This is a genomic window from Halomonas denitrificans (assembly GCF_003056305.1).
Lineage (GTDB): Bacteria > Pseudomonadota > Gammaproteobacteria > Pseudomonadales > Halomonadaceae > Halomonas > Halomonas denitrificans.
The window spans coordinates 955,526-1,178,567 of record NZ_PYVX01000001.1 but is presented as its reverse complement, the minus strand read 5'-3'; the positions used below and the strand labels follow the sequence as shown (position 1 = coordinate 1,178,567).

Sequence of the window (223,042 nt, the reverse complement as noted above, 5' to 3'; positions counted from 1 at the left end):
GGCGACAACGCCTGGGTCGAGGAGGGACCGCACCTGATGCTCATCGCCCCGGCGGCGCTGCTCGAGGGCTACTCCAGCGATCCGCATGGCGGCGGCCCCTACCTGATGTGGCAGGGCACCGACTACCAGCACCTGATGGTCCCGGTGGGACCCCGCGACTAGGCGCCGGGAGCGCCCGGGCGTTACGCCCGGCCCTCGACCTCGGCGTTGTGGAAGACGTTCTGCACGTCGTCCAGGTCGTTGAGGGTATCCATCAGCTTGTCGAACATCGCCACGTCGTCGCCCGCGACCGGGGTCACGGTCTGGGGCACGAACTGGATCTCGTCGACCTCGAAGTCGAGCTCGCCGAAGGCGTCGAGCAGCGCCTGCTTGGCCTTGGCGTACTCGGTGTGGGGGGCGAAGACGGTGATCTGGCCCGCCTCGTTCTCGATGTCGGTGACGTCGACATCGGCCTCCATCAGCGCCTCGAGGGTGGCCTCCTCGTCATCGCCCTTGAAGGCGAGGATGGCGCAGTGGTCGAACATGTGGCTGACGCTGCCCGGGGTGCCGAGCTTGCTCTTGGCCTTGGTGAAGCAGGCGCGCACGTCGCCGAAGGTGCGGTTCGGGTTGTCGGTCAGACACTCGACGATGACCATGCAGCTGCCCGGCCCGAAGCCCTCGTAGCGCGCCGGGGAGAAGTCCTCGCCGCCCACGCCGCTGGCCTTGTCCAAGGCCTTGTCGATGACGTGGGACGGCACCTGGTCCTTCTTGGCGCGCTCGATCAGGCCGCGCAGGGCCAGGTTGCCGGCGGGGTCGGTGCCGCCCTGCTTGGCGCAGACGTAGATCTCGCGACCGTACTTGCTGTACACCTTGGTCTTGGCGTCGGCCGTCTTGGCCATGGATTCCTTGCGGTTCTGGAAGGCCCTGCCCATTGCATTATCCTGTGGCGTCGAAACTCGAGGCTGGATTCTACGAAACCGACGTGGATGGTAACAGGGATATTTTGAGCCCGACGCGCAGCCCTGACGCCCGTCATGGCTACACTGCCAGGGAGTGCCGTTCACCCTGGAGCCCCATCGGATGGATCACCACGCCTATCGCCATGCCCTGGCCGAATGCCTCGCCGAGCGCGAGCTGCCCTTTCCCCCCGAGGAGTTCGACACCCGTCGTCGCCGCGTGCGACAGGCCATGCGGGACGCCGGGCTCGAGGCGCTGCTGCTCACCGACCCCGCCGACATCTTCTACCTGACGGGCTACCACACCTTCGAGGTCTCGGTGCACACCTGCCTGGTGGTCTCGGCCGATCACCTGGTGCTGCAGGTGCCCTCCATCGAGACCGGCCCGGCGGTGGTCACCGCTCGGGTGGACGAGATCCTGGGCTATCGCTGGGAGGGCATCGAGGAGGTGATCGAGCCGCTGGCGGAGGTGCTCGCGCCGTTTCGGGCCATCGGCCTGGACGCCTTCGGGGCCGGCCTGCGCCATGGCGTCATTCGCGAGCTTCAGGCCCGCCTCGGTGCCGGGCGCTTCCGCGACGACGGCGGTGAGCTGCTCGATCGCATTCGCATCGTCAAGACGCCGGCGGAACTCGACTGCCTGCGCGAGAGCGCGCGGATCACCTCCCTCGGCCTGCGGGCGGCGGTGGCGGCCATCGCCCCCGGCGTCACCGACAACGACGTGGCGGCGGAGGGCAGCCGTGCCCTGCTGGCCGCCGGCAGCGAGTTCATGAGCCTGCAGCCCATCGTGACCACCGGCCGGCGCATCAGCGTCATCCACGTCAACCACAAGCGCCACGTGATCGCCGCGGACGAGCCGGTATTCCTGGAGTTCGGCGCCGCCTACCACCGCTACACCGCGCCGATGATGCGCACCGCCGTGGCCGGCCGGGCCAGTACCGAGATGCAGGCGCTGCGCGACGTCTGCCGCGGCATGTACGAGGCGCTGGTCGCGGCGATGCGCCCCGGCCACACCTTCGACGAGGCGGCCCGGGCCGCCGAGGCGGTGCTGGCGCCCCATGCCGACCGCGCCTTCTTCTCCGGCGTGTTCGGCTATGCGGTGGGGGCCCAGTTCCCGCCCAGCTGGGTCGAGGGCACGGGCTACATCGCCCGTGGCCAGCAGCGCGAGTTCGCCGCCGACATGGTCTTCCACCTGCCGCTCTGCCTGCGCCTGCCGGGCCGCTGGGGCATCGGCCTGAGCGACACCGTGCGCGTCACGCCCGATGGGGGAGAGCCGCTCACCGACAACGACTGGCAGCTGCAGGAACGGCCGTGAGCAGGGCGGGGGGCGGAGATGCGAGGGCCCCCCGAGAGCGGGGCGGGCCTCCCCGGGGCATCGGCCCGTGACCTCGACAACGCCCCGCGCCGGGCGCGTGATCCTCGATCCCGGTCGCCTGAAGCAGCATCGCCAGCGGCTGGGACTGAGCCAAGAGGCCCTGGCCCAGCACTGCATCGACCGTCATCAGTGGGTCTCCATCGCCTCCATCAAGCGCGCCGAGGGCGGCCGCCCCGTCCTCCTGCGGACCGCCCGTCACCTGGCCGGGGTCTTCGAGGTCGACATCGCCGACCTCATGGCGCCGGCCGACCGGCCGCGGGAGGCGCCTCCCGACGGAGGTGACGAGGCGCAGCGCGTCATCCGGATGGTCGTGGCGCCAGCGGGGGAGGGCCCCGGTGCGCCGCTGGCCGCGCTGGTGGCGCACTACGGGGGCCACCTGCAGGGTGAGGCGGACGCGGGCCCCCTCGAGGCGATCTTCGGCGTGCCCCGGGCCTACTGCAGCGACGCCCTGCGCAGCCTGCAGTGCGCCATGGCCGTCAGCGATCGCGCCGCGGGGCGACTGCGGATCGGGCTGAGAATCGAGCCGTGGGGCGGCGCCGGCGACCCAAGGGCGGGCGCGCTCCCCGCCTGGCCCGAGGGCCAGGCGAGCGGCGTGCGGGTCCATCGCGACCTCGCCGTGCAGCTCACCGAGCACTTCCTGTTCGAGGACACCGGGCAGCCCTTCCTGCGCTGCCTGGCGCGCCATCCCGGCGGCCCGCTGCCGGGGGGAACGCTGGTCGGCCGGCACGTCGAGCTCGGCCAGCTCGCCTCGGTGCTGGCGGCCACCTGCACCCACGGGACCGGCCACCTGCTCTACCTGCGGGGCCTGGCCGGCATGGGCAGGACCCGCCTGTGTATGGCCTTCGCCGAGCTCGCCCGGCAACGGCAGGCCGAGCCGCACGCCGCCGCCGTGCTGGATTTCGGCCGGCGTCTCGAGGACGACCCGCTGGGGCAGTGGCTGCGCTCGCTGCTGGGCCTTGCCCGGGGCGGGGTGCGTTTCGATCCGCGATGGCTTGACCGGCTCGAGGCGTCGGCGCTGCCGGAGGCCCAGGCCAGGGCGCTGCGGCCCCTGCTCGGCATGACGCCAACGACCGCCCAGGCGGCGATGGCCCCCGAGGCGCGCCACAGGGAAATCATCGACGCCCTGGGTGCGCTGATCCGGCGCCGGGCCGACCTCTGCCCCCAGCTGATGGTCATCGAAGACCTGCACTGGGCCGGCGACGATCTGCTCTCTGCCGTGGCCGGGCTCGTTCGGAGCACGCGGGATGCTCCGGTGGCCTGGCTTCTGACCTCACGCGTCGAGCAGGACCCCTGGGAGTCCCGCCTGAGGCCGCGGCTCGCGGACGTGCCGCTGTCGCTGATCGAGCTGGGGCCGCTGCGGGAGGAGGAGGCGCTGGCCCTGAGCGCGCGCTTCGCCGACGTCGCCCCCGCCGACGCCGCCCTCTACGTGGCAAGGGCCCAGGGCAATCCGCTGTTCCTGACCCAGCTGCTGCGCGTGCATCCCGATCCGGCCCTGCCCGCGAGTGTGAAGCATCTGGTGCGGGGCCAGCTCGGCCTGCTCGCGCCCCGGGAGCTCGAGGCGCTGCGCCAGGCGGCGGCCATCGGCCAGCGTTTCTCCCTGACTCTGCTTGGCTGGCTGCTGGGCCGGCCGGCCGACGACGATCTGGACAGGCCGGTGCGGTGGCGCCTGGTGCGCGCTCTGGACGCCGACACCTGGCAGTTCCCCCATGAGCTGGTCCGCCAAGGCATCGACGAGGGCATGCCCGCGGGGCAGCGGGAGCGCCTCCACCTGCGGCTCGCGCAGCATTTCGCACCCAACGACCCGGTGCGCCAGGCCCGGCACCTGGTCGAGGCGCGATCGCCGCTGGCGCCCGAGGCCCTGATGCGGGCCGTCGAGGCGAGCCTCGCCCAGCATCGCCACGGCGAGGCCTTTCCGCTGCTACGCCAGCTCGCCGAGATCGAGCACGCGCCGCGCGACGAGGTCCGCTGTCAGCTGCTGCATGCGCGGGCCTGCCTCGCCCAGGGCCTGCTCCACGAGGCGCGTCACCGATTCCGGCTCGCCGGCCGCGCCGCGCGTCGCGACGACGAGCGGATCGCCGCCGGCCTGGGCCTGGCCGCCATCCTGGAGATGCTGGACGAGCTCGACGCCGAGGAGTTCGCGCTGCAGCGCATCCTGCCCTCAGTGCGCGCCGGGCAGGATCCCGCACGACTCGCCGAGGCGTACGGCCTGCTGGGCCGGCTGGAGCTCGCGCGGGAGGGGCGGGCCCCGGGCCGTCACTGCCAGCTGCGGGCCCTCGAGGCGGCGCGGGGGAGCGGCTCGCGGCGTCGCTGGATCGGCGCGGCGATCGGACTGGCCGAGGCGCTCTATGCGGAAGGACGGATGCAGGACGCGCATCGCCTCCACGCCCACTGTGTCGCGTCGAGCCGGCAGGCCGCCCGGGACGACCTCGAGGCCGACAGCCTCGTGCGGCGGGCGACGACGGGGCTCTATGTCGGCGAGACGCAGGCCTCGCTCGCGGACGGCGAGAGGGCCCTCGAGCTCGGGCGCGAGCTGAAGGACCGGTGGGTCGAGCTGAGGGCGCGACAGGCCCTCGCCTGGACGCTGTTCGCGACGGCGCGCCAGAGAGAGGCCGCCGAGCAGGTCGACGCCGCCCTCGAGGTGGCGCGCGCCATGGGCACGCCGCGCCCGGAGGCCCTCCTGCTGGAGAGCCGGGCCCGCGTCGAGCTGGTGGCCGGCGACCACGCCGCGGCCCGCAACACCCTGCGCATGGCCTGGCAGCTGGTCCGTCGGCACGGCCTCGAGCGTCATGTCGGCCCTTGGGTTCTGGGCACCCTGGCGCTGCTGGAGGCCTCGCCGCCGGCACGCGGCGAGGCGCTGGCCCAGGGGGAGCGGCTACTCGCGCAGGGGTGCGCCGGCCACAACCACCACCGCTTCCTGGTCACGGCGGCCGAGGTCTGCCTGCTGCAGGGGCTTCCCCTGCCGGCGCTGTCGTACGCGCAGCGCCTCGAGGCCGTCTCCCTGCAGGCGCCCTGCGCCTGGTCGCAGCACCACGCCAGGCTCATCCGCTGCCAGGCCGCCTGGCTGCTCTCGCCGTCGGAGCGGGTCCGGGAGGCCGCCAGGGAGTGCTGGGAGGACGGCGGCCAGGCCGGCCTGATCATGACCATGCCGTGCCTCGCCCTGCGCTCTCGCCTCCTGCCCCCGACGAGCTCTCTGGCGAGCGGCGAGCCCGGCGGCCGGTTCGCGGCTGATACCGGGATGATCCGGCTGAGAGGGTGATCCTCGACTCCTTTCCCCGCCGCCCGACGGCGGTGCGTCCGATCGCGCGATGCAACCCCCGCCCGAGACGCGGCTGATACCGCCATGATGCGGCGTCACGCCGGGCCGCCGCCTGTACTGGAGAGACCGGCGGGCGCCTAGGCCCATGGCCTCACGGTGACCTCCACGGCCGGTGCGACCGGAACGCCTGTGACGGGGCGTGACAAACGGGCAACGTCTTTTTCTGGGGATAGGGGGAGCGGATCATGGGGATCAGCTTCAGTGTCGTGGCCGGCCAGGACGAGTCGGCATCGAGCGTCAACGCGTCGGGAACCGTGCAGCACGTGATCACGGATGAGGAGAGGACCACCTTCCGCCTGGGCGACAAGCAGCTCAAGGATGCCGTGAAGGCCTATTTCGGGAAGAGTCCCAACGATGCCTACCTGCACAGCCCCACGCCTTGGCACGACCTCTACAAGACCTACAGCTGGCCGCAGGTGCAGATGGTGCTGGTGGTGAAAAGCGCCGAGATCCTCGGCATCACGTCCGAGCCGGTCATCGTCAAGACACAGGAGTTCGTCAACAGCAGCAGCCAGAAGGGCACCTTCAACGTGGGCATCTCGGAGTCGGTGAACAACACCACCTCGTCCAACTGGAGCACGGGGGGCACGCTGTCGATCGGCCAGAAGTTCTCCTACAGCGTCAAGTTCCTCGGCGAGGGCGCCGAGGGCGAGACCTCGCTGTCCTACAGCCAGTCATGGGGCGTCGGCGGCCAGGAGTCCAAGTCGATCACCGTCGGCTCCACCAGCGGCGTGAGCGTGGCGCTCGAGCCCGGGGAGTCGGTGCTGGCCGAGCTCTCCGCAAGCCGAGGCGTGATGAAGGTGCGCATCCGCTACAACGCCTACCTGATCGGGAGCACGGCCATCAACTACAACCCCACCTACAAGGGGCACCATTTCTATGGCCTGGGGATCGGTGGGGTCATGGCGAAGGGAGGCATCGCCAACGCCGTGGTGTCGACCGAGGATATCGAGATCGGCTACTACTCGAACTCCAAGATCGAGCTGAAGGACAAGGTGACGAAGGCCCTGAAGGCCTCCCATCGCCTGGCCGATGCGCCCGGCCGCTAGCCCCGCCTGTTCTTCTCCTGGCTTCACCCTCTCGCGCGATCTCGGGTGACGGGGGAAGACGGGACGCGACTGGCCGCCATCGAGTGGCCGCTCCCGCCTGCGCGGGGGCGGCCATGTCGCGTCATCGTCGTGCATCGACGAGCCGCCACGGCGAGAGGGAGCTGATCCCGAGATGATGCGGCCCGCGAGATGACGTTCATCCTGTCGCCGCCGTCCGGCGAATCGGGCATCACGCCCCCTTGCGGCGGCGACGCGTCCGGAACGAGGCTGATCCCAGCATGATCCTGTGGCGCGGTGCGGCGGCGACTGTACTGAAGGAGCCAGCGGGACCCCTCCGACTGGCGGGAGACCGGACGATTCCGGTATCCATCGCACACCGCTACAGGAGCAACACCCATGAACATGGCGCAGGAAGTGAGCCGGGAAGTCATCGCCCACGACTTCATTGCCGGCATGCACGGCAAGCTCGACCAGAACAAGATCGCCGAGGCCAGCAAGGCCCTGATGGCCACGCAGGCGGCACACTCGGCCAATGGCTCCGTTGCCAGCCTGATCTTCTATCTGCAGTTCCAGGTCAACATCAATGGCGGCAAGACCTTCGACGGCAAGGCCGGCGGCATCTCCACCCCGGGAGGCGGGGCGCTGTTCGGCAACGTCTACACCGACGACCTGGATCGGCTCTATCGTGACACGACCAGCTTCGAGTACCAGGGCACGCCGGTGTACCTGAGCGTGCTGTTCTTCGACAAGCACAGCACGCTGCTGGGGCACTTCCAGTCTGGCGCCGTCTCCACGGTGATCGGCGTGGGAGGCGGGTCGGGGCACTGGTCCTAGCCCCCTCTGGAGCGCCTGGCCGTCCCCGCGTCCACGGGGGGCGGCCACGTCGCCTTGGCGGCGGTCAACGGTGTCCCGAGGAGGCTTCCTTCCCGACCTTGTGGAGGCGACGCGAGGCTCATCCACAGGCCCCGGCGTGCGGGCCTTGCCATGCTGCTGGCGAGCCCCGCACGCCAGCGCTGCCGGGCGAGGGCGTGGCAAGGAGTGAGGTCGCCGCCACACCCCGTCTATGCTGGGGATGGGAGGCGGCGGATCCAGAAGCCGGCGCGGCGCAGGGGGCCTGCGGCGATCGCCACGGGCAGGGAACCTTATGGATCTCAGCGGTCTTAGCGAAGTCACTTAATCCATAAGGAACGACGCATGAAACGGATCATCCAGGTATCGGCAATGCTGCTGGTGGCGCTGCTGCTAGCGGGGTGTGCCTCCACGGCACGCACGGTGGACGAGCCGCTGGTGAACACCTACTGGAAGCTGACCCATCTCAGCGACGCGCCCGTCACGGTGGTCGAGCAGCAGCGCGAGGCGCACTTCGTGCTGCGTGTCGACGACCAGCGCGTGATGGGCTCCACCGGCTGCAATCGCATGACCGGGAGCTATCGGCTGGAGGGCGACGCCCTGAGCTTCGAGCAGCTGGCAAGCACCCGCCGGGCGTGCGCGGACGGCATGCAGACCGAGCAGGCCTTCCTCGACGCGCTGGGCCGGGTGGCCGAGTGGCGGATCGAGGGCCAGCAGCTGACGCTGGTCGATGCCGGCGGCGAGGTGCTGGCGCGCCTCCAGGCCGTTCACCTCACCTGAACCGACGCCGCGGCCGGCCAGGCGCCGGCCGTCAGGCGGCGAGTCATCTCTCCAGCGAGCCCCCTCTCCAGGTAGGTCGACCGCAGCCCCGGTCCCGCGTGCCGATGCCTGGCCTCGATGTGAGCCGCGACCAGCGTCACGACGATCAACGGGGCTGTGGCGGAAGCCGCGATGACTACACTGCAGGCGAGGGGGCGTCTCCCTCTCGTTGCGTCCCGGCACCCCGGGTGCCGGCGGTTTCCCCACTCCTGTTGCGGAGATTGTCATGACACAGACCGTTACGGCTGCCTACGGCAGCATCGACAAGGCCATCAACGCCTTCGATGAGCTGGTCTCCGAGGGCTACCCCCGGGAGAAGCTGTTTCTCGACCGGCAGACCAGCGAGGTCAAGGTGATCGTTCCCGAGGCGTCCCAGCCGGAGGCGGAAGCGATCCTCAATCGCCACGGCCCCGACGAGATCTCGGCCCGGCCCTACGAGACCCCCTAGCCCAGGCCAGGGCGACGCGCTCCGCGTGGCAAGCCTGGTGCCTGTGCCTGCTGCAGGCCTCCGTCCGGTCGCGTATCCGGTATCGGGCCGGGGCGTCGCGACCGGCGGACGATCGAGGGTGCGCCGCCAGCCATGACCAGGCACTCGAGACCCACGGAGCTTTGCTACCTCACCACCTGGTGGTTCGAGGCGCCCCTCGATCGCGTCTTCCGGGCGCTCGTCGATATCGGCGACTGGCCCGCCTGGTGGAAGAGCCTGCGCGCCGTGGAGGAGCTGGCACCGGGGGATGCTCGCGGCATCGGTCGGCGTTATCGCTGCCGCTGGCGCAGTCGCCTGGGCTACCGCCTCTGCTTCGAGGTGTGCGTGACGTGCGTGGTGCCGGGCCGGCTGATCGAGGGCGTGGCCCGGGGCGACGTGCGGGGGACCGGCCGCTGGCGCCTGAGCGAGACGCGAGGGGTCACCCGGGTGCGCTATGAGTGGCGGGTGCGTCCCGTCCGGCCCTGGATGGCGCTGGTCGCGCCGCTCGCCGAGCCGGTGTTCGCCTGGAACCACCATGCCGTGATGCGCGATGGCGCCCTGGGCCTGGCTCGGTGGCTCGACGTGCCGCTGCTCGCGATCGAGCGGCAGTGAGCCGCGTGCGGGCATCGAGGGACCATTTTCGAGGACGCGCCGCTCAGACCAGCCAGGCGAGTGCCAGGCCCGCCGCCATCGAGGCGACCATCGGCAGGGCGACGCGCAGGCCGAGCCGGCGCGTGCCGAAGGCGGTGGCCAGCCCCGACTTGAAGAGGTTGTTGACCGCGGCGGCGATGATGATCCCCAGCACCGCGGTCGAGGGCGCGATCCGCTCCAGCGACATGCGGGTCAGCGAGAGGGTAATGGCGTCCACGTCGGCCACACCCGAGGAGGCCGCCAGCAGGTAGATGCCGGCCTCGCCGAGCCCCTCGCGCAGCCACTCGCCGAGCAGCATGATCAGCGCCAGCAGGCCGCCGAAGAGTAGCGCCGTGCGCAGCTCCAGGGGGTTCTGGATCGGGGTCGGGCGGTCGACCCGGAGGCTGCGCCGGTGGCGGCGCCAGAGCTGCAGCGCCGGCAGATAGAGCAGCAGGCCCATCACCGCGATCGGCATCAGCAGCCGGGGCAGCAGGCCCGGGCTGATCACCGCGGCGTAGATCAGGATCCGCGGGAACATGGTGCCGCAGGCCACCAGGATGCCGGCGGCCAGCATCGCTTCGATCTCTTGGCTCTGGCGCGACAGCCGGGCGAAGTGCAGGGTCAGCGCCGTGGAGGAGGAGAGGCCGGCGAAGAGCCCGGTGAAGAGGATGCCCTTCTCGGCGCCTCCCACGCGCATGGCGAAGTAGCCGACGAAGGAGATCGCGGCGATCAGCACCACCATCCACCAGATCTCGTAGGGATTGAGCACCTCGCCGGGGCCGAAGCCGCGGTCGGGCAGCAGCGGCAGCATCACCACGCTGATCAGCAGCAGCTTGAGGCCGGCATCGAGCTCGTGGGCCTGCAGCTTGTTCAGCAGGCCGTGGATCTCGTGCTTGTTGTCGAGGATCACGGCGGTGATCACCGCCCCGGCGGTGGCCAGCGCCAGGTCGATCGCCATCGCCACGGCGCCGAAGCAGAAGGTCAGCAGCAGCCCCACCAGTCCGGTGATGCTGTAGTCGTGGTGGCGCGCCAGCCTCGCTTGCCAGGCGACCAGCACGGTGGCGACCAGGGCCAGCAGGATCAGCGGGAAGGCCCAGTCGCTGACGGCCTCGGAGAGCAGGGCCGCGAGCCCGCCGAGCAGGCCGACGAGCGCATGGGTGCGGATGCCGGCGATGCGCTCCCCGGACTGCTGCTCCCGGGCGACCCAGCCGCGCTCGATGCCGATCAGGGCGCCCAGCAGCAGCGCCACGCCCAGGCGCAGCGCGGGTTCGTTGGCGATCAGGAAATCGCTGGCGACATCGTCCATGGCGACGGCGTCCTCGTGTCATCCGGTGACCGGCGGCTGCCTTCAGGGTGGCCGCTTGGTGCCGTCGCTTCAACGTCGGCGGGCCCGAGCGGCGCGAGGGACGACAGCCGCGGACAATCCAGTACACTGAATGAGCCCCTCTGGCGATCGGACAAGGATATCGGGCGGCATGAAGGACGCTTCTCGCACGGACGACACGCGCCGCGGCTGGCCCCGGCGGAACGCCGTCGGCATCTACCTGCTGGCGCTGTTGGCGCTGGCCGCCTTCCTGGCTTGGGTGCTCGTCGATCATCGCCAGCGCGAGCTCGAGGGCGCCCGGGTGCGCCTCGAGGCGCGAGCCGACCTCGTGGCCGAGTGGGTGAGCACCACCTTCGCGGTGGGCGAGCAGGCCCTCGGCGACCTGTCGCAGCTGCTCGAGCGCCGCCTGGCCAAGGAGCAGGCGCTGGCGCCTGCCGATCTCGAGGCCCTGCTGGCCGAGCGGCGGGATCGCTTCGCCTTCATCGACGAGCTGGGCCTGGTCGACGCCGCGGGGCGCGTCGTGGCCTCCTCGGCCTCCTACTGGCCCCCCGGCCACGACCTCAGCGGGCGCGCCTTCTACCTTGCCATGCGCCGCGATCCTCGCCTCGACGCCCTGGTGACGGCGCTCTACTGGTCGCCGTTCGGCGAGACCTATCACCTCGTGCACGTGCGCCGCCTGCGCGGGCCGGACGGCCGCTTCCAGGGCCTGGCCGTGCTGCGCCTCGATCCGACGATCTTCGGCGCCGCGCTGGCGCGACTGGGCATGACCCCGGGGGAGAGCATCGCCCTGCTCGACACCGAGATGCAGCTGATCGCCCGCCGGCCGGCCTTCGACGGCGGCGGCGCCATGGACCGGCTCGGCGTGCGGGTCCACGAGCCGCTGACCGAGGCCTTCCTGGCGAGCGGCGAGGCCGCCAGGATCCAGCGCATCGTCTCGCCCCTGGACGGCCGCGAGCGGCTCTATGCCCAGCAGCGCGTGTCCGGCCTGCCGCTGCTGGTGGTAGTCGGCGAGGAGCTCGAGGTGCTGCTGGCGAACTGGTGGCAGCGGCTCTGGCTGCTGGGCGGCGTCTTCCTGGTGGTGGCCCTGCTGGGCGGGGGGCTGCTGCGCCACTACCTCGGCCTGCGCCGCCTGGAGAGCGAGCTGCGCTGCCGGCTCGAGGAGCGCGAGGAGGCGCGGCGTTCGGTGCTGGAGCGCGAGGCGCGGCTGCGGGCCCTGGTCGGCTCGATCCAGGACATGATCTTCGTCTTCGATGCCGAGGGGCGCTTCGTCTACGTGCATGCCGTGGACCGCGACCAGCTGGTCGGCGACGCCGAGGCGCTGTTGCATCGCCACTACCGCGAGGTGCTCTCGGCGGACGTGGCGCGCCAGCTCGATCGCGCCCTGGAGGAGTTGCGGGCCAGCGGCGAGCCGGTGGAGTTCGACTATCGCGTCACCCTGGCCGGCGTGCCGCGGGACTTCCACGCGATCCTGAGCCCGCTCGACGAGGGCGGCGCCTTCGGCGGCGTGCTGGCCGTGGTGCGCGAGGTCACCGAGACGCGCGCCACCGAGGCCCAGCTGCGCATCGCCGCCATGGCCTTCGAGACGCACCTGGGGATGCTGGTCACCGATGAGCGAGGCGCGATCCTGCGGGTCAATGAGACCTTTACCCGCATCACCGGCTACTCCGAGGCGGAGGTGCTGGGGCGCGACCCGAGCCTGCTCAGCTCCGGGCGCCACGACGACGCCTTCTATCGGGCGCTCTGGGAGAGCGTGCAGCGACATGGCAGCTGGCAGGGCGAGATCTGGAACCGCCGCAAGAACGGCGAGGTCTTCCCCGAGTGGCTGACCATCAGCGCGGTGCGCGACGACGCCGGCGAGCTGACCCACTACGTGGCCACCTTCAACGACATCACCCGGCGCAAGGCGGCCGAGGAGGAGATCCACCAGCTCGCCTTCTTCGATCCCCTGACCGGGCTGCCCAACCGCCGGCTGGTGCTGGATCGCCTGGCCGGGGCGCTGAAGGACAGCTACCGCAGTGGCCAGTTCGGGGCGCTGCTCTACCTCGACCTGGACAACTTCCAGCGGGTCAACGATACCCGCGGGCACCAGGTCGGTGACGAGCTGCTGCAGCAGGTCGCCCGGCGGCTGGATCGGGTGCTGCGCGAGACCGACACCCTGGCACGGCTGGGGGGCGACGAGTTCGCCGTGCTGCTGCACGACCTCGGGCGCGACCAGGCGCAGGTGGCGGTGGTGGCCGAGCGGGTCGCCTACAAGCTGCTCGGCGCGCTGCAGGCGCCGATGCGCCTGGCGGGCGGGGAGCTGGCGGTGACCGCGAGCCTCGGCATCACCCTCTATCGCGACCGTGAGACGACCCTGCAACAGGTCCTCCAGCAGGCCGACATGGCGCTCTACAAGGCCAAGGAGGCGGGCCGCGATACCCTGCGCTTCTTCGACCCCGTCATGCAGGCCCAGCTGCAGCGGCGCGCGCGGCTCGAGGCCGACCTGCGCCAGGCGCTGGCCCGGGGCGAGTTCCTGCTCCACTACCAGCCCCAGGTGGGCGCCGACGGCCGGATGGTCGGCGCCGAGGCGCTGCTGCGCTGGGTGCACCCCGCACGCGGCATGGTCCCGCCCGGCGAGTTCATCCCCCTGGCCGAGGAGAACCGGCTGATCGTGCCCATCGGCGGCTGGGTGCTGGAGTCCGCCTGTCGGCAGCTGGCAGCCTGGGCCAATGAGCCGGCCATGGCCGACCTGACGCTCTCGGTCAACGTCAGCCCCGCGCAGTTTCGCGAGCCGGGGTTCGCCGACCGGACCCTGGCCGTCCTGGCGCGTACCGGGGCCCGGCCGTCGCGCCTCAAGCTCGAGGTCACCGAGAGCCTGTTCGTCCAGGACCGCGACGAGTCCCGCGAGACCATGCGGCGCCTCAAGGCGCACGGGGTGACCTTCGCCCTGGACGACTTCGGCACCGGCTACTCCTCGCTCTCCTACCTCAAGCGCCTGCCGCTGGACCAGCTCAAGATCGACCAGTCCTTCGTGCGCGACCTGCTCAAGGACGAGGCCAGTGCGGCGATCGTCGCCAGTACCATCGCGCTCTCCCAGAGCCTGCAGCTGGAGGTGCTCGCCGAGGGGGTCGAGACCGAGGCCCAGCGGGCCTGGCTGATGGCCCACGGCTGCGAGGCCTTCCAGGGCTACCTCTTCGGCCGGCCGGTGCCGGTCGAGGAGCTCGCGGCGACGTGCCCGGCCACCTGAGCCGCGCCCCGCGAGGCGACGGGTGGCCCTGTCACTCCTTCAGGTGCTGGCGGGCCTCCTCGGCGCTCTCGTAGATGTGCGGCGACACGGCGCGCTCCTCCAGGGCGTGGCCGAGCTTGCGGCGCATGAAGCCGCTGGTGGTGTAGCGGGTCACCCGGGTGTAGAAGCGCGCCTCGAGGCCGCGCACCATCTCGGTGTAGGGGGCGAGCAGGGCGTCGTCGATGCGGCAGTGGTCGTAGTTGACGATCGCCTGGACCCGGCGGCCCAAGGGCGCGAGGCGGCGCTCGACCTCCCGCTCGATGGCGTCGATGTCCGCCGGGGAGGCGACGCGCAGGTGCTCGAAGTTGATGAAGAGCACGTCCTCGTCCTCGTCGAGGCTGAAGCGCTCGGCCAGCGGCCGCTCCAGCAGCGCCTCGGCGAGCCCCATGGGTTCCTCGTGGAAGATGCGCGCGTCCATCCGGCGGGGCGGCTCGGGCATCAGCGGGGTGAAGTCCATCAGCGCCAGCACGTCGCGCTCCAGGTCGACGCCGGGGGCGATCTCGGTGAGGGCGAGCCCTTCCGGGGTGAGCTCGAACACGGCCCGCTCGGTGACGTAGCAGACCGGCTTGCCGTCCGCGGCGGCCAGCGCCCCGCTGAAGGTGCGCTGCTCCACCTCGGTGACGAACTTGCTCTGGCCCCCCGCGGGCAGCCTCAGCGCCCCGTCGACGACGGTGAGCGTCTCCCTGGTGGCGACGAAGGTGCCCATGAATACCACCCGGCGGGCGTTCTGGCTGATGTTGATGAAGCCGCCGGCGCCGGCCAGCCGCGAGCCGAAGCGGGAGACGTTGACGTTGCCGCTGGCGTCGACCTGGGCCATGCCGAGGAAGGCGATGTCGAGCCCGCCGCCGTCGTAGAAGTCGAACTGGGCCGGCTGGTCGATGATCGCCTGGGTGTTCAGCGCCGCGCCGAAGTCGAGCCCGCCGGCCGGCAGGCCGCCGATCACTCCGGGCTCGGCGGTCAGGGTCAGGTGCGCGAGCAGGCGCTCTTCGCTTGCCACCGCGCCGACCCCCTCGGGCATGCCGATCCCCAGGTTGACCACGCTGTTGGGCCGGAGCTCGAAGGCCGCGCGCCGGGCGATGATCTTGCGCACCGAGAGCGGCAGCGGCTCGGGGGTCGCCTGGGGCGCCCTGATCTCGCCGGAGAAGGCCGGGTTGTAGGCGGTGGCGAAGGTCTGTCGGTGGTGTTCCGGGTCCTCGCAGACCACCACGCAGTCGACCAGCACGCCGGGGATCTTCACGTCCTTGGGGCGCAGGGTGCCGGACTCGGCGAGGCGCTCCACCTGCACGATCACCACGCCCCCGGAGTTGCGCACCGCCGTGGCGATGGCCAGCGCCTCCAGGGTCAGGGCCTCGCGCTCCATGCTGACGTTGCCCAGGGTGTCGGCGGTGGTGCCGCGCAGCAGCGCCACCTGCAGCGGCAGGGCACGGTAGAAGAGGTACTCCTCGCCGTCGATGGGCAGCAGCGAGACGCGCTCCTCGACGGTGACGTCGTTGATCCGGCCGCCGCCCAGGCGCGGGTCGACGAAGGTGCCGAGCCCCACCCGGGTGAGGGTGCCGGGCTTGCCGGCGGCGATGTCGCGGAAGAGGTGCGAGATCACCCCCTGGGGCAGGTTCCAGGCCTGGATGCGCCCCTCGAGGGCGAGGCGCTGCAGGGCCGGCACCAGCCCCCAGTGGCCGCCGATCACCTTCGCCACCAGTCCCTCGTGGCCCAGGTGGTTGAGCCCGCGGGTCTGGCCGTCGCCCTGGCCGGCGGCGTACATCAGGGTCAGGTCGCGGGGCTCGCCGCTCTCCAGGAAGCGCTCCTCCAGGGCCACGGCGAGCGCCTCGGCGAAACCGATGCCGACGAAGCCGCCGGTGGCGACGGCATCGCCGTCGCGGATCAGGTTCACGGCCTCGCGGGCGGAGACCACCTTGCCCTTCTCGGCGAAGGGCTGGCGGGAGAGCAGGGGATGGGGCATGGCCGGCGTCCTGGTGAGGGTGTCGTGATCTGCCTTCACCCTAGCACGCCGCCCGGCGGGCGGCGGGACTTGCCAGCGGGAGGGGAGTGGCGAATACTGTACATGAATACAGTATTAGTGGAGGTGCCCATGAGCTCGACGACGTCTCCTGCCGTGCGGCCGATCGGTCGCGCGGCGGCGCTGCCGGGGGCGGCGACCCAGCCGCTGATGGGGTGTCGGGTGCGGGCCGGCTTCCCGAGCCCGGCCGACGACCACCTCGACGTGGAGATCGACCTTCACGCCCACGTGGTGCGCCGCCCGGCCGCCACCTACTTCGTGCGCGCCGAGGGCGACTCCATGCTCGGCGACGGCATCCACGACGGTGACCTGCTGGTGGTGGACCGCAGCCTGGAGCCGCTGCCCGGGCGGGTGGTGGTGATCGCCGTGGACGGCGAGCCCACCGTGAAGCGCCTCGAGCGCCGCGGAGAGCGCACCTTCCTCGTGGCCAGCAACCCGCGCTTCGCGCCGATCCCCCTGGCCGGGCGCGAATGCCAGGTGTGGGGCGTGGTCACCCACGTGCTCCACGCCCTGCCGGGGGGCGAGCCTTGATCGCCCTGGTCGACTGCAACAACTTCTACGTCAGCTGCGAGCGGGCCTTCGCGCCGCGCCTGGAGGGGCGACCGGTGGGCGTGCTCTCCAACAACGACGGCTGCGTGGTGGCGCGCTCCAACGAGCTCAAGGCGCTGGGGGTGGCCATGGGCGCGCCCCTGCACCTGCTGCCGCCGGCGATCCGCCGCCAGGCGGTGCTGCTCTCCAGCAACTACGCGCTCTACGGCGACATGAGCCGGCGGGTCAACCGGATTCTCGAGGAGTTCTCGCCGGACGTGGAGGCCTACTCCATCGACGAGAGCTTCATTGGCTTCTCGGGCTTCGCGACGGAGGGCCTGGAGGCCCACGCCCAGCGGCTGCGCGAGACGGTGCGCCGCGATACCGGCATCCCGGTCTGCGTGGGGCTGGCGCCGACCCGGGTGCTGGCCAAGGTGGCCAACCACGCGGCCAAGAAACAGGCGGCCTTCGAGGGCGTCTGCCGGCTGGACGCCGACGGGCCCGCCACCCGCGCGCTGCTCGAGGGGCTGCCGGTGACCGAGCTGTGGGGCGTGGCGCGGCGCACCGCCGAGCGGCTGGCGCTGATGGAGATCCATACCGCCTGGCAGCTGCGCGAGGCCGATCCCAAGCAGGTCCGCCGCCGCTTCTCGGTGGTGCTGGAGCGCATCGTCTGGGAGCTGCGCGGACGCCCGGCCATCGTGCTCGACGACCTCGAGGCGCCGCGCCAGCGTATCATGGTCTCGCGCTCCTTCGGCCGGCTGACTGGGGCCTTCGCCGACTTGCAGGAGGCGGTGCGCCAGCACGCCGCCCGGGGCGCCGAGAAGCTGCGCGGACAGGGCAGCCAGGCCCGGGCGGTGATGGTCTTCCTGCGCACCAACCCCCACCAGGTCGGCGAGCGCCAGTACCGCAACAGCGCGGTGGTGCCGCTGCCGGCCCCCAGTGACGACAGCCGGGAGCTGCTTGCCGCCGCCGCCCGGGGGCTCGCGGCGATCTTTCTCGAGGGCGTGCGCTACCAGAAGTGCGGGGTGATGCTGCTCGACCTGGTGGAGGCCGAGCGCCACCAGCTCTCGCTGCTGGCGCCGCGTCGCGAGGCCGAGCGCGGGCGCAGCCAGCGGCTGATGGCGGCGGTGGACCGGCTCAACCGCGAGATGGGCCGCGACACCGTGCGCTTCGGCCTGCCGCGCACGGGCACCGCCTGGGCGCTGCGCTGCGAGCGGCGCACGCCGCGCTACACCACCCGCTGGGACGAGCTGATGCGCGTGCGCACCGGCTGAGGCGCCCGCCGGCGGGGCGACGCCTCAAGTGTCGGCCCACATCCGCCTCAGATGTCGGCCCACACCCGCCTCAGGTGTCGGCCCACATCCGCAGCAGGTTGGCGAGGCTCTTCGAGAGGGTGTCGAAGGTCGCGGTCTTGCCGCTCTCCTCGAAGAGGCGCCGGCGGGTGGAGTCCAGGTCGAAGAGCACCTCCCGCTGCTGGGGGTCGCGGACCAGGCTCTGCGCCCAGCCGACCGCCGCCAGGCGCTCGCCCCGGGTGACCGGCTCGACCCGGTGCAGGGTCGAGGAGGGGTAGAGTACCAGCGAGCCGGCCGGCAGCTTGAAGGTCTGCTCGCCGCCGGTGGTCTCGATCAGCAGCTCACCGCCGTCGTAGCTGGCCGGGTCGCCGAGGAAGAGGGTGAAGGAGATGTCGGTGCGCATGGCGCCGGCGGGACTGCCCATGATCGCGTCGTCGACGTGGTTGCCGTAGCTCATGCCCGTCTCGTAGCGGCTGAACATCAGCGGCTTCATGCGGCGCGGACGCACCGCCATCTGGAACAGCGCATGGCGCTGGAGGTGGCCGGCCACCTCCTCGCGCAGCGCGCTGACGGCGGGATGGCTACCCTCGGCCTGGCGGTTGTGCTTGACCGTGCGGGCATGCCAGCCGGCGGTCTCGCGCCCGTCCTGGAAGGGCGTGTCGGCCAGGGTGGACTGGATGCGCTGAAGCAGTTCCTCGGGAATGATCTGGGCGATGCAGAGGATCACGATCGACTCCATGGGGGTGGGGGTAGCCCCAGTATATCTTAATGAAAAGGATTTGCGTTCCGTAGTCGAGCGGTACTATCGTTTCGTCGCGGTGTCTGCCGCCCAACTTCATGTCACGAGACCCATGCAACGAGAGGAAGCGCGCATCATGGCCACTACCCGCACCAAGCTCTGGATCGGCGTCGGAACGAGTGTCCTGCTGGGCACAGCGAGCGCCGGCTGGGCCGACAGCGTCGAGGCCCACGAGGGCGAGATGAACGCCGCCGAGCAGAGCCAGCACCACGAGGGTGGCGAAGGCGGCGAGCAGGGCCGTCACCACGAGGGTGGCGAAGGCGGCGAGCAGAGCCAGCACCACGAGGGTGGTGAAGGCGGCGAGCAGGGCCGTCATCATGAAGGCGGAGAAGGCGGAGAAGGCGGAGAAGGCGGAGAAGGCGGAGAAGGCGGAGAAGGCGGAGAAGGCGGTGGCCTGGGCCCCGATCCGCTGGCGGTCTTCTCCGGCTGGGAGGCTGCCCAGGGCGGTGAAGGTGGCGAAGGTGGCGAAGGCGGCGAGGGCGGTGAAGGCGGCGAGAACGCCGCAGCACCCGCCGACAACCCCGGCGTCACCTACACCCGCCTGGCCATGATGCAGGGACATCTCGAGGTCGCCCGCGAGCTCTACCGCCAGGGTGAGAAGGACGCCGCCGTGGTGCACTTCGCTCATCCTCTGGACGAGCAGTACCCGTCCGTGGAGTCAGCCCTGGCGTCCCGGGGCGTCGACGAGGCCGTCCACGCCTCGCTCGAGACCCTCGAGCAGGGCGCCCGCGAGGGGCTGGGCTGGGAGGCGCTCGAATCGCGCTACGCCGAGGTCGAGACCACCCTCGAGGAGGCCATGGCCACCACCGAGGCAGCGCTGCTCGAGGACCCGGCCTTCGTCAGCCGGGTGCATCGCGCCCTGATCACCGCCTCGCTGTACGAGTATGCCGAGGCCGTCGAGGAGGGCGAGTTCTCCAACGTCGTCGAGTATCAGGACGGGCGCGGCATGATGCAGGTGGGACGCCAGCTGCTCGAGCGCCAGGGCGAGGTGTTCGGCGAAGGCCAGGACGCCGAGGGCTACCAGACCCTGCTGAGCGCCTACGACGAGGTGCTGCAGGCCTGGCCCTCGGCCGAGGCCCCGGCGCAGCCGGCGATGAGCTTCGGTGAGCTCTCAGCGGCCGTCTTCCGCCTGGAGCAGCTGCTGGGCGAGTACTGAGGCACGACCCGCCGTCGTCATCCCGCGGGCATGACGACGGCGCGGCAACCGACGAGATCGCCGACGCCTGGCGTCAGCGAACGCCCATCCGGCGCCGGGTTCCCCTGGCAGGCTGCTACCCTGTGGGTCTGCCAAGGAGGAGCGCATGCGATACATGGCGATGGCGTTGCTGCTCCTGCCGCTGATGGGGCAGGCGCAGATCATGAAGTGCCCGGACGGTTCCTACCGCGACCGCTGCCCGGGAGGCGAGGCCTTCCAGGGCGGCGGCGTCTCCCATTACGAGGCGCCCGAGCCGCGTTCGTTCTCCCCGCTGCCCGACACCGACCGCTCCCGGGCCGGTGGCGACCCTCGAGGCACCGCATCCACGCGACCCTCGTCGGGCCCGAGCTCGGTGGCCGAACGCGCCCGGGGCATGGGCATCAGCCGTAACGAGCTGGTCAAGGCCCGCAGCCGCGGGACCATCCTGATCGGCATGGAAGAGAAGGACGTGATCGACATTCTCGGCACGCCGGACGACGTGGATACCAGCGGGGGATATGGCTCCCGCTGCAAGACGATGCACTGGTACGACCGCCGCGACGACCTGCCCGATTACGTCAGCACCTGCGATGGCCGGGTCGATTACTTCAGCAACGGGTGATCACCGGCTAAGCGGGCTCCCTGTCGGGACCTCGGGCGTCCATGAAAAACGGCCACCGCCCCGAGGGGTAGTGGCCGTTTTTTCGTGATCTTTCTGGTGCCGCAAAGAGGACTCGAACCTCCGACCTACGCATTACGAGTGCGTTGCTCTACCAGCTGAGCTATTGCGGCGCAGAGGCAGGATAGCGCCGGGCCGGGCGCGCTGCCAAGTCAGGTGCGCAGCCGGGTCAGCCCCTCCTGGGCGCTGGAGGCGACCAGCCGGCCCTGGCGGTCGTAGAGGCTGCCGCGGGCGAAGCCGCGGGCGCCGCCGGCCCAGGGGCTGTCCATGTCGTAGAGCAGCCAGTCGTCGACCCGCACGTCGCGGTGGAACCAGAGGGCGTGGTCGAGGCTGGCGATCTGCAGCCGCGGGTCGCGAAACGCGATGCCGTGGGGCACCAGCGAGGTGGTCAGCAGGTTGAAGTCGGAGCTGTAGGCGAGCAGGCTGCGCTGCAGCGCCTGGTCGTCGGGCAGCTCGCCCACCAGGCGGAACCATAGGCGCTTGCGGGCGGCCTGGCCGGGCTCGGCGCTCTCGTCGATGCGCAGAAACTCGATGGGATGGCCGGGGAAGCGCTCGAGGCGGGCGTCACCCTCTTGTTGCAGGGTCTCGGGCGCGGGCACCGCGGGCGCCGTCGTCTGGTGCGCGATGCTCTCCTCCGTACCGTGGAAGGAGGCGCTGCAGAAGAAGATCGGCCGCCCCTTCTGGATGGCGGTGATCCGGCGCGTGGTGAAGCTGCCGCCGTCGCGCACCGCATCCACCTGGTAGACCACCGGGCGGTGCGGGTCTCCCGGACGCAGGAAGTAGCCGTGCTGGGAGTGGACTCGCCGGCTCGGCTCGACGGTCTGGCTGGCGGCCGAGAGGGCCTGGCCCAGCACCTGGCCGCCGAACAGCTGCGGCAGCCCGAGGTCCTGGCTGCGGCCGCGAAACAGATTCTCCTCCAGGGTCTCGAGACCGAGCAGGTCCACCAGGGCGTTCAGGGCATCGGGTGTCATCGTTCCTCCGGGCGGTGGCGTGCAGGGACGCCACCGGTATCATACGATCGTCTTAATGCCATCCAGTCTACGGGAGTTCCGCACAGTGCGCAGCGACGAGTTCTACATGCATCGGGCGCTGGACCAGGCCCGGCGGGGCCTGGACGCCGGCGAAGTGCCGGTGGGGGCGGTGGTGGTGGATGCCGCGGGCGAGATCGTCGGCGCCGGCTTCAATGCCCCGGTGGGCGGCCACGATCCCAGCGCCCACGCCGAGATCCAGGCGCTGCGCGCCGCCGGCGAACGGCTCGGCAACTACCGGCTGGACGGCTGCACCCTCTACGTGACCCTCGAGCCCTGCCTGATGTGCACCGGGGCGATCATCCATGCCCGCCTGGCCCGGGTGGTCTACGGCGCGGCCGAGCCGCGCAGCGGCATGGTCGAGTCGAAGGCCAACCTCTTCGCCCAGCCCTGGTACCACCACCGGGTGACGGTGGAGGGCGGCCTGCTGGCCACCCGAGCGTCGCGGCTGCTCAAGGCGTTCTTCGCCGCCCGTCGAGGAAGGGCGGAGCACGATGGCGAGCGCGACGACGGCTAGAGGACCGGGGGCACCTGCTCGAAGAGCTCGAGGTCGGTCCGGTCCGGCAGCCGGGCGTTGAGCTCGTGGAACTGCTCCTGGCTGCGGTCGAGGTAGGCCAGGATCTCGTAGTAGCGGCGGATGTTGCGCACGTAGATCACCGGCTCGCCGCCCCGGGCGTAGCCGTAGCGCGTCTTGCTGTGCCACTCGCGCTCCTGCAGCAGCGGCAGCGAGTCGCGCACGTCGCGCCAGCGATCGGGGTCGCCGCCGCGCATCTCGGTGATCCGGCGGGCGTCGTAGAGGTGGCCGAGGCCGACGTTGTAGGAGGCCATGGCCATGAACAGGCGGTCGTCGCCCTCGATCGAGGCCGGCAGCCGCTCCTCGATCTGGCGCAGGTAGCGGGCGCCGCCGTGGATGCTCTGGGCCGGGTCGAGGCGGTTGTCGACGCCGAGGTCCCCGGCGGTGGCGTTGGTCAGCATCATCAGGCCGCGCACCCCGGTGGGGGAGGTGGCCCGGGGCTCCCAGTGGGACTCCTGATAGCCCAGCGCGGCCAGCAGCTTCCAGTCGAAGCCGGTGTTGCGGGCGGCCTCGCGGAACAGGTCGCCAAAGCGCGGCAGGCGCTCGCGGGCGTGGGCGATGAAGGTGCGCGCGCCGACGTACTCGAGGTAGTCGTCGTGGCCGAAGTAGCGGGCGACCAGGGCGTCGAGCTCCTCACTCTGGCGTAGCTGATCGAGAAAGCGATTGGCCTCGCTGACCAGCCCGAGCCCCCGGCCGGCGGGGAAGGCCCAGGCCAGGGAGAGCGGCTTGCCGAGCGTGAAGCCGTCCTCGACCTCGGGGAAGAACAGCCGGTTGAGGCGAAACTGGTGCTCGAAGATCACCGCGGCGTCCAGGGTGCCGCCGGCCACCTGGCCGAGCAGCTCGGCCACCTCCAGCTCGGCGGACTCCTTCCAGCTGAGCCACGGATGCTCCGCCTGCAGCTCGCGCAGTACACGGTCGGTGCCGGCGCCGCGCAGGGTACCGATCTCCAGCCCCTCCAGGTCCTCGATCGCCTCCGGCGGGTGCAGGCCGCGACGATAGACCAGCAGCGGCTGCAGCGGCATGATCGGCCGGCTGAACAGCACGCCCTCGAGGGTCGGGTCCAGGGGCAGGGCGGCCGCACCCAGGTCGCCCTCCTCGCGCACCGCCTCGAGCACGCCGGGAATGTAGTGGTCGGCGTCCAGGGTCAGGCTGACCCCCAGGTGGTCGGCGAAGCGGCGCACCAGCTCGTACTCGAACCCGGTGGGCCCCTCGCGCCCCTCGTAGTAGGTGGTGGGGGTGTTGCGGGTATGCACGCTGAGGAAGTCCCGGGCGAGTACCTCCTCGAGGTGCGACGCCTCCGGTGGGCCGCCCCGGTGGGGCAGCAGCGCCAGCAGCAGGGCGCTGCACAGCAGGGCGGTCCCGCGCCAGTGGCGCCGGGAAGGGGCGGTCGCGAATGCGGGCATAGGAGCGGTGTGCGGCGATGAGACCGTCAACCATAACCAGCGGATCGATGGCTGTCACCTCTGGCGATTTCTCGCGCCCGGCGCTTTCCAGTATCATGTGCGCTCGTTGCCGCCGGCCGCGGCCCCGAATTCCCCCCTGTATCAGAGGCTCCAGGATATGCTCGAACTGCGAGGCGCGCCCGCCCTATCTGCTTTCCGTCATGCCAAGCTGTTGGACGCCCTGCGCGCATCCGTTCCCGAGGTCGAGTCCCTGCAGGCCGACTACGTTCACTTCGTCGACCATGACGGCGACCTGGACGAGGGCGAGCGGCGCCTGCTGGAGCAGCTGCTCGACTACGGTCCCGCGCGCGAGGAGGCGGCCCAAGGCGAAGGCCAGCTGTTCCTCGTGGTGCCGCGCATCGGCACCCAGTCGCCCTGGTCCTCCAAGGCCACCGACATCGCCCACAACTGCGGGCTTGGCCGGGTGCGGCGCATCGAGCGCGGCGTCGCCTATCGGGTCAAGGTGGCCGGGACCCTCGCCGAGACCGCCTTCGAGAGCCTCCGGGCCGCCCTGCACGACCGCATGACCGAGACCGTGCTGGCCGACCCCTCCGACGCCGCCCAACTCTTCGCCCATCACGAACCGGCGCCGCTGGGCAGCGTGGACATCCTCGAAGGCGGCCGCGAGGCCCTCGAGGTCGCCAACGTCGAGCTGGGGCTGGCGCTGGCCGAGGACGAGATCGACTACCTCTGCGAGGCGTTCCGCGAGCTGGGCCGCAACCCCGCGGACGTCGAGCTGATGATGTTCGCCCAGGCCAACTCCGAGCACTGCCGCCACAAGATCTTCAACGCCGACTGGCTGGTCGACGGCGAGCCCCAGGAGCGCTCGCTGTTCAAGATGATCAAGAACACCCACGAGCGCTCGCCCGGCGACATCCTCTCCGCCTACAGCGACAACGCGGCGGTGATCCGGGGCTCGGAGGCGCCGCGCTTCTATCCCGCGCCGCTGACCGGCCGGGGCGAGGAGCGCGCCGTCTACGGTGCCACCCACGAGCCGATCCAGATCCTGATGAAGGTGGAGACCCACAACCACCCCACGGCCATCGCGCCGCATCCGGGCGCGGCCACCGGCGCCGGCGGCGAGATCCGCGACGAGGGCGCCACCGGCATCGGCGGCAAGCCCAAGGCGGGCCTGACCGGCTTCACCGTCTCCAACCTGCGCATCCCCGAGTTCGTGCAGCCCTGGGAGGCCTTCGACTACGGCAAGCCCGAGCGCATCCAGTCGGCGCTCGAGATCATGCTCGAGGGGCCGATCGGCGGCGCCGCCTTCAACAACGAGTTCGGTCGCCCGAACCTCGCCGGCGTCTTCCGCACCTACGAGCAGGACGCCCTGGGCCGTGACGGCATCGAGCGGCGCGGCTACCACAAGCCGATCATGCTGGCCGGCGGCTACGGCAACATCCGCGACGGCCACGTCCAGAAGGGCGAGATCCCGGTCGGCGGCAAGCTGATCGTGATGGGCGGCCCGGCGATGCTGATCGGCCTGGGCGGTGGCGCCGCCTCCTCCATGGCCTCCGGCGCCTCCAGCGCCGACCTGGACTTCGCCTCGGTGCAGCGCGGCAACCCCGAGATGGAGCGCCGGGCCCAGGAGGTCATCGACCGCTGCTGGGCGCTGGGCGAGGCGAACCCGATCCGCTTCATCCACGACGTCGGCGCCGGCGGGCTCTCCAACGCCCTGCCCGAGCTGGTCAAGGATGGCGAGCGCGGCGGGCTCTTCGACCTGCGCGCCGTGCCCAACGCCGAGCCGGGCATGAGCCCGCTGGAGATCTGGTGCAACGAGGCCCAGGAGCGCTACGTGCTCGCCGTGGCCCCGCAGGACCTCGACACCTTCGAGGCGCTCTGCGAACGCGAGCGCTGCCCCTACGCCGTGGTCGGCGAGGCCACCGAGGCCCACCACCTGTCGGTGACCGACGGCCACTTCGAGAGCCAGCCGGTCGACCTGCCGATGAGCGTGCTGTTCGGCAAGCCGCCGAAGATGCAGCGCGAGTTCAGCCGCCAGACCAACACCCTCTCCGGGGTGATGCTCGACAACCTCGACCTGCGCGAGGCGATGGACCGGGTGCTGCGCCTGCCCGCCGTGGCCTCCAAGAGCTTTTTGATCACCATCGGCGACCGCTCGATCACCGGGCAAGTGGCCCGCGACCAGATGGTCGGCCCCTGGCAGGTGCCGGTGGCGGACGTCGCCGTGACCACGGCGAGCTTCGACACCCACGCCGGCGAGGCGATGGCCATGGGCGAGCGTCCGCCGGTGGCGCTGATCGACCCTGCCGCCAGCGCGCGCCTGTCGGTCGCCGAGGCGATCACCAACCTGGCCGCCGCGCCGATCGCCAAGCTCGAGGACATCAAGCTCTCGGCCAACTGGATGAGCGCCGCCGACCACCCCGGCGAGAACCAGGCGCTCTATGACGCCGTGCACGCCGTGGGCATGGAGCTCTGCCCGGCGCTCGGCATCGCCATCCCGGTCGGCAAGGACTCCATGTCCATGCGCACCGCCTGGCAGGAGGAGAACGCCCGGGGCGAGGCCGAAGAGAAGAGCGTCACCTCGCCGCTGTCGCTGTCGATCACCGGCTTCGCCCCGGTCACCGACGCCATGCGCACCCTGACGCCCCAGGTCAACCTGGAGCAGGACGAGTCCGACCTGCTGCTGATCGACCTGGGCGCCGGCAAGAACCGCCTGGGCGGCTCGGCGCTGGCCCAGGTCTACGGCCAGGTGGGCGACGAGTGCCCGGACCTCGACGACCCCGAGGACCTGCGCGCCTTCTTCACGGTGATCCAGGGGCTCAACGCCGAGGGCAAGCTGCTGGCCTACCACGACCGCAGCGACGGCGGCCTGCTGGTGACCCTGCTGGAGATGGCCTTCGCCGCCCACACCGGCCTCGAGATCAAGCTCGACTGGATGATCGACGAGCCCGTCGACGCCCTCAACGCGCTGTTCGCCGAGGAGCTCGGCGCGGTCATCCAGGTCAACCGCCGCGACACCGAGGCGGTGCTGGCACAGTTCGCCGCGGCGGGCATCGAGACCTGCGGCGTCATCGCCCGGCCGCGCTACGACGACCAGGTGCGGGTGACGCTGTTCGAGGAGCCGCTGCTGGAGACCACCCGGCTGCTGGCCGAGCGCACCTGGGCCGAGACCAGCTACCGCCTGCAGGCACTGCGCGACAACGCCGAATGCGCCAAGAACGAGTTCGATGGCCTGCTCGACGGCCGCGATCCGGGTCTCTCGGCCCAGCCGACCTTCGACGTCGACGAGGACATCGCCGCGCCCTACATCAACAAGGCCCGCCCGGCCGTGGCGGTGCTGCGCGAGCAGGGCGTCAACGGCCAGCTGGAGATGGCCTGGGCCTTCGACAAGGCCGGCTTCGAGGCCGTCGACGTGCACATGAGCGACATCCTCGCGGGGCGGGTGAGCCTCGAGGCCTTCAAGGGCCTGGTGGCCTGCGGCGGCTTCTCCTACGGCGACGTGCTGGGCGCCGGCGGCGGCTGGGCCAAGTCGATCCTCTTCAACCCCCGCGCCCGCGAGCAGTTCTCGGCCTTCTTCGAGCGCGACGACAGCTTCTCGCTGGGCGTGTGCAACGGCTGCCAGATGCTCGCCCAGCTCAAGGAGCTGATCCCGGGCGCCGAGGCCTGGCCGCGTTTCGTGCGCAACGAGTCCGAGCAGTTCGAGGCGCGGGTCTCCATGGTGCAGGTGGAGGAGAGCCCGTCGATCCTGCTCGCCGGCATGCAGGGCTCACGACTGCCGATCGCCGTGGCCCACGGCGAGGGCCGGGCCGAGTTCCGCGACAGCGCCCACCTGCGCAGCCTCCAGGGCAGCGGCCAGGTCGCCCTGCGCTTCCTGGACAACCACGGCCAGGTGACCACCCGCTATCCGGCCAACCCCAACGGCTCGCCCTCCGGCATCACCGGCCTGACCACGCCGGACGGCCGCGTGACCATCATGATGCCGCACCCGGAGCGGGTCGTGCGGGCGGTGACCAACTCCTGGCGCCCGGCCGAGTGGACGAAGGACGGCGCCTGGATGCGCCTGTTCCGCAACGCCCGCACCTGGCTCGGCTGAGCGAGTTGGCCGCGCGCCACTCACGCCGCTGAAAACGCCGACGCCCGGGACCTGGTCCCGGGCGTCGGCGTTTGGGCGTGGCTCACCTGGCGCCTGGGCGCGACGGTTCGCGCCGGCCGGCGGGCGAGGGCGGTCAGGCGCGGTCGTCGTCGGCGGTGTCGCGGCGCTGGAGCTGCTCCTCGAGCTCCTCGATGGCGTGGCGGAACTGCGCCTGGAAATGATCGAAGCGGCCGAAGTCGTAGTTACACTCGGCGCAGTGAACGTGGTACTCGTCCTTGCGGCCGGGCGGGAATCGCTTCATGCGGTGGCCGCACTTGGGGCATTCCGGGCTGGTCTTCACTTTCATCTGCGCCTCTCCTCTTTCGGCTATGGGCGATTCCATCTATTCAATCGGTTCCTTAGATATCATGGCGAAAGGCCGCCAGGTCAAGGCCCGCCCCTCGCCGATCGCACTCAGGCGTGAAAATGAAAAATAATTCCATAGCTATTGCCTTGCCGACCGGGCCGGTCTATAAGAGCGCCCGGGGCACACGGCACGGGGTCGAATGCCGCTATCGAGGGAGCGAGACGACGATGCATGAGGGACTGAGCCTGCTCTACGTGGGCGCGGTGCTGGTGCTCAACGGCCTGTGGATGATGGGGCGTATCGAGGATCGCGAGATCCAGGTGATCAACTTCTTCGTCGGCGGGGTGAGCCTCGCCGTGGCCGCCTACGCGGCCTTCGGTCCCGGCGCCGATGCGGCCAGCGTGCGCACCGCCGCCATGACCCTGCTGTTCGCCTTCACCTATCTGTGGGTGGCGATCAACCGCCGCAACGGCAGCTCCGGCCACGGCCTGGGCTACTTCTGCCTCTTCGTGGCGCTCACCGCGCTGCCCACCGGGCTTCTGCAGCTCGCCGTGGCCGAGGGCCTGTGGGGCGTCTGGTCGGGCGTCAACTGGCTGGCCTGGGCGTCGCTCTGGTTCGGCTTCTACCTGATGCTCTGCCACCGGCCGCACCTGCAGCCGCTGATGGCGCGCACCTCCCTGACCCAGGGGCTGGTGACCGCCTGGGTGCCGGGCTACCTGCTGCTGCAGGGGCTGATCAGCTGAGCGGGCGGGGCGCCTGACGCGGCGGCCGCCGCCCGGTAGGATGGCGGCTTCGTCGACAGGAGGTGGCCATGCCCGAAACGTCCGTGCCCCAGCTGCGCCCCTACCAGCGCGAGGCCGTCAGCCGGGTGGTCGAGCACTTCCGGGCCGCCGACGACCCCGCGGTGGTGGTGCTGCCCACCGGCAGCGGCAAGTCGCTGGTGATCGCCGAGCTGGCTCGCCTGGCCCGGGGGCGGGTGCTGGTGCTGGCCCACGTGCGTGAGCTGGTCGAGCAGAACCACGCCAAGTACCAGGCCTACGGCCTCGAGGCCGATATCTTCAGCGCCGGCCTCGGGCGCAAGGAGAGCGGCCGCCAGGTGGTGTTCGGCTCGGTGCAGTCGGTGGTGAGGAACCTCGAGCGCTTCGACGATGGCCAGTTCACCCTGCTGGTGATCGACGAGTGTCATCGGGTGTCGAGCGAGAAGGAGGCGAGCTACCGCCGGGTGATCGACCGCCTGGCCCGGGCCAACCCGCGCCTCAAGGTGCTGGGGCTGACCGCCACGCCCTATCGCCTGGGCCAGGGCTTCATCTATCACCGCCACCACCACGGCATGGTGCGCGGCGACGAGGCCTGCTTCTTTCGCGACTGCGTCTTCGAGCAGCCGCTGCGCCTGATGGTGCGCCAGGGCTACCTGGCCGAGCCCCGGCGCATCGACGCCGCCGTCGAGCGCTACGACTTCTCGGCGCTGACGCCGTCCTCCAGCGGGCTCTTCCGCGAGGAGGAGCTCAATCGGGTGGCGGCGGGTAACCGCGCCACCCCCGGCATCATCGCCGAGGTGGTCGAGCGCGCCCGCGATCGACAGGGGGTGATGCTCTTCGCGGCCAGTGTGGCCCATGCCGAGGAGATCCTGGGCTACCTGCCGGCGGGCGAGGCGGCGCTGGTCACCGGGGCGACCCCCTCGGCCGAGCGCGAGCGCCTCATCGCCGCCTTCAAGGCCCGGGAGATCAAGTACCTGGTCAACGTGGCGGTGCTGACCACCGGCTTCGATGCTCCCCACGTGGACCTGATCGCCATCCTGCGCCCCACCGAGTCGGTGAGCCTCTATCAGCAGATCGTCGGGCGCGGCCTGCGCCTCTCGCCGGGCAAGGCCGACTGCCTGATCCTCGACTACGCCGGCAATCCCTGGGACCTCTACGCCCCGGAGGTCGGCAGCCCCAAGCCGGACAGCGACAGCGAGCCGGTGCAGGTGCCCTGTCCCCAGTGCGACCACGCCAACCTCTTCTGGGGCAAGCGCGACGGCGAGCTGGTCATCGAGCACTTCGGGCGGCGCTGCCAGGGGCTGGTGGATGCCGAGACCGGCGAGCCGACCCTGCCTGGAAAAGGCGCGCGTGGCGCGGGGGCGGGCGCCCATAGACAGCAGCAGTGCGACTTCCGCTTCCGCTTCAAGACCTGCCCCGACTGCGGCGCCGAGAACGACATCGCCGCCCGGCGCTGCCACGGCTGCCGGGCGCTGCTGGTGGACGCCGACGACAAGCTGCGCGAGGCGCTCAAGCTGCGCGACGCCCGGGTGCTGCGGGTCGCCGGGATGCAGCTCGAGGCCACCGTCAACGGCCGCGGGCTGCCGCGCCTGAAGGTCACCTACCACGACGAGGAGGGCGTGACCCTCGCCGAGTGGTTCGCCCTCGAGACCCCGGCCCAGCGCGGCGCCTTCGCCGCGGTCTTCCTGCGCGACCACCTGCGCGCGCCGGGCGCCCGCTGGTCGCCGACCACGCCGGAGGAGGTGGTCGCCGAGCAGCGCCGGCTGCGCGCGCCGGACTTCGTGGTGGGCAGGAAGGTGGGCCGCCACTGGCAGGTGCGCGAGAAGCTCTTCGACTACGTCGGGCGCTACCGCAAGGCGGTGGCCGCCGACTGAGGGCGCGCCGGCGATTACCCTCCCGGCCCCGAAGTTGCTAGACTGCACGGTCGATCATCCGCCGTGCAGTCGAGAGGCCAGGCCCCGCGTGAGCGATACGCCCCAGAGTGAAGCGCCCGAGCGGGCCGACCGTGATGCCGTCGAGGCGCCCGGCGTCCAGGCCGACGTGCTGGGCCGCCTGTTCGACGAGCCGATCACCGAGCTGCCCGAGGACCTCTACATCCCGCCGGAGGCCCTGCGGGTCTTCCTCGAGGCCTTCGAGGGGCCGCTGGACCTGCTGCTCTACCTGATTCGCCGTCAGAACCTGGATATCCTCGCCATCGACGTGGCGGCCATCACGCGCCAGTACATCGAGTACGTGGAGCTGATGAAGGCGATGGAGATCGAGCTGGCCGGGGAGTACCTGCTGATGGCGGCGATGCTCGCCGAGATCAAGTCGCGCACCCTGCTGCCGCGCCCGCCCAAGGAGGGCGACGAGGACGACGAGGAGGACCCGCGCGCCGAGCTGATCCGCCGCCTGCAGGAGTACGAGCGCCTCAAGCATGCCGCCGAGGCGCTGGCCGAGCTGCCGCGCCTGGGCCGCGATTGGTTCCCGGCGCGGGCCGCGCTGCCGGCCCTCGAGGCGCGAGTGATCCACCCCGACGTGGAGCTCGACGAGCTGCTCGGGGCGCTGGCCGGCATCCTGCGCCGCGCCGAGCTCAACCAGGCCCACCAGATCAGCCGCGAGGGGCTCTCGACCCGGGAGCGCATGCTGGCGATCATGGAGCAGCTGTCGCGGGAGCACTACACCCCCTTCGAGGCGCTGTTCACCCTCGAGGAGGGGCGTGCCGGGGTGGTCGTGACCTTCATGGCGATCCTCGAGCTCGCCAAGGAGGCGATGATCGAGATCGTCCAGAACGCCCCGCTCTCGCCGATCCACGTGCGGGCCCGGCTGGACGAGGAGGCGGCCTTCGAGGAGGAGGCCCTGGAGGACGAGGCGGGCGACGAGAGTCCCTTCGACGAGAGTCCCGTCGACGACCCTCGCGATGATGACCACGACGGGAGCGAACCGGCATGACCGCCATGGAATCCCCCAATGCCCTGGACGATATCCTCGAGGCGGCCCTGCTGGCGGCCGGCGAGCCGCTGGGGCTGGATCGCCTCGAGGGGCTCTTCGACGACCACGAGCAGCCGCCGCGCCGCGCGCTGCGCGAGGCCCTCGAGCGGCTCGGCCTGCGCCACGAGCGGGGCGCCCTGGAGCTGCTCGAGACCGCCTCGGGCTACCAGCTGCGCATCCGCCCGCGGCTCTCGCCCTGGGTCTCGCGGCTGTGGGACGAGCGCCCCCAGCGCTACTCCCGGGCGCTGCTCGAGACCCTGGCGCTGATCGCCTACCGCCAGCCGGTGACCCGCGGCGACATCGAGGAGGTGCGCGGGGTCTCGGTGAGCGGCTCGATCATGCGCACCCTGCTCGATCGCGGCTGGGTGCGGGTGGTGGGCCATCGCGACGTGCCGGGACGCCCGGCGGTCTATGCCACCACGCGCAGCTTCCTCGACGACCTCGGGCTGCGCACCCTCGACGAGCTGCCGCCGATGCACGAGCTCAAGCAGTTCGAGGAGCCGACCCTCGAGGAGGAGGCGCCGCCGCCCCAGCACGACCTGCTGGCCCAGGCCGACGCGCCGGCGGACGAGGGCGACGCGGAGGATGCGGAAGACGCACGAGACGACGCGTCCGATGACCAGACGACGCCCCCCGAGGCGGGGGGCGAGGTCGACGCCGAGGCGACGACCGACACGACGGCCGGGAGGGCCGACGACGACCACGCCGGGACGGCGTCCGAGCGGACCGAGCTGAGCTTCGCCGATCTGGAGGCTCGCCTGTCCGAACGTGCTCGGGGCCGCGTCGACGATGACGCTGCCGCGGGCACGGAATCCACATCCAGTGAGAACGATGACCGATGAGCACTACCACCGAGAAACTGCAGAAGGTCCTGGCCCGCGCCGGGCTGGGTTCGCGCCGCGAGATGGAAACGGCCATCGCCGACGGCCGGGTCAAGGTCAACGGCAAGGTGGCGACCCTGGGCGACCGCATCGAGGCGCGCGACCGGGTGGCCCTCGATGACCGCCCGGTGACCCTGCGCGCCGCCGAGGACGTGCCGCGTCGGGTGATCATGTACAACAAGCCCGAGGGGGAGCTCTGCACCCGCAAGGACCCCGAGGGACGCCGTACCGTCTTCGACCGCCTGCCGCGCCTCAAGGGCGAGCGCTGGATCGCCATCGGCCGCCTGGACATCAACACCAGCGGCCTGCTGCTGTTCACCACCGACGGCGAGCTGGCCAACAAGCTGATGCACCCCTCCACCCAGGTGGAGCGCGAGTACGCCGTGCGCGTCATGGGCGAGGTCACCCAGGCCAACGTCAAGGCGATGGTCGAGGGCGTGATGCTCGACGACGGCCCGGCGAACTTCACCGACGTGCAGGAGTTCGGCGGCGAGGGCATCAACACCTGGTTCCACGTGGTGATCATGGAAGGGCGCAACCGCGAGGTGCGCCGGCTGTGGGAGTCCCAGGGCCTGACCGTGAGCCGCCTCAAGCGGGTGCGCTACGGCAACATCTTCCTCGACAAGCGCACCAAGGCCGGGGAGTGGGTGGAGCTCTCCCAGGACGAGATCGATGACCTGGCCACCACGGCGGGCCTGGCGGCGCGCAAGGTGCCGGAACTGACCCCGGACGAGAAGAACCGCTGGAGCCGCGACAAGCACAAGCGCCGTCCGGTGCAGGCCATGCGCAAGCCGAAGAACCAGCGTCAGCGGTGATCCGCCCCGTTCTCTTCGACCAAAGGCAAAAATCGCTTGCCATCGCGGGGGCGGATCAGTAATATCTGCACCCGTTCGGAAGGGTCGTTAGCTCAGTTGGTAGAGCAGTTGGCTTTTAACCAATTGGTCGTAGGTTCGAATCCTACACGACCCACCATCCGAACCTGCGACCATGGCGACTGAGCCGCCATGCGTCATGGGTCGTTAGCTCAGTTGGTAGAGCAGTTGGCTTTTAACCAATTGGTCGTAGGTTCGAATCCTACACGACCCACCAGATTCGACGCCCCCGCTTCCCCCGGAAGCGGGGGCGTTCTGCGTTGGGGCCCCTCGCCCGACGGCGGGGCAGGCCGGTGCCGCGCGGCGACACTTTCTCTCCCCGGAATCGAACAATACCCGGGCATTCTGGTCTAGAATGGCGTTGGGTCGACCATCGCGACAGACGCAGCGGTTGACCCTCTGGCGTGTGGCCCCGTGCGGAGTGCACGAGCGGCGACACCTGGTGCATTGCAGGGGGAGCCCCTGCCGGTCACAGTGGTAGACACGATGACGATCATGACTTCCCGTGCCGAGCTGCGCGATCAGCTGGCACGCACCTACTGCCCCACCCGCATTCCCGCCGAGGACGAGGCGCGCATCGAGGAGATCAAGGCGCTCCTCGAAGCCAACAACGCCGTGCTGGTGGCGCACTATTACACCGACGATGCCATCCAGCAGCTGGCCGAGGAGACCGGCGGCTGCGTCGCCGACTCCCTGGAGATGGCGCGCTTCGGCGCCCGCCACGAGGCCGATACCCTGGTGGTGGCCGGCGTGCGCTTCATGGGCGAGACGGCCAAGATCCTCTCCCCTGAGAAGCGCGTGCTGATGCCGACCCTGGAGGCGACCTGCTCGCTGGACCTGGGCTGCCCGGCCGACGAGTTCGCCGCCTTCTGCGACGCCCACCCCGACCGCACCGTGGTGGTCTACGCCAACACCTCCGCGGCGGTGAAGGCGCGCGCCGACTGGGTGGTGACCTCCTCCATCGCGGTGGACGTGATCGAGCACCTCCAGGCGCGCGGCGAGAAGATCCTCTGGGCCCCGGACAAGCACCTCGGCGGCTACATCCAGAAGCAGACCGGCGCCGACATGCTGCTCTGGGACGGTGCCTGCATCGTCCACGAGGAGTTCAAGGCCAAGGGCGTCGAGGACCTGAAGTCGCTCTATCCCGATGCCGCCGTGCTGGTGCACCCGGAGTCGCCGGCCTCGGTGGTGGAGCTTGCCGACGTGGCGGGCTCCACCTCCCAGCTGATCACCGCGGCGAAGGAGCTGCCCCACGAGCGGCTGATCGTCGCCACCGACCGCGGCATCTTCTTCAAGATGCAGCAGGCGGTGCCGGAGAAGACGCTGTTCGAGGCGCCCACTGCCGGCAACGGCGCCACCTGCAAGAGCTGCGCCCACTGCCCGTGGATGGCGATGAACGCCCTGGACAACCTGACCGCCGCGCTGCGTGAGGGCACGGGCGAGATCGTCGTCGATGACGCGCTGCGCCTGGCCGCCCTGAAGCCCCTGGAGCGGATGCTCAACTTCAAGAAGTAGGCGTTGTGCGTCGGGCAACGAGCTGACAGAAACCCCGAGGGCCGAGGCCCTCGGGGTTTTCTTTTGGGCGGTCGAGGGGCGCGGGCAGCGGCTACCGGAACTCCTCCAGCGTCTCCCGATAGCCGAGGAAGGCCTCCCGGCGCCGCTCGATGGCGCTCGTCGCGGCGGGCTCGCCCTGGCGCTCGGCGACCTCCTTGGCGACCTCGAGCTGGCGAATGGCGCGATCGATATGGCCGGTGAGCTGCAGCTGCTCGGCGCGGGCCAGGTGGCCCCAGGCCTCCCGGCCGCTGCGCCCGGCGGCCTCGGCGAGCAGGGTGAACACCTGCGGGTCCTCGGGGCGGCGCTCGGCCAGCTCGCGCAGCACCCGGTAGGCCTCGTCGGGATCGCGCTGCAGCAGCGCCTCGCCGAGCAGGCGGCGGGTCGGCACGTAGTCCGGCATCAGGCGCAGCTGGGCCCGGCTGCGGCTGACGGCGTCGTCGGTGCGGCCGGCGGCGAAGGCCACCTGAGCCGCGGTGGCCGGCAGCATCGCGAGATCCGGGTGCGCGCGGGCCAGGGCGTCGAGCGCGTTCAGCGCCCGGTCGGTGCGCCCCGCCCGGGCGTCGAGCAGCGCTGCCAGGTAGCGCCGGGCCGCCGCGGGGGCCTGGTCCTGGGCCAGCCGGGTGGCGGCCTGCTGGGGGTCGCGGTCGTGGATCGCCAGCAGGGCGCGGGCCCTGACCAGCGCGTACTCGAGCGCCTCGCCCCGCGGCGTCGCCACGGTCGTCTGGCTGGCGCGGGCCTGGGTATCGCTGATGCGCGACTCGGTCATCGGGTGGGAGAGCAGGAACTCCGGTGGATTGCCGCCCTGCAGGCTGACCATGCGCTGCATGGCGCGAAACATCTCCACCATGGCCTCCGGGTCGTAGCCGGCGCCGGCCATCGCCTGCAGGCCGACGCGGTCGGCCTCCTGCTCGAAGCGCCGCGAGTAGCGCAGCTGGTCCTGGATGAAGGCCGCCTGGGTGCCCATGGCGGCGGCGATGCCGGCGTCGCCGCCACCCCCGGCGGCGAGCAGCATGCCGGCCAGCATGGCGGCCATGGTCGGGATCTGGGTCTGTTCGGCGCGCTCCCGGCCGCGGGCGTAGTGGCGCTGGGCGAGGTGGCCGAGCTCATGGGCGACCACCGAGGCGAGCTCGGCCTCCCGCTCGGCGAAGGCGAACAGCCCGGCGTTGACGCCGATCACCCCGCCGGGCACCGCGAAGGCGTTGAGCAGGCGGCTCTCCACCAGGGTGACGACGGTCTCCGCCCGGCTGAGGCCGCTGTGGGGCAGCAGGCGGGCGACCAGCGACTCCACGTAGTCCTGGGCGATGGCGTCCTGCCACTCGGGGGCCCGGGCGCGGAACTGGCGCAGCCAGGCGCGCCCCAGGCGCAGCTCCTCGCCGCTGATCGCCTGGCTGCCGCCGTGGGTGAGGCTCGGCAGGCCGTAGTCGCCGCTGGCGATCGGCGTGCCGCCGCGGTCGGTCAGCCCGGGCGCCTCGAAGCGGTCCGCGGACTGGGCCTGGCCCGGCAGGGCGAGTGCCAGGCAGAGGGCGCTGGCGGTGAGGCAGGATCCGGTTCGACGCAGCATGGCCATCCTCGTCACGGGGCGAAAGCGGGGGCGGGCGTTGGGCTTCGACATTGATTCGGTCCGCAAAGTGCCTTTAAATCGCAGGAACTTGCGTGTCGGCCGCCGGCCTGCACGACTCACTGCATTCTCCCGGGAGACAACATGGCGCTGCAACCCGACGATCTGCTCGATGCCCGCGGTCTTCCCTGTCCGCTGCCGCTGCTCAAGGCCAAGCAGGCCCTGTCGCGCCTCGCGCCCGGCCAGCTGCTCGAGGTACAGGCCACCGACGCGGGCTCCTGGCGCGACTTCGAGACCTTCGTGGCCCAGAGCCCCCACGAGATGCACGCCAGGGAGGAGCGGGGCGAGGTCTACCACTACTGGATCCGCAAGGGGGGGGCATCGCCTTCATGACCCTGAGGTCGGTATTCCGTAGCTGGATCGAGCACTACTTCTCCGACGAGGAGGCGGTGATCCTGCTGGTGGTGCTGGCGCTCGGCTTCGCCGTGGTGATCTGGATGGGCCACATGCTGGCCCCCTTCCTCACCGCGCTGGTCATCGCCTTCCTGCTGCAGGGGGCGGTGAACGGCCTGACGCGTCGCCGCGTGCCCCATCTGCTGGCGGTGATCCTGGTCTTCCTGGGGTTCATCGGCGTGCTGCTGGCGATGGCGCTGATCCTGATGCCGCTGATCTGGACGCAGCTGGTCAACCTGATCCAGGAGACGCCGCGGATGTTCGCCAGCGGCCAGCAGCTGCTCGATGACCTCCAGGCGCGCTATCCGCAGCTGGTGACGCCGGACCAGATCCAGAACTGGATCGGCATGGCCGGCCGCGAGGTGACACAGCTCGGCCAGCGCGCCCTGACGCTGTCGCTGGCCTCGCTGGGCAACGTCCTGGCGCTGATCATTTACCTGGTGCTGGTGCCGATCCTGGTCTTCTTCATGCTCAAGGATCGCGATCGGCTGGTGGGCTTCACCGTCTCGCTGCTGCCGCAGCGGCGCGACCTGATGACCCGCATCTGGCAGGAGATGGACGACCAGATCGCCAACTACGTGCGCGGCAAGTTCACCGAGATCATCATCGTCGGCAGCGTGGCGTTCTTCACCTTCGCCTTCTTCGGGCTGCCCTACACGGCGCTGCTGGCGGTGCTGGTGGGGCTGTCGGTGCTGGTCCCCTACATCGGCGCCGCGGTGGCCACGCTGCCGGTGGCCGCGGTGGCGGGCTTCCACTTCGGCATCAGCGACCAGTTCCTCTACGTGATCGTGGCCTACGGCGTGATCCAGGCGCTGGATGGCAACGTGCTGGTGCCGATCCTGTTCTCCGAGGCGGTCAACCTGCACCCGGTGTCGATCATCCTGGCGGTGCTGTTCTTCGGCGGCATCTGGGGCTTCTGGGGGATCTTCTTCGCGATCCCCCTGGCGACCCTGCTCAAGGCGCTGGTCTATGCCTGGCCGCGGGGCATCCAGCAGCGCCACCGCCAGGAGACGCCGGACACCCCCGCCGAATCCTGAGGCGGCGCCCCCGGGCGGCCCGTCACGGGCCGCCCGGGGGGGGAAGGGGAAGCGGGCGGGCTCAGCCGGCGTGCAGGGCCTCGGCCGCCGCGAGGACCTCCTCGACGTGGCCCTTGACCTTGACGCCGCGCCACTCGCGGGCGAGCCGGCCCTCGGCATCGATCAGGAAGGTGCTGCGCTCTATCCCCAGGTGCTCCTTGCCGTAGAGCTTCTTCAGCTTGATGACGTCGAACAGCCGGCAGACGGCCTCGTCCTTGTCGGAGAGCAGCGCGAAGTTGAACCCCTGCTTGGCCTTGAAGTTCTCCTGGGCGCGGATGCCGTCCCGGGAGACGCCGAGGATCACGGTGTTGGCGGCGTCGAACGCCTCCTTGCGATCGCGAAAGTCGCCGCCCTCGGTGGTGCAGCCCGGGGTGCTGGCCTTGGGGTAGAAGTAGATCACCACCTGCCGGCCGCGCAGCTCGGAGAGGGTGACGGTGGTGTCGCCGGTGGCGGTGGCGGTGAAGTCGGGGACGGGTTCGCCGAGGCTCGCGCTCATGAAACGGCTCCTTGTCAGGGGGATGGGCAATGGAGGGACGGTCGGCCGTCGCAGGGCGCGGCCGGACCGGCACGAGCCGATTACACGCAAGGCGCGGCGAACTGTAAAGTCGCGGCTGTACAGGCTCTCGAGGCCTGAGTACCATTTGGCCCCTGGCCCCGGGGCAGGTCCCGGCGCTTCCCGGGGGCCGGCAGGCCGTGAATGCAGGTGAATCGAGAGGAATCGAGAGGATGATCACTGGAAGTATCGTCGCGCTGGCGACGCCGATGAAGGTCAACGGCGATATCGACTGGGAGGCCCTGCGCCGCCTGGTGCACTTTCATCTCGACAACGGCACCGATGCGATCGTGGCGGCCGGCACCACCGGCGAGCCGACGACCATGTCCTTCGCCGAGCACTTCGACGTCATCCGCACCGTGGTGGAAGAGGTCAACGGCCGCATTCCGGTAATCGCCGGCACCGGCTCCAACAACACCACCGAGGCGGTCGAGCTGACCCGCTACGCCAAGGAGGTCGGGGCCGACTACTGCCTGACGGTGGCGCCCTACTACAACAAGCCGACCCAGGAAGGCCTCTACCGGCACTTCAAGGCCATCGCCGAGGCCAGCGACCTGCCGGTGATCCTCTACAACGTGCCCGGCCGCACCTGCTCCGACATCTACAACGAGACCGTGATGCGTCTCGCCGAGGTCGACGGCATCATTGGCCTCAAGGATGCCACCGGCAACCTGGAGCGCGCCGAGGACCTGATCGCGCGCCTCAAGGGCAGCGACTTCATGCTCTACTCCGGCGACGACGCCACCGCCTGCGACTTCATGCTGATGGGCGGCCACGGTGACATCTCGGTGACCGCCAACGTCGCCCCGCGGGCGATGCACGAGCTGTGCGCCGCCGCCGTGGCCGGCGACGCCGACAAGGCCCACCAGATCAACACCCGGCTGCTGCCGCTGCACACCAACCTGGGCGTCGAGTCCAACCCGATCCCGGTCAAGTGGGCGCTGCATCGCATGGGCTACATGGAGGCGGGCATTCGCCTGCCGCTGACCTGGCTCTCCGAGAAGTACCACTCCACCGTCAGCGAGGCCCTGCAGCTGGCGGGCATGATCGACGACTGAGCGGTGCCCGGCATCGCACTCCGCACAACACGAGGCAAGGTGGACGCATGAACTCTGCGCTGAAAGGGATGCTGGTGGCGACGGTCGCGCTGGCCACGGTCGGTTGCGCCCGTGATGGCTACTATCACGATCGCAACCTCGACTACGCCGAGGCCGAGGAGACGGCGCCCCTGGTGCTGCCCGAGGACCGCAACCCGGCGCGCTACCGGGACGCCATGCCGGTGCCCGAGGTGAGCGGCGCGCGTCCCGCCGCGGACGGCGTGGTGGAAGCGCCGCTGCCCCAGGCCCTGTCGCCGGGGCTTGCCCGGGATCGCGGCTACGTCGAGCGCCGCGAGATCGGCAGCGACGCCTGGCTGGTGGTGGGCGCCGAGCCGGCCTCGGTGTGGCCGGAGCTCGAGCGCTTCGCCCAGGGGCGCGGGCTGGAGGTCGTCGCCCGTGACCCGAGTCGCGGCGTGCTGGAGACCGCCCAGGCCCGGTTGAGCGTCCGCCAGGGGCTGCGCCGCGGCGACAGCGAGCTGCACTGCGAGCGCGGCGGCAGCGTCGATGCGGGCTGCCTCCGGGCGCTGGAGCGCCACTTCCAGTCGCTCAGCGCCTCGGCCAGCGCGGCGTCGCTGACCGCCCAGCGTCCCGAGGTGCAGGATCGCGCCCGGTTCGAGCAGCGCGGCGACGACTGGCAGGTGATCCTGCCCTACGACGTCGACCGGCTGTGGGCGGAGCTCAGCTATCAGCTGGAGATCGACTTCGCCGTCGAGGGGCGCCGCGAGCTGCGCGAGCGTGACCCGAGCACGCACAGCTTCCTGGTCGACTACCTGACCCGCGAAGGGCGCGAGCAGGGCCTGCTGGGCTCGCTGGCCTCGCTGGAGTTCGGTGCCGAGCCGCAGCCGGTGCGGCTGATCCTCGAGGCGCGCGGCCCCGAGGAGACGGTGCTGCGTGCGGTGGGCGTCGGCGAGGCCGGCGCGCTGCCCGAGGAGGACCAGCGCGAGCTGCTCGAGCGGGTGGCGGGCCTGCTGCGCTGATGAGCAAGACGGCGTCGGGCGGCCTCACCTTCGCCTCCCTGGGCAGCGGCAGCAAGGGCAACGCCACCCTGGTCAGCGACGGCGAGACGCATCTGCTGGTCGACTGCGGCTTCGGCCTCAAGGAGACCGAGCGCCGCCTGGCCCGGCTGGGGCTGCATCCCCGTCAGCTCGACGCCGTGCTGGTGACCCACGAGCACGGCGATCACATCCGCGGCGTCGGGCCCCTGGCGCGCCGTCACCGGGTGCCGGTCTACCTGACGCCGGGCACCTGGCTGTCGGGGCGCCTCGGCGAGCTGCCGCATCGCCACTGGATCACTCCCCAGGCGCGGTTCGCGGTCAAGGGCCTGGTCGTCGACCCGATCACCGTGCCCCACGATGCCCGCGAGCCGGTGCAGTTCGCGATCAGCGGCAGCGGCCATCGGCTCGGCCTGCTCACCGACCTGGGGCATCCCAGCGCCCATGTGGTCGAGGCCTTCGCCGGCTGCGACGGCCTGGTGCTGGAGTGCAACCACGACCGGCGGATGCTCGCCGAGGGGCCCTATCCCGCGAGCCTCAAGCGTCGCGTGGGCGGCGACTGGGGCCACCTGGCCAACGTCCAGGCGGCCTGGCTGCTGCAGCGGCTGGGGCTCGATCGCCTGCAGCGCATCGTCTGCTCGCACCTCTCCGAACATAACAACCGCCCCGAGCTGGCCCTGGAGGCCCTGGTGCCCCTGCTCGACGGCGACGACTCCCGGCTGAGGATCGCCGCCCAGGACGATGGCCTGGCGTGGCAGACCCTCGGCTGACCGACCATCCTTACCCGTACCCTCGCCCCTGGAGGCTCCCATGGAAAAGCGTCAAGAACTCTTCGCCGGCAAGGCCAAGTCGGTCTACGCCACCGATGACCCGGACCGCCTGATCCTGCACTTCCGCAACGACACCAGCGCCTTCGACGGCCGTCGCGTCGAGGCGCTCGAGCGCAAGGGCCAGGTCAACAATCGCTTCAACGCCTTCATCATGGGCAAGCTGCAGGAGGCGGGGATCCCCACCCACTTCGAGAGCCTGCTCTCCGACGACGAGTGCGTGGTCAAGAACCTCGAGATGATCCCGGTGGAGTGCGTGGTGCGCAACATCGCGGCCGGCAGCCTGGTCAAGACCCTCGGCGTCGAGGAGGGCCAGACCCTCACCCCGCCGACCTTCCAGCTGTTCCTCAAGAACGACGAGCTCCACGACCCGATGATCAACGAGTCGCTGGCCGAGACCTTCGGCTGGGCGACCCCCGAGCAGCTCGCCGAGATGAAGGCGTTGACCTTCCGCGTCAACGAGGTGCTCAAGGCGCTGTTCGAAGAGGGCGGCATGCTGCTGGTCGACTACAAGCTCGAGTTCGGGCTCTTCCACGGCAAGATCGTGCTGGGCGACGAGTTCTCCCCGGACGGCTGCCGCCTGTGGGACGCGAAGACCCGCGAGAAGCTCGACAAGGACCGCTTCCGCCAGGGGCTCGGCAACGTGATCGAGTCCTACGAGGAAGTGGGTCGTCGCATCGGCGTCGACTTCGGCTGAGGCCGACCGCTACGCCGACGAGCGTCATGACGAAGGGCCCTGCGGGGCCCTTCGTCGTTGCGGGCCCTCAGGCCGTCACGATCTCGACGACCTCGAGGCGCGTCTCGCCGGTGGCGGCGGTGCGGGCCCGGAAACGCACGTCGACGTCGCGCAGGCGCACGCCATAGACCCGCGCCTCGGCGCCGCGGCGGTAGGCCGGGCGCGGATCCTGGGCGAGCACCTGCAGGATCAGTGCGCGCAGGCTCGCGCCGTCCTCGCGGCGCGCGAGCACCGCCTCGGCGGCGGGGGAGAGGTCGACCGGCAGGGTCGACGGCGTCCCGGGGGCGAAGCCGGCGCGCGCCTCGGGGCGCGACTCCGCCCAGGGCAGGTAGGGCTTGAGGTCGAGCACCGGCGTGCCGCTCACCAGGTCGGCGCCGCGCAGGGCCAGGCGCACGCCCCGCGAGGTGTCGATGTCGAGCAGTTCCACCAGCGAGAGCCCCAGGCGGTTGGGCCGGTGGGTGCTGCGGCTGGCGAAGACCCCCACCTTGGCATTGCCGCCCAGGCGCGGCGGGCGTACCAGCGGCGTCCAGCGCTCGGGGCTCTGGTGGAAGACGAAGGTCAGCCAGAGGTGGCTGAACGCCTCGAGGCCCCGCACCGCCAGCGGATCATCGAAGGGGGAGCGCAGCACCAGGCTCGCCCGGGCCGCCTCGGCGAGCCCCGGCTGGCGCGGAATGCCGAACTTGTCCGGGAAGTCGCTCTCGATGACGCCGATGGGCGTCATGGCGAAGGCGTCGGGCGGGGCGGGGCGGTCGGTCATGGCGAATCCTTGCGCTTTTTCCTCGCGGGGATTGGCCCCGCGGCGGGGCTTGGGTAGTCTGCTGGCCTGATCATCATCGCAGGAAGCTCACGCATGCGTCATGACGCCCCTCACACCGCCGCCGATGAGGCGCCCCCCGGGACGCGCCGCGGCCCGCGCATCGTCTATCGGGCGGCGCGCGTCCGCGACGCCGCCGACCAGGCCGAGGTCTTCCACCACGCCGTGATGCAGGGCGCCGCGGGCCACTACACCCTGGCCGAGCGCGAGGCCTGGGCAATGGCCCTGCCGCGGGACGCCAGCGCCTGGTCGGCGCGCCAGGCGCTCTTCACCACCCTGGTGGCCGACTGCGAGGGGCGCTGCGTGGGCTTCCTCGAGCTGGAGCTGGCCGCGGGACGGATCGAGACCCTCTACGTCTGGCCGTCGCTGGGGCGGCGCGGCATCGGCGGAACGCTGCTGGTGCACGCCGAGCGGATGCTGCTGGAGCAGGGGGTGAGCCGCGTCCGGGTCGAGGCCAGCGCCGTGCTGGCGCCCGGCCTGCTGCGGCGCGGCTGGACCCTGCTCGGCGACGACTGGGTCGAGCGTGGCGGCGAGCGGCTCTTTCGCCAGTGCCTGGAGAAGCGTCTCGTCGCCGTGGAGACCTGAGCCTCCCGCTCGGTCGGCTCAGGCCGGCTGGTCGATGAAGCGCATCGACAGGTCGATGGCCTTCAGGTCCTTGGTCAGGGCGCCGCTGGAGATGCAGTCGACGCCGGTCTCGGCGATGGCGCGCAGCGTGGTCTCGTCGACGTTGCCCGAGGCCTCGAGGGTGGCGCGCCCCGCGGTGCGGGCGACCGCCTCGCGCATGTCGTCGAGGCTGAAGTTGTCGAGCATGATCACGTCGGCGCCGGCGGCGAGCGCCAGGTCGAGCTCCTCGAAGGTCTCCACCTCGACCTCCACCGGCAGGTCGCGGGCGATGTCCCGGGCCTCCTTCACCGCCGCTTCGATCCCCCCGCAGGCGGCGATGTGGTTCTCCTTGATCAGGAAGGCGTCATAGAGCCCGATGCGATGGTTGTGGCCGCCGCCGCAGGTCACCGCGTACTTCTGCGCCAGGCGCAGGCCGGGCAGGGTCTTGCGGGTGTCGAGCAGGCGCACCCCGGTGCCCTCGAGCAGGTCCACGTAGTGGCGGGTGCGGGTCGCCGTGGCGGAGAGGGTCTGCAGCAGGTTGAGCGCGGCGCGCTCGCCGGTGAGCAGGCTGCGCGCCGGGCCCTCCAGCTCGAGGAAGGCCTGGCCGGCCGCGAGGCGGTCGCCGTCGGCGGCTTGCCAGTGCAGGCTGACCCGCGGGTCGAGCCGGCGGAACAGCTCGTCGACCCAGGCCACCCCGCAGAGGATCGTCGCCTCGCGGGTGATCACCCGCGCGCGGGCCGTCTGCTTCTCGGGAATCAGCTGGGCGGTGATGTCGCCGGGGCCGACGTCCTCGGCCAGCAGCCGAGCGGCACTGTCACGGATCTCTTCGGCAATGGCGTCCTGGTAATGCATGGCGGGTCCATCTCTGTGCGGGGAAGCTTGAGCGGGTCATTATAGGGGAAACCCACGCATCCACGTCAGGGAAAAACCATGCGCATCGACGACGGCTGGCTGGCGCCGGCCCGGCGGCTCGCCTCGCCCAACCAGGACGACCGCCCGGAAGGCGAGGTCTCGCTGCTGGTCCTGCACTCGATCAGCCTGCCGCCGGGGGAGTTCGGCGGCGAGCACATCGAGCGGCTCTTCACCAACCGGCTCGATCCCTCGGCCCACCCCTTCTTCGCCGCGATCGCCGACCTGCGCGTCTCGGCCCACCTGCTGATCCGACGCGACGGCGAGTGCGTGCAGTTCGTGCCCTTCGAGGCCCGCGCCTGGCACGCCGGCCGCTCGTGCTGGCGGGACGGTGCCCGCGAGCGCCGGGCGCTGAACGACTTCGCCGTGGGCATCGAGCTGGAGGGCGACGAGGTGTCGCCCTACACCGGCGCCCAGTACCGGGCCCTGGCCCGCGCCACGGCCGCGCTGCTGGCGCGCTATCCGGCGCTCACGCCGGCGCGCATCACCAGCCACGCCCGGGTGGCCCCGCTGCGCAAGAGCGACCCCGGTCCCGCCTTCGACTGGGCCTACTTTCGCCAGGAGCTTGGAAAAATACGTACTTAGGCACCAAACGCCGCTCCAGGCCGCGCGGTGCCGGCGTCGGGGGGAGTCGCCCGGAGTAGTCCTCCTACAACGCCCCGAATGCGACCGGCGTCGGCGCGGAAGTGGCCGCTAATCCCCTACGCTGCGGTGCAATACGGTTATGTGAAAAATATTTCCACTCTATCTTGAATTGGCAGGGACCAGCGTTTACGGTATCTTCGCGCCATCAGCAGGGCACCCTGTGCATTGTCTTGTAAAACAACTACAGGCCTGACGCGTTGGGGCGCCAACCCCGATCATGAGTGCCATCTTGCCCCTCTGCGGGGCTGTAGTTCCCCACCGTCATTCGGAGAGACGTCTATGAGTCTGGAAACAAGAGAAGATCTCGATCCGGTCGAAACCACGGAATGGTTGGATTCCCTGGAATCGGTCCTGGATCGCGAGGGCGAGGATCGTGCCCGGTACCTGATGACTCGCCTGGCCGACCGGGTGCGGCGTGATGGCATGCAGGTGCCCTTCTCGGTGACGACCCCGCATCGCAACACCATTCCGGTGCACCGCGAGGCGCCGATGCCGGGCGACCTGTTCATGGAGCGTCGCATCCGCTCGCTGATCCGCTACAACGCCATCGCCCAGGTGATTCGCAACAACCGCGCCAACCCGGGCCTGGGCGGACACATCGCCAGTTTTATGTCGGCGGCGACCCTGTATGACGTGGGCTTCAACCACTTCTTCCGCGCCCCGAACGGCGACTTCGAAGGCGATCTGGTCTACATCCAGGGCCACGTGGCGCCTGGCGTCTACGCCCGCGCCTACCTCGAGGGCCGCCTCACCGAAGACCAGATGGACAAGTACCGCCAGGAGGTGGATGGCGACGGCCTCTCGTCCTACCCGCACCCCTGGCTGATGCCGGACTTCTGGCAGTTCCCCACGGTATCCATGGGCCTCGGCCCCATCCAGGCCATCTACCAGGCCCACGTGATGAAGTACCTGGATTCCCGTGAACTCAAGAACATGCACGATCGCAAGATCTGGTGCTTCATGGGCGACGGCGAGTGCGACGAGCCGGAGTCCCTCGGCGCGATCCACCTGGCCAGCCGCGAGAAGCTCGACAACCTGATCTTCGTCATCAACTGCAACCTGCAGCGCCTCGACGGTCCGGTCCGCGGCAACTCGCGGATCATGGACGAGCTCGAGGGCGTCTTCCGCGGCGCCGGCTGGAACGTGCAGAAGGTCGTCTGGGGCCGCCTGTGGGATCCGCTCTTCGAGAAGGACACCAAGGGCATCCTGCAGAAGCGCATGGACGAGGCGGTCGACGGCGACTACCAGAACTACAAGGCCAACGGCGGCGCCTACACCCGGGAGCACTTCTTCGGGAAGTACCCGGAGACCGCCGAGATGGTCAAGGACATGTCCGACGAGGACATCTGGAAGCTCAACCGTGGCGGCCACGACCCGTTCAAGGTCTACGCGGCGTACCACGAGGCGACCCAGAACGCCAACGGCCGTCCCACCGTGATCCTGGCGCACACCGTCAAGGGCTACGGCATGGGCGGTGGCGACGGCGAGGCCGCCAACGAGGCGCACCAGGTCAAGACCATGGAGTACGAGGCGCTCAAGCGCTTCCGCGACCGCTTCGGCATCCCGCTCACCGACGAGCAGCTCAAGGAGGTGCCGTACTACAAGCCCGAGGACGACTCCCCGGAGCTCAAGTACATGCACCTGCAGCGCGAGCGCCTCGGCGGCTACCTGCCGAGCCGGCGCAACGACTTCGAGGCGCTGCCGATCCCGGCCCTGGAGGACAAGACCTTCGCCTCCCAGATGGGCGGCTCCAAGGGTCGCGAGGTTTCCACCACCATGGCCTTCGTGCGCATCCTGAACGGCCTGGTCAAGGACAAGCAGATCGGCAAGCACGTGGTGCCGATCATCCCCGACGAGGCGCGCACCTTCGGCATGGAGGGCATGTTCCGCCAGCTCGGCATCTACACCTCGGAAGGGCAGAAGTACGAGCCGGTGGATAAGGGCCAGATCATGTTCTACCGCGAGGATCAGAAGGGCCAGATCCTCGAGGAGGGCATCACCGAGGCCGGCGCCATGTCGGCGTGGATCGCCGCGGCGACCTCCTACTCGAACAACGCCACGACGCTGCTGCCGTTCTACGTCTACTACTCGATGTTCGGCTTCCAGCGCATCGGCGATCTGGCCTGGGCCGCCGGCGACATGCAGGCCCGCGGCTTCCTGGTCGGCGGTACCGCCGGTCGCACCACCCTGAACGGCGAGGGGCTGCAGCACCAGGACGGCCACAGCCACCTGCAGGCGTCGATGATCCCGAACTGCCGCAGCTACGACCCGACCTATGCCCATGAGGTGGCGGTGATCGTCCAGGACGGCCTGAAGCGCATGTTCACCGACAAGGAGAACTGCTTCTACTACCTGACGGTGATGAACGAGAACTACGAGCAGCCGGCGCTCGAGGAAGTGCCCGCCGAGGACATCATCAAGGGCATGTACCTGCTGCGCGAGACCCAGGGCAAGAAGGGCCGCGTGCAGCTGATGGGCTGCGGCACCATCCTGCGCGAGGTCGAGGCGGCCGCCGAGATGCTCGCCGAGGAGTGGGGCGTGGGCGCCGACATCTGGAGCGTCACCAGCTTCAACGAGCTGCGTCGCGAGGCCCTGGAGATCGACCGTCAGGCCTTCATCAACCCCGAGGCTGAGGTGGGCAAGCCCCACGTCACCGCCTGCCTGGAGGGTCGCGAGGGTCCGGCCATCGTCTCCACCGACTACATGAAGCTGTTCGCCGACCAGGTCCGCGCCTGGGTGCCGACCGACTACCATGTACTCGGGACCGACGGCTACGGCCGCTCCGACACCCGCGAGAAGCTCCGTCACTTCTTCGAGGTCGACCGTCGCTTCGTCACCGTGGCCGCGCTCAAGGCGCTGGCCGACCGCGGCGAGCTGGATCGCAAGGTCGTCGGCGAGGCGCTCAAGAAGTACGGCATCGATCCGGCCAAGCCCAACCCGCTTGCGGTGTGAGGCGTCGCCCGAGCGATTCGGTGGCATGGCGGGCCTGCGGGCCCGCCCCCGTCAAGAGTTTGAAGGAGCGCGACCTTGAGTAGCGAAATCATCAAAGTTCCGGACATCGGTGGCGATACCGATGTCGAGATCATCGAGATCGCGGTGGCCGAGGGCGACGTCATCGCCCCCGAGGACACCCTGATCACGCTGGAGTCCGACAAGGCCAGCATGGACGTGCCGGCGCCCAAGGGCGGCAAGGTGCTGAAGGTCCTGGTCAAGGAGGGCGATACCGTCTCCGAGGGCGACGACATCGTCGAGATCGAGGCCGAGGGTGGCGGCGACGCCGACGCCGGTGGCCAGGAGGAGGCCGAGCAGGCCGCCGAGCCCGAGCAGGCCGCCGAGCCGGCATCCGAGCCCGCGCCGGAAAAGCCCGCGGCCAAGAGCGGCGGCGGCAAGCAGACCGTGGAGATCAAGGTGCCCGATCTCGGCGGCTCCGCCGACGTGGAGATCATCGAGGTGGCGGTGGCCGAGGGTGACCAGGTCGACGCGGAAGACACCCTGATCACCCTGGAGTCCGACAAGGCCTCCATGGACGTGCCGAGCCCCCAGGCCGGCAAGATCGTCAGCCTGACCGTCAAGGAGGGCGACACCGTCTCCGAGGGCGACGTCATCGGCACCATGGAGGTCGAAGACGCGGGTACCGGCGAGGGCGGCGGTGAGGCCGCGCCCGCCGAGGCGGCGCCGGAACCTGCCCAGAGCGCCCCGCAGGACGAGGCTCCGGCCGAGGAAGAGAGTGCCGGCGGCGGCGAGCCGGAGCGCAAGGAAGTCCGCGTGCCGGACCTCTCCGGTTCCGCCGACGTGCCGATCATCGAGATCGCCGCCAGCGTCGGCGACGAGGTCGACGAGGAGGACCCGCTGATCACCCTGGAGTCCGACAAGGCCTCCATGGACGTGCCCAGCCCCTACAAGGGCAAGCTCCTCGAGCTGACCGTCAAGGAGGGCGATACCGTCTCCGAGGGCGACCTGATCGGCTATATCGAGGTGGCCGGCAGCAAGCCCGCCGCCAAGCCGGCGGCGAAGGCGCCCGAGCAGAAGGCGGAGAAGCCGGCGCAGAAGACCGAGGCGCCGGCCGCCAAGGCCTCCGGCACCCCCGCCGGCTCGCCGAGCCCCGAGGCGCAGATGGCCGCCCACAAGCCGCGCGACGGCAAGCTGGTGCATGCCGGTCCGGCGGTGCGCATGCTGGCCCGCGAGCTGGGCGTCGACTTGGGGCTGGTCAAGCCCAGCGGCCCCAAGGAGCGCGTGCTCAAGGAGGACGTCCACGCCTACGTCAAGCAGGTCATGGAAGGCCAGGCCCAGGCGCCCGCCGCGGCGGCACCGGCCGCCGCCGGCGGCGGCATCCCGCCGATCCCGGACCAGGACTTCAGCCAGTTCGGCGAGGTGGAAGAGAAGCCGATGGGCCGCCTGATGAAGATGGGCGCCACCAACCTGCACCGCAGCTGGGTCAACCTGCCCCACGTCACGCAGTTCGACGAGGCGGACATCAGCGAGCTGGAGGCCTTCCGCAAGTCGATGAAGGCCGAGGCCGAGGCGCAGGGTGCCAAGCTCACGCCGCTGCCCTTCCTGATCAAGGCCTGCGCCTTCGCGCTGAAGAAGTTCCCGCAGTTCAACGTCAGCCTGAAGAGCGACGGCGAGACGGTGGTGCACAAGAAGTACGTGCACATCGGCATCGCCGTGGATACCCCGGACGGCCTGATGGTGCCGGTGATCCGCAACGCCGACCAGAAGTCGCTGATCGAGCTGGCCAAGGAGTCGGTGGAGCTGGCCGGCAAGGCGCAGTCGAAGAAGCTCAAGCGCGACGAGATGACCGGCGGCTGCTTCACCATCTCGAGCCTGGGCTCCATCGGCGGCACCGCCTTCACGCCGATCGTCAACGCCCCGGAGGTCGCCATCCTCGGCATCTCCAAGGCGCAGATGAAGCCGGTATGGGACGGCGCGGCCTTCCAGCCGCGACTGATGATGCCGCTGTGCCTCTCCTACGACCACCGGGCGGTCAACGGCGCCGATGCCGCGCGCTTCACCGCCTTCCTGGGTCAGGTGCTCACGGACATCCGTCGCCTGCTGCTGTAGGTCGGTCGAGCCGAGCCTTCGTCCCACGCAACGGCGCCGCAAGGCGCCGTTGCCGTTTCCGGGACCACGTGCGCGTGGGCGACCAAAGTGCTATGCACCCGCAGAAGCCTGATGCCACGACCTTTTTTCCTGTTTTGGCAGGATGAATCGGGGCCCCTCGCTTGTCTGGGCCCGGCGGCGCGGTTATCGTTCGCTTCTTACTTTTCTTCACCTATCCGCAATACACACTTCTAAGGAGCAGTCAGATGCGTTTGATCCTTTTGGGCGCCCCGGGTGCCGGCAAGGGTACCCAGGCCCAGTTCATCTGCGAACGGTTCAACATCCCGCAGATCTCCACCGGCGACATGCTGCGCGCCGCGGTGAAGGAGGGCAGCGAGCTGGGGCTCAAGGTCAAGGAGATCATGAACAGCGGCGGCCTGGTGTCCGACGACATCATCATCGCCCTGGTCAAGGAGCGCATCAGCCAGCCCGACTGCGCCAACGGCTTCCTGTTCGACGGCTTTCCGCGCACCATCCCGCAGGCCCAGGCCATGCGCGATGCCGAGGTGAAGATCGATCACGTGCTGGAGATCGCCGTCGATGACGAGGAGATCGTCAAGCGCCTGGCCGGCCGCCGCGTCCACCCGGGCTCCGGTCGCGTCTACCACCTCGAGTACCAGCCGCCGAAGGAAGAGGGCAAGGACGACGTCACCGGCGAGGCGCTGATCCAGCGCGACGACGACCGCGAGTCCACGGTGCGCAACCGCCTGGCGGTCTACCACGAGCAGACCGCGCCGCTGGTGGATTACTACCAGCAGTGGGCCAAGGAAGAGCCCGAGGCGGCCCCGGCCTACCATCGCGTCGAGGGCGTGGGCAGCATCGATGACATCACCGGTCAGGTGATCAAGGCCCTCGAGGGCTGAGCCTCACGCCCCGCACCCCCGTGCACCGCACGCCGCCGAAGGCCCGCATTCGCGGGCCTTCGTCGTTGGCGGCGGCACGCGTATAATACCGCGACACTTCCGCCACGACGTGATGTCCCATGCCGATCCTGCTGGCCCTGGACGCTTCCTCGAGCGCCTGTTCCGCCGCCCTGCTGCGCCGCCGCGACGGCCACGCTGACGAACTGATCTCCCGCTTCGCGCTGACCCCGCGCGAGCACACCCGCCGCCTGCTGCCGATGGTCGACGAGGTGCTCGCCGAGGCCGGGCTTGATGCCTCGGCGCTCGACGCCGTGGCCTACGGCCGCGGCCCGGGCTCGTTCACCGGGCTGCGCATCGCCGCCGGGGTCGCCCAGGGGCTCGCCTTCGGCCTCGACCGCCCGCTGGTCGGCGTCTCGACCCTCGAGGCGCTGGCCCTGGGCGGGCACCGCCGCCACCACTACCGCCGGCTGATCACCGCCCTGGACGCCCGCATGGGGGAGATCTACGTGGCCGCCTGGCAGTGTCGCGACGGTCGCGTGGAGCCGCTCAGTGAGGAGGCGGTGATGCCCCCGGAGCGGCTGCGCCTGCCCGCCCTCGAGGACGGCACCCAGGACGACGCCGACTGGGTCGGCATCGGCTCCGGGTGGAATCTCCGCGAGCAGATGCGCGTCGAGGTGCAGGCGGGCCTCGGCCTCTGCCTGCCCGAGGTCGAGGCCGAGGCTGCCGACATGGCGCTGCTGGCCATGGAGGCGCTGGCGCGGGGCGAGGCCCGTCCGGCCCACGAGGTGCAGCCGGTCTACCTGCGCGACCAGGTCGCCTGGCAGAAGAGCCGATGAGCGGCGTCGCGGTACGGGACCCGGCCCTGTATCCGCTGGCCCGGCGCCTGGGGCTGTCGATGGTCGACGACGCCGGGAGCGACGGCGAGGCGCTGACGCTGGCGCGCCAGGACGATCGCCTGGTGCTGGCCGGCGACCCGCGCCGCTTCGGCCATCCCCTGGCGGTGGACTTCGTCACCGGGCGAGCCGCCCATCGGCGCCGCTTCGGCGGCGGCCGCGGCCAGCTCGTCGCCCGCGCCTGCGGCCTGGCCAAGGGCGTCACACCCTCGGTGGTGGACGCCACCGCGGGGCTCGGCCGCGACGCCTTCGTGCTGGCGAGCCTGGGCGCCGAGGTGCTGCTGGTGGAGCGGGTCGCGGCGATCGTCGCGCTGCTCGAGGACGGCCTGGCGCGGGCCCTGGCCGACCCCGAGACGTGCGAGATCGCGGCGCGCATGCGCCTCGCCCACGGCGATGCCGGCCGCGAGCTGGCGAGCCTGGTGGCGAGCGCCGGCGTGGCCCCCGAGGTGATCCACCTCGACCCGATGTTTCCCCACCGCGACAAGTCGGCGCTGGTCAAGAAGGAGATGCGCCTCTTCCGCACCCTGGCCGGCGACGATCCCGACGCCCCGCGGCTGCTCGAGGCGGCGCTGGACGTGGCGACCCACCGGGTGGTGGTCAAGCGCCCGCGCAAGGCGCCGCCCCTGGCGGGCCCGCCGCCGCGCCACGTCATCGAGGACAAGACCAGCCGCTACGACCTCTACGTGCATCGCCGCCTGGGCGCCTGAATCCAGGCCTCGCCTCTCACCCTTCACCCTTCTCCCTGGCGGCTGACCAGCTGCAGGCGGTGGCGCAGCGCCGGGTCGAACAGCGCCCGGCTGTGCTCGGCCGCCTCGCGCAGCGCCTCGTCGAAGCTCAGGCGGCCGTCGTCGACGGCGAGCCACCCGCAGGCCGTGAGGCTCTCCACCAGGCCGGTGAACAGCCGCGCATCGAAGAACTCCGGGGCGTCGCGTCCCGAGAGCAGGGCCAGCCGCTCGGCCAGCAGACGGGTGCGGGCGGTGAGCGCCTCGGCGGTGAAGTGCCCCGAGGGCTCGCTCAAGAGCACCGAGAGCAGCAGGTAGCCGCGCTCCAGCGAGGGCTGCATCAGCGCCCCCAGCATGTCGAGCTGCTCGCCGGCCGACAGCGACCCCTGGGGTCGCCGCCAGGCGTCGCCCTCGCGCTCCAGCAGGCCGTCGTCCCCGAGCGCCTCGAGCATCGCGGCCAGGTCGTCGGCGAGCGCCCGCGCGGGTTCGATGGAAAGCTCCCGGGCGAGGATCGGCCAGCCCGGGGCGAGCAGGGCGGCGAGATCGTCCAGGCGGTGAACGGCCTGGTGCCGGAAGGCGAAGGCGGCGAGGCCGGCCAGGGCGAAGAGGTGCAGCACGTTGTTGCGGTACCAGCCCAGCAGCCCGGCCTGGCGCTCGTCGGCGACGATGATGTCGCCCAGCGGATGGGGATGACGGTCGATCATGCCGAGGGTCTCGACCCGCGCGATCCACGCCTCGGGGGTGCCCTCTGGCAGGCTCGCATCGCGCCCGCCCGGCCGGCGCCGCTGCAGGGCCACCAGCAGCGCCAGCTGCCGGGTCAGCAGCCCGGCCTCGATGGCGCGGTGGGGCGTGGCCAGCAGCACCAGGGCCACCAGGTTGACCGGGTTGAGCGCGGCGGCGGCGTTGATGCGCCGCGAGAGGGTCTCGCCGAGCGACGGCACCACGCGGGGCAGCCAGGCCGGGCGGGGCGCGTCGAGGTCGTCGCGCCAGCCCGGCGCCTGGGCGTCGAGGAAGGCGGTGAGCGACAGCGGCTCGCCAACGTTGACGTCCACCCGCCCGTGGGGCTGGCGCAGCCGGCGGGTCACGCCGAGCAGCGCCAGCGGCGACTCCCGGCGCTTCTCGGCGCCGCGCAGCTCGCGCTGGTAGCTGGCGTTCTCGAGGATGCGCTCGTAGCCGAGGTAGACGGGCACGAAGACGATGTCCCGGCCGCCCTCCCGCCGGCTGCGCAGGAAGGAGCGCAGGGTCATGGCGAGCATCCCCGCCCGGGCCGGCAGCAGGCGGCCGCTGCGCGAGCGTCCCCCCTCCATGAAGTACTCCAGCGGATGGCCCCGCGACAGCAGGCGGTGCAGGTACTCGTTGAACACCGCCGCGTAGAGACGATTGTCGCGGAAGCTCCTGCGCATGAAGAAGGCGCCGCCGCGGCGCAGCAGTGGGCCGATCAGCGGCATGTCGAGGTTGCGCCCGGCGGCGATGTGCGGCGGCATCAGTCCCTCGCGGTAGAGCGCGTAGGAGAGCAGCAGGTAGTCGATGTGGCTGCGGTGGCAGGGCACGTAGACCAGGGTGTGCTCGCCGGCCAGGGCCTTGACCCGCGCCAGGCCGCGTACCTCGACCCCGTCGTAGAGGCGGTGCCAGAGGCGCGCCAGGGCGCCGGCCATGAAGCGCATCACCGGATAGGTCATGTCGGAGGCGATCTCGCGCCCGTAGCGGCGGGCGCGCCGGGCGATCCGCGGCCGTGGCACCGTCTCGGCCGTGGCGACCTCGCCGATGGCGCGCTGCACCTCGGTGCTGGCCACCACGCCGTCGATCAGGGTGCGCCGATGGGAGAGGTCGGGGCCCAGCACCCGGGTGCGGGTGCGTCGGAAGTGCCCGCGCAGCAGCCGGGCCAGCTTGCGGTTGGTGAGCGCCGGGTCGCGCTCGTCGTCGAGCTCGGCGAGGCGCAGCGGCGCGCCGAACTGCACCTCCACGTCGCGCCCGTTGACCGCCACCGAGAGCAGGCGGCGCAGCCGCCCGGTGAGTCGCCAGCTGTCGGCGGCCAGCAGGTGCCAGAAGCCGAAGCGCTTGCCCGGGGCGCGGCCCCAGAAGACGCTCACCGGCACCAGCTGCACGTCCCGGGCGGGATCGCCGCGGTACTGCTCGATCAGCGCCTGGAAGGGGGGCGTCGGCCGTCGCCCGCGACGCCACAGGCGACGCCCCGGGGCGGGTAGCGCCAGGCAGGCGGGCAGCGTGAGGCTGCCCACGTGGCGTAGGCCGCTGGCCCCCGGCAGGCCGTGGGCGCGGGCCAGGCTCTCGAGCAGCAGGGTGTCGGAGAGCGCCGGGCGCGACAGCACGTAGAGCACCGGCAGCGTCGGTTCCAGCGGCAGCGCCTCGGGGGCGGGCTCGATCAGACGGGTCCGGGTCCAGCGCCGCACCAGCGGCGTGAGCGCCGCGCGCAACGCGCCGGCGAGCATTCGTGCAAGGCCCATCCGTCTGCCCCGGCCGGAAATGAGTCGACAGTATAGCGGTCCTCGCCGCGGCGGGCAGCGGGCGCCCTTTCCCCCGGGCGGTAAACATGCGTCAATGCCGTAAGGTGGGCGACAGGGACGGAGCCATGCACGGCATGTGGCGAGACGGCAATCACTTCGCGCTGCTGCCCGAGGCGGCGTGCTTCCTGCCGGCGATGTTCGAGGCGGTCGACCGGGCGCGCCACTTCGTGCTGATCGAGCTCTACCTGATGGAGACCGGCCGGCTGGCCACGGCCCTCAGCGAGTCGCTGCTGCGGGCCGCCGAGCGCGGCGTGTCGGTGATGCTGCTGCTCGACGGCTACGGCGCCATGGGCCTCGACGAGGCCGACCGCCGGCGCCTGGAGGCCGGCGGGGTGGCGCTGCGCTTCTTCAATCCCCTGGGGTTCGAGTCGCCGGTGCGCAACCTCACCCGGGATCACCGCAAGCTGGTGGTGGTCGACGGCGCCGAGGCCTTCACCGGCGGCTTCGGCGCCGTCGACGAGTTCCTGGACGCCTGGTACGAGGTCGCGGTGCACATCGAGGGGCCCGTGGTCGCCGACTGGGTGCGGCTGTTCTGCAGCGTGTGGGACTCGCCACTGAGCCGCGGGCCCGGGGCGCCCTCGCTGGTGCGCGGGATCGAGCTCTCCCCCTACCGCGACGAGGGTTTTCTCGGCATGCGCGGGCGCGTGGTCTGGGGGCAGGGGTATCGCTACCAGGCGATCCGCCACTCCCTGCATCGGCGGGTCGCGGCGGCCCAGAGTCGGCTGTGGATCTGCACGCCCTACTTCGTGCCCACCCTCACCCTGCGCCAGCGCCTGGTGCGGGCGGCCCGCCGCGGGATCGACGTGCGGCTGCTGCTGCCGGGCGAGACCCATGACCATCCCGGCGTGCGCTATGCCGGCCAGCGCTTCTACGGGCGGATGCTTCGCGCCGGGGTGCGCATCTTCGAGTTCCAACCCACCTTCATCCACGCCAAGTTCTCGCTGGTCGACGACTGGGTCAGCCTCGGCTCCTGCAACTTCGACCACTGGAGCCTGCAGTGGAACCTGGAGGCCAACCAGGAGGTGGACGATGCCCGCTTCGCCGCCCGGGTCGCCGAGCTGTTCGAGCGCAACTTCGCGACCAGCGAGGAGATCGACCCCGAGGCCTGGGCCCGCCGGCCGCGCTGGCAGCGCCTCAAGGAGTGGCTGTTCGGCCTGGTGGACGGCCTGCTGACGCGGCTGACCTGAGCCGGCGGCGCGGCACCGGGTTCACGCCTTGCGGCCGCCCTTGCCGCGACCGGCGGGCGCCTTGCGCCGCGGCTTGGGCTTGGGCGTTTCCGGCGGGACGCGATAGTGCAGGTAGAGATCCAGCAGCAACTCCGGGAGCTGGCCGACCAGGCTCTCCAGCCGCGCATTGTCGCCGGCCAGCTCGGCCATGTCGGGCTCATCTTCGAACAGCCCCGAGAGCAGCATGAAGGGCAGCAGCAGGGTGGCGGCGGCCTCCTCGTCGTCATCAAACCAGGCGGCCTCGTCGAGGAACACCCCCTCCATGAAGCCGGCGCACCAGTCGCCGATCGGCGTCTCCTCGGGGGCCAGCTCGCCCAGCTCGAGCTCGAAGGGCAGTTCCGGCAGTCCGCCGCCCTCCAGCACCTCGATGGCGTTGGCGCGCAGGCGCTCCAGCAGCCCGAGGATCGTCTCGCGCTCGGCGTCGTCCTCGAAGGTCGGCTCGCCGTGGAAGAGCTCGGCGACCCAGGTCGCGGCCGGCACGTCGCGCGGGCCCACCGCCAGCGCCACCAGGAAGCCGTGGGCGCCGATCAGGTCCAGGGCGTCGGCATCGACGCGCTCGGAGTCGAGGAAGTCATCCAGCAGGTCGAGCTCCTGATCCTCGAGCAGCGGCTGGGGGAGGGGCGTTTCGGCATCGGACATGACGGCTCTCGCAGGGAAACGGTGCAGGGGAGACGGCGTGACGCCGCGGGGGCGGTGCCCCGGGCTTTACGCGTCGAGACAGACCGGCCATTCTAGCATCCCATGACGGCTCCCGCGCTTCCCGACCCCGACCCCGCCTGGCTCGCCGCCCTCGAGGGCGAGGCCCTGCACCACGCCCTGCACGAACGGGTCGAGGCGGCCTGGCGGCTCTGTTGCGAGGTGCATCCGGCCCTGCCGCGCCCGGCGGTGTGGCTGGACCTGCGCGGCCGGTCGGCCGGCCAGGCCCATTTCGGGCGCGGCGGGCTGCGCTTCAACCCGGTGCTCTTCGACGAGAACCGCCGGGCCTTCCTGGTCGAGGTGGTGCCCCACGAGATGGCCCACTGGCTGGTCCACCACCTCGAGGACGGCCCCCGGGCGCGCCCCCACGGACGCGAGTGGCAGACCGTGATGCGCCGCCTCTTTGGCCTCGTCCCCCGTACCACTCACCGCTTCGATACCCGGCGGGCGAGTCCCGCGCCCTATCGCTACCGCTGCGCCTGCCGCGAGCACGGCTTCACGGCGCGTCGCCATGCCCTGGCCCGTCGCGGCAGCCGCTATCGCTGTCGGCACTGCGCTCAGACCTTGGTCTATTGCGGCCGGTCGGCGTTTGAAAAGGTCGTTTAAGTCATTGTTATGAAAAAGAAATTTGATCATACCAATGTCTAAAGGGAAGGCCGCGTCGGGACGTATATGCTTGGGGCAGTTTTATGGAGTCGGCTCGTCCAACAACAACGCGGCCGGCATCATCCACCTGGAGGGCGCACCCTCCCGGACAGAGGCATATCCATGACCGAGCATCAGAACGTCTACCCGGTAAGCGACGACTTCGCCGCCAAGGCCAACGCCGACAAGGCCACCTATCAGGCCATGTACCGGCAGTCGGTCGACGACCCACAGGGGTTCTGGGGCGAACAGGCCAAGCGCCTCGACTGGTTCAAGGCGCCCACCAAGATCAAGCACACCTCCTTCGACGCCCACAACGTGGATATCCGCTGGTTCGAGGACGGCACCCTCAACGCCAGCGTCAACTGCCTCGACCGTCACCTCGAGACCCGCGGCGACCAGCCGGCGATCATCTGGGAGGGCGACGATCCCAAGGACGACAAGACCCTCACCTACCGTGAGCTCCACGAGCAGACCTGCCAGCTGGCCAACGGCCTGAAGGAGCTGGGGGTCGGCAAGGGCGACGTGGTCACCCTCTACATGCCGATGATCCCCGAGGCCGCCATGGCGATGCTGGCCTGCGCCCGCATCGGCGCCGTGCACTCGGTGGTGTTCGGCGGCTTCTCGCCGGACGCCGTCGCCCAGCGCGTGGTCGGTGCCCAGTCCAAGCTGATCATCACCGCCGACGAGTCCGTGCGCGGCGGCAAGCAGGTGCCGCTCAAGGACAACGTCGACGCCGCCCTGACCCGCGACGGCACCGAGGTCTGCCAGAACGTGCTGGTGGTCAAGCGCACCGGCGGCGAGATCGACTGGAAGGAGGGCCGCGACGTCTGGTACGAGGACGTCGTCTCGAAGCAGTCCACCGACTGCCCGGCCGAGGAGATGAACGCCGAGGATCCGCTGTTCATCCTCTACACCTCCGGCTCCACCGGCGCGCCCAAGGGCCTCAAGCACACCACCGGCGGCTACCTGCTTCACGCCGCCCTGACCCACCGCTACGTCTTCGACTACCAGGACGGCGAGGTCTACTGGTGCACCGCCGACGTGGGCTGGGTCACCGGCCACAGCTACATCGTCTACGGCCCGCTGGCCAACGGCGGCACCACCCTGATGTTCGAGGGCGTGCCCAGCTACCCGACCCACGGCCGCATGGGCGAGGTCGTCGACAAGCACAACGTCAGCATCCTCTACACCGCCCCCACCGCGGTGCGGGCGCTGATGGCCCACGGCGACGACGTCATGGCCTCCAGCAAGCGTGACAGCCTGCGCCTGCTCGGCTCGGTGGGTGAGCCGATCAACCCCGAGGCCTGGGAGTGGTTCCATCGGGTGATCGGCAACTCCAAGTGCCCGATCGTCGACACCTGGTGGCAGACCGAGACCGGCGGCATCATGATCGCCCCGCTGCCCGGCGCCACCGACCTCAAGCCGGGCTCCGCGACCCTGCCGTTCTTCGGCGTGATGCCGGCGCTGGTCGACAACGAGGGCAACGAGCTCAAGGGCGCCACCGAGGGCAACCTGGTGATCCTCGACTCCTGGCCGGGCCAGGCGCGCTCCATCTGGGGCGACCACGACCGCTTCGTGCAGACCTACTTCTCGACCTACAAGGGCATGTACTTCACCGGTGACGGCTGTCGCCGCGACGAGGACGGCTACTACTGGATCACCGGCCGCGTCGACGACGTGCTCAACGTCTCCGGCCACCGCATGGGCACCGCCGAGATCGAGTCCTCGCTGGTGGCGCACGAGGCGGTGGCCGAGGCCGCCGTGGTCGGCTTCCCCCACGACATCAAGGGGCAGGGCATCTACATCTACGTGACCCTGGGCGACGGCTACGAGGAGAGCGACGAGCTCAAGAAGGAGCTGACCCAGTGGGTGCGCAAGGACATCGGTCCGATCGCCTCGCCGGACGTCATCCAGTGGGCGCCGGGCCTGCCCAAGACCCGCTCGGGCAAGATCATGCGCCGCATCCTGCGCAAGATCGCCGCCAACGAGTGCGACGGCCTGGGCGACACCAGCACCCTGGCGGATCCCTCGGTGGTCGACGAGCTGATCGAGCACCGCGCCAACCGCTGAGGGCAGTGCCCCGGCAGGGTAGCCACGACCGAGCCGGCCCCACGGGGCCGGCTTCTTCGTGTCGGGGCGACGGGTGGTCGCGGCGGGCGGCAGTGACCGGCGTGATGATCCGGGCCTCATTGTTTCCCGGCTCTTGGGAATCGCCTGGGGCATGGGGTAACATGCGATAACAAATCGAGAGCCCAGCGTGGCGGTCGTCGGTCCGCCGCCCGAGGAACCGGAGGAAGATCCATGGCCTTTGCCCAGAAATTCATCGTTGCCGATGACCATCCGCTGTTCCGTGCGGCCCTGACCCAGGCCCTGCGCCAGCTGGCGCCCCAGGCCGAGATCGTCGAATCCGATACCATGGAGGCCACCACCGACGTGGTCACCCGGCATCCCGATGCCGACCTGATCCTGCTGGACCTGCACATGCCGGGGGCCCACGGCTTCTCCGGCCTGATCCAGCTGCGCGGCCAGACCCCGGACATCCCGGTGGCGGTGGTCTCGGGTAGCGACGAGGTCCACGTGGTGCGACGCGCCATCGACTATGGAGCCTCGGGCTTCATTCCCAAGTCCTCGTCGCTGCAGCTGATCGCCGAGGCGGTGGGCGAGATCCTCGACGGCGAGGTGTGGCTGCCGGCCGAGATGGCCGAGGCCCTGGGCGAGGCCAACGAGGACGAGACCAAGTTCGCCGAGGCGATCGCCTCGCTGACCCCCCAGCAGTTCCGGGTGCTCAACATGCTCACCGAGGGGCTGCTCAACAAGCAGATCGCCTACGAGCTCAGCGTCTCCGAAGCGACCATCAAGGCCCACGTCACCGCCATCCTCCGTAAGCTCGGCGTGCACTCCCGCACCCAGGCGGTGATCGCCGCCCAGAAGCTCGAGGTGGAGCCGCCCAAGGTCGAGTCCTGACCCGGGCCGACCCCCGCCCCGCACGCCCGACCACGCCCCGCCGGATCATCTCCGGCGGGGCGTGTCGTTGTGGGGAGCATCATCGATCGGGCGTCGTCGCGGCCCTACTAGTATCAGGCGTGTCTAGGAGTGTCGCTCCGCGCGACTGGCCTGCAGGGTGCGGGTGAGCAGGGCGCGCAGGGCGGCCGGGCGCACCGGCTTCAGCAGCAGCTGGTAGCCCGCTCGCTTGATCTCCTCGGCGACCTCCTCGGTGCGGTCGGCGGTGATCACGATGCCCGGGACGGCCTCCTCCAGCCGGTCGCCGAGGGCCTCCAGGGCCATCAGGCCGGTGACCTCGTTGTCCAGGTGGTAGTCGGCGAGGATCGCGTCCGGGCCGCCGTCGAGGTGGCGCAGCACCGACTTGGCGCCGCCGATGGTGGTGGCGGTGAAGACCTCGCAGCCCCAGCCCGAGAGCATCGCCTTCATGCCCTCGAGGATCAGCGACTCGTTGTCGATGCAGAGTATTCGCGTGCCGTCGAGCTTGTTGCCGGCCCGCTTCGGCGCGGCGTCCTCGGCCTGCTGGGTGGGCGTGCGCGGCGCCACCGTCGGCACGCTGACCGAGAACATGGTGCCCAGCCCCTCCCGGGAGCGCACCCGGATGGGGTGGTCGAGCACCCGCGCCATGCGATCGGCGATGGAGAGCCCGAGCCCGAGGCCCTTCTCGCTCTCCTTGTGGCGGGTGGTCTGGTCGAGGCGCCGGAACTCCTGGAAGATCTCCGCCTGCTTGGCCTCGGGAATCCCCGGGCCCGAGTCCCACACCTCGATGGTGAGGCGGTCGCCGTGGCGGCGGCAGCCCAGCAGCACGCGGCCCGCCTGGGTGTAGCGGATGGCGTTCGACAGGAAGTTCTGGACGATCCGGCGCAGCATCTGGGGGTCGCTGTCGACCCACTGGCCGGTCGGCACCACCACCAGGTCCAGGCCGCGCTCCTCGGCCATCACCGCGAACTCGGCGCGCAGCGGGCGGATGATGTCGGCCAGGGCGAAGTGGCTGCGCCGCGGGGTCAGGGCGCCGGCATCGAGCTTGGAGATATCGAGCAGGGTGCCGAGCAGCTCCTCGGCGGCCTGCAGGGAGTTGTCGATATGGCCGATGGTGCGCTTCATCTCCTCGGCGTCCATCTCCTGGGCCAGCGCCGAGGTGAAGAGCCGTGCGGCGTTGAGCGGCTGCAGCAGGTCGTGGCTGGCGGCGGCCAGGAAGCGCGTCTTGGAGGCGTTGGCGTCCTCGGCGAGCTGCTTGGCCTGGCGCAGGGCCAGCTCGGCCTCGGCGCGCACCCGGTTCTCCTGGCGCAGCGCGGCGTTGGCCTCGGAGAGCGCCTGGGTGCGCTCGCGGACGCGCTCCTCGAGGGTCTCGTTGGTCTCCTTCAGCGCGATCTCGGCGCGGCGCCGCTCGGTGATGTCCTGGTAGAGGGCGAAGAAGCCCAGTATCGCCCCGCTGTCGCCGAAGTGCGGGGTGTAGGTGACCAGCATGTAGCGCCGCGCCTCGCCGATGGGCAGCGAGACCTCGAAGTTGACCCGCTCGCCGGCCAGGGCGCGCTCGATCCAGGGCGCCCGCTCGCGGGCCATGTCGGGAGCGATCACCTCGTCGACGCGCTTGCCGATCACCGCGTTGCGGTCGATGTCGAAGGCCTGCTCGTAGGCGCGGTTGGTGAAGAGGTAGCGACACTCCTTGTCGAAGTAGGCGATCAGCGCCGGCACGTTGTCCGTGTAGATGCGGATGTTGTTCTCCGAGCGGATCAGCGCCTCCTCGATGCGCTTCTGCTGGGTGATGTCCTGGTAGGTGTAGACGAAGCCGCCGCCCGGCATGGGGTTGCCCTGCACCTCCAGCACGCTGCCGTCCTGGCGGTAGCGCACGTAGCGGTGGGGCTGGCCCTCGCGGATGTTGTCGATCAGCAGCCGCACGTGCTCCTCTGGGTCGCCGGGGCCGTACTCGCCGTTGTGGGCGTTGTAGCGGAAGATCTTGTCCATCGGCGCGCCGACCCGGATCAGGTGGTCGGGGAAGCGGAACAGCTCCAGGTAGCGCTGGTTCCAGACCACCAGGCGCAGGTTCTGGTCCACCACGCTGATGCCCTGGTTGATGTTCTCGATGGTGGCCTGCAGCAGGGCGCGGTTGAACTCCAGCACCTGGGAGGCCTCGTCGACGATCGAGATCACGTCCGAGATGCCGATGCCGCGGCCCTGCAGGGCGGAGTTGACGACGATCCGCGCCGAGGAGGCGCCGAGCACCGAGGCCAGGAAGCGCTCGGTGAACTGGATGACGTCGATGGAGGCCCGGGTGTTGTCCTCCAGCGGCTTGCCGGTGCGCCGGGCGTAGTCGTCGAAGGCGCGGCTCACCTGGCCGGCGCCGAGGAAGCGCTCGCACAGCACCTTCAGGTCGCCCACGGTGGTGGCGCCGGTCCAGGGACGGTTCACCGAGGTCTGGCGGGTCTCGACGCTGTCGACGAACAGCGAGGCCTGGATGCGCTCGACGACCCGCTGCGGAGTCATCTGGGAGACGAAGATATAGCAGAAGAGGTTCACCCCCAGCGAGAGCATCACGCCGTGGGTGAAGCTGTCGCCGACGTTGAGGCCGAACAGCGAGGTGGGGGCGAGCCAGGCGATGTTCAGCGGGCCGCCGTCGGCCCAGTCGAGGGGCAGCACGCCGGTGCCGATCATGGTCGGCATCAGCAGGCTGTAGGCCCAGATGGCGAAGCCGGCGTTCATGCCGACGATCACCCCGAGGCGGTTGCCGCGCTTCCAGTAGAGGCCGCCGATCAGCGCCGGGGCGAACTGCGCCGCGGCGGCAAACGACAGCATGCCGATATTGGCCAGCGAGCTGAACTCGCCGATCATGTGGTAGACGCCGTAGGCCATCGCCAGGATCACCACGATGGTGATGCGCCGGGCGCGCAGCACCAGGCGGCCGTAGTCGCGGGGCTTGGTGTCGAACCAGCGCAGGCGGAACAGCGCCGGGATGACGATCTCGTTGGAGATCATGATCGAGACCGCCACGGCGGCGACGATCACCATGCCGGTGGCCGCCGAGAAGCCGCCGATGAAGGTTAAAAGCGTCAGCCAGACGTTGTCGGCCGCCATCGGCAGGGCGAGCACGTAGGTGTCGGGCTCGATGCGGCTCTCGGAGAAGACGGTCAGGCCGGCCGCGGCGATGGGGATGACGAAGAAGGCGAAGGCCAGCAGGTAGAGCGGGAAGAGCCAGCGCGCCTTGGTGGCGTCGTCGCGGTGGATGTTCTCGACCACCGCGACGTGGAACTGGCGAGGCAGGCAGAGGATCGCCAGCATCGCCAGCAGCGTCTGGGCCCAGAAGCTCTGGCCGAAGTCCTGGTCGGCGAGCTGGCGCTGCAGCGCCAGCTGCTCCTCGGCGCGGCCCAGGAGGTCGCCGAGGCCGTCGAACATGCCCCAGGTGACGTAGGCGCCCAGCGCCAGGAAGGCCACCAGCTTGACCAGCGACTCGAAGGCCACGGCGTGGATCAGCCCCTCGTGGTGCTCGGTGGCGTCGGTATGGCGGGTGCCGAAGAGGATGGCGAAGGCCGCCATCACCAGCGCCACGTAGAAGGCGGTGTCGCCGAACAGCGGGGCCCGGGTGATGTCCGAGGCCGCGGTGATCACGCTGAAGGAGGTGGCGACCGCCTTCAGCTGCAGGGCGATGTAGGGCAGGGTGCCGATCAGCGCCACCAGGCTCGCGAAGGCCGCCAGCGACTGGGTCTTGCCGTAGCGCGAGGCGATGAAGTCGGCGATGGAGGTGACGTTCTGGTGCTTGGCGACGCGGATCATCTTGGCCAGCACCGGCCAGAACAGCAGCAGGGTGAGGATCGGCCCGACGAAGATGCTGGCGAACGACCAGCCGGAGGTGGCGGCCTGGCCCACGGCGCCGTGGAAGGTCCAGGAGGTGCAGTAGATGGCCAGCGCCAGGCTGTAGATCACCGGGCGACGCCGGCTCGCCCCGTGCTGGCGCGCGTGGCGGTCGCCGCGCCAGGCGATGGCGAACAGCACCGTGATGTAGAGCAGCGAAACGACGATCAGCAGCCAGCCGGCGAACATGCACTCAACTCCCTTCCGAAGGTGCCCATTCTAGGGCAAGGCCGGCGCGCGGGGCAGCCGCTACAGGGCTCAGGCCCGTGGGCAGAGGACCCGATAGAGCGGGGCGGCGGCGTCGAGGCGGCGCATCGCCTCGGTGACGGGCGTGCGCGCCTCGCCCTCGAGGGGCAGCATCTCCCGGGTCGCGCAGTTCATCAGCCAGGCCTGGTGGCTCACCTGGTCCACGTACTCCTTCTCGAAGCGGTAGAGCAGGAACTCGACCAGCCGCTCGTCCTGGGCCCGCTTCACCGAGAGCTGGTCCGGCTCGACGATGGTGAAGGCCGTGGTCATCGGGAAGAGGAAGGTCCAGGGGCGCCAGAAGACCTGGCTCTCCTCCACGTCGACCACCTCGGCCGACTCGGGCAGCTGCTGGCGCTTGTGCTCGAACCAGGAGTACTCGTTGTGGATCTGGTAGGCCAGCATGCCGAGGCCGGCGCAGACGGGGACGATCCAGCGCGGCAGGCGCTTGCCGCTGGCCAGGCGCAGGATCAGCCCGATCCCCGCGGCGCCGAGGCCGGCGAAGACCGCCGCAATCAGGTGCCAAATCATAGATCATTCATCCTTAAAGCAATCGGGCTTCCCTGAGGAAGCCCGATCGGGTGAGGTTCCCTGGCCCGGACTGGCCGGGCCAGGGGGCCATTATGGCCCAGAAGGTCCTGAGACGTCAGTGCCCGGTCGCGACACCTGCGCCCTTGGGATAGCGAACGCTCTCCACCAGGTCCTGGATCTCCTGCGGAGGCTCCTCGGTGGCGTTGGAGACGGTGAAGGCGACCGCGAAGTTGAAGATCGCGCCCACCGCGCCGAAGGAGAGCGGCGAGATGCCGAGGATCCAGTTGTCCGGCGTGTTGGGCAGCATGTTGGTGCCCGGAATGAAGAACCAGCCCAGGTAGGTGAAGATGTAGAGCAGGGTCGCGACGAGGCCGGTCAGCATGCCCGCGACGGCGCCCCGGTTGTTCACCCGCTTGGAGAAGATGCCCATCATCAGCACCGGGAACAGCGAGGCACCGGCGATACCGAAGGCCAGCGCCACCGTCTGCGCCGCGAAGCCGGGCGGGTTCAGGCCGAGGTAGGTCGCCAGCAGGATGGCGCCGGCCATGGAGATGCGTGCCGCCAGCATCTCGCCCTTCTCGGTGATCTTCGGGTTGATCATGGTCTTGATCAGGTCGTGGCTGACCGCCGAGGAGATGGCCAGCAGCAGGCCGGCGGCCGTGGAGAGCGCCGCGGCGATGCCGCCCGCCGCGATCAGGCCGATGACCCAGCTCGGCAGGTTGGCGATCTCCGGGTTGGCGAGCACCAGGATGTCGTTGTTGACGTTGAGCTCGCTGCCGTTCCAGCCGCGCTCGGCGGCGGTCTCGGCGAAGGCCTCGTTGCCGTCGTTGTAGACCTGGATGCGGCCGTCGTTGTTCTTGTCCTCGAACTGGATCAGGCCGGTCTCCTCCCAGGTGCGCACCCACTCGGGACGCTCCTCGTAGCGGATCGGGTTGGTCGCGGCGTCCTCATAGCTCTCGACCTGGCCGGCCATGTCTGGATAGACGGTGGTCATCAGGTTGAGGCGTGCCATGGAGCCCACGGCGGGGGCGGTCAGGTAGAGCAGGGCGATGAAGACCAGGGCCCAGCCGGCGGACCAGCGCGCGTCGGCCACCTTCGGCACGGTGAAGAAGCGGATGATGACGTGGGGCAGGCCCGCGGTACCGACCATCAGCGACAGGGTGAAAAGCACCATGTTGAGCTTGTTGTCGACGTCGGCCGTGTAGTCGCGGAAGCCGAGCGCGTTGACCACGTCGTCGAGCTTCTCGAGCAGCGGCACGCCGGACTCGGTGTGGGTGCTGAACATGCCCAGCCCCGGGATCGGGTTGCCGGTCAGCTCCAGGGCGATGAACACCGCCGGGATGGTGTAGGCGATGATCAGCACGATGTACTGGGCGACCTGGGTGTAGGTGATGCCCTTCATGCCGCCGAACACGGCGTACAGGAAGACGATGAAGGCGGCGATCCAGATGCCCCAGGTGTTGCTGACCTCGAGGAAGCGCGAGAAGGCGACGCCGGCACCGGTCATCTGGCCGATGACGTAGGTGATCGAGGCGACGATCAGGCAGATCACCGCGACCAGGCGGGCGGTGTTGCTGTAGAAGCGGTCACCGATGAAGTCCGGCACCGTGAACTTGCCGAACTTGCGCAGGTAGGGCGCCAGCAGCATCGCCAGGATGACGTAGCCCCCGGTCCAGCCCATCAGGAAGGTGGAGTTGGCGTAGCCCCCGGAGGCCAGCAGGCCGGCCATGGAGATGAAGGAAGCGGCGGACATCCAGTCGGCGGCGGTGGCCATGCCGTTGGTGACCGGATGCACGCCGCCGCCGGCGACGTAGAAGTCCTTGGTCGACCCGGCGCGGGCCCAGATCGCGATGCCGATGTAGAGGGCGAACGAGGCCCCTACGAACAGCAGGTTGATGGCAAACTGACTCATGCTGGCTTACTCCCCGAGTCCGAACTGTTTGTCGAGACGGTTCATCTTCCAGGCGTAGAAGAAGATGATGCCGATGAAGGTCAGGATCGATCCCTGCTGGGCGAACCAGAAGCCCAGGTCCGTTCCTCCTACTGGAATGCCAGCCAGCAGCGGGCGAAACAGGATGGCGCAGCCGTACGACACGAAGGCCCAGACGATCAGGCACCCCGTGATGAGGCGTACGTTCGCCTTCCAGTAAGCAGCGGCATTAGACTTATCGTCTGCCATAGTGTTGCTCTCCACTTGTTGTTGAGATTGGAAAGTTGCCCGGAGCGTTTGCATCACTCATCAGGACAGTCGTGCCGACGGAACAGCCTCGATGGCGGCGTCTGAGCCGGCTGTCATCGGGTCGCCCGCGGCCGGTCGTCGTGAAGGCTCGACGCGGGAATGCCCTGTATGGCTCATGCACAATACTGGGCAGCAAATGCCTAAAATAAATCCCAGACTTTCGTATCATGAAGCCGCATCGTTCCAGGGTCATTTTGGCAAGTCGCTTTTAATCAAGGGGTTGCGGCTTTATTTAGCAGCTAGTGCTGGGTACTTCGAGGGGCGCATAGGACGATGGTATAGCCCGACAATGGCAGCGGATCGAGGGGCGGTGGAGCCCGGTGTTTGACCATGGTCGAAGGCGACCAGGTTAGGACGATTGTCTAGGTCTTTATGCCGCACCGACTTTGCTATCTTGAAGGCTTGCTGGACGCCGAGTGCGCCGAGGTCAGCGGGGTGGTGAACGCCGCGCAACGAGGACAGCCCCATGGTCGATGTAGAACTCTCCCATCCCCCCTTCACCTTCCTCGACGATGAGGGCCGCGAGCGGGTTCGTCGCAGCATCGACCTGGCCTATTACGACCGCGAAGAGACCATCCTCGATGCCGGCCAGGCCGGGGAGTACCTGTTCCTGATCCACAAGGGCGAGGTCGCCGAGCTGGACCCGACCCTGCCCGGCGCCCAGTCGCATATCGGCCACTACACGGCCGGCGACCTGTTCGGCGCCATCAGCATCCTCAACGGCAAGAGCCGCTATCGCTTCCGGGCCGAGCAGGAGAGCCTCTGCTACCTGCTGCCCAAGGGGGTTTTCAAGCAGCTCTGCACGGCCTATCCGGCCTTCGCCGAGTTCTTCCGCCAGCGCCTGGCCCAGAAGACGCGCCTGCTCACCGAGCGCCGCGCCGAGGGCGGCGTGACCATGGCGGGCTTCATGCTGGCCCGTGTCAGCGAGTGCATGCGGCCGCCGCTGCTGGTGGCGGCCACCACCAGCATGGCCGAGGCGGTGCATACCCTGAACGACAGCCACGCCGACAGCCTGCTGGTCGAGGGCGAGCAGGGGCCAGGCATGGTCACCAAGACCGACCTGCTCAACGCCCTGGTCCTCGAGGGCCTGACCCAGCAGAGCCCGGTGAAGGACGTGGCGCACTACGCGCTGATCACGGCGACGCCCCAGCAGTACCTGTTCGAGGTGCTGGTCCAGATGACCCGCTGCAAGGTCGAGCGGGTCGTGGTCATGGAGGGCGAGCGGCCCTGCGGGGTGGTCGAGCTGACCGACGTGCTCAGCTACTTCTCCAGCCGCAGCTACGTGGTGAGCCTGCAGGTGGAGCAGGCCAACAGCCTGGAGTCGCTGGCCGCCGCCAGCCGCCGCACCCCGGAACTGGTCAAGGCGCTGATGGCCCAGGGCGTCAAGCTGCGCTTCGCCATGGGACTACTGGCCGCGCTCAACGGGCGCATCATGAACAAGGCCTGGGGCTTTCTGATCGACGAGAAGTATCACGACCAGAGCTGCCTGATGGTGATGGGCAGCGAGGGGCGCGGCGAGCAGATCCTGAAGACCGACCAGGACAACGGCCTGATACTCGCCGACGACCTCGACTGGCCCGACTGCGCGGCGCAGATGCAGCGCCTCACCGAGACGCTGATCGAGCTGGGCTACCCGCCCTGTCCCGGCGACATCATGGTCTCCAACCCCGAGTGGGTGGGCACCGAGAGCCAGTGGCGCGGGCGCATCGCCCAGTGGGCGGCGAAGCGCGACGGCGAGAGCCTCATGCGCCTGGCCATCCTGCTCGACGCCCACGCGGTGGCCGGCAACGCCGCGCTGCTCTCGCGGCTGCGCGAGGAGCTCTTCGAGCGCTGCAGCCGCGACGAGATCCTGCTTTCCTACTTCGCCCGCACGGCGCTGCGCTTCTCCACGCCGCTGACCCTGTTCGGGTCGTTGAAGAAGCCCCAGCACGGGGTCGACATCAAGAAGGGCGGCATCTTCCCCATCGTCCACGGGGTGCGCACCCTGGCGCTCGAGCGGCGCATCACGGCCACCTCGACGCTGGAACGGCTCGAGGCGCTGGTCGCCGACGGCCGCCTGGAGGAGCGCTTCGCCGAGGACCTGGGCGAGGCCCTGTCGCTGTTCACCGAGCTGAGGCTTCGCCAGCAGCTCGCGCGCCTCGACGACCCAGAGGGCAAGGGCGAGGCGCCCGACCGGGTGGTGGTGCAGGAGCTCTCCTCCCTGGAGCGGGACCTGCTGCGCGAGGCCCTGCATATCGTCAAGGAGTTCAAGCAGCGCCTGTCCCACCGTTTCCACCTCGAGTACTCCTGACCCGCGACCCGCTCGCTTCCGTTCACCACGACACCCGGAGGTTCCAACGATGCTCAGGGCCCTGCGCCGCGCCGCCGATCGACGCCGTCAGGCACACGGCGATCACGGCTGGCTCTTCACGCCCTATACCGGCGAGGAGCTGGTCGCCATCGACTGCGTGACCACCGGCCCCGACCCGCGTCGCGCCGAGCTGTTGTCGCTGGCGGCGGTGCGCCTGCGCGGCGATAGGGTGCTGACCAGCGACTCCCTCGACCTGCGGCTGGCGCGTCCCGCCAGCCTCTGCGGCGACTCCATCCGCCTGCACGGCCTGCGCGGCATCGACCTGGCCGACGGGGCCGGCATCGACGAGGCCCTGGCGCAGTTCCTGGACTTCGTCGGCAACCGCCCGCTGATCGGCTGGCGCCTGGATGACGACCTGACGCTGCTCAACCGCTACCTGCGGCCGCGCTTCGGCTTCGACCTGCCCAACGCCAGCATCGACGTGGCCCAGGCCTACTATCGCCGGCTGCGCCGTCAGCACCCCGAACTCGCCACCCGGCCGCGCTTCGAGGAGGTGGCCGAGCGCCTGGGGGTGCCAGTGATGGGACGACACACGGCGCTGGGCGATGCCGTGACCGCGGCGCTGATCCACCTGCGCCTGACCCGTGACGCGCTCGGGGTCGAACGCTTCTGCTGATCCCGCGCCGCGCGCGGGCGCGCGTCGCCTGTCGGCGGCGAGGATGGTAGGATAGCGCCCGCCATTTCCCAGCCGCCCAGGCAGCGCCGAAACCATGCCAGACGCCCTGATGTTCGATCCCCGCGACACCGCCCCGCGGCCCGTCGCCGACCCCGCGACCCCTTCCGACGAGACCGACGCCGCGGAGAAGCGCGCGTTCAACAAGCTGCAGAAGCGGCTGCGTCGCCAGGTGGGCAACGCCATCATCGACTACGGGATGATCCACGAGGGGGACCGGGTGATGGTCTGCCTCTCGGGGGGCAAGGACAGCTACACCCTGCTGGAGATCCTGCGCAGCCTGCAGCGCAACGCGCCGGTGAACTTCTCCCTGGTGGCGGTCAACCTCGACCAGAAGCAGCCCGGCTTTCCCGAGCACGTGCTTCCCGAGTACCTGGAACAGCTCGACGTCGAGTACCACATCCTCGAGCGCGACACCTACTCGGTGGTCAAGGAGAAGACCCCCGAGGGCAAGACCACCTGCGCGCTCTGCTCGCGGCTGCGGCGCGGCTCGCTGTACGGCTTCGCCGAGGAGATCGGGGCGACCAAGGTGGCCCTCGGGCACCACCGCGAGGACATCCTCGAGACGCTGTTCCTCAACATGTTCTTCGGCGGCAGCCTCAAGGCGATGCCGCCCAAGCTGCTCTCCGACGACGGCAAGAACATGGTCATCCGGCCGCTGGCCTACTGCCGGGAGGCCGACATCGCCGAGTTCGCCCGCCGGATGGACTTCCCGATCATCCCCTGCAACCTCTGCGGCTCCCAGCCGAACCTGCAGCGCCAGGTGGTCAAGGAGATGCTGGCCGAGTGGGAGGTCAAGCACCCGGGACGGCTCGAGAGCATGTTCAAGGCGGTCACCAACGTGGCGCCCTCGCAGCTGGCCGACCGGGAGCTCTTCGACTTCGCCGGCCTCGAGGAGAAGCAGGCGCGGCTCAACGCCGACCGCATCGCACTGCACAACGAGCCCTAGGCGGCAGGGAGCGTCGGTCAGGCGCCAGAGCAAGACGCGATGGCAGGGCGAGAGGGCCGGTCAGACCTCCATGAAAAAACCCCGGCGACCGAGGCGGTCAGCCGGGGTTTTTGCGTCTCGGGGTGGGCGGGCGCCCTCTCAGCGGCAGCCCTCCTGCTCGGCCACCTCCAGCAGCGCCTCCAGATCGAGGATGTTCACCTCGCGGCCGGAGACGGCCACCAGCCCCTGGCCCTGGAAGCGGCTCAGGATGCGGCTGACGGTCTCCACCGCGAGCCCCAGATAGTTGCCGATGTCGGCCCGGGACATGGAGAGCCGGAAGCTGTAGGGCGAGTAGCCGCGCCGCCGGAAGCGGTCGGAGAGGCTGGCGAAGAAGGTCGCCAGGCGCTGGTCGGCGGTCTTGCGCGACAGCAGGCGCATCATGCGGCGGTCGTCGCGCATCTCCTTGCTCATGCTGCGGTAGAGCTGGCCGCGCAGCTCCGGCAGCGACTCGGAGAGGGTGTCGAGGCGATCGAAGGGGATCTCGCAGACCGTGGTGGTCTCCAGCGCCACCACCGTGCCGGGGTAGCGCTCCTCGTCGATGCCGTCGAGGCCCACCAGCTCGCTGGGCAGGTAGAAGTTGGTCAGCTGGTCCTCGCCGCTGCCCTCGGTGGTCACCTGCTTGAGGCTCCCCGAGCGCACCGCGAAGACGCTGGTGAAGGGGGTGCCCTGGCGGAACAGCGCCTCGCCCTTCTTCAACGGCGGCCGGCGGCGGATGATGGCATCGAACTGATCCATGTCCTGCACTTCGAGCGCCAGCGGCAGGCAGAGCGAGCTCAGGCTGCAGGTCTGGCAGCGTGTCTCGTTCAGCAGGGCGCGGCGCCTGCCGGTTGCGGGGTCGGGCATGCTCTCCTCCATGGATGGTGGCTCAGTGCTCATTATGGGGGATAGTCGCCCACCGGCAAAGCACCGCGTCACGCCGCGCCGCTGACCTTGGCGTTCAGGGTGCGTCGGTCAGGGCTCGGCGGGATAGGCGTCGAAGGTCGCCGCCAGCTGATGGATGACCAGGCGCCCGGTGGGAGTCACGCGCCAGCGCGGGCCCTGGCGCACGACCAGTCCCTGCGGCTCGGCCCGGGCGAGGCGCGCCAGCGGCTCGGCGAGATGGGCCTCGGCGTCGAGGCCGAAGGCCTCGCCGAGGGCCGCCAGGTCGAGCTGGAGGTCGCACATCAGCTGCTCGATGGCGGCGCAGCGCAGCCGGTCGTCCAGGCTCAGCCGATGGCCGACGGCGGTGGGCAGCTCGCCCCGGTCCAGGGCCGCCTCGTACGCCTCGAGCCTAAGCGGGTTGCGCACGTGCAGCGTCTCCAGGCGCGAGACCGCCATGACGCCCAGGCCGACCAGGTCGTGGCGCTGGCGTCTGCCCTCGAGGGCCCCGGCCAGGCGGTCGTTGCCCCGCACGAAGCGGTCGTGGCCGAGATGCACGTAGCCCGCGGCGGCGAGCATCTCGATGGCCGCCTGCAGCATCGCCCGGGCCTCCTCGGGGGCGGGCAGGTCCGCCGGGCGGATCTGGCGCTGCCGGGGGAAGCGCTCGGGCTGGTGGCGGTAGTGGAACAGCGACAGCCGCGACGGGGCCATGGCGATGACCTGCTCGAGGGTGGCGACGACGCCCTCGAGGGTCTGGCGGGGCAGGCCGAGGATCAGGTTCAGGTTCACGGAGGCGAAGCCCAGCCGGTCCGCCTCGTCGAGCAGCTGCTCGGTCAGGCCGCGGCCCTGCTCGCGGTTGATCGCCCGCTGGACCTCGGGGTCCAGGTCGAGCACCTCCAGGCTCAGCCGGTTGAAGCCCAGCGCCTCGAGGTGGCGCAGGGTGAGGACGTCGGCCTCGCGGGGATCGACCTCGATGAGGTACTCCCGGTCGCGATCGGCGGCGAGCCGGAAGCGGGCGTCCAGCCGGTCGATCAGGTCGCCCATCTGGTCCAGGGTCAGGAAGGTCGGTGTGCCGCCGCCCCACTGCAGGGCGCGGACCTCCCGCCCCGGGTCCAGGTGTCGGCTGACCAGCACCATCTCGCGATCGAGGCGGCTGAGGTACGCCTCGGCCAGCCGGGTGTCCGAGGTGGTCACCGGCCGGCGGGTGCAGTGAAAGCAGGCCTGCTGGCAGAAGGGCAGGTGCACGTAGAGCGACAGCGGGCGCGCCGCGGCGTTGCTCTCCTCGAGTGCCCGGCGGTACGCCTCGGCGCCGATGCCGTCGCCCATCGCCTGGGGCGTGGGATAGAAGGCATAGGCGGGAGCCGGCGAGGCCGCCGCGAAGGGAACGTCGCTACCGGATGCGGTAAACGCGCGAGCGGGCATGGTCGGCCCTCCGGAGGGAAACATGCCTCCATGCTAGCGAGGCGCCCGTCGGAGCGCGTTGAGCTGCGTCAAGCGAAGCCGCGATCGGCGGGGCGCTCAGTGCATCGACGCGCCGGGCAGCAGCGTCCACAGCTGCCAGAGGGCGAAGGCGATGATCGAAAGTGCGGCCAGCGTGCGGGTCGCCGGGTGGCGGATCAGGGTGCCGAGCTGGCGCGCGGCGAGGCCGGTGGCCAGCAGGGCCGGCAGGGTGCCGAGGCCGAAGGCGCCCATCAGCGCCGCGCCGCGCAGGGGATCGGCGATCGCCAGGCTCCAGGCGAGCATCGAGTAGACCAGCCCGCACGGCAGCCAGCCCCAGACCGCGCCCAGGGCGAACGCCTGGGGCACCCGGACCACCGGCATCAGCCGCCGCCCCACGGGCTCGAGATGGCGCCACAGCCGCCTGCCGACCGCTTCGACCTTGAGCAGCCCCTTCCACCAGTTGGCGATGTAGAGCGCCATCAGGATCAGCATCACCGCGGCCAGCGCCTGGAGCCCCAGGCGCGCCTGGGGGCTCAGGGCGATCAGGGTGCCGAGGCTCGCCGCCAGGGCGCCGGCCATCATGTAGCTGGCGATGCGGCCCAGGTTGTAGCCGAGCAGCAGCCCCGAGAGGCGGGCGGGACTGCGCATGCTGGGCGGCACGGCGAAGGTCAGGGCGCTCATGATGCCGCCGCACATGCCGATGCAGTGGGCGCCGCCGAGCAGGCCGAAGACGAAGGCCGCCGCCAGCGGAGGAAGGTCGAGGCCGGTGGGATCCATCAGTCGCGGCGGCCGTCGTCGCGGCGGTCCTCGTCGCGGGGCGCGCCGGCATCGGGATCGGCGCTGGAGGAGTCGCGCGGCTGGCGCGGACGGTCGTTCTCGTCCTCGTCGAAGAGGATGCGGTAGGCGGGCCCCTCGAGGTCCTCGAACTGGTCGTGGCGAACGGCCCAGAAGAAGGCCCAGACCGCCAGTCCCAGCAGGATCAGCGAGAGGGGGATCAGCAGGTAGAGGATGTTCATGCGTTCACCAGCCTGGAGGAGTCGGCGCCGGCCGGCCGCTCGGGTCCGGCGCGGGTCAGGCGCAGGGCGTTGCCGACCACGACCAACGAGCTCGCCGACATGCCGATGGCGGCGAGCCAGGGGGGCACGAAGCCCATCGCCGCCAGGGGCAGCGCCGAGACGTTGTAGATCAGCGACCACGCCAGGTTCTGGCGGATGATGCGCCGGGTGGCGCGGCTGGTCGCGACGGCCTCGACGATACGCCCCAGCCGCGGACCGAGCAAGACGGCGTCGGCGCGGGTGCGGGCGAGGTCGGTGGCGCCGTTCATGGCGATGGCCACGTCGGCCCCGGCAAGCACCGGCACGTCGTTGATGCCGTCGCCCACCATGGCCACCCGCTCGCCGGCGGCCTGCAGCGCCTGGATGCGCGCCAGCTTGTCCTCCGGGGAGGCCGTCGCCTGCCAGGTCGCGATGCCGAGGCGCCGGGCCATGGCCGCCACCGCCGACTCGGTGTCGCCGGAGAGCAGCTCCACCGCGAGGCCGCGGGCCTCGAGGGCCGCGACGGTCTCCCGGGCATCGTCGCGCAGGCGGTCGTGGAGGCGGAACCAGGCGCGGGGGGCGCCCTCCTCGGTCAGCAGCAGCCACTGGCCCTCGTCGGGCATCTCGGGCGTTGCCTCGGGGGCGGCGAAGGCGGGCGTGCCGAGCCGCCAGTGACGCCCCTCGATGCGGCCCTCCAGGCCCTGGCCGGGGCGGCTCAGCACCCCGTCGGCGCCGAGGCCGGCCTCGCGGAACGGGCGGAAGGCGCGGGCGATGGGGTGCTCGGAGTGGGCCTCGAGGGCGGCCGCCAGGGCGCGGGCGCGCGCCTCGTCCAGGGCGTCGCCGAGCGGGCGGGTCTCCACCAGGCTCATCTCGCCGCTGGTCAGGGTGCCGGTCTTGTCGAAGATCACCCGATCCAGCTGCGACAGCGCCTCCAGGGCGTCGGCGCGGGTGATCAGCACCCCGCGGCGGTGCAGCCGGCCGTGGCCGGCGGTCAGCGCCGTGGGCGTGGCCAGCGCCAGGGCGCAGGGGCAGGTCACTACCAGCACCGAGAGGGTGACCCAGAGCGTGCGCTCGGGGTCGATGAACCACCAGGCGATGGCCACGGCGACGGAAATCAGCAGCACCTGCAGCACGAAGTGGTGCGCCATGCGCGCCGCGAGCTGGGCGATGCGCGGCCGGCTGGCGAAGGCGCGGTCGGTGAGATCGACGATGCCGGCGACCCGGGCCTCGGCCCCGGCGTGGGTGACCCGCACCGTCAGCGGGCTCTCGATGTTCTGGCTGCCGCCGGTGACGCGGTCGCCGACGCGGCGGGTCACCGGCAGGTACTCGCCGGTGAGCATCGACTCGTCGAGGCTCGACTCGCCACTCTCGATGATCCCGTCGGCCGGCACGCCGTGGCCGGGCTTGACCAGCACCCGGTCGCCGGCGGCGAGCTCGCTGGAGGGCAGGATGCGCTCCTCGCCCGTCTCGGTGAGGCGGATCGCCGAGAGCGGCAGGGCGCCGGAGAGGGCGTTACCGCTGTGGCCGCTGCGGCGCCGGGCGCGCACCTCGATGTAGCGCCCGAAGAGCAGGAAGAAGGTGAACATCGCCACCGAATCGAAGTAGACGTCGCCGTGGCCGATGATCACCGCGTAGCCGCTGGCCAGGTAGGCGCCGCCGATGGCCAGGGACACCGGCACGTCCATGCCCAGGGTTCGGGTCCTGAGGTCGCGCAGGGCATTGGCGAAGAAGGGCTGGGCCGAGAAGAGCACCACCGGGGTGGCCAGGGCGAAGGAGAGCCAGTGGAAGAGGGCGTCGAAGTCGGCGCTGATCTCGCCGGGGTCCGCCACGTAGATCGGGATCGAGAACATCAGCACCTGCATCATCGCCACCGCAGCGACGATCAGCCGGCGCACGTTCATGCGCTCTTCGTGCTGCAGCCGGCTCTGGGCCGCATCGGGCTCGTAGGGCTGGGCCGGGTAGCCGATGGCGGCCATCTCGGCGAGGATCCGCGACAGCGCCACCCGCGCGGGGTCCCAGCTGACCCGCAGGCGATGGTGGGAGAGGTTGACGGCGCTGGCCTCGATGCCGTCGAGGGCGTTGAGGCGGTGCTCGATCAGCCAGGCACAGGCCGCGCAGGTGATGCCGTCCACCGCCAGGGTGGCATGCACCCCGCCGCCCTCGGCCTCGGGGTGCACGAAGCGTGCCTGCAGGCCGGGGTCGTCGAACACCGCCCAGGTCTCGGCGTGCACCGCCTGGCGATCGTCCGGCCGCTCGGGCAGCTCGGTGCGAAAGCGGTAGTAGCTCGCCAGGCCCCCGTCGACGATGGCGTGGGCCACGGCCTCGCAGCCGGGGCAGCAGAGCGGCCGGCGCTCGCCGTCCAGGGTGATCGACCAGGGGGCGTCGGAGGGCACCCGGCTGCCGCAGTGGTAGCAGCCGGCGGCGTCGCGGGTCGGGGCGGGCGTGGCGGTCGCGGTCATCTAGATGCCGGGGGAGAGCGAGATCTCGCCTTCCGTCGGGAAGGTCGCCTCGCCGGTCAGGCGCCATTCGGCGTCGCGGCCCTCGGCCGGCTGCAGGTGCAGGTACCAGCGATATTCGAGCGTCTGGTCGATCGACGTCACGTAGCGCCCGTCGCGCACGTGCTCGAGCACCAGCGAGCGGTCGCGGCTGCTCTCGGTGGGGAAGATCAGGTCGAGATAGAGCCGCGCCGGCTGGCGCTCGCCGGCCAGGTCGATGACGATGTCGCCGGTGCGCGGGTCGGCGCGCATGACGGCCTCGAGGCCCAGCGCCCGGGCGTGCTCCTGCTTGGCCAGCTGCTCGTTGATGGCCAGCCCCTCCTTGTAGTAGTCCTGCTCCACCGTGCCGTCGTAGAAGTGGATCGACAGCACCAGGTAGGTGACGCTGAAGGCCACCGACGAGGCCAGCAGGCCGATCAGGAACCACGGCCAGAACTGCTTGTACCAGGGGGGGATGCTTTCCGGTTCCGCACTCATCAGCGGGTCTCTCCTAGGAAACGGCTGTCACGTTCGATGGCGATGTCGGCATCCGTCGCCTCGACGCGCAGGATGATCTCGGCGCTGGGCCGGTCGATGGATTCGGGGGGCACGCTGGCCTGGACCACCAGCTGGCGCGATTCGCTGGCCGGTACGCTGATTTCGTGGGTGTCGAGGGTCAGGCCGGGCAGGCCGGAGGCCGACAGCCGGTAGTCGTGGGGCCGGTTGTCGAGGTTGCGCACGGTGATGGTGTAGACGTTGCTGATGCGCCCGTCGCGGGTCATCTGGAACAGCTGGGTGCGCTCGCGCTCGACGTCGAAGCCCAGCGGCGTGCGGTCGGCCACCGCCCAGGCGAAGACGCCGATCATCACCAGCAGTGCGGCCAGATAGCCCATCAGGCGCGGACGCAGGATATGGGTCGGCTTGCCCTCCAGGGCGTTCTCGGTGGTGTAGCGGATCAGCCCGCGGGGATAGCCCATCTTGTCCATCACGCTGTCGCAGGCGTCGATGCAGGCCGCGCAGGTGATGCACTCGTACTGCAGGCCGTCGCGGATGTCGATTCCGGTGGGGCAGACCTGCACGCAGAGGTCGCAGTCGATGCAGTCGCCATGGCCGGCGGCGCGCGCCTGCTCGTGGCTCAGCGTCTTCTTGCGCGGGCCGCGGGGCTCGCCGCGGGCGCTGTCGTAGGAGACGATCAGGGTGTCGCGGTCGAACATCACCGACTGGAAGCGGGCGTAGGGGCACATGTAGATGCACACCTGCTCGCGCAGCCAACCGGCGTTGAGGTAGGTGAAGACCAGGAAGAAGCCGACCCAGAAGTAGGACCAGCCGTGGGCCTCGAGGGTCGGCAGCTCCACGACCAGGTTGCGGATCGGCGTGAAGTAGCCGACGAACGTCACGCCCGTGGCCAGCGCGATCAAGAGCCACACGGCGTGCTTGGCGCCCTTGCGCCACAGCTTGTCGCGGGTCATGGGCTGCTTGTCGAGCTTGATGCGGCGGTTGCGCGAGCCCTCCAGGCGATGCTCGACCCAGATGAACAGGAAGGTCCAGACGCTCTGCGGGCAGGTGTAGCCGCACCAGACGCGCCCGGCGAACACCGTGATGAAGAACAGGCCGAAGGCGCAGATGATCAACAGCCACGAGAGCAGCATGAACTCCTGGGGGTAGAAGGTCGCCGAGAAGATGTGGAACTCCCGGCCGGGCAGGTCGAACCACACCGCCGGGCGGTCGCCCCAGGGCACCCAGGGCAGCAGGAAGAAGCCCAGCATCAGGGCCCAGTTGGCGCTGCGGCGCAGGCGCTGGAAGAATCCCTTGATCTCGCGGACGTAGATGTGCCGCCGACTCTCGTACATGTGCTGGGTGACCGCCTCGTTCGGCGCGTGGTGCTGCACCGGATCCGGGGTGACGTCGTGGGTCGGGATCTTCTCGCTCATGGCAGGCTCGTGGCTGGCAAGGAGGGGAGGGCCGTCGGGGGTACCCCGCTGCGGGTGCCCGACATTGTATCGGGGAGGCCGCATAACGAGAAAGGGTGCGACCGGAGGCCGCACCCTTGGCATGCCGTCGTCAGGCGCCGGCTCAGTCCTCGCGGCTCAGGCCGTAGACGTAGGCGGCGACGAGGTGCACCTTGTCCTCGCCGATGTAGGCGGCCTGGGCCGGCATATGGCCGTTGCGGCCGTTACGCAGGGTCTGGCGCACCGAGTCGGCCAGCGACTGGTCCGGCGCTTTATAGAGCCAGGCGTCGTCGGTCAGGTTGGGCGCGCCCAGGGCCTGGTTGCCTGTGCCGTCGGGCATGTGGCAGGCGGCGCACACCGAGGCGAACACGCTGGCACCCTGCTCGGCCCGCTCGGCATCCTCGGCGTTGCCGGAGAGCGAGAGCACGTGCTGGGTGACGTTCTCGATGTTCTCGCTGCCCAGCTGCTGCCAGGAGGGCATCAGGCCGTTACGCCCGTTGGTGAGGGTCTGGACGATGTTTTCCGGCGCGCCGCCGTAGAGCCAGGCGTCGTCGGTGAGGTTGGGGAAGCCGTAGCCGCCCTTGGCGTTGGAGCCGTGGCAGATCGCGCAGTTGTTGAGGAAGATGCGCTCGGCGACCTGCATCGCCTCGGCGTCCTGGGAGAGTTCCGGGATCGGCACCTCCTGGTACTGGGCGAAGATCGGCGCGAAGCGCTCCTCGGCGCGGGCGACCTCCTCCTCCCACTGGCTCTCCTGGCTCCAGCCCAGCAGGCCGGCGAAGTTGCCGAGGCCCGGGTAGAGGACCAGATAGCCCAGCGAGAAGATCACGGTGCCGACGTAGAGCTGGAACCACCAGCGCGGCAGCGGGTTGTCGTACTCCTCGATCCCGTCGGCGGCATGGCCCGTGGTGTCGACGTTGCCTTCGGCGTCCGGGGTCTTGTCGGTCTTGCGGTTGGCGAAGAGCAGCCAGGCGCTGATGCCGATGGTCCCCAGCGTGATGACGATGATCCAGGTGCTCCAGAAGCTGGAAAGGGAGTCACCCCAAAAATTGTTCATGTGTTCCTCTCTCCCTTGTCGTGTCGGGAATCGGCCTCTCGGGAGGCATTCTGGTCACGGTGCGGCGGTTCATCCTCATCGGCGAAGGGCAGGTTGGCCGCCTCGTCGAAATCCGGCTTGCGTCGCTTCGAGTAGGCCCACATCGTGAGCCCCGCGAAGCTGATGATCAGCAGGATGATGATCACCCCGTTGACGATCCCGTTATCCATGATCAGCGCGAATCCTTGAGCACGGTGCCGAGCTGCTGCAGGTAGGCGACCAGAGCGGTGATCTCCCGCTCGCCGCGCACCTCCTCGCTGGCGTTGGCAATCTGCTCGTCGGTGTAGGGGACGCCCAGCTTCTGCATGACGCGCATCTCGTCGTCGATGCGCTCGCCGCTCAGCGTGTTCTCGAACAGCCACGGGTAGGCCGGCATGATCGACTCCGGCACCACGTCACGCGGGTTGTAGAGGTGCGCGCGGTGCCAGTCGTCGCTGTAGCGGCCGCCGACGCGGGCCAGGTCCGGCCCGGTGCGCTTGGAGCCCCACAGGAAGTTGTGCTCGTAGACCTGTTCGCCCGCGACGCTGTAGGGACCGTAGCGCTCGGTCTCGGCGCGGAAGGGGCGCACCATCTGCGAGTGGCAGCCGACGCAGCCCTCGCGACGGTAGACGCCGCGACCCGCGAGCTCCAGGGGGGAGAGAGGCTCGAGGCCCTCGACCGGCTCGGTGGTCTGCTTCTGGAAAAACAGCGGCACGATCTCCGCCAGGCCCCCGAAGCTGATCACTACCAGGATCAGCACGGCGAGCAGACCGACGTTCTTTTCGACTATCTCGTGTCTCATTGGTGTCTCGTTCCCTGGTTGGCTCAGGCGGTCTGCGGAATCGGCTGACGGGCGCCTTCACCGCGCCGCACGGTCATGTACACGTTGAAGGCCATGATCAGCATGCCGGCCACCCAGCACAGGCCACCGATCAGACGCACGATGTAGCCCGGGCCGCTGGCCTCGACGGACTCGACGAAGGTGTACATCAGGGTGCCGTCGGGGTTCACGGCGCGCCACATCAGGCCCTGCAGGATACCGTTGACCCACATGGCGGCGATGTAGAGCACGGTGCCGATGGTGGCCAGCCAGAAGTGCACGGCGATCATCCCCACCGAGTGCATCTCGGTGCGGCCGAACAGGCGCGGGATCAGGTGGTACATGGAGCCGATGGTGATCATCGCCACCCAGCCCAGGGCGCCGGCGTGAACGTGACCGATGGTCCAGTCGGTGTAGTGGGAGAGCGCGTTGACGGTCTTCACCGCCATCATCGGCCCCTCGAAGGTGGACATGCCGTAGAAGGAGAGGGCCACCACCAGGAAACGCAGGGTCGGGTCGGTGCGCAGCTTATGCCAGGCGCCGGAGAGGGTCATCATGCCGTTGATCATGCCGCCCCAGGAGGGCGCCAGCAGGATGATCGAGAGCACCATGCCGAGTGACTGGGTCCAGTTGGGCAGCGCGGTGTAGTGCAGGTGGTGCGGGCCGGCCCACATGTAGACCATGATCAGCGCCCAGAAGTGGACGATGGAGAGACGATAGGAGTAGACCGGACGCTCGGCCTGCTTGGGCACGAAGTAGTACATCATCCCCAGGAAGCCGGCGGTCAGGAAGAAGCCCACCGCGTTGTGGCCGTACCACCACTGGGTCATCGCATCGATGGCGCCCGAGTAGATGGAGACCGAGAAGGTCGAGGTCACCGGGATCGAGGCGCTGTTGACGATGTGCAGCACCGCCACGGTGATGATGAAGGCCGCGAAGAACCAGTTCGCCACGTAGATGTGGGAGGTCTTGCGCAGTTTGATGGTCCCCAGGAAGACGATGGCATAGCTGATCCAGACCACGGCCAGCAGGATGTCGATCGGCCACTCGAGCTCGGCGTACTCCTTGGTGCTGGTCAGGCCCAGCGGCAGGGTGACCACCGCGGAGAGGATCACCGCCTGCCAGCCCCAGAAGGTGAAGGCGGCCAGCTTGTCGGAGAACAGTCGCACCTGGCAGGTTCGCTGCACGACGTAGTAGGAGGTGGCGAAGAGCGCCGAGCCGCCGAAGGCGAAGATCACGGCGTTGGTGTGCAGGGGGCGCAGGCGGCCGAAGCTCGTCCACGGCAGTCCCAGGTTCAGTTCCGGCCATACCAGCTGCGAGGCGAGGACGACACCGAGGGCCATGCCCACGATGCCCCACACCACCGTCATGATCGCGAACTGCCGAACTACCTTGTAGTTGTAGGTCGGGTGTTCAAATGCTGTGCTCATGTCAGGTTCCCATCGAACGCGGTTTGGGGGTGTCCCGCGGCATTCTGCCTCGGGGGGACCTCCGCAGGATGATGCAGGTCTTTAACCAAAGGTGATTCTAGCGCAGGCGTCCGGCAAGCTGAACACGCCAATGTGTTGATTTATGAACTCAAGGAGGCCTAAATTGTCGGACTGTTTTTGTCGGGATTTGCCGTCAATCGACCGCGCTTCCCTGACCCGACGACTGCTCGATGGCGAGCAGGGATGCTGGAATATCGAGGGCCTTGGCCCGCTGGAAGTGCGCGGCGAAGGCCGTCTTGGACGGCTGCTTATCGGCCACGGAGCCGGTGCCGGTCAGGATTCAACCTTTATGCAACGGTTGCGCGAGGCCCTCGCCTCGCTCGGCGTGCAGACCCTGGCCTTCGAGTTCGAATACCTGCAGACGATGCGCCGCGAAGGGCGCCGTCGCCCCCCTCCCAGGGTCGAGCGCCTGGTCGATGAACTGTCCCTGTGGTGCGACAGCGTGTCGCACCGCGACCTTCCGCCACCCTGGTGGGGAGGCAAGTCCATGGGCGGCCGCGTGGCCAGCATGCTGGCGGCGCAGGCCCCTCAGCGGACATCCCCCGCGGGACTTGTGCTGTGCGGCTACCCCTTCCATCCCCCCGGCAAGCCGGAGCGGCTGCGTCTCGCTCACTGGCCCTCGCTCGCCTGTCCGACCCTGGTGGTGCAGGGCAGTCGCGACCCCTTCGGTACCCGCGAGCAGGTGGACGGCTATGCGCTGCCCGAGGTGGCCAGGGTGCACTGGCTCGAGGAGGGCGATCATGACTGGATCCCCAGGCGCGCCACCGGGCGCGACCAGGCGGCGCTGATCGACGAGGGGGCCGCGGCGATCGCCGCCTTCATGAGCGAATCCTCCTGAAAGCCGCGCGGCGCGGGCGATGTGGCCAAGTGGATGAAAGGACGGCGATTCTGCCGCGCAAAAAGGTTCACGATGACAGCGCAAAAAGCGTTGACATTGATCGGGTCCCCTGTAGAATGCAGCGCCACGTGACCGGGGGTGGTTAGCTCAGCTGGGAGAGCACCAGCCTTACAAGCTGGGGGTCACAGGTTCGAACCCTGTACCACCCACCATTGCCCCGGCAATGATCGGGTCACGTAGTAGAAGATAGCAGCGGACCGGTAGTTCAGTTGGTTAGAATGCCGGCCTGTCACGCCGGAGGTCGCGGGTTCGAGTCCCGTCCGGTCCGCCAACATCTTCTTCGTCGCAAGTCGTCTTGCGGACCGGTAGTTCAGTTGGTTAGAATGCCGGCCTGTCACGCCGGAGGTCGCGGGTTCGAGTCCCGTCCGGTCCGCCACGATGGCATGGGACAGCAGTAGCAAAAGTTGCAGTATCGCGTGGGTGATTAGCTCAGTTGGTTAGAGCACCAGCCTCACATGCTGGGGGTCACTGGTTCGAGTCCGGTATCACCCACCACGCGGACCGGTAGTTCAGTTGGTTAGAATGCCGGCCTGTCACGCCGGAGGTCGCGGGTTCGAGTCCCGTCCGGTCCGCCACTGCACACGAATTCGTCAGCCCCGAGATCCTCGCGATCTCGGGGCTGTTTCGTTTCCGGGACCCCGTCCTTCCCGGCTTATCCTCCCAGGCCTCTCCCCTCCTTTTTCGCCCGTGCCGGCGATGAGGCTTTGCGTCCTGCGGTGCGACTATCATACAGTTGTTTGAAAATGTCGCCGTCCCGACCATGAGGATCCCACCGTGAGTGCCTACCCCCAGCTGTTCCGTCCCCTGAAGGTCGGCCACCTGACGCTTCCCAACCGGGTGCTGATGGGCTCGATGCACACCAACCTCGAGGAGGCCCCCGGCGGCTTCGAGCGCTTGGCGGCCTTCTACGCCGAGCGGGCCCGGGAGGGGGTGGGGCTGATCGTCAGCGGCGGCATCGCACCCCTCGCCGAGGGCGCCGTCTTCCAGGGCGCCGCGACCCTCGAGCGCCCCGAGCAGGTGGCGGACCACCGTCGCGTGGTCGAGGGCGTGCACGAGGCCGGCGGGCGCATCTGCCTGCAGATCCTTCATGCCGGTCGCTACGCCTATACCCCGGAGCTGGTGGCGCCGTCGGCGATCCAGTCGCCGATCACTCCCTTCATGCCCCGCGAGCTCACCGCCGAGGAGGTCGAGGCGCGCATCGAGGCCTACGTGCGCTGCGCGACCCTGGCGCAGCAGGCCGGCTACGACGGGGTCGAGGTGATGGGCTCCGAGGGCTACCTCATCAACCAGTTCATCTGTCCGCGCACCAACCGCCGCGACGACGCCTGGGGCGGCAGCGTCGAGAATCGTCTGCGCTTTCCCGTGGAGATCGTACGGCGCATCCGCGAGGCGGTGGGTGATCGGTTTCTCGTCATCTTCCGCCTGTCGATGATCGACCTGGTGGAGGAGGGCAGCAGCCGCGACGAGGTCCTGGCCCTGGGGCGCGCCATCGAGGCCGCCGGCGCCGACCTGATCAATACCGGCATCGGCTGGCACGAGGCGCGGGTGCCGACCATCGTCACCAGCGTGCCGCGCGCCGCCTTCACCGAGGTGACCCGGCGGATGAAGGCGGAGCTGTCGGTTCCGCTGATCACCACCAACCGCATCAACATGCCCGAGGTGGCCGAGCGAGTGCTGGCCGAGGGGCATGCCGACATGGTCTCCATGGCGCGCCCCTTCCTCGCCGACCCGGCCTGGGTGAGCAAGGCCGCCGCCGGGCGCGACGACGAGATCAACACCTGTATCGCCTGCAACCAGGCCTGCCTGGACCAGGTCTTCCTGGGGCGGCTCACCTCCTGCCTGGTCAATCCCCGCGCCTGCCATGAGACTGAGCTTATCATCACGCCGGCCGAGCGCGCGCGGCGCGTCGCCGTGGTGGGCGGCGGCCCGGCGGGCCTCGCCGCGGCCGTGACCGCCGCGGAGCGGGGCCATGCGGTGACCCTCTTCGAGCGGGCCGACGAGCTCGGCGGCCAGTTCAACTACGCGCGGCGCATCCCCGGCAAGGAGGAGTTCGACGAGACCCTGCGCTACTACCGGACGATGCTCGACCGGCACGGCGTCGAGGTGCGGCTCAATGCCGAGACGGGCGTCGAGGCGCTTCAGGCCTTCGACGCGGTGGTGCTGGCCACCGGCGTGCGCCCCCGGCGCCTCTCGCTGCCGGGCATCGAGCATGCCATGGTGATGAGCTATCCCGAGGCGATCACCCGGCCCGAGCGGGTCGGCGCGCGGGTCGCGATCATCGGCGCCGGCGGCATCGGCTTCGACGTGGCGGAGCTCCTGACCCACGCCGGCGAGGGTGCCCAGGACGTCTCGGCCTGGTGCGACGAGTGGGGCGTCGACCTGGCCCTGTCGGAGCGCGGCGGGCTCAAGGCGCCGCGCCCGCCCGCGACCCCGCGTCGGGTCTATCTCCTGCAGCGCCGCGCCTCGCGGCCCGGCAAGGGGCTCGGCAAGACCACCGGCTGGGTGCATCGCGCCTCGCTTCGCCACCGCGGGGTCGAGGCGATCGCCGACTGCGAGTACCTCGGCATCGACGACGACGGCCTGGCGCTGCGCGTCGCGGGCGAGCCGCGCTGGCTCGAGGTCGACACCGTGGTGGTGTGTGCCGGCCAGGAGCCGGTGCGGGAGCTGCTTGAGCCGCTGCGCGCGGCCGGGGTGGCCGTGCACCTGATCGGCGGCGCCGACGAGGCCGCCGAGCTCGACGCCCGGCGGGCCATCGCCCAGGGCACCCGCCTGGCCGCAGCGCTCTGAGGCGGCCCGGGCCGGCCGTGAGGGCGCGCCCGGCATCGCCGCCACCACGCCGCTCCCTGCCCGCTGACCGCCGGTCTCGCCGGCGGTCAGCGTCCTTGCAGCGTTTAATCTCCCGACGATCATCCTGAACCGACGGACGTTCCCGGGCTCTCAGTGTTGAGGGCTCGGGAGCGTTGATTGGTGGGCTAATCCGTTATCCGCTGATGCTGTCTACGCTGAAGAGACCCCATCCCGGCTTGTCATCACCACGTCGGCGTGGCCGGGGATTCGGGCTTTAAGGAGGCATCGATGAGCATCTTCGACCATGTGCAGAACCGCTTCTCTCGCGTCCAGCAGGAAGAGATGAGCCTGCAGGAGTATCTGGAACTCTGTCGCCGAGAACCGGTGGCCTACGCCACTGCCGCCGAGCGGATGCTGGAGGCCATCGGCGCACCGGAGGTGATCGACACCGCCAAGGATCCGCGACTGTCGCGGATCTTCTCCAACAAGGTGATCCGCCGCTATCCGGCCTTCGCCGAGTTCTACGGCATGGAGGAGGCCATCGAGCAGATCGTCGCCTACTTCCGCCACGCCGCCCAAGGGCTCGAGGAGCGCAAGCAGATCCTCTACCTGCTGGGGCCGGTGGGCGGCGGCAAGTCGTCGCTGGCCGAGCGCCTAAAGCTGCTGATGGAGAAGGTGCCCTTCTATGCCATCAAGGACTCCCCGGTCTATGAATCGCCGCTGGGGCTGTTCTCGCCCGAGGAGGACGGCGAGCTGCTGGAGAAGGAGTACGGCATTCCCAGGCGCTACCTGAGGAGCGTGATGTCGCCCTGGGCCGCCAAGCGGCTCAAGGAGAACGGCGGCGACATCTCGCAGTTCCGGGTAGTGCGCCTCTACCCCTCGCGGCTCAACCAGATCGCCATCTCCAAGACCGAGCCCGGCGACGAGAACAACCAGGACATCTCCTCGCTGGTCGGCAAGGTGGACATCCGCCAGCTCGAGCTCTACTCCCAGGACGATCCGGACGCCTACAGCTTCTCCGGCGGGCTGTGCCGCGCCAACCAGGGGCTGATGGAGTTCGTCGAGATGTTCAAGGCGCCGATCAAGGTGCTGCATCCGCTGCTGACGGCGACCCAGGAGGGCAACTACAACCCGACCGAAGGCATGGGCGCGATCCCCTTCGACGGGGTGGTGCTGGCGCACTCCAACGAGAGCGAGTGGCAGACCTTCCGCAACAACCGCAACAACGAGGCCTTCCTCGACCGCGTCTACATCGTCAAGGTGCCCTACTGCCTGCGGGTCACCGAGGAGATCAACATCTACAAGAAGCTGCTCGAGCACTCCTCGCTCAACGCGGCTCCCTGCGCGCCGGACACCCTGCGGATGCTGGCGCAGTTCTCGGTGCTGTCGCGGCTCAAGGAGCCCGAGAACTCGAGCATCTACTCCAAGATGCGGGTCTACGACGGCGAGAACCTCAAGGACACCGATCCCAAGGCCAAGTCGATCCAGGAGTATCGCGACAGCGCCGGGGTCGACGAGGGGATGGAGGGGCTCTCGACGCGCTTCGCCTTCAAGATCCTCTCCAAGGTGTTCAACTTCGACAACCACGAGGTGGCGGCCAACCCGGTGCACCTGCTCTACGTGCTCGAGCAGCGCCTCGAGCAGGAGCAGCTGCCCAAGGAGACCTTCGAGCGCTACCTGCGCTTCATCAAGGAGTTCCTGGCGCCGCGCTACGTCGACTTCATCGGCAAGGAGATCCAGACCGCCTACCTCGAGTCCTACTCGGAGTACGGCCAGAACATCTTCGACCGCTACGTCACCTACGCCGACTTCTGGATCCAGGATCAGGAGTATCGCGATCCCGAGACCGGCGAGTTCCTCGACCGTCAGGCCCTCAACGAGGAGCTGGAGAAGATCGAGAAGCCGGCCGGCATCTCCAACCCCAAGGACTTCCGTCACGAGGTGGTCAACTTCGTGCTGCGGGCCCGGGCCCAGAACAACGGCATGAACCCGAGCTGGCAGTCCTACGAGAAGCTCCGGGGCGTGATCGAGCACAAGATGTTCGCCAACACCGAGGAGCTGTTGCCGGTGATCTCCTTCAACGCCAAGGCCTCGACCTCGGACCAGAAGAAGCACGAGGACTTCGTGGCGCGGATGGTCGACCGCGGCTACACCGAGAAGCAGGTGCGACTGCTCTCCGAGTGGTACCTGCGGGTGCGCAAGTCGCAGTAGGGCGAGGAGGTCGCCATGACCTATTTCATCGATCGACGAGCCAATGCCAAGCACAAGAGCGCGGTGAACCGCCAGCGCTTCCTCGACCGCTACCGCACCCATATCAAGCGGTCGGTCGAGGAGGCGGTGAACCGCCGCTCGATCACCGACATGGAGCGGGGCGAGAAGGTCTCGATCCCGGCGCGGGACATCTCCGAGCCGGTCTTCCAGCACGGCCCGGGGGGCAAGCGCGCCATCGTCGCCCCCGGCAACAAGGAGTTCGTCGAGGGCGACCGGCTGCGGCGCCCCGGTGGCGGCGGGGGCGGCGATGGCGCCGGGGAGGGCGGCGCCTCCAACCAGGGCGAGGGCATGGATGAGTTCGCCTTCAGCCTGTCGCGGGAGGAGTTCCTCGACTTCGTCTTCGACGGCCTCGAGCTGCCCCACCTGGAGCGCAAGAACCTGGTGGACCTCGACGAGGTGCGCCAGGTGCGGGCGGGGGTCTCCCGGGACGGCACCCCGGCGCGCATCAACATCGTGCGCTCCATGCGCGAGGCCCAGGCGCGACGCATCGCCATGCGCGCGCCGATCCGCCGCGCCCTGCGCGAGGCCCAGGCGGCGCTGGCCGAGGAGGAGCGCAAGGATCCGGTGCTGCGCAATCCGGCCCGTATCGCCGAGCTCAAGGCGGAGGTCGAGCGACTGGAGAAGCGCCTCGAGGCGGTGCCCTTCATCGACACCTACGACCTGCGCTACAACAACCTGATCGACCAGCCCCAGCCGTCGAGCAAGGCGGTGATGTTCTGCGTGATGGATGTCTCGGGCTCCATGACCCAGGCCCACAAGGACATCGCCAAGCGTTTCTTCCTGCTGCTCTACCTCTTCCTGGAGCGCAACTACGAGAAGGTCGAGCTGGTCTTCGTGCGCCACCACACCGCGGCCAAGGAGGTCGACGAGGAGGAGTTCTTCTACTCCCGGGAGACCGGCGGCACCATCGTCTCCAGCGCCCTGACCCTGGTCGACGAGATCATCGAGGCGCGCTATCCCGCCGGGCAGTGGAACCTCTACGTGGCCCAGGCCTCGGACGGCGACAACTGGGACGATGACTCCGTCGCCTGCCGCAAGCTGCTGGTCGAGCGCCTGATGCCGCGGCTGCAGTACTTCACCTACGTGGAGATCACGCCCCATGCCCACCAGGCGCTGTGGGAGGAGTACGAGCGCGTGGAGGCCGAGTACGACACGCGCTTCGCCATGCGCCAGATCGTCGAGGCCGGCGACATCTACCCGGTCTTCCGCGAGCTGTTCAAGCGCCGAGTCGCCTTCTGAGGCGGCCTGAGGAGGCAGCATGACCCGACGTCAGCCCATCGCCACCGGCTCCGACTGGAACTTCGAGATCCTCGACGCCTTCGAGCGCGAGATCGCCCGCCTGGCCGACGAGTATCGCCTGGACACCTACCCCAACCAGATCGAGGTCATCACCACCGAGCAGATGATGGACGCCTATGCCAGCGTGGGCATGCCGGTGGGCTACCACCACTGGTCCTTCGGCAAGCAGTTCCTGGCCGTGGAGCAGGCCTATCGCCGCGGCCAGATGGGGCTCGCCTACGAGCTCGTCATCAACTCCGATCCCTGCATCGCCTACCTGATGGAGGAGAACACCCTGATGATGCAGGTGCTGGTCATGGCCCACGCCTGCTATGGCCACAACTCCTTCTTCAAGGGCAACTACCTGTTCCGCACCTGGACGGATGCCTCCTCCATCGTCGACTACCTGGTGTTCGCCCGGAAGTACATCGGCGAGTGCGAGGAGCGCCACGGCGTGGAGGCGGTGGAGCAGCTGCTGGATGCCTGCCACGCCCTGCAGAACTACGGGGTCGATCGCTACAAGCGCCCCTCGCCGATCTCCGCGGCGGAGGAGTCGCGCCGCCAGGCGGAGCGCGAGGCGCACCTCCAGGCTCAGGTCAACATGCTTTGGCGGACCATTCCCGGGCCGCTGCGCGAGGATGCGCTGCCCGGCCTGGTCGACCAGGAGGACCCGCTGGGCCTGCACGAGGGCGGGCGCTATCCCCCGGAGCCCCAGGAGAACCTGCTCTACTTCATCGAGAAGAACGCCCCGCTGCTGGCGCCCTGGCAGCGCGAGGTGGTGCGCATCGTGCGCAAGCTGGCGCAGTACTTCTATCCCCAGCGCCAGACCCAGGTGATGAACGAGGGTTGGGCCTGCTTCTGGCACTACACCCTGATGAATCGGCTCTATGAGGAGGGGCTGGTGGACGAGGGGTTGATGCTGGAGTTCCTGCAGTCCCACACCTCGGTGGTGCAGCAGCCCGCCTTCGACAGCCCCTACTTCAGCGGCATCAACCCCTACGCCTTGGGCTTCGCCATCTTCACCGACCTGAAGCGCATCTGCGAGGCCCCGACCCAGGAGGATCGCGAGTGGTTCCCCGATACCGCCGGCAGCGACTGGCGCGAGACCCTGGAGTTCGCGATGCGCAACTTCAAGGACGAGTCGTTCATCCAGCAGTTCCTCTCGCCCAAGGTGATGCGCGACCTCAAGCTGTTCATGGTGGTCGACGACGATCAGGAGGAGATGCTCGAGGTGGCGGCGATCCACGATGAGCGCGGCTATCGGCGCATCCGCGACTCCCTGGCCACCCAGTACGCCCTGGCCGTGCGCGAGCCCAATATCCAGGTCTACGCGGCGGATATCCGCGGCGACCGCTCCCTGACCCTGCGCCACGTCCAGGACGGTCGCCGGCCGCTGGCGCGCAGTGTCTATCCGGTCATCCGCCACCTCCACCAGCTGTGGGGCTTCCCGGTGCGGCTGGAGTCGGTGGAGAACGACGAGGTGGTGCGCCGCTATCACTGGCCCCTGGCCGAGGAGGAGCGCCGCGAGTGACGGTTCGAGGCGCGGCGCAAAAACGCGGCGCCGCGATCTGTCCAGCGCCCGCCGCAAGCCGTCCCCAGGCGAGGGGTCGCGAAACGAAAAGACCCGCGCCGTGGCGCGGGTCTTGGCTGTCGGCGAGCGACGCGAATCAGGCCTGGGCCGTCCAGGACTGGCACCAGCCGCCGGGCTCGACGCTGTTCTGGGGGAACAGCTGGCAGCCCTGGCTGTCCGCCTGATAGAACATGCAGTTCTGGCACTCCTCGCCTTCCTCGTAGGCGGGATGGTCGCTGGCCTCGCTGGCCACCTTGACGTAGTTCAGGGCCTTGGCCTGCTCGGCGTTCGGGTCCAGGGGAGGCAGGTCCTGGGCGAAGGCGCGCTTCGACAGGATGCCGGCACCGAGGGGCAGGGCGGCGAGGCCCAGCAGGCTGTTACGCATGAAGTCACGACGATTGCGGTCGGCCATGGTCTCTCCTTGTCATCACGGTAGGGACGAATCGTGGCGGGGCATGCTTGGTGCCCTCGCTCTTGCGCGCTCTTGTGGGCGAGCGCTCTCTGTTGTTGGTCTTGCTGTCGGGTGTCATGCGACCCGAGCCGTGGCGTCGGGCCCTGGGTGTCGCGTCTGGCGCGACGGTGGCGCCCGGCGCCACCCCTGTTCCGACCAACGTTTGCCGGTGGAGTTCGTCCGTCCCATGGTAGTCAACTGAATGAGGCATCGCGAATCGTGCGTGGCCAGTGCGGCAATCCGTCGCGCGGCCGGGCGCAAGCGCATGCCGAGGGGCGGGCCGGCGGCGATGCAGCGCCCGCACCGGCGCTGCTATACTCGCGCCAGCGGCCTCTGGCCGAACGGAACCCAGGCGCGCGACAGCGCCTCGAGCAGGGAGTAAGGGCGATGCAGAATGCGGTGATTCTGATCAATGCCGAGAAGGGGCAGGTCAAGGCCGTGGCCGAGCGGCTGGCCGACGTGGAAGGGATCAGCGAGGTCTACTCCACCTGCGGTCGCTACGACCTGGTGGCCATTGCGCGCACCCGCGACTTCGAGAGCCTGGCGGAACTGGTCACCGGGCGGCTCAATGCCGTCGAGGGCATCCGCGACACCGAGACCCTCAACGCCATGCAGGTGCACTCCCGCCACGACCTCGAGACCATGTTCTCCCTGGGGTGGTGAACGGTCTGGTGAGCGTCGGGCATGGCGTGAACGCGCGGGGGCGGAGCGAGCATGGCGGCTAGGCGAGGGCGCGCCGCCGGTCGCTTCGGCCGGCGGGTCCGTCGCCTCGGCATCACGGCGCTGTTCCTGGCTGTCGCCTCGGGGCTCTGGCACTTCCAGGAGCGTGAGCTTCGCGACGGGTTGAGCTGGCAGGGCGTCACCACCTGGCAGGCGCTCACCCCGCTGACCTTCCATCGCGTGCTGCGCAACGACGGCTTCCTGGTGGGCTGGTCCGACGTGCGCGTCAACCCGCTGTGGGTCAGCTACCGGCTGCGCCGGGTCGAGGATCCCGCCGCCGGGCCGCGCCCCGGCTTTCGCCGCGACTGGCGGGCGCTGTGGCCGATCGACCCGGAGAGCTACTTCGGCAGCGGCTACGACCGCGGCCATCTCGCGCCCAACTATGCCATCGCGGCGGTCCACGGCAGCCGGGCGCAGCGCGATACCTTCCTGATGAGCAACATGTCGCCCCAGCGGCCCGAGCTCAATCGCCGGCTCTGGCAGCGGCTCGAGGAGGTGGTGATGGATCACTTCGTGCCGCGCTTCGCCGCCCTGCAGGTGATCACCGGGCCGATCTTCCCCGCGCGCTTCCAGGACAACGTGCTCAACCGGGTCGGGCTGGTCGAGGTGCCCGAGGCCTTCTACAAGATCCTGGTGGTGCCGGGCGATGAGCCCCGGGTGCTGGCCTTCATCATGCCGCAGCGGGTCGCCGGGAATGAGCCGCTGGACGACTTCCTGGTGAGCATCGACGAGGTGGAGGCGCGCACCGGCCTGGACTTCCTGCCGCGGCTCGCGCCGGCGGCCGCCGAGGCCCTGGAGGGGCGGGTCGACACCGCCGGCTGGGGGCTCGAGGCGGTGGCCCGGCTGCCCGGGCGCTTCTGAGCGAGCGACGGTCCGGGCGCCGGGCGAGCGACAGGGTGGGGCGGCCGGCAAACGCCAGGCACAAAAAAACCGCGATCCAGTGTCGCGGTTTCTTCATATATGGGGCATCGATGTAAGGCTCGTCTGCATGACGCGAGTAGTGGTGCCCAGGAGAGGACTTGAACCTCCACATCCGTAAGGATACTAGCACCTGAAGCTAGCGCGTCTACCAATTCCGCCACCTGGGCGCATCATGCGGTCGTCGTGTTCGGGCGCATCGCGTGAGCGATGGTGCCCAGGAGAGGACTTGAACCTCCACGTCCGTAAGGACACTAGCACCTGAAGCTAGCGCGTCTACCAATTCCGCCACCTGGGCGAACACGTGCGACTCGAGCTGACAAAGAGCGTGGGAGCGAACTCCCGGATATCCGGTCGATGATCGACAGGGTATCGATGGTGCCCAGAAGAGGACTTGAACCTCCACGTCCGTAAGGACACTAGCACCTGAAGCTAGCGCGTCTACCAATTCCGCCATCTGGGCAGGCGAGGCGTATGGTACCGGATTCGTTCGGCGATGCAAGCGCCCGGGCGATGAAAAAGGCGGTTTTTTTGTTGTCGGCCGAGGGTTCGTGGCGCCGCCATGGTTGGGTGATGGGGGCGCCGGCGCTATACTGCGCGCATGACAAACGACTCGACACGCCAGATGCCACGCGCCGGACGCCGTCCTCGCGCCCTTTCGATCACGCTGCTCACCATGCCGCCAAGGATGCCCTCCGCATGACCCACTGGACGCTCAGCGACGATCCGCACGCGAAACGCGAAGCCCACAAGTACGACAAGCCTGCCCCCAGCCGAGAATACCTGTTGGCGCGCCTCGAGGAGGCCGGCAAGCCGATGACCCACGAGGCGATGAGCCAGCAGCTGGGTCTCGAGGACGAGGATCTCCAGGAGGCGGTGCGGCGTCGCCTCGCGGCGATGGAGCGCGATGGTCAGGTGCTGCGCAACCGGCGCAACGCCTATGCGCTGATCGACAAGCTCGACCTGATCAAGGGCAAGGTGCTGGGGCACCGCGACGGCTTCGGCTTCCTGCTGCGCGACGACGGCAAGAAACCGGATCTGGTCATGCCGCCGCGGCAGATGCGGCGCGTCTTCCACGGCGACCACGTGCTGGTGCGCATCAGCGGACGCGACCGCCGCGGGCGTGACGAGGCCACCATCGTCGAGGTGCTGGCGCGCAACACCCAGGAGATCGTCGGCGTCTACCGGGCCAACACGCCAGAGTTTGGCGTGCTGATCCCCGAGAACTCGCGCATCACCCAGGAGATCATCATTCCCCACAGCGCCTGTGGTGGCGCCCAGGACGGCCAGGTGATCTCCGCCAAGATCACCCAGCAGCCCGAGACCCGGGTGCAGCCGGTGGGCGAGGTGATCGAGGTGCTCGGCGAGCGCATGGACCCGGGGATGGAGATCGACATCGCCATCCGCAGCTACGAGATTCCCGCCGAGTTCCCGCCCGAGGTCCACGACCAGATCGCCGGCATGTCCAGCGAGGTCGCCGAGGCCGACAAGTCCAACCGCATCGACCTGCGTCACGTGCCGCTGGTGACCATCGATGACGAGACGGCCAAGGACTTCGACGACGCCGTCTGCGCCTGGAAGACCAAGTCCGGCAGCTGGAAGCTGCTGGTGGCCATCGCCGACGTCTCCCACTACGTGCGTCCGGGCAGCGCCCTGGACCAGGAGGCGATCACCCGCGGCAACTCGGTCTACTTCCCGGGGCAGGTGGTGCCGATGCTGCCGGAGCTGCTCTCCAACGGGCTCTGCTCGCTGAACCCGGCCGTCGATCGCCTGGCGCTGGTCTGCGAGATGAACATCTCCCAGAGCGGCGCTATCAGCCGCTACCGCTTCTACGAGGCGGTGTTCCAGTCCCACGCGCGCCTGACCTACAACAAGGTCGCCTCCATCCTCGACGACGAGGGCGAGCAGGGCGAGGCGCTGCGCGAGGAGTACAGCGAGCTGGTGCCGTCGCTCAAGAACCTGCATTCGCTCTACCGGCTGCTGCGCGAGGCCCGCGTGGAGCGCGGGGCCATCGACTTCGAGACCACCGAGACGGCGATCGTCTTCAACGACGAGCGCAAGATCGAGAAGATCGTGCCGCGCAGCCGCAACGACGCCCACAAGATCATCGAGGAGTGCATGCTGGCGGCCAACGTCGCCACCGCGCGCTTCCTCGACAAGCACGACCTGCCGGCGCTCTATCGCATCCACGAGAAGCCCTCGCCGGAGCGGCTCGACAAGCTGCGCCTGTTCCTCAACGAGCTGGGCCTGTCGCTCGGCGGCGGCGACGACCCGAGCCCGCAGGACTATCGCGACCTGGCCGAGGCGATCAAGGGGCGCGACGACGCCGACGTGATCCAGACCGTGATGCTGCGCTCGATGAGCCGCGCGGTCTACTCGCCGCAGAACGACGGCCACTTCGGCCTGGCCTATCCGGCCTACGCGCACTTCACCTCGCCGATTCGCCGCTATCCGGACCTGCTGGTCCACCGCGCCATCCGCTCGGTGATCCGCGGGCCGCGCCAGACCAACACCGTGCTGCGCGCCGAGGGCGCCGCGGTCGAGCCGCCGAGCAAGTGGGCGCCCTACACCTTCGAGCAGATGCTCGAGCTCGGCGAGCACTGCTCGATGACCGAGCGCCGCGCCGATGACGCCACCCGCGACGTGGAGGACTGGCTCAAGTGCGAGTTCATGTCCGACAAGCTCGGCGAGGTCTACGACGGCAGCATCGCCTCGGTGACCCAGTTCGGCATCTTCGTGCGCCTCGACGAGGTCTACGTCGAGGGCCTGGTGCACGTCACCTCGCTGCCCTCGGACTACTACCACTACGAGCCCGAGAAGCATCGCCTCAAGGGTGAGCGCAGCGGCATCAGCTATCGCCTGGGCGACGGCGTCTCCGTTCAGGTGGCTCGGGTTGACCTGGACGAGCGCAAGATCGACTTCGAGCTGGCCGACGAGAAGCCGCGTCCCAAGCGCCAGCCGCGCAAGTCCCGCGGCGGCGGGTCGGGCGGCGGTGGCGCCGACAAGGGCGGCAAGGCCGATGACAAGTCGGGCAAGGGCGGCCGGCGGCGTCGCGGCCCGCGGCGCTCGAAGGGTCGCGGCTGATGGCGGCAGGGCAGAGGAAGCCGCGCGCGGGGCGCGGCGCCCCGCGCCGGGCACCCTCGACCCCCGGCGGGCTCGAGGCCGTGTTCGGCGTGCACGCGGTGCGGGCGCTGCTCGACCGCGGCGAGACGCCCCGCGAGGTCTGGGTGCAGGAGGGCAGCGCCGGCGCCCGCCTGGCCGAGCTGGTCGAGGCCGCGCGGGAGGGGGGCGCGCGCCTGCAGTCGCGCCCCCGTGACGAGCTCGACCGCCTCGCCCAGGGCGCCGCCCACCAGGGCATCATCGCCTTCGCCACGCCGCTCGCCTTCGAGGGTGAGGCGTCGCTGTGGCTCAGGCTCGAGGGCTGGCCCCACGCGGCGCCGCCGCTGCTGCTGGTGCTCGACGGCGTCACCGACGTGCACAACTTCGGCGCCTGCCTGCGCAGCGCCGATGCCGCCGGGGTCCACGGCGTCATCGTGCCCAAGGACAAGGCGGCGCCGCTCAATGCCACGGTGCGCAAGGTCGCCTGCGGGGCGGCCGAGAGCGTGCCGGTCTACCAGGTCACCAACCTGGCGCGGACCCTGGCCCGGATGAAGGAGCTGGGGGTGTGGATCACCGGTACCGCCGGCGAGGCCGAGGCGAGCCTCTTCGAGGCCGACTTCACCGGCCCCACGGCCCTGGTGATGGGCGCCGAGGGCAAGGGCATGCGCCGGCTGACCCGCGAGGCCTGCGACACCCTGGTCAAGCTGCCCATGGCCGGCAGCGTCTCCAGCCTCAACGTCTCGGTGGCCACCGGGGTCTGCCTGTTCGAGGCGGTGCGCCAGCGCCAGGGCGGCTGACGCGCCCGCGCCTTGCCAGTCGCGGCACATATCACTAGAATACCTGCGCCCGCTCGCCCTGCGAGCGGGCATTCCTGTCTTCTGACAACCCGTCTTTTGACAATCACTCCTTGCTTCCCCTGAGCGACCCGAGGTCGTCACTGTGGAAGCTGCCAAACCGCAAGGAGATTCCATGCGTCACTACGAGATCGTCTTCATGGTCCACCCGGACCAGAGCGAGCAGGTCCCGGCCATGGTCGAGCGCTACACCGGCCTCGTCACCGAGAACGGCGGCACCGTGCATCGCCTCGAAGATTGGGGCCGTCGCCACCTGGCCTACCCGATCAACAAGATCCACAAGGCTCACTACGTGCTGATGAACGTCGAGTGCAGCGGCGAGACCCTCGACGAGATCGAGAACATCTTCCGCTTCAACGACGCCATCATCCGCAGCCTGGTGGTTCGCGCCAAGGAAGCCGTCACCGAGGCCTCGCCGATGATGAAGCCGGTGGAAGAGAAGCGTGTCCGTCGCGACGAGAAGCCGCGCAGCACCGAATCCGCCTGAGCACCCCCATCGCACCTCTGAAGGAGTCTTCCCATGGCACGCTTTTTCCGTCGCCGTAAGTTCTGCCGTTTCACCGCTGAAGGCGTGAAGCAGATCGACTACAAGGATCTGGACACGCTCAAGGCCTACATCACCGAGACCGGCAAGATCGTTCCCAGCCGTATCACCGGGACCAAGGCCCGTTACCAGCGCCAGCTGTCCACCGCCATCAAGCGGGCACGCTACCTGGCGCTGCTGCCCTACACCGACAGCCACCAGTAAGCACTGCGCGTGATGTTGCCCGTCGCCCGCTGGATGATGCGCGGCACGCCCTACGCGGCCCTGGGGGCCGCCGCGGGCACCGCCATCCCCTGGCTGTTCTGGCTGGGAGCCGCCGTGGTGGCTCTGGTCACGCTGCGCCAGGGCATGGCCGCCTCGCTGCCGGTGCTGATCGCCGCGGCGATCCCCGCCGGCCTGTGGTGGACCCAGGGAGACGTCATCCCGCTCGCCAGCGTGCTGCTGGTGGTGCTGATGGCGGTGGTGCTGCGCGCCCGGCTGAGCTGGAGCGAGGCGATCATCGCCGGCACCCTGGCCGGCTCGGGCATGATCCAGCTGGGCATCTTCCTGCCGCCGGGCGGGGCCGCCTTCGTGCTGGAGCAGCTGCGCCAGGGCTCGCCGGACATCGCGGCGATGCTCAGCGAGCTCGCGGCCCAGGGCATGGATACCGAGCAGCTGGCCGGCCTGATGATCAGTGGCGTGACCGCGCTGATCGTGCTGCTCGCCGCCGTGGCCTGCCTGGCCCTGGCACGCGGCTGGCAGGCCGGGCTCTATAACCCGGGCGGGTTTCGCGAGGAGTTCCACGCGCTGCGCCTGTCGCGTCGGGAGCTCGCCCTGCTGGTGCTGCTCGGGGTGCTCGGCGGCGTGCTGGGGCTACCGGCCCTGGGCATGCTGGCCTGGGTGCCGCTGCTGGTGGCCGGCATCGCGCTGGTGCATGGTGTTATCGGATATAAGGGAATGAACGGGCTGTGGCTGGTCGCCTTCTATGTGCTGCTGATCACCACCTGGCCCATGATTCTCATTGTGCTGCTCATGGCCTTCATCGACACGTTCGCGGACTTCCGTGGACGACTGGCCCGCAGCCACTGACAAGAGGTTTACGAGAATGGACGTCATTCTGCTCGACAAGATTGGCAAGCTGGGCGGTCTGGGTGACCAGGTCACCGTCAAGCCCGGTTACGGCCGCAACTACCTGGTGCCCTACGGCCTGGCCGTGCCGGCGACCAAGGACAACATCGAGGCCTTCCAGGCGCAGCGTGCCGAGCTCGAGGCCCAGGCCGCCGAGCGCAAGGCCGAGGCCGAGGCGCGCGCTGAACAGCTGAACGACATCGAGCTCTCCCTGGTCTCCAAGGCCGGCGACGAGGGCAAGCTGTTCGGTTCCATCGGTCCGCGTGACCTGGCCGAGGCCATCTCCAGCGCCGGGATCGAGGTCGCCAAGAGCGAAGTGCGCATGCCGCAGGGTCCGATCCGCCAGACCGGCGAGTACGACATCGACCTGCACCTGCATGCCGAAGTCGACGCCACCGTGCGCGTGGTGGTGGTGGCCGAGTAAGGCCGCTGCCGACGGCACGCGCCTCGGGGCGTGCCGCGACAAGAGGGGGGCGAGGAGGAATCCTCGCCCCCTTTTTGTCCCTTTTCTCGCCTCGCCCGCCATCGGGTAGAATGAGCCCGCCCCTTTCCCTCCTGAAGGTCCGCGCACCATGAACGAGCCCGTCGCCCTCGACCAGGAAACCGCCGCCCTCAAGGTTCCGCCCCACTCCGTGGAGGCCGAGCAGTCGGTGCTCGGCGGCCTGATGCTCGACAACCAGGCCTGGGACAACGTGGCCGACCGCCTGGTGGCGGACGACTTCCACCGCTACGAGCATCGGCTGATCTTCAACGTCATGGCGGGCCTGGCCGAGTCGGGGCGGCCGCTGGACGTGGTGACCCTCTCCGAGGCCCTGGAGGGGCGCGACCAGCTGGATACCGTGGGTGGGCTGGCCTACCTCGCCGAACTGGCGCGCAACACGCCCTCGGCCAGCAACATCCGCGCCTACGCCGACATCGTTCGCGAGCGCGCCACCCTGCGCAAGCTGATCCGGGCGGCCAGCCAGATCGCCGACGGCGCCTTCAGCCCCCAGGGGCGTCCCGCCGACGAGCTGGTCGACGAGGCCGAGCGGCTGGTCTTCCAGATCAGCGAGGAGCGGCCCAAGTCGGGCGGCCCCATCGGCATGAGCGAGCTGCTGACCAAGGCGGTCGACCGCATCGACGAGCTGTTCAACATGCAGGGCGAGATGACCGGCCTCTCGACCGGCTTTCGCGACCTCGACGAGATGACCTCGGGCCTGCAGCCCTCGGACCTGGTGATCATTGCCGGGCGTCCCTCCATGGGCAAGACCACCTTCGCCATGAACCTGGTCGAGCACGCGGTGATCTCGAGCGACAAGCCGGTGATGGTGTTCTCCATGGAGATGCCCGCGGAATCGCTGATGCTGCGCATGCTCTCGTCGCTGGGGCGCATCGACCAGACCCGGGTGCGTACCGGCCAGCTGGAGGACGAGGACTGGCCGCGCCTCACCTCGGCGGTCAACCTGCTCAAGGACAAGCAGCTGTTCATCGACGACACCGCGGCGCTCTCGCCCAGCGAGATGCGCTCGCGCATCCGCCGCGTGGTGCGCGAACAGGGCAACCTGGGGCTGATCATGATCGACTATCTGCAGCTGATGCAGATCCCGGGCTTCTCGGAGAACCGTACCGGCGAGATCTCGGAGATCTCCCGCTCGCTCAAGGGGCTGGCCAAGGAGTTCGGCTGCCCGGTGGTGGCGCTCTCGCAGCTCAACCGCTCCCTGGAGCAGCGCCCCAACAAGCGCCCGGTGATGTCGGACCTGCGCGAGTCCGGCGCCATCGAGCAGGACGCCGACATCATCGGCTTCGTCTATCGCGACGAGGTCTACAATCCGGACAATCCCGACAACCAGGGGCTGGCCGAGGTGATCATCGGCAAGCAGCGTAACGGCCCCATCGGCACGGTGCACATGGCCTTCATCGGCAAGTACACGCGCTTCGAGGACCTGGCACCGGACAGCTATCGCGAGGCCTTCGGCGAGTGACGGGCCCCTTGAGTCCCGTCGGCGGCCCCGTATAATGCCGTTCCCTTCAATCCCACAGGCAGGAGAGACCATGGCAGGCGGATTTCGACGCGGCAATCGCCAGCGGACCCCGAAACTCGAGGGGCGCGGCGAGCTCCAGTCGATGGAGCGTGAAGGCCCCTTCAAGGAGTGGCTGGGGATGCCCGACCTCTATCGCTACCACCTGCAGGTGGACGGCGAGGCCTACAGCTACCAGACCGAGGACTCGGAGCTCCCGGTGAAGGTCGGCGACAAGGTGGTGTTCCGCTACAAGGAGACCAAGGCCGGCAAGTGGGTCGATCGCAACTCCCTGGGCAAGGCCATCGACCCCTCCGAATATCAGTAGACCTGGAACCTCGCGCCGGAACCGGGGTCACTGGAAGGTAACGTCGGCGACACGCGATCGTCATCGGGGCGGCCCAGGCTGTCCCCAGCGTGCACTCCGACATCACCGACCGGACATCAGGAGGATGGCCCCATGGATTTCCAGGCATTGAAGGACTTCGTGGCCCACCACGACAATTTCGAGATTCGCGTGATCGGCCATGCCGGCAGCCGTTTCTACCAGGTCGAGCTCGAGGACGTGGAGGGCGGCCGCCACATGCTGACCCGCGCCGGCAAGCCGATCCTGTTTCGCTCGCTAGACGACGTCTACCTCGAGCTCAAGCGGGCCGGCATCCACCGCGCCTACCTGGTGCAGCAGGTGCCCCACGACGAGGTCATCGGCCGCGAGACCCACTACCACGACCCGCTGACCTCGCGCATGCCGCTGGTCTTCTGACCCGGCGCGGGCGAGCGCCTACCTTGCCCCGCTAGTCCTTCTTCCGCCGTTCCAGCCAGCGCCCCAGGCGAACGCGACGGCGGGCAAACCAGCGGTACCCCGCATCCATCATCCCGCCGATCCCTGGCAGGGTGCTCAGCCAGACCAGCCGACGATAGCCCAGCACCGCGTAGAGCGCGCGGCTGGCGTCCATGCCCACGTACCAGTCCCCCGCCGCGTCGCGCACGTGCAGACGGCCCATCATCGCCGTGAAGCTGCTGCCGAGTGCCGCGGCGTCGAATTCCGGCGCCTGGATGTCCACCAGCCTGACCCGCGCGCGGCGCGGATGGCGCGACAGCCAGGCGACCTCGCGCTGGCACAGCGGGCAGTGGCCGTCGTGGAAGAGGGTCACCGGGGCGCGGGCACGGAGTGTGGCGTGGCGGCTCATGGCGTCGTCTCCCCGGCGTCACCCGGCTCGGCGTCGCCATAGCCCGCCCAGTGGGGTCCCTGGCCATAGGCAGGCGCGGCATCCAGCCCCTCGAGGAAGGCCCTGGCCTGGTCGCGCATGGCGGCGCGCTTGTCATCGCTCATGCGCGACAGGCTGCCGTAGATCAGCTTCATGCGCGGGTTGGCGCCGAGGGCGTCGGCGTGGCGCTCGAGGAAGTCCCAGTAGAGGCTGTTGAAGGGGCAGGCGTCGGGGCCCGTGACCCGCTTCGGGTCGAAGCGGCAGTGCCGGCAGTGATCCGACATGCGATCGATGTACTTGCCCGAGGCGCAGTAGGGTTTCGAGCCCATCAGCCCGCCGTCGGCGTGCAGCACCATCCCCAGGGTGTTGGGCAGCTCCACCCACTCGCAGGCGTCGGCGTAGACGGCGAGGTACCAGTCGCAGAGCGCCTCGGGCGCCACGTCGCAGAGCAGCGCGAAGTTGCCGGTGACCATCAGCCGCTGGATATGGTGGGCATAGGCGTGGTCGCGGGTCATCTCGATGGCGCGGCGCAGGCAGCGAAGCTCGGTCTTGCCGTCCCAGAAGAAGCTCGGCAGGCCGCGGCTGGCGCCCAGGGCGTTGCCGCGCTTGTAGTCGGGCATGCGCGTCCAGTAGAGCCCGCGCACGTACTCCCGCCAGCCCAGCACCTGGCGGATGAAGCCCTCCACGGCATTCAGCGGCGCGCGCCCCTCGTGGTATTCGCGCTCGACCGCCTCGCACACCTCCCGGGGCGAGAGCAGCCCGAGGTTGAGCGCCGTCGATAGCCGCGAGTGGTAGAGGAAGGGCTCGCGGTCGCTGATCGCGTCCTGGAGGCGGCCGAACGCCGCCAGCCGGTGCTCGAGGAAGTGGGCGAGCTCCTCCAGCGCCTGGTCGCGGGTGACCGGCCAGTGGAAGCCCTCGAGGGTGCCGAAGTGATCCCCGAAGCGCTCGGCCACCAGGGCGAGCACCGCCTCGGTGGTGGCGTCACGGCGGTGCTCGGGGGGTGCGGGCGGACGCAGCGAGTCGGGCAGCGGTTCGCGGTTGTCGTGATCGAAGTTCCACTTTCCGCCGGCGGGCGCATCGCCCTCCATCAAGAGCCCGGTGCGGCGGCGCAGCAGGCGATAGAAGTGCTCCTGGCGCGGGGCCTTGCGGCCCCGGGCCCAGGCGTCGAACGCTTCGGGGGTGCTGAAGAAGCGGTCATCCTCGACGAGCCGCCAGGGCCGCTCGGCCTCGGCGCGCTCGCCCATCGCCTGCCACAGCCGCCACTCGCCGGGGCGCACGGCGCGGATCTCGTCGCAGCCGTAGCGGTCGGCGAGGCGCTCCGCCTCGCTGATCAGGTCCTGGGCGTTGTCGTCGTCGTCCAGGGCGCTGTAGTGCACGAGAAGGCCGCGCTCGCGAAGCTCCTCGGCGAAGTGGCGCATGGCCGCGAAGATCAGCGCGATCTTCTGGGGGTGGTGGGGCACGTAGCTCGCCTCGGCGCCCACCTCGCACAGGGCGATGACCGCCCCGTCCGGCAGGTCGCGCAGGGTGGCGAGGTCGTGGCTCAGCTGGTCGCCGAGGACCAGGATCAGCGGTGTGGGCATGAATTGACCAGAAGTTGTACAAATGGTCGTTATAGTATAACTCGATTCCGCGATGGCGCCCGTCGGTGGTAGGCTTTAGCCTCTCGCGACCATCGCGACCCCGTTCACCCGAGCTATCACAAGGATGACCTCATGGCCGCCCCCGAGACGCCGCTTGCCGCCGCCGACCACGCCCAGCCCCGAGCGGATCGCCCGCCCCATGCACCCGCCGATCATCCCGCCGTGCCCCGGGGCAAGGTGGGCGTGGTGCTGGCCAACCTGGGCACCCCGGATGCCACCGACTACTGGTCGATGCGTCGCTACCTCAGCGAGTTCCTCTCCGACAAGCGGGTGGTCGACTATCCGGACTGGAAGTGGCAGCCGCTGCTGCAGCTGATCATCCTCTCGCGCCGACCCTTCAAGTCCGGCGAGGCCTACCGCGGCATCTGGAACACCGAAAAGGACGAGAGCCCGCTGCTGACCATCACCCGGGAGCAGACCCGCAAGGTGGCCGAGGGGCTGGCCGAGCGTCACGGCGACCGGGTGGTGGTGGACTTCTGCATGCGCTACGGCAACCCCTCCACCGACAGCGTGCTGCGCCGCCTGCAGGCCGAGGGCTGCGAGCGCATCCTGTTCTTCCCGCTCTATCCTCAGTACGCCTCGCCGACCACCGCCACCGCCAACGACCAGGCCTTCCGCACCCTGATGAAGCTCAAGTGGCAGCCGTCGCTGCGCACCGTGCCGGCCTACTTCGAGCATCCCGCCTACCTCGACGCCCTGGCCAACTCGGTGCGCGAGGCCTATGAGGCCGCCGAGACGCCCCCGGAGGTGCTGGTGGCCTCCTACCACGGTGTGCCCAAGCGCTACCTGCTGGAGGGCGACCCCTACCACTGCCAGTGCCAGAAGACCACGCGCCTGCTGCGCGAGCGCCTGGGCTGGGACGAGGCGGCCATCCAGACGGCCTTCCAGTCGCAGTTCGGCCCCGAGGAGTGGGTGGGGCCGGCCACCGTGGAGCACGTCGCCGAGCTGGCGCGCCAGGGCAAGAAGCACATCGCGGTGGTCTCGCCGGCCTTCTCGGCCGACTGCGTGGAGACCCTCGAGGAGATCGAGGAGGAGATCCGCGACGCCTTCCTCGCGGCCGGCGGCGAGACCTTCACCTACATTCCCTGCCTGAACGACCGCGACGACCACATCGCCGCGCTGCTCTCGGTGATCGACAACGAGCTCGGCGGCTGGGTCTAGCGCGCCGTCGCGATCACTGCTCCGGGTGCGGGACGGGCTTCTCGCCGACCTCCTCGCGATAGAGCTCCACGGGCTTGCCGCGGGTCTTGGGCACGTGCTTGAGCGTGAGGTGCAGGCCCGTCTTGGCCAGCAGGTGGGCGCTCACCGGTGCGGTGATGAACAGGAACAGGGTGATCAGCATCTCCTGGATGATCGGCTCGCCCTGGGTGGTCGAGAAGTAGAGCATCGAGCTGATCAGGATGCAGCCGATCCCCAGGGTGGTCGCCTTGGTCGGCCCGTGCAGGCGCATGTAGAAGTCGCGCAGGTGGGCCATGCCCAGCGAGCCGATGAAGGCGAAGATGCCCCCGGCGATCAGGAAGAAGGCGATGACGCCCTCGAGGATAACGTAGACGTTCATGGTGGCTCCGACGTTGCTGGCCTATTCGATGATGTCGCCGCGCAGGATGTACTTGCAGACCGCCACGGTGCTGATGAAGCCGAGCATGGCGATCAGCAGGGCCGCCTCGAAATAGGTCTTGGTGTTGAGCCACAGACCCATCAGCACGATCAGCGCGATGGAGTTCACGTACATGGTGTCCAGCGCCAGGATGCGGTCGGGCATGTCGGGCCCGACCGTCAGTCGATAGGCGTTCAGCAGGATGGACAGCAGGATCAGGGTGATGCTGATCTTCAGGGCGATGTCTAGCATTCGTAGATCTCCTTCAGCGGCCGCTCGTAGCGCTCGCGTATCGTCTCGATCAGCGCGTCCTCGTCCTCCATGTCGAGGGTATGGATCAGCAGCGACTTGCCGTCCATGCGCAGGTTGGCCGATACCGTGCCCGGAGTGAGGCTGATGGTGCTGGCCAGCAGGGTGATGGTGAAGCGCTCCTCCAGCATCAGCGGATAGACGACGAAGGCCGGACGCATGCGCTGGCGCGGGTTGATGATCAGCCAGGCCACCTGGATGTTGGCGACCAGGATGTCGACCAGCACGCGCGCCACGAAGCGCAGCAGCAGCCCCGGCTTCGCCACGTGGGGCTGGGCGTCCCAGAAGCGGTAGGTGGCCAGCGGGATGAGCAGGGCCAGCACCCCGCCCAGCAGGATCTGGCCCGGGGCGATGCTGCGGACCATCAGCAGCCAGACGACCAGCAGCAGGATCGACAGCAGGGGCAGGGGGAGCCAGCGGCGAGGCGTGATCATGGGGACTCTCCGGCATCAGACAGGACGGCGCGCACCAGCACATCCGGATCGGCCAGCTGGTCGGCGGTGGCACGGGTGTAGTCGCTGACCGGGCCCGCCAGGGCGACCAGCAGCGGCGAGGCGGCGAGCAGCCCGCCGGCGCCCAGCCAGCGCGAGCGCGACAGCGCCTCGCCGCTGGCCTCGCCGTCATGGCTGCGCCAGAACAGCGTCGAGCCGGCGCGCGAGAGGGCGACCAGGGCGGCGAGGCCGGTGCCGAGCAGGATCGGCCACAGCCACGGCTGCTGCCAGGGCGCGGCGGCATCCATCAGCAGCGCCTTGCCGAGGGCGCCGGACAGCGGTGGCAGGCCGGCCACGGCGATCGCCCCGACGAAGAACAGCCCGGCCAGCCGGCGGCCGTCGCGCAGCGGACGCCCCTTGACCAGCCGCGTGCCCGCCTTGCCCCGCTGCAGGCCGATCATCTCGGCGATCAGGAAGAGCGCGCCGGTGACGAAGGTGCTGTGCACCAGGTAGTAGAGCAGGGCGGAGACGGCCGCCGGCGAGCCCATGCCGATGCCGGCCAGCAGCGTGCCCACCGAGATGACCACCAGGTAGGCCACCAGCAGACGCAGGTCGCGGGCGGCCAGCACGCCGATGCCGGCCACCACCATGGTCGCCAGCGACAGCCACCACACCCAGGGGCGCTCGAGGGCCTCCAGCACGCCGGCCTGCTCGCCGAAGATCAGCGTGTAGACCCGCAGGATGGCGTAGATGCCGACCTTGGTCATGATCGCGAAGAGCGCGGCGACCGGGGCCGGGGCGGCGGCATAGGCGCGCGGCAGCCAGAAGTAGAGCGGCAGGATGGCGGCCTTGAGGCCGAACACCACCAGCAGCATCAGCCCCCCCGCGGTGACCAGGCCCGCGCGCTCGGCGGGCAGCTCCGCCAGGCGCACGGCCATGTCGGCCATGTTGAGGGTGCCGGTGGCGCCGTAGAGCACGCCCACGCTGATCAAGAACAGCGACGAGCCGACCAGGTTGAGCACCACGTAGTGCACCGCCGACTGGATCCGCGACTTGCCGCCGCCGTGGATCAGCAGCGCGTAGGAGGCCAGCAGCAGCACCTCGAAGAACACGAAGAGGTTGAACAGGTCACCGGTCAGGAAGGCGCCGTTGATGCCCATCAGCTGCAGCTGGAAGAGGCCGTGGAAGTTGCTGCCGCGCTCGTCGTCGCCGGCACAGGCGAAGATCACGCAGCCCAGCGCCAGCACCGCGGTGACCATGATCATCAGCGCCGAGAGGCGGTCGAGCACCAGCACGATGCCGAAGGGCGGCTGCCAGCCGCCCAGCGCGTAGTAGGTGACCTCGCCGCCGGCGGCCCGGGCCAGCATCACCGCGGCCACCGCCACCAGCAGGGCGGTGGCGGCGACGCCCACCGTGCGATGGGTGCGCATGGCGCCGTGCCGGCTGCGCAGCAGGATCAGTCCCACCACCAGGGGCAGGACGACGGGGAGAACGATCAGGTGCTGCATCACCGGTGAGGCTCCTCTCGCTTGCGACCGTCGACGTGGTCATTGCCCAGCTCGCTGCGGGCGCGCATGGCCAGGATGACCACGAAGGCGGTCATGGCGAAGCCGATCACGATGGCGGTCAGCACCAGCGCCTGGGGCAGGGGGTCGGCGAAATGGGACTGGCCGTCGATGATCGCCGCGGCGCCGGTCGTCAGTCCGCCCATGGAGAACAGGAAGAGGTTGACCGCATAGGAGAGCAGGGTCAGCCCGACGACGACCGGGAAGGTCCGCCCGCGCAGCGTCAGGTAGAGCCCGCAGGCGGTCAGCACGCCGGTGGTGATGGCGTAGAGGCTTTCCATCAGTGTTTCTCCTTGCTGGAACGGGACAGGTTCTCGTCGCTGGCCGGGGCGCCCTTGGCGGGGCTGTGGGCCGTGGTGACCTTGCCCAGGTTGGCGAGGATCATCAGGGTGGCGCCGACTACCGCCAGGTAGACCCCCAGGTCGAAGAGCAGGGCGGTGGCCAGCTCGAAGTCGCCGATCACCGGCAGGTGGAAGTGGCCGAAGGCCGAGGTCAGGAACGGCTCGCCGAACAGCCAGCTGCCGAGCCCCGTCAGGGTGGCGATGCCGACGCCGGCGATGGCCACCGGCTGGTACTCGAACTGCAGCCGCTCCTGGGCCCACTCCACGCCGCGCGCCATGTAGAGCAGGATCATCGCCACCGCGGTGACCAGCCCCGCGATGAAGCCGCCGCCGGGCAGGTTGTGGCCGCGCAGGAAGATGAACGCCGAGACCAGCAGCGCCAGCGGCAGCAGGGCCAGGGAGATGGAGGTGAGGATCGCCGGGTAGCGGTCCGGTGACCAGAGGCGGCCCTCGGTGTCGCTGTGGGGCATGAACAGGCGCAGGCGCCGCAGCAGCTTGAAGATGGCCAGTCCCGCCAGGGCCAGCACGGTGATCTCGCCCAGGGTATCGAAGCCGCGGAAGTCGACGAGGATGACGTTGACCACGTTGTGGCCGCCGCCGCCCGACACGCTGTTCTCGAGGAAGAAGCTCGAGAGGCTGGTGGTGTCGCGGGTCAGCACCGCGTAGTTGAGGCTGGCCACCGCCATGCCCAGGGCGCCGGCCAGCACGATGTCGCGCACGTGGCGCGCCGACGAGGTCTCGCGGGAGGTGCGCTGGGGCAGGAAGTAGAGCGCCAGCATCAGCAGGATCATGGTCACCACCTCCACCGACAGCTGGGTCAGCGCCAGGTCGGGCGCCGAGAAGCGGGCGAAGGTCAGCGACACGATGAGCCCCACCACCGAGAGCATCAGCAGCGAGATCAGGCGGTAGCGGTGGGTGGCGGCGGTGCCGATGCCGCCGAAGATCAGCAGGCCGGCGCCCACCAGCAGCACGCCGTCGACGGGCTGGTTGCCCTGGTCGCCGGTGAGCAGCGGCATGCCGGACAGGCCGAGCCCCGCCACCACCACCGAGGCCAGCAGCAGCAGCCCCACGTAGCGCTGCTGGGAGCCGTTGTCGATGCGCCGCAGCGTCGTCTCGGCCCGGTTGGAGAGCCGCTGCACGGCGCCCTCGAACACCAGGCGCGCGTCCACCGGGCGAAAGCCCTTCAGGAAGCGCTGCAGGTCGGCATGGCGGGCGTACATCGCCACGCCGGCGACCAGCGCCACGCCGCTCATGGCGAGCGGCAGGTTGACGCCGTGCCAGATCGCCAGGTGGAACTCCATCGTCTCGCCGAGCACCGGCGTGATCGCCAGAGCCAGCAGGCCCTCGGCCAGCACCGGGGCGAGGCCCACCAGCACGCAGATCACCACCAGCAGCGCCACCGGGGCGCGCATCAGCCAGGGCGGCTCGTGGGGCGACTTGGGCGGCGCCTCGCGGGCCGGCTTGTAGAACACCGCGTGCACCAGGCGCAGCGAGTAGGCCACCGAGAGGATGCCGCCCAGGGTGGCGAGCACCGGCAGCAGCCAGCTCAGCCCGCCGAGCACCGGGCTCGCCAGGGTCTCGGTGAAGAACATCTCCTTGGAGAGGAAGCCGTTGAACAGCGGCACCCCGGCCATGGCGGCGCCGGCCAGGGTGGTCAGCAGGGCGGTGACCGGCATGGCGCGGCGAAGCCCGCCCAGCCGCTTGAGCTCGCGGGTGCCGGTCTCGTGGTCGATGATCCCGGCGCACATGAACAGCGCCGCCTTGAAGGCGGCATGGTTGAGGATGTGGAAGAGCGCGGCGAGCACCGCCATGGGGCTGCCGATGCCCAGCAGCACGGTGATCAGGCCGAGGTGGCTCACTGTGGAGAAGGCCAGGATGCCCTTGAGGTCGGTCTTCATCAGCGCGAACCAGGCGCCGTAGAGCAGCGTCGCCATGCCGATCAGCGACACGACCACCGTCCACAGCTCGCTGCCGGCGATGGCCGGGTGCAGGCGGGCCATCAGGAAGATGCCCGCCTTGACCATGGTCGCCGAGTGCAGGTAGGCCGAGACCGGCGTGGGGGCCGCCATGGCGTGGGGCAGCCAGAACTGGAAGGGGAACTGCGCCGACTTGGTGAAGGCACCGAGCAGCACCAGCCCCAGCATCCAGGGGTAGCGCGGGTCGGCGAGGATGGCGCTGCCGCTGTCGAGCACCACCTGCATGTCGTAGCTGCCGACGATGTCGCCCAGCAGCAGCAGGCCGGCAAGCAGCGCCAGGCCGCCGGCGCCGGTCACGGTCAGCGCCATGCGCGCCCCCTTGCGGGCGTCGCTTCTGTGCGACCAGAAGCCGATCAGCAGGAAGGAGGAGAGGCTGGTCAGCTCCCAGTAGAGCCACAGCAGCAGCAGGTTGTCGGCCATCACGATGCCGACCATGGAGGCCATGAAGAGGATCAGGTAGGCGTAGAAACGCCCGAAGGGCTCCTCCGGCGACAGGTAGAAGTGCGCGTAGAGCAGGATCAGCAGGCCGATGCCCATGATCAGCAGGTTGAAGAGCACCGACAGGCCGTCCAGCCGGAAGGCGAGCTCGAGGCCGAGGGTGGGCACCCAGTCGACGGCGACGCGCAGCGTCTCGTCGGCCGCCAGGGTCGGCAGCTGGACGAGGGTCAGCAGCAGCGCCAGCGCGGGCAGCGCCGCGGTGGCCAGGGAGCAGAAGCGTCGCCCACGTTGCGCGGTGAACGCGGGCACCAGAACCCCCAGCAGGGGCAGCAGGGCTATCCACAGCAGTGTCATCGGTCGGTCATCCTGCGCGGGTTCGGAAACGGGGAGGGCGTCTCGGTCACGCGCCCGGGGAACAGGATGAGGCAGGCGATACGTCTTCGCCCCCGTCCCTGGGTCGAGGCCCCCCATGGTTTGGCTCCCTGCCACTTTAACGCAAAGCGAATTCCCTCGCTGCCTCCTTGCCTTTCAACACTTTGTCTCTCTAGAGTGGACGGACCTCAACTCGAGGGAGCGGGCCGCAATCGCGCGCTCCCCCGTCCCAGGGAGGGTGGCCGATGCAACTTGCCGTGCTGGGAGGCTTCGCGATGGCGGGCCTGGCCCCGCTGCTGCATCAGTGGTTCGGGGCCCGGACGCCGCGGCTGATGGCCCTGCTGCCTGCCGCCATCGCGGCCTGGCTGCTCGGCCAGTGGCCGGCGATCGCCGCCGGCGAGGTGCTGCGCCTGGAGTGGGCCTGGGTGCCGGGGCTCGACATCACGCTGACCTTCCTGATCGACGGCCTCGCCTGGCTCTTCGCCCTGCTGATCACCGGGATCGGCGCCCTGATACTGGTCTACTCCGGAGAGTACCTGCGCGGCCATCGCGACCTGCCGCGCTTCCTGGTGGTGATCACCGCCTTCATGATGTCGATGCTCGGCCTGGTGCTCGCCGACAACCTGGTCACGCTCTTCGTGTTCTGGGAGCTCACCAGCATCACCTCCTACCTGCTGATCGGCTTCAACCACACCGATCCCGCGGCGCGCAAGGCGGCCCTGCAGGGGCTCTTCGTCACCGTGGGCGGCGGGCTGGCGCTGCTGGCCGGCCTGGTCATGCTGGCCGGGGCCGGCGACAGCTGGTCGCTTGCCGAGCTGGTCCAGCGCGGCGAGACGCTGCGCGACCATGCGCTCTACACGCCGCTGCTGCTCTGCCTGCTGATCGGCGCCTTCACCAAGTCGGCGCAGTTCCCCTTCCACTTCTGGCTGCCCAACGCCATGGCGGCGCCCACGCCGGTCTCGGCCTACCTGCACTCGGCGACCATGGTCAAGGCGGGCATCTACCTGCTGGCGCGGCTGCATCCGGCGCTGGGCGGCACCGAGCTGTGGGTCACCAGCCTCTCGCTGGTCGGCGCGGTGACCATGGCCACCGGCGCCTTCCTGGCGATCCAGCACACCAACGTCAAGACGCTGCTGGCCTACTCGACGGTGATGGCGCTGGGCACGCTGACCCTGCTGCTCGGCCTCGGCACCCCCCAGGCGCTCACCGCCTTCGTGGTCTTCCTGCTGGCCCACTCGCTCTACAAGGGGGCGCTGTTCATGGTTGCCGGCATCCTCGACCACGAGACCGGCACCAAGGACGTCACCGCCATGGGCGGGCTGCGCCGGGCGATGCCGCGCACCGCCGTGGTCGCCGGCGTCGCGGCCCTGTCGCTGGCCGGGCTGCCGCCGCTGCTGGGCTTCGTCGGCAAGGAGGCGATGCTCGCCTCGGTGCTCGAGGCCGACGCCTGGCGGCCGCTGATCCTGCTGCTCGCCTTCACGGCGGCCTTCCTGACCCTGGCCGTCGCGGCCATCGTCGCCCTGCGCCCCTTCTTCGGCGCCTCGCGACAGACCCCCAAGGCCCCCCATGAGGCGCCCTCGGCGATGCTCGCGGGACCGGCGCTGCTCGCCGTGCTGTCGCTCGGCTTCGGCCTGGCGCCGGGCCTGCTCGACCCGCTGGTGGCGGTCACCCTGGCCGGCATCGGCGCGCCCGGGGCCGAGGTTCACCTGGCGCTGTGGCACGGGCTCAACCTGCCGCTCGTGCTGTCGCTAGCGAGCCTGGCGCTGGGCCTTCTCGCCTACCGCCACTGGGACCGGTTGCGCGCCCGGCTCGAGCGCCTCGCGCCGCTGATGGCGCGCGGCCCCGAGGCCGGCTACGAGGCGCTGATGGCGGGCATGGTGGCCGTCGCCGAGTGGCAGACCCGGCTGCTGCAGAACGGCCACATCCGCAACTATCTGGCCATGACCCTGCTGGTGCTGGTCGGCCTGGTCGGCCATGCGCTCTTCTTTCGCCACGCCTTCACCCTCGATGTCGCCCTGGAGGTCTACCTCCACGAGGCGGTGGTCGCCGGCCTGATGGTCGCCGGGGCCGTGGCGGCCTGCGTGATGCGCTCGCGCCTGGCGGCGGTGGCGGCGCTGGGGGTCATGGGCTTCTCCATCGCGCTGACCTTCGTGCTGTTCAGCGCCCCGGACCTGGCGATCACCCAGCTGCTGGTGGAGACCCTGACGGTCATCCTGCTGGTGCTGGTGCTGTTTCGCCTGCCGCACTTCGCCACCCTCTCGACGCCCCTGGAGCGGCTGCGCGACCTGATCGTCGCCGCGCTCACCGGCGGGCTGATCACCGCGCTGATGCTCGCGGTGCTCTCCGGGGAGCGCCTGCCGCGCATCTCGGACTACATGATCGCCAACAGCCAGCCGCTGGGCCACGGCCACAACATCGTCAACGTCATCCTGGTCGACTTCCGGGCGCTGGACACTCTGGGCGAGATGTTCGTCCTGGCGCTGGCGGCCATCGGCGTCTATGCCATGCTGCGCTTCCACGCCCGGGAGCACGAGCGCCGGCGCCCCGCGCCGCCGGGGGAGCGGGACGATGGCTAGGTCGGGCACCCTGATCCTCAACGCCGCGGCGCGGCTGCTGCTGCCGCTGCAGCTGCTCTTCTCGCTGTTCCTGCTGCTGCGCGGGCACGACGAGCCGGGCGGCGGCTTCATTGCCGGCCTGGTGGCGGCGGCGGCCTTCGCGCTCTACCTCTTCGCCTTCGGGCGTGGCCCCCTGAACCGGATGCTCACGGTGTCGCCCCGGGATCTGGTCGCCATGGGGCTGGTGCTCGGGGTGGGCTCGACGCTGCCGGCCTGGTGGGTCGGCGAGCCCTTCTTCACGGCCCAGTGGTGGACCATCCCGATCATCGACTTCAAGGCCTCGACGGTGCTGCTCTTCGACGTCGGGGTCTACCTGGTGGTGGTGGGCTCGGTGCTCACGGCGATCACCGCCCTGGTCAAGACCGACCAGCACGACGACGAACGCTGAGGAGGCGCCATGGAACCCCTGATAGCCGTCGCGATCGGCACGCTCTTCGCCGCCGCCGTCTACATGATGCTGCGGCGCTCCATCGTCAAGCTGGTGATCGGGCTGATGCTGCTCTCCAATGCCGCCAACCTGCTGATCTTCGCCACGGCGGGCATGGTACGCGGCGCCCCGCCGCTGGTGCCCGAGGGGCTCTCGGCGCCGGCCGGCGCGGTGGCCGACCCGCTGCCCCAGGCGCTGGTGCTCACGGCCATCGTCATCGCCTTCGGGGTGCTGTCGTTCTCCGTGGTGCTGGTGCGCCGCGCCTGGGAGATCGTGGGCGCCGATGACCTGGACAAGATGAGGGACACCGACTCGTGACGCCCCAGATCGCGCTGCCCATCCTCATCCCGCTGCTGGCGGGCGCCGTGTCGCTGCTGTTCTGGCGCTCCCGGAGCATGCAGCGCTTCCTCGCCGTGGCCGGCACCGGGAGCCTGCTGCTGACCGGGCTGTGGCTGCTGGCCACGGTGCAGCGCGACGGCATCCAGGTCATGCAGATGGGCGGCTGGACGGCGCCCTTCGGCATCAGCCTGGTGGCCGACCTGCTGGGGGCGATCATGGTGGTGCTCACCGGCATCATCGGCTTTGCCGTGGCGCTCTTCTCGTTGGCCACGGTGGGGCGCGGCCACGAGGCCTACGGCTACTTCCCGCTGATGCACCTGCTGCTGGCCGGGGTCGCCGGGGCCTTTCTCACCGGGGACATCTTCAACCTCTACGTCTGGTTCGAGGTGATGCTGGTGGCCTCCTTCGCGCTGCTGATCCTCGGCAGCGAGAAGGCGCAGATGGAGGGGGCGATCAAGTACGTCACCCTCAACCTGGTCTCCTCGGTGATCTTCCTGGTCGCCGTGGGGCTGCTCTACGGCATGGTCGGCACGCTCAACATGGCCGACATCGCCCGTCGCCTGGCGACGCTTCAGGACGATGGCATGGTCGACGTCCTGGCGATGATGTTCATGGTCGCCTTCGGCATCAAGGCGGCGGCCTTCCCGCTCTTCTTCTGGCTGCCGGCCTCCTACCACACGCCGCCGGTGGCGGTCTCGGCACTGTTCGCCGGCCTGCTGACCAAGGTTGGGGTCTATGCGCTCTACCGGGTGTTCACGCTGATCTTCCACCACAGCCCCGGCTACACCCACGAGATCCTGCTGTGGGGGGCGGGCTTCACCATGCTCTCCGGGGTGCTCGGCGCGGCGGCGCAGTTCGAGTTCCGTCGCATCCTGTCGTTCCACATCGTCAGCCAGATCGGCTACATGATCCTGGGGCTGGCGCTCTTCACGCCCCTGGCGATCATCGGCGGGGTCTTCTACATCATTCACCACATCATCGTGAAGACGAACCTCTTCCTGGTCAGCGGCATCGTCCATCGGCTGCGCGGCACCTACCAGCTCAAGTCGCTGGGCGGCCTCTATCGCAGCCATCCCTGGCTCGCCGTGCTGTTCCTGATCCCGGCGCTGTCGCTGGCCGGCATGCCGCCGCTCTCGGGCTTCTTCGCCAAGTTCATCGTCATCCGCGCCGGTATCGAGGCCGAGGCCTATGGGGTGACCTTCATCGCCCTGCTGGTGGGGCTGCTCACCCTCTACTCGATGATCAAGATCTGGGCCGAGGTGTTCTGGAAGGCGGCGCCGGAGACGCGGGACGCCCCCCCGCCGGCCGTCGCCCCCCGGGCGATGTGGCTGATGTCGGCGACGGTGTCGGGCCTTGCGCTCTGCACGCTCTACATCGGCCTCAACGCCGGGCCGATCTACGCCCTGGCCGAGGCCTCGGCCGGCCAGCTGCTGGCACCCGAGCGCTACATCGAGGCGGTGCTCGGCGCGGCGGGGGAGGGCACGCCATGATCGGGGCCGCCTGGAACCTGATGCTCGGCTTCGCCTGGATCGTGCTGACCGGCGACTTCAGCGGCCGCAACCTGCTGGCCGGGCTGCTGTTCGGCTACCTGGTGCTGGCGCTGATCCAGCCCCAGGTGCCGGCGCTGGCCGGGCACGCCCAGCGCCTGCCGCGGCTGATCCGCTTCATCGGCTTCTTCCTCAAGGAGCTGGTGATGGCCAACCTCAAGGTCTCCTACGACATCATCACCCCGACCTGGTACATGAAGCCCGGGGTGATCGCCATGCCGCTGCGGGCCACCACCGAGTTCGAGATCGCCCTGGTCGCCAACCTGATCTCGCTGACGCCGGGCACCCTGAGCCTGGACGTCTCCGACGATCGCCGCGTGCTCTACATCCATGCCATGTTCCTGGACGACGAGCCGGCGCTGCGGCGCAGCCTGGCCGAGCTCGAGCGCCGGGCGCTGGCCCTGTTCCACTAGTGAGAGGAGGTGATCCGGTGTCCCCCGTGATCCTTGTGAGCCTGGCGGTGATGGTCCTGGCGCTCTGCCTGGCCTTCGTGCGCCTGTTCCGCGGCCCCAGCCTGCCGGACCGGGTGGTGGCCCTGGAGCTCTTCTCGTCGATCCTCGTCGGCATCATCGGGGTGGTCGCCATCGCCACCGACGTGCCGAGCCTGCTGGACGTGGCGATCGTCATGGCGCTGATGGCCTTCATGGCCGCCATCGGCTTCGCCCGCTTCCTGGAGCGTGGAGGGCCCCGCGATGATTGAGCACCTCGTGGGCGGCCTGGTGCTGGCCGGCGCCTTCTTCATGTTCCTGGCGGCGCTCGGGGTGGTGCGCCTGCCCGACCTGCTGACCCGCATGCACGCCACCACCAAGGCCGCGACCCTGGGCACCGCCCTGATTATGCTGGCAGTGGCGCTGCACTTCGCCGAGGTGGCGGTGGTGGCGCGCGCCTTCGGGGTGATCCTCTTCATCATGATGACCGCCCCGGTGGCGGCCCACGTGATTGGCCGGGCAGGCTACATCGTCGGCGCCCGGCTGTGGGCGGGCACCGTCAAGGACGAGCTGAAGCCCCACTTCGACCCCCTGACCCGCGATTTGCGCAGCGGCACGCCGGCCGAGGAGCAGGAGCGCCGTCCCCCCGACGACCCCGGCGCCTCCTGAGCGCCACGCCGCCTGACCCACCCGCCATGGGGCCGCCTTCGGGCGGCCCTTTCTCGTCTTGGGCCGTCCCCCACGACCGGCGCGTTGAACGCCTCGCGGTCTCGGGGTGGTCGCGGAGCGTATTTATTTGTACAAATGCTGTACTATTAAATCACGCTGTCCACGTATGAGGCTGCCCCCATGCACCGCAAGCCGCATCTCCCGCACAAGGTCTGCGCCCACTGCGCGCGCCCCTTCGCCTGGCGACGCAAGTGGGCACGCTGTTGGGACGAGGTTCGCCACTGCAGCGAGCGCTGTCGCCGCGAGGCCCGCCGCCAGGAGCGAGCGTCATGAGCCGGACCCTGATATGGCTGCGCGGCGACCTGCGCCTGGCCGACAATCCGATGTTCGCCTTCGACGCGCCCCCGGAGGCGCTGCTCTGCGTGTTCGCACTGGATGAGGCCTGGCTCGCGCCGCTGCCCGGCCTCGAGGCGCCGCGCATCGGGCCGGCGCGCCTGCGCTTTCTGTGGGAGAGCCTGATCGCGCTGCGCGGCGAGCTGCTCAGGCGCGGCAGCGACCTGCTGGTGCGCATCGGGGAGCCCGTCGAGGCGGTGGCGGGGCTGGTCGACGATTACGCCATCGACGAGGTGCGGGTGCGCGCCGAGCCTGGCTGGGAGGAGCAGCGGGCCGTCGCACGGCTGGCCGCGCGACTGGGCGATGAAGTGGCGCTGCGCCGCCTCGATGCCGGCACGCTGCTGGACGAGGCCTCGCTGCCCACGGCGCTCGCCGAGCTGCCGGGGAGCTTCTCGGCATTTCGCCGCCGGGTCGAGCGCGCCGGCTCGTTCCCCGAGGCCGCACCGGCACCGGTGACCCTGCCCGGCTGGCCGGAGGGGGCGCCGCGCGGCTTCCCGCCGCTCGGCAAGGTGTGCGACCGGGCGGCCGACTGGGCACCGGACGCGCGCGGCGAGTTCGCCTTCGCCGGCGGCGAGGCGGCGGGCTTGGCGAGGCTCGATCACTACCTGTGGCAGAGCGGGGCCATCGCCCGCTACAAGCAGACCCGCAACGGCCTGGTCGGCGCCGACTTCTCCACGCGGCTCTCCCCCTGGCTTTCCCACGGCTGCCTGTCGGCGCGCCAGGTGCGCGATGCGGTGGTCGCCTGGGAGGCCCGGCACGGCGCCAACGAGTCGAGCTACTGGGTCGTCTTCGAGCTGTTGTGGCGCGAGTACTTCCACTGGGCGGCGCGCCAGGAGGGCGCGGCGCTCTATGGCGCGCGCGAGCTGCCGGCGCCGGACGACGGCTTTCGCGCCTGGCGCGAGGGGCGCACCGGCGTGCCCTTCGTGGACGCGGCGATGCGCGAGCTGGCCGCCACCGGCTGGCTCTCCAACCGCGCGCGCCAGAACGCGGCGAGCTTTCTGGTCAACGAGCTGGCCGGCGACTGGCGGCTGGGGGCGGCCTGGTTCGAGGCCTGCCTGGTCGATTACGATGTGGCCAGCAACTGGGGCAACTGGCGCTACGTGGCCGGGGTGGGGCGCGATACCCGGGAGCGCTGGTTCAACGTGCTCAAGCAGGCCAGGGACTACGACCCCGCGGGCGCATACGTCGCCCACTGGCAGCCCGAGCTCGCCGAGCTGCCGCCCGGCCAGGCCCGGCACCAGCCCTGGCGGGCGGCCCCCGCGCGCTTCGCCTCGCCCGTGGCGGAGGCGCCGGGCTGGCGCGACTGGCTGCTGCCCCGGGAGGATGACCCCGCAGCGGCCCCGGGCGTGACGACCCGGCCGCCGTCGCCCTCCTGATCCCCATCGCCGCCATCTTCCACTCGCCCGAGGAGCCGTCATGACGCTCAACGCCACGCCCCGCCTGCCCTGGATGCTGGGTCTGGCCGGCCTGATCCCCTTCCTGGCGACCGCCGCGGCGACCTGGCTGGCGCCGATCGCCTGGCAGGTCGTCGCCATCCGCGCCTTCCTCGCCTACGCCGCGGTGATCCTCTCCTTCCTGGGCGGGGTGCAGTGGGGCGTGGCGATGTGCCGGGAGCGTCCCGGCGAGGCGCCGTTCCGGGCGCGCATGCTGCTCGCCATGGTGCCGAGCCTGCTGGCCTGGCCGGCGCTGCTGCTGCATCCGCTCACCGGCGCCTGGGTGCTGGCCGCGGGCTTTCTGCTGGTGCGCTTCCACGAGTACTCCCGGGACGGCCGGACCCAACTCCCCGACTGGTACCAGGCCCTGCGTACGCTGCTGACCCTGGTGGTGCTGGCCTGTCATGGCCTGGTGATCTGGCGGCTCCTGGGAGCCTGATCGGGCTTTTCTGGCGCGCGGTTCTGGGCGATGATCGGCCGGTTGATGGACCCCGCCTCAGGAGCAACGATGAAACGGATGCTGACCCCCCCTCTGCTGCTGGCCCTGCTGGCCGGCTGCCAGGCGTCCCCGCCCAGCGAGGCCCATGCGGCCCCGGAGGAGGCGCGTGACGCGGCGACCACGGTGGCTGTCGCCGAGTCCGCCCAGCCGGCCGCCGCGGCGAATTTCCAGGAGTGGCTGGCACGCTTCCGGCGCGAGGCGCGCGCCGAGGGCATCGCCGAGGCGACCCTGGCGCGCGCCCTCGAGGGACTGCGCTATCGCCCGCGGGTGATCGAGCTCGACCGCTCCCAGCCCGAGTTCGTGCGGCCGATCTGGCAGTACCTGGACAGCGCCGTCTCGGCGACCCGAGTCAGCACCGGGCAGGCGCGGCTCGCCGAGCATCGCGACACGGCCCGCGAGATGGAGCGCCGCTACGGGGTGCCGGCCGAGGTGATCGTCGCCATCTGGGGCATCGAGAGCAACTACGGCGGCAACTTCGGCGACTTCTCGACCCTGGAGGCGCTGGCCACCCTGGCCTACGACGGTCGCCGCCGCGACTTCGCCCGCAGCGAGCTGCTCGCGGCGCTGCGCATCCTCGAGGCGGGGGACATCTCGCCCGAGCGCATGATCGGCTCCTGGGCCGGGGCCATGGGCCACACCCAGTTCATCCCCTCGAGCTTCGAGGCCTACGCCGTGGACGGCGACGGCGACGGGCGCCGCGACATCTGGGGCAGCATTCCCGACGTCATGGCCTCCACCGCCCACTATCTCGACCGCGCCGGCTGGCAGGCGGGTGCGCCCTGGGGCGTCGAGGTGCGCCTCCCCGACGGCTTCGACTACGCCCGCACCGAGCTTTCCCATCGCCTCTCGAGTGCCGAGTGGGCCGAGCGGGGCGTGCGCACCCTCGGCGGCGCGCCGCTGCCCGACTTCGGTGCCGCCTCGGTGATCGTGCCCGCCGGCGCCGAGGGCCCGGCCTTCCTGGTGGGACCCAACTTCCGGGCGATCCTGCGCTACAACAACGCCACCAGCTACGCCCTGGCGGTGGGGGTGCTCTCCGACGAGATCGCCGGCCGTGAGGGGGTGGTACAGGCCTGGCCTCGGGATCAGCAGCCGCTGAGCCGCAGCCAGGTGCGCGAGATGCAGCGCCTGCTCAACGCGCGCGGCTTCGAGGTGGGCACGCCGGATGGCATCATGGGCCCCAACACCCGTCGTGGGCTGCGCGCCTTCCAGGACGCCATCGGCGTCACGCCGGATGGCTTCGCGACCCTCACCCTGCTCGAGCGCCTGCGGCGCTGAGCCCCTGTTTCGGAGGTGATCATGATCCCGACCCGAGTCCGTCCATGGCTGCTGGCCGCCCTGCTCTCGAGCGCGGTGCCGGCGGTCCTCGCCGATGACGATGCCGACCGTGTGTTCGGCTGGGTGGAGAAGGCGACCCTGGAGCCCTGGGGCGTCGAGGTGAAGGCCAAGCTCGACAGCGGCGCTTTGACCTCGTCGCTGGACGCCCGCGACATCGAGCTCTTCGAGAAGGAGGGCGAGGAGTGGGTGCGCTTTCGCCTGAAGCTCGAGGACGAGGCCAGCGGCGAGCTCTTCACCGAGCGCATGGAGCTGCCGCTCTACCGCGACCTGCGGGTGCGCGGCGCCGGCGGCGTCGACGAGCGGCCGGTGGTGCTGATGGAGGTCTGCCTGGGCGATACCGTCTACGAGGAGCAGTTCGGGCTGCGCGACCGCGAGGAGATGAACTACCCGCTGCTGCTCGGACGCCGCTCCATCGGCCATCTCGGCCTGCTCGACGTGCGCGAGACCTTCATCACCGAGCCCGACTGCGGCGAGGACGCCCCCTTCGTGCCCCACGACCCCGACGAGGCGGAGTAGCGCCGCCGTCGTCCCTCGCGGCCGGTCCCGGCCGCGAGCCGGGGCCAGGGCTCAGACCAGGGCTCAGAAGAGCCGGGCGAGCAGGGCGGTGACCGCGGTCTCCACCCGCAGGATGCGCGGGCCCAGGTGGATGCCCTGGCAGCCGGCCGCCAGCAGCCGCTCCACCTCCCAGGGGATGAAGCCGCCCTCCGGCCCCACCAGCAGCAGCGCCGGCTCGTCGAGGCCGCGGGGGCAGTCCTCGGCCATGCCCGGATGGGCCACCAGGCCGCGGCGCCCCTCGAGCAGCCCCGGCAGCTGGTCCTCGACGAAGGGGCGAAAGCCCTTGGCCAGGGTGACCTCGGGCAGTCGGGTGTCGCGGGCCTGCTCCAGGCCCAGCACCAGGTGGCGGTGGATCTTCTCGGCCTCGAGCTCCGGCGACTGCCAGTAGCTCTTCTCCACGCGGCGAGTGTTGAGCAGGGTGATTCGCTTCACGCCGAGCGCGGTGACGTGCTCCAGGCTGCGCGCCAGCATCCGCGGCCGCGGCAGGGCGAGCACCAGGTGCACCGGCAGCGCCGGGGGCGGCGGCTGGTCCAGCCCGGAGACGTCGAAGGTCGCCTCGTGATCGTCCAGGGTCAGCAGCTCGCCGCGTCCAAGCGCGCCCCCCGCGATGCCCAGCGTCAGGGCGTCCCCGGGACGCGCGCGATGGACCTCGCGCAGGTGCGCCAGCCGGCGCGGGTCGCGGACCCGGGCCAGGCGGTGGTCTTCGACGTCCTCGGGGGAGAGCAGGATCAGGTTCATGGCGCCTCGTTGCGTTGGGACTGAATGGGGGCGATGCCTTGCATGGATGGTGTCGCGGTGCACAATAGCGCTACGGGGGCAGCCGCCCTCACCGAACAAGGAGCAGCGCCGTGCGCGTGATTCGCAAGTATGCCAACCGCAGGCTCTATGATACCGAACAGAGCCGCTACGTGACCCTCGAGGATCTGCGCGGCCTGATCCTCGACGAGGTGCCCTTCCGGGTCGAGGACGCCAAGAGCGGCGAAGACCTGACCCGCACCATCCTGCTGTCGATCATCATCGAGCAGGAGCAGGCCGACGGCGACGCCCAGGTGTTCTCCAACGACCTGCTGGCGCAGTTCATCCGGGTCTACGACATGGCCCAGCCGCTGCCCCTGGCGCGCTACCTGGAACAGGGCACCAAGCTGATGCTCGAGCAGCAGCACCGCATGCAGGACCAGTGGCAGCAGGCCATGCGCCACTCGCCCATGGAGCTGATGCGCGAGATGGCCGAGGAGAACATGAAGTTCTGGCAGAAGACCATCAGCCAGGCCGGCAGCACCAGCGACGACGACTCGGGAAAGGGCCAGTCGTGAGCGGCGCCGCGCGCCACTTTCTGACATAATGCCGCGACGTTTCTTGCACGGTTCTGAGGTAGTCAAGCGGATGAAGGTCCTGATCATCGGCGGCGGTGGCCGCGAACACGCCCTGGCCTGGAAGGTCGCCCAGTCATCCCGAGTGGAGACGGTCTTCGTGGCGCCCGGCAACGCCGGCACGGCCCGGGAGCCGGGCCTCACGAACGTCGCGATCGGCGTCGACGACCTCGACGGCCTGGTGGCCTTCGCCCGCGACGAGGGCGTCGAGCTGACCATCGTCGGTCCCGAGGCGCCGCTGGTCGCGGGCGTGGTCGACCGCTTCCGCGAGGCGGGCCTGGCGATCTTCGGCCCCACGGCCGGCGCGGCCCAGCTCGAGGGCTCCAAGGCGTTCACCAAGGACTTCCTGGCCCGCCACGCGATCCCCTCCGCCGACTACCGCACCTTCACCGCGGTGGAGCCGGCGCTTGAGTACCTGGCCGAGAAGGGCGCGCCCATCGTCATCAAGGCCGACGGCCTGGCGGCCGGCAAGGGCGTGATCGTGGCGATGACCCTCGCCGAGGCCGAGGCGGCGGTACGCGACATGCTCGAGGCCAACGCCTTCGGCGACGCCGGCGCCCGGGTGGTGATCGAGGAGTTCCTGCAGGGCGAGGAGGCGAGCTTCATCGTCATGGTCGACGGCGAGACCATCCTGCCCATGGCCACCAGCCAGGACCACAAGCGCGCCTTCGACGGCGATGCCGGTCCCAACACCGGCGGCATGGGCGCCTACTCCCCGGCGCCGGTGGTCACCGACAGCGTCTACGAGCGCATCATGGCGCGGGTGATCCGCCCCACGGTGCAGGGCATGGCCGAGGAGGGGCACGCCTACACCGGCTTCCTCTACGCCGGTCTGATGATCGACGCCGAGGGCAACCCCAAGGTGATCGAGTACAACTGCCGCTTCGGCGACCCCGAGACCCAGCCGATCATGCTGCGCCTGCGCGCCGACCTGGCCGAGCTGTGCCTGGCCGGCGCCCGCGGCGAGCTCGGCGGGCTCGCCTGCGACTGGGACCCGCGTCCCGCGGTGGGCGTGGTGCTGGCCGCCGGCGGCTACCCCGGCAGCTACCGCAAGGGCGATGCCATCGACGGGCTCGAGGCCGCCGAGGCCACCGGCTGCAAGGTCTTCCATGCCGGCACCGCCGAGCAGGACGGCCGGGTGGTCACCGCCGGCGGTCGGGTGCTCTGCGTCACGGCGCTGGGCGACGACGTGGGCGCGGCCCGCGACCTGGCCTACCTGGGGGTGGCCGAGATCGACTGGCCCGAGGTGCTCTACCGCCGCGATATCGCCCACCGGGCCATCGCCCGGGAGCGCGGGGACGCCTGACGACGAACGACGCCCAACAACAATGACAGGAGCGAGGATGGAGCGTGTCCGACTGAGCTTTCCCGTCGACGAGGTGATGCACCGTCACCCGCTGACGGTGCGCATCACCGACATGAACTACGGCCGCCACCTGGGCCACGATGCGCTGATCTCGCTGCTGCACGAGGCGCGGGTCGCCGCGCTGGCCGACCGGAGGCTCTCCGAAGGGGACCTCGGCGGCTTTCCCTGCGTGGCGGCGGATCTCGCCGTGCAGTACCAGGCCGAGACCCGCTGGCCGGATGCGCTGATGGTGGAGACCGCCATCCCGGCGCCGGCGCGCAAGGCGATCAGCGTCTACCACCGCATCCTGCGCGAGGCCGACGGCGCCACGGTGGCCACCGCCCGGATCAACTTGATGCTGGTCGACCCCGCCACCGGCCGCCCGGTGGCGGTCCCCGATGTCGTGCGCGACGCCCTGGCGGGGGCACGCTGATGTCGCGGGAGTATCCGATCATCGCCCTCACCGGCTCCTCCGGGGCCGGCACCACCACGGTGAAGCGCACCTTCGAGCGGATGTTCGCCCGGGAGGCCGTGCACGCCGCCTTCGTCGACGGCGACGCCTTCCACCGCTATACCCGCCAGGAGCTGGCGCAGCTCCTCGTCGACGAGCCCGACCGCAAGGACGAGCTCTCCCACTTCGCGGTGGAGGCCAACCTGCTCGACCGGCTCGAGGCGCTGTTCCGGGAGTACGGCCAGACCGGCAACGGCTCCTACCGGCACTACATCCATGCCGAAGACAAGCAGATGATCGAGGCCGGCTACCAGGTCGGCACCTTCACCGAATGGCAGTCGCTGCCCTGTGGCACCGACCTGCTGTTCTACGAGGGGCTGCACGGGGGGCTGGTCACCGCCGAGCTCGACATCGCCCGCCACGTCGACCTGCTGGTGGGGGTCGCGCCGACCATGAACCTGGAGTGGATCCAGAAGATCGACCGCGACATGCGCCACCGGGGCTACTCCCAGGAGGCGGTGATCGACACCATCCTGGGGCGCATGGACGACTACGTGCGCTACATCCAGCCGCAGTTCTCGCGCACCCACATCAACTTCCAGCGGGTGCCCACGGTGGACACCTCGAACCCCTTCGAGGTCCAGGACATCCCCACCGACGCCGAGTCCTTCGTGGTGATCCGCTTCCGCGACCCGGCCACGGTGGACTTCCCCTACCTGCTGGCGATGATCCAGGATGCCTTCATGAGCCGCCCCCACACCCTGGTGGTGCCGGGCTCGCGGCTGTCGCTGGCCATGGAGCTGATCCTCGGCCCGCTGGTGCGCCACCTGCTCGCCCAGCGGCGCTTCCGCTGACTTAGGCCCGACCCTCACCCAAGGAGAACCGCCCATGGATTGCCTGTTCTGCAAGATCATCGATCGCGAGATTCCCGCCGACATCGTCTATGAAGACGAGCATGTGCTCGCCTTCAACGACATCAATCCCCAGGCGCCGACCCACATGCTGATCGTGCCCAAGCGCCACATCGCCACCCTCAACGACATCGAGGAGGAGGGCGACCTGGCGCTGGTGGGGCGCCTGCAGTACACCGCTGCCAGGCTCGCGGCCGAGCAGGGCTTCGCCGAGGACGGCTATCGGGTGGTGATGAACTGCAACGACCACGGCGGCCAGACCGTCTATCATATTCACATGCACCTGATGGGCGGTCGTCGCTTTACCTGGCCGGCTGGCTAGCCGGCGCCCTGCGGCCCAGGCCGCGCGCGACCCGGCGTACGACGCATCAGGTGCATTCTCGAGAGATCCCGTCATGACCCGCTCCCTAACCCGTGCCGACAACCTGATCCACCAGTTCGATACCGTGCTGAGGACCCTGGTGCCCCACGCGGCGAGCCCCTCGCGTCCCTCGCCGGCGACGCCGGCGGTCCACGACGAGCCGCTGAGCGAGGAGGAGCGGCGCCACGCCGCGGGGCTGATGCGCATCAACCACACCGGCGAGGTGTGCGCCCAGGCGCTCTACCAGGGCCAGGGGATGACCGCCAAGCTGCCCGAGGTGCGCGGCCAGATGGAGCAGGCCGCCCAGGAGGAGATCGACCACCTGGCCTGGTGCGACGAGCGGCTCCAGGAGCTCGACGCTCGCCCGAGCCTGCTCAATCCGCTCTTCTACGCGGCCTCATTCGGCCTCGGCGCCGCGGCGGGCGCCGTCGGCGACCAGGTGAGCCTCGGCTTCGTGGCCGCCACCGAGGAGCAGGTCGGCCACCACCTGGAGGAGCACCTGGTCAAGCTGCCGGCGGGCGATCATCGCTCCCGCGCCGTGCTGCGCCAGATGGCCATCGACGAGGCCCACCACGCCCAGCTGGCGCTGGAGGCGGGGGGCAGCCGCTTCCCCGCGCCGGTCAAGCTCGGCATGAAGCTGATGTCCAAGGTGATGACCACCAGCGTCTATCGCGTCTAGGCGTGATCTCCCGTTAGGCCGAGCGCGCCGGACCGGCGCCATCGGCACATAAAAGACCCCGCCAGGCGAACCTGGCGGGGTTTTTCGTGGCGGCCGGTGACGGGCCTGGGCCGTGACGGCCGGCCCTCACTCCTCGACGATGGTGAAGGAGTGTGTGATCTCCACGCCGCCCTTGACCAGCATGATCGAGGCGCTGCAGTACTTGTCGGCGGAGAGCTCCACGGCCCGGGCCACCTGCTTCTCCTTGAGGCCGCGGCCGCTCACGGTGAAGTGCACGTGGATCTTGGTGAAGACGCTCGGCGTCTCGTCGCTGCGCTCGGCCTCGAGGCTCGCCACGCAGTCGGTCACGTCGGCCCGGGCCTTCTCGAGGATGTTGAGGACGTCGAAGGAGGTGCAGCCCCCCATGCCCATCAGCAGCATCTCCATGGGGCGCGGGCCGGTGTTGCGGCCGCCGTGGTCGGGCGGGCCGTCGATGACCACGCTGTGGCCGCTGCCGCTCTCGGCAACGAATTGGCGTCCGTCGGTCCATTTCACGCTGGCTTTCATGGGGCAGGCATCCTTCGGTTGTGTTCGGTGACAGCAGGTCCGGCAGCATAGCAGCTGCCGGGCGGCGGCTCAGCCCCGTTCGCGTGACGCTGAAGCGGTTCCGGCGACAGGCCTACGAGGGGGCGCTGTGAACCCTTCCCTGGGCGCTACCGACGCCTTCCCTGGCGTAGGACCCCCTCTTCGGCCTGTCCCCGGCGCTTCGCTCAGGTTTCTGAGCGAAGCGATGCGCGAAGACCTTGATCCAGTGCCCTCAGCCGCTGCGGCGTGCCGACGTCGACCCAGGCGCCGCGGTGGTGGGTGCCGCCGATGCGATCCCCGGCCATGGCGTGCCGGAGCAGCGGCGCCAGGGCGAAGGCCCCGGGCGCCTCGTCGGCCACCAGCGCCGGGTCGAGCAGGCTGAGCCCGGCGAAGGTGAGGCGCGGCGTCCCCTCGGCGCGCACCCGGTCGCGGGCGTCCAGGTGGAAGTCGCCCTCCGGGTGGTGGTCGGGGTTGTCCACCAGCACCAGGTGGGCCAGGTCGTCGCCCAGGTCGGGTAGGCGCGACGGACAGAGGTCGCACCAGACGTCGCCGTTGATCAGCAGGAAGGGGGCCTCGCCTAGTAGCGGCAGCGCCTGGCGGATGCCGCCGCCGGTCTCCAGCGGGGTCGCCTCGCGGCTCCAGGCGATGGACACGCCATGGTCAGTGCCGTCGCCCAGGGCGTCGATGATCTGGTCCGCCCGGTAGCTGACGTTGATCACCACATCAACGATGCCCGCTGCGCGCAGGCGCTCAAGGTGATGGACGATCAGCGGACGGCCGGCCACCTCGAGGAGCGGCTTGGGGCAGTGGTCGGTGAGCGGGCGCATGCGGGTGCCGAGCCCCGCGGCCAGGATCATCGCCTTCATGCGTGCTCCTCCAGGCGCGCCGCCAGCGCTGGACGGAAGGTCTCGGCGAGCCAGGCGCGAAAGGCCGCGTGGCCGGGCAGGCCGGCGAGGCTCTCCTCCAGGTGGCCGAGGAAGTGCGGCAGGCGCTCGAGATAGCCCTGGCGTCCGTCGCGCAGGGTCAGTCGGCAGAAGATGCCGAGCACCTTGAGCGAGCGCTGGGCGGCCATGGCCTGGGTGCCGGCGAGGAAGGTCGCGGCGTCGACCTCCTCGGCCAGCCGGCCGTCGGCGATGGCGCGCACCCGGAAGGCCTCGGTCCAGGCGGCGAAGCGCCCCGGGGCGAAGCGGCAGTAGCGCCCGCGCAGCAGCGAGATCAGGTCGTAGCTGATGGGGCCCGCCACGGCGTCCTGGAAGTCGATCAGGTAGAGGGCCTCGTCCTTGACCATCAGGTTCATGGCGTCGAAGTCGCGATGCACCGCGACCACCGGCTGCTCGAGGGCCGAGGCAATCAGCGCCTCGCGCAGTGCCGCCCACTCGGGCGGCGGGGCGAGGCCCTGCCACTCCCCAAGGCACCAGTCGGGGAAGAGGTCCAGCTCGCGGCCGAGCAGGGCGGCGTCGTAGGCGGGCAGGCCATCGACGGGGGCGCGGTTCTGCAGCTCATGGAGCAGGTCGAGGGCGCGCTCGTGCCAGGCCAGGGTCGCCGGAGCCTCGTCGCCCGCGAAGAGGTCCTGCAGCGGCGTGTCGCCCAGATCATCGAGCTCGAGGAAGCCGGCGTCGAGGTCCACGCCGTGAAGGGCCGGCACCGGCAGGCCGGCCGTCCCCCACTGCTCGGCGATGGCCACGAAGGGGGCGCTGTCCTCCTGCTCGGGCGGGGCGTCCATCAGGACGCGAGTGGTGCCGTCGGGCAGCGTCAGGCGGAAGTAGCGCCGGAAGCTGGCGTCGCCGGCGGCGAAGCGCAGGGTGACCGCCTCCGGGGAGAGGCCGTGGCGCCTGGCCGCCCAGGCCTGCAGGCGCTGCGTTCGCGTGGGATCGGTGGCCTCGGGCATCGTCGTCTGGCTCCTGGTGAGGGGGCGGGTACGGTTGACGGCCCCGTGGGGGCCCCGCATGCTGAGCTCCCGACATCGTCGGCGATGGCAGGGCTCGCGCCGGCAGCACAGGCCGGGTGCGGCCTGTATAATACCGATTCACCCCGCCAAGGACATCGTGGAGCATGGGCAAGCGACACTCGTGGACATGGACGGCCCTGACGGGCCTGGCCGGCGCCGGCCTGGCGAGCGGGCCACTCTCGGCGGCGCCCCCCGAGTCGCTGCCGGCGGCGCAGCTGGACTGGCAGCCCTGGGGCGAGACGCGCCCGGCCAACGCCCTGTGCCGCGGCCGCTACGTGATGCCGGACTACCGCCTGCCGCCGCCGCCCGGCGAGAAGGTGGCGAGCGAATCCGACCGCGCCGATGCGGGCGAGGATGGCGAGACCCGGCTCGACGGCGAGGTGCTGCTGCGCCGCGGCGACGCCCAGCTCGAGGCGCCCCGGGTGCGGGTGCCCGCCAGCCGCGAGACCGCCTACGCCGAGGGGCCGCTGACCCTGCGCGACCGCAACCTGCTGGTGCGCGGTGCCTCGGCCGAGTTCTCCCTGAACAGCGACGCCGCGAGCATCGACACGGCCCACTACGTGGCCCACGAGCAGCGCCTGCGCGGCGACGCCGTGCGCCTGGCCCGCCTCGACGGCGAGCGCTACCGCCTCACCGAGGCGAGCTTCACCACCTGCGAGCCGGGTAGCGACCTGTGGCGCCTGGTCGGCAACGACATCCTGCTCGACCGCGAACGCGGCGTCGGCACCGCCAAGCATGCCCGGCTCGAGGTGGGCAAGGTGCCGGTCTTCTACTGGCCCTGGGTGCGCTTCCCCCTCGACGAGCGTCGCCAGACCGGCTTCCTGTGGCCGCTGCTGGGGCTCTCCGCCGATTCCCTCGACTACGCCCAGCCCTTCTACTGGAACATCGCCCCGGACCAGGACGCCACCATCACGCCGCGCTACATCAGCGATCGTGGCCTGCTGCTGGGCGGTGAGTACCGGTATCTCTTCGAAAACCACGGCGGCCAGATCGAGGGCGCCTACCTGGCCGACGACGATGGCGACCCCGACGATGAGCCGAGCTACGAGGGCGAGGATCGCTGGTACCTCGACTATCGGCACGCCGGGCGGCTGGATGCCCGCACCCCCTATCGCCTGCGCTACGGGGCGGCCAGCGACGGCAGCTACTTCGACGACTTCGGCCGCGACTTCGGCGAGGGCGACACCGCCTACATGGAGCGCCTGGCCCAGATCGACCATCGCGGCGACACCTGGCAGCTGCAGGCCAAGGCCCAGGGCTACCAGAAGCTCGACGATCCGCTGCTCGAGCGCGACAAGCCCTTCTACCGCCTGCCGAGCCTGACCGCCGACGCCCGCTGGTCCCAGCCAAGCGGCTTCTACCAGCAGTGGCGCTCCAACGTCACCCACTTCTGGCGGGACGTGGATGAGACGAAGGTACCCATTCGCGAAGCCGCCAACGGCTCCCGCCTGCACCTGGCGCCGGCCACCGGCTGGCGCTTCGACGAGAGCTGGGGCTACCTGGAGCCCCGGGTCGAGTGGCTCGCCACCGCCTACGAGCTCGACTACGGCGAGCGCGAGACCGACCGCGACGAGAGCCTGACCCGCAGCGTGCCGGTGGCCAGCGTCGACGGCGGCCTGGTCTTCGAGCGCGAGCTCGAGCTCGGCGGTCGCGACTACCGCCAGACCCTCGAGCCGCGGGTCAACTACGCTTACGTGCCGGCGCGGGACCAGACCGAGTTTCCCGAGTTCGACACCGCCGAGCGCGCCTTCTCCTGGAACCAGCTCTGGTCGCCCTACCGCTTCAGCGGCAGCGACCGGGTGGGCGACCTGAACCGCGTCTCGCTGGGCCTCGAGTCGCGGCTGCTGGTCGACGAGAGCGGCCGTGAGCGGCTCTCGGTGGGACTGGGGCAGGCCTACTACCTGGAGGATCGCCACATCGACATGGCGGGCGATCCCGACACTCTGCCGCCGGAGTCGAACTTCGAGGCCCACTATCGCGCGACCCGGGAGCGCTCGCCGCTGGTCACCCGGGCCGACTGGCAGATCACCGAGGCGTGGCGCACCCGCTGGCAGTGGCTCTACGACGACCACCTGGAGCGCACCGAGAGCACTTCGCTGGGCCTGCAGTACCTGGCCCCGGCCGGTCACGTGCTGAACCTCGGCTATCGCTGGCAGGTCCAGGGCTTCGACCCCTCCCAGGAGGACGAGGATCGGCTGACCTACGACCGTGAGGAGTACGACCTGTCGTTCGCCCTGAAGGCCAGCCGCCAGGTCGACCTGATCGGCCGGCTGCTCTACGACAACACCAACGACCGCGCCCTGGAGCAGCTGGCGGGTGTCCAGTGGAACGACTGCTGCTATGGTCTGCAGCTGGTGTGGCGCGAGTGGATCGACGACAACGACACCGCCAACACCATCGAGGACGACCAGACCGACCGCGGGATCTTCCTGCGCTTCGTGTTCAAGGGCCTGGGCGGCGTCGGCGGCGAGGCCGACAGCTACTTCCAGCAGGCCGTACCGGGCTACCGAAGCGCGTCCCTGGGCCGCCTGTGAGACATTCGACACCGATGAGAGGAAAGAGAGACATGCGCAGCCGACGTATCGCCACCCTGGCGCTGGCCCTGTGCCTGACCGGCCTGCCCCTGACGGGGCTGGCCCAGGAGTCGGCCTATGCGGGCCGTCAGCCGCTGGACCGCATCGTGGCGGTGGTCAACGAGGGCGCCATCATGGAGAGCCAGCTCGACGACCGCGTCGCCCAGGTCCGCAGCCAGCTCGAGGGCCGCGGACAGGCGACGCCCCCCGACTCGGTCCTGCGCGAGCAGGTGCTCGAGCGAATGATCGTCGAGGAGATCCAGCTGCAGATGGCCCGCGAGGCCAACCTGAGCGTCGACGACACCGAGCTCAACCGCCAGGTGCGGGCCATCGCCGAGGGCAACGGCATGAGCCTGGAGCAGTTCGCCGATGCGCTCGAGGCCGACGGCCTGTCGCTCGGCGTGGTGCGTGACCAGGTGCGCCGCGAACTGCTGATGCGTCAGCTGCAGCAGCGCCGGGTGGCCAGCCGGGTCGACCTCTCCGAGCGCGAGGTGGATCGCTTCGTGGAGCAGCAGGGCGTCAGCCGCGACCAGGCGCGCCAGGCACTGTTCCAGCGCAAGGTCAGCGCCGAGATGGAAGAGTGGATCCAGGAGATCCGCAGCCGCGCCTTCGTCGACGATCGCCTCGAGGCGCGCTGATGTCGACCGCGGACGCGCCGGTGCTGGCCCTGACCTGCGGCGAGCCGGCGGGCATCGGGCCCGAGCTTGCCGTGATGCTGGCCGCCGACGTGGTCCCCCCGGCCCGGGTGGTGGCGGTGGGCGACCCGGCCCTGCTGGCCGAGCGCGCCGCCATGATCGGCCGGGAGGTCGAGATCCTCGAGCTGGGCCGCGACGCGACGCCCCCCGCACCCCGCTGCGGCGTGCTGCCGGTGTGGCCGGTGGCGCTGCGCGCCCCGGCGCGGCCCGGCGAGCTCAATGTCGCCAACGCCGCCCACGTGCTCGAGACCCTCGACGTGGCGCTGGCCGCCTGTCGCGCCGGCCGCGCGGCCGGCATGGTCACCGCGCCGCTGCACAAGGGCGTGATCCTGGATGCCGGCCACGCCGGCTTCAGCGGCCACACCGAGTACCTGCGCGACGCCTGTGGGGTCGACGAGGTGGTGATGATGCTGGCCACCGACAGCGCCCTGCACGCCCGCGAGGCGAACGGGGAGGGCGGGGCGCCCCTGCGGGTGGCCCTGGCCACCACCCACCTGCCGCTGCGCGAGGTGGCGGACGCCATCACCGGGCCGCGCCTGCATCGCCTGCTGCACATCCTGCACGACGACCTGCGGCGCTGGTTCGGCGTGGACGCCCCGCGCATCGCCGTCTGCGGCCTCAATCCCCATGCCGGGGAGGGCGGCCACCTGGGGCGCGAGGAGCTGGACATCATCATCCCGGCCCTCGAGGCCCTGCGCGCCGAGGGGCTGACCCTTGACGGCCCCCTGCCGGCCGATACCCTGTTCACCCCGCGCCACCTCGAGGGCGTCGACGCGGTGCTGGCCATGTATCATGATCAGGGCCTCCCCGTGCTCAAGTACGCCGGCTTCGGCCGCGCCGCCAACATCACCCTGGGGCTGCCGCTGGTGCGCACTTCGGTGGATCACGGCACCGCCCTGGACCTCGCCGGCCGCGGCGTCGCCGACCCGGGCAGCCTGCGGGTCGCCGTGGCGCTGGCCGCCGAGATGGCGAGTCGCGGCGGCCGTGGCTAGACAAGACGTCGAGCCGTTCGAGGGGCGCCGGGGATAGACCGAGGCGGAGGTCCGATTCCAGGGAAGGAATCGGTAGCGTACAGGGAGGTATCCACAGCGCCTCCGCGAACGGTCTATCGCCGGGTCAGCCCCAACACGGCGGCGATGCGACAGTAAGAATCTCCAGAGACATAAGGACACCCCGAATGGCATCCCGCCCCCCGGTTCATCAGGCCCGCAAGCGCTTCGGCCAGAACTTCCTGCGCGACCACGGCGTCATCTCGCGCATCGTGCGTGCCATCGGACCGCGTCCCGGCGACCGGCTGGTCGAGATCGGCCCCGGCCAGGGCGCCCTGACCGAGCCGCTGCTCGAGGCCGCCGACGGCCACCTCGAGGTGATCGAGCTCGACCGCGACCTGATCCCCGGCCTGCGGGTGCAGTTCTTCGACAAGCCGGGCTTCGTCATCCACGAGGGCGACGCCCTGAAGGTGGACTTCCGCGAGCTGCGCGGCGACGGCCCGGCGCTGCGCGTGGTCGGCAACCTGCCCTACAACATCTCCACGCCGCTGATCGTCCATCTGCTCCAGGCCGGCGAGGCCGTGGCCGACATGCACTTCATGCTCCAGAAGGAGGTGGTCGAGCGGCTGGCCGCCGCGCCCGGCGGCCCCGACTGGGGGCGGCTGTCGGTGATGGCCCAGTACCACTGCCGCGTCGACGCCCTCTTCACGGTGCCGCCGGAGGCCTTCGTGCCCCGGCCCAAGGTCGACTCGGCGATCGTGCGCCTCACGCCCCATGACGTCCTGCCGCATCCGGCCCGGGACGAGGCGCTGCTCTTCGACCTGGTGCGCCAGGCCTTCGGCCAGCGGCGCAAGACCCTGCGCAACAACCTCAAGGGGCGCATCGATGCGGCGGCCCTGGAGGCGCTGGGCATCGACCCGGGCCGTCGTCCCCAGACGCTGGACGTCGAGGAGTTCGTGCGCATTGCCAACCACCTGGCCGCGGCCGGGGAAGGAGAGAGCTCATGACCCCGACGGTTCCCGAGGGGATCGAGGGCGCCATCCGCGTCGACGTGGCGCCGGACTTCCGCCTGGACGAATCCGATCCCGACGAGCAGCGCTTCGTCTTCAGCTACACCGTCACCGTGCACAACGCCTCCGACCACAGCGTCCAGCTGATGGCCCGCTACTGGAAGATCACCCAGGGCAGCGGCAAGGTGCAGGAGGTGCGCGGCAAGGGCGTGGTCGGCCAGCAGCCGCTGATCGGCCCCGGCCAGAGCTTCCGCTACACCAGCCGGGCGATCCTCGACGGCCCCGTGGGGGTGATGGAGGGCGCCTACACCTGCGTCGATGCCGCCAGCCAGCGCCCCTTCGAGGTGGCGATCTCCCCCTTCCGGCTGGCCGGGCCCAACCAGGTACACTAGATCCCGTGACACGCAGCGCAACGGAGCCGACATGACCACCTATGCCATCGGCGACCTGCAGGGTTGCCACGAGGAGTTCGTCGCCCTGCTCGAGCGGCTCGACTTCGACCCGCGCCGCGACCGGCTGTGGCTGGCCGGCGATCTGGTCAACCGCGGCCCCGGCTCGCTCGCCTGCCTGCGCGAGGCGATGGCGCTGGGCGAGGCCGCAAGCGTCGTGCTCGGCAACCACGACCTGCACCTGCTGGCGGTGGCCCGGGGCGGCGCCCGGGAGAACCGCAAGGACACCCTGGCGTCGATCCTCGCCGCCCCGGACCGCGAGCGGCTGCTCGACTGGCTGCAGACGCGCCCGCTGCTGGTGCGCCGGGAATCGCCGACCCAGGGCGAGACCGTGATGACCCATGCCGGCCTGCTGCCCCAGTGGTCGGTGGCCAAGGCGGCGGGCCTCGCCGCCGAGGCCGAGGCGCGGCTCGCCGGCGAGGGCGCCGGCGCCTTCCTCGAGGCGATGTACGGCAACGAGCCGGCCTGCTGGCGCGACGACCTCGACGGCATCCCGCGGCTGCGGATGATCGTCAACGCCTTCACCCGCATGCGCTTCCTCGATGCCCAGGGCTGCCTCGACTTCGCCGCCAAGGAGGGGCTCGACAGCGCCCCGGCGGGCTTCGCCCCCTGGTTCCAGTACCCGCGCCAGGACGACCCCTGGCTGCTGTTCGGCCACTGGGCGGCGCTGGAGGGCGAGACTCCCGAGAGCCGTGTGCGCGCCGAGGCGCTGGACACCGGCTGCGTCTGGGGCCGCCGACTCACCGCCCTGGAGCTGGAGAGCGGCCGGCGCATCAGCGTGCCGAGCCGCCAGTGAATCGACCGACACGCCCCCCGACGACGAGAGACCCGTGATGACCCCCGCGCCCTTCCAGCACCTCGACATCGCCGCCCTGGCCGACTGGCTCGAGGCCGGCTCGCCCCTCACCCTGGTCGATATCCGCGACCCCCAGAGCTTCGCCCAGGGGCGCGTGCCCGGCAGCCGGCGCCTGGGCAACGACACCGTCGACGCCTTCCTCGACGAGGCCCCGCGCCAGTCCCCCCTGGTGGTGATCTGCTACCACGGCCACTCCAGCCAGCAGGCGGCGGCCTGGCTTTCCGGCCAAGGCTTCGTCGAGGTCTACAGCCTCGATGGCGGCTTCACCGACTGGCAGCACCGCCACCCCGACCGCGTGGAGCGCTGAGCCATGGGCGCGAGCGACGACCGCTTCCTCGAGGGCCTCGAGGTCTATCGCGTCGGCGGGGCGGTGCGCGATGCCCGCCTGGGCTGGCCGGTCAAGGACACCGACTGGGTGGTGGTCGGCACCACCGCCGAGGAGATGCAGCGCCGCGGCTTCAAGCCGGTGGGGCGCGACTTCCCGGTCTTCCTGCACCCGGTGAGCCACGAGGAGTTCGCCCTGGCGCGCACCGAGCGCAAGTCGGGGCACGGCTACACCGGCTTCGTGGTGCATGCGAGCCCCGAGGTCACGCTGGAGGAGGACCTGGCGCGCCGCGACCTGACCATCAACGCCATGGCCGAGACCCCGGAGGGCACGCTGGTCGACCCCTACGAGGGGCTCGCCGACCTCGAGGCGCGCCGGCTGCGCCACGTCTCGCCGGCCTTCGTCGAGGATCCGCTGCGGGTGCTGCGCACGGCGCGCTTCCTGGCCCGCTACGCGGGGCTTGGCTTCGTCATCGCCGAAGAGACCCGCGCGCTGATGCGCTCGCTGGTGGCGAGCGGTGAGCTTTCGCACCTGGTCGCCGAGCGGGTCTGGGCGGAGACCGAGAAGGCGCTCTCCGAGCCCTGGCCGGAGGTCTACTTCCAGGTGCTGGCGGCGTGCGGGGCGCTGGCCGTGCTGATGCCGGAGCTGGCCGCGGACGACGCGGACCTCGACGCCGCGCTGGGGCGCCTGCATCGGCTGCCCGAGGACATCGAGGCCGAGGCGCAGGTGCGCTGGCGCTGGGCGCGCCTGGTCGAGCACCTGGATGATGACGCGCGCGAGGCGCTCTCCGAGCGGCTGCGCCTGCCGCGGGCGCATCGCGAGCTGGCCACCCAGGCGGCCCGGACCCGGGCCCTGTGCCGGCAGGTCGCGGCGAACGGCCTCAACGGATCGCAGGTGATGCGCTGGCTCGACGGCATCGATGCGTGGCGTCGCGGCGACCGGGTGGCGCCGCTGCTCAGCCTGGTGAGCCTGGACGCCCCGGCGCTGGCCGAGGACCTGGCCCTGGCCTGGCGGCTGGCGGTGCAGATCCTGCCCAGGGCGCTGGTGGCGGAGGGCTACCAGGGGCGCGAGCTCGGCGAGGAGCTCTCGCGGCGTCGCTGGGAGGCGATCGAGGGGGCGCTCGCCGGCCCAGAAGGAGGGCGGTGAGGCCTACTCCGCGGCGGAGAGGCGGCGCCCCCGCCAGGTGAAGTCCACCGGCCAGAGGCGCTGGTCGTCGGCCGTGAAGCGCGCCCAGTGGTCGCGGTAGGTCTCACCGGTGAGGGGATGGCGCGCCTCGGGCAGCAGCTCGGCCAGGGGCTGGAGCACGAAGGCGTGGTGGAGGATCTCGCCGCGGGGCAGGGTGACACCGTCATGGTCGCCGCTGAGCATGCCCACGGTGAGCAGGTCGATGTCGAGGGTCCGCGGGCTGAACTTGGGGACGTCCTTTTGCCGGCCGTGGGCGAACTCCAGGCGCTTGCACCAGGCCTGCAGCTCACCCACCGAGCACTCGCTCTCGAAGGCCACCACCAGGTTGTAGAAGTTGCGGCCGTCCTCGAAGCCCACCGGTTCGCTCTCGAAGATCCGCGAGACGGCGAGCGCCCCGAAGGTCTCCTCCAGCGCGTCCAGGCAGGCCAGGACGTGATGCTCGCGCTCGATGTTGCTGCCGATGCTGACGGTGACCCGGGCCATCAGGCGCCTCCCGGCCGGCTGCCGCGCTCGATGGAGACCCCCACCGCGCTGGCCGCGGCCACGGCGCCGGGCTTGCGCACGGTCAGGCGCAGCCAGGCGATGGCGAACTCGGCGCGCAGGGTCTCGGCCAGGCGCTCGGCGAAGGTCTCCACCAGGGCGAACTGATGCGCCTCGGCGAAGCCGGCGATGCGCTCGCTGATGGCGGCGTAGTCCAGGGTCTGGGCGATGTCGTCGCCCGCCGCGGCGGGGCGGATGTCGGTGCCCATCTCGAGATCGAGGCGCAGCGTCTGGGTGATGGTGCGCTCCCAGTCGTAGACGCCGATCACGGTATCCACCTCGAGCGCGTCGATCAGCACAAGATCCATCGGGGCTCCCCCGGTCATTGGTTGTGGCGGCCTGGTCGATGCGGACCGCATACGTATAGGGCAGGTCCGCCTGCAGGCGTCAGATTGTACGCCAGCGCGCTCCCCGACGACACCGCGGCCGCCGGCCCTGTCGTCCCCGGCCCGCGACTGGCAGAATCGAGGCATCATCGTAAGGAGCCCGCCCGTGGAGGCGCCCCTCGACCTCATCCTGCCGCTGATGGCGATCGGCTATCTCAGCGGCACCTGGCTCGGCGCCCTCGCGGTGTGCCGCCTCGCCGGCGTGGGCGATCCGCGGCTCGCCGGCTCGGCCAATCCCGGCTTCTCCAACGTGCTGCGCCTGCACGGCCCGCGCCTCGCCCTGGCCACCCTGGTCGTCGATGTGGTCAAGGGCATGCCGGTGCTGTGGCTCGCCATGTGGCTGGGCCTGCCGCCCTGGGGGCTCGGGCTCGTCGGCCTCGGCGTGCTGCTGGGCCACGCCTATCCGGCCTGGCACCGCTTTCGCGGCGGCAAGGGGGTGGCCAGCGCCTTCGGCGTGATGCTGGTGCTCACGCCCTGGGTGGCGCTCTGCTGCGCCGCGCTCTGGACCCTGCTGGCCTGGCGGGTGCGCACCGCGGCCGTGGCGTCGCTGTCGAGCGCCGCCATGGCGCCGCTGGCCAGCATCTGGCTGGCGCCGGAGTTCGTGGGGGTGGTGATGGCCTTCACGCTGCTGGTGCTGGGGCGCCATGTGCTCAATATCCGCCGGCTCGGGCGCGGCGACGAGCCCGGGTTCTAGCCAGGCTCGATGGCCTGAGGCCGGGCAACGAAGCGACGCGATATCTACCCGGGAACGCTGGCAGGAAGCACAGCCGCGCACGTCAATCGACAGGGACGTCGAGTGAGGGGCACCCGTGAGGGATTATGTTGTGCCCCGACGTGCAAGCGGCAAGCGAAGTGGCAGGGTTTCGTTCCCGGGATCGCGAGTCTCGTTGCGAGGCCTCTTAATGCGGGGATGCGGCGGGCGCCACAAGCTCATCCATCGGCCAGCGTGGCACCGCCTTCATGATGCCGGTCTCGACGCGCTCGCCGGCCGGCTGGCGCTTGGCGCCGTGACCGTAAAGAGCGCGATCATCGTGGTTTTTACGCCTTGGCGGGCGCCACAAGCTCATCCATCGGCCAGCGTGGCACCGCCTTCATGATGCCGGTCTCGACGCGCTCGCCGGCCAGCAGGCGCTGGGCGCCGTGACCGTAAAGAGCGCGATCATCGTGGTTTTCACGCCTTGGCGGGCGCCTGAAGCTCATCCATCGGCCAGCGTGGCACCGCCTTCATGATGCCGGTCTCGTCGCGCTCGCCGGCCAGCAGACGCTGGGCCCCCACGTAGGCGATCATCGCCCCGTTGTCGGTGCAGAAGCGCCCGCGGGGGTAGTAGGCCCGGGCGTCACGCTTGGCGCACTCGCGCTCCAGGCGCTCGCGCAGCCGCACGTTGGCGCTCACGCCGCCGGCGACCACCAGGCGCTTGAGGCCGGTCTGGTCGAGGGCGCGGCGGCACTTGATCACCAGGGTGTCGACCACCGCCTCCTCGAAGGCGCGGGCCACGTCGGCGCGCGCCTGGTCGTCGAGCTCGCCGGCGCCCTCCAGCTGGCGGATGGCGGTCAGGGTGTGGGTCTTGAGCCCGGAGAAGCTGAAGTCCAGCCCTGGTCGGTCGGTCATGGGGCGCGGGAAGCGCAGTCGCTTGGGGTCGCCCTGCTCGGCCAGGCGCGCCACCTGCGGGCCGCCGGGGTAGGCGAGCCCCAGCATCTTGGCCGCCTTGTCGAAGGCCTCGCCCGCGGCGTCGTCCACTGACTCGCCGAGCAGGAGGTACTGGCCGAGCCCCTGCACCTCGACCAGCTGGGTGTGGCCGCCGGAGACCAGCAGCGCCACGAAGGGGAAGCCGGGCGGCTCGTCCTCCAGCATGGGGGCCAGCAGGTGGCCCTCCATGTGGTGGACGCCGAGCACCGGGATGTCCAGCGCCCGGGCCATGCCGTGGGCGGTGCTGGCGCCGACCATCAGCGCGCCGACGAGGCCGGGGCCGGCGGTGTAGGCGATGGCGTCGAGCTCGTCGCGGGAAAGGCCGGCGTCGTCCAGCACCTGCTGGATCAGCGGCAGCAGCCGGCGGGTGTGGTCCCGGGAGGCGAGCTCCGGCACCACGCCGCCGTACTCGGCGTGCATGGCGATCTGGCTGTAGAGGGCGTCGGCGACGAGGCCGCGCCCGGTGTCGAAGAGGGCGACGCCGGTCTCGTCGCAGGAGGTCTCGATGCCCAGTACGCGCATGATATCGGCTCGGTAATGCGTGGATGGCGGCATTCTACGCATTTTGCCCCCCGTCGGCAGCAGGGAAACGATTTGCACGCGCTCGGCCGGACGACTAGAATACTGTCCGCTGCAAGACTGGGTCGTGCACCCAGGGGCCATTCCTCGCGTATTCACGCATCGTTCCGGTTCGCCTGGCGATCTCGGAGCGTGTTTCGTGGAGGGGCGAACCCCGCCGGGTGTGCGTACAAACCGAACTCAAGTTACCCAAGGTAGGTGAGTGCTTAATGCCTTCTGTCAAAGTACGTGATAACGAGCCGTTTGACGTCGCGCTGCGTCGCTTCAAGCGTTCCTGTGAAAAGGCCGGTGTCCTCTCGGAAGTGCGTCGTCGCGAGCAGTACGAGAAGCCGACCGCAGAGCGCAAGCGCAAGGCGGCCGCGGCCGTCAAGCGCCATGCCAAGAAGCTTCAGCGTGAGCGCAAGCGTTTCGAACGGCTCTATTGATCCGTACTGGAGTCGGTGAGGGCATCCGGCCCATGCCGTCTCAAGAGGGACGCCAAGCGGCCGCCTAACGGTGGCCGCTTGTTTTTGTCGCCGTCCGGTCGCTTCCCGCTCCCGCCTCGCAGGTTGTCCGCATGTCCGGTCAGATTCCCCAGCGCTTCATCGATGATCTCCTGGCCCGCGTCGACGTGGTCGAGGTGGTCGGCGAGCGCGTGAAGCTGAAGAAGGCCGGGCGCAACCACTCCGGGCTCTGCCCCTTCCACCAGGAGAAGTCGCCCTCGTTCACCGTCAGCGCCGACAAGCAGTTCTACCACTGCTTCGGCTGCGGCGCCCACGGCAATGCCCTGCGCTTCCTGATGGAGTACGACAAGCTGCGCTTCCCCGAGGCCGTGGAGCAGCTGGCCGGCCGGCTCGGCCTGGAGGTGCCCCGGGAGGGTGCCGACGATCCCCGGGCCCAGGCCCGCGAGCGCAAGCGCAAGGAAGGGGTCAATCTGCTGGAGCTCTCGGCCAGCTACTTCCGCGAGCGGCTGAAGATGCCGGAGGGCGAGAGCGCCCGCCGCTACCTGGCGGAGCGCGGGCTGTCGCCGGAGGTCCAGCAGACCTTCGGCATCGGCTGCGCGCCGGCCGGCTGGGAGGGGCTCAAGCGCCACCTGGGCGAGCGCGGCATCGCCGAGTCGGTGCAGATCGAGTACGGCCTGCTGGTGCATCACGAGGATAGCGGGCGCACCTACGACCGCTTCCGCGACCGGGTGATGTTTCCGATCCGCGATATCCGCGGGCGCACCATCGCCTTCGGCGGCCGGGTGCTGGGCGATGCCAAGCCCAAGTACCTCAACTCCCCCGAGACGCCGGTGTTCCACAAGGGGCGCGAGCTCTACGGCCTCTATGAGGCGCGCCAGGCCGATTCGCGCCTCGAGCGGGTAGTGATCGTCGAGGGCTACATGGACGTGGTGGCGCTGGCCCAGTTCGGCATCCGCAACGCCGTGGCGACGCTGGGCACCTCGACCAGCGAGGAGCACCTGAGCCGGCTGTTCCGCATGGTCGGCGAGGTGGTGTTCTGCTTCGACGGCGACCGCGCCGGCCGCCAGGCCGCCACCCGGGCGCTGGAGACGGTGCTGCCGCAGATGATCGACGGCCGTCAGGCGCGCTTCATGTTCCTCCCCGAGGGGGAGGACCCGGACACCCTGGTGCGCCGCGAGGGGCCGGCCGCCTTCGAGGATCGCATCACCTGCGCGAGCCCGCTGTCGGAGTTCCTCTTCGATCACGCGGCCGAGGGGCGAGACCTGGCCACCATCGAGGCGCGCGAGCGCTTCGCCAGCCAGGTGCTCGCGGCCATCGGCAAGCTGCCGGAGGGGGTGCTGAAGTCGCTGCTGCTGGGCGAGCTCTCGCGGCGTACCGGCGTCGACCAGTCTCGCTTCGAGGCGCTGGTCGCGCCCGCCGAGGCGCCGCCGGGCGAGCCGCCCCTGGCGCCGGAGCCCGAGTGGCGCCCCGAGGACGAGTGGCGTCCCGACGACGAGGGGTATGAGGCGCGCCCGGCCCCGAGCAAGGGGCGGCAGTCGCTCGGCCTGATGGGGCGCGTGCTGCAGCTGCTGGTGCACGAGCCGCGGCTGGTGGAGCGCCTGCCCGAGGCGGCCGACTGGTACCCCGAGGCGGATCCGGAGGCGCGGCTCTGTCGCGAGGTCGAGCGGCTCCTGCGGGCGGGGCGCTACCGCAGCGCCCAGGTGCTGCTGGCCCACTTCCACGGCACCCCGGAGGGGGAGCGGCTGGCCGCGCTGGCGCGTCGTGAGCTGCTGATTCCGCCCGGGGCGCGGGCCGCCGAGCTGGACGGGCTGGTCGAGCATTTCCAGCGCCATCGGCTGCGCTCATCGCGGCAGGAGGAAGTCGATGCCCTGCTGTCCAAGCAGCAGAGGGGCGAGCGGCTCTCCCAGGAGGAGCGCCAGCAGCTGATGACGCTGCTCGCCGACCCGAGGGGGTAGGGCATCGCAGGGGCGCGATGGCGCCGGCGTGGCGGGGGTTGAATTTTCTGCCACCATCACCAGATACGAGGAAGCTGCCTGTGAAAGGCGCAACCTCACAACCTAACACACCTGAATGACCGCGCAAACACACCGAACTGGCAGGATGGCGGCCTTACCCGCTATACTGTTCGGCTTATCGAGTTTTCACCGCCTCAGTACTTCAGGTGCTTCATTCTTCTTCGTCGAGATAGGGTTTCTATGGCTGGAAATGCGCAGCAGCAGTCACGTCTGAAGGAGTTGATCGCGCGCGGCAAGGAACAGGGCTTCCTGACCTATGCCGAGGTCAACGACCACCTTCCCGAGGATATCGCCGACCCGGATCAGGTGGAAGATATCATCGGCATGATCAACGACATGGGCATCAGCGTCGTCGAGGAAGCCCCCGATGAAGATACCCTGATGATGTCGGATCACTCCACCGACGAGTCGGCCGCCGAAGAGGCCGTCGCCGCGCTCGCCGCGGTGGAGAGCGACGTGGGTCGGACCACCGACCCCGTGCGCATGTACATGCGCGAGATGGGCACCGTCGAGCTTCTGACCCGCGAGGGCGAGATCGAGATCGCCAAGCGCATCGAGGAGGGCACCCGCGAGGTGATGTCGGCGCTGGCCTTCCTGCCCGGTGCGGTCGAGTCCATCCTCGAGGCCTACGATGCCACCCAGGACGAGGAAGCGCCGGGTCGCCTCTCCGACCTGTTCTCGGGCTTCATCGATCCCGACGAGGGGATTCCCGGCGTCGCGGAAGCGGAAGTGCCCGAGGAGGAGCCCCGCGAGGAGTCCGAGGGCGATGCCGATGACGACGACGAGACCGAGGCGGAGGAGGAGAGCGTCGGCGGCCCCGATCCCGAGGAGGCCCGCGCGCGCTTCGAGCAGATTCGCGAGCAGAACGCCGCGGCTCAGGCGGCCATCCAGGCCCACGGCCGCGCCTCGAAGGAGGCCCAGGAGGAGCTCGCTCGCCTGGCGCAGCTGTTCTCGCCGATCAAGCTGGTGCCCAAGCACTTCGAGCGCCTGGTCGGTCAGGTGCGCATCAGCGTCGAGCAGGTGCGCGCCCAGGAGAAGGCCATCATGCAGCTCTGCGTGAAGAAGGCCAAGGTGCCGCGCAAGACCTTCATCAAGGCCTTCCCGGGCAGCGAGTCGCGTCTCGAGTGGCTCGACGAGTTCGCCGGGGCCAACCCGAAGTACGCCGCGCGCCTCGAGCCGCTGCGCGCCGACATCCAGCGCGCCCAGCGCAAGATCGCCTTCGAGGAAGAGATGATCCAGCTGGCGGTGACCGAGATCAAGGAGGTCAATCGCCGGCTCTCCATCGGCGAGGCCAAGGCGCGCCGGGCCAAGAAGGAGATGGTCGAGGCCAACCTGCGCCTGGTGATCTCCATCGCCAAGAAGTACACCAACCGCGGCCTGCAGTTCCTGGACCTGATCCAGGAGGGCAACATCGGCCTGATGAAGGCCGTCGACAAGTTCGAATACCGTCGCGGCTACAAGTTCTCGACCTATGCCACCTGGTGGATCCGTCAGGCGATCACCCGCTCGATCGCCGACCAGGCCCGCACCATCCGCATTCCGGTGCACATGATCGAGACCATCAACAAGCTCAACCGCGTGTCGCGGCAGATGCTGCAGGAGATGGGTCGCGAGCCGACCCCCGAGGAGCTCGGCGAGCGCCTCGAGATGCCCGAGGACAAGGTCCGCAAGGTGCTCAAGATCGCCAAGGAGCCGATCTCCATGGAGACGCCCATCGGCGACGATGACGACTCCCACCTGGGCGACTTCATCGAGGACGGCACCATCCTGCTGCCCATCGACTCGGCCACCGGCGAGGGGCTGATCGAGGCCACCCGCAACGTGCTCGGCGGCCTCACCGCCCGCGAGGCCAAGGTGCTGCGGATGCGTTTCGGCATCGACATGAACACCGACCACACCCTCGAGGAGGTCGGCAAGCAGTTCGACGTCACCCGCGAGCGGATCCGTCAGATCGAGGCCAAGGCGCTGCGCAAGCTGCGTCACCCGTCGCGCTCGGAGCCGCTGCGCTCCTTCCTCGACGAGTAAGCCGCCGGCCCTCGCTCACGACGACGCCCGCAGCCATCGGCTGCGGGCGTCGTCGTTTGGGCGGTCGTCAGGGGCGCGGTGGCGAAGGGCGCACCCGGAGAGGGCGGGGCCTGTGCGCGCCGGCCCCCGAGGAGCCTCAGTCGGCCTTGAGGTGGCGCCAGCGGCGCACCAGCAGCACGAGCTCGACCATGGCGAAGAACAGCAGGGTGTAGCCGAACAGCTCGGTGACCTCCTCGGCAGCGTCCTTGAAGGTGCGCAGGTAGGCGTCGCCGAGGATCGCCTGCCACATCTCGCTGCGCCCGAAGAGCCGCGAGTAGACGTAGGTGGTCAGGAAGCCCGCGGCGAACAGGCCGAACGAGAAGCTGTTGGCGTAGCGCGCGAACTCTCGGGCGAAGGCGTGTCGGCCCCGGAGCACCACGAACAGGATGGGCAGCACCAGCAGCGCGACCAGCGTCTGCCAGGCGCCGTCGAACACCCAGGCGTCCAGCCAGGCATCCTGCTCGCGAATCAGCGAGGCGAGCGGCAGGGCCAGCAGCAGCAGCGAGACGTGGGTCAGCCGCGGGCTCGTCAGGCGCACGTAGAGCGCCAGGCCGGCGCTGGCGGCGAGCAGCAGCGACTGGGCGGGCTCGATGAAGCCGCGCTCGGAGAATCGCTGGCCCTCGAGGCCCACCGCCTCGAGCATCACGCCCTGCATCAGCAGGCCGATCAGGACGATGTAGAGCAGGGCGCGCAGGCTGGTGGCGCGAAAGTCGATGGGCGTGGGCAGTTCGGGGGGGAGGTGGCGTGGCATGAGCGTCTCGGGGTGAATCACATTCATTAATGAATGTATATGATACCCGGCTCGCCCGCGACTGCCTATCGATTACGGCGCATCGTGGCCGCGGCGTCTAGCCCGCTCCGTCCGGCGCGCGCCGGGCCTCCTCGACGATCCAGTCATGCACCGCGGCGACCCGGCGGTCGTCCAGCGCCCCCGGCGCGTGGACGATGCCGTAGCGCATGCCGGTCGGCACGCGCTGGGCGAAGGGCGCGATCAGCTCGCCGCTGCCGAGCTCGCCGCGGATCAGGGTCTGGCGGGCGATGGCGACCCCCATGCCGGCGATGGCCGCCGCCATGGTCAGGTGGTGGCGGTTGAAGGTATAGCCCCGGCGCAGGTTGAGCGGGGGCGCCGCGATGGCCTCGAGGTAGCGCTCCCACTCGGCGTGCTCGTGGCTGCCCCGCCAGGCCGTGACGTCGTGCAGCAGCGGGTACCAGGCCAGGTCGGCGGGATCGCGCAGGGGCGGGCGTCCCCGCAGCAGGGCGGGGGCGCAGACCGGGAAGATCCGCTCCTCCATCAGCGCCGTGATGGCGAGCCCCGGGACGTGGCCGTCGTTGAGGTCCAGCGCCAGGTCGAAGTCGCCGTCGCGCAGCGAGACGCTGCTGTCCTCGGCGGTGACGTGCAGCTCGATGTCGGGGAAGCGCGCCTGCAGTCGCGGCAGGCGGGGCATCAGCCACTTGTGCAGGAAGGAGGGCACCGAGCGCAGCCGGATCACCCCGCTCATCACGCCGCTGCGCAGCCGCCGCACCTCCAGCCCTACCGCCTGGTAGGCCTCGTCGACCACCGCCGCCAGGCGCCGCCCCTCCTCGGTCAGCTCCAGCCGGCGCGGCCGGCGGCGGAACAGCTTGAACCCCAGCCGCTGCTCGAGCTGCTTGATCTGCTGGCTGACGGCGCCGGTGGTCACGTGCAGCTCCTCCGCCGCCCGGGTGAAGGAGAGGTGGCGGGCGCTGACGGCGAAGACCTTCAGGCCGGCGTGGGTCTGGGCGTTGAGGTGCGAGTTCATGGTTTAGCCATTCTATACCGTGAGCCAGATATTCTCGATTGTCGGGGCGTCACTCCCTCGCCATGATGAGGCCATCTATCGACGGGCGTCGAGTGGCTTTAGTTTAACTGTCTGGTAAGCGATCAGGCGGCCGCTGGCCCTGGAGGGCGGAACGCCGGCATGCCGGACCGCCGGCACGCCGGACCGTCCGGCTCAGACACGAGGCATCATCATGGCAATCAGCGTCTTCGACCTGTTCAAGATCGGCATCGGGCCGTCCAGCTCCCACACCGTCGGCCCCATGCAGGCCGCCTACGACTTCGTGCAGGTGCTCAAGCGCCAGGAGCTGCTCGAGCGCGTGGCGCGCATCGAGGTGCACCTGCACGGCTCGCTCTCCGCCACCGGCAAGGGGCACGGCACCGACCGGGCCATCATCATGGGGCTGATGGGCGAGCGTCCCCAGCTCATCGACCCGGCGATCGTCTCGCCGTGCATCGAGGAGCTGCTCGAGTCCCAGGCGCTGATGCTCGACGGCCGCCTGGCGATTCCCTTCCTCTGGACCCGGGACCTGCAGTGGCACGACGAGAGCCTGCCCTATCACCCCAACGCCATGACCCTGGTGGCCCACGGCCACGCCGAGGAGCTGCACCGCAACGTCTACTACTCGGTGGGCGGCGGCTTCGTGGTCGACGAGGCGCAGGCCGCCAGCGGCGAGCTGGATTCCGACACCACGGCGCTGCCTTATGACTTCAACAGCGCCGGCGAGCTGCTGGCGCTGTGCCGCCTGCACGGCCTGCGCATCAGCGAGCTGATGATGGAGAACGAGAAGGCCTGGCGCAGCGAGGCCGAGGTGCGCGCCGAGCTGTGGCGGATCTGGGAGGCGATGCAGGCGTGCGTCGACCAGGGCCTGGTCGCCGAGGGCGTGCTGCCCGGCGGGCTCGAGGTGCGCCGCCGCGCCGCCGCCCTGCATCGGCGCCTCGAGGCCATGGACGACGACCGCAGCCTGATCGCCACCACCTTCTCGGCGATGGACTGGGTCAACGTCTTCGCCCTGGCGGTCAACGAGGAGAACGCCGCCGGCGGGCGCATGGTCACCGCGCCGACCAACGGCGCGGCGGGCATCATCCCGGCGGTGCTGCACTACTACATGAAGTTCCAGCCCGAGGCCGACGAGCGCTGCGTGGTCGACTTCCTGCTGACCGCCGCCGCGGTGGGCATCCTGTGCAAGAAGAACGCCTCCATCTCCGGCGCCGAGGTGGGCTGCCAGGGCGAGGTCGGCTCGGCCTGCGCCATGGCGGCGGCGGGGCTGACCGAGGTGCTGGGCGGCTCGCCGGGCCAGGTGGAGAACGCCGCCGAGATCGGCCTGGAGCACAACCTCGGGCTCACCTGCGACCCCGTGGGCGGGCTCGTTCAGGTGCCCTGCATCGAGCGCAACGCCATCGCCTCGGTCAAGGCGATCAACGCCGCCCAGATGGCGCTGCGCGGCGACGGCGAGCACTTCATCTCGCTGGACAAGGCGATCCGCACCATGCGCGACACCGGCGCCGACATGCAGGACAAGTACAAGGAGACCTCCAAGGGAGGCCTCGCGGTCAACGCCATCGAGTGTTGATGGCGGCGCGAGCCGCGACGCCCCCGTGAACGGGGCGGCTCGCGGGTCGCCGAGGAAAGAAGGCGCGATGCCCCAGGCGGGCATCGCGCCTTTTTTCGTGGCATGTACCGCCTGACATAGTTTGCAAGCTATTGATAGCGCACGCGTCTACACCATTGGTCGAGTTCCGGCCTTCTCCTGTTGCCCCGCCGCGCCTGCTCCTCTAGCTTACGTTAACGTAAAGTGTAGCGTGTTCTCCGGGGCCGCGTGATGGCGCATCACGGACCCTCGATGCCGGCACCGCCATAACAACGACAACGGCCGACAACAACGACAACAGCATCCACGGCGGATCGCGCCAGCGATCCAGAGAGGACCCACCATGACCCAGGAGTTCATTCTGGAAACTCGCGGGTTGACCAAGGAGTTTCGCGGCTTCACCGCCGTGGACGACGTCAACCTGCGGGTCCGGGAGGGGCACATCCATGCCCTGATCGGCCCCAACGGGGCCGGCAAGACCACCGTCTTCAACCTGCTGACCAAGTTCCTGCCGCCCACCCGCGGCGAGATCCTCTATCGCGGCAAGCCGATTACCAACATGCGGGCCAACGAGATCGCCCGGCTCGGCCTGGTGCGCTCCTTCCAGATCTCGGCGGTGTTCGCCCACATGACCGCCATGGAGAACGTGCGCGTGGCGCTGCAGCGCCGCCTCGGCACCTCCTTTCACTTCTGGAAGTCCGAGAAGAGCCTCGAGCACCTGAACGAGCGCGCCATCGCGCTGCTCGACGAGGTGGGCCTCAAGGAGTACGCCGACGTGCTCACCGTGGAGATGCCCTACGGGCGCAAGCGGGCGCTTGAGGTGGCGACCACCCTGGCACTGGATCCCACGGTGATGCTGCTCGACGAGCCGACCCAGGGCATGGGCGCCGAGGACGTCGACCGCATCGTCGAGCTGATCCGGCGGGTCTCGGCGGGGCGCACCGTGCTGATGGTGGAGCACAACCTCAGCGTGGTCAGCCGCCTGTGCGACCGCATCACCGTGCTGGCCCGGGGCAGCGTGCTGGCCGAGGGCGACTACGAGGCCGTCTCCCGCGACCCCCAGGTCCGGGAGGCCTACATGGGCAGCGATGCCGCGGCAGAAGAGGAGGCCAGCGCATGAGCCAGGCAGCACAGACGCTCGGCGAGACCCCGGAACGGGACGGCGCCGAGATGCTGCGGGTCAGCGACCTGCACGCCTTCTACGGCGAGTCGCACATCCTGCACGGCGTCGACTTCGACGTGAAGCGCGGGGAGCTTGTCACCCTGCTCGGGCGCAACGGCGCCGGGCGCAGCACCACCCTCAAGGCGATCATGAACATGGTCGGCCGGCGCACCGGCTCCATCGTCATCAACGGCACCGAGACCCTCGACATGAAGCCGCACCGCATCCCGCGGCTCGGCGTGGGCTACTGCCCCGAGGAGCGCGGCATCTTCTCAAGCCTCGACGTCGAGGAGAACCTGCTGCTGCCGCCCACCGTGCGCAGCGGCGGCATGGGGCTCGACGAGATCTACGCCATGTTCCCCAACCTCTACGAGCGGCGCCGCAGCCAGGGCACCCGGCTCTCCGGCGGCGAGCAGCAGATGCTGGCCATGGCCCGCATCCTGCGCACCGGCGCGCGGATGCTGCTGCTCGACGAGATCACCGAGGGGCTCGCCCCCGTCATCGTCCAGGCGCTGGGCGAGGTGCTGATCAAGCTCAAGGAGCGCGGCATGACCATCGTGCTGGTGGAGCAGAACTTCCGCTTCGCCGCGCCCCTGGCCGACCGCCACTTCGTCATGGAGCACGGCCGCATCATCGAGGAGATCAGCGCCGCCGAGCTGCCCGCCCGGCGCGAGCACCTCAACACCCTGCTGGGGGTCTGACGGTTCCGCCGTCCCGCCCCCGGTCCCGGCAGCCAGCCGCCGCCGCGACACCCATCCGTATCGACAACAACAAAGGGCCCCACCGGGCCACGGAGATGATCATGACCTTCAATCGCAAGACGCTCGCCAGCAGCATCGCCCTCGCCGCCGCCACCCTGGTCGCCGGCAACGCCCAGGCCCAGATGAGCGACGATGCCGTGCGCATCGGCTACCTCGCCGACATGTCCGGCACCTATCGCGACCTGGCGGGCCCCGGCGGCCTCGAGGCGCTGAAGATGGCCGTCGAGGACGTCGGCGGCGAGGTCAACGGCGTGCCCATCGAGGTGTTCAGCGCCGACGACCGCAACAGCGCCGACGTGGGCGCCAACACCGTGCGCGGCTGGGTCGACCAGGAGAACGTCGACCTGGTCGCCGGCATGGTCGCCTCCTCGGTCTCCATCGCCGTGAGCAAGGTGCTGGAGGAGGCGGGGGGCCTGGCGATCATCTCCGGCTCCGCGGCCTCGAGCATCACCAACGAGCACTGCACGCCGAACCACCTCCACTGGGTCTACGATACCTATCCGCTGGCCAACGGCACCGCCAAGGCCGTCGTCGACCAGGGCGGCGAGACCTGGTTCATGCTCACCGCCGACTATGCCTTCGGCCATGCGCTGGAGGCCGATGTCACCGCGGTGGTGGAGGCCAACGGCGGCGAGATCGTCGGCGGCGTGCGCCACCCCTTCCCGACCAGTGACTTCTCCTCCTACATCCTCCAGGCCCAGGGCTCCGGCGCCGACATCGTCGGCCTGGCCAACGCCGGCTCCGACACCGTCAACGCCATCAAGACCGCCAGCCAGTTCGGCCTGACCCAGACCGGCCAGCAGCTCGCCGGCCTGCTGATCTTCCTCAACGACGTCCACGCCATGGGCCTGGAAGCCACCCAGGGCCTGCTGCTCACCACCGGCTGGTACTGGGACATGGACGAGGCGTCCCGCGAGTGGGCCGAGCGCTACTTCGAGCGCGTGGGCCGGATGCCGACCATGGTCCAGGCCGGCGTCTACTCCAGCACCATGCACTACCTCAACGCCGTGGAGGCCGCCGGCACCGACGAGGCCCAGGCGGTGCGCGCCCAGATGGCCGCGACCCCCGTCGAGGACTTCTTCGCCCGCAATGGCCGCATCCGCGAGGATGGCCGCATGGTCCACGACATGTACCTCGCCGAGGTGAAGTCGCCGGACGAATCCACCGGCGAGTGGGACCTCTACGAGATCAAGAGCACCATCCCCGCCGAGGAGGCCTACCGCCCGCTCGCCGAGAGCCAGTGCAAGCTGGTGCAGAACTGAGCGAGTCGAGGCAGGGCGGCGGCCGCGGCCGCCGCCCCTCTGACGGGAGGAGCGTGACATGACGATGATATTCGGGGTGCCGTTGGCGGTGTTCATGGGCCAGCTGATGCTGGGCCTGATCAACGGTGCCTTCTATGCCCTGCTGAGCCTGGGGCTGGCGGTGATCTTCGGGCTGTTGAAGATCATCAACTTCGCCCACGGTGCGCAGTACATGCTGGGTGCCTTCGCGGCGATGCTGGCCCTGGAGTACCTGGGCATCAACTACTGGGCCGCGCTGCTGCTGGTGCCGCTGGTGGTGGGGGCCCTGGGGGTGGTGATCGAGCGGCTGGTGCTGCGGCGCATCGCCCACCTCGACCACCTCTACGGGCTGCTGCTCACCTACGGCCTGGCGCTGATCTTCGAGGGCACCCTGATCAACATCTTCGGGGTCTCGGGGTCGAGCTATCCCACCCCCGAGGCGCTGCAGGGCGGCCTGAACCTCGGCTTCATGTTCCTGCCGACCTACCGCGCCTGGGTGCTGGTGGCGGCGCTGGTGGTGTGCGGTGGCACCTGGTTCATCATCGAGCGCACCCGGCTCGGGGCCTACCTGCGGGCCGGCACCGAGAACCCGGCGCTGATGCAGGCCTTCGGCGTCAACGTGCCGCAGCTGATCACCCTGACCTACGGCTTCGGCGTGGCGCTGGCCGCCTTCGCCGGGGTGCTGGCCGCGCCTCTCTACCCCGTCTCGCCGACCATGGGCTCGAGCCTGCTGATCGTGGTCTTCGCGGTGGTGGTGATCGGCGGCATGGGGTCGATCCTCGGCGCCATCATCACCGGGCTCGCCATGGGCCTGATCGAGGGCCTCACCAAGGTCTACTACCCCGAGGCGGCCAACACCGTGATCTTCCTGGTGATGATCCTGGTGCTGCTGCTGCGCCCCTCGGGTCTCTTCGGCAAGGAGGCATGACGTGATGGCCACGACCCAACACCTGACCCCCGCCATGCAGCGCCAGCGCAGCGCGCGGCTGCGGCGCAACATGCTCTACCTGGTGCTGCTGGCGCTGGCCCTGCTGGCCCCGCTCGCCATCTACCCGGTGTTCTTGATGAAGGTGCTGTGCTTCGCGCTCTTCGCCTGCGCCTTCAACCTGCTGCTGGGCTATGCCGGGCTGCTCTCCTTCGGCCATGCGGCCTTCCTGGCCACCGGCGGCTACTTCACCGGCATCATGCTCTCGAGCTACCCCGGCCTGACGCCGGAGGCGGGCATCCTGATCGGCACCCTGGCCGCGGTGGTGCTGGGCACCTTCTTCGGCGTGCTGTCGATCCGCCGCCAGGGGATCTACTTCGCCATGGTGACCCTGGCGCTGGCGCAGATGGTCTACTTCTTCTTCATCCAGGCGCCCTTCACCGGGGGCGAGGACGGCCTGCACGGCGTGCCGCGGGGCGAGCTCTTCGGGATGATCAGCCTCTCCGACAACCTGCCGATGTACTACTTCGTGCTGACGATCTTCGTGATTGGCTTCGCGATCATCCAGCGCACCGTGCACTCGCCCTTCGGCCAGGTGCTCAAGGCGATCCGCGAGAACGAGCCCCGGGCGGTCTCGCTGGGCTACAACGTGGATGCCTACAAGCTGGTGGCCTTCGTCATCTCCGCGGGCCTCGCCGGGCTCGCCGGCTCGACCAAGACGGTGGTCTTCCAGCTCGCCTCGCTGACCGATGCCCACTGGCACATGTCCGGCGAGGTGATCCTGATGACCCTGCTGGGCGGGGTGGGCACGCTGTTCGGTCCGGTGGTGGGCGCGGGCCTGGTGGTCAGCCTGCAGACCCAGCTGGCGCAGTCGCCGCTCGGCAACTGGGTGAGCGTGATCCTCGGCGCGATCTTCGTGATCTGCGTGCTGAGCTTTCGCAGCGGCATCGTCGGCGAGATCGGCAAGCTGGTGCGCAAGAACTTCAAGTAGCGCGTCGCGTCACAAACGCCATCGGGCGCCCCGCGGGGCGCCCGATGGCGTTCTGCATGGCGCATGCGACACAGGGCCTCACAGCACGCCCTTGGCCTTGGCCGTGTGGGTGGCGATGGCATCCATCAGCGGCGGCGACAGGCAGTCGTAGGGCTCGAGGCCCAGCTCCTTGAGTCTGCCGCGGACCCGGTCCATGTGGTCCGGGTTGGCGCCCGACTCGATGATCGAGGAGACGAAGGCGGCGAACGCCGGCGCCGCCCACCCCGTGTCGTCGGAGAGTTCCGTGTGGATGAAGTCCAAGCCGTGGAAGGGGTGGTCGGTCTTCTCGATGCGGCCGAACATGTGAACCCCGCACTCCCTGCAGGCATGGCGCTGGATGGCGGCCGAGGTGTCGACGACCTCCAGCTTGTCCTCGTTGGCGGTCACCCGGAGGCTGTCGCGGGGGACCACGGCGACCATCGAGAACAGGGCCCCCTCGGGTTTCCAGCACCGGGTGCAGCCGCACACGTGATTGTGGGCGCACTGCGCGGTGACGGTCACCTCGACGGGGCGGTCGGTACAGTGGCAATGCAGGGTGCCGCCGTCGAAGCTGTCGCTCCCGGCTTGCACCCCGCCGTCCACGGCGGGATGGATGCTGATGTCGCTCATCGTGTTCACTCCCTGGGAGGCAGTGGCTGCTGTGGAAGCGGTCTCCGGGATGGTCTCGGGTCGCTCCCGGTCCTGCCGGGGCGCTGTCGGGGGTGTCGCCCCCTGGCCACCGAACCAGCGCTTCAGGGTCGCCATCAGGCTCATGGGCTTGTACTCCTCTAATCGTCTGGTCGTCGGGCCGGCAGGTCGATCACCCGGGCCGTGGTGGGTCGGGCGGTGCCCGTCGGTTTTCCCACCCTCCTCAGTGTAGAACGCTGCGGATGCGCTCACCTCGCTGCCGCCGCTCGCGGGCTGAGCCCTGCCAGGCCCGACGGGGGGCCGCCGCAGGCCACGGGGGAGCGTCTTGCGGCATGGGGTCAGCGTCGCCTCGGCAGCCGCTCGGGGAGGCGCTCGACCAGGAAGTCGATGAACTGGCGGATCTTCGGCGAGCGATGGCGATGGCGCGGGGTGATCGCCCAGACGGCGCTGTCATCGTGGCGGTAGGCGTCGAGCACGCTGAGCAGCTCGCCGCTCGCCAGGTGGGGCTCCACGTAGTAGTCCGGCAGCTGGGCGAGGCCCAGCCCCTTGAGCGCGGCGTCCAGCAGCGCGGGCCCCGAGTTGCTCTCCCAGGGGCCCGCGACCCGCACCTCGCGACGCACCCCCGCCACGGCGAAGCGCCAGTGGTCCCGGGAGCCGATCAGGCAGCGGTGGTGGACGAGCTCGGAGAGGGCGTGGGGCTGGGAGCGGTGGGTGAAGTAGGCCGGCGAGCCGACCACGTACTCGCGCCGCTCGCAGAGGCGCCGGGCGACCAGCGTGGAGTCCTCGAGGGCGCCCATGCGAACGGCGATGTCGAAGCCCTCGTCGATGATGTCCACCTGGCGATTGGTCAGGTGCAGGCGCACCTCCAGCTGGGGGTGCAGGACCATGAAGTCGTTGACCAGCGGCGCCAGGTAGCGCTCGCCGAAGGTGGTGGCGCAGGTCAGGCTCAGAAGGCCGATCGGCCTCGCCTGGAGGTCCTTGATTGCGGCCTCGGCCTCGTGGAGGCCCTCGACCAGGTGGCGGCAGTGCTGGTAGTAGACGCTGCCGGCCTCGGTGAGGCGGATCTGTCGCGTGGTGCGATAGAGCAGGGCGGTGCCGAGCTGGTTCTCGAGCTGGCTGACCAGCCGGCTGACGTGGGAGCTCGAGACCCTGAGCCGTTCGGCCGCGGCCTTGAAGGCGCCCTGGCGCACCACCTCGACGAAGGCCTCGACCCGATCCCAGCGCTGCATGTTGCCTCCCGTCGGCGTGATTGTTGCTGTGTGACAATAATGTTCTGCGTTTGATGCAGTTTATCCCGACAGGGCGAATTGCCTAGACTGTCGTCAGGTTCATCACACACCGAACGAGGAAGATGCCATGAAATCTCGCGCTGCGGTCGCCCTGGAAGCCGGCAAGCCCCTGGAGCTGGTCGAGATCGACGTCGAGGGCCCGAAGGCCGGCGAGGTGCTGGTCAAGATGGCTGCCACCAGCGTCTGCCACACCGACGCCTACACGCTCTCCGGCGCCGACCCGGAAGGCAACTTCCCGGCGGTGCTGGGCCACGAGGGCGCCGGCATCGTGCAGGAGGTGGGCGAGGGCGTGACCAGCGTGCGCCCCGGCGACCACGTCATCCCGCTCTATACCGCCGAGTGCGGCCAGTGCAAGTTCTGCCTCTCCGGCAAGACCAACCTGTGCGGCGCGGTGCGCGCCACCCAGGGCAAGGGCGTGATGCCCGACGGCACCTCGCGCTTCTCGCTGGACGGCAAGCCGCTGCACCACTACATGGGCTGCTCGACCTTCAGCGAGTACACCGTGCTGCCCGAGGTGTCGCTGGCGGTGGTCTCGAAGGAGGCGCCGCTGGACAAGATCTGCCTTCTCGGCTGCGGCGTGACCACCGGCATCGGCGCGGTGATGAACACCGCCAAGGTGGAGCCGGGCGCCACGGTGGCCGTCTTCGGCCTGGGGGCCATCGGCCTGGCGGTGATCCAGGGCGCGCAGATGGCCAAGGCCAGCCGCATCATCGCCATCGACGTCAACCCGGAGAAGTTCCACCTGGCCGCGCAGTTCGGCGCCACCGACTTCGTCAATCCCAAGGAGCACGACGCCAGCATCCAGGAGGTGATCGTCGACATGACCGACGGCGGCGTCGACTACTCCTTCGAGTGCATCGGCAACGTCAACGTCATGCGCCAGGCGCTGGAGTGCTGCCACAAGGGCTGGGGCGAGTCGGTGATCATCGGCGTCGCCGGGGCCGGCGAGGAGATCTCGACGCGGCCGTTCCAGCTGGTCACCGGCCGGGTCTGGAAGGGCTCCGCCTTCGGCGGCGTCAAGGGCCGCACCGAACTTCCGGGCTACGTGGACCGCTACATGAAGGGCGAGCTCAACATCGACGACTTCATCACCCACGACATGCCCTTCGAGAAGATCAACGAGGCCTTCGAGCTGCTGCACCGGGGCGAGAGCATCCGTACCGTCCTGCACTATTGACGTGCGCCCGGGGCCGCGCAATGGACCCGCGCCCCGAGGCGGCATCCGCGCCCGCGGCCGAGAGGTCGTCGGGCGCCACTTCATCGATCGGCGGCCGGGTCGCCCGGCCGACAAGGAGAGTGACCCCATGACCATGACCGAACACCTCGAGCTGGTCTCGGCCAACAAGAGCTTCGGCGGCTGGCACAAGCGCTATCGCCACCGCTCCCGGGCGCTGGACTGCGAGATGACCTTCGCCATCTACCTGCCGCCCCAGGCGGAGACCGAGCGCGTGCCGCTGATGTGGTGGCTCTCCGGACTGACCTGCACCGACGAGAACTTCATGCAGAAGGCCGGCGCCCACCGGGTCGCGGCCGAGCTCGGCATCGCCATCGTCTGCCCGGACACCAGCCCCCGCGGCACCAACCTGCCGGGCGAGGACGACAGTTTCGACTTCGGCAGCGGCGCGGGCTTCTACGTCAACGCCACCCGGGAGCCCTGGAAGCAGCACTACCGCATGTACGACTACGTGGCCGAGGAGCTGCCCTCGGTGGTGCGCCAGCACTTCCCGGTCAACGGCCGCGAGTCGATCAGCGGCCACTCCATGGGCGGCCACGGCGCGCTGATCCTGGCGCTGCGCCGGCCCGGCCACTACCGGGCGGTGTCGGCCTTCGCCCCGGTCGTCAATCCCAGCGAGTGCCCCTGGGGACAGAAGGCCTTCTCGGGCTACCTGGGCGAGGACCGCGGCCTCTGGACCCAGTACGACGCCTGCGAGCTGGTGGCCCGCGGGGCCTCGAGCCAGCCGCTGTTCATCGACCAGGGCGAGGCCGACGACTTCCTCGAGGAGCAGCTCTGCCCCGAGCGCCTCGAGGCGGTGTGCGCCGAGCACGACCACCCGCTGACCCTGCGGCGCCAGCCCGGCTACGACCACAGCTACTACTTCATTGCCACCTTCATCGAGGAACACCTGCGCTACCACGCCCGGCACCTGCACGCGGCCCGCTGAGGGGCCGACGGGGCATGCCGCCCCGGCGGCGGCGTGTCCCCGGGCGACATGAGGTCGCGCAGCGACGTCGTGATCGTCCCAGTCCACCAGGAGTCGCCGTCTGATAGGGAAATTTGACATGCCAGAAAACGACACCTGGGGTACATTCCCCCGTGAGCATGTCTGACAGCGACACCCGACGCGGCCGTCATGCCTAACGCCCTCATTCCAAAGAACAACGACAAACGAACAGGGCACAAAGCTACTTGCGCTGGAGTACTCGAATGACAACCGCTCCCCAGGTCTCACGCACTGCCGCCGTCCCCCAGACCATCGGTTTTCTGCTGATGGACGACTTCACCCTCATTTCGCTGGCCTCGGCCATCGAACCCTTGCGCATGGCCAACCAGCTGGCCGGCCGCGAGCTCTATCGCTGGTTCACCCTGAGCCTCGAGGGCGCCCCGGTGAAGGCCAGCGATGGCCTCCAGGTCACCCCGGATGCCGCCACCAATGTGCCGCTGGCGCTCGACACGGTGATCATCTGCGGCGGGGTGGGGCCCCAGCGCCGCGTCCAGCGCGAGTGTGTCACCTGGCTGCAGTCCCAGGCCCGGCAGTCGCGTCGCCTGGGCGCGGTGTGCACGGGGACCTGGGCCCTGGCCCGGGCGGGGCTCCTCGACGGCTACGAAGCCAGCGTGCACTGGGAATGCCTGGCCGCCATGCAGGAGGCCTTCCCCAAGGTCGCGCTCACCACTCGGCTGTTCTCCATCGACCGCGATCGCGCCACCTCCTCCGGCGGCACCGCGCCGCTGGACATGATGCTGACCCTGATCGGCCGCGACCACGGCCGCGAACTCGCGGCGGGCATCTCCGAGATGTTCATCTACGACCGGGTGCGCAACGAGCAGGATCAGCAGCGGGTGCCGCTCAAGCACGTGCTGGGCACCACCCAGCCACGGCTGCTGGAGATCGTCGCACTGATGGAGGCTAACCTGGAGGAGCCCATCAGCCTCGACGAGCTGGCCGACTACGTGGACGTCTCGCGTCGCCAGCTCGAGCGGCTGTTCCAGAAGAACCTGCACTGCTCGCCCTCGCGCTACTACCTCAAGCTGCGCCTGACCCGAGCCCGCCAGCTGCTCAAGCAGACCGCGATGTCGATCATCGAGGTGGCGTCGGCCTGCGGCTTCGTCTCCACGCCGCACTTCTCCAAGTGCTACCGGGAGTACTTCGGCATTCCGCCCCGGGACGAGCGGCTGGGCGGCTCGCCCGTGGAGCTGGTGCCCGTGACCCTGGGCAAGGAGGCGGCGGCCCTGCTGCAGTCCGCCTCCTACGAGCCGGTCGTCGAGCCGGTGTCCGCGGCCCTGAATGCCCTGGCTCAGGCCCGGGGAGAGCCCACCTATGCCAGCGTGCGGCTCAACACATGAGCGAGGCTTGATGGGTAACTGGGGGCGTCGGGCGGCGCGTTTCCTGGGGCTCGCCCTGCTGGGCTGGGTGGGGCTGTCGGTCCTGCTGGTGCTGATGCTTCGGGTGGTGCCGCTGGGCGGCTCCATGGTGATGTTCGAGCGCAAGGTGGAGGCCTGGCGCGCCGGCGAGGCGCTGGAGATCCGTCAGGACTGGCGTTCCTGGGAGGCGCTGTCCCCCCGGGCCAAGCTCGCGGTGATCGCCGCCGAGGACCAGCGCTTCCCCGAGCATCACGGCTTCGACCTGGTCGAGTTGCGGCGTGCCGTCAGCGCCAGGCTCAACGGCGGTGACCTGCGCGGCGCCAGTACCCTCAGTCAGCAGACCGCCAAGAACCTCTTCCTGTGGACCGACCGCAGCTGGGTGCGCAAGGGCCTGGAGGCCTGGTTCACCCTGCTCATCGAGATGCTCTGGCCCAAGGAGCGGATCCTCGAGGTCTACCTCAACATCGCCGAGTGGGACGACGGCGTCTTCGGCCTGGAGGCCGCTTCCCGCCACTACTTCGGCGTCTCCGCGTCACAGCTCAGCGACGTTCAGGCCAGCCGCCTGGCCGCCATCCTGCCCAATCCCCGCGGCTGGAGCGCCTCTCGCCCCGACCCCCATGTGCTGCGCCGCAGCGCCTGGATCCGTGCCCAGATGCGCAACCTCGGCGGCACCGCCTACCTGCAACGACTCTGACTCGCCGCGTGTCGCGATCGCGACGGCCATGACGCTTTTGGAATCTTCCCAGTCGCTTCCAGGCGCCGAGCCCCGGGGGGCGGGGGATATGCTGCCGGCAAGTTCATGCATTCTTCCGGAGCCCCGTCATGACCCCAGCCGAGCTGCACCAGGACGCCATCGTCATCGATGGCCTCGTTATCGCCAAGTGGAACCGCGAGCTGTTCGAGGACATGCGCAGGGGCGGCCTGACCGCCGCCAACTGCACGGTCTCGGTCTGGGAGGGTTTCCAGGCCACCGTCGACAACATCGTCAGGAGCAATGCCCTGATGGCCGAGTCCAGCGACCTGGTGCGCCCGGTGCGCACCACCGCGGACATCTCCCGGGCCAAGGAGGAGGGCAAGACCGGCATCATCTACGGCTTCCAGAATGCCCACGCCTTCGAGGACCAGATCGGCTATGTCGAGATCTTCAAGCAGCTGGGCGTCGGCATCGTGCAGATGTGCTACAACACCCAGAACCTGGTGGGCACCGGCTGCTACGAACGTGACGGCGGCCTGTCCGGCTTCGGGCGCGAGATCGTCGCCGAGATGAACCGCGTGGGTATCATGTGCGATCTCTCCCATGTCGGCGAGACCACCTCCCGCGAGGTCATCGAGGCCTCCGAGAAGCCGGTCTGCTACTCCCACTGCCTGCCCTCCGGGCTCAAGGAGCATCCCCGCAACAAGTCCGACGCGGAACTCAAGTTCATCGCCGACCATGGCGGCTTCGTCGGCGTGACCATGTTCACGCCTTTCCTGCGGGCCGGGGTCGATGCCACCGTCGACGACTACGTCGAGGCCATCGAGTACGTGATGAACATCGTCGGCGAGGATGCCATCGGCATCGGCACCGACTTCACCCAGGGCCACGACCAGAACTTCTTCGAGTGGCTGACCCACGACAAGGGCTATGCCCGTCGCCTGACGCGTTTCGGCAAGATCATCAACCCCGAGGGCATTCGCACCATCGGCGAATTCGGGAACCTCACCGAGGCGCTCTCGCGCCGTGGCTTCAGCGAAGCCCAGGTCCGCAAGATCATGGGCGAGAACTGGGTCCGCGTGCTGCGCGACGTCTGGGGCGAATGATCGCCCCTGCCCCCTGACCACGCATCCAACAACAATTCGAGTGAGTGACACCGTGACCAAGATGGCCCCCGAACTGCCCATTGACGTGGATGCCGAGACCGGCGTCTGGACCACCGATGCGCTGCCCATGCTCTACGTGCCCCGGCACTTCTTCATCAACAACCACGTGGCCGTGGAAGAGGCATTGGGCGTCGAGAAGTACGCCGAGATCCTCTATCACGCCGGCTACAAGAGTGCCTGGCACTGGTGCGAGAAGGAGGCCGAATGCCACGGCCTCGAGGGCGAGGCGGTCTTCGAGCACTACATGAAGCGCCTGTCCCAGCGCGGGTGGGGCAAGTTCGTGACCGAGGCCATCGACCTCGAGGCGGGGACCTGCCGGGTACGCCTCGAGCACAGCGCCTTCGTCTATCAGCTGGGCAAGGTGGGTCGCCGCGTCGAGTACATGTTCACCGGCTGGTTCGCCGGCGCCATGGATCAGATCCTCGCCGCGCGGGGAAGCGACCTGCGCACCGTCGCCGAGCAGATCCAGAGCGGCGCCGAGGAGGGCTGCGACGTCGGGATCTTCGTGACCCGTCCGCTCGACGCTCTCACCCCCACCGGGCAGGCCTGAGGAGGCATCACCATGGCATTCGACGCGATCTTCCAGCCGATCCAGATCGGCAACCTGACCATCCGCAACCGCGTGGTCAGCACCGCCCATGCCGAGGTGCATGCCACCGACGGCGGCATGACCACCGACCGCTACGTCAAGTACTACGAGGAGAAGGCCAAGGGCGGCTGCGGGCTTTGCATCTGCGGCGGCTCCTCGGTGGTCTCCATCGACAGTCCCCAGGGCTGGTGGAGCTCGGTCAACCTCGCCACCGACCGCATCATCCCGCACTTCCAGAACCTCGCCGATGCCGTGCACAAGCATGGCGGCAAGATCATGATCCAGATCACCCACATGGGGCGCCGCTCGCGCTGGGACGGCTTCGACTGGTCGACCCTGGTGTCGCCCTCGGGGATCCGTGAGCCGGTCCACCGCTCGACCTGCAAGACCATCGAGGAGGAGGACATCTGGCGGATCATCGGCGACTTCGCCCAGGCCGCACGGCGGGCGAAGGCAGGGGGGCTGGATGGCGTCGAGCTGTCCGCCGTCCACCAGCACCTGATCGACCAGTTCTGGAGCCCGCGGGTCAACAAGCGCGAGGACCAGTGGGGCGGCAGCTTCGAGAACCGCATGCGTTTCGGCATGGAGGTGCTCAAGGCGGTGCGCGCCGAGGTCGGCGACGACTTCGTGGTGGGCATGCGCATCTGTGGCGACGAGTTCCATCCGGATGGCCTGTCGCATGAGGACATGAAGCAGATCGCCGCCTACTACGACGCCACCGGCCAGGTCGACTTCTTCGGCGTGATCGGCTCGGGCTGCGATACCCATGACACCCTGGCCAACGTCATTCCCAACATGGCCTATCCGCCGGAGCCCTTCCTGCATCTGGCGGCCGGCATCAAGGAAGTGGTCAAGGCGCCGGTGATCCACGCCCAGAACATCAAGGACCCGAACCAGGCCGAGCGCATCCTCGAGGGGGGCTACGTGGACCTGGTCGGCATGACCCGGGCGCACATCGCCGACCCGCACCTGATCGCCAAGATCAAGATGGGCCAGGTCGACCAGATCAAGCAGTGCGTGGGGGCCAACTACTGCATCGACCGCCAGTACCAGGGGCTGGACGTGCTGTGCATCCAGAATGCCGCTACCTCCCGGGAGTACATGGGCCTGCCGCACATCATCGAGCCCTCCGAGGGGCCGACCCGCACGGTCGTGGTGGTCGGCGGTGGCCCCGGCGGCATGGAGGCGGCTCGGGTCGCCGCCGAGCGGGGCCATGCGGTCACCCTGTTCGAGGCCGCCGACAGCCTGGGCGGGCAGATCACCACGGCCTCGAAGGCCCCCCAGCGCGACCAGATCGCCGGCATCACCCGCTGGTACCAGCTCGAACTGGCGCGGCTTGGCGTCGACCAGCGCCTGGGCACCCGGGCCGACGAGGCCACCATCCTGGACCTGCGCCCGGACATCGTGGTGCTGGCAACCGGGGGGCATCCCTTCCTCGAGCAGCATCCCGAGTGGGGCTACTCGGAGAATCCCGAGGAGAGCCTGGTGGTCAGCACCTGGGACATCCTCAACGGCCGGGTCGAGCCGGGCAAGAACGTGCTGATCTACGACGCCATCTGCGAGTTCTCGGGCATGTCCGCGGCGGACTACCTGGCCGACAAGGGGGCCAAGGTCGAGATCGTCACCGATGACATCAAGCCGGGCGCGGCGGTGGGCGGTACCACCTTCCCGACCTACTACCGCAGCCTCTATCAGAAGGAGGTGATCATGACCTCCGACCTGATGCTGCACAGGGTCTACCGGGAGGGCGACGCCCTGGTGGCGGTCCTCGAGAACGAGTACACCGGCACCCAGGAGGAGCGCGTGGTCGACCAGGTGGTGGTGGAGAACGGCGTGCGACCCGACGAGGCCCTCTACTACGCCCTGAAGCCCCGCTCCCGCAACAGGGGCCAGGTGGACCTGGAGGCCCTCTACGCCATCCAGCCCCAGCCGTGCCTGAGCGAGGAGGGCGAGGGACCGCTGCTGTTCCGGCTCGGTGACTGCAGTGCCCCGCGCAACACCCATGCGGCGATCTACGACGCCCTGCGCCTCTGCAAGGACTTCTAGCCGAGCGCGGCGTCGACACAAGCGGCCTCAACGACCCGGTCGCGATGACCGGGTCGTCCAATAATTCCAAGATTGCGAGGTGAGCCGAGATGCTCGATACCCTCCTGCCGATCCTGATCGCCGCCGCCCTGGCGCTGGCGGTGATCGGCGCCGGGCGGCGTGTCCGCCTGTGGCGCCAGGGGCGTCCCGCCCGGGTCTCCCTGCTCAAGGGGCTCGCCGCCATGCCGCGGCGCTACCTGGTGGATCTTCACCATGTGGTGGCCCGCGACAAGGCGATGTCCAACACCCACGTGGCCACCGCCGGCGGCTTCGTCGCCGCGGCCGTGCTGATGATCCTGGTGCATGGACTGGGCCTGGGGGCCGAGGTCGCCGAGGGCGCGCTCGGCTGGCTGCTGCTCGCCGCCAGCGCGACCATGTTCGTCGGCAGCTGCTTCGTGGCCCGTCGGCGCCGCCACCCGCCGTCACGGCTCTCCAGGGGCCCGTGGATGCGCCTGCCCAAGAGCCTGATGGCCTTCTCGCTGAGCGTCTTCGCCATCACCCTGCCCACGGTGGGCCTGCTGCCCGAGGATTTTGGTAGCTGGATGCTGGCGCTGGCGCTCTTGGCCGTGCTGGTCTGGGGCCTGGGCGAGATGTTCTTCGGCATGACCTGGGGCGGGCCCATGAAGCACGCCTTCGCCGGCGCCCTGCACCTGGCCTTCCACCGTCGGGCCGAGCGCTTCTCCACCAGGACGGGAGGGAGCGGCCGCTCCACCGGCCTCAAGGCCCTGGACCTGGAGGATCCGAAGGCGCCGCTGGGCGTCGAGAAACCCGCCGACTTCACCTGGAACCAGCTGCTGGGCTTCGATGCCTGCGTGCAGTGCGGTCGCTGCGAGGCGGCCTGCCCGGCCTTCGCCGCCGGCCAGCCGCTCAACCCCAAGAAGCTGATCCAGGACATGGTCGTCGGCATGGCCGGCGGCAGCGACGCCGCCTATGCCGGCAGCCCCTACCCCGGCAAGCCGGTGGGCGAGCACCAGGGCCATGCCCAGGGCCCCATCGTGGCGCGGGAGGGCAAGGCCCTGGTGGATGCCGAGACCCTGTGGTCCTGCACCACCTGCCGGGCCTGCGTCGAGGAGTGCCCGATGATGATCGAGCACGTCGATGCCATCGTCGACATGCGCCGCTTCCTGACCCTGGAGCACGGCAACACGCCCAACAAGGGGCCCGAGGTCCTCGACAACCTGATCGCCACCGACAACCCCGGCGGCTTCGACCCCGGAGCGAGGATGCACTGGGCCGCCGACCTGGAACTGCCGCTGATGGCGGACCTGCAGCAGGTCGACGTGCTGCTGTGGATGGGCGACGGGGCCTACGACATGCGCAACCAGCGCACCCTGCGCGCGCTGGTCAAGGTGCTGCGCGCCGCCGGCGTCGACTTCGCCGTGCTTGGCAACGAGGAGCGTGACAGCGGCGACGTGGCGCGCCGCCTGGGCGACGAGGCGACCTTCCAGAGTCTGGCCCAGCGCAACATCGCCACCCTGGCCAAGTACCGCTTCCTGCAGATCGTCACCTGTGACCCGCACAGCTTCCACGTGCTGGGCAACGAGTACGGCGAGCTGGGCGGACACTACCGGGTCCATCACCACAGCACCTTCATCGCCGAACTTCATGAGGAGGGGCGCCTGGCCTTCCGGCCCTGGAAGGGCGGCCGCGTGACCTATCACGATCCCTGCTACCTGGGCCGCTACAACGGCGAGTTCGAGGCCCCGCGCAATGTCCTGCGCGCCCTGGGGATCGAGGTCGCCGAGATGGAGCGTTCCGGCTTCCGTTCGCGCTGCTGCGGTGGCGGTGGCGGGGCCCCGATCACCGACATCCCCGGCAAGCAGCGGATCCCGGATATGCGCATGGGGGACGTACGCGAGACCGGTGCGGAGCTGGTGGCCGTGGGCTGCCCCCAGTGCACCGCCATGCTGGAGGGCGTGGTCGACAGCGCCGCGGAGGTCCGCGATATCGCCGAGCTGGTGGCCGACGCCCTGGTCGAGCCGCCGGCCGGGCACGCCAAGGGGCCGGCGCGGACGGCCCGTCCGCTGGCCGAGGAGGTAGTCTCATGAGCGACATCCGACGTCGCGATCCCCGCAAGGAGTGGATCGCCCGCAATCGCCTGCATCCCCAGCACCTTGAGGTGCTGGCGGCCCTGGGCAGGGGGACCGGCGAGGAGGCGGCCAGCGAATGGATGGGGCCTCACGGCCTGATCCGCCGGAACCCCCGAGCCGTCGGCTTCATCGGGCCCAATGGCGTGAAGCGCATCGACCGCAGCGGGGCCCAGCAGGGCCAGCGCGCGGGTGGGGCACGCGCCTCGGCGGCCGCCAGCAAGCCGCGGGTCGAGATCGCGGCGCCGGCCTTCCTGGTGGCCGTGGTGCCGGACATGGCGGGCGGTCGCCTGACCGGTCACGACCGCGACCTGCTGGGGCTGGCGCGCCAGCTGGCCGATGCCGATCCGGCGGCTCGCGGGGCGGTGCTGGCCGTGGTCTTCGGTGAGCACAAGGAGGACGATTTCGAGGGGGCCGGTGTCGACCGTCTGCTGCACCTCACCGGGCCCGAGATCGACGGCTTCGCCCCCGAGGCCCGCCTCGGCGCCCTGGTCGCCATGGACCGGGCCTGGGGCCCGCGGCACTGGCTGCTGCCGGATTCCAAGCTGGGCGGCGCCGATCTGGGACGGCGCCTGGCGGCCCGGCTCGGCGAGCGCCCGGCCACCGGCGTCTGGCAGCTCGAGGCCGACGGCGAGGCGCCCCTGGGCTGGCGCTGCACCGCCCGCGGGGCGGCGGGCACCCTGGATTTCCAGCGCCCCATGCCCCGCCTGGTGCTGGCCCTGGCCGAGTGTGCCGAACCGGTCAGCGAGACGCGCCATGCCGCCGAGCCCCTGGCGCTGCCCGAGGCCCTGCCCATCCAGCTCTCGCGCATCCAGGACCTCGGCCAGGTGGCGGTCGACCCCGCCGGGGTGGCGCTCTCCGAGGCCGAGTTCATCCTCTCCGCCGGCAATGGCGTGCGTGACTGGGACGCCTTCCATCATGCCGCCGAGATGCTCGGGGCAACGGAGGGCGCGTCCCGGGTCGCCGTGGACGATGGCTTCATGGCCCGCGACCGGCAGGTCGGGGCTACCGGGACCTGGGTCACCGCCCGAGTCTACGTGGCGGTGGGCATCAGCGGGGCCATCCAGCACCTCCAGGGCATCCAGACCTGCGACAAGGTGGTGGCCATCAACATGGATCCCGGCTGCGACATGATCAAGCGCGCCGACCTGGCGGTGATCGGCGACTCGGCCAAGGTGCTCGAGGCCCTGGTCGCCCTGGTGGAGAAGTCACGGGAGGAGAAGCGCAATGCGGCCTGAATCTCATCATGATGCCCCCCTCGCGGTGACCGTGCTGGTCTCCGTGGGGCGCCATCCGCTGACCGGACGCGGCCGGCGCGCCGACCAGGACGCCCGCGGGGTGGAGCTTTCGCATACCCTGACCGGCGCCGCGGTCGAGCTGCTGCATGCCGGTCGTCTCGACGAGGGCAGTGAGGCGGCCCTGCGGGGCTACCTGGGCATGGGCTTCGAGTCCCTCTCGCTGCTCGAGCAGCCCGCCGGGGCCGACGTGCTGCCCGCCCTGGCCGAGGCCCTCGAGGCGTCGGGGCCGCAGCTGGTGATCGCCGGCGAGCGGGCCGAGCAGGGCGAGGGATCGGGCCTGCTGCCCTATCTGCTCGCCGAGCGCCTGGGCTGGCCATTGGTCAGTGGCCTGGCGGCCGTGGAAGAGGTCAAGGAGGGCGTCGCCACGCTGCTGCAGGCCCTGCCCCGGGGCCAGCGTCGTCGGCTCCAGGTGCGCCTGCCGGCCATCGTCACCGTCGACGCGGCGGCGCCGGCCCCGCGCCAGAGCGCCTTTGGTCCGGCGCGGCGGGGCGACGTGGACGTCCAGGCGGTCCCGGCGAGGGACGATGCCGACCTGGCCCAGTGGCAGGCCCAGTCGGCGCGCAAGCGGCCCAAGCGCCTGAAGATCGTCAAGGCCGCCTCGGCCCGGGACCGCTTCAAGGCCGCCGCGGCCAAGGCCCAGGGGGGCGGCGGTCAGGTGCTCACCGAGGTCACCCCGGAGGAGGGGGCCGAGGCCATCTTCAAGCTGCTCAAGGAGGAGGGCGTCCTGCGCTAGGCGTAAAGCGTCTCCCGTCGCAACGCTAAGCCCCGGCCTGGTGCCGGGGCTTCGCGTTCGGGCCGAGGCGTCGCCGTCAGGCGGGGCTGACAATGCCTCGAATGGGCGATGTCTCGAATTGGCATGGCGATGACTCGCTCGGAACATTCCGGCCGAGGGAAGGGTATATCGTCGAAGTGCGGCGGCCCAGCCCCGCCTCCTACAACAACATCGAAGGAAGCCAGCCATGAGCACAGCCAACCGCGGCGTCGTCTACAAGGGCCCGGGAGAGGTCGCCGTCGAATCCATCGCCTATCCGGAACTCGCCCTGGGCAACCGCAAGTGCGAACACGGCGTGATTCTCAAGGTCGTCACCACCAACATCTGCGGCAGCGACCAGCACATGGTGCGGGGCCGCACCACCGCGCCCTCCGGTCTGGTGCTGGGCCACGAGATCACCGGCCTGGTGGTGGAGTGCGGGCGCGACGTCGAATTCATCCAGCCGGGCGACCTGGTCTCGGTGCCGTTCAACATCGCCTGCGGCCGCTGCCGCAACTGCAAGTCGGGCCAGACCGGCATCTGCCTCAACGTCAACCCGTCTCGCCCCGGCGCCGCCTACGGCTACGTCGACATGGGCGGCTGGGTCGGCGGCCAGACCGAGTACGTCATGGTCCCCTACGCCGACTTCAACCTGCTGAAGTTCCCGGACGCCGACCAGGCCATGGACAAGATCAAGGACCTGACCCTGCTGTCCGACATCTTCCCCACCGGCTTCCACGGCTGCGTCACCGCCGGCGTCGGCCCGGGCTCCACCGTCTATATCGCCGGGGCCGGCCCGGTGGGACTGGCCGCCGCCGTGTCCGCCCAGCTGCTGGGGGCGGCCTGCGTGATCGTCGGCGACATGATCGAGGAGCGCCTGGCCCAGGCCCGCAGCTTCGGCTGCGAGACCCTCGACCTGACCCAGGACGGCGACATGGCCGACAGGATCGAGGTGATCCTCGGCGAGCGCGAGGTCGATGCCTTCGTCGACTGCGTCGGCTTCGAAGCCCATGCCTGCGGCTGCAACCACGGCAAGGAGGCGCCGGCGACGGTGCTCAACTCCGCCATGTCGCTGACCCGTGCCGGCGGCCAGATCGGCATCCCGGGGCTCTACGTGACCGAGGACCCGGGCGCGGCCGACGAGGCGGCCAAGCAGGGGGCGCTGAGCATGCGTTTCGGCCTCGGCTGGGCCAAGTCGCACAGCTTCCATACCGGCCAGTGCCCGGTGATGAAGTATCACCGCCCGCTGATGCAGGCGATCCTGTTCGGCAAGGTCAACATCGCCGACGCGGTCAACGTCCAGATGATCACCCTGGACGAGGCGCCCAAGGGCTACGCCGACTTCGACGGCGGGGCGGCCAAGAAATTCGTCATCGACCCGCACGGCAGCGTCGCCGCCTAAGTCGGCGCGGCGAGCCGGTGCGGGGGCGTCCCCCCACGCGGGAGCCGCGCCGCCTGATCGTGCCGCCCTGCCCAGCGACGGCGTCCTTCCGGGGCGCCGTCGCCTTTTCACGCCCCCGCCTGGCCGATGGCGACATCGGCATGCCCGTGGCGGTGCCGGTAGCGCCTCCCGGCGTTGCCAGCCCCGGGGGGAGGGGCCAACATGCGATCAGCATGCCGACAAAGACAACAACGAGTGACCCATGACCGTCCACACCGTGACTCCCACGCGCCGCTTCCGCGGCAAGCCCCGAGGCCGTGATCTCGATCCCGCCACGCTCGACTCGCTGCGGTGGCTGTTGGGTGACGAGCGCGAGGCGCCCGAACGCCGCCGGCGTGACCTGCTGATCGAGCATCTGCATGTCATCCAGGATGCCCGCGGGCACCTCTCGCTGGCCGACCTGCGTGCGCTGGCCGCCTACATGAACCTGCCGATGGCGGCGGTCTACGAGACCGCCACCTTCTATGCCCACTTCGATGTGGTCCACGATGACCAGGCCCCGCCGCCGGCGATCACCGTGCGCGTCTGCGACTCGCTGTCCTGCCAGCTGGCCGGCGCCGCCAGCCTCCAGGAGGCCCTCGAGGCCGGCGCCGACCCGTCGCGGGTCCGCGTGCTGCGGGCGCCCTGCATGGGCCGCTGCGACATGGCCCCGGTGGTCGAGGTGGGACATCGCCATGTCGGCCACGCCACCCAGGAGGCGGTGGAGGCGGTGGTGGATACCGGCCACTTCCATCCCGAGGCGATCCTCTGGCAGCCGCTCGAGGCCTACCGGGAGGCCGGCGGCTATCGGCTGCTGGCCGACTGCCGGGCCGGCAAGGTGAGCGTGGAGCGCCTGATGCAGACCCTGGAGGCCGCCAACCTGCGCGGCCTGGGCGGCGCCGGCTTCCCGACCTTCAAGAAGTGGCACTTCGTGCGCGCCGAGGCGGGGCCGCGCTACTGCGCGATCAACGCCGACGAGGGCGAGCCCGGCACCTTCAAGGACCGCCACTACCTGGAGCGCGAGCCCCATCGTTTCCTGGAGGGCGCCCTGGTCAGCGCCTGGGCCGTGGAGGCCGAGGCGCTCTACATCTACCTGCGCGACGAGTATCCCGGCCTGCACCGGGTGCTCCACGAGGCGATCGCCGAGCTGGAGGCCACCGGCCTGGTCGCGCCGGGCTACATCGTGATGCGTCGTGGCGCCGGAGCCTACATCTGTGGCGAGGAGTCGGCGATGATCGAATCGCTGGAGGGCAAGCCGGGCAAGCCCCGCCATCGTCCGCCCTTCGTCGCCCAGCGCGGGCTCTTCGATCGCCCGACCCTGGTCAACAACGTCGAGACCGTCCACTGGATCCCGACGATCTGGGCCCGCGGCGCGGCCTGGTTCGCCGACCAGGGGCGCCACGGGCGCAAGGGGCTGCGCAGCTTCTCGGTCTCCGGTCGCGTCAATCGTCCCGGCGTCCACCTGGCCCCGGCGGGCATCACCCTGACCGAGCTGGTCGAGGAGTACTGCGGCGGCATGGCCGACGGCCACACCCTGGCCGCCTACCTGCCAGGCGGCGCCTCCGGCGGCATCCTGCCGGCCTCCAAGGCGGATATTCCCCTCGACTTCGATACGCTGCAGGCCGAGGGCTGCTTCATCGGCTCGGCGGCCATCATCGTGCTCTCCGACCAGGACGACCTGCGCGCCGCCGCCACCAACCTGCTGGCCTTCTTCGCCGACGAGTCCTGCGGCCAGTGCACGCCCTGCCGGGTGGGTACCGAGAAGATGCTGACGCTGCTCGAGGGTGACACCTGGCAGGCCGCGGACCTCGAGCGACTCTCCCGGGTGATGATGGACGCCTCCATCTGCGGGCTCGGTCAGGCCGCGCCGAACCCGGTGCTGGGGCTGCTCCGGGACTTCCGCGACGAGCTTGCCGCGCAGAACGTGATCGTGAAAGGGTAGGGAGAGACACCATGACGACCCACGAAAGTTTTACCCTGACCCTGGACGGCGCGGAGGTCAGTGCCCGGCCCGGGGAGACCCTCTGGCAGGTGGCCAAGCGGGCCGGCGAGACCATCCCGCACCTCTGCTTCAAGGACGCCTACGGCTACCGGGCCGACGGCAATTGCCGGGCCTGCATGGTGGAAGTCGAGGGCGAGCGTGCCCTGGCCGCCAGCTGCCTGCGCGAGGCGCGCCCGGGCATGGTGGTCAGAAGCGCCTCCTCGGAGCGGGCCCGCACCGCCCGGGAGGGCGTGATGGAGCTGCTGGTCGCCGACCAGCCGGACCGCGAGACCGGCCCCGACCGCTCGAGCCACTTCTGGGACATGGCCGACCAGCTTGCCATCGATGCCGACGCCGTGCGCCAGTGGCTGCCGCGGCGGGAGGAGCGCGAGGCGCCCACCGTCCATCATGTCCCCGACCGGGCCGCCTCGCCGGTGCATGACCGCTCCCACTCGGCAATGGCCGTCAATCTCGATGCCTGCATCGAGTGCAACCTCTGCGTGCGGGCCTGTCGCGAGGTCCAGGTCAACGACGTCATCGGCCTGGCGAACCGGGGGGCGGCGTCGAAGATCGTCTTCGATTTCGACGACCCCATGGGCGACAGCACCTGTGTGGCCTGCGGCGAGTGCGTCCAGGCCTGCCCCACGGGCGCCCTGATGCCGGCCACCCTGGTCGACGCGGCGGGCAGCGGCGACTCAGCTGCTGCCGACCGCCAGGTCGATTCGGTGTGTCCCTACTGTGGGGTGGGCTGTCAGCTCACCTACCACCTCAAGGACGAGGAGATCCTGCACGTCTCAGGCCGTGACGGGCCCTCCAACCACAACCGGCTGTGCGTCAAGGGGCGCTTCGGTTTCGACTACCCGCGCCATCCCTCGCGGCTGACCACGCCGCTGATCCGCAAGCCCGGCGTGCCCAAGGGGCTCGACCCGAGCTTCGATCCGGCCGATCCGACCACCCACTTCCGCGAGGCGAGCTGGGACGAGGCCCTGGACCTGGCGGCAAAGGGGCTCGTCGACCTGAAGGCGGCCCATGGCCCCGATGCCCTGGCCGGCTTCGGCAGCGCCAAGTGCTCCAACGAGGAGGCCTGGCTGTTCCAGAAGCTGGTGCGCACCGGCTTCGGCTCCAACCACGTCGATCACTGCACCCGGCTATGCCACGCCAGTTCGGTGGCCGCGCTGATGGAGTGCATCGGCTCCGGCGCCGTGACCGCCTCCTTCATGCAGGCCCTCGAGGCCGACGTGGTGATCCTCACCGGCTGCAACCCGGCGGTGAACCATCCGGTGGCGGCGACCTTCTTCAAGCAGGCCGCCAAGCAGGGGACCCGGATCATCATCATCGATCCCCGGGGCCAGGCGCTGGGTGCCTATGCCCACCAGACGCTGCGCTTCTCGCCGGGCGCCGACGTGGCGCTGTTCAATGCCATGCTCAACGTGATCGTGACCGAGGAGCTCTATGACGAGGCCTACATCCGCGAGCACACCGAAGGCTTCGAGGCGCTCAAGGAGCACGTTCGCGACCTGACGCCGGAGGCCATGGCCGAGAGCTGCGGCGTGTCGCCCGAGGCGATCCGCGAGGTGGCGAGGGAGTACGCCAACGCCGAGCGCGCCATGATCTTCTGGGGCATGGGCATCTCCCAGCACGTCCACGGCACCGACAACGCGCGCTGCCTGATCTCCCTGGCCCTGGCCTGCGGCCACACCGGCCGGCCCGGTACCGGGCTTCATCCGCTGCGCGGCCAGAACAACGTCCAGGGCGCCTCGGATGCGGGCATGATTCCGATGGTCCTGCCGGACTACCAGCCGGTGGGCGACGCCCAGGTGCGCGCCGCCTTCGAGGAGCTGTGGGCTACCCCCCTGGAGGAGCGGCCGGGCCTCACCGTGGTCGAGATCATGGACGCCATCGCCGCGGGCACCATCAAGGGGATGTACATCCTCGGCGAGAACCCGGCCATGTCCGACCCGGACCTGGCGCATGCCCGGGCCGCGCTGGCCCAACTCGAGCACCTGGTGGTGCAGGATCTCTTCGTCACCGAGACGGCCCAGTTCGCCGACGTCATCCTGCCCGCCTCGGCCTGGCCGGAGAAGGACGGCAGCGTGACCAACACCAACCGCCAGGTGCAGTTGGGTCGCCAGGCCATGCCCCTGCCCGGTGAGGCCCGGCCCGACTGGTGGATCATCCAGGAGATCGCCCGGCGCTTCGGCCTGGCCTGGGACTATGGCCATCCCCGGGAGGTGTTCGCCGAGATGACGCGCGGCATGCCGTCCCTCGATCACATCACCTGGGAGCGCCTCGAGCGCGAGGGCTCGGTGACCTACCCCTGCCCGGCGGACGATGCCCCGGGGGCCGACGTGGTGTTCAGCGAGGCCTTCCCCACGGCTTCGGGGAAGGCGAAGTTCTCACCGACGCTGCCGCTGCCGCCGGACGAACCGGTCGATCGCGATTACCCCACCGTGTTGACCACCGGTCGCCAGCTCGAGCACTGGCATACCGGCTCGATGACGCGGCGTGCCCGGGTCCTCGATGACCTGGAACCCGAGGCCGTGGCCAGCCTGGCCCCGGGCGAGCTGCGACGTATCGGTCTCGCCCCCGGCGAGTCGGTGACCATCAGCACCCGGCGGGGCGAGATCACGCTCAAGACCCGCGTCGATCCGGGGATGGCGGAGGGCATGGTGTTTGTGCCTTTCTGCTACGCCGAGGCGGCGGCCAACGTGCTGACCAACCCGGCGCTGGACCCCGACGGCAAGATTCCCGAGTTCAAGTATGCCGCCTGCCGGCTGGTGCCGGCGGCCGCGATCGAGGCGCTGACCTGACGGCGGCACGGACCAGAGAGGACACCACCATGATGATCGTCGACCTTATCGATGGAGATGACTTCCGCGACCGGCTGGTCGCCCTGGGCATCCGTATTCCGGAGGGGGCTTGCCCCGAGACCTGCGCGCGCATGGCACGGCTCAAGCACACGGAGGTCGGGGTGCCGGGCCTGGAGGACCTGGTGCACGAGCTGATGGCCCGTACCGATATCATGCTGCCGTCGGTGCGCGCCGCGATCGAGCGGTTCCTGCTACCCGGCCTGCGCTGAGGCCATGCGCCGCCGCCCCGCCCCGCCCGCCACCGCGGGCGGGGCGGCTCGGCGACGACGGCGCGGCCCGGGCGCTCGCCTTGCCAGTGACACGCAAAAGGCCCCGCCGATGGCGGGGCCTTCTCGTGGAAGCGGGCGGCGACTCAGCCCTGGGCGAGGCGCAGCTGCGGCGCGGTGTGGCCCAGGTTCTCCAGCATGCGCTCGCTGTACCAGTCGATGAAGTCGATGACGCCGAACTCGAAGGTCTCGGAGTAGGGGCCCGGCTCGTAGCCCTTGGAGTTGATGCCGCGCTGGTTCTCTTCGGCGAGGCGCCGGTCCTGGTCATTGGTGGCGTCCCACACCTTGCGCATCCGCTCGGGATCATAATCGACCCCTTCCACGGCGTCCTTGTGGACCAGCCACTTGGTGGTCACCACGGTCTGCTGGGGGCCGATGGGCATGACCCGGAACACCACGGCATGGTCGCCCATGAAGTGGTTCCAGGAGTTGGGCAGGTGCAGGATGCGCAGCGAGCCCAGGTCGGCGCTCTCGAGGTTGCCCAACAGCTTCTGGCAGGCCTGCTTGCCGTCCATGGTCATCGACACCGCGCCGTCCAGCAGCGGGGTGCGGGTCAGGCGGTTGCGGCGCTCGAGGCGTGTGAGCTTGAAGGGCACGCCCTGGGCTTCCCAGTCGGCCTGCTTGCGCGCGACCAGCGCCTTGTAGGCCGGGGTGGCGCGGGGGTCGTCGGTGTCGTCGAACTCCTGCAGGGAGTTGAGCAGTTCCGGGTGGGCGCCGTTGCAGTGGTAGCACTCGCGGTTGTTCTCGATCACCAGCTTCCAGTTGGCCTGCTCGACGATGCTTGACTCCACGGCGACCTTGAGGTTCGCCATGTCGTAGGGTGCCAGGTAGTGATCCAGCGTCTCGAGGAAGCCGGCGATCTCCGGGGCCTCGTCGGCCAGGCTGACGAAGATGAAGCCGCCGCCGGTACGCACGTGAACCGGCTTGAGGCCGTGGGCAGCGAGATCGAACTCCTGGCCCATGTCGGCGCCGGCGAACAGCAGGCGGCCGTCCAGCTCGTAGGTCCACTGGTGGTAGGGGCAGACCAGCTTGGCCACCTTGCCCTTGTCTGTGACACACAGCCGTGAACCGCGGTGCCGGCAGACGTTGTGGAAGGCGTGAACCTCTCCATCGTTGCCGCGCACGATCACCACCGGATTGTCGCCCACCTCGAGGGTGATGAAATTGCCCTTGGCGGGGATCTCGCAGGTCATGCCGGCGAACAGCCACTCCTTCTCGAAGATCTCCTGCATGTCCAGGCGGAACAGCCGCTCGTCGTTGTAGAAGGGTTGGGGCAGCGAGTAGTGGGAACGACGCTGCCGCAGCATCTCCACCGTGGCCTCGCGGGCCGGGGTCAGGGGATCATCCAGACGAGCGGAAGACAGCGGGTCCATGTAGGCACATCCTCTTGCAGAGCCGCCGCGGCGGCGTTGGAATTGTTCGATACTGCCGAGTACGGGACCGCCCATCGGGAGAGCCGTGGCGGGTGAGGCGAGTGTGTAACAGCGCCCCTCGGGGCGGTTGTCTGCCGGCGACGCGGTATGATGCAGGAGCGACGAGGGGGGCAGCGAAAAGTGCCGGGTCTGGACCTGGTGGATATGACCATGTCGCAGACAGGCAAGTGGCAGGCCGCGGGGGTGCGCAGAATTCGTTCAACGGCAGGCGGTGGCACCGCGGTCGGAGACCTCCATGCTGCAGCCCAGGCGACAAGAACATGACAATGAGCTTCCTGAACCCCGTCACTACCCAGACCTGGACCAACGGTCGTCACCTGGTCCGTTGCGTCAAGGTGATCCTGGAGACCTCGGACACCCGTACCTTCTGCTTCATGGCCGAGCAGCCGGTCATGTTCTTCTTCAAGCCGGGGCAGTTTGTGACCCTGGAGCTGGAGATCGACGGCCAGCCGATCATGCGCTCCTACACCATCTCCAGTTCACCGTCGGTGCCCTACAGTTTCTCGATCACCGTCAAGCGCATGCCGGGGGGCCAGGTCTCCAACTGGCTGCATGACAACCTGAAGGTCAACGACGAACTGGCGGTGCATGGCCCGGTGGGCAACTTCAACATCATCGACTATCCCGCCGAGAGGGTGCTGATGCTCTCCGGGGGCGTCGGCATCACGCCGCTGATGTCGATGGTGCGCTGGCTGTTCGATACCAACGCCGCCGTGGACGTCGAGTTCGTGCACAGTGCCCGCACGCCCCGCGACGTGATCTTCCATCGCGAGCTGGATCACATCTTCTCGCGGATTCCCGAGTTCAAGCTGCATATCGTCTGCGAACGCAGCGACGAGCTTGGGGAGGCCTGGTCGGGCTTTCGGGGCTACCTCAGCCAGGCGATGCTGGAGCTGATGGCGCCGGACTTCATGGACCGCGAGATCTTCTGCTGCGGCCCGACGCCCTACATGAACGCGGTGAAGCACCTGCTCAAGGAAAACGGCTTCGACATGAGCCGCTACCATGAGGAGTCCTTCGGTGCTACGCCGCTGGACGTCCAGGAGGAGGTGATCGAGCACGTCGAGCAGGCCGAGGCCGAGGCCGACGAAGTCAACGCTGCCGACCTGCTCAGCGTCGAGTTCAGCAACACCGGCAAGAGCGTGCGTATCCAGCCCGGCGAGACGGTCCACACCGCCGCGGCCAAGCTCGGGCTGCACATCCCCAAGGCCTGCGGCATGGGCATCTGCGGCACCTGCCGGGTCCCGCTCCGCTCCGGCCAGGTCGAGATGGACCACAACGGCGGCATCACCGACGATGACATCGCCGAGGGCTATATCCTTTCCTGCTGCAGCAAGCCGGTGGGCGACGTGGTGGTGGAGTACTGATCCCTCCGGCCGCGGGGCGCCTCCCTAGCGGCGTCCCCGCACCACCAGCACCACCCCGGCGATGGCGATGGCCATGCCGAGAAGCGACAGCGGCGGCAGGCGCTCGTCGAACAGCCACCACGCCTCCAGGGCGGTCACCGGCGGCACCAGGTAGAAGAGGCTCGCCACCCGCGAGGCCTCCCCGCGCCGGATCAGCGCCATCAGCAGCAGGATGGCGCTGATCGAGAGCACCAGCACCAGCCAGCCCAGGGTCAGCACGAAGGTCGGGGTCCACTCGATCTCCCGCGTCTCGAACAGCAGCGCGCCGAATCCCACCAGCGCGCCGGTGGCGAGGTATTGCACCACGGTGCCGGAGAGCAGCGGCATGCCGGTGCAGAAACGCTTCTGGTAGAGCGTGCCCACTGAAATGCCTGCCAGTGCCACCAGCACGCTGGCCAAGGCGCCGAGGCCGAAGCCCTGGAACAGCCTCTCACCCGGATCGAGCTTGCCGCCCAGCACCAGGGCGATGCCGACCAGGCCCATCACCAGCCCCAGCCACTGCACCCTGCCCAGTCGCTCGTTCAGCAGCGGCCCGGCGAGTGCCGCGGTCAGCAGCGGCTGGAGTCCCACCAGCAGGGCCGTCAGGCCCGCGGGCATGCCCTGATAGATGCCGTAGAAGACCCCTCCCAGGTAGGCGCCGTGCACCAGCAGCCCCGAGACCGCGATGTGGCCCCATAGCCGTGGCCCCCGCGGCCAGTCGGCCCGCATCAGCAGGATCAGCGGCACCAGCAGCATCAGGGTCAGCACGCAGCGCACGAACAGGAAGGTGAAGGGCTCGGCGTGGGGCAGGCCGAACTTGGCGCCGATGAAGCCCGTGCTCCACAGTGCCACGAAGAGGATGGGCATGGCAGCCAGCGCTGCCTGTCGGTGACGTTCCGATGTCATGAAAGATCGTCCGGGGTGGTGGTGGTGAGGGTGAGCGGGAGTGAGCATCATCCCGGGCCAGGGCGCGGGACGCCAACCGTGGGGCTCGTGCTTTGGTCGTAGGCCTCGCGCCGCCGGCAAATTGGTCAGACCAGAGTTTTACCAGTGCCAACAGGTGATTGCCCCTTATTGACCGCTGGTCTGACCAGTAAAACCGGTCGGGTTGCGTTGAATTGCCGTATTGGCTACGAGCTGCCGTTTCGCTAGCTTTCGCGAGGGAAGACGTTTTCATATCAGCGTCCTCTTCTCAAGACGTATCAGGTCTATCCTCAAGGTCCACCGGGACGGTGAGACCGGCCTGCCGGACGATCCCCGGATCGCCGGCCGGCCCTCGAAGGCCCAGGGACGACAACAACAAGATCCGGCCGACGCCGCCAGCGCGGCCGGGATACCCAATCAGGAGTCCATGCCATGCAGGACGACAAGCAGCCGTCATCTTCCTCCTCCGTCGACAGCCAAGGCGTCAAGGACGCGTTCAAGACCCCCAATCGCCGCAACTTCCTGAAGGCCGCCGCGGTCGGCTCCGCCGCCGCCGTCGCCGCCCCCTGGATCGGCAACGTCCAGGCTCAGGAAGGCATCCGCATCCGCATGCAGTCGTCCTGGCCGCCGGGCACGCCGGGCTATCGCATCTTCGAGGAGTGGGCCAAGGGGGTCGGCGAAGCCACCAGCGGCGAGGTGACCATCGAGCCCTTCCCCGCGGGCGCCGTGGCCGGGGCCTTCGAGGTCGCCGATGCGGTGCGCAACGGCGTGCTCGACGGCCAGAACTGGTTCACCGTCTACTGGCCCGGCAAGATGCCGGCCGGCGTGTTCCTGACCGCCTACCCGATGGGCCTGTCGATGCCCCACCAGTGGGACATCATGTTCGGCGCCTACGGCGGCTTCGACCTGGCCAAGGACCTGTACCGCAAGCAGGGCCAGGAGCTTTTGGGCTACGTGCACCACGACATGAACCTGATCCACTCCAAGAAGCCGCTGCGCAGCTTCGACGACTTCCAGGGCATCAAGCTGCGCATGCCCGGCGGCATCGTCGCCGAGACCTTCGCCGCCGCCGGCGCACGGACCACCCTGCTGCCGGGCTCCGAGGTCTATCCGGCGCTGGAGAAGGGCACCATCGACGCCGCCGACTACACCGGCGCGGCCAACAACTACGAGCTGGGCTTCTGGCAGGTCGCCGACTACATCATCATGGGCCCGCCCTCCACGCCCTGCCTGCACCAGGCCGTCGACCTCATGGACATCTCGGTCAATCGCCGCGTGTTCGAGCGCATGTCGCCCCAGACCCAGGACCTCATGCACGACCTGGTGGCCGCCTACTCCCGCGAGCACTACGCGGCGATCCAGAAGGCCAACGCCGAGGCCTGGCCGAAGTTCAAGGAGAAGGGCGTGGAGGTCATCCACCTCTCCGAGGACGACGCCGACCGCTTCCGCGAGATCGCCGTGCCGCTGTGGTTCAAGTGGGCCAACAAGGACCCGGACGCTGCGCGGCTCTTCAAGGCGCACCTCGACACCATGATGGATCCGGCCGTGGCGCTGATCACCCCGGAGGACATCAAGGACTACGAGCTCAACCTCTGATCCGACCCGCTCGCCCGCGCCGGGGGCCGCCGCCCCCGGTGCGGGCGTGGGAGACGATCTTTCCCGCATCCCGTCGACTCGATGATCCGTTGCCATCGCCGGGAGGCGATGGCGCCGCGGAGGAGTATCCATGAATCTTGAGATTGATTTCGTGCTGCCGCACTGGCTCTACTGGTCGGTGCTGGCACTGTTGCCGCTGGTGGTGATGGTCTGCGTCGACCGCAGCTTCCGCCGCGGCGGGCGCATCTCCGGCGGCGATACCGCCGAGGTGCCCGCCGGCGAGGAGGTCGAGGTCGGCTACCAGCCCCCCGGCAACCTGTTCACCGCCATCGTCGACCGCATCTCCGGGTTTTCCGGCCGCTATGTCGCCTACTGGGCGCTGATTGCCCCCTTCGCCTTCGCCTACGAGGTGCTGCTGCGCTACGCCTTCAACTCGCCGACCAACTGGGTGCACGAGTCGATGACCCTGATGTTCGGCATGCAGTACCTGGTCGCGGGCGCCTTCGCCCTGCGCGAGGGCGGCCATGTCCGCGTGGACATCCTCTACCAGCGCGCCCGGCCCCTGAACAAGGCGGCGCTGGACCTCACCACCTCGGTGTTCTTCTTCATCTTCACCGTCGCGCTGATGGTCACCGGCTGGAAGTTCTTCTCCCAGTCGGTCAGCGACGAATACTTCTTCGGGTCGAGCTACGCCAACGAGACCTCCTTCACCGAGTGGGCCATCCAGTTCTACCCGGTCAAGTTCATGCTCTTCTTCGGCGCCCTGCTGCTGCTGCTGCAGGGCTTCGGCCAGCTGGTGCGCGACGCCCAGTCCTTCCGCCACCACTGGCGGCTGCATGACGGCGGCCGGACCTTCGCCCGCGTGCTGCTGGTTCTCGCCGTCGTGCTGGCGGCCTGGACGGTGTTCGAGATGGTCAACGTCGCGGTGACCGACTACGAGAGCCTGGCGGGCAGCATCGAGAACAGCCTCGGCAGCGTGGGCATCGGCGGTCTCACCCTGGTGATGTTCGGCGCCCTGATGGTGGTGCTGGTGGCGGGCCTGCCGCTGGCCTTCGTGACCGGCGGCCTGGGGGTGGTCTTCCTCTACCTCGTCGGCGACCAGTTCATGCTCAACCTGATGCCGTCGCGCATCTTCCCGATGATGACCAACTACCAGCTCTCGGCCATCCCGCTGTTCATCTTCATGGCCTCGGTGCTGGAGAAGGCCGGCATCATCGAGGAGCTGTTCGACGTCGTCTACAAGTGGATGGGCGGCCTCAAGGCGGGCCTGGCCATCGCCACCGTCATCGCCTCCACGCTGCTCGCCGCCATGGTCGGCGTGATCGGCGCCGCGGTGGTGACCATGGGCCTGATCGCCCTGCCGGCGATGCTCAAGCGCAACTACGATCCGGAGATCGCCATCGGCTCGATCATGGCCGGCGGCACCCTCGGCATCCTGATCCCGCCCTCGATCCTCGCGATCATCTACGGCGTCATCGCCCAGCAGTCGGTGGGCGAGCTCTACCTCGGCTCGCTGATCCCCGGCCTGCTGCTGGCCTTCATGTACGGCTTCTACTGCTGGCTGCGCGGCACCCTGAACGTCAAGATGGCGCCGCCGATGCCGGTCGAGGACCGGGTCGACATGAAGGAGAAGCTGCGGCTGCTGCGCAACATGCTGGCGCCGATCATCCTGGTGATCCTGGTGCTGGGCATCATCTTCACCGGCATCGCCACGCCCGTGGAGGCGGCCGGTATCGGTACCTTCGGCGCGCTGATCGTCGCCGCCATGCACCGGCGCCTGACCTGGCCGAACCTGCACGCCGCCTGCATGACCACCCTGGTCGCCTCGGCGATGGTGATGTGGATCATCTTCGGGGCCAGCATCTTCGTCGGCTTCTACATCCTGCAGGGCGGCCAGCAGTTCGTGCAGGACCTGATCACCGGCGCCGGCCTCGGCCCCTACGCGGTGCTGGCGCTGATGATGGTGCTGCTGGTGGCGCTGGGCATGTTCCTCGACTGGGTCGGCATCCTGCTGCTGGCCGTGCCGATCTTCGTGCCGCTGATCCAGGGGCTCTCCTTCACTGGCGTGTTCGGCCTGCCCGGGGTCGACCCGACGGACGTCTCGCTGTGGTTCGGGGTCATCTACCTGGTCAACATGCAGATGTCCTTCCTCAGTCCGCCGTTCGGCTATGCGCTCTTCTACATCAAGGGCGTGTGCCCGCCGCACATCACCATGGCACAGATCTTCAAGTCGTCCTTCCCGTTCCTGGGCATCCAGGCGCTGGGGCTCTTGCTGGTCATCCTGTTCCCGGCGCTGGTCACCTGGCTACCCAACCTGGCCTACGGCTAGCGGGTCGACCCGGGTCCTCGCGGGCTGTCACAATGCACGGCGCTCCCCCGGGGAGCGCCGTTTTTCAAACCGTTACACGACAAACCTGAACCCTCGCGGCGATCGCTCGTCAGACCGGGGGCACACACAAGATCCTCAGGAGGTATTCATGCAACGGATGACCGCACTGTTCTCGGCCGCACTGCTCTCGCTCGGCCTCGCCGCCACCCAGGCCCAGGCCCAGCAGGACAGTGCCGCGAACAGCGCCGACCAGCCGCAGGCAGCGGCCGCGGCCCAGGACTTCTCCGACGCCCAGCTCCAGCAGTTCGCCGATGCCTCCAAGGAGATCGCCGTGATCTCCCAGGAGTACACCAAGCAGCTGCAGTCGGCCGAGGGCGACGAGGCTCAGCAGGCCGTGCGCAAGGAAGCCAATGACGAGATGGTCAAGGCCGTCGAGAACAGCGGCCTCGAGGTGAATACCTTCAACGCCATCGGTCAGGCGATCCAGCAGGATCCCGAGCTGATGCAGCGCGTGCAGGAGATGGCCAAGGCCGGCACTGCCGACGCCGACCAGGCCTCGTAACCCGCTCTTGGTGATCGCGGCCGTCGATGCGGTCGCGATAGCGCTGTCGAAGGGCCGCCCCGTGCCATACGGGGCGGCCCTTCGTCGTTGAGAGGGCACCGGCGCGTCCGACGGCGGCTTTACAGCGCCGCCGGGCCATTCCAGACTTGTCGCAATCTCATCGCTCGGAGTCAGGGACATGGATGTGGAACTGCTGGAAATCCGCCAGCACATGGGGCGCTTCCCGCCCTTCGACGGCATCTCCGACGACCTGCTCGACGAGGTGGCCGGCCAGGTCGAGGTGGCTTACTTCAAGGCCGGCAGCGACATCCTGACCCTCAACCAGGAGGTGCACGACTTCTGCTACATCCGCAGCGGCGCGGTGGAGGTCTATCGCCGCGGGGGCGAGCTCTACAACCGCCTGGGCGAGGGCGACATCTTCGGCCACTTCAGCCTGCTGCGAAACCGCCGCACCCGCTTCCCCGCCAAGGCGATGGAAGACACCCTGATCTACTTCATTCCCGAGGCGGTCTTCTTCCAGCTCTGCGAGGCGGATGAACACTTCGCCGACTTCGTCGAGGTCGAGCGCCCGCGGCTCGAGTCGACGGTGGAGCAGGACAAGAAACAGAACGACATGATGATCACCCGGGTACGCAAGCTGGTGTCGCGCTACCCGGTGATGGTCGAGGCCAGTACGACCGTCCAGGAGGCCGCCCGGCTGATCAGCGACTACCAGGCCTCGGCGGTGCTGGTGCTCGACGAGCCCTGCGACAATCCTCGCTACACCTTCCGCGACAGCGAGGGGCGGGCCTGGCAGGTCCGGGGCATCCTCACCGACAGCGACTTCCGCACCCGGGTGGTGGCCGCGGGGCGTCCCGCCGACACCCCGGTGGGGGAGGTGATCGCCCACAAGCTGATCGCCGTGCAGTCCGACGAGTCGGTGCACGAGGCCATGCTCTGCATGCTGCGCAACAACATCCACCACCTGCCGGTGATGCACCGCCGCTCACCGGTCGGCATCGTCCACCTCTCCGACATCATCCGCTACGAGACCCAGTCGAGCCTCTACCTGGTCAGCAACATCTTCCACCAGTCCAGCCAGGAGGGGCTCGCCCGGCTGACCCCCGACGTCAACGCGGCCTTCGTGCGCCTGGTCGAGGAGGGCGCCGATTCGCGGATGATCGGCAGTGCGCTCTCGACCATCGGACGCAGCCTGTCGCGGCGCCTGCTGGAGCTGGCCGAGGCGGAGCTGGGGCCGCCGCCGGTGCCCTACTGCCTGATGGCGCTGGGCTCCATGGCCCGCAACGAGCAGTCCATCGTCACCGACCAGGACAACGCCCTGGTGCTCTCCGACGACTTCGACCCGGAGAAGCACGACGACTACTTCCTGGCGCTCGCCACGCGCCTGAGCGACGGCCTGGCCGCCTGCGGCTACGCCTACTGCAAGGGCGACATCATGGCCACCAATCCGCGCTGGCGACAGCCGCTCGCGGTCTGGAAGGGCTACTTCCGCGAGTGGATCGAGCAGCCCACGCCGGAGCGGCTCCTGCACAGCTCGATCTTCTTCGACCTGGACAGCGTCTACGGCGAGAACCCGCTCGTCGAGCAGCTCCAGGACCTGGTCGCCGAGCTGGCGCCCAAGCACCCGCGCTTTCTCGCCTCCATGGCGCGCAACGCGCTCGGCCGCACCCCCCCGCTGGGCTTCTTCCGCACCTTCGTGATGGAGAAGGACGGCAAGCACAACAACTCGATCAACCTCAAGCGCCGGGGCACCGCGCCGATGGTCGACCTGATCCGCGTCCACGCCCTGGCCTGCGGCTCGCGAGCCCAGAACAGCTTCCAGCGCCTCGAGGATATCGACCGCACCCAGCTGCTGGCCCCCGGGGTCAGCGACCGGCTGCGCTACGCCCTGGAGTTCCTCAGCATGTCGCGGATTCGCCATCAGATGATCGACCTGCAGCACGAGCTGGAGCCGGACAACAACATCGAGCCGGAGAACGTCTCCGACACCGAGCGCCACAACCTCAAGGATGCCTTCCAGGTGCTGAGCAACGCCCAGAAGTTCCTCAAGTTCCGCTATCCCATGCCGTCGCGGTCACGCTGAGATGCGCCTCCCGCGACGCAGGCGATCCCCGGCGGTGCCGGGCTGGCCGGAGTACCTGGCGAAGCGTGCCGAGCTCGCCGGCGACCCGCTGCTGGCGCGCTTCTTCGCCACCGGGATGCCGGGGCCGGAGACGCCCATCGCCGAGGCGCCCATGGTCGCCCTGGACATGGAAACCACCGGGCTCGACGAGCGGCGCCACGCCATCGTCAGCATCGGTCTGGTGCCCTTCACCCTGGGGCGCATCAGCCTGCCCCAGCGGCGCTACTGGGTGCTGCGGCCGCCCCGGCCGCTGAACGCCAAGTCGGTGACCTTCCATCACATCACCCACTCGGACATCGCCGGTGCCCCCGACTTCGACGAGATCCTCGAGGAGCTCCTCGCGGCCATCGCGGGCCGCCTGGTGGTGGTGCACTATCGGCATATCGAGCGTCCGTTCCTGGATGCCGCCGTGAAGGCACGCCGGGGCGAGGGGCTGATGTTCCCGGTCATCGACACCATGTCGCTGGAGGCGCGCCGGCATCGGCAGTCGCTGCTGGCGCGCTTCAAGCGCTGGATGGGCCGGCCGCCGGCCTCCATTCGCCTCTACGACAGCCGCGAGCGCTACGGGCTGCCGGTCTACTCGGGCCATCACGCCCTGGTCGACGCCCTGGCCACCGCCGAGCTGCTGCAGGCCCAGGTGGCCACCCACTTCGATCCCGAGATGCCGGTGGGCGAGCTGTGGAGCTAGCCTGACCGGACGGCGACCCCGACTCCAGACACGAGGAAGGCGGCCCGAGGGCCGCCTTCCTGTCGTGGCATGCCGGCGCGTCGGCGCGCCGGGATGAGCGTGGCCGTCAGGCGCTACGCGGCTCGCTCATCAGGCCCTTGACGATCGCATAGCAGCCCACCAGCAGCACGAGGGTGAAGGGCAGGCCGGTGGTCAGGGCGGCCGTCTGCAGGGCGCCGAGGCCGCCGCCGAGCAGCAGCGCGATGGCCAGTGCCCCCTCGATCAGCGCCCAGAAGATGCGCTGGGGCTTGGGCGCATCGACCTTGCCGCCGGCGGTGATGGAGTCGATCACCAGCGAGCCGGAGTCGGAGGAGGTCACGAAGAACACGATGACCAGCACGATCCCGATGAAGGAGGTGATGGTGGTCAGCGGCAGGGACTCGAGCATGGTGAACAGCTGCAGCTCGAGCGCCGCATCCTGCACCTTGGTGATGCCCTGGTTGACCACCTGGTCGATGGCCGTGGTGCCGAAGGCGGTCATCCACACCACCGAGGCCATCGACGGCACCAGCAGCACGGCGATCAGGAACTCGCGTACCGTGCGGCCGCGGCTGACGCGGGCAATGAACATGCCGACGAAGGGCGACCAGGCAATCCACCAGGCCCAGTAGAAGGCGGTCCAGCCCTGGCTGAAGTTGGCATCCTCGCGCCCGAACGGCATCGAGAGTGCCGGCAGGTTCTGCACGTAGCCCAGCAGGTTATCGAACACGCCGATGGTGATCATCAGCGTCGGCCCGACGGCGATCACGAAGACCAGCAGCAGGAAGGCCAGCGCCATGTTGATCTGCGACAGGCGCTGCACGCCCTTGTCCACCCCCAGCATGATCGAGCCCAGCGCGACCACGGTGATGCCCATGATCAGCAGGATCAGGGTGGTGTTGTTGTTGGGGATGTCGAACAGGTAGTTCAGCCCCCCGGCCGCCTGGGTGGCGCCGAGCCCCAGCGAGGTGGTCAGGCCGAACAGGGTGGCGAAGACCGCCAGGATGTCGATCACATGGCCCGGCCAGCCCCACACGCGCTCCCCGAGGATCGGGTAGAAGATCGAGCGCATGGTCAGCGGCAGGCCCTTGTTGTAGGCGAAGATCGCCAGCGCCAGGCCGACGATGGCATAGGCGCCCCAGGGGTGCAGGCCCCAGTGGAAGATGGTGGCGGCCATGCTCAGGTCGATGGCGGCGGCCTGGTCGCCCGCGGCGGCGCCCAGCGGTGCCCAGTCGGTGCGCACGCCGTCCTCGACGGTGGTGCCGCCCATGGCGGTGCCGAAGTGCGTCAGCGGCTCCGACACCCCGTAGAACATCAGCCCGATGCCCATGCCGGCGGCGAACAGCATCGCGAACCAGCCCAGGTAGCTGAAGTCGGGTCGGGCGTTGGCGCCGCCGATCCGCACCTTGGCCAGCGGCGTGAAGATCAGCACGATGGCCAGCAACACGAACACGTTGGCGCCGAGCAGGAAGACCCAGCTCAGGTTGGTGGTCAGGAAGCTGAACATCGCGTTGAAGATCGGTTCCATCTGGTCCTGGAGGGCCAGCGTGGCGATCACGAATAACAGGATCACCAGCGAGGAGAAGAGGAAGACCTTCCCGTGAAGGTCCACGTCGATCCCCAGCGGTGACGCGGTGATGTTGTCCTGACCGATGACGTAATCGGTATCGATCAGGTTGGCCGCGCCCTCGGGCGCCGGAATCCCCTCGGTGCCGGTGTCCTCCGGCACCTTGGGTTTGCCGTCGTTGGGTTGCTTAGCCACTAGACGTCTCCCTTGCGATTATCGGTGTGTGTGTCGTCACGGTCACTCGCCGGCGCCCGGGCGCACCAGGAAGACCGATGCCTTGGTGTGGGTCGCCACCTTGCCGCCGTGGGAGGGGATGATCGCATCCAGGTGCTTGGGCGGGTGGGTCGGCATGATCACCAGGTCGGCGCCCACCTTGTCGATGGCCTCGATGAGGTCGTCGTCGAGATCGGCGATGGGGTCGGGGCTGACGATGGTGTGGGTGCTGACCGGCTGGCCGTGGACCTTGGCGCGCTCCTGGGCGAAGGCCTCGAGCTTCTCGGTGTACTCTTCCGGCGTGCGGGCCACGGAGCCCGGCGTGGTGGCGGTGATGCCGACGTAGCAGACTTCGGCGTCGTAGTGCTTCGCCTGGTCGGCGACGATCTTCAGCGATGGCTCGATCACGTCGAGGTGGGCCAGATCCACTGGCACCATGATTTTCTTGAACATGCCTGCGCTCCTCCTGGTGGGGTCGGCTACTTTCACGTCAAGTGTGGACGGTCAAGGGTGTTTGGGCATGGGCCGATTTCAACGTAACTTGCCGTCAATCGGCGCCTACCCTACACCATCGGCCCATTAAGCGTATGCGAAACGCGACAGATTGGTGTCCAATAGCGCATTTTAATCAAGACTAATGCATCTGATAACCGTGGGGCACCGGCCGCCATGTCGGGCGCACCAACGAAAGGGGGAGAGCCCGATCGGACTCTCCCCCTTGTCTTCCGCGCGTCACAGGGTGACGGCGTGGCGGCGTATCAGCTCTCGGCCGGCAGCCACTCTTGCACCACGTCCTGGTTCTCGGCGACCCACTGCTTGGCGTTCTCGTAGGGCTCGGCATCGCCAGACTGGTTCATCAGCATGACCTCGCCCATCTGCTCGGGGGTCCATTCGAAGGCGTCCAGGATGGCGTAGGCCCCCGGCATGTCCTCCTTCAGCCCCTCGCGCGCAACGGTGTTGATCTGCTCGGCACCGCCGTAGACGTTCTTGGGGTCCTCGAGGTACTTGAGGTCCCAGCGGGCGAACATCCAGTGCGGGGTCCAGCCGGTGACCACAATGTCCTGCTCGTTCTTGATGGCGCTGTCCAGGGCCGCGGTCATGGTGGCGCCGCTGCCGCTCTGCAGGTCCACTTCCTCGAGATCGTAGCTCTCGACGACCTCCTCGGTGAGGCTCATCAGGCCAGCGCCCGGATCGATGCCGGTGATGGTGCCGTCGAAGGCGTCGGCGTTGGCGTCGAGCTCGGCAATGGAGTCGACGTCGGTGTAGGCCGGCACGACCAGCCCCAGCTTGGTGCCCTCGAGGTTGGGCCCCAGGTCGTCGACGCTGTCGCCCACGCGCTCCATGTAGTCGGCGTGGGTGGTCGGCAGCCAGGCGGCGACGATGGCGTCGGCGTCGCCGGTGGAGAGTGCCTGGAACATGGCGGCGGCGGAGAGCGAGGTCAGCTCTACCTCGTAACCGGCCTGCTCCAGCACGGCGGCGATGACGTTGGTGGACGCGACTTCGGAGGCCCACTCGACGTAGGCCAGTTCGACGGTGCCCTTCTCCTCGGCCTGGGCGGCGCCGGCGGCGAGGCCGGTCCCGGCGATCAGGGCGAGGCTGGCGGCACGGATACGGCGGCTAAGCGGTTGCTGAGTCATCTGTAGTCCTTCTTTCGCGTGTGTAACGGTTAGACCTGAGGCGCCGCCCGCGGGCTTTCAAGGGCGGGCCTCTACGACATACGTCTGAGTCTTCAGCCCTTGCGGCCCTTGCGCAGCGACTGGGTCACGCGGTCGAGCAGCATGGCCAGGATCACCACGGCGATGCCGGCCTCGAAGCCGTCGCCCGGACGCAGGCGCTGGATGGCGCGCCATACCTCGCTGCCCAGGCCATCGGCGCCGATCATGGCGGCGATCACCACCATGGAGAGGGCCAGCATGATGGTCTGGTTGATGCCGGCCATCACCGTGGGCAGCGACAGCGGCAGCTGGACCTTGAGCAGCTTCTGGCTGCGGGTGGCGCCGTAGGCGTCGGCGGCCTCGATCAGGTCCTTGGGCACCTGGCGGATGCCCAGGGTGGTGAAGCGGATCGCCGGCGGCATGGAGAAGATCACCGTGGCGAAGATCGCCGATACCGAGCCGATGCCGAAGAACGGGATTGCCGGAATCAGGTAGACGAACGCGGGCATGGTCTGCATGAAGTCCAGCACCGGCATGATCGTCCGGTAGAGCCGCTCGGAGAGGGCCGCGGCGATGCCGACCGGCAGCGCGATGACCACCGCGACCAGGGTGGCGATCACCACCAGGGTCAGGGTCTCGATCATCGGGTCCCAGAGGTCGAGGTTCCAGATCAGCGCCATGCCCAGCGCCGCGCCGATCGCCAGGCGGTGGCTCGAGACCCACCAGCACAGGCCGACGATGATCAGCAGCAGGGCCCAGGGCGGCAGCCAGAACAGGGCGTCGTTGAGCCCGTCGATGCCGGTCTGGGTGACCCGCGAGATGCCGCGGGTGACGCCGGAATATTCAGTGGTCAGCCAGTCGAGACCGCCTTCGATCCACTGGCCAAGCGGAATGCTCGGGATTTCGATAGCCATTACTTGTCTCCTGCCTGTGCCAGTTCATCGAGGACGGCGCCCTTGACCACCACGCCCTGCAGCCGCTTCTCGGCATCCACCACGGCGATGGGGAAGCTCTTCTCGCTGAACATGGCGAAGAGGTTGTGCAGGGGCTCCTCGGGGCCGACGGTGCGGAAGTCCTGGGTCATCACGTCGCGGATGTGGTCCTTGCCCTCCTGGGCGGCCTGCTCGAGGGCATCGACCTCCACCAGGCCCTTGAGGGTACGGTCGCGGCCGGTCACGTAGATGGAGTCCAGGCCGTGCTCGCTCATCTTGCGCAGCGTGGTGCGCGGGCCGTCATCCTCGCGGGCGGTGGCGCGCACCGGGCGCATGGCGTGCTCGGCGGTGAGGATCTTCGACATGTCGACGCCTTCGATGAAGCGCTCGACGTACTCGTCGGCCGGGTTGGTGAGGATCTCCTCCGGCGTGCCGATCTGCACGATCTCGCCATCCTTGAGCAGGATGATGCGATCGCCGATGTTCAGCGCCTCGTCCAGGTCGTGGGTGATGAACACCGTGGTCTTCTGCATGCGGTGCTGCAGCTCGAGCAGCTCCTGTTGCATGTCGCCGCGGATCAGCGGGTCGAGGGCCGAGAAGGCCTCGTCCATCAGCAGCACGGTGGAGTCGTTGGCCAGCGCCCGGGCCAGGCCCACGCGCTGCTGCATGCCGCCGGAGAGCTGGTTGGGATAGGCGTCTTCCCACCCGTCGAGGCCCACCTGCTTGAGCGCCTTCTTGGCGATGTCGGCCCGCTCGACGGGCTCCACGCCGCGGATCTCGAGGCCGAACTCGGCGTTCTGCTGCACCGTGCGATGGGGGAAGAGGGCGAAGTTCTGGAACACCATGGAGAAGTGCCGACGGCGGCACTCGAGCAGCGCCTTGTCCTCCAGCTGAGGAATGTCCTCGCCGTCGATGACGATCTCGCCCTCGGTGGGCTCGATCAGGCGGTTGAGGCAGCGAATCAGGGTCGACTTGCCGGACCCGGACAGCCCCATGATCACCAGGAGTTCACCCTCGTAGACATCGAAGTCGATGTTGGACAGGCCCAGGGTCTGGCCGGTCTTGTCGAGGATCTCGGGACGCTTCTGTCCCTGGTCGCGCAGTTCGAGGGCCTTCTTGGGCTGGTTGCCGAAGACCTTGCTCAGGTTGCGCACCCGAATCTTGACGTTTCGATTCTCGTTCATTGGCTCTGCCTTTTGTCGGCTCCCGTCGGTTCGGCGGGGAGGGCCGAAGGGTCGAGTGAAGTGACGCAAAATTAAGACGTAACTGTGCCATGCGGTACCGTTGACCGCGGCATCAGGCGACGAAGAAGTGCGCTCTACCCTAGCGGTATTTGAATGACCATTCAAATAAAAACCCGCATCAGGCTAAGTAGGATTAGCCTCGGTGGCGCCGAAACGGGCGGAAGGAGGCCTTCGAGCCTAGCAAAAAAAGTGCCCGGATGTGCCCGGCGGCGGGCGCCACTTTGGTCGCATGCCGGCAGCGTTCCGGGGGGCGCGAGGCCCCCAGCGGCGGGGCCTGGGCGGGGGTTTGGAGGCATGTCGACGAGGTGTCGGCGCGGGCGGCGATCAGTCGTCGGTCGCGGGGCGAAGGCGGTAGAGGCCGCCGTCGGAACTGTCGCTAAGCAGCAACAGGGTGCCGTCCCGGGCCAGGCGGACATCGCGGATGCGGCCGATCTCTCCCTCGAGGATCACCTCGCGCTCGACCACGCGGTCGCCCGACAGCGACAGGCGCACCAGCTGCTCGCTGCGCAGCCCGCCGGCCAGCAGGTCGCCGCGCCAGGCGGGGAAGGCCTCGCCCCCCACCTCGGCGAGGCCCGAGGGGGCGAAGCGGCCGGCGAAGACGTGCACGGGGGCGCGCATGCCCGGCGCGCTGTCGAGGCCGATGGGCTGGTTGGTGGCGTAGTCGTTGCCGCGGCTGACCCGCGGCCAGCCGTAGTTCTCGCCGGCGACCAGGCGGTTGAGCTCGTCGCCGGTGCGCGGGCCGTGCTCGGTGCTCCAGGCGGTGCCGTCCGCCGCCACGGTCAGCCCCTGGGGATTGCGGTGGCCCAGGGTGAAGATCTCGTCGAGCACGGCCGCATCGTCGACGAAGGGGTTGTCCGCCGGCACGCCGCCGTCCTCGGTGAGGCGCACGAAGCTTCCGGTGTGATCGCCGCCGTCCTGGGCGCGTGGCGGGCGGCCGCGCTCGCCGATGCTCATCAGCAGGGTGCCGTCCGCGCGCCAGGCCAGGCGCGAGCCGTAGTGGTGGCGGGTCGGCACGAAGCGGTTCTGGACGAAGAGCGTCTCCAGGTCGACCAGGGCGTCGCCCTGGAGCCGCCCGCGGGAGAGGGCGGTGGCGTGGCCGCCGGGCCCCGCCTTGCTCCAGGTGAGATAGACCCAGTCGCGGTTCTCGCCCCGGTCCGTCTCCCGGCCGAAGTCCGGATGCAGGACGACATCCAGGAGCCCGCCCTGGTGGCCGGCGGCGACCTCGGGGACGCCGGACAGGCGCGTCTGGCGGCCGTCCGTGTCGATGCGCACGAGCCGCCCCGGCCGCTCGGTGACGAGCCAGCCCCCGTCCGGCAGCTCGGCCACCGCCCAGGGATGCTCGAGCCCCGTGGCCAGGCGCTCAAGGCGCAGCTCATGGTGCTCGGTCGCGAGGCGCTGGGCGATCACTTCCGCGGCGAGCGCAGGCCCGGCGACCAGGGCGCCCGCGAGCAGCAGGGCGGCGGCAAGCGGGTGGCGTGATAGCGACATGCGGGTCTCCCGGGTGGCGGCCATCGGACCGGGGGCGGTTGGGTGGTACGCGGCGTGCGGGTGGCTCCCCAGGGGGCGCAGCGAGGCCGCCGCAGGGCGTCGGATCGAGGGGCGTCGGGGGAATCGCGGGGAAATAATGGCCCTGTGGCGTGGCTAACCACAGCGCGACGGGACAGGGCCAAGGATCGAAACGCCAGCCTAGTGAGCGTAGACCGCCGTGACGAGGAAGAGCCAGAACCATCGCGCCCTGAATCGTCCGGGGCTCAGGCGGCCGGGACCGGCGAGCGCCAGGCCTCGGGAACCTCGCGGCGCAGGGTCTCGATCAGGGTGGCGACCCGCCGCGGCTGGTGACCGTAGGCCGAGAGCAGGGTGACCGGCAGCGGCGCCGCCTGCCACTCGGGCAGGCAGGGCACCAGGTCGCCCGGGTGGTGGGCCTCGCGCTGTTCGACGAGCCAGTGGGGCAGCAGGCCGATGCCCTGTCCGCGGGCGATGGCGTCGACGTGCAGCAGCGTCAGGTCGACGCTCAGCCGCGAGCGCGGCGGGCGGAAGTGCACGCTGCCCTGTTCGGCGTGGTGGAGCCTGAGGCCGCGACGGCTGTGGCCGAGCAGATCGATCCAGGCGTGCTCGGCCAGCGCCCGGGGATGCGATGGCATGCCGTGGCGGGCCAAATAGTTCGGGTGGGCGTAGAGCCCGCGCGTCAGCTGCCCCAGCGACTCCGCCTTGAGCTCGGTGGGCGGCACGGGCCCCAGCCAGACATGCAGGCGGTGGCTGTCGGGCACCCGGGGCGCCACCTCCCGGGCGTGCAGCGAGAGTTCCACGTCGGGATGCCGCGCCAGGAAGGCGTCGACGACCGGGGCCAGCCAGCAGCGCGCCAGGGCGCCGTGGACCTCCAGGGAGAGGCGACCGCTGATCGTCTCGGAGAGTTCGGCCAGCGCCTCGCGGCTGCGGGTGGCCAGGGCCAGCATGTCGCGGCAGTAGTCGTGGAACAGCAGCCCCGCCTCGGTGGGAATCAGGCGGTTGGCCTGACGACGCAGCAGCGGCTGGCCCAGGCGCGTCTCCAGCTGGCTGATGCGTCGGCTCAGGGTCGATTTGGCCACGTCCAGCTCGCGGGCGCTGAGGGTCAGGCTGCCCGTGGCCATGACGGCGTCGAAGGCGGCCAGCTCGTCGAAATCGTGCATGCTCGAAGCCCTGGAAAGGAGCGCGGCGGAGGGTCCGCCCCGGGATGGCGGGGACGCGGGCGCAAAGATGAAAGTGGTTATCTTATGAGATTTAATCTCATTAATGAAGGGCCCCGGCGCTGCCGGGGCCCTCGAGCGAGATCATCGCGCACCACGACGCCGGTTCAGAACGCGTAGCGGGCGGAGAGCCACAGCCGACGCCCCTCCTCGCTGTTGGCGTAGGCGTTGCCGTATTCCCGGCCATCGTCGTAGGCGCGATAGTCGACGAAGTCCTTGTCGAGCAGGTTGTAGACGGTGGCACTCAGGGTCACGCCGTTCGACAGGGCGTAGCTGCCGCCCAGGTGGAAGAGCGCGTAGGCCTCGAAGTCGCCCAGGTCGGCGAAGGAGGGAGCGCCGCGGACCCGTTCGCGGGCGCGATAGCGCTCGCTGCGATACTCGCCGGAGAGCCAGGTGCTGAGTCTGTCTCTGGCCTGCCAGCGCAGGGTGGCGTTGACGGCGTGCTCCGGGGTGTCGGTCAGCGGTTCCCCCTTCTGCTCGCCGCTCTTCTGCTCGCTGTCGGTGTAGGTGTAGTTGGCGCTCAGGTGCCAGGCCGGGGCGAGGCGCAGGCGGGTCGCCAGCTCGAGGCCCCGGGTCTCGGCCTCGTCGACGTTGATGTCCCGGGCGTAGACGCCGTCCGGGATCGCCGGGTCGCCACTGACGACGATATCCGGTCCGGCGGCGATCTTGTCGTCGAAGCGGGTGTGGAAGAGCGTGGCGCTGGCCATGAAGCCGTCGCCGTCGTCGAACTGGGCGGAGAGTTCGCTGCTGGTGCTGGTCTCCGGCTCCAGGTCGGGGTTGCCGATGGTCAGCACCGTGCCCTGGCCGGTCACGCCGTTGATGCCGGCGTGCAGGGCGTTGAGCGTCGGCGTCTTGTAGCCGCGGCTGATGCCGCCCTTGAGGGTCCACTGCTCCGTGGCGCTCCACACCAGGTAGCCGCGCGGGTTGAACTGGCTGCCGAAGGCGTCGTGATGGTCGTAGCGCCCGCCCAGGGTCAGCGCCCAGTCGTCGGCGAGCCACCACTCGTCCTCGACGAACAGCGCCCAGGTGGTCTGTGCGAACTCCTCGGTGGCCAGGCCGTCGGTCAGCTCGGCATCCATCCATTGGCCGCCGAGGGTGGTGACGTGATCGCCCAGCGGCATCACGAACTTGCTGTCGAGCACGGTGTTGGTGGTCTCGAGCTCGCGGGCGTCGCCGCCGACGATCCCCGGGAAGGCCGCATAGGGCTCACCGAAGGTGCCGGGAATGGTGCGCCCCACGGTCTCGGTAGTGTTGCGCATCAGGCTCGACTCCAGGGTGCCGGCGGCGAAGCGGCCGGTATGGCCGATGGCCAGCTGCTCGCGCTCGAAGCGCAGCTCATCGGCGTAGCCCTTGGCCTGGCCGGGGTCGGGCGCGCAGCTGCGGGTGCGCCCGTCGAGGGTGCCGAGCTGGCAGTCGTCGTTGTGGTAGCGCTGGCGGCTGGTCTCGGCGTCGAGCCACAGGTCGTGCTCCGCGCTCGGGGTCAGGCTGAGTCTGGCGCCCAGGCTGTAGACGTCGCCCTCCACCGGGCTCGGGCCGCGCTGGCTGACCGGCACCTCGGTGCCGTCCGCCTCGGTGTAGGTCAGGTTCGAGGCGTCGCGATCGTAGAGGCGCCAGCGCACCTGCAGGCCCAGGGTGTCATCGACCAGCGGCCCGCTGGCATAGAGGCTGGTGGCGCGGCTGTCGCCGTACTCGTCATGCTCGTTGAGCGTCGCCTCGGCCTCGACCGTGCCGCCCCACTCGCGGCCGACCCGGCGGGTGATGATGTTGATCACCCCGCCCATGGCATCGGAGCCGTAGAGGGTCGACATCGGGCCGCGGATCACCTCGATGCGCTCGATGCTCGAGACCGGCGGAAAGAAGCTGGTGGCGGTCTCGCCGAAGCCGTTGGGGGTGACGCTGCCGGCGGTATTCTGGCGGCGACCGTCGATCAGGATCAGGGTGTAGTCGCTGGGCAGGCCGCGAATGCGGATGTTGCGCCCGCCGGTCTTGCCGACCTGGCCGCCCACGTCGACCCCCTCCACCCCGCGCAGCGCGTCGGCGAGGCTCGTCACGCGCTTCTGCGCCAGCTCCTCGCGGGTGATCACCGAGATGCTGGCCGGCGCCTCGCTCATGGCCTGCTCGAAGCCGGCGGCGGTCACCACGATGCTGTCCAGGTCGGTGGTCTCCTCGGCCAGGGCCGGCAGGGCGGTGGAGGCGGCGGCCAGGGCCACGGCTCGGGCCAGGGCAGGGGGGGCGAGAGGGGACATGGGGCTCCTTGAATGATAGTGATTATCAATGCCAAGGAATTCTAATGAAGAATGATCCTCATTTGCTGCCGGTTCCCATGAAACATCGCGTTGCGCGTGGCGCAACGGCTCGTGGAGAGGTCGCCTGGGGCGACAACGAAAAAGGCCCGGTCGGAGACCGGGCCTTCGTGCCTCGAGTGGGGCGTTACTGGTTGGCGGCGTCCTGGGTCTTCTCGCCGACGTTCTCCAGCGCCTGGCCGATGCGATCCAGGGCGCGGGAGGCGCCTTCCTGGGTGCTCTCCCAGGCGCTGGCGGCGCCCTCCTTGGTCCGCTCCCAGGCTTCCTGGGCGCCCTGGCGGGCGTTCTGCCACCAGTCGTTGGTGTAGGCCGGCTGCTCGGCGAGCTCCGCCTCGCTCAGATCGACGTTCACCCTGTACTCGATCTCCTCGAGGTCGTGGCCGTTCTGGGTCTCGACGGTGAACTTGCCGGCCTCGATCACGAACTGCTGTTCCCCCTTGAGGTCGAGCAGGGTGCCGGTGTCAATGACCAGGGCGCGCACGGTCATGTCGTTGTCGAGAAGGATGTCCTCGACTTCGCCGACCTGGGCGCTGCTGCCGGTGGCGTAGACGTCGGCATCGAGCAGCTCATCGGCGGAGTAGAGGCCCTGGGGGGCGGCCATGGCAGCGCCCGAGACGGCCAGGCCGCCGGCCAGAAGGGCTCCCAGGGTGGCGTGATGAAGGGCGTGGCACAGGGGCTTTCCGTGGATCATGCGTTCTCTCCTTGTTCAACGTCGTGAAGCGTTGTCGATCGCGCGGCGTGCCGAGACGCCGTGCTTCCTTTGTACCGGGGGAGGCCGTCCGGGTTCACCCCCTTGCGGTAACGGACTGTTACGGCGCGCGCCCTATCGTGGCGCTCCCTGGCCCATTAGGGTGATTGGCACATCCCACGAGAGGAGGCCTTTCCATGGTCAAGGCGAGCATCCGCCAGCAGGGCACCATCCACTGCTTTCCCGCGGGCCTGCGCGACGAGAAGGGCCGGCCGGTGAACGCCGAGGTCTCGGCGGTGGCCTTCGACGGCAAGCGGCTGCTGATGGCCAGCGACAAGCCGATTCCCGGCGAGGCGCGCTCCGCCTGCTTCGCCCTGCCGATCGACGACCGGGGCCCCGACGACACCCGCCTCGACTACTTCACCCAGCCGCTGATCAAGCAGGCCGAGAAGTACGAGGACTTCGCCCTCACCGCCGACGGCCGCCACGTGCTGGCGACCACCGGCTTCGATCGCATCGACGACGAGAGCCACGCACTCAACGACTACAACCACCTGCTGATCTGGCCGCTGGGCGAGCCGGACAAGGTGCAGGTGGTGGATCCCGACCCCCGCGACGGCGTGGAAGGCTCGCTGGAGCTTCGCGGCAAGCTCAGCGGCGCCATCGGCTTTCCCTACTACAAGATCGAGGGGCTCGCGGCGATCCCCGGCGAGCGCGGCGACGGCCTGCTGCTGTTCGGCATCCGCGAGCAGGGCAACGCCCATGACGACTTCGCCTACGTCAGCCGGGTGGTGGGCGCGCACTACCGGATCAGCGAGAGCGGCAACCTCGAGTTCCTCGACGAGATGCGCGAGTTCTTCGCCTTCGACCCGGATCGCCATGAGGGGGTGCGCTTCGAGTGCGGGCTCTCGAGTCTCGAGTACGACCCCTACCACGCCCGGCTCTACCTGCTGACCAGCTTCGAGACCGAGCAGGACGGGGAAGAGCACATCGGCGGCTACCTGTGGGAGCTGAGCCTCGAGGAGTTCCGCGCCGGCGAGACCCCGCGGCTGGTGACCACTCCGAAGGGCGAACCCCTGGAGTTCGAGCACAAGGCCGAGGGCCTCGCCGTGCTCGATCACGACCGCCTGTTCGTCGCCTACGACAACGACCGCCACCTGGGGCTCGGCAGCGTGGACGAGCGTGACGAGCGCCACGCCTGCGAGGCGCCCTTCACTATCCTGAACGTGGTCGGCGGCTGAGCCGTACCCGGATGCGCCGCGCCGAGGGCGGTATCGCCTTCGGCGCTGGCCTCGCCCATCGGCTTTCGCTATCATACGGCGGCGCCGTTCGGCGTTTCCGGAAAGGGCCTATAGCTCAGTTGGTTAGAGCAGGGGACTCATAATCCCTTGGTCGCAGGTTCGAGCCCTGCTGGGCCCACCACTCCGCGTTACCTCTCCTTTCTATCCTGCCTCGTCGGGAGAATTCGCGCTTCCCGCATTGCAACCCCCGCCGTGCCTGCTATTCTCAAGATTTTCCTAATGCTTTGATCTGATTCTGACTATTCGCCTTGAGCTTTTGCCGCGAGCACATAAGCACGGAGAGCGAGAAGGCGCGGAAGACGCTCAAGCAGACCGGGACGGATACCGACTAGCCGGAAAGGCTGCGGCAAGGTGGTACCAGGGAGTGAAAGCTTCGAGGTCAGAATATCTGCCTTGATCACTGTTTTTTTGTATTATTAAAAGAATGTTTCTCAGAAAGGGGGTTTTGGAGCACTTATGGCACTAATAGAAGGGATGAAAATAAAAAACTATCGTTCATTGAGAAACGTTTCTTTTGGCAGGACATGGCAGGATAGGGATGTAGACCCTCTAACACCATTGACCGTTGTTATTGGCAAAAATGGTGCTGGTAAAGCTCTTTATTTGATGCATTTGGTTTCCTTTCTGACTGTTTGACATATGGCGTTGGGGAAGCTTGCTATAGGAGTGGGAGAGGAGGTTTTGAACGTCTTAGATCTATGGAGCGTGATGGTAATATAGAGTTTGAGATTTACTATCGAGAAAGCGCTAATGAGAGGCCTATAACTTATGAGCTTTCCATTGGAGTTGACAAAAGTGGAAGGCCTAGAGTAGCAAATGAAAGGTTGCGGCAAAGAAGGCGTGGTCAAAAGACAGGTAGGCCTTTTTCCTTCCTCGAGTTGAAAGATGGATCTGGGAAAGTTTGGTCTGGGGAGGACTTGTCTGAAAATGAAGATTCAGATGAAGTGTTGCTTGAGGAAAGTAACTCAACGCACAAGGTCGAGCTTGATAGTGATGAAAAGTTGGCGATTTCCACGCTGGGGAACTTAAAAGATCATCCGAGAATATCGAAGTTTAGAAAGTTCATAGAGGGTTGGTATCTCTCATACTTTACCCCCGAGTCAGCTAGAGATTTGCCTCGTGTAGGTGCACAAAAACATTTGAACAGGCTTGGAGATAATCTTGGTAACTTTGTCCAGTTTATGGAGAATGAGCACCCAAAGAAACTGCGCAAGGTTTTAGAGGAGATTTCTTCTAAAATACCCGGTATTGAAAAAATAAAGACAGAGAAGTCTCCAGATGGGCGGTTGTTGTTAAAGTTCTGGAGCGAGGGGTTTAAAAATCCTTTCTATGCCCAGCAAATGTCAGATGGCACCCTGAAGATGTTTGCGTATATGCTTCTGTTGGAAGATCCAGATCCTGCGCCTTTCATTTGTATAGAAGAGCCAGAAAATGGTCTTTACCACAAGCTTTTAGACTCTTTGGTAGATGAGTTTAGAGAAAGTGCTTCAGGACGAAAGGGTGGTTCGCAGTTGTTTGTTACAACTCATCAGCCATATTTAGTAGATGCGCTTTCACCTAAAGAGGTATGGGTTTTAGAAAAGCAGCATGACGGATTCTCAGTTTTAACTAGAGCTTCAGATTATCCTGGGGTTGTTGAAATGTTTGAGGAAGGTTTGCCGCTTGGAAGCTTGTGGTATAGCGATCACATCGATAGCTAGAATGTAATTCTAGGGATGGATATGCATTTTGAAATACTAGTTGAAGGTCAAACAGAGCTGACTGCACTGTCGATTTTGATGCCTAAAATCCTTGGTGATTATGGTGTTATCAATACTTGGAGAATACATAAGCATCAAGGTGTAGGTGAGCTTCCTGAAGACATTTTTTCACGGCCTAATCCTAATAATAAAACTTTGTTGCATCAGCTGCCGGCTAAGATTAGAGCCTATGCAAAAGCTAACGCAGAAAACCAAGTCGTCCTAGTTTTGCTAGATGCAGATGATCGCAATGAAGAAGATTTTCTGAGTTCTTTGAGAAGGTTGAACTCTACTCCTGAAGGGCGTTTTAATGCTCTATTCTTGATTGCTAAAGAAGAACTAGAGGCGTGGTATTTGGGAGATGTTGAAGCGCTTTTGTCTTACAATGAAAATATAGATTTGGAAGTGGTGGGTGCTTATAGGCAAGACAGTGTGTGTGGTACTTGGGAGGTGTTGGCGAAAGCCGATGATCCTACCGTTTTAAAACATGGAAAGAGAAGTGCTTCTTCTTTGGATATAAAAAAGAGGTGGTCGAAAAAAGTACCACCGCACATGGAGCTTGAAAGGAATGGCTCGCCAAGCTTCAATGATTTTGTAAGAACTTTTGAGTTATTGGCTATGTGATTTGACTCCGTTGATATGGTGGGCGTGATACAAAGAATATGCTATTCAATGTCACGATGATTTTCATTTATTGGGTGTCTACATCGTGTCAACATACTAGCCGCATGAATGCCTACAAAGGCATGCATGCGGTTTTTTTAAGTTGCGGATTTTTCAGGTATTGGTTAGCACTTGCATGGGTTAACCTAAAGTCATAACCCCTTGACCGAAGATTCAAGCCCTGCCAATTGCACCACGCACTCTAGTAATCACGCCTCCTTCTATCCCCCTACTAAATCACCCAGCTTGCCAGTACCACCACGGCGCCGAAAGCCGCCACGCCGGCCGCGACCGGCCAGCCAAGGGTACGCGTGCGCCACCACACGCCCAGGGTCGCGAGCACGCCGATCCCGGTTGCGAGCCAGGAGATGCCGTCCGGCGCCTTTGGCACCAGCGAAGTGCCGAGCACGGCGGCGATCATCAGCGGCCCCAGGATGCCGAGCCACTGGGGCATGGCGTCGATCCCCTCATCGTGGTCGAGCCGCGCCAGGCGGCGTCGCATCCACAGCATCGGCAGCAGGCGCATCAGCAGGGTACCGACGGCCGAGACGATCACGGCGATCCACATGGCGCTACTCATGGCGGGTTCCTTTCGCGGCGGGGCGGCACTTCACGGCCTGGAAGCACAGCGCCCCGCAGGCGGCGGCGAGGGGAATCGCCAGGTTGGTGAAGCCCGTCACGGTCAGGGTGAGGGCGCTCAGGACGGTCAGGCTCAGGGCCAGGCTCCAGCGCCGGGAGGTAAAGCGGGGCACCACCAGCACGAGGAAGAGGGCCGGCAGGGCGAAGGGCATGATCTCGCCGAGCAGCGGCCAGCGGGCCATCAGCTCCTCACCGGCGAGGGCGCCCAGGGCGGTGCCGGCGATCCAGCTGGCCCAGGCGAACAGGGCGGCGCCGGTGAACCAGCCGAGCCGCTGCGTTTCCGGCAGCTGCGGCAGGCGGGTGTGCGCCAGGGCGAAGACCTGGTCGGTGAGGGCGTGCATCAGCCAGGGCCAGCCGCGGCTCGCCGTCAGCCAGGGCGCCAGGTTGGGGGCATAGACCACGTGGCGCACGTTGATCAGCAGCGTCATGACCACCACCAGCCACAGCGGCGAGCCGGCGGCGGCCATGCCGACGAACAGGAACTGCGAGGCGCCCGCGTAGACGAGGGCCGAGATCAGCACCGCTTCCTGGGCAGTGAAGCCCGCCTGGATGGCGACCAGCCCGAAGGAGATGGCCACCGGCACGTAGCCGCCGAGCAGGGGGATCGCCTCGCGCATGCCGGTGAGCCAGGGGCGCGGGGTGGGAGAGACGGCCTGCTGGCTCATCGGTTCGCCTCCCCGTGGTAGACCACGCTGACCAGCAGGGTGGCCCAGTCGTCGCCGGTGCGATAGCAGTGCGCTCGGTCGGCGGGGAAGGTCAGGGTATCGCCGGCGGCGAGCCGGCGGGTGTCGCCCTCTGGCCCGGCCTCGAGATGGCCGCTGATCAGGGTCAGGGACTCCCGGGCACCGGGGGTATGCGGCTCGGCGATGCGGGTGGTGAAGGGCGCGCAGCGCATCCAGTAGGCATCGACCTGAGGGCTGTCCTTGCCCTGATCGATCAGGCGCACCTCCACGCCGTCCTCGCCGAGGGGCACGGCGATGGGGGCGACCAGGGTGCCGAAGGGCACCTTCAGCTGCACCGCCAGGCGCCAGATGGTGTCCAGGGTGGGGTTGCCGTTGCCCTGTTCGAGGCGCGACAGGTTCGACTTGGCGATGCCGGCGGCGGCGGCCAGCTGCGACAGCGACCAGCCCTGGGCCTTGCGTAGGGTCTGCAGGTGCTGCCCCAGGGTGCTGAGGGAGGGGGTATCCATGTCAGGCGCTCTCGTCGTTCCTTTTATCGAACGTTCTATCTAGAGAACGTTCGCCTGTCAACTATCTCCTGCCCGCGGCCGGAGGCCTCGGAGAGAGCGTCGCCGGTGTCGGGCGGTTCGAGCGGCGCCGCTGAGACCGAGCCCTCGTTGAGGCGACGCGCTACCGCGCGCATGGGGCGGCTGGTAGGCTTGAGGCTTCCCGTCCGCCATAAGTACCCGCCCGCCATGGAAATTCCCCATCAGCGCCTGATCTATTTCCAGCTGACCGTCGAGACGGGCTCGATTCGCGCCGCGGCGTCGCGGCTTGCCATCGCGCCCTCGGCGGTGAGTCGCCAGATCGCCCTGCTGGAGTCGGCGGTGGACGCCACCCTGCTGGAGCGGCGTCGTGACGGCGTCTGTCCCACCCCGGAAGGGGAGCTGCTGCTCGACTACTGCCATCGGCGCACCCGCCTGGATCGCCACTTCAGCGATGCCCTGGATGCCTACCAGCGCCTGGAGACGGGGCAGATCACCCTGCACGTGGGGGAGGGCTTCGTCGGTGACCTGATCGGCCATCCGCTGCGCGAGTTCACCGAGAGCCATCGCGGCATTCGCCTGAAGATCGACACCGGCAGCACCCGGGAGATCATCGAGGCGGTGGTCAACGACGAGGCGGACATCGGCCTGATGTATCACGAGCAGGTGCATCCGCATCTGCGCTTCTGGCAGTCGACGCGACAGCCGCTGGTGCTGCTGATGGCGCCGCAGCATCCGCTGGCCCAGCAGGAGCAGGATCCGATCACCCTGGCCGCGCTGGCCGACCACCCCCTGGCGCTGTGGCACCCGGGACACGGCGTGCGCGAGCTGGTCGACCTGGCGTTTCGCGAGGCCAGCCAGCCGCTGACGGTCGGCATCCAGACCGGCTCGCTTGAGGTGCTCAAGCACTCGGCGCGGGCCGGGCTCTGCGCGACGCTCCTGCCGCGCTTCGCCGCCGCCCGGGAGCTGGAGGAGGGGTCGCTGGTGGCGCGTGACGTGGTGGGCAAGCACTTCACCCAGGCCAACGCGCACATGGTGACCCGCGTGGGCCGGCGCATGCCCCGGGCGGGGCTGCAGCTGCTGCGCCACCTGCAGCACTGGATGCGCGCCTTCCGCTGCGATGGCGCGCCCCTCGATCCTTGAGCGCGCCCGACGGCTCGGCCGCCGGGCGCGCGGCGCAGGAAGGGGCGGGCGCTAGATCTTGATGTCGTAGTCGACGTACTTGTGCATCAGTTCGTCGTAGGTGCCGTCCTGCTTGATCTCGCGCAGCGCCTCGTTGAACTGCTCGGCCAGGGCCTCGTCGCGGGGGTGGAAGGCGACGGCCACGCCGTGCCCGAAGTAGCGCTTGGGCTCGCGGATCAGCGGGGAGCTGGTGACGATGCCGCTGCCCTCGTCGTCGACGTCCAGCGCCGAGAGCGCCAGGGGGTAGTACATGAAGGCGGCGTCGAGGCGGCCCGTCTTGACGTCCAGGGCCAGGTCCTCGCCGGTGGTGTAGCGGCGCACCTCGACGAGATCGCCGTAGGTATCGGTGATGTAGTTGTCGCGGATGGTGCCGCGCTGCACGCCCACGGCCAGGCCCTCCAGGGCGTCGCGGTCCTCGATGTCGACCTCGCGGCCCTCCTGGGTCACCCAGACGCTGGGGTTGCTGTAGTAGGGCTCGGAGAACAGCACCTTGTCGCGGCGCGCCTCGGTGATCGCCATAGACGACATGATGGCGTCGTACTTGCGGGCCATCAGGCCGGGGATGATGCCGTCCCAGCTCTGCTCCACCCACTCGCACTCGCGCTCGATGCGCCGGCACACCTCCTCGCCCAGTTCCACCTCGAAGCCGGTCAGGGTGCCGTCGGGCAGGCGATATTCGAAGGGCTCGAAGGGGATGTCCACGGCGAGCTTGAGGGGATCGTCGGCCTGGACGGGCAGGGCGATCAGCAGGGAGGCCAGGGTGGCCGCGAGGCCGGTAGCGGGTCGAAACATGGTCGCTTCCTTGTGGTTGTTATTCGAGATGCGGTCGTTGCGTGAGACGTGGTCGTTATATGAGGCGTTACGAAAGTTATCACGGGGCGCGCGGCCGGGCCATGGCGGGGCGCGGCGCTCGCCCCGCCTACGCCACCTCGTGCTCCTCGAAGCGCAGCAGGGTGCCGCCCAGCACCCTGGGGGCGATGTCGCAGATCTCCGGTGAGATCGACTGCCAGGCGATCCCGTGGTCGGCCCAGTGGGCCTGGGCTTTCGCCAGCGAGGCGCAGGCGAGGCTCAGCGCCACGCCGCGGGTCGGCCCGGGCGCGAGGCCGCGCAGCAGCGGGAATCGCTCCACGATGGCCGCCGGCGTCATCAGGTAGGCGTTGCCCTTCTCGGTCTCGATGCAGTAGCCCCCCTCGCAGCGCCGCACGGCCAGCTCGCCGTGCACGCGGCGCAGCAGGTCGATCTCCCGGGCCGGCTCGGCGCTCACGTACCACAGCGAGGTGATCTCCTGGGCGGTGTTGGGGTGCGGCTCGCGGGTCGGCGCGGTGCGAAAGAGCTCGGGGCGCAGCTGCTGGCAGAGGAACTGGGTCAGCAGCGGGGCCTCGGGGCGGTGCACGATGGTCAGGGCGACACCCACCTCCTCGTCGCGGCCGTCCGGCAGGTGGGCGAGGCGGCGAAAGACGATCGGCGCAGGCGGCTCGGCCCCCCGTGCCACCAGCGCCTGGTGGTCGCGGGCCATCTCCTCGCTCTCCAGGGCCACCATGGCGATGCCCTCGCCGAGCGCCAGGCGCTCGGCGATCTGCCGGCCGAAGGCGAAGCCGTTGTCGTCCCGATAGTCGAGCCGGTCGGGGCGGCCGATGCCGATCAGCTCGATGAAGTTGCGCGGGAAGAACAGCAGGTGGTTGTCGGTGCCCCAGGGGTGCCGGTGGCGCGTCTGCACGCGGAAGCCGAGCCGCCGCGCCTGTTCGGCGCTGGCGGCGAGGTCCTGCACGGCGATCAGCGGATGGTCGATGCCGAAGCTCATCGGGCGCCCCCGGGCGCGGCCTGGCCGTCGCCGTAGCCCATGGCGGCAGTAGCGTGGGCGGCGGTCTCCACCCAGACGCTGCGCGGCAGGGTGTACTCGCGCAGGCCGTCGAGACCGCTGGAGCGACCATAGCCGCTCTCGCCGAGCCCGCCGAAGGGCGACATCACGTTGATGGTCTTGTAGCTGTTGACCCAGACGGTGCCGGCGCGCAGCCGGTGGGCGATGCGCAGCGCCCTGGCGGTGTCTCGGCTCCACACCGCGCCGGCCAGGCCGAAGCGGGTGGCGTTGGCGAGCGCCACGGCCTCCTGCTCGTCGCGGAAGGTCATCACCACCAGCACCGGGCCGAACACCTCCTCGTTGGCGATGGTCATCTCCGGGGTGACGTCGGTGAGGATGGTCGGCGCCAGGAAGTAGCCCTCGGCGGTCTCTGCCGGCAGGCCGGCCGGCGCCTTGCCGCCGGTCAGCAGGGTGGCGCCCTGGGCGAGCGCCTCGTCGATCAGCGCGTGGACCCGCCGGTACTGGGCGGCGTTCTGCAGCGGCCCCATGCGGGTGGCGTCGTCGGTGGGCAGGCCCACGGCGATCGCCTCGGCGGCGCGGGCCAGGCGCTCGGTGAAGGCGGGCAGCAGGCTCTCCTGGAGCAGCAGGCGCGAGCCCGCCACGCAGCTCTGTCCCGCCCCTGCGAAGATCGCGGCCTGGGCGCCGGCGACGGCGTCGTCCAGGGCGGCGTCGTCGAACACGATGTTGGCCGACTTGCCGCCCAGCTCCAGCACGCTCGGCACCAGGCGCTGGGCGCCCGCCTCGGCGATGCGCCGCCCGGTCTCGGGCGAGCCGACGAACACCAGCTTGGCGATGTCCGGGTGGGCGGTCAGCGCCTGGCCGGTGGTCTGGCCCAGGCCGTTGACGATGCCGATCAGGCCCGCCGGCAGCCGGCCGCCGCGCTCGACCAGCATGGCGATCAGCACCGAGGTCAGCGGGGTCAGCTCCGAGGGCTTGAGCACCGCCGCATTGCCGGCGGCGAGCGCCGGGGCGAGCTGCCAGCCGCAGGTGAACATCGGCGCGTTCCAGGGGGTGATCTGGCCGACCACGCCGTAGGGGATGCGCTGCACGTAGTTGAGGTGGCTGGTGGGCACGTCGATCACCTCGCCGTGCTGCTTGTCGCACCAGCCGGCGTAGTACTCGAACATCTCGCGCACCTTGGCGACTTCGCCGCGGCAGTCGCCCACCGGCTTGCCGGCGATCAGGCTCTCGAGCCGGGCGAGGGCCTCCTCGTGACCCTCGAGGCCGCGGGCCGCGCCCTGCAGGCGGCGGCCGCGCTCGCTGGCGCTGAGCGCCATCCACTCTTCCTGGGCGGCGGTGGCCGCCTCGATCGCCCGCTCGACCAGGGCCTGGCCGGCGTCCTGGTAGCTCAGCAGCGGCACGCCGGTGACGGGGTCGATCAGGGTGATCGCCTCGCCGTCGCCCGCGACGAGGCGGCCGGCGATCCAGTTGGCGGCCGGGGCGGCGGGATCGATGCCGTAGGCGTCGAGCAGCGGGGCGATGGCGTCACGGGCGCGCTGGGTCAGGGCATTGCTCATGATGAGGACTCCTCGGGAGGGGTGGTCGCGGACGGCCGGTCGGTGGTGGCGTAGCGCCGGGCGGCGTCGAGCAGCGAGCGGGTGATGGCGTTGAAGTCCTCGCCGTCGGGCAGGGTCTCGGCCTCGGCATGCCAGGCGTCGACCACCGCGGTGAGCAGCCCCTCGGGCATCTCGAGCTCGCCGGCGGTCTGTCGGGCCAGGCGCAGGTCCTTGCGCATCAGGCCCATGGTGAAGCCCGAATCGAAGCTCTCGGAGAGGATCCAGCGCGGGAAGTTGACCTCGCTGACGGCGCTGCGCCCGGAGCCGCTGTTCAGCCCCTGCAGGCAGGCTTCCGGGTCGACCCCGGCGCGGCTCGCCATGGCCACGGCCTCGGCGGTGGTCAGCAGGTGGGCGGCGCACAGGTAGTTGTTGGCGAGCTTGACCACGTGGCCGCTGCCGGGGCCGCCGACGTGGGTGGCCTTGGCCGAGAGGGCGTCGAGCACGGGCGCGAGGCGCGCCACGGTGGCGGCGCTGCCGCCCAGCAGCATGCCGAGCTGGCCGCTGATGGCGCCGGCCGGGCCGCCGCTCACCGGGGCGTCGAGCCACTCGAGGCCCTTCGCCTCGACCTCCGCCGCGAGCCGGCGGGTCATGCCGGGGTCGCTCGTCGAGGTGTCCATGATCACGCTGCCGGCCGGCGCGAGGGCGAGCAGGCCCGGCGATGCCTTCAGCACGTGCTCGACGTGGGCGGAGGTGGGCAGCGACAGCAGGTAGATATCGCTTTCGCCCAGCGCCTCCGGCGCCAGGGTGGTGATGCCCTCGTCGGCGAGGCGCCGGCGGGCGTCGGCGTCGATGTCGCTGCCCTGCACGGTGAAGCCCGCGCGGTGCAGGGTCAGGGCCATGCCGCGGCCCATGTTGCCGAGGCCGATGACGGTAACGGTGGGGGTCACGAGGCGCTCCTTGTGGTTGTCGATAGCGAATGGGAAGTCAGGGGGAAGAGGTGGCTGGGTCACGACCGCCGACGTTCAGACGTGCAGGGGCGTCCGACCGGGCCGGACGCGGGGCGTCAGGCCGGCGAGGCAGGCGTGAAGGTGGCGGTGCCGCTCGGCGGGGAGCGGCGGGAATCAGCGCGTAGGGTGTTCGCCGAGCAGCTGGCGCACCAGCGCTACCCAGTAGTCGACCCCGAGCGGCGTCAGCCGGTCGTCGAAGTCGTAGTGCGGGTTGTGCAGCGCGGGGCTCTCCTCGCCGTTGCCGAGCCAGATGTAGGCGCCGGGACGGGCGTTGAGCATGAAGGCGAAGTCCTCGGAGGCCATGCTCGGCGGCAGGTCGCGATGCACCCGGGTGATGCCGGGCAGCGCCTCGAGCGCCGCGGCGCAGCGCTCGGCGTGCTCGGGCACGTTGATGGTCGCCGGGTAGCGAGGCTGGTAGTCGAGATCCGCGCTCAGGCCGTGGAACTGGGCCAGCGACTCGACGGCCGCCTGGAAGCGGCGCTGCAGGTGCGCGCGCAGCGGCTCGTCGAAGCAGCGCAGGGTGCCGCGTAGCTCGACCGTCTCCGGAATGACGTTGAAGGCGTCGCCGGCATGGAACTGGGTCACGCTCAGCACCGCCGTCTGATGGGCCGGTGTCTCGCGGCTGATCAGCCCCTGCAGCTGGGTGACCAGCTGGCAGGCGGCGAGCAGCGTGTCGGTGCCCAGGTGCGGCATGGCGGCGTGACAGCCGTTGCCGGTGAGGGTGAGGGTGAAGACGTCGAAGGCCGCCATCACCGCGGTGTCGTGCACCGCCGCCTCGCCGATGGCGAGCCCCGGCCAGTTGTGCACGCCGTAGACGGCCTCCATGGGGAAGCGCTCGAAGAGCCCCTCTTCGACCATCACCCGGCCGCCGCCCTCGCTCTCCTCCGCGGGCTGGAAGATGAAGTGGACGCGACCGGCGAAGTCGGGATCCCGGGCCAGTCGACAGGCGGCGCCGAGCAGCATGGTGGTGTGGCCGTCGTGGCCACACGCATGCATCTTGCCGGGGGTGCCCGAGGCGTGGGCGACGTCGTTCAGCTCGGTGACGTCGAGGGCGTCGATGTCGGCGCGCAGGCCGATGCTCGGCCCTGGCCCGCGCCGCCCCTCCAGGGTGGCGACGATGCCGGTGCCGCCCCCCAGGCCAGTGACGATCTCGAGGCCCGCCTCGGTGAGGCGCTCGGCGATGCGCCGGCTGGTGCGGTGCTCCTCGAAGGCGGTCTCCGGGTGTCGGTGGAAGTCCTGGCGCCAGGCACGCAGGGTGTCGGCGTCGGGGTAGGCGGTCTCGGTCATGGTCGGGCTCACAGCAGCAGGTCGGCGATCAGGGCGGAGGCGAGGAAGGTGCCGGTAAAGACCAGCATGGCGATGATCACGAGCTTCCAGCCCGCCTGGCGGAACATGCCGAGCTCGCGGGGCGTCAGCGCCAGGCCGGCGTAGGCCAGCACCGGGGTCACGATGGCCAGGAAGTTGACGGCGGCGAGCTGCTCGGTCAGCCAGGCGTTGCCCGGGAACCAGGGCAGCGTCATCACGATGCTGACCAGCGACACCCAGGCCACGCCCGGCAGGTAGAAGGGCGCGAAGCGCGTGATGACGAGGCCGATCATGGTCATCGCGTAGAGGATCAGCATGCCCGGCAGGGCGGTGAGCAGGTCGGTGCCGTTGATGGTGTTGGCCACCCAGCCCACCGCGCAGGCCGCGGCCATGGCCAGGGCGGTCTTCGGCAGGTCGCGCTCGGGGCGCTCCTCCTGCGGGGCGTCATTCGAGGCGTCGTCGACGCTCGGCGCGCCGGTGACCTGGGCCCCCACGGCGTGCACGCGGCGCTTGCCGGAGAGCAGGCCATAGAGCTTCTCGGCCAGCGGCAGGGCGATGAACAGCGACAGGTAGAGGCCGGTGGCGTAGGTCATCAGGTTGCTGGCGCCGGCGAAGGCCAGCAGCTCCTCCTTCATCTCGGGCAGGGTGCCGGCGATGGCCGCCGAGCAGGCGGCGACCATGCTGCCGCTGCCCACGCCGCAGGCCATGGCCAGGGCGCGCGGGTCGAAGAGCTCGAGCGAGGTGAGGTAGCCCGCCATCAGCGCGAACCACAGGGTGCCGAACATGGTGCCCACCACGTAGGTGCCCATCACGCCGACGCCCTCCGGGCCCTTGAGGCCGTACTTGTCGGAGATGACGGCGATATTGGGCTCGCGGGCGATGGAGTAGGTGGCGCCGATCGCCTCGCGGCCCATCTTGAACACCAGCACGGCCAGCGGCATGGCGATCAGCATGGTGCCGAGGTTACCCAGCTCCTGCAGGATCAGCGCGGGACCGGCGTCGATCAGGTCCTCGATGGCGGGACCGATGGTCGAACCGAAGCGGGCGATGAACGGCATGATCGACAGCAGGATCAGCGGCCCGGCGGCGTGGCTGACGCGGGCGGGAATGAACCGGCCGGCGGTGCGCGTCACGTTGGGATTGAGCAGCACGCCGAGGATGAAGGCGTAGAAGAGCGGCAGCAGCAGCAGGGTACCGGGGCCCAGCGGCAGGCGCTGGATGCCGATGAATTCGGAGAGTAGGGCGGTCACGACGACCAGCGCATGCAGGCGCCAGTCGAGCAGGCTGGAGAGGGGCATGAAGCGTCCTTATTCGGATGGAGTTGTAGTTTTGCTTTATCAGCACCGTCGCCACCCGAGTATTGGCAACCCCCCTGCGCTAATGAAAGACGGATCGTGTACTGATTTTTAGAACCCTGGGTCGGCCACAGGGCCGGCGCATCTACCGGTCGGCCAAGACGGCCGTGAGCGGTCATGGCGCCGAGATGCCGCGGCGATGCAGAGGAGGGGCGGGTGTGGGAGGGGAGGCGGCGATGGCGCGAGGTCGCGCCGGGCGTTACAGGCAAGGCATCGGATGAAGTAAGGGGGGAGGGGCGCGGGGCCTTGCCTATTGCGCGTTGCGCCGCAGCCGGGCGGCGCACGTGCCGTCTGGCGTCACCTCCGTCAGGGCGTCGCTTGAGACCACGCGATCCCGGCCTCCCTCCTTGGCGTCATAGAGGCGCCGGTCGGCGCGGCTGTAGAGGTGCTCGAAGCCGTCGCCCTGCCGGGCCTCGGTGACGCCGATGCTGACGGTGAGCCGGTGGTCGCCGGCCTCCTCCGGCAGCGGCATGGCGCGGGTGGCCGCCCGGATCCGCTCGGCGAGCTGTCGCGCGGCGTGGCCGTCGGTGTTCGGCAGCAGCACCGCGAACTCCTCGCCGCCCATGCGCGCCACGGTATCCAGGCGCCGCACCTGATGGCGGAGGGTCTCGGCGAAGGACGAGAGGACCGCGTCGCCCACCGGGTGGCCGTAGGCGTCGTTGACGTGCTTGAAGTGATCCAGGTCGAGGAGCATCAGGCTCAGCGGCGAGGGGTGGCGCTGGCGGCGGGCGAACTCCCGCTCGGCCACCTCCTGCAGTCGCCGTCGGTTGTAGAGCCCGGTCAGCATGTCGGTATGGCTCTGATGGTGCATCGCATCCCGCTGGCGCTGCAGGCGCAGCAGCATCAGCATCACCGCGCCGACGGCGAGCACCACCATCACCAGCAGCCACACCACGGCCAGGGTGAGCCAGCCCATGATCCGGCGCTGGTCGGCCGAGGCCTGCTGCACCAGGTGGTTGAGCTCGCTGTAGCTCCAGGCGAGTCCCGCCTCGATCTCGAGGCCCAGCTCGCGCAGCCGCGCGATCTCCTCGACGTCGAGGCCGTCGCGCTGGACCTGCACGAACTGGCTCAGCAGGGCCTGCAGGCGCCTCTCGACGTGGTTCAGCTCCTCCAGCAGGGGCGCATAGTCCCGGTCAGGGAGATCGCTGCGCAGCACCTGGATGTGGATGTTCTCGATGCGCCGGGGGATGCGCAGCAGCAGCTCGCCGAGTTCATCCCGATGGAGCCGAAAGTCCGGGTGTCCGCCCTCCAGGCGGTTCAGGGCCGTCAGCAGGCGCTCGGGGTCCTCCTGGGCGCGGACCACATCGGCAACCATAGCGGTGTAGTCGGCGCCGACGTGCTGCCGGGCCTGGGCGACGTAGTAGGTGATCGCCGCGGCGCAGATCGCGACGATCAGCCCGAAGGCCAGCAGCAGGCGACGGCGCAGGGCCCTGACCGGGACGGTCGTCATCTGGCGCTGATTTCCTCGAGCGCCCAGATCCAGCGGTTCATCGGCACCGAACCGTCCTTCACGGCCTCGGCATCCTCGGGCACCACCAGCATCAGCGGGCCGAGCCGGTCCACGCCGATCGGCTCGCCGTCGAGCCGGGTCGCCAGCAGGTAGGCCTTCTCCTGGCGCTGGGCGAGGGTGAGGAAGGTGGTATAGCCGTCATCGGCGATGAAGCGCACCCGCCGGGCGTCCTCCAGCCCGTTCGCGGCCAGGAAGGCATTCAGCCAGATGCCCGAGAAGCGGCCCTCGGGGCCTTCGGGATGCTGCATCTGGACGTGATGCAGCTCGTCGGTGGCTTCGATCGCTTCCAGCGAGAGGCGCTGGCGGTCGCTGCCCTGGGTGAGCGTCAGGACCGGATCGTTCGGAGCGACGTCGTCCGCGGCGTGGGCACCCAGGGCCAGCAGCAGGCAGAGCCCCAGGAGGGGGCGCCGAAGCGAGGTCAGGAAGGAGCGATCAAGGCGACGGGAGGGCAGGAGGGAAAGCATGGCGTCAGCGCTTCCTGTGTGGTCGTGGACGGCGGCCGGTCTCCGATCGTTCGATACCGGTTAAGAAATGTATCTACCTGCCCCTACTATCTTAAATGACGCCGAAGCTGTCCATCTCACGTCATGATGTTGCCTCAACGTTATCACCCTGAAGAGTGATTCATTGATTCATGTTAAAGCGTGGGGAAAATCATGCCTGTGACAGGCGGGCGCCCGTGAGACGGGGGCGTCGCAGGGGGCGCGAGGGAGTGGTGAGGCCGCGGCCCCGTGAACACGGGGCCGCGGCGGGAGGATCACGCCTGGGCGTTCTCCTCGCGGCGGCAGGCGGCCGCAGTGAACAGCACGTCGGTGGACGAGTTCAGCGCCGTCTCGGTGGAGTCCTGCACCACGCTGATCACGAAGCCGATCGCCACCACCTGCATGGCCACGTCGGTGGAGATGCCGAACAGGTTGCTGGCCATGGGAATCAGCAGCAGCGAGCCGCCGGCCACGCCGGAGACGCCGCAGGCGGCCAGCGCCGAGACGATGCACAGCAGCAGGGCGGTGGGGAAGTCGACGCCGATGCCCAGGGTATGGGCGGCCGAGAGCGTGATCACGGTGATGGTGATGGCCGCGCCGCACATGTTGACCGTCGCGCCCAGCGGGATCGAGATGGCGTAGGTGTCGGCGTGCAGCTTGAGGCGCTTGCACAGCTCCAGGTTGACCGGGATGTTGGCCGCCGAGCTGCGCGTGAAGAAGGCGGTGATGGCGCTGCCGCGCAGGCAGGTGAAGACCAGCGGGTAGGGGTTCTCGCGGGTCTGCCAGTAGACGATCAGCGGGTTGGTGACCAGGGCGACGAACAGCATGCAGCCGACGATCACCGCCAGCAGGTGGCCGTAGTCGAGCAGGGCGCTCATGCCCGATTCCGCCAGGGTGTTGGCGACCAGGCCGAAGATACCCAGCGGGGCGAAGCGGATCACCAGGCGCACGATGTTGGAGACGGCGTCGGACATATCGCCGAGCATGGTGCGGGTGGCGTCGCTGGCATGGCGCAGCATGATGCCAAGGCCGATGGCCCACACCAGGATGGCGATGAAGTTGCCTTCCATGATCGCCGTGACCGGGTTGGCGACGGCGTTGAGCAGCAGGTTCCGGAGAATCTCGATGATGTCACCGGGCGGGTTGCCGCTGACCTCGGGGCGATCCAGCGCCAGGGTGGTGGGGAACGCGAAGCTCGCCGCCACGGCCACCAGGGCGGCGACCAGGGTGCCGATCACGTAGAGCACCATCACCGAGCGGATATGGGTCGGCTGTCCCTTCTGGTGGCTGGCGATGGCCGCGGTGACCAGGATGAACACCAGGATCGGGGCGACCGCCTTCAGGGCGGAGATGAACAGCTGGCCCAGCAGCGAGGCCGATTGGGCCGTGTCCGGCGCGAGGGTGGCGAGCAGGATGCCGCAGACGATGCCGATGGCGATTTGGGGGATCAGCCCCAGTCGCATCAGCGGGCGGCCGAGGGTTTGCAGGGTGGCGATCATGGAGGATCTCTCGGGAATTGTAATGGGCGGACAGACGCCCCCGGCCGGGACGGCGCGCACGGTCGCGTCGGCGGCGCCGATAAGCGCCGGGACGTGCCGCACGAACCGCCCCAGGCGGGTAGCCGAGACCGGGGGCGTCTGCGTGGCGCGCGCGATTCTAGCAGCAATCATCGCCGGGATGGGCGAATTATCTGCCGGGAGGGAATAAAACAGGGTTTACTGCTGAATTGCCGCCGGACGGCGACAAAACACGACCCCGCCCGGAGGGGCGGGGTCGCGGGGGCGCGTCATGATGAGCGTGTCAGGCGGGAAGCCGCTCGGCCACGGCGTCCAGGAAGCCCTGCATGTCGACCAGGGTCTCGGCGGCCGGATCGGTGGTCTTGCCCTTGAGGTCGCCGGTGATGACGCCGTCGGCGACAGTATCGATCAGCGCGGCCTTGAGGCTGGTGGCGTAGTCGATCAGGGCCGCATTGGCCTCGCGCTCGCCCAGGGTCTCCAGGGCGTTGGCCACGGCGAAGATCAGCGCGGAGGAGTTGAAGTGCGCCTCGCGGCCGTCGCTCTCCAGGTATTTCAGGTAGAGGTCGTGGGCGGTGCCGTGGGGCGCCTCGAAGAGCATGGTGCCGCTCTTGCTCTCGATGATCGAGCTGGCGGTGGCGAGGCTGCCGCCGAGCGCCGCGGAGATGTCCGAGAAGATGTCGCCGTCGAGGTTCTGCGCCGGGTAGAGGGCGTTGCGGGGCGGATCGGTGATCATCTTGATGAGCTGCCGCGAGGGCCGCATGATCATGAACGACGGGGGCGGCGTGTCGGCCTTGGCCAGCTCGCGGCGCACGTCGGTGATGGCGGTGCTGAAGACGTCGTCGTACTCCATGTACTCGCGCTTGAGGCCGAAGTAGACCTCCTTGTCCTTGCGCGAGGCGTCGCGGAACACCTGGGTGACCCAGTCCTTGATCGCCTCGTGGTCGTTGGACATCAGCAGGATCGGGTCGCCCTGCTTGACGTGGCGCGCGTGCTTCTCCTCGCCGTCGACCACCACCTTGAGGATGCCGTTCTCCAGGGCGGGTGCGTTGTAGCTGCCGTACTGGTCGCCGCCGCCGGCGCTCATCCGCGACAGTGAGACGTGGGCCTTGCGCTTGGGGATGCCGTGGATCTTGAGCTGTTCGACCAGCTTGTAGAGCTTGCGGCCGGTCGTGTTGTCCGGCACGCCCCACAGCGCCCGCTCCGGCGGGTTGGCGACGATGCGCGCGGCCTGGGCGTCGATCAGCTCGTAGTGGTAGGAGAGCCCCTGTGCCTCGACCTGGGCCTGGTAGTGCTCGCGGTAGATGTCCTCGATGGCGGCCCGCATCACGCCGTCGTAGCCGGCGATCACGGTGTCCTTCAGGCCCAGGTAGATGTCGCGCTTCTCGTCGATGGCGCGCTGGAAGAAGCGGTGCGCCCAGGCCTTGACCTGGTCGATGTCGTTGGTGGCGAGCAGCCAGGGATCGCCCTTCTTCACCTCGCGGCGGTGCAGCTCCACGGGGTCACCGCTTTGGCCCACGAACAGCAGCTTGACGATGCCGGTGGCGCTGGAGAGCTCGTTGAAGCTGTCCTTGCTGCCGCCGGTCGTCATGGTGTCGACCTCGATATCGCGGCCGATCCACTCCGGGGTGTTGAACTCCAGGTTGCGAAACTGGATGTCCTCGCGGGTGATGTTGCCGCCGATGCCCTTGCGGATGGCGCCGTTGGGTGACTTGGTAGCCAGCGGGTGCAGGGTGGTGCCGTCGAGCTCGGGGTGCTTGGCCAGCAGCTCGCCCAGCTGGGCGCGGTTGACGGTCATGCCCGCGTTCTTCACGCCCACGCCGTACTGCTTGAGGGCCTCGATGGCGTCGATCACCGCCTGGCCGTTGGTGACCAGGCGGTTCTCTGCGGTCAGGTCGATCTCCACGAGGTCGACGTCCAGCCGCGAGGTCACGAAGGTCTCGAGGATGCGCTCGAAGGCCACCTGGGCCATCTCGTCGCCATGCAGGATGACCAGGGGGGCTGACACGTTGATCTTGCTGCTCATCACGCTTCCTTTGGTTGAGGTGATGGGAGGATTGGGGTCATGAATGCGTATAGGGTACGCCTGCCATCGATCCTCTGCCAGATATCGCCCCGTGGCGGCGATTGCTCCACGACGAGATCACCCCGCAGGTCGAGGTCCGAGCAGGATGACGCCGGCGCCCACCAAGCACAGGCCGGCGCCGGCGAGGTCCCAGCGATCGGGAAGGCGCTGCTCGATCAGCCATAGCCAGGCCACCGAGGTGGCGATGTAGACCCCGCCATAGGCGGCGTAGGCGCGCCCGGCGTAGTCGGCTCCGGAGAGGCTCAGCAGCCAGGCGAAGAGTGCCAGGCTGGCGAGTCCCGGCATCAGCCAGAGGGCCGACTTGTCCAGCCGCCACCAGGCCCAGACGCTGAAGCAGCCGGCGATCTCGGCCAGGGCGGCGGCGATGTAGATCGCCAGGGTGGTCATCTCAGTGATGGCCCTCGGGGTCGGTGGCCCAGCGCTCGTCCGGGTGCACCTCGTTGGCGGGCAGCACCGGGTCGTAGCCCTCGGCGCGCAGTGCGGCGATCACCTCGCGGGTGTGGTCGCTGCCGAGCGTCTCCAGGGTGGCCTCCACCTCGGTGGCGCGCAGCGAGAGGTCGGTGAAGGTGCGCTGGTGGGCGATCTGGATCACGTTGGCGCGCTGCTCGGCGAGCAGCTGGGTCAGCTCGGCCAGCGAGCCGGGCACGTCGGGGATGCCCACTCGCACCCGCACGATCCGGTTGGAGCGCACCAGGCCGCGCTGGATCACCGAGGAGAGCGCCAGCATGTCGATGTTGCCGCCGCACAGCACCAGCCCCACCTTGCGGCCGCGATAGCGCTCGGGATCGCTGAGCAGGGCGGCGAGCCCCGCGGCGCCGGCGCCCTCGGCCACGCTCTTCTCGATCTCCAGAAGCATCAGGATGGCGCGCTCGATCTCGGGCTCGTCGACCAGCACGATGTCACTGACCAGTTCGCGCACGATCTCCAGCGTCAGCTTGCCGGGCTGCTTCACGGCGATGCCCTCGGCCAGGGTGGCCAGGCCGCAGTGAACCTCCTCGCCGGCCAGCGCCTGCTGCATGGCCGGGAAGCGCTGCGTCTGCACCCCGATCACCTCGATGTCGGACTTCAGGGCCTTGGCCGCCACGGCGTTGCCGCCGATCAGGCCGCCGCCGCCGATGGGGATCACCAGGCAGTCCAGGTCGGGCTCTGCCTCGAGCATCTCCAGGGCGATGGTGCCCTGGCCGGCGATGACCCGCGGGTCGTCGTAGGGGTGCACGAAGACCAGGTGGCGTTCCTCGGCGAGGCGCTGGGCGTAGGCGCCGGCTTCGTCGACGCCATTGCCCTCCAGGTGCACCTCGGCGCCGAAGTCGCGGGTGTTGCGCACCTTGAGGTTGGGGGTGTGACGGGGCATGACGATGGTGGCGTGGATGCCCAGCCGGGCGGCGTGGTAGGCCACCGCCTGGGCGTGGTTGCCGGCGGACATGGCGATCACACCCCGCGCCCGCTCCTCGGGCGTCAGCGCGAGCAGGTGGTTCAGCGCGCCGCGCTCCTTGAAGGAGGCGGTGAACTGGTGATTCTCGAACTTGATGTAGACATCGCAGCCGGTGAGCCGGGAGAGGGTCGCGGAGCGCAGGCAGGGGGTATGCTCCACGCTGCCCTCGAGGCGGGCGGCGGCCTTTTGGATGTCGTCGAGGGTCACGCTCATGGGAGGATCGTCTCCTTGTTGTTGGGATCGTTGTTGGGATCAGCGGGGCGGTCGGCGCCGGCCGGGTGGGGCAGGCGCGCCGCCAGCGCGAACACGTGGGGGTCATCCACATCGAGTTCGCGCAGGGCCTGGGCCAGATGGACCAGGTAGTCGCGGTTGGGGCCGCTGGGGCCGTGGGCGACGGCGATCTGCGCGGCGATGGCCTCGAGCGGGGCATCGCCGAGGAAGGCGGCGTTCTCCTCGGTGGCCAGGTAGAGCAGGCCCTCGGCGCCCGCCGGCTGGCCGCCGTCGTCGAAGTGCAGCCGGGTCAGCTCGCGCAGGTAGCCGTTCTTCTCGCGCACGTCCAGCGGGCCCAGCACCTCGGGGGCGATGCGATAGGCCATGCCGTGGCAGATGGCTCCCGGCTCGCGCACCAGGGTGGCCACCCGGCCGGGCGCCTCGGGGGTGCCGCGATGATCGTGGGAGCCCTGCCAGAAGCGACGCACCCAGCCGTGGATATGGGCCCGGCGACGCTCGAGGAAGGGAAAGTCGGCCTTCCAGATCAGCGAGCCGTAGCCGAACAGCCACAGCGCGTCGTGGTCGTCGAAGTGGGTCATGCGTCGATTGCGTGCCGTGGTGTCGTGGCTCATGGGCGGGGCAGGCTGGGTCGGTGGATGAACGTTCCATGATGCGTCGCCGGGCCGCGCTTGTCGAAACCCGAGGGCCGATGCCGGGGATGGCGTCGACGGCGACCCGCGGCGGGGGTAAGGTGTCGATCGCTCGACGCATGCCATCCGGTCATGTCGTTCGAGGCCGGCATTCAGTGACAGGGAGCAGGGATGGAGACGCTATTGTTGGCCCTCTCGACGGGGCTTGGCCTGGGGTTCTCGCCCTGGGCCCCGGGGACGGTCGGGGCGCTGCTGGGGCTGCCGCTCGCCTGGTGGCTCCTGGGGCGGCCGCGACGGGTGCAGTTCGCCCTCACGGCGGCACTGCTGGTGGCGGCCATGCCGGTCTGCCATCAGGCCGCGACCGCGCTGGGCTTCAAGGACGACGGGCGCATCGTGCTCGACGAGATCGTCGCCTTTCCGGTGGCGGTGCTCGGCCAGGCCACGGCCCGCCATCCCGCGGCCCTGGCCGGGGCCTACGTGGTCTATCGGGGCTTCGACATCGCCAAGCCGGCGCCGGTGAGTCAGGCGGAGGCGCTGCCCGGCGGCATCGGCATCGTGCTCGATGATACCGTGGCCGCGGCCATGACCTGGCTGGTCATGGCGGGAGGGCTCTCGCTGTGGCGCCGCCGGGCCGGCCGGGCCGGATAGCCCCGTCAGGCGCCGGCGCTCACGCCGGCGGGGCGGGCAGCCGCGCCGGCAGGCGCGCCAGCTGATCGAGCGGCACGGGGGGCGAGAACAAAAAGCCCTGCAGCAGGTCGCAGTCGCGGCCCAGGAGATCGAGCCGCTGCTCCGGGGCCTCGATGCCCTCGGCCACCACCGACAGCCCGAGGTGGTGGGCCATGGTGATCACGCCCTGGACGATGGCGGCATTGTCGCCGTTGCGGGTGATGTCGTGGATGAAACTGCGGTCGAGCTTGACCTTGCTGATCGGCAGCTGGCGCAGGTAGCGCAGGCTCGAGAAGCCGCTGCCGAAGTCGTCGATCGCCACCCGCACGCCGCGCCGGCGCAGCGCATGCAGCACCTCGATGGCCCGGTCGGTGCCGGACATCAGCACCCCCTCGGTCACCTCGAGCTCCAGCCGTTCGGCCGGCCAGCCGCTGGTCTCGAGGACCTGCTCGACCTGGGCGAGGAAGCCGGCCCGCCGGAACTGCAGCGGCGAGATGTTGACGGCCACCGGCAGCGCCGGGCCGCCCTCGGCGTGCAGGCGGGCCATGTCCTGGCAGGCCCGCTGCAGCACCCAGCGCCCTATGGCGACGATCTGCCCGGTCTGCTCGGCCAGCGGGATGAAGAGCCCCGGCGAGATCATGCCCTTCTCGGGATGCCGCCAGCGCACCAGGGCCTCGACGCTGCGCACCTCGCCGGTTCGCGTGTCGACGATGGGCTGATAGTGCAGCAGGAACTGCCCCTCGCGGATCGCCTCCTGCAGCTCGAGGCGCATCTCGACGTGCTCGCTCATCAGGCTCGAAATCTCGTCGCCATACCACTGCCAGGTGTTGCGCCCCTGCTGCTTGGCCTCCTGCATGGCGAGATCGGCGGACTGGAGCAGCTCCGCGGCCTGGTCCGGGGCGTCCTGGCTCGAGGCGATGCCGATGCTGGCGCTGATGTGCAGGCGGTGCCCCTCGAGTTCGAAGGGCCGCGACAGGGCCTCGAGGATCGCCTCGGCCCTGGCCAGCACGTCCCGCTCGTCCTCGACGCTCGTCAGCAGCAGCGCGAACTCGTCGCTGCCCAGCCGCGAGGCGATGTCGCCCTGGTCGAGCAGGGCGACGAGGCGATGGGCCACCTGCTCGAGCAGCCGGTCGCCGACATGGTGCCCGAGGCCATCGTTGACCGGCTTGAAGTCGTCCAGGTCGATGTAGAGCAGGGCCAGGAAGCCATTCTCCCGGCAGGTGCGGCGGTGCTGCTGGGTCAGGCGCGAGACGAACTGCTGACGGTTGGGCAGCCCGGTGAGCGCATCGTGGCTGGCCTGGTGGGCCAGGCGATGCTCGTACTCGCGAACCCGCGAGACATCCTGCTGGATGCCGATGATATGGGTGCAGCGGCCCTCGTCGTCGAGGACCGGGCTGAGGTAGAGGTGGTTCCAGAACGCCGAGCCGTCCTTGCGGTAGTTGCGCAGCGTCACCTGGATCTCGCTGCGTTCGGCCACCGCCGCGCGTAGCCGGGCCACCGTCACCGGATCGGTCTCGGGCCCCTGCAGCATGCGGCAGTTGTGGCCGATGAGTTCGTCGCGCGCATAGCCGGTGAGGCCCAGGAAGGTCTCGTTGACGAAGACCAGCGGCAGGTCCGGCAGGGTGGCATCGGCCAGCACCACGCCGTTGCGGCTGGCATCGATGCCGCGGGCCAGCAGGCGCAGCTGCTCCTCCTGCTCTCGGCGCCCGGTGATGTCGCGCCCCACGCCATAAACTCCGACGACCCGGTCGTCGACGATGATGGGCAGGTTGGTGACCTCCAGGGTGTAGGCCCGCCCCTCGGCATCGGTGCTCTGGTAGATATGCTGCTGGGTCTCTCCCGCGCAGACCCGTGCGAAGGCGGCGTCGATGGCCGGCAGCGCCTCCTCGGTGACGAAGCGAGCATAAGGCTGTCCCCTGAGCCACGCCTCGCTGAAGCCAGTGATGCGCGTGGCCGCGGCGTTGCAGCTGAGAAACCGGCCCTGCAGGTCGAACTCGAACACCGCGTCGGGGAGCCGGGTGAACAGCGAGCGAAAGCGCTGCTCCACCTCGAGGCGAGCCCGCCGATCGCGATGGCGCTCGATGGCCAGGGCGACCAGGCCGGCGGCACGGTGCAGCTGCGCCTCCTCATGCTCGCCGGGAGCCCGGGGCGTGGCGAAGTAGGTGTCGAGAGTGCCCAGCAACTCGTCCTCGGCCGAGATCACCGGTACCGACCAGCAGGCGGCCAGCCCCTCGTCGCGCGCCAGTGCCTGCAGGCCCTGCCAGCGAGGGTCGACGGCGATCCGCTCAGTAATCGCGAGCTGGCGGGTCACCACCGCCGCCCCGCAGGTGCCGGCCGGCGACTCGAGGGACATGCCCTGCATGGCCCGTCGGAAGGCCGGCGAGAAGCCTTCGCCCGCGACCATGTCGAGGGTGCGCCGGTCGGGATCGAATACCCGGATCGAGATCCGGGGGTCGCCGAGCTGGGGACCGATCATTCGCGCGACGTCCGCCAGCAGGGTCTCCAGGGACGTATCCCTGGCGATCACCTCCTGCACGGCCCGCTGGTCGTCCAGTCGTACGCTCTCGTCCTGCACCCTGCGCTCCTCGTATGCGACGACGTGTGGGTCGACAGCATCGCAGGGCACGCCGTTTGTTGCACTCTCTAATTTTATCCGCGCCCGGCGGGCTCAGCCGCGAAGCGAGCGCTTGTCCGGTTCGGGAAAGTGGACGTCGAAGCCGCGGGCGTCGAGCTGGCGAATGTCGCTCGGGCGGCCCTCGGCGTCGAGCTCCACCAGGCCGATGCCGCTGCCGTTCCAGAGCCGTTCGCCGGCCTTGGCGCGGTCGGGGTCGCGCGGCGAGATCACCATGCGGCGACGCTTGGTGAGCCAGTTGAGCGGCGAGCGTGGCGCATAGAGCCAGCGGTTCAGGCGGTCGAACCAGTCGAGCAGGGTGTCGGGGAAGGCGTTCTTCACGCCGCTCGAGGTGATCTGCCAGAGCCTCGGCCCTTCGCGGCGATGGCGGATGTGGATGTCGTAGGCGAAGGAGTAGTGCACGTCGCCGGAGAGGATCACGTAGTGGCCCGGGGTGCGGGAGTGGCGAAAGATGTTCATCATCACGCTCGCCGCGCCGCGGTGCGCCATCCAGTTCTCGGCGTCGACCAGCAGCGGCCGGCCGGCCAGGGTGAAGAGCCGCTGGATGGTCTCGATCAGCTTGACGCCGAACATCGGCGCCGGGGAGACGATCACCACCGAATGCGCCCCCAGCACGTTCTGCTGCAGCTCCGAGAGCGCCTCCCAGTCCATCAGGCCGGAGGGGCGGGTGGGGCTGCGCTCGCTGCGCCAGCGCCGGGTGCGGGTGTCGAGGATCACCAGCTTCGGGTCGCCCTCGACCTCCACCTCCCAGCTCTGGAAGCGCAGCAGCCGCTCGAGGACGGCGTCCTGCTCCCCGGCGGGCAGCCAGCCCTCCTGGTCGGCGGCGCGCTGAAGCAGCGCGGCGGCGTCGTCGAGCGGTGCGGCCAGGCGATCCGGGTCGTTGCCCCAGCCCTGGCAGAGCAGGTAGGCGAGCAGGGCGTTGCCGATTATCCGCCGCGAGAAGGGGTGGCCGTAGGCGGTGCTTTCCCAGTCCGCGGTGAGGTTCCAGTCGTCGGTGATGTCGTGGTCGTCGAAGATCATCAGCGAGGGCAGGTGGGCCATCACCCGGGCGGCGGCGGGCAGGCCCGCGGCGAAGCGCTCGATCACCGCCTTCTCCCTGCGGAACCGGGTGGCGTTCTCCTCGTCCAGCGCCGGCGCCGTGATCTCCACCAGGCGCCACGGGGTCGGCGACCAGGTGAGCAGGTACATGGCGATCACCTCGGCGAAGCTCATCAGGTGGTTGTGGGCGTTGGCGGAGGTGAAAACCGGCTTGCGCGCCCCGCCGAAGAAGCCCTTGCGCACCTTCTCGCTGCTCTCGGCCTCGGGCAGCAGCGCCTCGCGGCGGTAGTAGCTCGCGGGATCGTCGTAGAGCGCCTGGCTGTCGGCCACGGTGGCGCCCTCCAGGGTCTCGTCGACGAGCCCCAGGCGACGGATCAGGGCGTGGATGGCCACCAGCATCGGGCCGGCCACGTCGTCGGCATAGACCTGGTCGCCGGTCATCAGCAGCCAGGCCGGCCAGGCCTCGGGCGTATCGCG

198 protein-coding genes and 12 tRNA genes (2 of these 210 cut by a window edge) are annotated in these 223,042 nt (G+C 69.4%); 128 read left to right on the top strand and 82 right to left on the bottom strand.

All coding sequences use genetic code 11. The features are described from left to right. On the top strand, positions 1-162 hold the 3' end of the coding sequence (locus tag C9F13_RS05310) for a hypothetical protein (protein ID WP_211310900.1). The gene continues 390 nt to the left of window position 1, outside the view; the window shows 162 of its 552 coding nt (coding positions 391-552); its start codon lies beyond the left edge, outside the window; the stop codon is at positions 160-162. 20 nt (positions 163-182) lie between these two features. Here C9F13_RS05310 and C9F13_RS05305 read toward each other — a convergent pair whose 3' ends face one another. Next, positions 183-911: a YebC/PmpR family DNA-binding transcriptional regulator gene (locus C9F13_RS05305; RefSeq protein WP_108445138.1), complete on the bottom strand. Its 729-nt coding sequence runs from the start codon at positions 909-911 to the stop codon at positions 183-185. A gap of 148 nt (positions 912-1,059) precedes the next feature. On the opposite strand from C9F13_RS05305, the gene C9F13_RS05300 reads away from it, so the two are divergent. The 7 genes from C9F13_RS05300 to C9F13_RS05270 all read left to right on the top strand — a co-directional run bounded on the left by C9F13_RS05300 (position 1,060) and on the right by C9F13_RS05270 (position 9,418). Continuing rightward, positions 1,060-2,247, top strand: a complete 1,188-nt coding sequence (locus C9F13_RS05300) for a M24 family metallopeptidase (RefSeq protein ID WP_108445137.1) — start codon at positions 1,060-1,062, stop codon at positions 2,245-2,247. Between the two features lie 67 nt (positions 2,248-2,314). Continuing rightward, the gene (locus C9F13_RS05295) at positions 2,315-5,563 is read left to right on the top strand and encodes an ATP-binding protein (protein WP_157955168.1); all 3,249 of its coding nucleotides are present in this window, start codon (positions 2,315-2,317) and stop codon (positions 5,561-5,563) included. A gap of 245 nt (positions 5,564-5,808) precedes the next feature. Then, positions 5,809-6,672 (top strand): follicular epithelium yolk protein subunit, encoded by an 864-nt coding sequence (locus C9F13_RS05290; RefSeq protein WP_108445135.1) that lies wholly within the window; start codon positions 5,809-5,811, stop codon positions 6,670-6,672. Positions 6,673-7,068: 396 nt separating this feature from the next. Further along, positions 7,069-7,506 (top strand): VapA/VapB family virulence-associated protein, encoded by a 438-nt coding sequence (locus C9F13_RS05285; protein WP_108445134.1) that lies wholly within the window; start codon positions 7,069-7,071, stop codon positions 7,504-7,506. 360 nt (positions 7,507-7,866) lie between these two features. Beyond that, positions 7,867-8,301, top strand: coding sequence for an META domain-containing protein (locus tag C9F13_RS05280; RefSeq protein ID WP_108445133.1), 435 nt, complete (start codon positions 7,867-7,869; stop codon positions 8,299-8,301). Positions 8,302-8,566: 265 nt separating this feature from the next. Continuing rightward, positions 8,567-8,788 carry a hypothetical protein gene (locus C9F13_RS05275; RefSeq protein ID WP_108445132.1) on the top strand — a complete coding sequence of 74 codons (222 nt, stop codon included), beginning with the start codon at positions 8,567-8,569 and terminating at the stop codon, positions 8,786-8,788. A 132-nt stretch (positions 8,789-8,920) separates the two neighbouring features. Next, on the top strand, positions 8,921-9,418 hold the full coding sequence (locus tag C9F13_RS05270) for an SRPBCC family protein (RefSeq protein WP_108445131.1): 498 nt from the start codon (positions 8,921-8,923) through the stop codon (positions 9,416-9,418). A gap of 43 nt (positions 9,419-9,461) precedes the next feature. Here C9F13_RS05270 and C9F13_RS05265 read toward each other — a convergent pair whose 3' ends face one another. Further along, positions 9,462-10,742 carry an MgtC/SapB family protein gene (locus C9F13_RS05265; protein WP_108445130.1) on the bottom strand — a complete coding sequence of 427 codons (1,281 nt, stop codon included), beginning with the start codon at positions 10,740-10,742 and terminating at the stop codon, positions 9,462-9,464. Positions 10,743-10,911: 169 nt separating this feature from the next. On the opposite strand from C9F13_RS05265, the gene C9F13_RS05260 reads away from it, so the two are divergent. Next, the gene (locus tag C9F13_RS05260; protein WP_108445129.1) at positions 10,912-13,986 is read left to right on the top strand and encodes a bifunctional diguanylate cyclase/phosphodiesterase; all 3,075 of its coding nucleotides are present in this window, start codon (positions 10,912-10,914) and stop codon (positions 13,984-13,986) included. Between the two features lie 31 nt (positions 13,987-14,017). Here C9F13_RS05260 and C9F13_RS05255 read toward each other — a convergent pair whose 3' ends face one another. Next, complete coding sequence (locus tag C9F13_RS05255) at positions 14,018-15,982, bottom strand: acyl CoA:acetate/3-ketoacid CoA transferase (protein WP_108445128.1); 1,965 nt, start codon at positions 15,980-15,982, stop codon at positions 14,018-14,020. 129 nt (positions 15,983-16,111) lie between these two features. Here C9F13_RS05255 and C9F13_RS05250 point away from each other — a divergent pair, with 129 nt between their 5' ends. Together C9F13_RS05250 and C9F13_RS05245 are read left to right on the top strand one after the other, a co-directional pair. Beyond that, positions 16,112-16,570, top strand: coding sequence for a translesion error-prone DNA polymerase V autoproteolytic subunit (locus tag C9F13_RS05250; protein ID WP_108445127.1), 459 nt, complete (start codon positions 16,112-16,114; stop codon positions 16,568-16,570). Next, positions 16,567-17,841 carry a Y-family DNA polymerase gene (locus tag C9F13_RS05245; RefSeq protein ID WP_108445126.1) on the top strand — a complete coding sequence of 425 codons (1,275 nt, stop codon included), beginning with the start codon at positions 16,567-16,569 and terminating at the stop codon, positions 17,839-17,841. Before C9F13_RS05250 ends, C9F13_RS05245 begins: the two co-directional genes overlap by 4 nt. Positions 17,842-17,911: 70 nt before the next feature. On the opposite strand, the gene C9F13_RS05240 is transcribed toward C9F13_RS05245, so the two are convergent. Then, the gene (locus C9F13_RS05240) at positions 17,912-18,586 is read right to left on the bottom strand and encodes a Fe2+-dependent dioxygenase (RefSeq protein WP_108445356.1); all 675 of its coding nucleotides are present in this window, start codon (positions 18,584-18,586) and stop codon (positions 17,912-17,914) included. Positions 18,587-18,710: 124 nt separating this feature from the next. Between C9F13_RS05240 and C9F13_RS17455 the strand changes: the two genes are divergently transcribed. Both C9F13_RS17455 and C9F13_RS05230 read left to right on the top strand, forming a co-directional pair. Then, entirely contained in the window at positions 18,711-19,814 is a 1,104-nt protein-coding gene (locus tag C9F13_RS17455) for a hypothetical protein (RefSeq protein ID WP_157955167.1), read from the top strand. Between the two features lie 145 nt (positions 19,815-19,959). Next, positions 19,960-20,454 carry a hypothetical protein gene (locus C9F13_RS05230; RefSeq protein WP_108445125.1) on the top strand — a complete coding sequence of 165 codons (495 nt, stop codon included), beginning with the start codon at positions 19,960-19,962 and terminating at the stop codon, positions 20,452-20,454. 94 nt (positions 20,455-20,548) lie between these two features. Here the strand turns inward: C9F13_RS05230 and C9F13_RS05225 are convergent. Both C9F13_RS05225 and C9F13_RS05220 read right to left on the bottom strand, forming a co-directional pair. Next, positions 20,549-20,624 (bottom strand) — tRNA-Thr (locus C9F13_RS05225). Positions 20,625-20,663: 39 nt separating this feature from the next. Further along, positions 20,664-21,482: an acyl-CoA thioesterase gene (locus C9F13_RS05220; protein ID WP_108445124.1), complete on the bottom strand. Its 819-nt coding sequence runs from the start codon at positions 21,480-21,482 to the stop codon at positions 20,664-20,666. Positions 21,483-21,567: 85 nt separating this feature from the next. Here C9F13_RS05220 and tadA point away from each other — a divergent pair, with 85 nt between their 5' ends. After that, positions 21,568-22,056, top strand: a complete 489-nt coding sequence (gene tadA, locus C9F13_RS05215) for a tRNA adenosine(34) deaminase TadA (protein WP_108445123.1) — start codon at positions 21,568-21,570, stop codon at positions 22,054-22,056. Here tadA and mltF read toward each other — a convergent pair. Next, complete coding sequence (mltF, locus tag C9F13_RS05210) at positions 22,053-23,516, bottom strand: membrane-bound lytic murein transglycosylase MltF (protein WP_108445122.1); 1,464 nt, start codon at positions 23,514-23,516, stop codon at positions 22,053-22,055. The genes tadA and mltF overlap by 4 nt on opposite strands. 157 nt (positions 23,517-23,673) lie before the next feature. Here mltF and purL point away from each other — a divergent pair, with 157 nt between their 5' ends. Then, a complete protein-coding gene (gene purL / locus C9F13_RS05205) occupies positions 23,674-27,609 on the top strand; it encodes a phosphoribosylformylglycinamidine synthase (RefSeq protein ID WP_108445121.1) in 3,936 nt (1,311 codons plus the stop codon). A 133-nt stretch (positions 27,610-27,742) separates the two neighbouring features. Here purL and C9F13_RS05200 read toward each other — a convergent pair whose 3' ends face one another. Next, positions 27,743-27,955 (bottom strand): hypothetical protein, encoded by a 213-nt coding sequence (locus C9F13_RS05200; RefSeq protein ID WP_108445120.1) that lies wholly within the window; start codon positions 27,953-27,955, stop codon positions 27,743-27,745. Between the two features lie 227 nt (positions 27,956-28,182). On the opposite strand from C9F13_RS05200, the gene C9F13_RS05195 reads away from it, so the two are divergent. The 8 genes from C9F13_RS05195 (at position 28,183) to nadA (ending at position 34,951) form a co-directional block, all read left to right on the top strand. Then, positions 28,183-28,698, top strand: coding sequence for an AmiS/UreI family transporter (locus tag C9F13_RS05195; RefSeq protein WP_108445119.1), 516 nt, complete (start codon positions 28,183-28,185; stop codon positions 28,696-28,698). Positions 28,699-28,766: 68 nt separating this feature from the next. Beyond that, positions 28,767-30,587, top strand: coding sequence for a DNA repair helicase RadD (radD, locus tag C9F13_RS05190; protein WP_108445118.1), 1,821 nt, complete (start codon positions 28,767-28,769; stop codon positions 30,585-30,587). An 88-nt stretch (positions 30,588-30,675) separates the two neighbouring features. Beyond that, positions 30,676-31,644: a segregation and condensation protein A gene (locus C9F13_RS05185; RefSeq protein WP_108445117.1), complete on the top strand. Its 969-nt coding sequence runs from the start codon at positions 30,676-30,678 to the stop codon at positions 31,642-31,644. Then, a complete protein-coding gene (gene scpB / locus C9F13_RS05180; RefSeq protein WP_108445116.1) occupies positions 31,641-32,525 on the top strand; it encodes an SMC-Scp complex subunit ScpB in 885 nt (294 codons plus the stop codon). Before C9F13_RS05185 ends, scpB begins: the two co-directional genes overlap by 4 nt. Continuing rightward, complete coding sequence (gene rluB, locus C9F13_RS05175) at positions 32,522-33,379, top strand: 23S rRNA pseudouridine(2605) synthase RluB (protein ID WP_108445115.1); 858 nt, start codon at positions 32,522-32,524, stop codon at positions 33,377-33,379. Before scpB ends, rluB begins: the two co-directional genes overlap by 4 nt. Before the next feature lie 81 nt (positions 33,380-33,460). Continuing rightward, positions 33,461-33,536 (top strand) — tRNA-Lys (locus C9F13_RS05170). A 41-nt stretch (positions 33,537-33,577) separates the two neighbouring features. Continuing rightward, positions 33,578-33,653: transfer RNA gene (locus C9F13_RS05165), tRNA-Lys, on the top strand. A gap of 269 nt (positions 33,654-33,922) precedes the next feature. Continuing rightward, entirely contained in the window at positions 33,923-34,951 is a 1,029-nt protein-coding gene (gene nadA, locus C9F13_RS05160) for a quinolinate synthase NadA (protein ID WP_108445114.1), read from the top strand. Between the two features lie 91 nt (positions 34,952-35,042). On the opposite strand, the gene C9F13_RS05155 is transcribed toward nadA, so the two are convergent. Next, positions 35,043-36,551 carry a M48 family metalloprotease gene (locus C9F13_RS05155; protein ID WP_108445113.1) on the bottom strand — a complete coding sequence of 503 codons (1,509 nt, stop codon included), beginning with the start codon at positions 36,549-36,551 and terminating at the stop codon, positions 35,043-35,045. A 141-nt stretch (positions 36,552-36,692) separates the two neighbouring features. Between C9F13_RS05155 and C9F13_RS05150 the strand changes: the two genes are divergently transcribed. Together C9F13_RS05150 and C9F13_RS05145 are read left to right on the top strand one after the other, a co-directional pair. Then, a complete protein-coding gene (locus tag C9F13_RS05150) occupies positions 36,693-36,941 on the top strand; it encodes a sulfurtransferase TusA family protein (RefSeq protein ID WP_108445112.1) in 249 nt (82 codons plus the stop codon). After that, positions 36,938-38,038, top strand: a complete 1,101-nt coding sequence (locus C9F13_RS05145; protein WP_108445111.1) for an AI-2E family transporter — start codon at positions 36,938-36,940, stop codon at positions 38,036-38,038. Before C9F13_RS05150 ends, C9F13_RS05145 begins: the two co-directional genes overlap by 4 nt. A gap of 61 nt (positions 38,039-38,099) precedes the next feature. On the opposite strand, the gene C9F13_RS05140 is transcribed toward C9F13_RS05145, so the two are convergent. After that, positions 38,100-38,573, bottom strand: coding sequence for a peroxiredoxin (locus tag C9F13_RS05140; RefSeq protein ID WP_108445110.1), 474 nt, complete (start codon positions 38,571-38,573; stop codon positions 38,100-38,102). Positions 38,574-38,803: 230 nt separating this feature from the next. Here C9F13_RS05140 and dapA point away from each other — a divergent pair, with 230 nt between their 5' ends. Genes dapA through purC form a run of 4 tightly spaced genes read left to right on the top strand, consistent with a single transcriptional unit; the run spans position 38,804 to position 42,243 of the window. After that, positions 38,804-39,688, top strand: coding sequence for a 4-hydroxy-tetrahydrodipicolinate synthase (dapA, locus tag C9F13_RS05135; RefSeq protein ID WP_108445109.1), 885 nt, complete (start codon positions 38,804-38,806; stop codon positions 39,686-39,688). A gap of 47 nt (positions 39,689-39,735) precedes the next feature. Then, entirely contained in the window at positions 39,736-40,704 is a 969-nt protein-coding gene (locus C9F13_RS05130) for a lipoprotein, NlpB (RefSeq protein WP_108445108.1), read from the top strand. Continuing rightward, complete coding sequence (locus C9F13_RS05125; RefSeq protein ID WP_108445107.1) at positions 40,704-41,489, top strand: MBL fold metallo-hydrolase; 786 nt, start codon at positions 40,704-40,706, stop codon at positions 41,487-41,489. The genes C9F13_RS05130 and C9F13_RS05125 overlap by 1 nt, the downstream gene beginning before the upstream one ends. Before the next feature lie 40 nt (positions 41,490-41,529). After that, complete coding sequence (purC, locus tag C9F13_RS05120; protein ID WP_108445106.1) at positions 41,530-42,243, top strand: phosphoribosylaminoimidazolesuccinocarboxamide synthase; 714 nt, start codon at positions 41,530-41,532, stop codon at positions 42,241-42,243. 67 nt (positions 42,244-42,310) lie between these two features. On the opposite strand, the gene tsaA is transcribed toward purC, so the two are convergent. Beyond that, positions 42,311-43,039, bottom strand: coding sequence for a tRNA (N6-threonylcarbamoyladenosine(37)-N6)-methyltransferase TrmO (tsaA, locus tag C9F13_RS05115; protein ID WP_108445105.1), 729 nt, complete (start codon positions 43,037-43,039; stop codon positions 42,311-42,313). A 93-nt stretch (positions 43,040-43,132) separates the two neighbouring features. Between tsaA and C9F13_RS05110 the strand changes: the two genes are divergently transcribed. Further along, positions 43,133-43,681, top strand: coding sequence for a GNAT family N-acetyltransferase (locus C9F13_RS05110; RefSeq protein WP_108445104.1), 549 nt, complete (start codon positions 43,133-43,135; stop codon positions 43,679-43,681). A gap of 18 nt (positions 43,682-43,699) precedes the next feature. Here C9F13_RS05110 and nadC read toward each other — a convergent pair whose 3' ends face one another. Beyond that, positions 43,700-44,551, bottom strand: a complete 852-nt coding sequence (gene nadC, locus C9F13_RS05105) for a carboxylating nicotinate-nucleotide diphosphorylase (protein ID WP_108445103.1) — start codon at positions 44,549-44,551, stop codon at positions 43,700-43,702. Positions 44,552-44,629: 78 nt separating this feature from the next. Here nadC and ampD point away from each other — a divergent pair, with 78 nt between their 5' ends. From ampD to C9F13_RS05075, 6 genes are all read left to right on the top strand, one after another. Continuing rightward, positions 44,630-45,193 carry a 1,6-anhydro-N-acetylmuramyl-L-alanine amidase AmpD gene (gene ampD / locus C9F13_RS05100; RefSeq protein ID WP_108445102.1) on the top strand — a complete coding sequence of 188 codons (564 nt, stop codon included), beginning with the start codon at positions 44,630-44,632 and terminating at the stop codon, positions 45,191-45,193. Positions 45,194-45,532: 339 nt separating this feature from the next. Then, on the top strand, positions 45,533-48,205 hold the full coding sequence (gene aceE, locus C9F13_RS05095; protein ID WP_108445101.1) for a pyruvate dehydrogenase (acetyl-transferring), homodimeric type: 2,673 nt from the start codon (positions 45,533-45,535) through the stop codon (positions 48,203-48,205). A gap of 75 nt (positions 48,206-48,280) precedes the next feature. Continuing rightward, complete coding sequence (gene aceF, locus C9F13_RS05090; protein WP_108445100.1) at positions 48,281-50,314, top strand: pyruvate dehydrogenase complex dihydrolipoyllysine-residue acetyltransferase; 2,034 nt, start codon at positions 48,281-48,283, stop codon at positions 50,312-50,314. Between the two features lie 245 nt (positions 50,315-50,559). Beyond that, entirely contained in the window at positions 50,560-51,216 is a 657-nt protein-coding gene (adk, locus tag C9F13_RS05085; RefSeq protein ID WP_108445099.1) for an adenylate kinase, read from the top strand. A gap of 119 nt (positions 51,217-51,335) precedes the next feature. Further along, positions 51,336-52,052, top strand: coding sequence for a tRNA (adenosine(37)-N6)-threonylcarbamoyltransferase complex dimerization subunit type 1 TsaB (tsaB, locus tag C9F13_RS05080; protein ID WP_108445098.1), 717 nt, complete (start codon positions 51,336-51,338; stop codon positions 52,050-52,052). Further along, positions 52,049-52,816, top strand: coding sequence for a class I SAM-dependent methyltransferase (locus C9F13_RS05075; protein ID WP_108445097.1), 768 nt, complete (start codon positions 52,049-52,051; stop codon positions 52,814-52,816). The genes tsaB and C9F13_RS05075 overlap by 4 nt, the downstream gene beginning before the upstream one ends. 23 nt (positions 52,817-52,839) lie before the next feature. Here the strand turns inward: C9F13_RS05075 and plsB are convergent, their stop codons facing one another. After that, the gene (gene plsB / locus C9F13_RS05070) at positions 52,840-55,293 is read right to left on the bottom strand and encodes a glycerol-3-phosphate 1-O-acyltransferase PlsB (protein WP_245888703.1); all 2,454 of its coding nucleotides are present in this window, start codon (positions 55,291-55,293) and stop codon (positions 52,840-52,842) included. 125 nt (positions 55,294-55,418) lie between these two features. Here plsB and C9F13_RS05065 point away from each other — a divergent pair, with 125 nt between their 5' ends. After that, the gene (locus C9F13_RS05065; RefSeq protein WP_108445095.1) at positions 55,419-56,540 is read left to right on the top strand and encodes a phospholipase D-like domain-containing protein; all 1,122 of its coding nucleotides are present in this window, start codon (positions 55,419-55,421) and stop codon (positions 56,538-56,540) included. A 21-nt stretch (positions 56,541-56,561) separates the two neighbouring features. Here C9F13_RS05065 and C9F13_RS05060 read toward each other — a convergent pair whose 3' ends face one another. Further along, positions 56,562-57,218, bottom strand: coding sequence for a YecA/YgfB family protein (locus C9F13_RS05060; RefSeq protein WP_108445094.1), 657 nt, complete (start codon positions 57,216-57,218; stop codon positions 56,562-56,564). Between the two features lie 102 nt (positions 57,219-57,320). On the opposite strand from C9F13_RS05060, the gene C9F13_RS05055 reads away from it, so the two are divergent. The 3 genes from C9F13_RS05055 (at position 57,321) to C9F13_RS05045 (ending at position 60,887) form a co-directional block, all read left to right on the top strand. After that, a complete protein-coding gene (locus C9F13_RS05055; protein ID WP_108445093.1) occupies positions 57,321-57,881 on the top strand; it encodes a SprT family zinc-dependent metalloprotease in 561 nt (186 codons plus the stop codon). A 162-nt stretch (positions 57,882-58,043) separates the two neighbouring features. Beyond that, positions 58,044-59,993, top strand: a complete 1,950-nt coding sequence (acs, locus tag C9F13_RS05050; RefSeq protein WP_108445092.1) for an acetate--CoA ligase — start codon at positions 58,044-58,046, stop codon at positions 59,991-59,993. Between the two features lie 231 nt (positions 59,994-60,224). Further along, positions 60,225-60,887 carry a LuxR C-terminal-related transcriptional regulator gene (locus C9F13_RS05045; protein ID WP_108445091.1) on the top strand — a complete coding sequence of 221 codons (663 nt, stop codon included), beginning with the start codon at positions 60,225-60,227 and terminating at the stop codon, positions 60,885-60,887. Between the two features lie 123 nt (positions 60,888-61,010). On the opposite strand, the gene C9F13_RS05040 is transcribed toward C9F13_RS05045, so the two are convergent. The 4 genes from C9F13_RS05040 to C9F13_RS05025 all read right to left on the bottom strand — a co-directional run bounded on the left by C9F13_RS05040 (position 61,011) and on the right by C9F13_RS05025 (position 67,722). Next, positions 61,011-64,958 (bottom strand): hybrid sensor histidine kinase/response regulator, encoded by a 3,948-nt coding sequence (locus C9F13_RS05040; protein ID WP_108445090.1) that lies wholly within the window; start codon positions 64,956-64,958, stop codon positions 61,011-61,013. 69 nt (positions 64,959-65,027) lie between these two features. Beyond that, positions 65,028-65,543 (bottom strand): hypothetical protein, encoded by a 516-nt coding sequence (locus tag C9F13_RS05035; protein WP_108445089.1) that lies wholly within the window; start codon positions 65,541-65,543, stop codon positions 65,028-65,030. 115 nt (positions 65,544-65,658) lie between these two features. Then, positions 65,659-67,455, bottom strand: a complete 1,797-nt coding sequence (locus C9F13_RS05030; RefSeq protein WP_108445088.1) for a sodium:solute symporter family protein — start codon at positions 67,453-67,455, stop codon at positions 65,659-65,661. Between the two features lie 6 nt (positions 67,456-67,461). Beyond that, positions 67,462-67,722, bottom strand: coding sequence for a DUF4212 domain-containing protein (locus C9F13_RS05025; protein WP_108445087.1), 261 nt, complete (start codon positions 67,720-67,722; stop codon positions 67,462-67,464). A gap of 526 nt (positions 67,723-68,248) precedes the next feature. On the opposite strand from C9F13_RS05025, the gene C9F13_RS05020 reads away from it, so the two are divergent. The 3 genes from C9F13_RS05020 (at position 68,249) to ttcA (ending at position 71,754) form a co-directional block, all read left to right on the top strand. Further along, complete coding sequence (locus C9F13_RS05020) at positions 68,249-70,072, top strand: putative nucleotidyltransferase substrate binding domain-containing protein (RefSeq protein ID WP_108445086.1); 1,824 nt, start codon at positions 68,249-68,251, stop codon at positions 70,070-70,072. Between the two features lie 49 nt (positions 70,073-70,121). Next, entirely contained in the window at positions 70,122-70,748 is a 627-nt protein-coding gene (locus C9F13_RS05015) for a 3'-5' exonuclease (RefSeq protein WP_108445085.1), read from the top strand. Positions 70,749-70,842: 94 nt separating this feature from the next. Continuing rightward, on the top strand, positions 70,843-71,754 hold the full coding sequence (gene ttcA, locus C9F13_RS05010; RefSeq protein ID WP_108445084.1) for a tRNA 2-thiocytidine(32) synthetase TtcA: 912 nt from the start codon (positions 70,843-70,845) through the stop codon (positions 71,752-71,754). A gap of 138 nt (positions 71,755-71,892) precedes the next feature. On the opposite strand, the gene fnr is transcribed toward ttcA, so the two are convergent. The 12 genes from fnr to C9F13_RS17765 form a co-directional block, all read right to left on the bottom strand. Then, on the bottom strand, positions 71,893-72,636 hold the full coding sequence (fnr, locus tag C9F13_RS05005) for a fumarate/nitrate reduction transcriptional regulator Fnr (protein ID WP_108445355.1): 744 nt from the start codon (positions 72,634-72,636) through the stop codon (positions 71,893-71,895). A gap of 108 nt (positions 72,637-72,744) precedes the next feature. Further along, the gene (gene hemN / locus C9F13_RS05000; protein WP_108445083.1) at positions 72,745-74,073 is read right to left on the bottom strand and encodes an oxygen-independent coproporphyrinogen III oxidase; all 1,329 of its coding nucleotides are present in this window, start codon (positions 74,071-74,073) and stop codon (positions 72,745-72,747) included. Positions 74,074-74,169: 96 nt separating this feature from the next. Next, positions 74,170-74,868: a sulfite exporter TauE/SafE family protein gene (locus C9F13_RS04995; protein ID WP_108445082.1), complete on the bottom strand. Its 699-nt coding sequence runs from the start codon at positions 74,866-74,868 to the stop codon at positions 74,170-74,172. After that, entirely contained in the window at positions 74,868-75,107 is a 240-nt protein-coding gene (ccoS, locus tag C9F13_RS17570) for a cbb3-type cytochrome oxidase assembly protein CcoS (RefSeq protein WP_170121124.1), read from the bottom strand. The genes C9F13_RS04995 and ccoS overlap by 1 nt, the downstream gene beginning before the upstream one ends. Continuing rightward, complete coding sequence (locus C9F13_RS04985) at positions 75,104-77,584, bottom strand: heavy metal translocating P-type ATPase (RefSeq protein WP_108445081.1); 2,481 nt, start codon at positions 77,582-77,584, stop codon at positions 75,104-75,106. The genes ccoS and C9F13_RS04985 overlap by 4 nt, the downstream gene beginning before the upstream one ends. Further along, a complete protein-coding gene (locus C9F13_RS04980; protein ID WP_108445080.1) occupies positions 77,585-78,097 on the bottom strand; it encodes a FixH family protein in 513 nt (170 codons plus the stop codon). After that, entirely contained in the window at positions 78,097-79,530 is a 1,434-nt protein-coding gene (gene ccoG / locus C9F13_RS04975) for a cytochrome c oxidase accessory protein CcoG (RefSeq protein WP_108445079.1), read from the bottom strand. The genes C9F13_RS04980 and ccoG overlap by 1 nt, the downstream gene beginning before the upstream one ends. A 142-nt stretch (positions 79,531-79,672) precedes the next feature. Then, positions 79,673-80,602 (bottom strand): cytochrome-c oxidase, cbb3-type subunit III, encoded by a 930-nt coding sequence (ccoP, locus tag C9F13_RS04970; RefSeq protein ID WP_108445078.1) that lies wholly within the window; start codon positions 80,600-80,602, stop codon positions 79,673-79,675. Next, the gene (locus tag C9F13_RS04965) at positions 80,599-80,811 is read right to left on the bottom strand and encodes a cbb3-type cytochrome oxidase subunit 3 (RefSeq protein ID WP_108445077.1); all 213 of its coding nucleotides are present in this window, start codon (positions 80,809-80,811) and stop codon (positions 80,599-80,601) included. Before C9F13_RS04965 ends, ccoP begins: the two co-directional genes overlap by 4 nt. Positions 80,812-80,813: 2 nt before the next feature. Next, positions 80,814-81,422, bottom strand: coding sequence for a cytochrome-c oxidase, cbb3-type subunit II (ccoO, locus tag C9F13_RS04960; protein ID WP_108445076.1), 609 nt, complete (start codon positions 81,420-81,422; stop codon positions 80,814-80,816). A 23-nt stretch (positions 81,423-81,445) separates the two neighbouring features. Continuing rightward, the gene (ccoN, locus tag C9F13_RS04955; protein WP_108445075.1) at positions 81,446-82,870 is read right to left on the bottom strand and encodes a cytochrome-c oxidase, cbb3-type subunit I; all 1,425 of its coding nucleotides are present in this window, start codon (positions 82,868-82,870) and stop codon (positions 81,446-81,448) included. A gap of 193 nt (positions 82,871-83,063) precedes the next feature. Then, positions 83,064-83,189 (bottom strand): hypothetical protein, encoded by a 126-nt coding sequence (locus C9F13_RS17765; RefSeq protein ID WP_281261061.1) that lies wholly within the window; start codon positions 83,187-83,189, stop codon positions 83,064-83,066. Between the two features lie 30 nt (positions 83,190-83,219). Here C9F13_RS17765 and C9F13_RS04950 point away from each other — a divergent pair, with 30 nt between their 5' ends. The 10 genes from C9F13_RS04950 to C9F13_RS04905 all read left to right on the top strand — a co-directional run bounded on the left by C9F13_RS04950 (position 83,220) and on the right by C9F13_RS04905 (position 91,695). Beyond that, complete coding sequence (locus C9F13_RS04950) at positions 83,220-83,768, top strand: alpha/beta family hydrolase (protein ID WP_245888702.1); 549 nt, start codon at positions 83,220-83,222, stop codon at positions 83,766-83,768. Positions 83,769-83,904: 136 nt separating this feature from the next. Next, positions 83,905-83,980, top strand: a tRNA-Val gene (locus C9F13_RS04945). A gap of 42 nt (positions 83,981-84,022) precedes the next feature. Next, positions 84,023-84,099, top strand: a tRNA-Asp gene (locus C9F13_RS04940). Positions 84,100-84,127: 28 nt separating this feature from the next. Beyond that, positions 84,128-84,204, top strand: a tRNA-Asp gene (locus C9F13_RS04935). 42 nt (positions 84,205-84,246) lie between these two features. Beyond that, positions 84,247-84,323, top strand: a tRNA-Val gene (locus tag C9F13_RS04930). Positions 84,324-84,326: 3 nt separating this feature from the next. Continuing rightward, a tRNA-Asp gene (locus tag C9F13_RS04925) sits at positions 84,327-84,403 on the top strand. Positions 84,404-84,602: 199 nt separating this feature from the next. Then, positions 84,603-86,615: an NADPH-dependent 2,4-dienoyl-CoA reductase gene (locus tag C9F13_RS04920; protein WP_108445074.1), complete on the top strand. Its 2,013-nt coding sequence runs from the start codon at positions 84,603-84,605 to the stop codon at positions 86,613-86,615. Positions 86,616-86,903: 288 nt separating this feature from the next. After that, positions 86,904-88,826, top strand: a complete 1,923-nt coding sequence (locus C9F13_RS04915; RefSeq protein ID WP_108445073.1) for a PrkA family serine protein kinase — start codon at positions 86,904-86,906, stop codon at positions 88,824-88,826. 15 nt (positions 88,827-88,841) lie between these two features. Beyond that, positions 88,842-90,125 (top strand): YeaH/YhbH family protein, encoded by a 1,284-nt coding sequence (locus C9F13_RS04910; protein WP_108445072.1) that lies wholly within the window; start codon positions 88,842-88,844, stop codon positions 90,123-90,125. 19 nt (positions 90,126-90,144) lie between these two features. Then, positions 90,145-91,695 (top strand): SpoVR family protein, encoded by a 1,551-nt coding sequence (locus C9F13_RS04905; RefSeq protein ID WP_108445071.1) that lies wholly within the window; start codon positions 90,145-90,147, stop codon positions 91,693-91,695. Positions 91,696-91,831: 136 nt separating this feature from the next. Here the strand turns inward: C9F13_RS04905 and C9F13_RS04900 are convergent, their stop codons facing one another. Beyond that, the gene (locus tag C9F13_RS04900; RefSeq protein WP_108445070.1) at positions 91,832-92,146 is read right to left on the bottom strand and encodes a high-potential iron-sulfur protein; all 315 of its coding nucleotides are present in this window, start codon (positions 92,144-92,146) and stop codon (positions 91,832-91,834) included. 426 nt (positions 92,147-92,572) lie between these two features. Here C9F13_RS04900 and C9F13_RS04895 point away from each other — a divergent pair, with 426 nt between their 5' ends. Next, on the top strand, positions 92,573-92,848 hold the full coding sequence (locus tag C9F13_RS04895; protein ID WP_023004511.1) for an Lrp/AsnC family transcriptional regulator: 276 nt from the start codon (positions 92,573-92,575) through the stop codon (positions 92,846-92,848). Between the two features lie 51 nt (positions 92,849-92,899). Next, positions 92,900-93,766, top strand: a complete 867-nt coding sequence (locus C9F13_RS04890; protein WP_108445069.1) for a DNA/RNA non-specific endonuclease — start codon at positions 92,900-92,902, stop codon at positions 93,764-93,766. A 140-nt stretch (positions 93,767-93,906) separates the two neighbouring features. Here C9F13_RS04890 and C9F13_RS04885 read toward each other — a convergent pair. The 3 genes from C9F13_RS04885 to C9F13_RS04875 all read right to left on the bottom strand — a co-directional run bounded on the left by C9F13_RS04885 (position 93,907) and on the right by C9F13_RS04875 (position 94,286). Continuing rightward, positions 93,907-93,993, bottom strand: a tRNA-Leu gene (locus C9F13_RS04885). Positions 93,994-94,034: 41 nt separating this feature from the next. After that, a tRNA-Leu gene (locus C9F13_RS04880) sits at positions 94,035-94,121 on the bottom strand. Positions 94,122-94,199: 78 nt separating this feature from the next. Next, a tRNA-Leu gene (locus C9F13_RS04875) sits at positions 94,200-94,286 on the bottom strand. A 236-nt stretch (positions 94,287-94,522) separates the two neighbouring features. On the opposite strand from C9F13_RS04875, the gene rnr reads away from it, so the two are divergent. From rnr to C9F13_RS04830, 9 genes are all read left to right on the top strand, one after another. Continuing rightward, positions 94,523-96,907 carry a ribonuclease R gene (gene rnr / locus C9F13_RS04870; protein ID WP_108445068.1) on the top strand — a complete coding sequence of 795 codons (2,385 nt, stop codon included), beginning with the start codon at positions 94,523-94,525 and terminating at the stop codon, positions 96,905-96,907. Then, positions 96,907-97,719 (top strand): 23S rRNA (guanosine(2251)-2'-O)-methyltransferase RlmB, encoded by an 813-nt coding sequence (rlmB, locus tag C9F13_RS04865; RefSeq protein WP_108445067.1) that lies wholly within the window; start codon positions 96,907-96,909, stop codon positions 97,717-97,719. Before rnr ends, rlmB begins: the two co-directional genes overlap by 1 nt. Before the next feature lie 172 nt (positions 97,720-97,891). After that, complete coding sequence (rpsF, locus tag C9F13_RS04860; protein ID WP_040185479.1) at positions 97,892-98,263, top strand: 30S ribosomal protein S6; 372 nt, start codon at positions 97,892-97,894, stop codon at positions 98,261-98,263. Between the two features lie 33 nt (positions 98,264-98,296). Beyond that, the gene (gene rpsR / locus C9F13_RS04855) at positions 98,297-98,524 is read left to right on the top strand and encodes a 30S ribosomal protein S18 (RefSeq protein ID WP_016853668.1); all 228 of its coding nucleotides are present in this window, start codon (positions 98,297-98,299) and stop codon (positions 98,522-98,524) included. Between the two features lie 12 nt (positions 98,525-98,536). After that, positions 98,537-99,388 (top strand): YybS family protein, encoded by an 852-nt coding sequence (locus C9F13_RS04850; RefSeq protein ID WP_108445066.1) that lies wholly within the window; start codon positions 98,537-98,539, stop codon positions 99,386-99,388. Between the two features lie 16 nt (positions 99,389-99,404). Further along, positions 99,405-99,851 (top strand): 50S ribosomal protein L9, encoded by a 447-nt coding sequence (gene rplI / locus C9F13_RS04845; RefSeq protein ID WP_108445065.1) that lies wholly within the window; start codon positions 99,405-99,407, stop codon positions 99,849-99,851. A 148-nt stretch (positions 99,852-99,999) separates the two neighbouring features. After that, positions 100,000-101,388: a replicative DNA helicase gene (gene dnaB / locus C9F13_RS04840; protein WP_108445064.1), complete on the top strand. Its 1,389-nt coding sequence runs from the start codon at positions 100,000-100,002 to the stop codon at positions 101,386-101,388. Between the two features lie 70 nt (positions 101,389-101,458). Continuing rightward, positions 101,459-101,752, top strand: coding sequence for a hypothetical protein (locus tag C9F13_RS04835; RefSeq protein ID WP_108445063.1), 294 nt, complete (start codon positions 101,459-101,461; stop codon positions 101,750-101,752). A 132-nt stretch (positions 101,753-101,884) separates the two neighbouring features. Continuing rightward, positions 101,885-102,187, top strand: coding sequence for a DUF6482 family protein (locus C9F13_RS04830; protein WP_108445062.1), 303 nt, complete (start codon positions 101,885-101,887; stop codon positions 102,185-102,187). A 31-nt stretch (positions 102,188-102,218) separates the two neighbouring features. Here the strand turns inward: C9F13_RS04830 and C9F13_RS04825 are convergent, their stop codons facing one another. Together C9F13_RS04825 and C9F13_RS04820 are read right to left on the bottom strand one after the other, a co-directional pair. Continuing rightward, positions 102,219-102,614, bottom strand: a complete 396-nt coding sequence (locus C9F13_RS04825; protein ID WP_108445061.1) for a thiol-disulfide oxidoreductase DCC family protein — start codon at positions 102,612-102,614, stop codon at positions 102,219-102,221. Continuing rightward, the gene (locus tag C9F13_RS04820; protein ID WP_108445060.1) at positions 102,611-104,212 is read right to left on the bottom strand and encodes a cryptochrome/photolyase family protein; all 1,602 of its coding nucleotides are present in this window, start codon (positions 104,210-104,212) and stop codon (positions 102,611-102,613) included. The genes C9F13_RS04825 and C9F13_RS04820 overlap by 4 nt, the downstream gene beginning before the upstream one ends. Before the next feature lie 132 nt (positions 104,213-104,344). On the opposite strand from C9F13_RS04820, the gene hemH reads away from it, so the two are divergent. Continuing rightward, a complete protein-coding gene (gene hemH / locus C9F13_RS04815; RefSeq protein ID WP_108445059.1) occupies positions 104,345-105,433 on the top strand; it encodes a ferrochelatase in 1,089 nt (362 codons plus the stop codon). Positions 105,434-105,446: 13 nt separating this feature from the next. Here the strand turns inward: hemH and C9F13_RS04810 are convergent, their stop codons facing one another. The 6 genes from C9F13_RS04810 to C9F13_RS04785 are packed head-to-tail and all read right to left on the bottom strand — an operon-like array spanning position 105,447 to position 111,283. Continuing rightward, positions 105,447-105,830: a Na+/H+ antiporter subunit G gene (locus C9F13_RS04810; protein WP_108445058.1), complete on the bottom strand. Its 384-nt coding sequence runs from the start codon at positions 105,828-105,830 to the stop codon at positions 105,447-105,449. 21 nt (positions 105,831-105,851) lie between these two features. Continuing rightward, positions 105,852-106,121 carry a K+/H+ antiporter subunit F gene (locus C9F13_RS04805; protein ID WP_108445057.1) on the bottom strand — a complete coding sequence of 90 codons (270 nt, stop codon included), beginning with the start codon at positions 106,119-106,121 and terminating at the stop codon, positions 105,852-105,854. Beyond that, positions 106,115-106,612: a Na+/H+ antiporter subunit E gene (locus C9F13_RS04800; RefSeq protein ID WP_108445056.1), complete on the bottom strand. Its 498-nt coding sequence runs from the start codon at positions 106,610-106,612 to the stop codon at positions 106,115-106,117. Before C9F13_RS04800 ends, C9F13_RS04805 begins: the two co-directional genes overlap by 7 nt. After that, on the bottom strand, positions 106,609-108,120 hold the full coding sequence (locus C9F13_RS04795) for a monovalent cation/H+ antiporter subunit D (protein WP_108445055.1): 1,512 nt from the start codon (positions 108,118-108,120) through the stop codon (positions 106,609-106,611). The genes C9F13_RS04800 and C9F13_RS04795 overlap by 4 nt, the downstream gene beginning before the upstream one ends. Continuing rightward, complete coding sequence (locus C9F13_RS04790) at positions 108,117-108,455, bottom strand: Na+/H+ antiporter subunit C (protein ID WP_108445054.1); 339 nt, start codon at positions 108,453-108,455, stop codon at positions 108,117-108,119. Before C9F13_RS04790 ends, C9F13_RS04795 begins: the two co-directional genes overlap by 4 nt. Beyond that, on the bottom strand, positions 108,455-111,283 hold the full coding sequence (locus tag C9F13_RS04785; RefSeq protein WP_108445053.1) for a monovalent cation/H+ antiporter subunit A: 2,829 nt from the start codon (positions 111,281-111,283) through the stop codon (positions 108,455-108,457). The genes C9F13_RS04790 and C9F13_RS04785 overlap by 1 nt, the downstream gene beginning before the upstream one ends. 263 nt (positions 111,284-111,546) lie before the next feature. Between C9F13_RS04785 and C9F13_RS04780 the strand changes: the two genes are divergently transcribed. The 12 genes from C9F13_RS04780 (at position 111,547) to rloA3 (ending at position 121,502) form a co-directional block, all read left to right on the top strand. Continuing rightward, positions 111,547-113,877, top strand: coding sequence for a putative monovalent cation/H+ antiporter subunit A (locus tag C9F13_RS04780; protein ID WP_108445052.1), 2,331 nt, complete (start codon positions 111,547-111,549; stop codon positions 113,875-113,877). Continuing rightward, entirely contained in the window at positions 113,870-114,304 is a 435-nt protein-coding gene (locus C9F13_RS04775) for a Na+/H+ antiporter subunit B (RefSeq protein WP_108445051.1), read from the top strand. The genes C9F13_RS04780 and C9F13_RS04775 overlap by 8 nt, the downstream gene beginning before the upstream one ends. A gap of 9 nt (positions 114,305-114,313) precedes the next feature. Then, positions 114,314-114,661, top strand: a complete 348-nt coding sequence (locus C9F13_RS04770) for a Na+/H+ antiporter subunit C (RefSeq protein ID WP_108445050.1) — start codon at positions 114,314-114,316, stop codon at positions 114,659-114,661. Next, entirely contained in the window at positions 114,658-116,172 is a 1,515-nt protein-coding gene (locus C9F13_RS04765; RefSeq protein ID WP_108445049.1) for a Na+/H+ antiporter subunit D, read from the top strand. The genes C9F13_RS04770 and C9F13_RS04765 overlap by 4 nt, the downstream gene beginning before the upstream one ends. Continuing rightward, the gene (locus C9F13_RS04760; RefSeq protein ID WP_108445048.1) at positions 116,169-116,642 is read left to right on the top strand and encodes a Na+/H+ antiporter subunit E; all 474 of its coding nucleotides are present in this window, start codon (positions 116,169-116,171) and stop codon (positions 116,640-116,642) included. The genes C9F13_RS04765 and C9F13_RS04760 overlap by 4 nt, the downstream gene beginning before the upstream one ends. Before the next feature lie 17 nt (positions 116,643-116,659). Next, positions 116,660-116,929 carry a monovalent cation/H+ antiporter complex subunit F gene (locus C9F13_RS04755; RefSeq protein WP_108445047.1) on the top strand — a complete coding sequence of 90 codons (270 nt, stop codon included), beginning with the start codon at positions 116,660-116,662 and terminating at the stop codon, positions 116,927-116,929. Further along, complete coding sequence (gene mnhG / locus C9F13_RS04750; protein WP_108445046.1) at positions 116,922-117,326, top strand: monovalent cation/H(+) antiporter subunit G; 405 nt, start codon at positions 116,922-116,924, stop codon at positions 117,324-117,326. Before C9F13_RS04755 ends, mnhG begins: the two co-directional genes overlap by 8 nt. A 180-nt stretch (positions 117,327-117,506) precedes the next feature. After that, positions 117,507-117,659, top strand: coding sequence for a DUF2256 domain-containing protein (locus tag C9F13_RS04745; RefSeq protein ID WP_108445045.1), 153 nt, complete (start codon positions 117,507-117,509; stop codon positions 117,657-117,659). Continuing rightward, positions 117,656-119,095 carry a DASH family cryptochrome gene (locus tag C9F13_RS04740; RefSeq protein WP_108445044.1) on the top strand — a complete coding sequence of 480 codons (1,440 nt, stop codon included), beginning with the start codon at positions 117,656-117,658 and terminating at the stop codon, positions 119,093-119,095. Before C9F13_RS04745 ends, C9F13_RS04740 begins: the two co-directional genes overlap by 4 nt. A 40-nt stretch (positions 119,096-119,135) precedes the next feature. Then, a complete protein-coding gene (locus C9F13_RS04735; protein WP_108445043.1) occupies positions 119,136-119,591 on the top strand; it encodes a DUF3429 domain-containing protein in 456 nt (151 codons plus the stop codon). Positions 119,592-119,660: 69 nt separating this feature from the next. Beyond that, complete coding sequence (locus C9F13_RS04730) at positions 119,661-120,926, top strand: lytic murein transglycosylase (RefSeq protein WP_108445042.1); 1,266 nt, start codon at positions 119,661-119,663, stop codon at positions 120,924-120,926. A gap of 21 nt (positions 120,927-120,947) precedes the next feature. After that, entirely contained in the window at positions 120,948-121,502 is a 555-nt protein-coding gene (gene rloA3, locus C9F13_RS04725) for a retropepsin-like aspartic peptidase RloA3 (RefSeq protein ID WP_108445041.1), read from the top strand. A 63-nt stretch (positions 121,503-121,565) separates the two neighbouring features. Here the strand turns inward: rloA3 and C9F13_RS04720 are convergent, their stop codons facing one another. Next, positions 121,566-122,279 (bottom strand): 16S rRNA (uracil(1498)-N(3))-methyltransferase, encoded by a 714-nt coding sequence (locus C9F13_RS04720; protein WP_108445040.1) that lies wholly within the window; start codon positions 122,277-122,279, stop codon positions 121,566-121,568. A 110-nt stretch (positions 122,280-122,389) separates the two neighbouring features. On the opposite strand from C9F13_RS04720, the gene phaR reads away from it, so the two are divergent. The 6 genes from phaR to coq7 all read left to right on the top strand — a co-directional run bounded on the left by phaR (position 122,390) and on the right by coq7 (position 126,658). After that, positions 122,390-122,854 carry a polyhydroxyalkanoate synthesis repressor PhaR gene (gene phaR, locus C9F13_RS04715; protein ID WP_108445039.1) on the top strand — a complete coding sequence of 155 codons (465 nt, stop codon included), beginning with the start codon at positions 122,390-122,392 and terminating at the stop codon, positions 122,852-122,854. Positions 122,855-122,924: 70 nt separating this feature from the next. Continuing rightward, the gene (purD, locus tag C9F13_RS04710; protein ID WP_108445038.1) at positions 122,925-124,217 is read left to right on the top strand and encodes a phosphoribosylamine--glycine ligase; all 1,293 of its coding nucleotides are present in this window, start codon (positions 122,925-122,927) and stop codon (positions 124,215-124,217) included. Positions 124,218-124,254: 37 nt separating this feature from the next. After that, positions 124,255-124,689, top strand: coding sequence for an acyl-CoA thioesterase (locus C9F13_RS04705; protein WP_108445037.1), 435 nt, complete (start codon positions 124,255-124,257; stop codon positions 124,687-124,689). Next, positions 124,689-125,561: a phosphoribulokinase gene (locus C9F13_RS04700; protein ID WP_108445036.1), complete on the top strand. Its 873-nt coding sequence runs from the start codon at positions 124,689-124,691 to the stop codon at positions 125,559-125,561. The genes C9F13_RS04705 and C9F13_RS04700 overlap by 1 nt, the downstream gene beginning before the upstream one ends. A gap of 34 nt (positions 125,562-125,595) precedes the next feature. Continuing rightward, on the top strand, positions 125,596-125,940 hold the full coding sequence (locus tag C9F13_RS04695; protein ID WP_108445035.1) for a histidine triad nucleotide-binding protein: 345 nt from the start codon (positions 125,596-125,598) through the stop codon (positions 125,938-125,940). A 73-nt stretch (positions 125,941-126,013) separates the two neighbouring features. After that, positions 126,014-126,658 (top strand): 2-polyprenyl-3-methyl-6-methoxy-1,4-benzoquinone monooxygenase, encoded by a 645-nt coding sequence (gene coq7 / locus C9F13_RS04690; RefSeq protein ID WP_108445034.1) that lies wholly within the window; start codon positions 126,014-126,016, stop codon positions 126,656-126,658. Positions 126,659-126,784: 126 nt separating this feature from the next. Here the strand turns inward: coq7 and C9F13_RS04685 are convergent, their stop codons facing one another. The 3 genes from C9F13_RS04685 to C9F13_RS04675 all read right to left on the bottom strand — a co-directional run bounded on the left by C9F13_RS04685 (position 126,785) and on the right by C9F13_RS04675 (position 129,110). Continuing rightward, complete coding sequence (locus C9F13_RS04685) at positions 126,785-127,204, bottom strand: OsmC family protein (RefSeq protein ID WP_108445033.1); 420 nt, start codon at positions 127,202-127,204, stop codon at positions 126,785-126,787. Positions 127,205-127,407: 203 nt separating this feature from the next. Continuing rightward, positions 127,408-128,088 carry an N-acetylmuramate alpha-1-phosphate uridylyltransferase MurU gene (gene murU / locus C9F13_RS04680; protein WP_108445032.1) on the bottom strand — a complete coding sequence of 227 codons (681 nt, stop codon included), beginning with the start codon at positions 128,086-128,088 and terminating at the stop codon, positions 127,408-127,410. After that, positions 128,085-129,110, bottom strand: a complete 1,026-nt coding sequence (locus C9F13_RS04675; RefSeq protein ID WP_108445031.1) for an aminoglycoside phosphotransferase family protein — start codon at positions 129,108-129,110, stop codon at positions 128,085-128,087. Before C9F13_RS04675 ends, murU begins: the two co-directional genes overlap by 4 nt. 164 nt (positions 129,111-129,274) lie before the next feature. Here C9F13_RS04675 and C9F13_RS04670 point away from each other — a divergent pair, with 164 nt between their 5' ends. From C9F13_RS04670 to C9F13_RS04635, 8 genes are all read left to right on the top strand, one after another. Beyond that, on the top strand, positions 129,275-131,704 hold the full coding sequence (locus C9F13_RS04670) for an LPS-assembly protein LptD (protein ID WP_108445030.1): 2,430 nt from the start codon (positions 129,275-129,277) through the stop codon (positions 131,702-131,704). A gap of 32 nt (positions 131,705-131,736) precedes the next feature. Beyond that, on the top strand, positions 131,737-132,381 hold the full coding sequence (locus C9F13_RS04665) for a SurA N-terminal domain-containing protein (RefSeq protein ID WP_108445029.1): 645 nt from the start codon (positions 131,737-131,739) through the stop codon (positions 132,379-132,381). Next, positions 132,381-133,430 carry a 4-hydroxythreonine-4-phosphate dehydrogenase PdxA gene (gene pdxA, locus C9F13_RS04660; protein WP_108445028.1) on the top strand — a complete coding sequence of 350 codons (1,050 nt, stop codon included), beginning with the start codon at positions 132,381-132,383 and terminating at the stop codon, positions 133,428-133,430. The genes C9F13_RS04665 and pdxA overlap by 1 nt, the downstream gene beginning before the upstream one ends. Positions 133,431-133,615: 185 nt before the next feature. Beyond that, complete coding sequence (gene rsmA, locus C9F13_RS04655; RefSeq protein WP_108445027.1) at positions 133,616-134,434, top strand: 16S rRNA (adenine(1518)-N(6)/adenine(1519)-N(6))-dimethyltransferase RsmA; 819 nt, start codon at positions 133,616-133,618, stop codon at positions 134,432-134,434. After that, positions 134,431-134,829, top strand: coding sequence for a Co2+/Mg2+ efflux protein ApaG (apaG, locus tag C9F13_RS04650; RefSeq protein ID WP_108445026.1), 399 nt, complete (start codon positions 134,431-134,433; stop codon positions 134,827-134,829). Before rsmA ends, apaG begins: the two co-directional genes overlap by 4 nt. 31 nt (positions 134,830-134,860) lie before the next feature. Further along, the gene (locus C9F13_RS04645) at positions 134,861-135,682 is read left to right on the top strand and encodes a symmetrical bis(5'-nucleosyl)-tetraphosphatase (RefSeq protein ID WP_108445025.1); all 822 of its coding nucleotides are present in this window, start codon (positions 134,861-134,863) and stop codon (positions 135,680-135,682) included. 37 nt (positions 135,683-135,719) lie between these two features. After that, the gene (gene glpE, locus C9F13_RS04640; protein ID WP_108445024.1) at positions 135,720-136,049 is read left to right on the top strand and encodes a thiosulfate sulfurtransferase GlpE; all 330 of its coding nucleotides are present in this window, start codon (positions 135,720-135,722) and stop codon (positions 136,047-136,049) included. 3 nt (positions 136,050-136,052) lie between these two features. Next, positions 136,053-137,213 carry a tRNA nucleotidyltransferase/poly(A) polymerase-related protein gene (locus C9F13_RS04635; RefSeq protein ID WP_108445023.1) on the top strand — a complete coding sequence of 387 codons (1,161 nt, stop codon included), beginning with the start codon at positions 136,053-136,055 and terminating at the stop codon, positions 137,211-137,213. Positions 137,214-137,216: 3 nt separating this feature from the next. On the opposite strand, the gene folK is transcribed toward C9F13_RS04635, so the two are convergent. Both folK and folB read right to left on the bottom strand, forming a co-directional pair. Continuing rightward, on the bottom strand, positions 137,217-137,735 hold the full coding sequence (folK, locus tag C9F13_RS04630) for a 2-amino-4-hydroxy-6-hydroxymethyldihydropteridine diphosphokinase (protein ID WP_108445022.1): 519 nt from the start codon (positions 137,733-137,735) through the stop codon (positions 137,217-137,219). Further along, a complete protein-coding gene (folB, locus tag C9F13_RS04625) occupies positions 137,735-138,100 on the bottom strand; it encodes a dihydroneopterin aldolase (protein ID WP_108445021.1) in 366 nt (121 codons plus the stop codon). The genes folK and folB overlap by 1 nt, the downstream gene beginning before the upstream one ends. Before the next feature lie 184 nt (positions 138,101-138,284). On the opposite strand from folB, the gene plsY reads away from it, so the two are divergent. Beyond that, positions 138,285-138,872 (top strand): glycerol-3-phosphate 1-O-acyltransferase PlsY, encoded by a 588-nt coding sequence (plsY, locus tag C9F13_RS04620; RefSeq protein ID WP_425432863.1) that lies wholly within the window; start codon positions 138,285-138,287, stop codon positions 138,870-138,872. A 477-nt stretch (positions 138,873-139,349) separates the two neighbouring features. Here the strand turns inward: plsY and tsaD are convergent, their stop codons facing one another. Continuing rightward, positions 139,350-140,387: a tRNA (adenosine(37)-N6)-threonylcarbamoyltransferase complex transferase subunit TsaD gene (gene tsaD, locus C9F13_RS04615; RefSeq protein WP_108445020.1), complete on the bottom strand. Its 1,038-nt coding sequence runs from the start codon at positions 140,385-140,387 to the stop codon at positions 139,350-139,352. Between the two features lie 266 nt (positions 140,388-140,653). Between tsaD and rpsU the strand changes: the two genes are divergently transcribed. The 3 genes from rpsU to rpoD all read left to right on the top strand — a co-directional run bounded on the left by rpsU (position 140,654) and on the right by rpoD (position 144,927). Further along, complete coding sequence (rpsU, locus tag C9F13_RS04610) at positions 140,654-140,869, top strand: 30S ribosomal protein S21 (RefSeq protein ID WP_013333229.1); 216 nt, start codon at positions 140,654-140,656, stop codon at positions 140,867-140,869. Between the two features lie 131 nt (positions 140,870-141,000). Beyond that, positions 141,001-142,842, top strand: a complete 1,842-nt coding sequence (gene dnaG, locus C9F13_RS04605; protein WP_108445019.1) for a DNA primase — start codon at positions 141,001-141,003, stop codon at positions 142,840-142,842. A gap of 240 nt (positions 142,843-143,082) precedes the next feature. Further along, the gene (gene rpoD / locus C9F13_RS04600; protein ID WP_108445018.1) at positions 143,083-144,927 is read left to right on the top strand and encodes an RNA polymerase sigma factor RpoD; all 1,845 of its coding nucleotides are present in this window, start codon (positions 143,083-143,085) and stop codon (positions 144,925-144,927) included. Positions 144,928-145,063: 136 nt separating this feature from the next. Here rpoD and C9F13_RS04595 read toward each other — a convergent pair whose 3' ends face one another. Together C9F13_RS04595 and C9F13_RS04590 are read right to left on the bottom strand one after the other, a co-directional pair. Then, positions 145,064-145,717: a hypothetical protein gene (locus tag C9F13_RS04595; protein WP_108445017.1), complete on the bottom strand. Its 654-nt coding sequence runs from the start codon at positions 145,715-145,717 to the stop codon at positions 145,064-145,066. A 97-nt stretch (positions 145,718-145,814) separates the two neighbouring features. Further along, entirely contained in the window at positions 145,815-146,744 is a 930-nt protein-coding gene (locus C9F13_RS04590; protein WP_108445016.1) for a LysR substrate-binding domain-containing protein, read from the bottom strand. A 211-nt stretch (positions 146,745-146,955) separates the two neighbouring features. On the opposite strand from C9F13_RS04590, the gene C9F13_RS04585 reads away from it, so the two are divergent. The 6 genes from C9F13_RS04585 to C9F13_RS04560 all read left to right on the top strand — a co-directional run bounded on the left by C9F13_RS04585 (position 146,956) and on the right by C9F13_RS04560 (position 153,472). Then, entirely contained in the window at positions 146,956-148,335 is a 1,380-nt protein-coding gene (locus tag C9F13_RS04585) for an L-serine ammonia-lyase (protein ID WP_108445015.1), read from the top strand. 361 nt (positions 148,336-148,696) lie between these two features. Then, positions 148,697-149,473 carry an ABC transporter ATP-binding protein gene (locus C9F13_RS04580; protein ID WP_108445014.1) on the top strand — a complete coding sequence of 259 codons (777 nt, stop codon included), beginning with the start codon at positions 148,697-148,699 and terminating at the stop codon, positions 149,471-149,473. Next, the gene (locus C9F13_RS04575) at positions 149,470-150,216 is read left to right on the top strand and encodes an ABC transporter ATP-binding protein (protein ID WP_108445013.1); all 747 of its coding nucleotides are present in this window, start codon (positions 149,470-149,472) and stop codon (positions 150,214-150,216) included. The genes C9F13_RS04580 and C9F13_RS04575 overlap by 4 nt, the downstream gene beginning before the upstream one ends. A gap of 101 nt (positions 150,217-150,317) precedes the next feature. Next, positions 150,318-151,538 carry an ABC transporter substrate-binding protein gene (locus C9F13_RS04570; RefSeq protein ID WP_108445012.1) on the top strand — a complete coding sequence of 407 codons (1,221 nt, stop codon included), beginning with the start codon at positions 150,318-150,320 and terminating at the stop codon, positions 151,536-151,538. Positions 151,539-151,596: 58 nt separating this feature from the next. After that, on the top strand, positions 151,597-152,484 hold the full coding sequence (locus C9F13_RS04565) for a branched-chain amino acid ABC transporter permease (RefSeq protein WP_108445011.1): 888 nt from the start codon (positions 151,597-151,599) through the stop codon (positions 152,482-152,484). Positions 152,485-152,488: 4 nt separating this feature from the next. Continuing rightward, positions 152,489-153,472: a branched-chain amino acid ABC transporter permease gene (locus tag C9F13_RS04560; RefSeq protein ID WP_108445352.1), complete on the top strand. Its 984-nt coding sequence runs from the start codon at positions 152,489-152,491 to the stop codon at positions 153,470-153,472. A gap of 78 nt (positions 153,473-153,550) precedes the next feature. Here the strand turns inward: C9F13_RS04560 and gfa are convergent, their stop codons facing one another. Continuing rightward, on the bottom strand, positions 153,551-154,264 hold the full coding sequence (gene gfa / locus C9F13_RS04555) for an S-(hydroxymethyl)glutathione synthase (protein WP_245888701.1): 714 nt from the start codon (positions 154,262-154,264) through the stop codon (positions 153,551-153,553). Between the two features lie 212 nt (positions 154,265-154,476). Beyond that, positions 154,477-155,367 carry a LysR family transcriptional regulator gene (locus C9F13_RS04550; protein ID WP_108445009.1) on the bottom strand — a complete coding sequence of 297 codons (891 nt, stop codon included), beginning with the start codon at positions 155,365-155,367 and terminating at the stop codon, positions 154,477-154,479. A 127-nt stretch (positions 155,368-155,494) separates the two neighbouring features. Between C9F13_RS04550 and C9F13_RS04545 the strand changes: the two genes are divergently transcribed. The 14 genes from C9F13_RS04545 (at position 155,495) to C9F13_RS04480 (ending at position 174,157) form a co-directional block, all read left to right on the top strand. Then, entirely contained in the window at positions 155,495-156,604 is a 1,110-nt protein-coding gene (locus C9F13_RS04545) for an S-(hydroxymethyl)glutathione dehydrogenase/class III alcohol dehydrogenase (protein WP_108445008.1), read from the top strand. 127 nt (positions 156,605-156,731) lie between these two features. After that, positions 156,732-157,589 (top strand): S-formylglutathione hydrolase, encoded by an 858-nt coding sequence (fghA, locus tag C9F13_RS04540; RefSeq protein WP_108445007.1) that lies wholly within the window; start codon positions 156,732-156,734, stop codon positions 157,587-157,589. Positions 157,590-157,852: 263 nt separating this feature from the next. Beyond that, positions 157,853-158,989, top strand: a complete 1,137-nt coding sequence (gene gbdR / locus C9F13_RS04535; RefSeq protein WP_108445006.1) for a choline metabolism transcriptional regulator GbdR — start codon at positions 157,853-157,855, stop codon at positions 158,987-158,989. A gap of 10 nt (positions 158,990-158,999) precedes the next feature. After that, entirely contained in the window at positions 159,000-159,701 is a 702-nt protein-coding gene (gene mtgA / locus C9F13_RS04530; protein WP_108445005.1) for a monofunctional biosynthetic peptidoglycan transglycosylase, read from the top strand. 128 nt (positions 159,702-159,829) lie between these two features. Next, the gene (locus tag C9F13_RS04525; RefSeq protein ID WP_108445004.1) at positions 159,830-160,807 is read left to right on the top strand and encodes a dipeptidase; all 978 of its coding nucleotides are present in this window, start codon (positions 159,830-159,832) and stop codon (positions 160,805-160,807) included. A 52-nt stretch (positions 160,808-160,859) separates the two neighbouring features. Then, positions 160,860-161,417, top strand: a complete 558-nt coding sequence (locus C9F13_RS04520; protein WP_108445003.1) for a DUF5943 domain-containing protein — start codon at positions 160,860-160,862, stop codon at positions 161,415-161,417. A 12-nt stretch (positions 161,418-161,429) separates the two neighbouring features. Further along, positions 161,430-163,502, top strand: coding sequence for a dimethylglycine demethylation protein DgcA (gene dgcA / locus C9F13_RS04515; RefSeq protein WP_108445002.1), 2,073 nt, complete (start codon positions 161,430-161,432; stop codon positions 163,500-163,502). Between the two features lie 89 nt (positions 163,503-163,591). Then, a complete protein-coding gene (locus C9F13_RS04510) occupies positions 163,592-165,589 on the top strand; it encodes a (Fe-S)-binding protein (protein WP_108445001.1) in 1,998 nt (665 codons plus the stop codon). Further along, a complete protein-coding gene (gene etfA, locus C9F13_RS04505) occupies positions 165,586-166,866 on the top strand; it encodes an electron transfer flavoprotein subunit alpha (RefSeq protein ID WP_108445000.1) in 1,281 nt (426 codons plus the stop codon). The genes C9F13_RS04510 and etfA overlap by 4 nt, the downstream gene beginning before the upstream one ends. Next, complete coding sequence (gene etfB, locus C9F13_RS04500) at positions 166,856-167,659, top strand: electron transfer flavoprotein subunit beta (protein WP_108444999.1); 804 nt, start codon at positions 166,856-166,858, stop codon at positions 167,657-167,659. Before etfA ends, etfB begins: the two co-directional genes overlap by 11 nt. 226 nt (positions 167,660-167,885) lie before the next feature. Beyond that, on the top strand, positions 167,886-169,079 hold the full coding sequence (gene fdhA, locus C9F13_RS04495; protein WP_108444998.1) for a formaldehyde dehydrogenase, glutathione-independent: 1,194 nt from the start codon (positions 167,886-167,888) through the stop codon (positions 169,077-169,079). Between the two features lie 241 nt (positions 169,080-169,320). Further along, positions 169,321-171,039 carry an NAD(P)H-dependent oxidoreductase subunit E gene (locus tag C9F13_RS04490; RefSeq protein WP_108444997.1) on the top strand — a complete coding sequence of 573 codons (1,719 nt, stop codon included), beginning with the start codon at positions 169,321-169,323 and terminating at the stop codon, positions 171,037-171,039. 11 nt (positions 171,040-171,050) lie between these two features. Continuing rightward, entirely contained in the window at positions 171,051-173,888 is a 2,838-nt protein-coding gene (gene fdhF, locus C9F13_RS04485; protein WP_108444996.1) for a formate dehydrogenase subunit alpha, read from the top strand. 29 nt (positions 173,889-173,917) lie between these two features. Continuing rightward, positions 173,918-174,157 (top strand): hypothetical protein, encoded by a 240-nt coding sequence (locus tag C9F13_RS04480; protein ID WP_108444995.1) that lies wholly within the window; start codon positions 173,918-173,920, stop codon positions 174,155-174,157. A 143-nt stretch (positions 174,158-174,300) separates the two neighbouring features. Here C9F13_RS04480 and C9F13_RS04475 read toward each other — a convergent pair whose 3' ends face one another. Continuing rightward, positions 174,301-175,587: an aromatic ring-hydroxylating oxygenase subunit alpha gene (locus tag C9F13_RS04475; RefSeq protein WP_108444994.1), complete on the bottom strand. Its 1,287-nt coding sequence runs from the start codon at positions 175,585-175,587 to the stop codon at positions 174,301-174,303. Positions 175,588-175,907: 320 nt separating this feature from the next. Here C9F13_RS04475 and C9F13_RS04470 point away from each other — a divergent pair, with 320 nt between their 5' ends. After that, the gene (locus C9F13_RS04470; RefSeq protein WP_108444993.1) at positions 175,908-177,014 is read left to right on the top strand and encodes an FAD-binding oxidoreductase; all 1,107 of its coding nucleotides are present in this window, start codon (positions 175,908-175,910) and stop codon (positions 177,012-177,014) included. 24 nt (positions 177,015-177,038) lie between these two features. Here the strand turns inward: C9F13_RS04470 and C9F13_RS04465 are convergent, their stop codons facing one another. Next, a complete protein-coding gene (locus C9F13_RS04465) occupies positions 177,039-177,938 on the bottom strand; it encodes a DMT family transporter (RefSeq protein ID WP_108444992.1) in 900 nt (299 codons plus the stop codon). 450 nt (positions 177,939-178,388) lie between these two features. Here C9F13_RS04465 and dctP point away from each other — a divergent pair, with 450 nt between their 5' ends. From dctP to C9F13_RS04440, 5 genes are all read left to right on the top strand, one after another. Then, entirely contained in the window at positions 178,389-179,552 is a 1,164-nt protein-coding gene (gene dctP / locus C9F13_RS04460; RefSeq protein ID WP_108444991.1) for a TRAP transporter substrate-binding protein DctP, read from the top strand. Positions 179,553-179,682: 130 nt separating this feature from the next. Next, entirely contained in the window at positions 179,683-181,881 is a 2,199-nt protein-coding gene (locus C9F13_RS04455; protein WP_108444990.1) for a TRAP transporter large permease subunit, read from the top strand. Positions 181,882-182,029: 148 nt separating this feature from the next. Beyond that, positions 182,030-182,443 (top strand): DUF4168 domain-containing protein, encoded by a 414-nt coding sequence (locus C9F13_RS04450; RefSeq protein ID WP_108444989.1) that lies wholly within the window; start codon positions 182,030-182,032, stop codon positions 182,441-182,443. Positions 182,444-182,621: 178 nt separating this feature from the next. Continuing rightward, a complete protein-coding gene (locus tag C9F13_RS04445; protein WP_108444988.1) occupies positions 182,622-184,526 on the top strand; it encodes a DUF294 nucleotidyltransferase-like domain-containing protein in 1,905 nt (634 codons plus the stop codon). Position 184,527: 1 nt separating this feature from the next. Further along, complete coding sequence (locus C9F13_RS04440) at positions 184,528-185,253, top strand: 3'-5' exonuclease (protein ID WP_108444987.1); 726 nt, start codon at positions 184,528-184,530, stop codon at positions 185,251-185,253. A gap of 106 nt (positions 185,254-185,359) precedes the next feature. On the opposite strand, the gene C9F13_RS04435 is transcribed toward C9F13_RS04440, so the two are convergent. From C9F13_RS04435 to C9F13_RS04395, 9 genes are all read right to left on the bottom strand, one after another. Continuing rightward, entirely contained in the window at positions 185,360-187,033 is a 1,674-nt protein-coding gene (locus C9F13_RS04435) for a BCCT family transporter (protein ID WP_108444986.1), read from the bottom strand. A gap of 42 nt (positions 187,034-187,075) precedes the next feature. Next, positions 187,076-187,504, bottom strand: a complete 429-nt coding sequence (locus tag C9F13_RS04430) for a universal stress protein (protein WP_108444985.1) — start codon at positions 187,502-187,504, stop codon at positions 187,076-187,078. A 305-nt stretch (positions 187,505-187,809) separates the two neighbouring features. Further along, a complete protein-coding gene (locus tag C9F13_RS04425) occupies positions 187,810-188,688 on the bottom strand; it encodes a glycine betaine ABC transporter substrate-binding protein (RefSeq protein WP_108444984.1) in 879 nt (292 codons plus the stop codon). Positions 188,689-188,780: 92 nt separating this feature from the next. Continuing rightward, a complete protein-coding gene (locus C9F13_RS04420) occupies positions 188,781-189,614 on the bottom strand; it encodes an ABC transporter permease (protein WP_108445351.1) in 834 nt (277 codons plus the stop codon). Between the two features lie 5 nt (positions 189,615-189,619). Further along, positions 189,620-190,822: a quaternary amine ABC transporter ATP-binding protein gene (locus C9F13_RS04415; RefSeq protein WP_108444983.1), complete on the bottom strand. Its 1,203-nt coding sequence runs from the start codon at positions 190,820-190,822 to the stop codon at positions 189,620-189,622. Positions 190,823-191,206: 384 nt separating this feature from the next. Then, the gene (locus C9F13_RS04410; protein WP_108444982.1) at positions 191,207-192,370 is read right to left on the bottom strand and encodes a PQQ-dependent sugar dehydrogenase; all 1,164 of its coding nucleotides are present in this window, start codon (positions 192,368-192,370) and stop codon (positions 191,207-191,209) included. Between the two features lie 263 nt (positions 192,371-192,633). After that, positions 192,634-193,548 (bottom strand): LysR family transcriptional regulator, encoded by a 915-nt coding sequence (locus C9F13_RS04405; protein WP_108444981.1) that lies wholly within the window; start codon positions 193,546-193,548, stop codon positions 192,634-192,636. A gap of 164 nt (positions 193,549-193,712) precedes the next feature. Next, positions 193,713-195,851, bottom strand: coding sequence for a TonB-dependent receptor domain-containing protein (locus C9F13_RS04400; protein ID WP_108444980.1), 2,139 nt, complete (start codon positions 195,849-195,851; stop codon positions 193,713-193,715). A gap of 184 nt (positions 195,852-196,035) precedes the next feature. Continuing rightward, the gene (locus C9F13_RS04395; protein ID WP_108444979.1) at positions 196,036-196,599 is read right to left on the bottom strand and encodes a PRC-barrel domain-containing protein; all 564 of its coding nucleotides are present in this window, start codon (positions 196,597-196,599) and stop codon (positions 196,036-196,038) included. Between the two features lie 194 nt (positions 196,600-196,793). On the opposite strand from C9F13_RS04395, the gene C9F13_RS04390 reads away from it, so the two are divergent. From C9F13_RS04390 to C9F13_RS04375, 5 genes are all read left to right on the top strand, one after another. Then, the gene (locus tag C9F13_RS04390) at positions 196,794-197,837 is read left to right on the top strand and encodes a hypothetical protein (protein ID WP_108444978.1); all 1,044 of its coding nucleotides are present in this window, start codon (positions 196,794-196,796) and stop codon (positions 197,835-197,837) included. Between the two features lie 104 nt (positions 197,838-197,941). After that, a tRNA-Ile gene (locus C9F13_RS04385) sits at positions 197,942-198,018 on the top strand. 335 nt (positions 198,019-198,353) lie between these two features. Then, positions 198,354-198,533: a hypothetical protein gene (locus C9F13_RS17610; RefSeq protein WP_211310898.1), complete on the top strand. Its 180-nt coding sequence runs from the start codon at positions 198,354-198,356 to the stop codon at positions 198,531-198,533. Continuing rightward, on the top strand, positions 198,530-199,597 hold the full coding sequence (locus C9F13_RS04380; protein WP_211310897.1) for an AAA family ATPase: 1,068 nt from the start codon (positions 198,530-198,532) through the stop codon (positions 199,595-199,597). Before C9F13_RS17610 ends, C9F13_RS04380 begins: the two co-directional genes overlap by 4 nt. Positions 199,598-199,612: 15 nt before the next feature. Continuing rightward, the gene (locus tag C9F13_RS04375) at positions 199,613-200,260 is read left to right on the top strand and encodes a DUF4276 family protein (protein WP_108444977.1); all 648 of its coding nucleotides are present in this window, start codon (positions 199,613-199,615) and stop codon (positions 200,258-200,260) included. Positions 200,261-200,531: 271 nt separating this feature from the next. Here C9F13_RS04375 and C9F13_RS04370 read toward each other — a convergent pair whose 3' ends face one another. From C9F13_RS04370 to C9F13_RS04360, 3 genes are read right to left on the bottom strand one after another with little or no spacing between them, the layout of a single operon-like run. Continuing rightward, entirely contained in the window at positions 200,532-200,879 is a 348-nt protein-coding gene (locus C9F13_RS04370; RefSeq protein ID WP_108444976.1) for an AzlD domain-containing protein, read from the bottom strand. Then, a complete protein-coding gene (locus C9F13_RS04365; protein WP_108444975.1) occupies positions 200,872-201,603 on the bottom strand; it encodes an AzlC family ABC transporter permease in 732 nt (243 codons plus the stop codon). Before C9F13_RS04365 ends, C9F13_RS04370 begins: the two co-directional genes overlap by 8 nt. Further along, the gene (locus C9F13_RS04360) at positions 201,600-202,127 is read right to left on the bottom strand and encodes a helix-turn-helix domain-containing protein (RefSeq protein ID WP_108444974.1); all 528 of its coding nucleotides are present in this window, start codon (positions 202,125-202,127) and stop codon (positions 201,600-201,602) included. The genes C9F13_RS04365 and C9F13_RS04360 overlap by 4 nt, the downstream gene beginning before the upstream one ends. A 225-nt stretch (positions 202,128-202,352) precedes the next feature. On the opposite strand from C9F13_RS04360, the gene C9F13_RS04355 reads away from it, so the two are divergent. Then, positions 202,353-203,285, top strand: a complete 933-nt coding sequence (locus C9F13_RS04355) for a LysR family transcriptional regulator (protein WP_108444973.1) — start codon at positions 202,353-202,355, stop codon at positions 203,283-203,285. Positions 203,286-203,336: 51 nt separating this feature from the next. On the opposite strand, the gene C9F13_RS04350 is transcribed toward C9F13_RS04355, so the two are convergent. The 13 genes from C9F13_RS04350 to C9F13_RS04290 all read right to left on the bottom strand — a co-directional run bounded on the left by C9F13_RS04350 (position 203,337) and on the right by C9F13_RS04290 (position 218,211). Beyond that, on the bottom strand, positions 203,337-204,116 hold the full coding sequence (locus tag C9F13_RS04350) for a transporter substrate-binding domain-containing protein (protein WP_108444972.1): 780 nt from the start codon (positions 204,114-204,116) through the stop codon (positions 203,337-203,339). Between the two features lie 127 nt (positions 204,117-204,243). Continuing rightward, positions 204,244-205,125, bottom strand: a complete 882-nt coding sequence (locus C9F13_RS04345) for a VOC family protein (protein ID WP_108444971.1) — start codon at positions 205,123-205,125, stop codon at positions 204,244-204,246. Continuing rightward, positions 205,122-206,699 (bottom strand): aldehyde dehydrogenase family protein, encoded by a 1,578-nt coding sequence (locus tag C9F13_RS04340; RefSeq protein ID WP_108444970.1) that lies wholly within the window; start codon positions 206,697-206,699, stop codon positions 205,122-205,124. The genes C9F13_RS04345 and C9F13_RS04340 overlap by 4 nt, the downstream gene beginning before the upstream one ends. After that, positions 206,696-207,625 (bottom strand): NAD(P)-dependent oxidoreductase, encoded by a 930-nt coding sequence (locus C9F13_RS04335; RefSeq protein WP_108444969.1) that lies wholly within the window; start codon positions 207,623-207,625, stop codon positions 206,696-206,698. Before C9F13_RS04335 ends, C9F13_RS04340 begins: the two co-directional genes overlap by 4 nt. A gap of 174 nt (positions 207,626-207,799) precedes the next feature. After that, positions 207,800-208,972 (bottom strand): M20 aminoacylase family protein, encoded by a 1,173-nt coding sequence (locus C9F13_RS04330; protein WP_108444968.1) that lies wholly within the window; start codon positions 208,970-208,972, stop codon positions 207,800-207,802. An 8-nt stretch (positions 208,973-208,980) separates the two neighbouring features. Next, complete coding sequence (locus C9F13_RS04325; protein ID WP_108444967.1) at positions 208,981-210,288, bottom strand: DUF3100 domain-containing protein; 1,308 nt, start codon at positions 210,286-210,288, stop codon at positions 208,981-208,983. A gap of 307 nt (positions 210,289-210,595) precedes the next feature. Then, positions 210,596-211,795: a GGDEF domain-containing protein gene (locus tag C9F13_RS04320; RefSeq protein WP_108444966.1), complete on the bottom strand. Its 1,200-nt coding sequence runs from the start codon at positions 211,793-211,795 to the stop codon at positions 210,596-210,598. Then, positions 211,792-212,319 (bottom strand): molybdopterin-dependent oxidoreductase, encoded by a 528-nt coding sequence (locus C9F13_RS04315; protein ID WP_108444965.1) that lies wholly within the window; start codon positions 212,317-212,319, stop codon positions 211,792-211,794. The genes C9F13_RS04320 and C9F13_RS04315 overlap by 4 nt, the downstream gene beginning before the upstream one ends. 293 nt (positions 212,320-212,612) lie before the next feature. After that, positions 212,613-213,836, bottom strand: a complete 1,224-nt coding sequence (sstT, locus tag C9F13_RS04310; RefSeq protein WP_108444964.1) for a serine/threonine transporter SstT — start codon at positions 213,834-213,836, stop codon at positions 212,613-212,615. 301 nt (positions 213,837-214,137) lie between these two features. Further along, positions 214,138-215,877 (bottom strand): isocitrate/isopropylmalate family dehydrogenase, encoded by a 1,740-nt coding sequence (locus C9F13_RS04305; protein WP_108444963.1) that lies wholly within the window; start codon positions 215,875-215,877, stop codon positions 214,138-214,140. A 117-nt stretch (positions 215,878-215,994) separates the two neighbouring features. Continuing rightward, positions 215,995-216,324 carry a YnfA family protein gene (locus C9F13_RS04300; RefSeq protein WP_108444962.1) on the bottom strand — a complete coding sequence of 110 codons (330 nt, stop codon included), beginning with the start codon at positions 216,322-216,324 and terminating at the stop codon, positions 215,995-215,997. A 1-nt stretch (position 216,325) separates the two neighbouring features. Then, positions 216,326-217,582, bottom strand: coding sequence for a threonine ammonia-lyase (locus tag C9F13_RS04295; RefSeq protein WP_108444961.1), 1,257 nt, complete (start codon positions 217,580-217,582; stop codon positions 216,326-216,328). Next, positions 217,579-218,211, bottom strand: coding sequence for a gamma-glutamylcyclotransferase (locus C9F13_RS04290; RefSeq protein ID WP_108444960.1), 633 nt, complete (start codon positions 218,209-218,211; stop codon positions 217,579-217,581). The genes C9F13_RS04295 and C9F13_RS04290 overlap by 4 nt, the downstream gene beginning before the upstream one ends. 189 nt (positions 218,212-218,400) lie before the next feature. Here C9F13_RS04290 and C9F13_RS04285 point away from each other — a divergent pair, with 189 nt between their 5' ends. Next, positions 218,401-218,877 carry a phosphatidylglycerophosphatase A family protein gene (locus tag C9F13_RS04285; RefSeq protein ID WP_108444959.1) on the top strand — a complete coding sequence of 159 codons (477 nt, stop codon included), beginning with the start codon at positions 218,401-218,403 and terminating at the stop codon, positions 218,875-218,877. Between the two features lie 19 nt (positions 218,878-218,896). Here C9F13_RS04285 and C9F13_RS04280 read toward each other — a convergent pair whose 3' ends face one another. After that, positions 218,897-221,470: an EAL domain-containing protein gene (locus C9F13_RS04280; RefSeq protein WP_211310896.1), complete on the bottom strand. Its 2,574-nt coding sequence runs from the start codon at positions 221,468-221,470 to the stop codon at positions 218,897-218,899. 93 nt (positions 221,471-221,563) lie between these two features. After that, positions 221,564-223,042 carry the 3' portion of an alkaline phosphatase D family protein gene (locus tag C9F13_RS04275; protein WP_108444958.1) on the bottom strand. It continues 459 nt past the right edge of the window, so the window shows 1,479 of its 1,938 coding nt (coding positions 460-1,938); the start codon falls outside the window, past its right edge; the stop codon is at positions 221,564-221,566.

What these genes read in the sequence shown, in the direction of transcription:
- C9F13_RS04590 (WP_108445016.1), bottom strand. Translation starts at nt 146,744, where the DNA reads ATGAACTCGCACCTCAACGCCCAGACCCACGCCGGCCTGAAGGTCTTC.
- fdhF (WP_108444996.1), top strand. Translation starts at nt 171,051, where the DNA reads ATGACGACCCACGAAAGTTTTACCCTGACCCTGGACGGCGCGGAGGTC.
- C9F13_RS04985 (WP_108445081.1), bottom strand. Translation starts at nt 77,584, where the DNA reads ATGACCGCGACCGCCACGCCCGCCCCGACCCGCGACGCCGCCGGCTGC.
- C9F13_RS04315 (WP_108444965.1), bottom strand. Translation starts at nt 212,319, where the DNA reads ATGCTTTCCCTCCTGCCCTCCCGTCGCCTTGATCGCTCCTTCCTGACC.
- C9F13_RS04900 (WP_108445070.1), bottom strand. Translation starts at nt 92,146, where the DNA reads ATGGCCGACCGCAATCGTCGTGACTTCATGCGTAACAGCCTGCTGGGC.
- C9F13_RS04290 (WP_108444960.1), bottom strand. Translation starts at nt 218,211, where the DNA reads ATGAGCCACGACACCACGGCACGCAATCGACGCATGACCCACTTCGAC.
- C9F13_RS05260 (WP_108445129.1), top strand. Translation starts at nt 10,912, where the DNA reads ATGAAGGACGCTTCTCGCACGGACGACACGCGCCGCGGCTGGCCCCGG.
- C9F13_RS04360 (WP_108444974.1), bottom strand. Translation starts at nt 202,127, where the DNA reads ATGGATACCCCCTCCCTCAGCACCCTGGGGCAGCACCTGCAGACCCTA.
- murU (WP_108445032.1), bottom strand. Translation starts at nt 128,088, where the DNA reads ATGAAGGCGATGATCCTGGCCGCGGGGCTCGGCACCCGCATGCGCCCG.
- C9F13_RS04830 (WP_108445062.1), top strand. Translation starts at nt 101,885, where the DNA reads ATGGATTTCCAGGCATTGAAGGACTTCGTGGCCCACCACGACAATTTC.
- C9F13_RS04425 (WP_108444984.1), bottom strand. Translation starts at nt 188,688, where the DNA reads ATGACTCAGCAACCGCTTAGCCGCCGTATCCGTGCCGCCAGCCTCGCC.
- C9F13_RS04320 (WP_108444966.1), bottom strand. Translation starts at nt 211,795, where the DNA reads ATGACGACCGTCCCGGTCAGGGCCCTGCGCCGTCGCCTGCTGCTGGCC.
- C9F13_RS04800 (WP_108445056.1), bottom strand. Translation starts at nt 106,612, where the DNA reads ATGATCACGCCTCGCCGCTGGCTCCCCCTGCCCCTGCTGTCGATCCTG.
- C9F13_RS05220 (WP_108445124.1), bottom strand. Translation starts at nt 21,482, where the DNA reads ATGACACCCGATGCCCTGAACGCCCTGGTGGACCTGCTCGGTCTCGAG.
- C9F13_RS05060 (WP_108445094.1), bottom strand. Translation starts at nt 57,218, where the DNA reads ATGTCCGATGCCGAAACGCCCCTCCCCCAGCCGCTGCTCGAGGATCAG.
- C9F13_RS05305 (WP_108445138.1), bottom strand. Translation starts at nt 911, where the DNA reads ATGGGCAGGGCCTTCCAGAACCGCAAGGAATCCATGGCCAAGACGGCC.
- C9F13_RS04390 (WP_108444978.1), top strand. Translation starts at nt 196,794, where the DNA reads ATGGTCAAGGCGAGCATCCGCCAGCAGGGCACCATCCACTGCTTTCCC.
- mnhG (WP_108445046.1), top strand. Translation starts at nt 116,922, where the DNA reads ATGATTGAGCACCTCGTGGGCGGCCTGGTGCTGGCCGGCGCCTTCTTC.
- C9F13_RS04645 (WP_108445025.1), top strand. Translation starts at nt 134,861, where the DNA reads ATGACCACCTATGCCATCGGCGACCTGCAGGGTTGCCACGAGGAGTTC.
- C9F13_RS04890 (WP_108445069.1), top strand. Translation starts at nt 92,900, where the DNA reads ATGGCGGCTAGGCGAGGGCGCGCCGCCGGTCGCTTCGGCCGGCGGGTC.
- C9F13_RS04980 (WP_108445080.1), bottom strand. Translation starts at nt 78,097, where the DNA reads ATGAGTGCGGAACCGGAAAGCATCCCCCCCTGGTACAAGCAGTTCTGG.
- dnaB (WP_108445064.1), top strand. Translation starts at nt 100,000, where the DNA reads ATGAACGAGCCCGTCGCCCTCGACCAGGAAACCGCCGCCCTCAAGGTT.
- C9F13_RS04780 (WP_108445052.1), top strand. Translation starts at nt 111,547, where the DNA reads ATGCAACTTGCCGTGCTGGGAGGCTTCGCGATGGCGGGCCTGGCCCCG.
- scpB (WP_108445116.1), top strand. Translation starts at nt 31,641, where the DNA reads ATGACCGCCATGGAATCCCCCAATGCCCTGGACGATATCCTCGAGGCG.
- C9F13_RS04635 (WP_108445023.1), top strand. Translation starts at nt 136,053, where the DNA reads ATGGGCGCGAGCGACGACCGCTTCCTCGAGGGCCTCGAGGTCTATCGC.
- C9F13_RS05065 (WP_108445095.1), top strand. Translation starts at nt 55,419, where the DNA reads ATGCACGGCATGTGGCGAGACGGCAATCACTTCGCGCTGCTGCCCGAG.
- C9F13_RS04670 (WP_108445030.1), top strand. Translation starts at nt 129,275, where the DNA reads ATGGGCAAGCGACACTCGTGGACATGGACGGCCCTGACGGGCCTGGCC.
- C9F13_RS04565 (WP_108445011.1), top strand. Translation starts at nt 151,597, where the DNA reads ATGACGATGATATTCGGGGTGCCGTTGGCGGTGTTCATGGGCCAGCTG.
- rplI (WP_108445065.1), top strand. Translation starts at nt 99,405, where the DNA reads ATGGACGTCATTCTGCTCGACAAGATTGGCAAGCTGGGCGGTCTGGGT.
- C9F13_RS04995 (WP_108445082.1), bottom strand. Translation starts at nt 74,868, where the DNA reads ATGGATCCCACCGGCCTCGACCTTCCTCCGCTGGCGGCGGCCTTCGTC.
- C9F13_RS04305 (WP_108444963.1), bottom strand. Translation starts at nt 215,877, where the DNA reads ATGAGCAGCAAGATCAACGTGTCAGCCCCCCTGGTCATCCTGCATGGC.
- aceE (WP_108445101.1), top strand. Translation starts at nt 45,533, where the DNA reads ATGAGTCTGGAAACAAGAGAAGATCTCGATCCGGTCGAAACCACGGAA.
- C9F13_RS04905 (WP_108445071.1), top strand. Translation starts at nt 90,145, where the DNA reads ATGACCCGACGTCAGCCCATCGCCACCGGCTCCGACTGGAACTTCGAG.
- C9F13_RS04365 (WP_108444975.1), bottom strand. Translation starts at nt 201,603, where the DNA reads ATGAGCCAGCAGGCCGTCTCTCCCACCCCGCGCCCCTGGCTCACCGGC.
- C9F13_RS05270 (WP_108445131.1), top strand. Translation starts at nt 8,921, where the DNA reads ATGACCAGGCACTCGAGACCCACGGAGCTTTGCTACCTCACCACCTGG.
- C9F13_RS04375 (WP_108444977.1), top strand. Translation starts at nt 199,613, where the DNA reads ATGGATATGCATTTTGAAATACTAGTTGAAGGTCAAACAGAGCTGACT.
- C9F13_RS04430 (WP_108444985.1), bottom strand. Translation starts at nt 187,504, where the DNA reads ATGTTCAAGAAAATCATGGTGCCAGTGGATCTGGCCCACCTCGACGTG.
- rpsF (WP_040185479.1), top strand. Translation starts at nt 97,892, where the DNA reads ATGCGTCACTACGAGATCGTCTTCATGGTCCACCCGGACCAGAGCGAG.
- rluB (WP_108445115.1), top strand. Translation starts at nt 32,522, where the DNA reads ATGAGCACTACCACCGAGAAACTGCAGAAGGTCCTGGCCCGCGCCGGG.
- adk (WP_108445099.1), top strand. Translation starts at nt 50,560, where the DNA reads ATGCGTTTGATCCTTTTGGGCGCCCCGGGTGCCGGCAAGGGTACCCAG.
- C9F13_RS04470 (WP_108444993.1), top strand. Translation starts at nt 175,908, where the DNA reads ATGACAATGAGCTTCCTGAACCCCGTCACTACCCAGACCTGGACCAAC.
- purC (WP_108445106.1), top strand. Translation starts at nt 41,530, where the DNA reads ATGGAAAAGCGTCAAGAACTCTTCGCCGGCAAGGCCAAGTCGGTCTAC.
- C9F13_RS05150 (WP_108445112.1), top strand. Translation starts at nt 36,693, where the DNA reads ATGGCGCTGCAACCCGACGATCTGCTCGATGCCCGCGGTCTTCCCTGT.
- hemN (WP_108445083.1), bottom strand. Translation starts at nt 74,073, where the DNA reads ATGCCCGCTCGCGCGTTTACCGCATCCGGTAGCGACGTTCCCTTCGCG.
- rnr (WP_108445068.1), top strand. Translation starts at nt 94,523, where the DNA reads ATGACCCACTGGACGCTCAGCGACGATCCGCACGCGAAACGCGAAGCC.
- hemH (WP_108445059.1), top strand. Translation starts at nt 104,345, where the DNA reads ATGGCCGCCCCCGAGACGCCGCTTGCCGCCGCCGACCACGCCCAGCCC.
- dgcA (WP_108445002.1), top strand. Translation starts at nt 161,430, where the DNA reads ATGGCATTCGACGCGATCTTCCAGCCGATCCAGATCGGCAACCTGACC.
- C9F13_RS05290 (WP_108445135.1), top strand. Translation starts at nt 5,809, where the DNA reads ATGGGGATCAGCTTCAGTGTCGTGGCCGGCCAGGACGAGTCGGCATCG.
- C9F13_RS04575 (WP_108445013.1), top strand. Translation starts at nt 149,470, where the DNA reads ATGAGCCAGGCAGCACAGACGCTCGGCGAGACCCCGGAACGGGACGGC.
- C9F13_RS04965 (WP_108445077.1), bottom strand. Translation starts at nt 80,811, where the DNA reads ATGGATAACGGGATCGTCAACGGGGTGATCATCATCCTGCTGATCATC.
- C9F13_RS17455 (WP_157955167.1), top strand. Translation starts at nt 18,711, where the DNA reads ATGCAACGAGAGGAAGCGCGCATCATGGCCACTACCCGCACCAAGCTC.
- C9F13_RS04350 (WP_108444972.1), bottom strand. Translation starts at nt 204,116, where the DNA reads ATGTTTCGACCCGCTACCGGCCTCGCGGCCACCCTGGCCTCCCTGCTG.
- C9F13_RS04700 (WP_108445036.1), top strand. Translation starts at nt 124,689, where the DNA reads ATGTCGCGGGAGTATCCGATCATCGCCCTCACCGGCTCCTCCGGGGCC.
- C9F13_RS04490 (WP_108444997.1), top strand. Translation starts at nt 169,321, where the DNA reads ATGACCGTCCACACCGTGACTCCCACGCGCCGCTTCCGCGGCAAGCCC.
- C9F13_RS04705 (WP_108445037.1), top strand. Translation starts at nt 124,255, where the DNA reads ATGGAGCGTGTCCGACTGAGCTTTCCCGTCGACGAGGTGATGCACCGT.
- C9F13_RS04585 (WP_108445015.1), top strand. Translation starts at nt 146,956, where the DNA reads ATGGCAATCAGCGTCTTCGACCTGTTCAAGATCGGCATCGGGCCGTCC.
- C9F13_RS04545 (WP_108445008.1), top strand. Translation starts at nt 155,495, where the DNA reads ATGAAATCTCGCGCTGCGGTCGCCCTGGAAGCCGGCAAGCCCCTGGAG.
- etfB (WP_108444999.1), top strand. Translation starts at nt 166,856, where the DNA reads ATGCGGCCTGAATCTCATCATGATGCCCCCCTCGCGGTGACCGTGCTG.
- C9F13_RS04345 (WP_108444971.1), bottom strand. Translation starts at nt 205,125, where the DNA reads ATGAGCTTCGGCATCGACCATCCGCTGATCGCCGTGCAGGACCTCGCC.
- C9F13_RS04325 (WP_108444967.1), bottom strand. Translation starts at nt 210,288, where the DNA reads ATGCCCCTCTCCAGCCTGCTCGACTGGCGCCTGCATGCGCTGGTCGTC.
- etfA (WP_108445000.1), top strand. Translation starts at nt 165,586, where the DNA reads ATGAGCGACATCCGACGTCGCGATCCCCGCAAGGAGTGGATCGCCCGC.
- dnaG (WP_108445019.1), top strand. Translation starts at nt 141,001, where the DNA reads ATGTCCGGTCAGATTCCCCAGCGCTTCATCGATGATCTCCTGGCCCGC.
- C9F13_RS04510 (WP_108445001.1), top strand. Translation starts at nt 163,592, where the DNA reads ATGCTCGATACCCTCCTGCCGATCCTGATCGCCGCCGCCCTGGCGCTG.
- fnr (WP_108445355.1), bottom strand. Translation starts at nt 72,636, where the DNA reads ATGCCCGACCCCGCAACCGGCAGGCGCCGCGCCCTGCTGAACGAGACA.
- C9F13_RS04720 (WP_108445040.1), bottom strand. Translation starts at nt 122,279, where the DNA reads ATGAACCTGATCCTGCTCTCCCCCGAGGACGTCGAAGACCACCGCCTG.
- purL (WP_108445121.1), top strand. Translation starts at nt 23,674, where the DNA reads ATGCTCGAACTGCGAGGCGCGCCCGCCCTATCTGCTTTCCGTCATGCC.
- C9F13_RS04440 (WP_108444987.1), top strand. Translation starts at nt 184,528, where the DNA reads ATGCGCCTCCCGCGACGCAGGCGATCCCCGGCGGTGCCGGGCTGGCCG.
- C9F13_RS04580 (WP_108445014.1), top strand. Translation starts at nt 148,697, where the DNA reads ATGACCCAGGAGTTCATTCTGGAAACTCGCGGGTTGACCAAGGAGTTT.
- mltF (WP_108445122.1), bottom strand. Translation starts at nt 23,516, where the DNA reads ATGCCCGCATTCGCGACCGCCCCTTCCCGGCGCCACTGGCGCGGGACC.
- C9F13_RS04820 (WP_108445060.1), bottom strand. Translation starts at nt 104,212, where the DNA reads ATGCCCACACCGCTGATCCTGGTCCTCGGCGACCAGCTGAGCCACGAC.
- C9F13_RS05140 (WP_108445110.1), bottom strand. Translation starts at nt 38,573, where the DNA reads ATGAGCGCGAGCCTCGGCGAACCCGTCCCCGACTTCACCGCCACCGCC.
- C9F13_RS04675 (WP_108445031.1), bottom strand. Translation starts at nt 129,110, where the DNA reads ATGCCCGAGGCCACCGATCCCACGCGAACGCAGCGCCTGCAGGCCTGG.
- C9F13_RS04895 (WP_023004511.1), top strand. Translation starts at nt 92,573, where the DNA reads ATGCAGAATGCGGTGATTCTGATCAATGCCGAGAAGGGGCAGGTCAAG.
- dapA (WP_108445109.1), top strand. Translation starts at nt 38,804, where the DNA reads ATGATCACTGGAAGTATCGTCGCGCTGGCGACGCCGATGAAGGTCAAC.
- ampD (WP_108445102.1), top strand. Translation starts at nt 44,630, where the DNA reads ATGCGCATCGACGACGGCTGGCTGGCGCCGGCCCGGCGGCTCGCCTCG.
- rpsU (WP_013333229.1), top strand. Translation starts at nt 140,654, where the DNA reads ATGCCTTCTGTCAAAGTACGTGATAACGAGCCGTTTGACGTCGCGCTG.
- C9F13_RS05285 (WP_108445134.1), top strand. Translation starts at nt 7,069, where the DNA reads ATGAACATGGCGCAGGAAGTGAGCCGGGAAGTCATCGCCCACGACTTC.
- radD (WP_108445118.1), top strand. Translation starts at nt 28,767, where the DNA reads ATGCCCGAAACGTCCGTGCCCCAGCTGCGCCCCTACCAGCGCGAGGCC.
- C9F13_RS04330 (WP_108444968.1), bottom strand. Translation starts at nt 208,972, where the DNA reads ATGACCGAGACCGCCTACCCCGACGCCGACACCCTGCGTGCCTGGCGC.
- C9F13_RS05250 (WP_108445127.1), top strand. Translation starts at nt 16,112, where the DNA reads ATGAGCTCGACGACGTCTCCTGCCGTGCGGCCGATCGGTCGCGCGGCG.
- C9F13_RS04745 (WP_108445045.1), top strand. Translation starts at nt 117,507, where the DNA reads ATGCACCGCAAGCCGCATCTCCCGCACAAGGTCTGCGCCCACTGCGCG.
- C9F13_RS05035 (WP_108445089.1), bottom strand. Translation starts at nt 65,543, where the DNA reads ATGATTTGGCACCTGATTGCGGCGGTCTTCGCCGGCCTCGGCGCCGCG.
- C9F13_RS05145 (WP_108445111.1), top strand. Translation starts at nt 36,938, where the DNA reads ATGACCCTGAGGTCGGTATTCCGTAGCTGGATCGAGCACTACTTCTCC.
- fghA (WP_108445007.1), top strand. Translation starts at nt 156,732, where the DNA reads ATGACCATGACCGAACACCTCGAGCTGGTCTCGGCCAACAAGAGCTTC.
- C9F13_RS04950 (WP_245888702.1), top strand. Translation starts at nt 83,220, where the DNA reads ATGCAACGGTTGCGCGAGGCCCTCGCCTCGCTCGGCGTGCAGACCCTG.
- C9F13_RS04595 (WP_108445017.1), bottom strand. Translation starts at nt 145,717, where the DNA reads ATGCCACGCCACCTCCCCCCCGAACTGCCCACGCCCATCGACTTTCGC.
- C9F13_RS05265 (WP_108445130.1), bottom strand. Translation starts at nt 10,742, where the DNA reads ATGGACGATGTCGCCAGCGATTTCCTGATCGCCAACGAACCCGCGCTG.
- C9F13_RS17610 (WP_211310898.1), top strand. Translation starts at nt 198,354, where the DNA reads ATGGCACTAATAGAAGGGATGAAAATAAAAAACTATCGTTCATTGAGA.
- C9F13_RS05255 (WP_108445128.1), bottom strand. Translation starts at nt 15,982, where the DNA reads ATGCCCCATCCCCTGCTCTCCCGCCAGCCCTTCGCCGAGAAGGGCAAG.
- ccoN (WP_108445075.1), bottom strand. Translation starts at nt 82,870, where the DNA reads ATGAGCACAGCATTTGAACACCCGACCTACAACTACAAGGTAGTTCGG.
- nadC (WP_108445103.1), bottom strand. Translation starts at nt 44,551, where the DNA reads ATGCATTACCAGGACGCCATTGCCGAAGAGATCCGTGACAGTGCCGCT.
- coq7 (WP_108445034.1), top strand. Translation starts at nt 126,014, where the DNA reads ATGACCCGCTCCCTAACCCGTGCCGACAACCTGATCCACCAGTTCGAT.
- ccoG (WP_108445079.1), bottom strand. Translation starts at nt 79,530, where the DNA reads ATGAGCGAGAAGATCCCGACCCACGACGTCACCCCGGATCCGGTGCAG.
- C9F13_RS04560 (WP_108445352.1), top strand. Translation starts at nt 152,489, where the DNA reads ATGGCCACGACCCAACACCTGACCCCCGCCATGCAGCGCCAGCGCAGC.
- C9F13_RS04480 (WP_108444995.1), top strand. Translation starts at nt 173,918, where the DNA reads ATGATGATCGTCGACCTTATCGATGGAGATGACTTCCGCGACCGGCTG.
- C9F13_RS05025 (WP_108445087.1), bottom strand. Translation starts at nt 67,722, where the DNA reads ATGGCAGACGATAAGTCTAATGCCGCTGCTTACTGGAAGGCGAACGTA.
- acs (WP_108445092.1), top strand. Translation starts at nt 58,044, where the DNA reads ATGACCGAGCATCAGAACGTCTACCCGGTAAGCGACGACTTCGCCGCC.
- C9F13_RS05275 (WP_108445132.1), top strand. Translation starts at nt 8,567, where the DNA reads ATGACACAGACCGTTACGGCTGCCTACGGCAGCATCGACAAGGCCATC.
- C9F13_RS04825 (WP_108445061.1), bottom strand. Translation starts at nt 102,614, where the DNA reads ATGAGCCGCCACGCCACACTCCGTGCCCGCGCCCCGGTGACCCTCTTC.
- folB (WP_108445021.1), bottom strand. Translation starts at nt 138,100, where the DNA reads ATGGATCTTGTGCTGATCGACGCGCTCGAGGTGGATACCGTGATCGGC.
- C9F13_RS04340 (WP_108444970.1), bottom strand. Translation starts at nt 206,699, where the DNA reads ATGAGCAATGCCCTGACCCAGCGCGCCCGTGACGCCATCGCCCCGCTG.
- C9F13_RS04355 (WP_108444973.1), top strand. Translation starts at nt 202,353, where the DNA reads ATGGAAATTCCCCATCAGCGCCTGATCTATTTCCAGCTGACCGTCGAG.
- mtgA (WP_108445005.1), top strand. Translation starts at nt 159,000, where the DNA reads ATGGGTAACTGGGGGCGTCGGGCGGCGCGTTTCCTGGGGCTCGCCCTG.
- C9F13_RS04915 (WP_108445073.1), top strand. Translation starts at nt 86,904, where the DNA reads ATGAGCATCTTCGACCATGTGCAGAACCGCTTCTCTCGCGTCCAGCAG.
- C9F13_RS04760 (WP_108445048.1), top strand. Translation starts at nt 116,169, where the DNA reads ATGATCGGGGCCGCCTGGAACCTGATGCTCGGCTTCGCCTGGATCGTG.
- C9F13_RS05195 (WP_108445119.1), top strand. Translation starts at nt 28,183, where the DNA reads ATGCATGAGGGACTGAGCCTGCTCTACGTGGGCGCGGTGCTGGTGCTC.
- gbdR (WP_108445006.1), top strand. Translation starts at nt 157,853, where the DNA reads ATGACAACCGCTCCCCAGGTCTCACGCACTGCCGCCGTCCCCCAGACC.
- rpoD (WP_108445018.1), top strand. Translation starts at nt 143,083, where the DNA reads ATGGCTGGAAATGCGCAGCAGCAGTCACGTCTGAAGGAGTTGATCGCG.
- dctP (WP_108444991.1), top strand. Translation starts at nt 178,389, where the DNA reads ATGCAGGACGACAAGCAGCCGTCATCTTCCTCCTCCGTCGACAGCCAA.
- ccoS (WP_170121124.1), bottom strand. Translation starts at nt 75,107, where the DNA reads ATGAACATCCTCTACCTGCTGATCCCCCTCTCGCTGATCCTGCTGGGA.
- tsaD (WP_108445020.1), bottom strand. Translation starts at nt 140,387, where the DNA reads ATGCGCGTACTGGGCATCGAGACCTCCTGCGACGAGACCGGCGTCGCC.
- nadA (WP_108445114.1), top strand. Translation starts at nt 33,923, where the DNA reads ATGACGATCATGACTTCCCGTGCCGAGCTGCGCGATCAGCTGGCACGC.
- C9F13_RS04775 (WP_108445051.1), top strand. Translation starts at nt 113,870, where the DNA reads ATGGCTAGGTCGGGCACCCTGATCCTCAACGCCGCGGCGCGGCTGCTG.
- C9F13_RS05055 (WP_108445093.1), top strand. Translation starts at nt 57,321, where the DNA reads ATGACGGCTCCCGCGCTTCCCGACCCCGACCCCGCCTGGCTCGCCGCC.
- C9F13_RS05075 (WP_108445097.1), top strand. Translation starts at nt 52,049, where the DNA reads ATGAGCGGCGTCGCGGTACGGGACCCGGCCCTGTATCCGCTGGCCCGG.
- C9F13_RS05130 (WP_108445108.1), top strand. Translation starts at nt 39,736, where the DNA reads ATGAACTCTGCGCTGAAAGGGATGCTGGTGGCGACGGTCGCGCTGGCC.
- tsaA (WP_108445105.1), bottom strand. Translation starts at nt 43,039, where the DNA reads ATGACCGACCGCCCCGCCCCGCCCGACGCCTTCGCCATGACGCCCATC.
- C9F13_RS04685 (WP_108445033.1), bottom strand. Translation starts at nt 127,204, where the DNA reads ATGAAAGCCAGCGTGAAATGGACCGACGGACGCCAATTCGTTGCCGAG.
- C9F13_RS05155 (WP_108445113.1), bottom strand. Translation starts at nt 36,551, where the DNA reads ATGCTGCGTCGAACCGGATCCTGCCTCACCGCCAGCGCCCTCTGCCTG.
- ccoO (WP_108445076.1), bottom strand. Translation starts at nt 81,422, where the DNA reads ATGAGACACGAGATAGTCGAAAAGAACGTCGGTCTGCTCGCCGTGCTG.
- C9F13_RS04400 (WP_108444980.1), bottom strand. Translation starts at nt 195,851, where the DNA reads ATGTCCCCTCTCGCCCCCCCTGCCCTGGCCCGAGCCGTGGCCCTGGCC.
- C9F13_RS04465 (WP_108444992.1), bottom strand. Translation starts at nt 177,938, where the DNA reads ATGACATCGGAACGTCACCGACAGGCAGCGCTGGCTGCCATGCCCATC.
- C9F13_RS04850 (WP_108445066.1), top strand. Translation starts at nt 98,537, where the DNA reads ATGTTGCCCGTCGCCCGCTGGATGATGCGCGGCACGCCCTACGCGGCC.
- rloA3 (WP_108445041.1), top strand. Translation starts at nt 120,948, where the DNA reads ATGATCCCGACCCGAGTCCGTCCATGGCTGCTGGCCGCCCTGCTCTCG.
- C9F13_RS05020 (WP_108445086.1), top strand. Translation starts at nt 68,249, where the DNA reads ATGGTCGATGTAGAACTCTCCCATCCCCCCTTCACCTTCCTCGACGAT.
- C9F13_RS05280 (WP_108445133.1), top strand. Translation starts at nt 7,867, where the DNA reads ATGAAACGGATCATCCAGGTATCGGCAATGCTGCTGGTGGCGCTGCTG.
- C9F13_RS04740 (WP_108445044.1), top strand. Translation starts at nt 117,656, where the DNA reads ATGAGCCGGACCCTGATATGGCTGCGCGGCGACCTGCGCCTGGCCGAC.
- C9F13_RS04735 (WP_108445043.1), top strand. Translation starts at nt 119,136, where the DNA reads ATGACGCTCAACGCCACGCCCCGCCTGCCCTGGATGCTGGGTCTGGCC.
- C9F13_RS05300 (WP_108445137.1), top strand. Translation starts at nt 1,060, where the DNA reads ATGGATCACCACGCCTATCGCCATGCCCTGGCCGAATGCCTCGCCGAG.
- C9F13_RS04410 (WP_108444982.1), bottom strand. Translation starts at nt 192,370, where the DNA reads ATGTCGCTATCACGCCACCCGCTTGCCGCCGCCCTGCTGCTCGCGGGC.
- C9F13_RS04285 (WP_108444959.1), top strand. Translation starts at nt 218,401, where the DNA reads ATGGAGACGCTATTGTTGGCCCTCTCGACGGGGCTTGGCCTGGGGTTC.
- C9F13_RS04415 (WP_108444983.1), bottom strand. Translation starts at nt 190,822, where the DNA reads ATGAACGAGAATCGAAACGTCAAGATTCGGGTGCGCAACCTGAGCAAG.
- C9F13_RS05045 (WP_108445091.1), top strand. Translation starts at nt 60,225, where the DNA reads ATGGCCTTTGCCCAGAAATTCATCGTTGCCGATGACCATCCGCTGTTC.
- C9F13_RS04525 (WP_108445004.1), top strand. Translation starts at nt 159,830, where the DNA reads ATGACCCCAGCCGAGCTGCACCAGGACGCCATCGTCATCGATGGCCTC.
- C9F13_RS05110 (WP_108445104.1), top strand. Translation starts at nt 43,133, where the DNA reads ATGCGTCATGACGCCCCTCACACCGCCGCCGATGAGGCGCCCCCCGGG.
- apaG (WP_108445026.1), top strand. Translation starts at nt 134,431, where the DNA reads ATGACCCCGACGGTTCCCGAGGGGATCGAGGGCGCCATCCGCGTCGAC.
- glpE (WP_108445024.1), top strand. Translation starts at nt 135,720, where the DNA reads ATGACCCCCGCGCCCTTCCAGCACCTCGACATCGCCGCCCTGGCCGAC.
- C9F13_RS04450 (WP_108444989.1), top strand. Translation starts at nt 182,030, where the DNA reads ATGCAACGGATGACCGCACTGTTCTCGGCCGCACTGCTCTCGCTCGGC.
- C9F13_RS05015 (WP_108445085.1), top strand. Translation starts at nt 70,122, where the DNA reads ATGCTCAGGGCCCTGCGCCGCGCCGCCGATCGACGCCGTCAGGCACAC.
- pdxA (WP_108445028.1), top strand. Translation starts at nt 132,381, where the DNA reads ATGTCGACCGCGGACGCGCCGGTGCTGGCCCTGACCTGCGGCGAGCCG.
- C9F13_RS04785 (WP_108445053.1), bottom strand. Translation starts at nt 111,283, where the DNA reads ATGACACTGCTGTGGATAGCCCTGCTGCCCCTGCTGGGGGTTCTGGTG.
- C9F13_RS04405 (WP_108444981.1), bottom strand. Translation starts at nt 193,548, where the DNA reads ATGCACGATTTCGACGAGCTGGCCGCCTTCGACGCCGTCATGGCCACG.
- C9F13_RS05200 (WP_108445120.1), bottom strand. Translation starts at nt 27,955, where the DNA reads ATGAAAGTGAAGACCAGCCCGGAATGCCCCAAGTGCGGCCACCGCATG.
- C9F13_RS04295 (WP_108444961.1), bottom strand. Translation starts at nt 217,582, where the DNA reads ATGAGCGTGACCCTCGACGACATCCAAAAGGCCGCCGCCCGCCTCGAG.
- C9F13_RS04730 (WP_108445042.1), top strand. Translation starts at nt 119,661, where the DNA reads ATGAAACGGATGCTGACCCCCCCTCTGCTGCTGGCCCTGCTGGCCGGC.
- rpsR (WP_016853668.1), top strand. Translation starts at nt 98,297, where the DNA reads ATGGCACGCTTTTTCCGTCGCCGTAAGTTCTGCCGTTTCACCGCTGAA.
- rlmB (WP_108445067.1), top strand. Translation starts at nt 96,907, where the DNA reads ATGGCGGCAGGGCAGAGGAAGCCGCGCGCGGGGCGCGGCGCCCCGCGC.
- gfa (WP_245888701.1), bottom strand. Translation starts at nt 154,264, where the DNA reads ATGAGCCTGATGGCGACCCTGAAGCGCTGGTTCGGTGGCCAGGGGGCG.
- C9F13_RS05230 (WP_108445125.1), top strand. Translation starts at nt 19,960, where the DNA reads ATGCGATACATGGCGATGGCGTTGCTGCTCCTGCCGCTGATGGGGCAG.
- C9F13_RS04665 (WP_108445029.1), top strand. Translation starts at nt 131,737, where the DNA reads ATGCGCAGCCGACGTATCGCCACCCTGGCGCTGGCCCTGTGCCTGACC.
- C9F13_RS04570 (WP_108445012.1), top strand. Translation starts at nt 150,318, where the DNA reads ATGACCTTCAATCGCAAGACGCTCGCCAGCAGCATCGCCCTCGCCGCC.
- plsB (WP_245888703.1), bottom strand. Translation starts at nt 55,293, where the DNA reads ATGGGCCTTGCACGAATGCTCGCCGGCGCGTTGCGCGCGGCGCTCACG.
- purD (WP_108445038.1), top strand. Translation starts at nt 122,925, where the DNA reads ATGAAGGTCCTGATCATCGGCGGCGGTGGCCGCGAACACGCCCTGGCC.
- C9F13_RS05125 (WP_108445107.1), top strand. Translation starts at nt 40,704, where the DNA reads ATGAGCAAGACGGCGTCGGGCGGCCTCACCTTCGCCTCCCTGGGCAGC.
- sstT (WP_108444964.1), bottom strand. Translation starts at nt 213,836, where the DNA reads ATGATCGCCACCCTGCAAACCCTCGGCCGCCCGCTGATGCGACTGGGG.
- C9F13_RS04300 (WP_108444962.1), bottom strand. Translation starts at nt 216,324, where the DNA reads ATGACCACCCTGGCGATCTACATCGCCGCCGCCCTGGCCGAGATCGCC.
- ttcA (WP_108445084.1), top strand. Translation starts at nt 70,843, where the DNA reads ATGCCAGACGCCCTGATGTTCGATCCCCGCGACACCGCCCCGCGGCCC.
- C9F13_RS04475 (WP_108444994.1), bottom strand. Translation starts at nt 175,587, where the DNA reads ATGGACCCGCTGTCTTCCGCTCGTCTGGATGATCCCCTGACCCCGGCC.
- C9F13_RS04835 (WP_108445063.1), top strand. Translation starts at nt 101,459, where the DNA reads ATGGCAGGCGGATTTCGACGCGGCAATCGCCAGCGGACCCCGAAACTC.
- C9F13_RS04695 (WP_108445035.1), top strand. Translation starts at nt 125,596, where the DNA reads ATGGATTGCCTGTTCTGCAAGATCATCGATCGCGAGATTCCCGCCGAC.
- C9F13_RS05040 (WP_108445090.1), bottom strand. Translation starts at nt 64,958, where the DNA reads ATGTTCGCCGGCTGGCTGCTGATCGTCGTTTCGCTGCTCTACATCACG.
- C9F13_RS04910 (WP_108445072.1), top strand. Translation starts at nt 88,842, where the DNA reads ATGACCTATTTCATCGATCGACGAGCCAATGCCAAGCACAAGAGCGCG.
- C9F13_RS04455 (WP_108444990.1), top strand. Translation starts at nt 179,683, where the DNA reads ATGAATCTTGAGATTGATTTCGTGCTGCCGCACTGGCTCTACTGGTCG.
- tsaB (WP_108445098.1), top strand. Translation starts at nt 51,336, where the DNA reads ATGCCGATCCTGCTGGCCCTGGACGCTTCCTCGAGCGCCTGTTCCGCC.
- C9F13_RS04790 (WP_108445054.1), bottom strand. Translation starts at nt 108,455, where the DNA reads ATGGAAAGCCTCTACGCCATCACCACCGGCGTGCTGACCGCCTGCGGG.
- ccoP (WP_108445078.1), bottom strand. Translation starts at nt 80,602, where the DNA reads ATGAACAATTTTTGGGGTGACTCCCTTTCCAGCTTCTGGAGCACCTGG.
- C9F13_RS04445 (WP_108444988.1), top strand. Translation starts at nt 182,622, where the DNA reads ATGGATGTGGAACTGCTGGAAATCCGCCAGCACATGGGGCGCTTCCCG.
- C9F13_RS04810 (WP_108445058.1), bottom strand. Translation starts at nt 105,830, where the DNA reads ATGAACGTCTACGTTATCCTCGAGGGCGTCATCGCCTTCTTCCTGATC.
- C9F13_RS05030 (WP_108445088.1), bottom strand. Translation starts at nt 67,455, where the DNA reads ATGAGTCAGTTTGCCATCAACCTGCTGTTCGTAGGGGCCTCGTTCGCC.
- C9F13_RS04395 (WP_108444979.1), bottom strand. Translation starts at nt 196,599, where the DNA reads ATGATCCACGGAAAGCCCCTGTGCCACGCCCTTCATCACGCCACCCTG.
- rsmA (WP_108445027.1), top strand. Translation starts at nt 133,616, where the DNA reads ATGGCATCCCGCCCCCCGGTTCATCAGGCCCGCAAGCGCTTCGGCCAG.
- C9F13_RS04770 (WP_108445050.1), top strand. Translation starts at nt 114,314, where the DNA reads ATGGAACCCCTGATAGCCGTCGCGATCGGCACGCTCTTCGCCGCCGCC.
- fdhA (WP_108444998.1), top strand. Translation starts at nt 167,886, where the DNA reads ATGAGCACAGCCAACCGCGGCGTCGTCTACAAGGGCCCGGGAGAGGTC.
- C9F13_RS04550 (WP_108445009.1), bottom strand. Translation starts at nt 155,367, where the DNA reads ATGCAGCGCTGGGATCGGGTCGAGGCCTTCGTCGAGGTGGTGCGCCAG.
- C9F13_RS04370 (WP_108444976.1), bottom strand. Translation starts at nt 200,879, where the DNA reads ATGAGTAGCGCCATGTGGATCGCCGTGATCGTCTCGGCCGTCGGTACC.
- C9F13_RS04805 (WP_108445057.1), bottom strand. Translation starts at nt 106,121, where the DNA reads ATGCTAGACATCGCCCTGAAGATCAGCATCACCCTGATCCTGCTGTCC.
- folK (WP_108445022.1), bottom strand. Translation starts at nt 137,735, where the DNA reads ATGGCCCGGGTCACCGTCAGCATCGGCAGCAACATCGAGCGCGAGCAT.